This is a genomic window from Hymenobacter sp. UV11, from assembly GCF_004684095.1.
Taxonomy (GTDB): Bacteria; Bacteroidota; Bacteroidia; order Cytophagales; family Hymenobacteraceae; genus Hymenobacter.
Genome location: NZ_SRII01000004.1, coordinates 170,549 through 347,661, shown reverse-complemented (window position 1 = coordinate 347,661; position 177,113 = coordinate 170,549). Strand labels below are relative to the sequence as shown.

The following is a 177,113-nucleotide window of genomic DNA, read 5'->3' as shown; positions in this document are numbered from 1 at the left end:
GCGGGCACGGGCAGCCTGCTGCGCGAGCAGTGGGACAACGTCAGCGGCACGAGCGTGGCCACCATTCCCCTCACCACTACCCCCTCCAGCTCGGCCACCATCGCCCAGTTCGAGGCCTCCACCTCGCCCGCCGTCAACTACGGCGCCCGCCTGCGCGGCTACATCTGCCCCCCCCTCTCCGGCGCCTACTCCTTCTGGGTTAGTGCCGACGACACGGCCGAACTCTGGCTCAGCACCGACGCCGACCCCACCCACAAGGTGCGCCTGGCTACCTGCCAGGGCTGGACCAGCGGGCCCCACGACTTCAGCCGCTTTGCCGCCCAGCAGTCGGCCCCCGTCACGCTCACGGCCGGCCAGAAATACTACGTAGAAGTGCTCCACAAGCAGGGCTGGGGCACCGGCTACGTGGCCGTGGCCTGGCTTCGCCCCGACGGCGTGCGCCAGGAGCCCATCCCCGGCTCCAGCCTCATCCCCTTCGTGAATACTACTGCCGTAACTACCCCTACCACAGTAGTTACCCCCATTACCGTAGTTACTCCCACTACGGCAGCTATTTCCACCAAGGCACGCATCACCGTCACTTTTGGCAATACGCCCAACAATGTGACTTCGCGCATTGCGCCTATGCTGTATAACAAAACCCGGGTGCTGAATTTTGAGGAAGACGACTCTCCCGTTACTGCTTACACTGACTTATTCCCGCTTTTGCAGGGGGGTAGCAAGTCTAGCACCGGGCAGTGGTGCGGTGGCCTGCGCTTCACCGACGGGTGTGGCCACAGCTACCCCTACACGGCTGCCGTCGCTATCAACGGGCACAACCCTTATAACAACTCGGAATGGCTGGCCGAAGGCGCTTCGCATGATGCCAGTAAGCTGACCTGGACCCAGGCGCAGGCTATGCTGAAAGCAAACTGGGACATTGAGAACCACTCGGACTTGCACACTGCCGACAACCCCACGCAGCAGCTCGCTACCCTCGACGCCCTGATTACGACACGCTTGCAGGGCTACAAGCCCTCCATATTCATTGTGCCTACCAACTTTGGCGGGTACTGCACGGCGGCCTTTGCTGCGGGCTACACCGGCGTTTCCAGCGCAAGCCAGAGCGACTACCTGCCCTTCTTCAACCAGTATAACGACGGCCGTGTGCTGGTTAGTAGCCTACCAACCCCTGGCACACAGTTCGTGTATCGGCGCTACCTAGCTGACTTGGATGGTGGTGAGGCCGACTGGTCGCTACTTAATCGCCTCAAAGCGCTCAGCGACAACCTAATGGCGCCGGGCACTACCAGCTCCGACGTGTTTGTGCAACGGGTATTCTCGCACAGCATATCGTTCAACACCTTGTCCAGCTGGCTGACTTACACCCAATCTATTGCGCAAGACCAGCTATGGGTTACTACCCTCCGGGAGTTCAGCGAATACCGCCGGGTGAGCAAAGAGGTAGTTAAAACGGAAACGGTGAGCGGCAAAGTCCTGACCATTGACGTCGATTATGCCAACCTCAGCGCCAATACGCGCTTCCAAAACCTGAGCCTTCTTGTTGATTCGCCCGGTAAAATCCAGAGCATCACCGTATCTGGCGCTGATAGCAGCAGCTACAACATGGAAACCGGCCTAGTCAACATTTTTCGGCACCAAGGTGTTACGGCGACAGCAGCACCCACAACCCTAGCGCCAGTAGTGAGCAGTGGGTGTGCGGGCACGGGCAGCCTGCTGCGCGAGCAGTGGGACAACGTCAGCGGCACGAGCGTGGCCACCATTCCCCTCACCACTACCCCCTCCAGCTCGGCCACCATCGCCCAGTTCGAGGCCTCCACCTCGCCCGCCGTCAACTACGGCGCCCGCCTGCGCGGCTACATCTGCCCCCCCCTCTCCGGCGCCTACTCCTTCTGGGTTAGTGCCGACGACACGGCCGAACTCTGGCTCAGCACCGACGCCGACCCCACCCACAAGGTGCGCCTGGCTACCTGCCAGGGCTGGACCAGCGGGCCCCACGACTTCAGCCGCTTTGCCGCCCAGCAGTCGGCCCCCGTCACGCTCACGGCCGGCCAGAAATACTACGTAGAAGTGCTCCACAAGCAGGGCTGGGGCCCTGGCTACGTGGCCGTGGCCTGGCTCCGCCCCGACGGCGTGCGCCAGGAGCCCATCCCCGGCTCCAGCCTCATCCCCTTCGTGACCGGTAGCGGCAACCTTGTAACGACCATAAGCAATGCCGTAGTGAGCATGCTGCCCACCGCAGCAGAGAGTAGGGCCCTCGGTAGCAGCGACAGCCTAAGCACACGCAATACCTTGGCAGTGTTCCCGAACCCCTTCAGCCAGCAGGCAACCGTGCAGTTTAGCGTAGTAAAAACTGGAATGGTAAACCTGACGCTCCTCAATACTGAGGGCCAACTGGTTGGCAAGCTCTACTCGGGTACCGTTGAAGCGGGCACTACCCAGGCAGCAGTGGTGAAGGCCGATGGCCTGCGCAACGGCCTCTACGTGCTTCGGCTGGTAACTCCTACGGGCGTGCTTTACCAGAAAGTGTCGTGTAGCAGCGAATAACGACTGGCTCACACCAACCGAAAACTGGTTCATGAACGGCTTCATTAGAGTCGTTCGTGGACCAGTTTTCGGTTGGTATACGTCGTATATAAGGAAGCCGCCACGAGGCCAACTAGTGACGAAGAGATAACCGCGATGCCACCATCCAGCAGCTCCGGCTCCGTAGCTACAATCCACTGCGTTGCCAGGGCTATCGTTACGAGTGCCACCAAACTCCAGTAGCGGACCACGGCGCTGGTAGTGGGCACTGCGCGCACTTGGCGCACAGGCATTTGCCACACAGCCCGTATAATAAATGCCCCGCCCAATACGGAGCTAGCTAACCCTACTAAGTAAAAAAAGGGCGTTTGCTCGTCGCCTACCCACACAGGCCTGGCCAATAGCGGGAAAATTTGGTCTATAAAAGGGCTGGGATGCGTGAAGCTATCCCAGAATAAATGCAACGCTGCGCCCACAATGATACTTAAAGTGACGCCTAGGTAGTATTTTCGAAAATAGTCCGTCCAGTCGAAGCTGATAAACTTCCCCAACCGCCGGTAAAGTGCCGGGGGCAGGTGCCTCAGCAGCGGCTTGCGTACTAGCAGGTGAAACGCGAAGGCTAGGACCAGGGCTACTGGGCAGCTGAAGTAAAAAATGCTGTTAAACGTGTGACTATGATTACTAGCCAAGCGAAGCCGCAGAAATTTCTCGCAGTCGGGAGCAATGCTCCCCGTAATCAACCCGGTAGCTGACAACCACGGATATCGCCGCTGAAATCGTAGGAGTGGAATAACCAGTGCAGGATGCGAAAAAGTAAATGGCATAATAAAAAATTCAAAAAGCTGCCGCCGTTGGCTTGGCCAAAAACCTTAAGGCTTAGCCCGCAAGCCACTGATGCGTTCATTTCGTATCTTGCTAAGCGCCCTATACGGTCAGGACGCTGGGTAGGGCTACTCAAAAATGGCCGCCTTTTTGAGTAGTAACATTTTTAACCGGCCAGTTTTATTAATATTATAATAACGAGGATTGCTTTGCTTTTACTGCTATCGAATAACCCGGCAATGTACTTCGCTCCTCCACTTGTTCTATGAGTCTAGAAATACTCTTAACCACCGAGCGCCAGCGGCGAGAGGCTGCTGAGGCGGAAGTGCTGCGCCTACAGGCCCAACTAGCCACGATGAGCAAGGTTGCTAATCAGCCAGACTCGGCCCCTGCCCTACCCCCCCCTGGCCAACAGATGCTGGTTGGGCAGGTTATCGATAATAGTCCAAACCTTATATACGTAGAAGACGAGGCCGGGAATTGTTTACTATCCAACGAGCGCTATCGCCAGCTCAATCAGCAGGTGCCGTATCGGGTCGAGCCCGTAGCTTCTTTCGACGCGCCCGTTTCGTTTGAAGAGTCGTATCAGCTGCCCGATGGCCAAACGGTGTGGTACTATACCACTAAAACACCGCTGCTGCAATCCGATGGCTCCCGCTGCCTGGTCACGTTTGCATCCGAAATTACCGACCTGAAGAGCGCTAACCGTTTGGCAGAAGAGGCAGTGCAAGCCCGGCAGGTTTTCATGGCCAGCATGAGCCATGAATTACGGACGCCGCTACACGGCATTATGGGCCTGGCTGAGCTGCTCCGCAAAAGCCCGTTGTCGGATGAGCAGGCGGATTATGCCGAGATGATTCAGACAAGTACCGAAAACCTGTTGGTGGTTATCAACGACATTCTGGACTTCATTAAACTGCAATCGGGACACATTAGCCTAGAGCACATTCCATTCGACCTGCACAAGACCGTGCGCGATGCCGTGCGTTCTCTTGCCTTCAAGATGGATGAGAAAGGGCTGCTATTGCGCTACGTAGGGTTCGACCACCCCCTGCCCATGGCGCAGGGCGACCCGTATCGCCTGCGCCAGGTGCTGGTAAACCTTCTAAGCAACGCCATCAAGTTTACGCAGCGTGGTACTATTACTATCACCATTGATGCCAGCCAGCAGAATGGCCGCGACCTGCCTGTTACGCTCAGCGTAGCCGATACCGGTATCGGCATCGACGAAGCCTACTTGGGGCAGGTTTTCGAGAGCTTTAAGCAAGCTGATAGCAGTATTCCGCGTTTGTATGGTGGCACCGGGCTGGGCCTCACTATCTGCAAAAACCTCGTTGAGCTGCAGAAGGGCAGCATTGGGGTACGCAGTAGGCTGGGGAGTGGGACTTGCTTCTGTTTTACTATTCCTTATAAGGTAAGCGAAGAGCCGCTACGCCAGGAAGAAATGGTGATACAGCAGCCCGATTTGCTCCAGGGCCTAACCATTTTGCTGGCAGAGGACAATGCTGTCAATCAATTGATTGCTGTGGCAATGCTAGGCCAATGGCAAGCCAAGGTAGACGTAGCTCAGAACGGTGCCGACGCCCTCAACAAGGCTAGCCGGACCAAGTACGACCTGATATTGATGGATGTGCAAATGCCGCAATTCGACGGCTTGGAGGCAACCGCCCGCCTGCGCTCCGAGCCCGGCCTTAACCAGCATACACCCATTGTGGCCCTCACGGCCGATGCAGTGAAAGTAGATGCCGGCTCCTACCAAGCCCTGGGGTTTACTGACTATCTCACAAAGCCTTACAACGAGGCCGCCCTCTACAATATATTGGCTCATGTGAGCAGGCGCGCCCCCCAGCTCGCTATGCAGGAACTGGGTCTGGCTAGCCCGAATTCGGGATTATACTACGACCTGAAGATGTTTGGCCGGCTAGCTGACGACCATGACTTCGTGGGTAAGCTTCTCGAGATATTCGTCAATACGGTGCCTGCTCAGGTGCAAGCGCTGCAAGAAGCTACCGACCACCGCAACTGGTCAGCCATGGTTCGAGAGGCTCACCACCTTAAAACCACTTTTGGGAATTTTAATATTCAGCCGGAAGTAGACCATCTTCGCCTAATAGAGCAGATGGTTGAGAAGCAAGCCTCCCGAAGTGAGTTTCAACCACTTATTAATGCTGTCGCAACTTCAACTGACTTGTTCTGCGATATTTTTCGTCAGCGATTAATGCTCTTACCACAGCCGCAGTAGTACAGACAGCAGTCTAGTAGTCACTATAAATTGCCTGAATTGCAATACTGGTTCGTTTTTTGCCTTGCGCCAAGTCATTCTTTTGCGTTTCTTTATTTTATCTTAGTCGCCAACGGTAATATTATACTTTTGACTGACAGCTAGGAACACGCCAAATTGTAACTTAGAATCTATTGAGTACCCAACGCATAGTTCCACTATTCGCGCGCTTTGTAGTATCTTTAGAACGTATTGGCCTTTTCCCCGTAAGAGGGCCGAACTTTACCGCCTACCCCCCTAGGCTGTAAATTGCACTCTTCTATATCCGCCTTATGAAAAAAATTATTCCTCATGAAAAAGACATTGTTGATTGTAGATGACGAGCCAGCTATTCGCCTCGTACTACAGCACTATTTTGGCCCCGATTTCAACGTTGTGCTGAAATCTAATGGCTTGGAGGCGATGGAGTGGTTGGAGGCTGGCAACAGCCCTGATGCCATAGTGGCCGACTACAACATGCCCTTCATGGATGGGCTAGCCTTTGTGCGGCAAGTTAGAGCCAGTGGCCTGCACCGCGACACCAACCTCATTATGCTGTCGGGCAAAGACAACACAAGCACCAAGATTGAGTGCTTGCGGTCGGGAGCAGATGACTACATAGCCAAGCCCTTCAATCCGGAAGAGCTAAGCTTACGCATTCATAAACTACTAAACCGCATCCGGGTATGGAGCTAGCCACTAGCCGCCTAAAGGTACTGTTTTTAACTACTACCACCCAGGCTGCCAGTGAGTTTCAGCAAATCTACTTGCGTGAGTTGGATTTGCTGGTGGCAACTACCCCAGCCCAAGCCCTGGCCTTGTGCGAACAGCAGCCTAACGCATTCGCCGCTATTCTGAATACTGCTGACCCTGGCTCACCGCTGGGGCTCCGTCTTATGCGCATGCTTCGGCAGGAGTATAAAGTAAAGCAGCCTATTCTGTGGCTAACTCAGGATACTATCGCCCCCGGCCTGAGGTCACTCATGCTTGAGATTGGGGGTAGCGATGTATTTGTGCAGGATACCGGCCACGACTATCTGCTCACGCGCCTCGACTTTCTGGTACGGCCCCGCACGATTCCGGCTACCATCGCAGCCAGTAGAAACGGTTTACAAATGCCGCGCAGCAAACGCTTGATGGACATTGCAGTGGCGGGAGGAGCCCTCGTAGTTTTGTCGCCGCTTTTCTTACTCATCGGTGCGCTCATCAAGCTAGAGTCGAAAGGCCCTATTTTCTACTATTCCTATCGCGTAGGCGCTGGCTACAAGGTATTTAAGTTCTGGAAGCTGCGCTCAATGCGCTCGGATGCCGATAAGCTGCTAGACAAAATGAAAGGCCTGAACCAGTATCAGGCAGGGATGGCTGAGCCCGAGAGCGCATCTGCTACGCAGCAGTTGTGCGCTACGTGCGCCGCCGCTGGCACTCGCTGCTTGCAGCAGCTAATTGATGAGCGCGGCCAGGTTATTTGCGAGGTGCAGCACCGCCGCGTGCAGAAAGCCAGTGAAGCGCCTGCTTTCCTGAAGATTGTGAACGACCCACGGGTTACGCGCATCGGCCGCTTTTTGCGAAATACGAGCATCGATGAGCTACCACAGCTCTATAATGTGCTGCGAGGTGATATGTCGCTGGTCGGAAACCGGCCCCTACCCCTATATGAAGCGGAGAAGCTGCTTACCGATGAGCATTCGCAGCGCTTCATTGCGCCGGCGGGTATTACTGGTCTGTGGCAGGTGAGCAAGCGCGGTAAGGGCGGCGATATGTCAGAGGATGAGCGCAAAGCACTGGACAACGAATACGCTCGCAATTTCTCCTTAAGGAAAGATATCGAAATCATCTTACGCACCATTCCGGCGCTTTTTCAGAAAGAAAACGTATGACCCACAGGCTAATAGGCAGTGTAGTACTGGCCTTGCACGCGTCGATGGCATTGGCGCAGGCTCCAAGCAAGCCGGCCGCCGACTGGCAAACCACCTTTTTCGAGGTACCTGGCGTAACGCTACCCCTCCTGACGACCTCCGCCATTCAGCATTCGGCGGCAATGAAAACATTGGATGTCGAAAAATCCATCAATCAGCAAGACATCAAAATAGTTAAGAAAAACCTTTTGAGTGGCGTAGCCTTGGGGGCTAGCTATACTTATGGTAACCTTGCCAGCGTTGGCTATACGGGCACTTCAACTGGCACCCCCGCGGGGCAGGTAAACGCGCCAAGTGCTAGTAGTCGTTATTACGGAGGACTTAACCTTTCTCTCCCGGTCGACCAGTTGGTGAACCACGGAGCATTGGTGCAGAAGCAGGAATTGAACCTGCAACGGACGCAATCAGTACAAAAAGAGCGGGAAGCAGTGATTCGGGAGCAGGTAATTCAGCTTTACCAGAATGTGCTGCTGGCGCATAAAGTTCTGACGCTTCGGCAAGATTCTTACGTAAATGCTCAGACCAACTCGCGTTTGGCTGAAAAGCAGTTTCGCCAGGGCCAGCTGACGCTGGTTGAGTTTTCGCAGACCTCGGGGCAGTTTACTGATGTGAGCATTGCACAGGAGTCAGCTCGTAATCAATACGATACTTCCTTCATGCTGCTGGAAGAATACGTTGGAGATAAAATAGCTAATTTAATATCCACCCGATGAGCTTTTCTGATGCTTTGCGGCTATTGGCTCGCCACTGGATAGTACTGTTACTGGTACCGTTGGTGCTGGGCGTATCAGCCTATTTTTTCTCCCGGCGCTTGCCGAAAGTGTACAGCTCCGATACGACGATTTATACTGGCATCGCTTCGGGCTACACCTTAGCGGGCAACGCAGAAGCCGACTACAACGCGACGAATAACGCGTTTGATAACCTTATCAACCTACTCACCGCGCGCTCGACCAAAGAGGAGGTAAGTTACCGGCTCTTAGCTAACCACCTTTTTGAGCTCAGCCAGCAGCCAACACTGGGTAATACTCTACCCTACAGCACTCTGCGCGAGTCGCTGCCTGCCGGTGTACGCCAGCAGCTGCTAGGCTCTACCAAGGATATAACGCTGGATAGCGTGCGGCACTATGCCAAGGCCAACACTACCAACCCTATATACCAGCTGCTGAACTCGGCCGACCCAACGTATTCGCTTGCCGCGCTTCAGCACCTGTCGGCAGCGCGCATTGGGCAGAGTGACCTTGTGCGGCTGGAGTATGAAAGCTATAACCCGGAAATCTGCCGCAGTACGTTGGAGCTGGCTACCAGCGTTTTTCTGGACCAGTCGCGTAACCTACGGGAGGGGCAAACTGCTTCGGTAGTACAGTACTACGAGAAAGAGGTAGCACGAGCCAAAGAGCGCGTTTCGAAAGCCGAAAACGCTAATCTAGCCTTTAATCGCGATAACAACATCGTTAATTACGATGTGCAATCGAACAACATTGCAACAACGAAAGAAGCCCTGGCTGGCGAACTGACTCAGGTAAGCCAGCAATATGCGGGAGCTACTGCTATTTTACAGGCTGTGAATCAAAAGCTTGGCAAGAAAGAGTCTTCGTTGCTAAGTAGTCGGCAAGTACTGGAACAGCGTCAAAAGCTCAGTCGCCTTAATTCGGCCATTGCTGATGAACAGCTTTTCAACCAGCAGAAAGAAGGCGGTCCGAGCGCTAAGCTGAAGGAGCTACAGGCGGAAGCTGACCGCACGGCGCAAGCTATTCAGGGCAACGTAGATAGCTACTATGCCCAGAGTAATTCTACGGAAGGCATTCCCAACAAAGAGATGCTGACTGAGTGGGTGCAAGCGATGACGCAGGTTGAGTCTAACCGGGCCAAACTGAGCGTTATGCGCAAGCGCCTGGCAGAGTTCGACCACGAGTACCAGCGCATGGCGCCACTTGGGGCTACACTACAAAGCCTGAAGCGCGAAACTGACCTGGCCGAAAAAGAATACATGGCGGCCCTCACTAGCCTCAATGCCAGCAAAGCCTCTATGCAGAATACGCAGCTGACATCTAAGCTTAAGATAGTAGATGCGCCCAACATGCCTACCAGCCCTAAGAATGGCAAGCTCTTGCCCATTGTGCTGCTGAGCAGCATGGGGGGCTTCGTGTTCGTAGCTGGGCTGGTATTAGGCCTGGGGCTGCTCGATAAATCGCTGAAAACGCCGGCGGCCGCAGCCAGGCAGATAGGCTTGCCGATAGCCGGCGTACTGCTCGACACGCACGCTACCCCCCCCAAATTACTGCAAGCGTCGCAGCAGCGCAGCCTCGACCAGCTGGTGCGGCATATTCTGCTACAGGCCAATACGCCGCCCATTTCATCGCCTTTCGTCGTGGGTGTGCTTAGCGTGCAGCACCAGGAAAGCAAGACCACTCTTTGCCAGGCACTGGCACAGCGCTGCCACCAGATGGGCGTGCAAACCCTGGCGCTTTACCCAGATACCAACGACACCAGCGAAACCCTGGAGTCGCCCTCCCTCTTTTACTCGGCGGAAGTAGCGGCGGCGAGAGGGTGGCTGCTGGATGAGCTGATTCAAAACGCGGTGCCCAAGCACATGGAGGAAGCTAGCTCGCCACAAGTACAAGTGGTGTTGGTAGAATTTCCGGCCCTGCGCGAGTCCATTTTGCCAGTAGGCATTCTGCGGCAGCTGAGTTTCATATTTCTGGCCGTGCCCGCCAACCGCCCCTGGCGGCTTACCGACCACCAAACGGTTGAGCGGCTGCGGGCTGCCACTACTGCCCCGGTTGAAGTCGTGCTTTTTGGCGTAGCCCCACAGCACGACGACGAAGTATAGGCCACGGCGCTATCCTTTGCCTGCAGTGCGCTACCCCCTTCCGTTGCACCTATCCTCCCTTCATGAAAGCTTCGTCCTCTTTTCCCATCGCTGTGCTCAACTCGCGCTGGCTGCCGGCAGCGGCTGTAGCTGGGGCATTGGGGGCAGGGTGGCTGGTGGGCCAGAGTGGATTGACGGCCTCGGCAGCCCTGTTACTTGGGCCGTTGCTGGTAGCCTTCGTGCTTCTCGTATTCTACTACCCGCGTGCTGGCTTTATCTCGTTCATCGTTTACTGCTTTGCGGTGATGGTGATAAACCGGCACATTGATGACGTGCCGTTTGGCTTGGGCATGGAGGCAATACTCCTGCTTACGTGGCTGGCGGTAGCGTTTCACCAATCGAAGGAATACAAGTGGAGCCAATTAAAAAACGACCTCTGCAAGCTCACGCTGGCCTGGTTTATTCTGAACGTACTGGAGCTAGGTAACCCAGCCGGCGCGAGCCCGGTAGGCTGGTTTTACGAGATGCGCGGGTCGGCGCTGTACTGGTTTCTGACTGTACCGCTGGCCTTCCTGCTTTTCAACCGCCGCCGCGACCTCCGCACCTTCCTAATCCTGATTATTGCGCTGTCGGTGCTTGGCACCTTATATGGCATCAAGCAGCACGTGTGGGGAGTAGATGCAATGGAGCAGGCGTGGCTCGACGCGGGAGCCTACCGCACCCACATACTATGGGGGCAGTTGCGCATATTTTCCTTCTATAGCGAAGCGGCGCAGTTTGGAGCATCCCAGGCTCATATTGGCCTTATGTGCTTGATTTTAGCCTTAGGACCTTATGCAACCTGGAAAAGAGTAGCGCTGGCTTGCGCCGCCCTGCTACTCTTGTATGGAATGCTTATCTCTGGTACTCGAGGAGCCTTGTTTGTGGTAGCCGTAGGCGGATTTATCTACCTGATACTGAGCAAGCAGGTCAAAGTCCTGATACTTGGGAGCCTCCTCGCAGTAGCAGCGTTTGGCGTGCTGAAGTACACCTATATCGGCAATGGCAACGCCAATATCGTGCGCCTACGCACCTCACTCGACCCCAATGACCCTTCCCTGCAGGTGCGGGTGAAGAATCAGGCTATTCTTCGGGAGTATTTGGCTAGTCGCCCACTAGGCGGGGGGGTAGGGACTATTGGCATGTGGGGTGTTACCTACAATAAGGGCAGCTTTCTGTCAACCATTGCGCCCGACAGCTACTTCGTAAAAGTGTGGGCAGAGTACGGCATTGTCGGCTTACTGATATGGCTGGGCATCTCACTCTATATCCTAGGCAAGTGTTGTGGCATTGTCTGGAGTATTCGCGACCCCTACCTACGCCAACAGCTACTGGCCCTTACGGCGGGCTACGGCGGCATTTTGGTATGCAGCTACGGTAATGAGATTATGAACCAGATGCCCTCTGCCATGCTCATCTATATTTCCTGGGTATTCGTTTTTCTGGGTCCTCAAATGGACCAGCCTAAGCCAGTTCTTGTTCATCATGCTTAACCCGTTGGTTTCCATAATTTCTATCAATTATAACCAAGCCGCGGTCACGTGTGCTATGCTGGAATCGCTGCGCCACCTCACGTACCCCAACTATGAGGTCATTGTGGTGGACAACGCTTCCCCAACCGAAGACCCAAGCCCCATTGCCGAGCAGTTTCCCGAGGCTCGTCTTATCCGGTCGACCGTGAACTTAGGCTTTGCAGGAGGTAACAACTTGGGTATCAAGGAAGCTAAGGGCGACTACTGCCTTTTCTTAAATAATGATACCGAAGTAGCCCCCAATCTACTTGACAAGTTAGTTGCCGCCTTTGAGCAGAACAAAAAAACTGGTATTGCATCGCCCAAAATCATTTTTCACGGCACCAACCAGCTCATTCAGTATGCTGGTTGTGAAGGAATTAACCCCTGGACCGGGCGCGGAACGGTGGTTGGCTACCTAGAGCCTGATGCGGGCCAGTATGATACCTCGCATACTACTTCGCTTATCCACGGGGCCGCCATGATGGTGCCTACGCACGTTATCAAGCAAGCCGGGCTAATGCCCGAGCTTTATTTCCTGTATTACGAAGAGCTGGACTGGTGCGAAATGATAAAGCGGATGGGCTACCAGAGCTACTACGAGGCCGGGGCCACGGTTTACCACAAGGAGTCAACCTCAGTTGGGCAGGGCTCGGTGATGCGCACCTACTACCTGAACCGCAACCGTTTATTATTCATTCGGCGCAACTCGCGCGGTTGGCATTTTTGGAGCGGTTTCTTGTTTTTCTTGTTTGTGGCCGTTCCTAAGAACAGCGCTATGTATGCCGTTCGCAACCAATGGGCACACCTGCGGGCACTGTGGCGAGGCTTGGGCTGGCACTTGCGGGGCCACAACATCTACCAGAATCATTTCCTACCCCACACTTCCTCCTAAACGCCTTCGCCTTTTGCCCTTTTCAATGACATATCCCCAAGTTTTGTGACATGAGCGTACTCCTGCTGATTTCAGCCCTCCTGCTATATATTCTTGGCGGTTACCTACTGTTCAACGTTGGGTATCTGTTCCTTTTTTCCGTAGCTGGACATTTACGGCCGGCTGCTACCAAGGCTGGTTCTGCCAAATTCGGCACCCCGATGCGCCGCATGTGCGTGCTAATGCCTGCTTACCAAGCCGATGCGGTAATTTGCGAAACCGCGCTAACGGCAGTCCAGCATCGCTACGCCGGCCACGCCGATGTGCATGTTATTGCCGATGGCCTGCAACCTGCTACCGTGCAAGCGCTGCGGCAGCAAGGAGCAGGGGTAGTAGAGGTATCCTTTGTAAAAAGCACCAAAGGCAAAGCGTTGCTTGCCGCCCTCGACTCGCTACCCGCAGAAGCCTATGACGTAGCGGTGATTCTGGATGTAGATAACGTGATGAGCGCCGGGTTTTTAGACCAGGTAAACGGCGAAATGGCCACTGGCAGCCGCGTAGTGCAGGGCCACCGCACAGCCAAAAACCTGGATTCGCCTTTTGCCGTGCTCGACGCCTGCAACGAGGAAATCAACAACCATATTTTCCGGCAGGGCCATGTTAGCCTGGGTATGTCGTCGGCGCTCATTGGCTCGGGTATGGCGTTCGATTATCAGTACCTGCATCAATTGCTACGAGACATCGGGGAAACGCCAGGTGAAGATAAAGAACTGGAATTCAAGATTTTGAAAGACCAGACGAAAATAGCCTATCTTCCCTCGGCGCACGTATACGACGAGAAAATTCCTAATTCCAAAGTGTTCACCGCCCAGCGCACTCGTTGGCTAGCGGCCCAACAGGAGTTTTTGCGCAAGTATTTTCTCGAAGGACTGCGCCAGCTCGGACGAGGTAATACTGACTTCGCAGACAAGGTTTTACAGGTTTTGCTTTTGCCACGTATCCTGCTGCTGGGGCTTTTGGGTGTGTCCTTGGTGCTATCGCTGTGGTGGGCACCGGGGCCGGGACCGGTTTTTTGGCTTGTGCTGCTGGCCAGCACGGTGGCAGCCCTACTCATAGCCCTTCCTAGGCGCTTGTACACTAAGCAGGTAGGCAAATCCTTGTTGTACTTACCCGTAGCTTTGGGCGCAATGATTTTGGCTTTATTGCAGATGCGCAAGGCCAAAACCTCTTTTATGCACACGCCCCACGCAGCTTCGGGCCCATCGTCCTCACTGCTTTAGCCGCTTAGTATATGCCTTGGGAAATCATTGTTTTACCGGCTCTTATCTGTTTATTTCTAGGGGTACGCCAGGGCTTGCGGGCTACCGCCGACCAATAATTTGACGTTTAGCCTCTTGCGGCTTATGAAGCACCAAAATATTATCATGCTGTGCCAGCAGAATTGGGAGTTGGGAATCGAAACCAACGCCCGCAATCTAGCTTACGAGTTGGCCAGGCAAAATAGTGTTTTATACATTAATATGCCGCTAGACTTCAACACCGTATTACAGCGTTACCGCGAACCTGTGATTTGGGAGCGCCTGCGCCAACTATTTACGCAACCCACCCCGAAGCAGGTAGGCAGCAATCTTTGGGTATTCACGCCAAATATTCTGGGACTTTCCATTAATTGGTTGGCTTCCAAGAAATTATTCAAAGTCCTTAACCGCTTCAATAGCCAGCTACTGGCCCGTAGCATCAGCCGGGCGGTGCGGTCGCTGAAGTTCGACTCGTACTATTTATTGCAGGATGGGCTCATTTTTCAGGGGCTAGAGCTGCCGCGGTTATTACAGCCAAAAAAGTCTATCTACTACTTGCGCGACTACATGATTGCGGTGCCGTACTTCCGTCGGCACGGGCCCTGGGCCGAGCAGCAGCTAATGCGACAGGCCGATATAGTAGTAACTAATTCGGCTTACCTCAACGATTATGCCCGCCAGTACACGCCCCGCAGCTATAATATTGGGCAGGGCTGCGTACTCACGCGCTACCAGGCCGACGGCACGTATGCCCTACCCCCCGACCTGGCGGCCGTGCCCCACCCGCGCATCGGCTACACCGGCTACCTCACCAGCCTGCGCCTCGACCTGGACCTGCTCCTGACCCTGGCCCGCCAGCGCCCCCACTGGAGCCTCGTGCTCGTGGGGCCCGAGGACGAGGCCTTCCGCCACAGCCCGCTGCACCAACTCCCTAACGTTTTCTTCCTGGGTAGAAAGAAGCCGGACGAGCTGCCCGCTTACCTGCACTACTTTGATGTATGCATTAACCCGCAGCTTATCAACGACATCACCATCGGCAACTACCCCCTCAAAGTAGACGAATACCTGGCCATGGGGCGGCCCGTGGTGGCCACTCACACGCGGGCCATGGAGATGTTTGCCGACCACGTGTACCTGGCCGCCGATGCCCCCGCCTGGCTCGCCGCCCTCGAACAGGCCCTAGCCGACAACGGCCCCAGCTCAGTAGCCAACCGCGTTGGCTTTGCTAATAGCCATACCTGGGCAGCCAGCACCCAGGCCCTATACGATGCCCTGGCCATTACCAATCCCGCACTGGTTTAGTCCTCCCTGACCTCTACTCTATGACTATGCAAACTACTGACTATCTAGATATTAGCACCAAACCTACCGGCCAACCAGGCGGGGCGCGGCTGCGAATTGGTATCGAGGCCCAGCGGCTCTTTCGCCCGCACAAGCATGGGATGGATATCGTGGCACTAGAGTTAGTCAAGAACCTACAGCAGCTTGACCAGCACAACGAGTATTTCATTTTTGTCAAGCCCGATGAAGACAATACCGTGCTGCAGGAGACGGCCAACTTTCACATTGTAGAGGTTGCGGGTGGCCCCTACCCCCTCTGGGAGCAGGTGCTACTGCCGCGGGCGGCCCGCCGGGCCAAGGTAGACCTGCTCCACTGCACCAGCAACACGGCGCCGCTGAAAGCCGGCGCGCCGCTGGTAATAACCCTGCACGACATCATCTACCTAGAGCCCTTAGACTTACGCCGGGGCAGCTGGTACCAGCGCATTGGTAATCTCTACCGGCGCTGGAATGTACCGAAGGTCGTACCCCAGTCCCGGCGCATACTCACCGTCTCGGCCTTCGAGCAGGCACGCATCGAGCAGCGCCTCCCCGGCTCGCCCCTACAAGTGGTTTACAACGGGGTAGGCGAGCAATTTAGGCCCATTACTGATGGCGCGGCCCTAGCGGCAGCCCAAGCGCAGTATGGTTTGCCCGAGCGCTTCATGTTCTTTCTGGCCAATACGGACCCCAAGAAAAACCTGCGCGGCGTGCTGCAAGCGCTTGCCCAGCTGAAGCAGCAAGGGCAGCTGGCTTGCAAGCTGGTGATGCTCGACTATAAAGAAAGCGCGCTGAGCGCCATCTTACAGGAGCTGAATGCCCCTGAGTTGCGGGCCGATATTTTGTTGTGTGGTTACGTGCCCAACCACCAGCTGCCGCTCATCTATTCGCTGGCGGAGATTTTCCTGTATCCTTCCCTACGTGAGAGCTTTGGCATTCCTATTCTGGAAGCGATGGCCTGCGGCACGCCCGTTATTACTAGCACAACCTCGTCTATGCCCGAAGTAGCGGGCGATGCGGCGCTGCTCATTGACCCTACCAAGCCGGAGGCTATTGCCGCTGCCATTCGGCAGCTGCAAAATAACCCGGCTGAGCGCGCTATGCTAGCGGCCAAAGGGCTGGAGCGCGTCAAGCATTTTTCGTGGCGCGAAACTGCTCACCAAGTGCTTCAGGTATATAAACAGGTAGTGAATAACGAGCGCGTTGCGGCCACACGCACTGCTTGACAAGCGGTTGCACATTTATCAGAATGATTTATCTCACTTTCTAGAACTATTCTTGTATGGCCTTAGTAGACAAAATCAAGAATAGCCCCGGTCTCAAACGGCTTACGCTGCACTTGCTGCTGGTGCCGCGTGAGGCCCGGCCCCGGCGCTGGGTTAGCTGGCTGGTAAACCCTTTTTTGCACCAGCGCGGTCGGCAGTCCCTCATTAGGTGGCGAACCCGGCTTGACGTAGTTCCATTCAACAAATTTTCCCTTGGTTATCAATCAATTATAGAAGATTTTTCCACGATTAACAATGGCATGGGAGCCGTTATAATTGGCGACCGCACGCTGGTTGGCATGAGTAATGTACTTATTGGTCCCCTACGCATTGGCAATGACGTGATTATGGCACAGAACATCGTGTTGTCGGGTCTTAATCACGGCTATCTTGATGTGAAAATTCCCATTCGCGACCAACCCTGCACAACGGCTGAAATTGTGGTGGAGGATGAAGTCTGGATTGGAGCTAACTCCGTTATCACGGCGGGCGTGCGCATTGGGCGGCACGCGGTGGTAGCGGGGGGTAGCGTTGTGACGAAGGATGTGCCACCCTACACCATTGTGGGCGGTAACCCTGCCCGCCCGCTGAAGGCTTACAACCCCGAGACTGGGCAGTGGCTGCGCGTTGCTCCACCCGCAGACTCGTGAGATAAATTATGCACTACTCAACTAGTTACCACTTATTGTCTTACCTCTATTATTTCTGAATTGCTCAGCTAACTTTTATATCTTTCTTGAAGGAACCGCGACTTGTTATCTAAAACAAACTTTCGCCAGATGCTCGCTATATGCACGGCCAGAATATTATCATCATAGCCCAGCAAAACTGGGATACCATCATTGGCACAAATCCTAGGAATATGGCCAAAGAGTTTGCCCGTCACAATCGGGTGCTCTACGTCAATATGCCCCTGGATGTCAATACGGTACTCCGTGGGCACCGGGAGCCTGGCGTACGGAAGCGCCTGCGGGTGCTGCTTGGCCAGGCCGAAGACCTTGCACAAGTAGAGCCCAATGTGTGGGTACTTACTACGAGAGTACTGTTGATGTCGGCCAATTGGCTGAAATCCAGACATTTGTTTTCCCTGGTTAATCAGTTAAATGCCTGGCTATTAGCCAAGAGCATTAGGAAAGCGGCCCGCGCGGCTGGCTTCGACTCGTATTATCTCCTGCAGGATGGGTTGATATATCCGGGCCTGGAATTGAAGCGGCTGCTAAAACCTATTCAATTTATCTACAACATCCGGGACTACGTGATGGGGGTGCCCTATTTTCAGCGGCACGGCCCTTGGCTGGAAGCAGCCATTATCAAGCAGGCTGATTTAGTGGCCGCTAACTCGGCCTACCTGCGCGATTACTCTTTGCAGTATAACGAGCAGAGTTTTGATATCGGCCAGGGATGCGTACTATCCATGTACCAGGCCGACGGCACGTATGCCCTACCCCCTGACCTGGCGGCCGTGCCCCACCCGCGCATCGGCTACACCGGCTACCTCACCAGCCTGCGCCTCGACCTGGACCTACTCCTGACCCTAGCCCGCCAGCGCCCCCACTGGAGCCTCGTGCTCGTGGGGCCCGAGGACGAGGCCTTCCGCCGCAGCCCGCTACACCAGCTTCCCAACGTTTTCTTCTTGGGCACCAAGTCGCCTAATGAGCTGGCGGCCTACCTGCACCACTGCGATGTGTGCATTAACCCGCAGCTTATCAATGACATCACCATCGGCAACTACCCCCTCAAAATAGACGAATACCTGGCCATGGGGCGGCCCGTGGTGGCCACTCACACGCGGGCTATGGAGATGTTTGCCGACCACGTGTATCTGGCCGCCGATGCCCCCGCCTGGCTCGCCGCCCTCGAACAGGCCCTAGCAGACCACAGTCCACAGCGTAGTGCCGCCCAGATTGCTTTTTCAAAAAGCCATACCTGGGAGGCAAGCGTGGGGCTGCTCTACCAGGCCATGACGGAGGTAGCGAAGCACAACACTGCCCCCCAGTTGCATACCGGAGTACCAGCCACGGTGGCTACCAACGCGGCCCATTCTTAGTCTTATTTGCTACACTCCTACTAGCCAATACCTGCGGCAGCTTTTTGCCTACTACTTGGCCTACCATCTTATTCCGTAGTGGCGCACACGCCGCAAGCACCTCTCGCAGTAGCAACGCCCGTTGGTGCTTGCAGCCTCGCTCAGCTTGGGCGGGTAGCAAACCTAGCCCGGTTTTAGCTTGTCGAACTACCTGCTGTGGCGATGTTACCCGGCGGGGGCTCGGTTCACCGGCCCTGTTACCGGCAAGGATGCCCTCGCCTTTATCATACTATTATGCTTGTTTTTCTGTTTTGGCTGGCTCTGGCCATTGTGCTGTACACGTATGCCGGCTATGCGCTGCTCGTGTGGCCGTGGGCACGCTGGGCGCGGCGCAGTGCTCCGGCCACGGTCAGTTCCTTTGAGCCAGAGGTAACCCTGGTAGTGCCTGCTTACAACGAAGCTGATATTCTGGCCGAAAAGGTGCGCAATTGCCTGACTCTGGACTACCCGTCCGAGAAGCTTCACCTACTGTTCATTACCGATGGCTCGACTGATAACTCGGCGGAGGTGCTAGCGGCCTTCCCGCGGGTGCGGCACTTGCACCTAGCGGCGCGCGGGGGTAAGTCAATGGCTGAAAACCGAGCCATTCGCTACGTCACTTCCCCTTACGTCGTCTTTACGGACTGCAACACGACCCTTAACCCGGAGGCCGTACGCAAGCTGGTGTGCCACTACGCCGATGAGCGGGTAGGGGCCGTATCGGGCGAGAAGCGCGTATTGCGCGATGGCAGCACCTCGGGCGCAGGCGAAGGCCTGTACTGGAAGTACGAGTCTTTTCTCAAAAAATGCGACTCTGATATCATCAGCCTAATGGGCGCCGCAGGCGAGCTGGTTTCTTTTCGCACCGCGCTCTTCAAGCCCCTGGAAGCCGACACCATTCTGGATGACTTTGTGCAGTCGATGCGCATTGTAGATAAAGGCTACCGGGTAGTGTACGAGCCGGACGCCTACGCCATGGAGCCGCCCTCTTTTTCGCTGAAGGAGGAGATGAAGCGCAAGGTGCGCATTTGCGCGGGTGGCTGGCAGGCCATGAGCCGGCTACTACCCCTGCTCAATCCTTTCAAGCACCCCACTATCAGCTTTTTATACATTTCGCACCGCGTGCTACGCTGGAGCCTTACGCCGCTGCTGCTGGCCTTATTGCTACCGCTAAACGGCCTGCTGGCCTATGCTTACGGGGGTATCTACTCAATTATCCTTGCCGGGCAGCTCTTGTTTTACGGGGCAGCAGCGGCCGGCTGGTGGCGGGCGGCCCAAGGCAAAGCCACTGGGCCACTAGTGATACCGCTCTTTTTTACGATGATGAACGTGGCCGTATTCCAGGGTGCCAGCCGGTTTTTACGCGATGCCCAGCCTGCTGCCTGGGACAAGGCCCAGCGGGCAACTACCTCCTAACCAGTTGTTGAGCTACTAGTTGCTGGTTAGTAGCCAATGACCTGTAAGGCTAGCAACTACTACTTATTGCCTGATAACTTAGCTACCGGCTACCCCTACCCTGCTTCTATCGCCTCATGAGAAACCGACTGATTACTAAATTATTATCCTATACTGGCAATCCGCAATTCTTATCTCTGGCCGGCAACCTCACGGTATCGGTCATGAGTATTATATCTGTCTCGCTGCTGTTTCGGGTACTGCCCGTGAAGGCGCTGGGCATGTGGGTGTTCTTTAGCTCCACAGTCGGGCTGGCCGATGCATTTCGGTCTGGATTTTTGACCACGGCGCTGGTTCGGGCGTGTTCGGGCGCTACCCCCGCCCGCAAGGCCGAAGTCACGGCTTCAGCTTGGGCTATCGCCTTGGCCGTCACGGGTATTATGGGTGCCATCAACGTGGGCGCGTGGCTGTGGTTTGGCCACTCGGGTAGTGAGGAGCTGGTAGTGGTGCTGCGCTGGTTTGGTATTGTGCTGCTTGTGACGCTGCCCTACTTCATGGCCACCTGCATCTTGCAGGCCGAAATGCGGTTTGACCGCATTCTCTACGTGCGCCTGATGTCGCAGGGCATCTTTGTCTTGGGCGTTGTTGGGCTGCTATTTATGGGCACAGCCAGCCTGCTCTACGTGGTGTACTGCTACGTGCTCTCGTCGTTCATCACGAGTGTGGCTACCCTGGTGTTGGGCTGGTCGCAGCTAGGCAACTGGCCCCACCGCACCAAGGAGTGCATTCTTGAGCTGGCGCACTTCGGGAAATACAGCGTGGGTAGCTACGTGGGTACCAACCTGCTACGCAGTTCCGACACCTTTCTCATCAACTTCATGCTGGGGCCGGCCGCCCTCGCGGTATATAACCTGGCGGGCCGCTTTATTGAGCTGATTGACATTCCGTTACGCAGCTTCATGGCTACCGCGATTCCGGCCTTGTCCGCCGCTTTCAACCAGGACAAGCTGCCGGAGGTGCTGCGCCTGCTCCGCAAAAATGCCGGCATGCTGACCTGGGCTTTCTTACCCATCATCGTGGGCACTATCTTCCTGGCCGACATTCCTATTTACCTGATTGGCGGGGCCAAGTACCAAGGCACTGAGGCAGCCAACCTACTGCGCATCAGCATGGTAATTGCGATATTGTTTCCTATCGACCGGTTTTTGGGGGTGACCCTCGATGTGGTGAACCAGCCGCAGCTAAACCTGTTGAAGGTATTTCTGATGCTGGGCGTCAACGTGGTGGGCGATGTGGTGGCGTTAAAGCTATTCCACAACATCTATGGCGTAGCGCTGGCCAGCTTGCCAACTGCCATTGCCGGCTTCGTTTTTGGCTACCTTCAGCTGAAGCGGTTTCTGCCTATTTCGCTTAAAGACATTATCACTACCGGGTTCTTCGAGTTTAAGATTCTACTCACCAGCCTACTCACCAAGCTGCACAGCCTACGCCCCAGCCACGAGTCCCGATAGATTAACTACCAGCTAGTTAGCGCATGAAAGTTGCTCACCTTATTCTGGCGCACAAAGCACCAACTCAGTTAGAGCGGCTGGTACGGGCCCTCGCCCACCCGCAAGCCGACTGCTTCATTCACCTCGACCGCAAGGCAGATAGCCAGGCCTTTGCCGCGCTGGCTAGCTTGCCCGGCGTGCGCTTCATCAGCCACCGGTTCGATGTGCGCTGGGGTGGCTACAGTCTTACCCAGGCTGCACTGGAAAGCATGCGGGAAATTCTGCAAGCTTCGGCCGACTATGAGGTTATCAACCTAATCAGTGGCGAAGACTACCCTATTAAGCCGCTGGCGGCGATTCACGATTTTTGGGCGCAGCATCCGGGCAACTCTTTTTTAGAATACGAGCCCGCCGGCTCGGCCTGGTGGCAGGCCAATATGCGCCGCGCCACCCAGTACTATCTCACCGAGCTTAGCTTTCCGGGGCAGCATGTCGTTGAGCGGCTGCTCAATCGGCTGCTGCCGCGCCGGCGGCCACCCCTACCCCAGCTGTATGGCGGCAACATGGGCGGCTGGTACACCCTGAGCCGGGCCTGCGCCGAATACGCAATTACCTACCTAGATGCCCACCCGCGCCTGCGCCGGTATGCCCGCTTCACGTGGGGCTCAGACGAGTTTTTGATTCACTCTATTCTGCTGAACTCGCCGCTCGCCGCTACTATCGTCAACAACAACATGCGCTACATCGACTGGTCGGGGGGGGGTAGCAGCCCGCGTGTATTGACCCAGGCCGACCTGCCAGCGCTGCGCGCTTCGCCTCGCCTGTTTGCCCGCAAGTTTGACAGCCAGCGCGATGCCGTCGTGCTCGACGGGCTAGACCAGACCAACCGCTGACTACACGTGCGTGCGCACCACCTTCACTCCTAAGCGATTGTACACCCGCGACATCACGTCGTAGTCTTGCACGCGCTGGCGAAACTTACTCATGCGCTCGCGCATTTTATAGAGGCGAAATACTGCCGGGTTGTGAGTTGGATTCACAAACTCTAGGCGACCGTACTCCACGAAGTTGTTCTTGATAGCATCGTATTTCTGGATGATGGCTTCCCATTCCTCGTAGGGGTCGGCTTTAATCTTCTTGTAAAGCTCGCCGCCGCCCACCGGCCGGGTGTGCTCCATTACTACGGCATCGAACACGCCAAGTTTGTTCTGCGGGTAGCCTAACAGCTTGGGCCACACCGAGTCGAGCCCCCAGGAGGACTTGTTTTCGTTGAAGCTAACCAAGCACTTACGGAGTGCCTCCTGACTGAAAAGCGGCGCCATTACCTCCACCTGCCCCATGTAGCGCAACATGCAGTCTGGCTTATTCTTGAAGATGGGCCAACTGCAGAAAGAGTTGTGCGAGAGCGAAGCTTGCGTTATCGACATATTAAACGTGCGGCTCAGCTCAAACATGCGGTTGATATCGGCCGTGCTCAAGGCAATATCGTCGTCAATAAAGTAGAAATAATCGTACTTATCAAGCAGTTGAGGCGCCACGGTGGTTAGCAGCGCGTGCAGCATCTTGTACTTAAAATCCTTCAGGTGGTAGAAATACTCTACCTGCTGCGGGAGCGAAGCATCGTTAATTTCTGCGTGGTAGAACAGCAGGCAGGTATCAAATTCCTTTGCCGCAGGGTTGTTCAACCAATGGGTAGAGAATAGCGTGGAGGCATTACCACAGGGAGCTACTACCAGATTACGATTAGGCTTCATAGGCTAGATAATGTAGAAAAGCTTGAAACTGACGCAAATATAAACCGCAAGCACTCTTTTTTAGCGGCCACTTCAATTTTTACAAGAAATAGTAGTGCTTTTCTAAGCATTTGTGCCAGCTTGGTTAGCCGGTGTTTGCAGCCACGCACGCTTTGGGGGCGAGCGACGGTATTTACTGGCAAGGCGACCATTTTGTTGGGACAGGGTACTGCTAAGGCCGGGGCTGCTTGGCCAAACGCACCAGCAGCTGCAAGCCGGCGGTGCTGCCCGCGGGCAGCTTCACCACGCGCATGAGCCCATAAATAGGCTTAGGCTTGGAACCTGTATCGGTCCCATCGTACGTGTGAAAGGCATAGACTTGGTCAGCGACCAGCTTATTGAGCAGCGTAACCGAGTTGTTGGCCACGAACTGCTGCCGGATGCTTATACTATCCTTGGCATCGGCAAAAGTGGTGGGGGTGAGCGCAGTGAGCGAGAAGCGCGTGGGGTGAATAGTGGATTTGGACCAGAGCTTGGCGTTGAGGGTAATGCTGGGTTCGTCGGTGGTGGCCAGGCGCGCGGCGTCGAGCAGCAAAACCAAATCGGTTTTCTTTTGCAGCGACGGGCTGGATAAAACTGAGTAGGAAGGATACACGAGGCCCGACTTGAGGTCGATGAAGCGCCGGGCGCCCGAGCCGTAGGTGTTGTTGGAGGACGGCAGGTTCAGGGTATAGTCGTGGTATACAGTGGTAGAATCGGCGCGGCGCACCGCGAGCGTAAAGGAGCGCGCCGAGGTACTGCTATCCGTATCGGTAGCTTTGAAAAGCCACGTTTCGGTGCCCGAGGTGGTGCGCGCGCCGAAGGTAGACGTATACAGAAAGTCGCGGGGCAGCGTAGTGAGCGTCGAATCGAGGTACACTACTTCCTGGCTGGTTGGCAGGCTGGTGTAGCTGAATGTGGCCAGGTTGGTGGGGTAGGCGAAGGGCGCGGTGAGGGGCGAATAGGTGACCGTGACGCGAAAATGGGTGAGCCGGTTGGTACTCGCGGCCTCGGTGCTGGTGGCGGCGTAGAGGCGGGTCGAGAGCGTGTCGCCGGCGCCCACGGTTTTGCTGCCCGACGTGAAGCGGGACGAGCTGATGTAATACAGCTTGAGTGGGCTGTTGCTTTTGGTACAGGCTGCCAGTAGCAGCGACAAAGGCAGAGCAACGAGCAACAGATGGATGAGTGGGCGACGAAACATAGGCAGAAGCAAAGGTCGGCAGGCCGGCGCGGACGGCGCGCCTACTTCTTCCTCTAACGCGCAGCTGCGGCTACTTATTCCGCGCTCTTAGGCGCGCGGGCGTTTTCACTCGTTACGGCTGGCCGCTCCTACCCCTGCGCTACCGACAACCTGCCGGAAATCAAGTTTTCAAAAACCTGATTACTTAGCTTTTATCTATAATATTTTTATTCAGACAGTTCTCATACATGGGCTTTTATCTTTGGTGCGTTATGGCACTGGCATCTTCCCCTACCGTCTTTTTTGAGAATATCGCCGGCCAGGTACTGGTGCAGCCGGCGGGCTACTTATACTCGTGCTGGAGTGCCAACCCGCGCACTTTTGCCGAGACGAAGGCCCTGCTGCTGCACCTAAGCCAGGGCCTGAAGCATTTTGGCTGGAGCCGTGTACTGAGCAATCAGCTCGCTATGCCGCCCTTCTCGGCCGAAGAGCAAGCCTGGATAACCCAGGAGTGGCTGCCGCTTGCCGTGCACGAGGCCGGCTACCGCGCGGGCGCCATCTTGCTGGCTACCAACCTCTACGCGCGCCTGGCCACAGCCTTCGTTACCAATGTGCAGGGCCTACCCATCCGCTACCGCTCGTTCGACAACGAGGCCGAAGCCGAGGCGTGGCTGCTGCTGCAGCAATAAGCCTTCAGGCAAAAGGGAGGGGGTAGGAACCGGCAGCTAGCTACCGGTTCCTACCCCCTCCTTATCAAGCCAATGGGCTAGGTTACTTGGCGGCTACTTCGGCCAGGGCCGGGTAGTCGGTGTAGCCTTTGGAGCCGGGCGTGTAGAAGGTATCCTTATCGCCTTTGGCCAGCGGCTCGTTTTGGGCGAAGCGCTCTACCAAGTCGGGGTTCGAGATGTAGAGCGTGCCGTAGGCCACGAGGTCGGCGTCGCCGTCGGCAATCACTTTATTGCCCTTTTCCTGGTCGAAGCCACCGTTGATGATGAGCGTGCCTTGGTACATAGGGCGATAGTGCTTGGCAATGTGCGGCTCGGCAAACTCGTTCTTACTCACGTCGGTAAACGGCTCCGACAGGTGCAGGTACGCCAGGCCGTAGTCATTGAGGCGCTTCACGATGTAGTCAAACGTGGGGATGGTTTCGGCGTCGAGCGTCATGCCAAACAGGCCGTCGAGCGAGGGGTTGAGGCGGGCGCCCACCTTGCCCAGGTCCACGCCGGCCGCCTTAATGGCGTCCAGCACTTCGAAGAAAAACCGCGCGCGGTTCTCGATAGAGCCGCCGTACTCGTCGGTGCGGTGGTTGCTGGTGCCGTTGAAAAACTGGTGAAACAGGTAGCCGTTCGACGAGTGGATTTCCATGCCGTCGAAGCCGGCTTCGAGCGCATTTTTGGCGCCCTGCGCAAAGTCGGCCACCGTTTGCTTGATTTGGGCCGTCGTCATGGCGGCCGGCGCTACCGTGTCCTTCATGCCAGTGGGCGTGAATACCTGGCTGTGGGGGTTAAGGGCCGAAGCCGACAGCGGCAGGTTGCCGCCCAGCAGGTCGGGGTGCGACATGCGGCCCACATGCCAGATTTGGGCAAAAAACTTTCCGCCTTTGGCGCGCACGGCAGCGGTTACTTTTTTCCAGCCAGCAATCTGCTCGGGCGTGTAAATGCCGGGCACGTTGATGTAGCCCACCGCCTCGGGGCTCACAAACACGCCTTCCGAGATGATAAGGCCCGCCGTGGCGCGCTGCGAGTAGTACTCGACCATGAGGTCGTTGGGCACGTTGCCGGCGTTGTCGGCGCGGCTGCGCGTCATGGGGGCCATCACGACGCGGTTGTTCAGGTTTAGCTTATCGGAGTGAAAAGCAGTCAGGAGCGGTTGCTCAGCCATTGCAAAGAAGGAAAAAGTAAAGACAAGGGCTTCCAATCGGGAAGCTACTACAAAGCCTGTATGTACACGTTTTGTTTACGCTACCGCTTTCTCTTTTCCCCTACCCCCCTCGCTACGAGCGAATTGCCACCACCATGCGGGGCCGGTCAAACATATCGTTCACGCCCCGCACGGCTGCGTAGCCCTGCCCGCGCAGCAGCGCCTGCGTTTCGTCCGAGAGCGCCTCGTTAATCTCCAGATACAGCCCGCCACCGGGCCGCAGCAGCCGCAGCCCCAGCTCGCCCAGCCGCCGGTAGAAGCGCAGCGGGTCGTCGTCGGGCACAAACAAGGCGGTGGCGGGCTCCCAGGCCAGCACGTTTGCGCGCATCACGGCGCGCTCGCTTTCGCGCACGTAGGGCGGGTTGCTCACGAAGATATCGAGGCTGCCGGGGGGTAGGCCGGCCGGCAATTCTTGCAGGATATCAACCTGTTGCAGCTCCACCAAGGGCGCGTAGCGGGCCGCGTTGCGCCCGGCCACGGCCAGCGCCCCAGCCGAAATATCGACGGCCACTACCCGTGCCGGCCGGGGCAGCGCCAGCGCCAGCGCAATGGCCAGGCAGCCGCTTCCGGTGCCCACGTCGAGCAGCCGCAGGCCCGGCTGCCCGGCGTAGGCGCGGGCAATAAGCTGCACCAACTCCTCGGTTTCGGGGCGCGGGATGAGGGTAGCGGGCGTCACTTCCAGCTCGAGGCCGGCAAAGTGGGCGGTGCCCAGCACGTACTGCACCGGCTCGTGGGCCAGCAGGCGGGCCTGCACGGCGGGCAGCTGGGCTTGCACGGCGGCGGGCACGGGCGCGGCGGCCTGCATGCGGCGCTGCAAGGGCGAGAAGCCCAGCAGGTGCTCGGCCACCAGGGCGGCAATAGCTTGGGCTTCGGGCGCGGGGTAGTGGGCTTGCAGGGCAGTAGTAAGGTCGGCAGTAAGCTGCTGGGTAGTCATAGGCCGGCAAAGATGGGGACGCGGGGGGTAGGGAAAATTCAGTTTGGCGAATAGCTTTACGTTCCTAACCAGCCCCGCTACCCCCCATCATGCCTGAGCCCGACGATTCGCTTTTTATGCGCCGCGCCCTCGACCTGGCGGCCCTTGGCCGGGGCCACACACGGCCTAACCCCTTGGTAGGCTGCGTGGTGGTGGGGCCCGAGGGCACTATTATTGGCGAGGGCTACCACCAGCAATACGGCGGCCCCCACGCCGAAGTGAACGCCCTGGCCAGCGTGGCCGACCAGGAACTGCTGCGCCAAAGCCGCGTTTTCGTGACCCTGGAGCCCTGCGCGCACCACGGCAAAACGCCGCCCTGCGCCGACTTGCTCATTGCCAAGGGCGTGCCCAAAGTAATTGTGTGCAACGACGACCCCAACCCGCTGGTGGCCGGCCAGGGCCTGGCCCGCATGCGGGAGGCCGGCATCTGGGTGAGCACCGGCCTGCTCGCCGCCGAGGGCCGCCAACTGAACAAGCGCTTCTTCATGGCTCAGGAAAAAAAGCGGCCCTACCTGGTGCTGAAGTGGGCCGAGTCGGCCGATGGGTTTCTGGCTGGGCCGCACTTTCAGCAGGTGCAGCTGAGCGGGCCACAGGCGCAGCTGCTCACCCACCAGTGGCGCACCGACGAGGCGGCCATCCTGGTGGGCACGCGCACGGCCCTGCACGACAACCCCCGCCTGAACGCCCGCGAGTGGCCCGGCCCCCAGCCCACCCGCCTGGTTATCGACAAAAACCTGGCCCTACCCCCCAGCCACCACGTGCTCGACGGCTCGCAGCCCACCATCATCTACACCCACCGCGCGCGCGCCAGCCAACCCAATCTTACCTACGTCACGCTGCCGTTTGCCCCGCCCGGCGCACCGCCCTCGCCCGACCTGATGCCCGCTATACTGGCCGACTTGCAGGCACGCGGCATCGAGTCGGTGCTGGTGGAGGGCGGCCCCACGGTCCTCACTGCTTTGATTAACAGCAATGTATGGGATGAAATCCGGGTTTTTCGCTGCCCCAAGCGCCTGGAGCGCGGCATCGCTGCCCCGCGTCTGGGCCTGCGCGGCTGGCACAGCCGCGAGAAGGTGGGCCCCGACGACCTGTTCACCTATGTAAATGAGTAAGTGAGTAAATGAATAAGGGGAGTAGGGTCATTCTTTCGATGGAACGCCCCTACTCCCTTTACTCATTTACTCACTCACTCATTTACCGTCCTAGCGTCCGCCAAAGAGGCCGCCGAGCAGGCCGCCCAGGCCGCTGCCCATGAGGCCGCCGCCACCGGCGCTGGCAGGCTGCGAGTTGGGCCGGCCACCCAGGCCGCCCAGTACCGACATTATGGAGCCCAGGCCGCTATTACCCATCGAGCCCTGCTGCGGATATTGGTTGGGGTCGATATTGTTCTGGTTGCCGCCGCCACCGAGCAGGCCGCCTAGCATACCACCGCCCAGCAGGCCCCCGAGCATCCCGCCCAGCGAGCCGCTGCCGCCGAGGTTGCCCATGGCGCCGCTTAGCAGGCCGCCCAGCGAGCCGCTGTGGCTCTGGGGCTGGCCATTGTTGTTGCTACCCCCACCCATTACTTTGGAGATAACCATCGGGGCTACTACGCCCAGCAGGCCGGCCATCAGGGCGCCTTTCGGGATACCCACATTGCTAAGCTTGTCACCAATGCCGCTCAGGAAGCTCTGCTTGCCGGGGTCCTGGGGATCGTGCTGCACGCTGGCAGCCTGGTCCACTACGTTTTCCAGGGTTTGCTTTTGCTCGGGGTTGACGCCCAGGTAGGCGGCCATTTTATCCACCATTTCCTGCTCGCCGGCCGAGTACGTGCCGTCGGCGCGGGCAAAGCTGATGAGGTCCGTTACGAGCGAGTAGCGCAGGTCGCTGCCCTTGAGCTGGTCGAGGCTTTGCTGCACCGTGTGGTTGTCGGCGCTGTCGGCGGCCGTCAGCACCTGGCGGATAGCGTCGTTGGAGAGACCCGCCTGCTGCGCCAGTCGCTGCAGAAACTCGGCTTCGGGGGCCGTGGCTTGGCGGTCGGCCGTGGCCAGGGCAGCAATAGCGCTGAGGTAAGCGGTTTTTTCGGGTTCTGAATAGTTTTGGAGCAATTGGGTTTCCATGAAAGAAGTAGCGTTCGGTGAAAAAAGAAGAAGAAAAGTACCCGGCACCTACCGGCCGGGCTTGCATTTGCTAACGGCAATACCGCTGCCGCGTTGCCCAGCCGGCCTCAGGAACCACATTCGCCCCGATTTTCAAAAATTTTTATGGCTGACTGCTAATTTTTTACCGCTTTTCAACTGTGGCCCTACCCCCTTTTTTTGAGGCCAGGCTTGGCAGTTTAAAAAAGTCCTCCCATCTTTGTACTCCCAAACGGCAACAGCCACTCGGTGAAAAGGGAGATTAGCTCAGCTGGTTCAGAGCATCTGCCTTACAAGCAGAGGGTCACTGGTTCGAACCCAGTATCTCCCACGTTGATAAACAGCCACTTAGTAGCAATACTGAGTGGCTGTTTTGTTTTTGGGTTATGTGCTGGCTTACACAAGTAGCTTTCAGCCTAATAGAAGCCGTAGTTGGGTAGGGCAATAGGTATCTTAACCCCCTACTCGCCCGAACTGAACTAGTTGGAAATCCTGCGGCGCTTCTGCAAGCCCTACCGGCTGCCACCGGCTGCTTATGAATCGCCTTTGCTGCTACTTCTATATATCGCTGACCGCTAGCGCAATGCTGGCTCCCTGGAATAGAATCTCAGGCTAGTTGGTGCGGTGCTGGCCAACGCTATAGAGCGGCTGGAAGGCTTCGGCCCGGCTTATTTCACCGTTGAGGTAGCGTTGTAGGCGCTGCTGGCTGCCGGGCTGCGGCACCTGCCCGCCAAAGGCTTGGCAAAGCAGCGCATTTTCGACCTCGCTCAGGCGGGTAGCATAGGCAAGCTGGTCTTCGGGCGACTGCACCGTTGCGGCCGTAAAGTCGAATTGCAGCCCTGAAGTTAAGTAGGTAAGTGCCATGTTTTCAAAGAGAGAGGTGAGAGGAGAGTAGTGTGCAAAGCTGCTTGCCGGCGGGCAGACAGCAGGGTAATAATGAGGTGGCCCCTGGCTACCGTAACCCGTCATGTGTTCGTGAGTGCGCCGCCGTGGTGCGGGCTTTAGGGTGAATACCCAATATCTTGGCGGGGGTGACATCCCGCGGGGCTAGCCAAGTTTTTCATAGTAGAGAGCAAGTATTTCGGTGGTTTGCACCTGCCTGGCGTAGCGCCAACGGCCACAAACGCAACTACGCTACCCCCATCGCCCAGCCCACCATAGCACGCACGAATGGCTGGCAAAGGGTAAAACTGTTTTGCTGCGTCTTTGCAGGCACTCAGCCAACTATTGACTAGGTACACAGGTCGTTTAGCCACCAAAAATCAGGCGGCTACTGAGCAGCTTATTCCGCAAAAAAGCAGTGAGTAAAACTACTGCTTTAGTTTAGGATGAGCCTTTATCACGGCTGAATTCCGCTTCTGCATAGCTGAAAATCATTTTGTGCTATCTGAATAAGAATTTGCACGTAAGAAATCCAGGTATTACTACCTGTCTTATGAGAGAGCGGGAAATGCTAATAGATTGCGCAGGGTTTGCAGCAGTTCCTCTTGGGGCAATTGCGGCTAGGCGCGCACCGCGCTTGCAGCGAGCTATTGCGAGAACACCGGGTAGGTCAACAGGGCCTCAACTCGTTGAAATTGAGCCTCACAGCCAGCTGCTTGCTTTCACATCCACCTCCTTATCGTCTGCAACTACGCACGTGGGTTGGAGAGAGCCGGTCGTAGAGTAAGTCGTTGACGCTGCTTAAACGCAAGAATTTTCTCACAAAACAGGCGCCTACCCCCTCTTTGCGGCAGCGTGCCGCCTGGCTCATCATTCTTAGCGGGCCGGCACCGCGTGAGTGGGGGCGGCCATCGGGTCGTGGGCCGCCAGATACTGGTGGCGCCATATTACCCAGGCAAGGCCGATGGTAGCGGTTACCCCCAGCAAGATATACACGATACGGTCTTGGCGCGCAATGATGTCGAAGCGTTTCATGGGAGTAGGCGTTGGGGCCGGGTCCTTAACGCGCACCACGCGAGGAGGTTGCGGGACGCTTAGCCGAGGCTGTGCTACAAACACAGCAGCACAGCGTCAATCTGGTCAGCAAAGGCGTTTATCTGGTCGAGGCCAGCGCGGGCCTCCTCAATGTGACCGCGCTGGTAGCGAGTAGTAAGCTCCTGGCCGGTGCGCAGCTGCTGCTGAAGCAGGCGCTCGGCTTCGCGCACCTCGGCCCGGCCGCCGTAGCTGGGCTTGAGCACCGTTTGCAGCCACTGACCCAGGGGGCTATCGGCGGCCGAAAACAGCGCCGCATCGGCTTCGCGCACGCCGTAGAGCACCGACCGCAGCCGGGACTTGAACAGCACCTGCTTGACGCGGGCCTGCTGAAAGTCGAAAGAAGAAAGGGCCATAGATAAGTGAACTAACGAATAGCGTAGAGGCAGCGATATCCGGTAATTAATTCATTCTCAAATTCAGAAAACCACCGGGCAGCTACTGCGCCGAACTGGCCGCCCGGCGCCCGCAGGGCGGCCAGTTCGGCGCGGGCACGGGCCAGGGCCGTCACATCGACGGCCAGCATAAAAATGCCCGCGGACTGGCCCTTCTCCTTGAACTGCTGCAGGGTGACATCAATAATTATCTCTTGCAGCGAGCCGTCGGCCGAGCCGGGTACCTGCACGTGCAGCTCCGGGTCATGAAAATCCTCCCCCGTAGTATAATACGCCATCGAGCACGGCCAGCAGGCCCTGCGCTACTATCTCGGGCAGGGCAGCGGCTACCGTGCGGCCTAGCAGTTCGCGGTGCGGAAGCAGCCGCTGGTAGGCCGGGTTAACAAACTCGTACTGGTGGTCGGGCCCGCGCAGAATGGCAATGAGCGCTGGCACCTCCGCAAACAGTTTTTGATAGGTAATTCGCTGGTTTTCATAATTCTGATAAGTCTGGTAAGCCTGCTCGGCCAGTAATGCCTGCTGCTCGTTGGCTTGCAGCAACTCGGCCACCAATTGCCGCTGGTCGTGGATGTCGCTGGCGCTTCCGACCCACATGGTAATCTGGCCGGCGTCGTCGCGGCACGGCACGGCCTGCATTAGCACCCAGCGGTACAGGCCATCGTGGCGGCGCAGGCGGTATTCGTACTGCATGGCCTGGCCACTGGCCAGGGCCTTACCCCACACATCCAGCAAGCCCGAGAGGTCGTCGGGGTGCGCCTGCTCGGCCCAGTTGCTCACGATTAGTTCCTGCTGGGTTTTGCCCGTGAAGCTCAGCCAGCGCGGGTTGAAGTAGTCGGGTTGGCCGGTGGGCGTATTTGTCCACACCATTACGGGCAGCGACTCCAGGATGAAGCGGCTGCGCTCCTGGCTGTCGGCCAGGGCCTTGGCGGCGGCGGCAACCTGGCGGGTGGCCAGGGGTTGGGCCGTTACATCCTGCGGGCGCTGCAAAATGTATTCGAGCCGACCCTACGCGTCGAAGAGGGGGTAGTGCGTTATCTGCCAGTAGCGCTCCTCGGTGCCGCCGCCCTGCGCGGCGGAGCGCTCCAAGTCGTAGCGCAGCAGGGGCATGGTGTGCGGGGCCAGGTGCTGGCGCACGTACTGGTGCGACTCATTTAGCTCGCGCTGGCTGTCGGGGGCCGAGGGGTAGGCCGCAAAAATATTCTTACCCACCGCCTGCTCGCGCGGCAGCAGCGAGGTCGCCACGTGCGCATCCGAATTATCGACTACCGTCCCATCGGGGTGCAGCAGCAGAAAAGAATCGGGTAGGGCACGGAATAAGCGCTGGTAATCAGCAGACTGACTGGGCTGGGATATAGAAAAAACAAAGAGCTGGCCAAGGCTGCTGCGGGAGCCGGGCGAGTTGGCCTGTTTTTCTTTTTACATACTTCTTAGCGGTGAAATTGGTTGGGGCCCGGCCCGCCGGGCGGCCCGTACCTTTGCCCCATGCCTTTGCTCGAAGTAGTTACCCGCCGCCAGCAGCGGCAGTTTTGCGCCCTACCCCACCGCCTGCACCGCCATGAGCCCGCCTACATTGGCCCGCTCGACAACGAGGTCGATACCGTGTTTGACCCGGCTAAGAACCAGCTGTTTACGGCCGGGGGTGAAGCCCAGCGCTGGCTGCTTACCGATGCGCAGGGGGTAGTAATCGGCCGCATCGCGGCTTTCGTCAACCCGCTCACGGCCACCGCCACCGACCCTACCCTTCCCACCGGCGGCCTGGGCTTTTTTGAGTGTATGAACGACCAGGCGGCGGCCAACGAGCTGTTTGACGTAGCTTGCAACTGGCTGAAAGCCCGCGGCATGCTGGCCGTAGATGGCCCCATCAACTTCGGCGACCGCGACCGGTTCTGGGGCGTGCTGATTGACGGCTTTGAGCGTGAGCCCAACTACGGCATGTTCTGGCACCCAGCCTATTACCAGCAGCTATTTGAGAGCTACGGCTTCCAGCTCTACTTCAAGCAGTACACCTGCTACCGGCCGGTGAATATGCTGCTGCACCCCAGCTTTCATAAAAAGCTGGCCAACTTTTCGGCCGACAGTCACTTCCGCTTTGCCCACGCCCGCAAGGCCGAGCCCGAGAAGATGGCCCGCGATTTTCACCACATTTACAACCTGGCGTGGGGCCGCCACGCGGGCGTGAAGCCCATGACCCTCGACCAGGCCCGAAATCTGGTGAAGGAGATGATGCCGGTGCTCGATGAAGATATCCTGGCCTTCGCCTACCATGACGATGAGCCGGTGGCTTTCTTCCTCAACCTGCCCGAGCTCAACCAGATTTTCAAGCACATCGGCCACCGCCTCAACCTCATCGGCAAGCTGCGCTTTGTGTGGGCTCGCTGGCGCTACATGCGCCGAACCGACAAAAAACTACTGGGCATTATCTACGGCGTGGTGCCCGAGTTTCAGGGTACCGGCGTGGACCTCGCCCTCATCACCTGGACCCAGGACCGGTTTATAAAGGTTGGCTACCAGGATATTGAGATGAACTGGATTGGCGATTTCAACCCCCGCATGCTCGTAACCACGCGCAGCATCGGGGCCAAAATCGTAAAAACCCACGCCACCTACCGCAAGCTGTTTGTGGACCGCCCGTTCGAGCGCTACCCCATTATTCGGTAAATGGGTAAGTGAGTAAATGAGTAAGATTTTGACCAATAGCCATTTACTCACTTACCCATTTACTCTGAAGGCCTTATCCAGCGCCAGCACCTGGGGTAGCACCAGCTGCGAGTCGTCGTTGTACACGACGTGCTCGGCCCGCGCCAGCTTGTCCTCCTCGCTCAGCTGCTTGCCCATGATGGCCTGCACCTCGGCGGCCGAGCGGTGGGCGTCGCGTCGCAGCACCCGCGCCGTGCGCACCGCCGCCGGCGCAAACACCGTGATGATGGCATCAAGCCCCCGGTACGCGCCCGACTCGTAGAGCAGCGCCGCTTCCTTGAGGCTGTAGGGGTAGCCCGCCGCGGCCTGCGCGGTGGCCCAGGCCGCGTAGTCGGCGCCCACGCGCGGGTGCACGAGTGCGTTGAGCCGCGCCAGCTGGGTAGCGTCGTTGAAGGCCACCTGCGCCAGGTAGGGCCGGTTGAGCTGCCCGGCGGCATCGTAGGTTTCGGCTCCGAAGGCGGCTTGCAGCTGCTCGCGCAGCACCAGGTCGTGGGCCATCACCCACTTGGCGCGGCTGTCGGAGTCGTACACCGGCACGCCCAGCGCGGCAAACACCCGCGCCACTACGCTCTTACCCGAGCCAATTCCGCCAGTGATGCCGATGCGAAGCATTTTGTTGGGTTGTGAATTAGGAGTTAGAAGTTAGGAATTAAAAAGCAATAAGTTATTGAAGGCTTTACCACCAACTCATACTTTTTAACTCTTGACTCTCAAAGCGAATCGCCGCCCGGCACCAGGTAGTAGCTGGCCGAGTCAGCGGGCAGGCTCATCAGGCGTACGGTGCCGAGCGCCCGGCGCAGCGGCGGCCGCAGCGGCGAGCGGAAGGGCGGCGTGCCGGGCAGCCGCAGGCGCACCTCGGCGGGCGGCACGTGCATGCCCAGGGCGCGGCTCAGCAGGCGCCAGCCGTTGCCCCCCACTTCCACGGCTACGGTGGGGGGTAGGGCGCGGGCGGGGTGGTAGCGCCGGGCATTGTAATGCCAGCTCACGGGGTAGTTGAGGGGCGCCACGTAGCTTTTGCTGAGCGAGCGCAACATCCACAAGGTGGTAGCTATCAAGAAGCAAACAAAGGCTACGCGGTAGAAATGCGGTTCTTTTTCGGCCAGCGGGCGCAGCAGCCTGCGCAGCACCTGCACCAGCTGGCCGTGGCCGCTGCCGGCCGGGGGCGGCGCAGGGTTCATACTAGGCGCTGGCGGCGGAAATATCGGTAGTGGCAGGGGTAGGCGAGCCGGCAATGCGGGCCACGGCGCTGCGGTCGAAGCGCAGGCGCTGGCCGCGCTCTATCTCGATGAGCACGGTTTCGGGGCCTACTTCCACGAGCAGGCCGTGCATGCCGCCGATGGTCACCACGCGGGTGCCTTTCACCAGCGACTCGCGAAAGGCCTTGGCCTCGGTCGTTTTGCGCTGCTGCGGCCGAATCATAAAGAAATACAGCACCAGGCCAATGGCCACCGGGAAGATGAGCTGCATAATGCCGCTGCTAGATGTGGCTTGCAACAAAAGGGTCAGAAAGGTCATGGATGAAAAATGTGGGAGACGCGCTACTTGCGAGAATTCGGTAAATGTATGGCTTTCAACAGGAAGCAGGAAGCCAGAGGATAGTAAGTCTGGCACTCGGCCCGGTCCCTACCCCCTTATTTCGTCAGCACGTTGCCTTTGATGTATATAGTGGTGATGCTGGGTTGGGTGTTGGCCCGCACGCTCACCTGCTTGCTGATGAGGCCCTGCTTGCCGCGGCTGTCAAATTGCACCTCCATCTCGCCGCTGGCGCCGGGCGCAATGGCGTCCTTGGTCCAGCTGGGGGTAGTGCAGCCGCAGCTGGCCGTGGCATCGGCAATGAGCAGCGGCGACTTGCCCGTGTTGGTAAACTTGAAGGTGTGGCGAACCTTGCTATCGGGCTGAATATCACCAAAATCGAACTGGCTTTCGGCAAAAGTCATGACCGGCGCGTTGGGGTTGGCCGCCTCGGTATCGCTGGCCACGTTGGGGTTGTCGATGGTCGGGTTGGCTTTGGCGTCAGCGGCCGCGTCGTCGGCGGCGGCATTCATGCCCTGGGTGCCGGCGTCGGTGGGCTTGTCGTAGCTACAGCCGCCCAGTAGCAGGGCGGCCACGGCCAAAGAGGAAAGAGTAGAACGCAACATATACGCGGCCCGCACCATGCCCCGAAAGGGTCACCGCGCGGGGTTTGGTTAAAGTCTTTATTTTAGCTTGTCGATAATATGCTGGGCAAACTCGGTAGTCGAGGCCTTGCCGCCCAGGTCGCCGGTGCACTGCTCTTGGTGCAGCAGCGTCGCGTTGAGCGCGGTTTCGATGCGGGTGGCGTAGTCCTTCTCGCCAAGGTGCTCCAGCATCATCAGGGCCGAGCGCAGCAGGGCCGTGGGGTTGGCTTTGCCCTGGCCCGCAATGTCGGGGGCCGAGCCGTGCACAGCCTCAAAAATGGCCATGTCGTCGCCGATGTTGGCGCCGCTCACTACCCCCAGGCCGCCCACCAAGCCGGCGCACAGGTCGGAAAGAATGTCGCCAAACAGGTTGGTCGTTACAATCACGTCGAACTGCTGCGGCTTGACAACCAGCTGCATGCACATGTTGTCGATGATGCGGTCGTCGTAGAATGTGACTTCCGGAAACTCGGCGGCGGCTTCGCGGCAGGCATCAATCATCAGCTTGCCCGCCATCTTCAGGATGTTGCCTTTGTGAGCCAGCGTCACATGCTTGCGCCCGTGCTTGGCGGCGTAGGCAAAGGCCGCGCGGCTGATTTTGCGGCACCCCACCACCGTGTTGCGGCTGATAGAATCGGCAATGCCCAGGCGCTCATCCCACAGCTCCAGGCCCGCGTACAGGCCCTCGGTATTTTCGCGAAACAGCACGAGGTTAATACCTTTGAAGGGGGTAGTAATGCCTTCAGTGGTCTTAACCGGGCGCACGTTCTGGTACAGGTCGTACTTCTGGCGCAGCGTGATGTTCACGCTCCGAAAACCCTTTCCTACCGGCGTCGTCACGGGGCCTTTCAGGCCTACGCGGGTGCGCTCCAGCGAGTCGAACAGCGACTGGGGCAGCAGCTGGCCGCTTTCGGCCAGGGCCGTTTCGCCGGCGTTGTGCGAGTCCCACTGCACGGGCACTTGGGCCGCCGTGAAAATATCGACTACGGCACGGGTGATTTCCGGGCCAATACCGTCGCCGGGAATAAGAGTTACGAGATGCATGCTTGCAGGAGTAAAAAGGGGGTAGGCAGGGTGCCCAATCAAAAATTAATGAGTGAGCAAGCAACTGGCCACTAGCCGTTTACTCGCTCACTCATCGTAGTCAAACGCTTGGCTTATTGGATGGAGCGGCGCGAGTTAATCTGGCTGATGAGTTGGTCAACGTCGCCCAGCAGCTGCTCGGCCTTGCTCTTGGCATCCTGAATCACGCGCTGGCCCTCGCTCTTGGCCGACGACGGGGTGTTGTCGCGGCTCGTGACCAGGCTTTCGGTGAGGTCGGCGAGTACCGAGCGGTACTTCTCCAGCTGGTAGCTGAGCCAGGAGCGGGTTTCGCGGCCGTTTTCGGGGGCGTAGAGCAGGCTGATGGCGGCCCCGGCAAGGGCGCCACCCGTGAAGCACAGCAGGCCGGTGGTGGTTTTGCTAGCCATTCTTTTTAAGGTTAAAGATTAGAGATGAAAGATGAATGGTCCGTGATTAGTGGGCAAATACTACCCACTTATAACGCTGCGCAACCGCAATCCGTGCGCACCGACCATTACTTACTGGTTATCAAGCAGGCCCCGGCCCGACTTGCGGATGTCGCCGCTCGCCGCCAAGTCCTGAGCAAGCTTATCCAGTACCCCGTTTACGAATTGTTTGCTCTTAGGGGTGCTGTATACTTTGCTGATTTCGATGTACTCGTTGATGGTCACCTTCACCGGGATGCCCCGGAAAAGCTGCATCTCGCAGAGCGCCATCTTGAGGATGATTTTATCCAGCAAAGCTACCCGCTCCACGTCCCAGTTGGGCGTCGCGTCGGCAATGAGCTTCTCCGACTTGGCATCGTCGGCCAGGGTCTGCTTGTAGAGCGTTTCGGCAAAGTCGCGGTCGTCCTGCCAGTTGGCGCTCAGGTTCATCAGCTCCTGCTTCTCGTCGGCGGGGTAGGGCAGCATTTTCAGCGTCTTCAGCACCAGGTTACGCACGATGGGGCGGTTTTCCTCCCAGTTCAGGTCGTCGCCCTCCAGGTAGCGGGGTAGCGCTTCGCCCTTGAATACGAAGTCTTTGTAGAGGTGGCGCACCAGCTCCATGTCGGTTTCGTAGTCGGTTTCGACCAAGCCCGTGTTTTTGCCGGCCAGGTAGGCCTGCACGGTTTCGTCGGGCTTCATCTCCTTCTGCCAGGCTTCGCGCAGGGCTTCCAGCTCCTCGGCATCGGTCCATTGCAGCTTGCGCTTGATGGTGGTTTGCAGCAGCTGCTCGTTCTCACGCATTTTCACAAAAGCCGCGTTCTCAAACAGCCGGGCCGTACCCTCGGCCTCGAAGCGCGGGCCGGTAAAGCGCCGGGCCTCGCGCTCATTATCCTCCGTAATGAGCTGAAGCAGGGCCTGCGGCAGGTTTAGCAGGTGCAAATACTGGTCGTGAATGCTCTCGGCGCCGTGCAGCAATTGCCCGCCGTAGAAGGTGCCTTCCTTCTGCACCATTTTCTGGTAGTAGTCTACGGCGCCTTGCACGGCGGCGGCCACTTCCTTGTCGTCGGAGCCCGACTCGGGCATTTCGCCGGTGCGGTGCCACTCGCGCAGCTGCGCCTCGCCTAGCTTGCGCTGGCCTTCGAGCAGGCGGCGGTCGGGGGCCTTATCGGCCGCGAGGTTGGGCTCAAAAGCCGCCGCAATGAGGTCCTGGGCCAGCAGCAAATCGGCGGCTACCGCTTGCTGGTAGGCATAAAGGGCCTGCATGACTTTGATGCGGAGAAGACGGCGGTTTAGCATTTCGTTGATTCGTTGTTTATTGTAGTCTAAAAACGTCTGTCATTGCGAGGAGGAACGACGAAGCAATCCTTCCTTATCGTTGGCTAACGTCTACCAATCGTGAAGGAAAGATTGCTTCGTCGTTCCTCCTCGCAATGACAGACGTTTTAGTAAGTCGATTTTACCCGGCCCACGCGCTCGATGCGCTCCTGGGCCTGGCGAATGGCAGCCGCCTGGGGGTGGCTGTTTTCCTGCTCCGCTTTGTCGAGCACTTGCAGGGTGTAGTCGTAGATTCTTTCGGTTTGGGCCAGCGCGCCCTGGCGGCTGCTACCCCCTATTTCGGCGTACACGTTGATGAGGCCGCCGGCATTGATGAGGAAGTCGGGGGCGTACACGATGCCGCGGCGCACCAGCTCGGGACCGTGCTCATTCTCGTTTTCCAGCTGGTTGTTGGCGCAGCCCGCGATAACGCGGCACTTGAGCCGGCCAATGGTGTCGTCATTAATCGTGGCGCCGAGCGCGCAGGGCGAGTAGATATCCACGTCCTGGTCATAGATTTCGTCGAGGCCCACGGCCCGCGCACCAAAGCGGCTGGCCGCCTCGTAGGCGCGCTCCTCATAGTAGTCGGTGAGTACCAGCTGGGCGCCTTCCTTCTGCAAATACTCCAGCAGGTATGTGCCCACGTGCCCTACCCCCTGCACAGCCACGCGCTTGCCGGCGAGGCTATCCGAGCCGAAGGCTTTTTTGGCAGCGGCCTTCATGCCCATGTAGGTGCCGTAGGCGGTCACCGGCGACGGGTCGCCGCTACCTCCCATGCTTTCGGGCAAGCCGGCTACGTGCTTGGTTTCCATCCGGATGTACTCCATGTCCTTGGTGGTCATGTTCACATCTTCGGCGGTTATATACTTGCCGTTCAGGTTGTTCACGAAGCGGCCAAACTTGCGCAGCAGCGCTTCGTTCTTGAGCTTCTTCACATCGCCGATAATCACGGCCTTGCCGCCGCCCAGGTTCAGGCCCGAGATGGCGGCCTTGTAGGTCATGCCGCGGCTCAGGCGCAGCACATCGTGCAGGGCCTCGGCCTCGTTGGCATAATGCCACATGCGGGTGCCCCCCAATGCCGGCCCGAGGACGGTATTGTGGATGCCGATAATGGCCTTGAGGCCAGTTTCGTGGTCGTGGCAGTACACCACTTGCTCGTGCTGAAATTCGGCTACCTGCTCAAAAATAGAAGCAGGGGCCTGGGTTGGCGCGTCGAGTACCATAGGGTTAAAAAGGAAAATGGGTGGGAATGGGAGGGAAGAGTGGGGTGTAACTTTGTTTAGGTGGCCATAGCCAGTCCAAACGCCGTTGCGGCCACAAAAGTACCCGATTTTTTCCGGTTGCGGCCCGGTTTTCCGGCCCCTACCCCCCTCCTGCCCATGCCAACCCGCGCTCTCGCTGCCGTCAATCCGCATATTTTTCGCTACAAATGGCATTTCCTCGGCGGAGTGCTATTCGTAATTTTAAGCACGCTGCTGACCATTTTTCCGGCGCAGCTGGTGCGCTACTCCTTCGATTTGGTGAATGAGGGCATCGACCTCTACCACCTGTATGCCGGCACGCAGTCGCAGGCGGGGGTGTACCAGCTGTTTGGGCGCAACGTGCTGTTTTATGGGATGGTTATTATCGCGCTGGCCCTACTGCGCGGCATTTTCCTGTTTTTTATGCGCCAGACGCTCATCGTGATGTCGCGGCGCGTCGAAAACGACCAGAAAAACCAGATTTATCAGCACTACCAGTCGCTGCCGCTCAGCTTTTACCGCCGCCACAGCACCGGCGACCTCATGTCGCGCATTTCTGAAGACGTGGGCCGCGTGCGCATGTACCTGGGGCCGGGCATCATGTATTTTCTGCAGCTGGTGCTGCTGTTTGTACTGGTGGTGCCACTCATGCTGCTCGTCAACGTGAAGCTGACGGTGCTCACCCTCCTACCCCTCCCGATTTTGTCGGTCAGCATTTTCTACGTTAATAATCTGATTGAGAAAAAGTCGGATGATATTCAACGGGCGCTGGCGGCCATGACGACCTTCACCCAGGAAGCGTTTTCAGGCATTCGGGTGCTCAAGTCGTTCGTGCGCCAGGAAGATTCGTCCGAGCAGTTCCAGGTTTCGACCAACGAGTATAAGGACAAGTCCTTGAGCCTGAACTTCGTGAATTCGCTATTTTTCCCGCTCATTCTGTTTTTGGTGGGTATCAGCACCATTGTCACGGTTTGGATTGGTGGCCAAGAAGTTATCCGCGGCACCATCACCACGGGCAGCATTGCCGAGTTCATCATTTATGTAAACCTGCTGACCTGGCCGGTTACGGCGCTGGGCTGGACGTCGTCGCTGGTGCAGCGCGCCGAGGCGTCGCAGGCCCGCATCAACGAGTTTCTGGACGAGAAAACCGACATTGTTTCGCGGCACAACGTGGAGCGGGAAATCACCGGCGACATTGTGTTTGACCACGTCACGTTCACCTACCCCGATACTGGCATCACGGCGCTGCGCGACGTAAGCTTCCGCATCCAGAAGGGCCAGACGCTGGCCGTTATCGGCAACACGGGCTCGGGCAAGAGCACCATCGCGGCGCTGCTGTGCCGGCTCTACGACGTAACCGACGGCACCATCCGTGTCGATGGCGTGGACGTGCGCGACTACGCGCTCACCTCGCTGCGCGAGCAAATCGGCTACGTACCGCAGGACGTGTTCCTGTTTTCGGACAGCATTCGCAACAACATCAACTTCGGCCTCGACCAGCCCGACGAGGCGCGCATGAGCCAGGCCGCCCGCGACGCCGACGTATACGACAACATTATCCGCTTCCCCGAGGGCTTCGATACCAAAGTGGGCGAGCGCGGCATCACGCTTTCGGGCGGCCAGAAGCAGCGCGTGAGCATGGCCCGCGCCCTAGTGAAGGAGCCCAAAATCCTGATTCTTGACGACTCCCTCTCGGCCGTTGATACCAAGACCGAAAACGCCATCCTCGACAGCTTGCAGCGGGTGATGAAAAACCGCACCAGCCTCATCATCTCGCACCGCGTAAGCTCCGTGAAGCTAGCCGACGAAATCCTGGTCATCGATGACGGCCAGATTGTGCAGCATGGTCCCCACGCCACCCTCATGGCCGAGGCCGACGGCCTCTACCGCGCCCTCTACGAGCGCCAGCTCCAGACCGAAGCGACGGTGGACTAAGCAGGTTAAAGGCAGTAGCGCGAACTTTCCAGTTCGTGCTACTGCCATTTTAGCACCTCAATTACTCAGCTGCACCAGGCGCATGCCTTTTTTCTCGCCGGCGGTGCAGCGCACCACGTAGGACCCGGCGGGGAGCGACGACACGCTGAGCACGACCGGCGAGGTGCCGACCATTACGTTTTTGGTGAGTACCGGGCGGCCTTCGTTGTCGTTGATTTCGAAGCGGGTAGGGCCAGGTGCGTCGCAGCGCACCGTGAGAGTATGGGCAATAGGATTTTGCTCAGCCTTGATTTTTAAGGCGTTGGGGTCGGGCGCGGGCGTTACCGGGGCCAGGGCAATGGGAGCAGACGATGCCTCGGCCGCGTCGGCCGTGGCGCCGGGGGTAGCAGCCTTGGCAACCATAGCGGCTGGCTTGGCAGCAGGTTTGGCCGCGGCTGGCTTGGCGGCGGCCGGTTTGGGCTTGGCCGCGGGGGCTTTTTGCGCCAGTAGGCCCAGCGGAGCCAGCAGCAGCGCACTGGCGAGTATAACGAGTGGTTTCATAAAGGTTATTGGACTAAAATGGGACACCGACTTAGTTGGGTAAAGATACTGCCGCCGGCAAAATACCCTAACCTATTTTTTTACTGGCTAGGAGTGAAGGGCTTGACTCGCAAATACCCTTTTTTTTGCTTTTAATCCGGAAAAAAGTCGGGGCCGCTTGCGAAAATCCCGGCCCTACCCCTACCTTTGCACCTCCAAATGCCCTCGGGGTGTAGCGTAGCCTGGTATCGCGCCAGCATGGGGTGCTGGAGGTCGTAGGTTCGAATCCTGCCACTCCGACCGAGGAGCAAGTTTGCCCCACGAAAAGGCCCCCGACTTTCGGGTCGGGGGCCTTTTTAGGCAACTTTGCTAAATTTGGATTTTTGCTGCGGAGCCGCCCCATCGGCCCCGCCAGTACTCGGGGTGTAGCGCAGCCCGGTAGCGCGCTGTGTTCGGAACGCAGAGGTCGTAGGTTCGAATCCTGCCACCCCGACTTAAAAAAGCCAACCCTTCTCTTGTGAGAAGGGTTGGCTTTTTTAGTTTATAACCGTGTTTGTTGGAAAGACGCGTTTCTGCGCACTCATTCTTGCGTTCTTGCGGCAAGAGATGAAAAAGAGTGTGCCGCTACCATTTCAACTTTGAGACTGGTTTAATCGCCGCCTATTTCACGCCTACCCGCAGCACATCCACCTCATCCAGCCCAAACTGCTCCAGGTAGAAGGGCTGCCCGGTTAGGTTCAGGTCTTTCATGCCCTGCTGGGCGGCGGCGTAGAGCTTGCCGGGCGCCAGCAAAAAGCTCACGCCTTGCACGCGGGCGGCCACCACGCGCCGGCCGGCCGGCACCACGCGGTAGCGCCAGCCCGTGGGCAGCGCGGCGGCCGTGTCGGGCACCAGCAGGCCCACAAAGGCCCGGATGGAATCGTGCGCCGACTCAGGATTATTGTAGTAGAGGTTGGCCAGCGGCGGGGGGGTAGGGCTGGCATCCTGCCGGACCTTGGCCGCACGAAACAGCTCGCCGAAGCGCGCGTCATCGACCTTACCGTGAAACGGTTGGCCGGCCAGCAGCACGGGGGTAGCAAGGGTTTCGAGGCCCACCGTGGGCGAGCGCAGCCCACCCAGGTAGGCATAGATGCCCAGGCCAATGGCGGTGAAGACGAGAACGAGGGGAAAGAAAAAACGCATAACGTAATGAACAGTGAACAAGAAACAGTTAGCAGCTACTTAGGCTTGTTACTCGGTATCAGTTGTCAAGTGCTCACTGTTCATTGCTAACTGCTCACTGCTAGCATATTGCATACGGTAGAGCTGGGCATAGTAGCCGCCGAGGCGCAGCAGCTCGTCGTGGGTGCCGGTTTCCTTAATTTCGCCGCGGTCGAGCACGATGATGCGGTCGGCTTTCTGGATGGTGCTGAGCCGGTGGGCGATAACCAGCGCCGTGCGGCCTTCCATGAGCTTGTCGATGGCGCCCTGAATCATCTCCTCCGTTTCCGAATCGACGGACGACGTGGCCTCGTCGAGCACAATCACGCGCGGCTCGTACACCAGCGCCCGCACAAAGCTGATGAGCTGGCGCTGGCCCACCGAGAGCGTGGCGCCGCGCTCCATCACCGGGTAGTCGAGGCCGCCGGGCAGGCGCTCTATAAAGCGCTGGGCGCCCACCAGGGCCGCCGCTTCCCAGATTTTGGCATCGCTTATGTCACGGTTACCGAGCGTGATGTTGGCCCGGATGGAACCGGCAAACAGGAACACGTCCTGCAGCACTACCCCTATCTGGCGGCGCAGCTGGCTCAGGTCGTAGTCGCGCAGGTCGTGGCCATCGACCTTGATGTGGCCCTGCTGAATGTCGTAGAAGCGCGAAAGCAGGTTGATAATGCTGGTTTTGCCCGCGCCGGTGGCGCCCACGAAAGCCACCGTCTGGCCCGGCTGCACGTGAAAGCTGATGTCGCGCAGCACCCACTCGGGGTCGTCGGTGGGGCCATCCTGCTGGTTGTAGGCAAACCACACGTGGTCGAATTCCACCTCGCCTTGTAGCTGCGGCACGGTCAGGGTGCCCGAACTGGAAATCAGGTCCTTGCTATCCAATAATTTGAGCAGGCGCTCGGTGCTCACCAAGCCCAGCTGCAGGGTGTTGAAGCGGTCAGCAATCTGGCGAATGGGCCGGAAGAACAGCGCGTTGTACATGATAAAGGCAATCAGCTCACCCTTCGAGATGCTGCCGTTAATCTGGCCCTGCGCGGCGTACCACACCAGCAGCCCTACCCCTATCGCGCCCAGCACCTCGGCCACCGGAAAGTAGATGCTGTAGTAGAGTACCGACTTGATGTTGGCGCGGGTGTGCTCCTCGTTGATGTCCTTGAATTTCTTGTATTCGCGCGTTTCGTTGTTGAAAATCTGCACCACGTTCATGCCCGTCAGGTGCTCCTGCACGAAGGAATTGAGCTTGGCCACCGCGTTGCGCACCTCTTGAAAGCTACCCTTTACCTTCTCCTTGAAGACATAGGTGCTGAAGAGCAGCGGCGGAATAACGGACAGGCTGATGAGGGCCAGCTGCCAGTTGGTCCAGAACATGAAAATCATCAGGAAGACGATTTGCAGCAGGTCGCCGACCATCGCCGCCAGGCCCTCGCTAAACACGTCGGCCAGCGTTTCCACGTCCGAGATGTTGCGCGTCACGAGCACGCCGATGGGCGTACGGTCAAAAAAGCTGAGCTTGAGGCTGAGCAGGTGCCGAAACAGGTCGGTGCGAATGTCGCGCACGATGTATTGGCCCAGCCAGCCGCCGTAGTAGGTCTGCAAGTAGCTCACCAGAGTGTGCACCAGCAGTAGGCCCAGCAGCCACGTGGTTGAGCGGTTGAGGCCCGCCCAATCGTTGTTGGTGATGTCCACGTCCACCATGCGCTGAATGAGCGCCGGGCGCACGGTGCCCAGCACCGCCGTGGCTACGGTGAGCGCAATAAGACCGATAAACGTGGTCCGGTAGGGTGTCACGTAAGTCAGCAGGCGGCGAAGCACCAGCCAGTCGAATACCTGGCCGGTTTTGGTAGCAGAAGTTGGATTCATAAGCAGTGGTCTACTAACAAAGGTCGGCAGGTTTCGTTGCCGCCACTACCGACCCCCTACCCTCTCTGGTAGACTGTTTTGTACTGATAAGTCGGGGGTTCGGAAACTAAACAGGCTTTTTTATGCTGAATACAGCGCCTCAAGCAAGTCGGGTGAATCCGGGATAATTCCGGGCGCGTACTCTACCTTACTTAAATACAGGCCTTTAGCCGGGGCCGCGCCACTGGCCGCCACGCGCTGCTGCCGGTGCAGCACCTGCTGAAACTCCAGCGGCGTGAGCTTGCCACGGCCCACATCGAGCAGCGTACCCACCACCAGCCGCACCATGCCCCGCACAAAGCGGTTGGCCCGAATGCGGAACACCAGCCCGTTGGGCGCCGCGCGCCAGCCCGCTTCGTAGAGGTAGCACACGTAGTGGCTCTCCCCACCCTTCACCTTCGAAAACGCCGTAAAATCGAACTGGCCCACCAGGTAGGCGGCGGCCTCATTCATGGCCGTCACGTCGGGCGCCCGGTCGAGGTACAGCGCCTGGTCGCGCCGAAACGGGTCGGGCCGCAGGCTCACGAAGTACTCGTAGGTGCGTATCTCGGCCGAAAAGCGGGCGTGGTCCTTGTCGCCCACCGGGTGAATGCGCAGCACCTGCACATCGGGGGGTAGGGCCCGGTTGAGGCGGTAGCGGAGCAGGTCGAAGGTCATCTCAGCCGGAAAATCGGCCTCAAAATGCGCCACCTGATGGCTGGCGTGCACGCCCGTATCGGTGCGCCCGCTGCCCAGTGAGTGCACCGGCTGGCGCAATACCTGGGTCAGCGCCTTGTCGAGGGTGGCCTGTACGGTGGGTACACCGGGCTGCACCTGCCAGCCGCAGTAGGCCGTGCCATCGTAGGCAAAATGAATGAAGTAGCGCATGGAAGCGCAAAAATACCACCGCTCCGGCCGGAGCGGCTTCTATAGGCCGCCATCCTATATAAATACAAAAGCACCCTTGCCACGGGGTAGCAAGGGTGCTTTTGTATAGCCAGCGAACTGCCTGGGCCATATCGCTGGTAAGTCTTGGGCTTATTGCAGCCCCTCGTACAGGCTGGCAAAAGCCTGTTCACGACTCAATTCCCCAGCCACGTAGCGCTGTAGTTGCGCGCGCACGGTTAGGTTGGGCGAATGCCCACATAGTCCCTGCACTAGCAAGGCTGTTTCGACTTCACGCTGCCGGGTGGTAAGCGTGGTGTTCGAAATAGCTGGAACAGAGAGATTGGGAAAGGCAGATTTCATAACTCAGAAAAGCAGAAGATTGGGTAAAGACAGAAGATTGGAAAAGACAGAAGATTGAGTAAAAACAACGAGTGGCAGCTGTGAACGGCCAGCTACCAGAACAAGAGCGGGCGTTGCCGCCGGACCATTATTTCGGCCTTGGAATTGACGTGCAGCTTGCGGTACACTTGCCGAATGTGGCTGCGCACAGTGTCGAGACTAACGTGGAGGCGGTCGGCAATCAGCTTGTAGCTCAGGCCGTCTTCAATGCCGCGCACGATATCCTGCTCGCGGGGTGTAAGGCTTTCAGCAGGGGTAGGCGGCAGGGGCCGGAAATACCGGGTAACGTGCCGGGCCACGCTCGGGCTCATGGGCGAGCCCCCGGCTGCTACTTGCAGCAAGTGCTCCTTGAGCAGGGGTAGGGGCGTCGTTTTTTCGAGGTAGCCCACGGCACCTTGGCGCAGGGCCTCAAATACGCGCTCGGCATCGGTATACACGCTGAGCATCAATACCTCAACCATCGGCAAGGCATGCCGCAGTATGGCTAGCCCTTCGATACCCGAGCGCCCGGGCAGGCCAATATCAGACAGCACCAGGGTCGGTGGCTCGGCCAAATCGGGCAGCCGCTCCATAAACTCCTCGTGCGACGCCGTGCTTAGCACACACGTAAACTCAGGCTGCGCAGCAAGATACTCGCTCAGCGCGTCCCGAATTGCCGCCTGGTCTTCGATGATGCCGAGGATAATCACGTGGGCAAAGGTCGGCGGCGCCACCCTTCAGCGCTATAGCATAAAGATGTGAATTTTATGGGAAGCTGCTCGTCGCCTACCCCCCCTACCGCAGCGGCAGCCGCACCAGCAGCGCGGTGCCCGGCCCCGTTGCATCAAATGTGATGGCCCCACCCACCGCCGCCGTGCGCATGCGCATGTTGGGCAGGCCCTGGCCACCGGGCCGGCCGGCGCTGGGTATGCCCCGGCCATCGTCCCGCACTTCCAGCTCTAGCTGGCGGCCCCGCAGCCGCAGGCTTACCCACACTTGCTGGGCCTGCGCGTGCTTCACAATATTGTGCAGCGCTTCTTTGTAGATGTAGTACAAGGCCTGACGCGTAGCCAGCGGTACGGTGGTCGTGGCCAAGGCTGCATCGGCCCGAAAGTCCAATTCCAGGCCCGCGGGGGGTAGCACTTCATGGGCGTGGTCGCGTAGGCGGTCGAGCAGGCTGGCCGCCGAGTCGTAGCGGGCATCAATGCTCCAGACCGCGTCGCTCATCTGGCGGGCGGCCCGGCGGCTGGCCTCCGACATCTGCTCCAGGTATGCCTGCTGCTGCGCGGGGGCGTAATGGCCCTCGCGCAGTAGAGTACTCTGCATGGATATCTGCGTGAGCATGCTGCCTACTTCGTCGTGTAGGTCGGCCGCAATGCGCGTACGCATAGCTTCCTGGCGGCGGCGCTCGCGGTGGCGGTAGCGCCACAACACGCCTCCGCCCAGGGCCAGCAGCAGCGCGGCCGAGCCAGCCAGCGCCAACTGCTGCTGGTGGTAGCGTAGGCGCGTCAGCTCTTGTTGCTGCGTTTGCAAGTAGGTACGCTGCTGCTGCAACTGCACCCGAATTTGCTGGCGCTTTTGGGCTGCTTCTCCTTCCAGGCCCGCTATGCGGCGGCGGGTAGCCTCCCCCGTTAGGGTATCGGCCAGTGCACTGGCTACTAGCTGATAGTGATAAGCCTCAGCCCAGCTTTTAATTTTGGCATTGGCTTGGGCCAGTAGTAAAGCGGCTTGGTGTTCCTCAGGGCGCAGGCCGTTGTGCTGGGTTTTCACGAAGCCCGAAGCCCCGTAAAAACGGGCACTATCCGGATGACCGGTAGCCAGAAGCGTGCGCGCTAGCAATAGCTGCGTCCGAGCTATTTCCCCACTGATATTTAAGGCTGTTGCCCGCCGAAACAGCTTTCTTGCCAGTACCATCGCTGCCTGGTGGTCGCCTTGGCGGTCAATCATCTCCGCAATATTTACTTGATTATCAAGTAGCCCATCGGCTCCGTAAACGTAGCGATAACTGGCAGCGGCTTTGGTGTAGTAGTAGCCAGCCAAGGTCCAGCGGCCTTGCTGGCGGTTGAGGTCGCCAAGGCCGCTGTAGGCTTGCCCCTGACTGACGTAGTCTTTATCACTTTGTGCGAGCGCCAACGCCCGGTCAAAATACTTGCGCGCTTGCTCGTAATTACCTAACTCTTTTTCTATCAAGCCATACTGAATAGTATGCAAGACTTTAAATTTTTCATCCTTTAGTACTCCAGCCAGTTCCAGCCCTTTAGCATTTGCAGCGTAAGCCTTACTATAATCACCCTTATAAATATAAATTCTTACGACATTATACAATATCCTGAGCTCATCCCGCTTATTTTGCAGCTTATCTGCCAGGTCTATTGATTTTTTGGAACAGTAAAGTGCCGAATCATATTGATTCCTACCCCGGTAAGAATAGCTCAAGTTTACGTAGGAGCTAAGCTCGCCTTGTTCGTAATGCAGGTGGTGTGCCAGCCGCAAGGCCTGCAAAGACAGCTGCCATGCTTTGACGGTATTTTCAATGCGCAAAGCGAAAGCCAGCTTATTGAGATGGTTTACCCGTGCCGAGTCTGCCTTGGTATTTGCTGCCAGCAGCTGCTGCATTTCATCCCGGAGTACGGTCAACTCTTTTGACGGAAGTAGCTTCTGGCCGGCGGCTTGCAGGGAGCTTGCTAGCCAGATGAAACCTACTAGCCAAATAATCCGGCGTAATACGACAGCTTTGGCAGCCCCTAAAGGCAAGTATTTCATACCACCGACACGCATAAGTAAAGTGAACCAGAAGAACACTTATTCGCTAGTATATAAGCAAAATCTTACAATAGTAAGGCAAAAAAAGAAGCTCAGCAACTGCTAGTTGCTGAGCTTCTTCAAATTTTGAGCGAGGTTACTTATTACCGACTTGCAGCCAGTGCTTCGGCACCACCCACGATTTCGAGAATCTCCGTCGTGATGGCCGCCTGACGCGTCCGGTTATACGTTAGCTTGAGCGCCTTTAGGAGTTCGCCAGCGTTGTCCGTTGCCTTGTCCATGGCCGTCATGCGGGCGCCATGCTCCGAAGCATTACTTTCCAATACAGCTTTGTAAAGCTGAATTTTCAGGCTTTGCGGAATGAGGGTCTGAATAATCTCCTCTTTGCTGGGCTCGAAAATATAGTCGATGCTGGCGTCCGGAGCAGTAGCGCTGGGCGTGCCGCCCGGCACCTCTGTGGGCACCAGTGGCAGTAGCTGCTCTACCTTAATAATCTGGGTGGCCACGTTCTTGAACTCGTTGTACACCATTACTACCTGGTCGTAGCTGCCTTCTACAAAGCCGCGCATGGCTTCCTCGGCCGCTACGCGCACCGTATCGAACGAGAGCTTTGCGAAGACGTGCGTGTAATCGCCTACCTGCTTGGTGCCGCGCCGGGCGTAGTAGTCGTGCGCCTTTTTGCCAATGGCCAACATCGTAATGTTCTCCTTCGGCAAATTGGCGTAGCGCTCGGCAATGGCAGCATTTACGCCCTTGAACACGTTGGAATTAAATGCCCCCGCCAAGCCGCGGTCTGAGGTAATGGCAATGATGAGCACCCGACGCACATCGCGCACCTGGCCATATTCGCTCACTACCTCATCGGTAGTAGTACGCGTCAGGTTAGCCAAAATGCTGGTTAGTCGCTGGGCATAGGGGCGCATCCGGATAATGTTATCCTGGGCCCGGCGCAGCTTGGCCGCCGCCACCATTTTCATGGCTTTGGTAATCTGCTGCGTACTCGAAACCGATTGGATGCGCGAACGAACTTCTTTGAGAGAGGCCATTGTGATTAATTATGAGTTTTGAATTATGAATTATGAATTACCTACCCTCCTCATTGCGGAGGAAGCCGTTTGCCAATTCACAATTCATAACTCATAATTTATACTTACTTAGCAGCGTAGCCAGCAGCTACATCCTTGGCCGTTTGGCGAATGGCACCCGTCACCGAGTCATCCAGCTTGCCGGCTTTCAGCGCCTGAAGCACCTCAGGGTTGCGGGCGTTCATTACCTGGCGGAACTCCACTTCGAACTCACGCACCCGGTTCACGGGTACGGTGTCGAGCAGGCCGTTGGTAGCCGCGTAGATGATGGCTACCTGGTCCTCCACCTTTACAGGCGAAAACTGGGGCTGCTTCAAAATTTCCAGGTTGCGACGGCCACGCTCGATGGTGAGCTTGGTGGAAGCATCAAGGTCTGAACCGAACTTGGCGAAAGCCTCCAGCTCGCGGAACTGCGCCTGGTCAAGCTTCAGCGTGCCCGACACCTTCTTCATCGACTTAATCTGGGCGTTACCACCCACGCGGCTTACCGAGATACCCACGTTGATAGCGGGGCGCACGCCGGAGTTGAAGAGGTTGGTTTCGAGGAAAATCTGGCCATCCGTAATCGAGATTACGTTGGTCGGGATGTAGGCCGATACGTCACCGGCCTGCGTCTCGATGATGGGGAGGGCAGTGAGCGAACCGCCACCTTTCACCAGCGGCTTCAGGCTTTCGGGCAGGTCGTTCATGTTGCGCGCAATCTCGTCCGAAGCGTTGATTTTAGCGGCGCGCTCCAACAGGCGGCTGTGCAGGTAGAATACGTCGCCGGGGTAGGCTTCGCGTCCGGGAGGACGACGCAACAGCAGCGATACCTCGCGGTAGGCCACGGCCTGCTTCGACAAGTCATCATATACCACCAGCGCCGGGCGACCCGTATCGCGGAAGTACTCGCCGATAGCGGCACCCGTGAAAGGCGCGTAGAACTGCATTGGCGCGGGGTCAGAGGCCGAAGCTGCTACCACCACTGTGTAGTCCATAGCACCACCTTTAGTCAGGGACTGTACTACTTGGGCAACCGTCGAGGCCTTCTGGCCGATGGCTACGTAGATGCAGAATACCGGCTCACCGCGGTCGTAAAACTCGCGCTGGTTCAGGATGGCGTCGAGCGCTACCGTTGATTTGCCAGTCTGGCGGTCGCCAATAATCAGCTCGCGCTGGCCACGGCCAATCGGAATCATGGCGTCGATAGCCTTGATGCCCGTTTGCAGGGGCTCAGTTACCGGCTGGCGGAAAATTACGCCGGGCGCTTTGCGCTCCAAGGGCATCTCGTAGGTCTGGCCCTGGATGGGGCCGTGACCGTCGATGGGCTGGCCCAGCGTATTTACCACGCGGCCTACAATACCCTCGCCCACCTGGATGGCAGCAATCTTATTGGTGCGGCGCACAGTAGCGCCCTCTTTGATATCGCCGTATTCGCCGAGCATAACGGCACCTACGTTGTCCTCTTCCAAGTTCAGCACCAGCGCTTGCAGGCCGTTTTCGAACTCAATCAGCTCGCCCGACTGCACGTGCGACAGACCATAGATGCGGGCCACGCCGTCGCCGACCTGGAGCACCGTGCCGACCTCTTCGAGCTCGGCGGCCGATTTGAAATTGGACAGCTGCTGCCGCAGGATGGCGGATACTTCGTCCGGGCGTACTTCTGCCATGATAAGAATTAATTTAAGCTAGGTTGATAAGTATTGTCGGTCAGGGCCGTACGCAAGCGGCGTAAATTGCCCTTTACCGAATCGTCAATCTGCTGGTCGCCTACGCGTAACACGAAGCCGCCAATCAGCGAGACATCAATTTTCTCGGTGAGCGAAACATCTTTCAGACCCGTTTGCTGCTTCACCATCTTTTCGATTTCGGCGCGAGTAGCCGGGGTGAGGGGAGTAGCCGAAGTTACTTCCGCTACCTGCACGCCCATCAAGGCGTTGTACTGCATCAGAAACTCGTCGCCGATAAACTCCAGCGCATCCTCACGGTTTTTGCTGGTCAGAATCTGAAAAAAGCGCATCAGCATATCCGACACTTTGCCCTGAAAGATGGCTGTCAGGATGTTAAGCTTTTTGTCGTGCTTCACAATCGGGTTGCGCAACAAAAGGCGCAGGTCGCGGCTGCCGGCCATAGTATTGGCCAGCAGGTCCATGTCCTGCTTAATTGTTGGCAAGGTGCCCATTTCCTGTGCCAAGTCCAGCAAGGACTTGGCATAGCGGGCGGCTACTCGTTGGTCGGCCATTTTTTAGTTAGCTGTCAGTTGTTAGTTAGCAGTTGCGAGTTGTCGATTAGGCTGTTTACAAAGCCTGGCAACTAGCCACTGCCAACTGCCAACTAATTAAGTTTTATGTCTTTCAGATACGCATCTACCAGATTTTGCTGGGCGGCGGGCTCAGCCAGCTCGCGGCGTAGCACGCGCTCAGCAATATCCACGCTGAGCTGGGCGGCAGTATTTTTTACCTCGGCCAAAGCCTGGTTTTTTTCCTGCTGAATGGCTTCGCGGGCTTGCTGGGCAATGCGGCTGGCTTCTTCTACGGCGGTAGTTTTGGCCTGCTCGATGAGCCGGTTGGCGATAACCTGGCCTTCCTTCAGCATTTGGTCGCGCTCGTGGCGAGCATCAGCCAACAGCTTCTCGTTGCCAGCCTTGAGGCTCTGCATCTCCAGCTTGGCGTTTTGGGCCATTCTGAGGGCTTCATCGATGCTGTCTTCCCGCTCCTTGAGCGAACCCAAGATAGGCTTCCAGGCAAACTTAGCCAGGAGAAGAAACAGGAGAAGGAAAATAAGGGTCTGCCAGAAAAGCAAACCAAATTCGGGGGTGATAAGCGACATAGTAGCGGCAATTATCGGGGTGATGATGCCACCGTAAAGCGACACCAATAAACATCCGGCAGTGGCAGGTAAGTTGCCAAAGCACTTGGTTTAATTCTACTTATAGAAACCAACCAAAACTTTAGCCGAACGAAAACCCGGCGCGGCTGGCCCCTTCTCGCTAGGTGCGAAGAAAGAGCCAGCCGGCCGGGTTATACCGACACGATTACTTCAAGTTCAGCGCGATGAGTAGGCAGACTACAACTGCGAACAAGGCTGCTCCTTCAATCAGAGCGGCCACGATGAGCATGGCAGTCTGAATTTTGCCCGAAGCTTCCGGCTGACGGCCGATAGCTTCCATGGCACTACCGCCGATGCGGCCAATACCCAGGCCGGCACCTATGATAGCCAGACCAGCACCAATGCCGGCACCCATTACAGCCAGACCAACCGAATTAACAACTTGCAGCAACAACGAAAGAAGCATGGTAAAAAAGAAAATGTGAGTAGGGAAAAATTTGAAGGGAAATACAACTAGGCTACCTTATAAGTAGCTAGCCCAGCTATTATTAATGAGCCGCGATATCGGGCTTGGTAAGGTTGGCGAAATTGGAGCCGCCTTGGCGCTCCTCTGCAAAGCCGTAATCGTCGTGCTCATGGCCGTGGCCATGCTCTTCATCGTGGTGCTCTTCGAGAGCGCCGCCGATATACATGGCGGTCAACAACGTGAAGATGTAAGCCTGCAGGATAGCTACCAGCAACTCCAGCACACTAATGAACAATCCGAATGGGACCGACAAGAAGCCGGTGTAGGCCGAACGGAAAATGAAGATGAGACTGATAAAGCTCAGAATAATAATGTGACCGGCCGTGATGTTGGCGAACAGACGTACAGCCAGCGAAAAAGGCTTCACAATTACTCCAACCAGTTCAACCGGAATCATGATGATTCGCAGGGGTAGGGGCACGCCGGGCGTCCAGAAAATGTGCGTCCAATAGTTTTTGTTGCTGCTAAAAAGCGTCACAATTAACGTCAGCACCGCCAGCATAGCCGTCACCGCAACGTTGCCGGTAAGGTTAGCTGCGCCAGGCGTGAGGCCCAGCAGGTTGTTAAACCAGATGAAGAAAAAGACGGTGAGCAGGTACGGCATGTAGCGTTCGTACTTGGGGCCAATGCTCTTCTTAGCTACTTCGTCGCGGATGAAAATAACGAAAGGCTCCAAAAAGCCTTGCAGGCCGGAAGGGGCCTGACCAGCGCGGCGCTTATACGTCCTGGCGACTGAGATAAATACGATAACCAGCACGAGACTGCTGACGGCTAGGGCAGCGACGTTTTTGGTAATAGAGAAGTCGTAAACCTTGCTACCATCAGTAGTTACCAAGTGTTCTTCCTCGAGCTTAAAATTGCCGTATGTTTCGCCTTCTACTATGTGCTTAGAAGAGAAAACCGATAGACCCTTGCTAGGCTGATAGGCAATGATGGGCAGGTAAGTAATAAAGTTGCCGTTGTCGGTGCTGAACCAGTGCCACTCGTGTGAGTCGGCTACGTGGTGCAAAATAACTTGGCCGGGGTTGAAGGCCTCTTCCTTTTTGCCCGTTTCGGTGGGTTCAGCCGCAAAACCGGCGAACGTGCACAAGCAGAGAAAGAGAGTAAGTAACCGCTTCATTAATATTGAGTAAAATACAAGCTCGAGCATAAATTATTCACTTTCCGAGAGCGGCTTGTCTGAAAACGGGCGCAAGTTACTAAAAATAGCCCAGATTTCAAACCCGGCACACAGAAAATAGGCCAGGAAGAATGCACCGAGGAAGGTGAGTAAGTCGTGATTTCCGGTCAAACCACTCCGAAAAAAATAAAATAACACCATCCCGATACCCACCAATAGCCGCACCCCTACCCCCCCAAAATAGGCCGCCAGGAAGTTGTCGGGTGAGCGCCGGGTATACCATGCCGTGAACCAATAAGCGAGTAGCGTAAGCCCGAGCAGAACGCCTAGTATGGCCGGCGCCAGCGGGTTCACCACAACTCTACCAAAGCCCGCCCGCAGCCCAAACAGCACAGCAAAGCAAGCCAGTGCGAAAGCCAGGAAATGGGTCAAAAAACGATTGTTCATACGCGGAAAATCTCGGGCCGGAAGACAAAGGTCGGCATGAACTGCTGCCCTGCCACGCAAAAGCCCCGCCGGCCTACACCAGCGGGGCTACATGAAGCCGGGCTGAAGAGCTACAAAGCTACAACGAGCGGTACTCGAATCGGACGCGCCCTACCCCGCCGTTGGTACTGGCCTTCAGGGCCAGGATGCGCAACAGCATGACTTCGGTGGTGCCGCGCAGGCGCACGGCGTACACGTCGCCCACGGCAGGCGTGCCCAGGTCGGCGCTGGTCGTATTCTGGTAGAGCAGCGTGCCAATGGCGTTGGCGCTGGCTGTGACGTAGGGGGTAGCGGCCAGCTGGGCAGTGGTGAGCTTGTAGTAGCGAGTGGTATTCGACGTATTGAGCGTGAGCGTGCCGGTGCTAGACAGGCCATTTACCTGCAGGTCTTTGCCCGTTACCGCACTAGCCGCCGGCTCGTTGAGGCCGGTTACCAGGTTGAAGGCCAGTGAATCGGTAGGTAGGCCGCCGCCGAAGCTCACTCGGCCCTGGCGGGTGGTGCGGAGGGGGGTAGGCGCGCCCACCGCCAGCAGGGGGGTAGTGAGCGTGGTAGAAGTGCTTTGGGCGAAGGCCATAAACACGAACGTGGCCCCGCCGCCGGCCGCCGCGCCGGTGGGCACGCGCAGGTCGATAGTGCGCTTATTCTCCACGCCGGCGGTAGGTGTTTTGATAACTCCCTGCCGCAGCAGCGGGCCGGTGGTGCCCACGCGGGCGTAGTACACGAGGCTATCCACGTTCTTGAACAGATTGGGCGCCAGCGCAGTAGAAGTCGAGATACCGCCCGCGTTCAGCGTTACGGCGTAGCCGATGAGGTCGCCCTCACTCTGGGCGGTGGCGCTGAGGCCGTTGCGGTAGGTGGCGGCGGGGCTGCCAAAAGTGAGCGTGGGCGAGTTGGCCACGGTGTAGCTGAAGCGCCGCAGCCGCGTGCCGCCATTGGCAAACGTGAGCGTGACATCTACGCGCACCACCGTGCCAGCGGGGTAGGCGGCGGGCACCACATAAGGCACCGTTTGAGCCGTCGATTGCAGGGGCTGGTTGAAGGTGCCGCCGGCCGGGTAGCTGCCCGCCTGCGACGAGTCCGTTTTGGTAGCCTGGAAAACCGTGATGGTAGTCAGGTTATCGGGCGCGTTGTAGAGGGCCGTTACCGGGATGGTTTCGCCGGGCGCGTACTTGGTGTTGAACACCGTGTTGAGGGTAGTAGCCCCCAGAATACCCAGGTTGAAAAAGCCGGGCGCGGCCACGGGCTGGTAGAAGGTCGGAATATCCTTTTTGCAGCCGGCCAGCAGGGTCAGGCCGGCCAGCAAGGGTAGCAGACTTTTATATAAATACTTCATAAACAAGCATATGCTAGGGGTGAGAACCTACGGCATGTCAAACCACAGGGGCTTGGTCACGTAGTCGTCGTTGGTGGTGGCGCCGGCATCGCTGAAGAGCTTAGCTATAGCGTTGGGGTTGTAGAGCACCTCGGTGGCACCCGGCAGCAGGCGGCGGGGGTAGCGCCGCGTGGGGTCGGTCTGGCCGGCCACCACGGGGTTTACAGTGCGCGTCGGGTACACGAAGTTGACGTAGATGGCGGGGTCAAAATCGAGGCGGCGCAGGTCCGACCAAGAGTCGGGGTTCAGGAACATGGCGATGTACTTCTGTTCCATAATGGGGCGCAGCGTGGTGAGGGCGGCCTCGGTCTGGGCCACGGCGCTGGAGGCGAGGTAGGCGCTAATCTGAGCGGAGGAGATGGCCGGGAAGGTCACGGGCGGCACGGCGTTGCTACCCCCCTGCCCCACCTTGGCCATGTGCGCCCGAATGCCTTCCTTGAGCGAAGCCAGCGCCAGCGTTTTATTGCCGGCCCGGAAGGCGGCTTCGGCCCGAATAAACTGCAGCTCGTGATAGGTAATGGCCTCAAAGTAGCCCAGGTCGCGGGCGTACCAGCTGCCGTAAAAATCGGTGAACGTGGTGCCGGGCGTGACGTTGGTGCCGGCGGCCGTGCCCGCGCCGGGGTCTACGCCCGCGCTGGTGGTGGGCACCAGAATGCCAAAGCGCGGGTCCGTGACGCCCGGAAATGTGGTGCCATTCAGGTACTTCACCACATTACTCGAAAACACGGCGGTGCCGAAATTCGAGCGCGTGGTGCCGAAAATGTTGGTGGTGTTGCTGAGCGGCGCTACGGCCACCTGGAAGTTGATTTGCGCGTCGTCAGCGGTTGAGGTAAAACCCTTGTCGCAGAGCGCCAGCACGGCGGCGGGGCTGTAGCTCTGTTTCTTGGTGAGGTGCTGGGCTTGGCGCGCCTTGAGCGAGTAGGCCAGGCGCACCCACTTGGCGGGGTCGCCCTTATACAGAATGTCGCCGCTCTCGCTGGGCGAGGTGGCGTAGAAGGCGCGGAAATTGGCGCTCGCGGGCTTCGACAATTCTACTACCCCCTCGTCGCAGAGTTGGTTGATGACGGCGTAGATGGACTGCTGCGAGTCGTACTTGGGCGTGTAGTTGGCGCCGCCCTGGTAGGCCTCGGTGTAGGGCACGTCGCCGAGCATATCGGTGACATGGGCCAGGATGAGCGCCTGCATAATCTTGCCCGCGCCCACGTAGTACACCGACCCTTCGGCCTGGGCCACCTGAATCAGCTGCGGAATATTACCGCCTGAGTAGAAGTAGGAGTAATTAAACGTATTGGTGCTCTGCGCGTTGGTGAAGTAGTACTGGTCGTTGCCGCCGCTGTTGGCGGTACGGCTCACCACGTACTGCGTAATGTAGGGCGTGCGCAGGGCCGTGAACATCTGCGTTTGAATGCCATTGGAAATGACGTTGGGCAGCAGGAAATTGGGCGTCGACACGACCGGGTTATTCGGGTTGCTGTTCACGTCAAGAAACTTCTCGCACGAGGATAGCGCCGTGGCCCCGAATAGGCCCAGAAACAGAAGATATTTTTTCATCGGATAGAATACTTTGGGAGGGTAGGGCCGGGCTAGCCTCAAGTTGTCATTGCGAACGAAGCGCGGCAATCACCCCCGAACGATGGACGGACGACTGGCGCGGGTGTCGTTCTGGGGCGATTGCTGCGCTTCGCTCGCAATGACAGGTGGCCGGTTACACCCTGACTTTTATAAGTTAGAAATTGACCCGCAGGCCCATGTCCACGCCGCGAGTGGCGGGGATGTTGCCGTAGTCGATGCCGCCCGAGCCGCCGCCGCGCACGCCCGCACCGGAGCTGGCCGTTTCGGGGTCGGCGCCGCTGTACTTGGTTAGCAGCAGTAGATTGCGACCGGTCACGTTCAGCTCGATGCCTTTGAGGAAGGAGTTGGCGCCGCCGAGCCAGCGCTGGGGTAGCGCGTAGCTCAAGGCCACGTAGCGCAGGCGTACCCACGAGCCATCTTCGATAAAGGCCGTGCCCACGTTGCCCAAAATGTTGGTGTAGTAGGCCTGGTTCAGCTCGGTGGGGCGGGCGTTGGGCACGTAGGTGGTGTTGCCGCTGGCGTCTTTCTGGGCTACTACCCCATCAAAAACCACCGTTTTGTAGCGGTCGAGCGTGCGGGGGGAAGTACCGCCGGCGGTCAGGACGCCGGCAGTTTGCACACCGGCGGTCTGGTACCAGTCGTTGCCGTTCACTACTACGCCCCCTACCCGGAAGTCAAACAGCGATGTCAGCGACAAGCCTTTGTAGGTGAACGTATTGGTGACCTGCGTAGTGAAGCGCGGCGCCCGGTTGCCCGCGTACACGAAGTTGGCGTTTACGGTGGGGTAGCCGGTGGTGGCATTCACGATAACCTGCCCGAAGTAGGGCGAGTTGGGGTCGGTGACGCGGGCAAAATCGGTGGCCGCGATACCCGAGATGGAGTGGCCGGGAAAGGCGCCGCCCTCGTGCACATTGGTCACGAAGGTGTCGGACTGGTACACCACCGTCAGCGGGGAGGGTAGGCTCTCGACGTTGTTGGTGTTGTGGTAGAAATTGGCGCCGATGTCCCAGGTAAAGCCGCCGGGGGTGCGCACGGGCGTGCCGTTGAGGCTGATTTCCTGGCCCTCATTCGTCACTACCCCCCCATTGATATACTGCAGGATGAAGCCCGTGGCCTGGCTCACGCGCGGGGCAATAAGTTGGTCGCGGGTGCGCGAACGGTAGTAGTTGAAGTCGAGGCTAAGGCGGTTTTTGAAGAATTGCAGGTTAATGCCGGCCTCGTAGGTGCGGGTGCGCTCGGGCCGCAGGTTAGGGTTCGAGCCAAAGAAGTCGTTGCGGAATCCACCGCCGATATAGGTGTTGGTGGTGAGCGGCGCGAGCACCCGGTAGGGCCCCGTGTCGCGGCCTACCTCGGCCACCGAGGCGCGGATTTTGCCGTAGTTCAGCACCGGGTTTTGGTCGAGGCCCAGGATTTTGGTGAACTCGTAGCCCGCCGCGGCCGAGCCGTAGAGGAAGCCCTTGCCAAATATCTTGCCCTCGTCGGGGCGGGGTAGGGTCGACGACTGGTCGTAGCGCGCCTGCAATTCCACCACCAACTGGTCGAAAATCGTGGTCGAAAGCCGGGCAAAATTGCCGATGAGGTGGCGCGTCTGGTCGCGCTGCAGCGCATTGCGGTTCACCGTATTGTTGAGGCCGATGAAGTCGGGATTCTGGAAAATCAGGCCGAGGTAGTCCACCGCCTCGTCCTTGTTTTCCTCAATCGTGTTGCCCAGCAGGAAGGAGCCACGCAGCTTTTCGTTGAAAAAGCTGTGGTTGAACGTGGCCAATGTGGTGGCCGTGAGTAGGCGCGCCTGGTCCACGGTTTGGGCCAGGCCGCCAAACTGGTTGCCGACCTGCGAGGTGCCCACCGCCCGCACCGATTGGCTGCGCGTAGTGTACACGTCGGTGCCGATGTTATGGCTCAGCGTCAGCCACTTCACCGGCGAAAACGATACCTGCACGTTGCCCACGAAGCGGTTGGTGCGGTCGCTCTGCGGGTTTTTGTCCACCGTCCAGTATGGGTTGTCGGCATCCGAGTCGGTGCCCGCGCCGAGGGGTAGGAGGCGGCGGCGCGAGCCGTCGGGGTTGAGGTAGTTGCGGGCGTCGTCGTTGCGCGGCCAGTTGAGCAAGCTCAGCAAAAAGCCGCCCGAACTGCCAAACAGGCCCGGCCCTTGCAGCGGCCGCACCGCGCCCGAAGTGAGGTACTGCGCCGAGCCAGTGACGCTGAGCTTGGGCGAAATCTGAGCCGAGCCCGAAAGGCGCACCGTCGTCTTGTCGTACTTGCTGCCGGGCGTCACGCCGGTCTGCTGCAAGTTGGAGGCCGAGGCGAAGAAGCTGGCCTTGTCCGAGCCGCCCGACATGTTCACGAAGTTCTGGTAGGTCTGACCTCTCTGAAAGAAATTGCCCAGGTTATCGTACACCGGCTGGCCGGGTGCCAGGCGCGCGCCAAACGAGGCGCGCGTGCTGGGGTCATACACGCCGCCTGAGCCTTGGCCGTACTGGTCCTGCACCTGGGGTAGGCGGTTGACCTGGTCCACCGAGTACTGCGTGCGGAAGTTGAGCTGGGTGCGGCCGGCCCCGCCTTTTTTGGTGGTAATGACCACCGCACCGTTTGCGGCGCGCAGGCCGTAGAGGGCGGCGGCGGCCGGGCCTTTCAGCACTGTCATCGAGGCAATATCCTCGGGGTTGAGGTCACCGGCGCGGTTGGCGGCGCCCACCGAGCGGCCCAGCAGCCCGTTGAAGGCCGAGCCGCCGCCCGGCGCCGTGCTTTCCTGAAAGGACGAGTTGTCCATTATCATCCCGTCGATGACAAACAGCGGCTGGTTGTCGCCATCGAGCGAGGTGCCGCCCCGAATCACGATGCTGGCACCTTCGCCCGCCCCGCCGCCCGAGGAAGTGATGTTGACGCCCGCCACCTTGCCCTGCAGCGCGTTCACGATGTTGGTCTGGCGGGAGTCGATAATATCCTTGCTACTAACCTCCTGCACCGACGTCACGATATCGCGCCGGTCTTGTTTAATGCCGTAGGCCAGCACTACCACCTCGTCGAGGTCGCGGTTGCTGGCCGTCAGCGTCACGTTAAGCGAGCTGCCGTCGGCGCGGCGCTCCATGGGCTCGTAGCCCACGAAGCTGAACACGAGCGTAGCCCCGGCCGGCACGCCGCTGAGGGTGTACTTGCCATCGGCGTCGGTGGCGGTGCCGTTGCTGGTGCCTTTCACAATCACGTTCACGCCGGGCAGGGCGGTGTTGTCGGCGGCCTGGCGCACTACGCCGCTGATGGTGCCGGTGGCGGCCGCCGTGGCCGGGGCAGTTTGGGCCTGGCCGGGCGGCGCCAGCAGCACGCCGGGCAGCAAAGCGAAGGGCAGAAAGTAGCGTTTCTTCATAGGTAACAGTAAAATGGAAAAGGAAAAAGCAGCCCGAGCGAGCACGCAAACCACCCCTGACTATTCTTTTATTCCGACCCTCATCGGTCGGTCAACCAACAGCTTGCAAGCACTCATCTCACTAACAGCGTCCAGCTTGCAAGCGCCAAAGGTGCAAAAGATTCAGTAAATATTCATTGCACCGCCCTGCTTAATTTTTAGCCCCTCCCTACCCCCCTTCCAGCGGCCAAGCCCACCACGAGGCGCCGCGAAGGGTCGCGCTTACATTCGGTGCCCTACCCCCTCCTTTAAGGCTGGGCGCTCTCGATGGCCAGCTGGAGCAGCGCCGAGCGCACGCCCAGCTCGCCAAGCCGGTTGTTGCGGCGCGTGGGGTTCACGCGGTTGGCAAGCAGAATCACGAATAAATCGAGGTCGGGCTCGACCCAGAAATAGGTACCCGTGAAGCCGGTGTGGCCGTAGCTGCGCGGGCTGGCGCCGCGCGCCGCGTTCAGGGCCGGGTTTTGGGGGTCGGGCTTGTCGAAGCCCAGCGCTCGGCGGTTGTCGGGGCAAAATTGGCAGTGCGTGTACGCGGCCATTGTCTCGGCCTTGATGAGCTGCTGCCCGCCGTAGCGGCCCTGCCACAGGTAGAGCTGCACGAGCTTGGCCAGGTCGTTGGCCGCGCCGAAGAGGCCGGCGTGGCCGCTCACGCCGCCCAGCAGCGCGGCGCCTTCGTCGTGCACGGTGCCGCGCACCAGCTGGTGCCGAAACAGCGAGTCGTACTCGGTGGGCGCGATGCGCGGTGTTGCGAACCGATGTTCGGGGTTGAAGCCCAGCGTAGTAGCGCCCAGCGGCGCATACAGCTGCTGCGTAATAAACTGGTCAAACGGCCTACCCGTCGCTTTTTGCACGTAGTACGGGTAGAGCATAAACGAGAGGTCGGAGTACACGTAGCCGGGCTTGGCATTGAGGGGCGAGGCGGCAATGCCCTGGTAGAGCAGCGCCGGCATGTCGCGCCGCGCCCACAGGCCCGCCGCCACCGGCAGTGGAAACCGGGCCGACGAATCGGGCCGCAAAAACTGCGGGTTGGGGCGGCCGTCGGGGTTCACGTACTGCTGCCAGAAGGGGATGAACGCCCGCAGCCGCGCCTGGTGCGTGAGCACGTCGCGCAGGCGCAGGTCCTGCTTATTGCTGCCTTTTAAGAAATCGAACAGCGCGCCCAGCGTGTAGTCGGGGCCGAACAGGCCGCGGTCTTGCAGCAGCATGAGGGTAGGTAGGGCGGCCGTGACTTTGGTAAGCGAAGCGAAGTCGTAGAGCGTCGTATTGAGCACCGGGGCCGCCGGGTCGGCTGCCTGCAGCACGCCGTAGCTGCGGCGCAACGCCACTACCCCATGTCGCACCACCATCACCTCACCTCCCGGAAAAGCATTACCAGCCAGCGCCTTGCGCATCAGTGAATCGACCAGCGCGGGGAGGGTAGGCCGCAGGCCCGCCGCTACGGGCGTGCCGTAGGCTAGGCGCAGGCCGCCGCGCGTAGGCTGGCCCGCCGCTAAGCCGGCTGGAACTGTCAGCGTTGGGGCCAGTTGCCCGGCAGCCCCTACCCCTCCAAAAACAACCTGAATGGCCTGGCTGCACGCCTGGACCGTGCGCTGCCGAGCCAGCACCACGGCCGTGGACTGGGGCAGCTCAGGCAGCCGGGCTAGCGCCGTGCTATCAAATAAGAGCACCACCAGCTTTTTACCTAGCTTCAGGGCCTGTTGCAGCGCAAGTCGGTCCTGCAGGCCGCCGTCGGGCAGCACGAGTAGCAGCAGGTTGCGGGAGCGCAGTCGGGCGGCAGCCAGCGCGGGCAGCCCGTTAACAAAATCAGCCGCCACGTAATCGGCCACGTCCTGCTGAAGATGCGCGCTGAAATCAATGGCCTCACGGCCCGTAGCGGGCGGCATCTTGATGGTGGCCAGCCGTAGCGTATCGAGCCGGGGCAGGGGTAGCAGCGCGCCTTCGTTGCGCAGCACTACCACGTTGGTCGTGGTGAGGGGGGGTAGGGCAGCGGCTTGCTGCGGCTGGGCCTGGGCGGCCTGCGGGCTCAGCCAGCCCAACGCACACCACCAAACGCACAAAACCACGACGGGCCGAAGGAGCAGATACCGGAGCATAGGCCCGCAAGATATTGCCCTCCAGCTCGTCGTGGAGCATTCGAGGAAAAGCTAGGCCGCCGGGAAGTTGGCCGCCAGCCAAGCTACGGCCCCGTCCAGGTCGGCCTGAATGAGGTTATGGCCAGCGGGCATGTCGCGCCGCGTGAGGACGTAGCCGGCCTGCGTGAGTAAGGCGGCGTAGGCATCGGTAGCGGCGGGGCGCACCGTGGGGTCTTGCAGGCCGGGGGTGAAAAACACCGGAACCGGCCGCGGCGCCACAAAGGCCGGCACCTGCTGCACCAGCGGCTGCATGGGCCGCCACAGCACCGCGCCCGCCAGCAGGCTGGGGTAGAGCATCAGCAAGCTACCCGCGATGTTGGCGCCGTTGGAGTAGCCCACCGCGATAAGCTGCGCCGGGTCAAAACCCTCTTTAACTGCTACTTGGGCCAGAAAATCGGCCAGCTCGTGGGTGCGAAATACCACGTCAGGCTCATCGAACACGCCCATGCCCAGGCGGCGGAAGAAGCGGGGCATGCCACCTTCCTGCACGTTACCGCGCAGGCTCAGCACATTGAGGCCGGGGCCGAAGCGCGGGGCCAGGGAGAGTAGGTCGCGCTCGTCGCCGCCAGTGCCGTGCAGCAGGAGCAGCGTGGCCCGCGCCGGGGTAGGCGCGGGCTGATAGATGTAGGTGAGGGGCTGAAAAGCCGCAGTGTTCGGGCTCATAGCTAAGATAATACGGGCAGGTGAGCTTCGATGGCGGCGCGCTGGCTTTCGTACTGCGCGGGCAGCATGAGGTGGGTGCCCAGCTCGGCTAGCGGCTCATCGACCATAAAGCCGGGGTTGTCGGTGGCTATTTCAAACAGCACCCCGCCCGGCTCGCGGAAGTACATGGCGTGAAAGTAGTTGCGGTCAATCTGGGGCGTCACTTGGAAGCCTTTCTTAAGCAGCAAATCGCGGAAATACATCTGGGTGGCGTCGTCCTTCACCCGGAAGGCGACGTGGTGCACCGAGCCGCCGGCCACGTGGCCGCGCCCCTCGCCGGGAGCCGCTACCAATTCCACGATATTGGCCGTGCCGAGGGCATCGGTGGCGTAGCGGAAGCGATTGACGTGCTGGCCCACCAGCTGGTAGCCAAATACGTCGGTGAGCACGGCGGCAGTAGCCTTCACATCGCTCAGGGTGAGGGTAATATGGTGGAAGCCGCGCGTGGCCACGTCGGCGCCTACCTCGGGGGCAGTCCAGGGCGTGCGGGGGTCGTCGGCCACCTCGGTCAGCTCCAGCTTGAGGCCGTCGGGGTCGAGGAAGGTGAGGTAGCGCTCGCCAAATTTCTCGGCGGGCTTGTTGTAGGTAATGCCTTTGTCCTCAAACCGTTTCATCCAGAAATCGAGGCTGCCGGCGGGCACCGCGTAGCCGATTTCGGTGGCCTGGCCGGGGCCGCGCCGGCCGGGCTGCATTTGCCCCCACGGGAAAAACGTGAGGATGGTGCCCGCCGAGCCGCGCTCGTCGCCAAAGTAGAAGTGGTAGGTGCCGGGGTCGTCAAAATTGACGGTGCGCTTCAGGAAGCGCAGGCCCATGATATTGGTGTAGAAGTTGAAATTACGCTGGGCATCGCCCGCGATGGCCGTGATGTGGTGCAGGCCTAAGATTCTGTTTTCCATGATAGTATAAGTCAACTGGTTAATCAAAAATGAACGTCATGCTGAGCTTGCCGAAGCATCTCGCCTGCAGCACTAACCCAATTGTTAAACGAGGCGAGCGAGATGCTTCGACAAGCTCAGCATGACGTTCTTATAAGAAAAGAGCTTAGTGATTAATCGGCGCTTCGATAAGCAGGAAGCGCGTGTCGGCGGCGCAGGTGAGGCGCACCGAGCCGGTCGTTTCCCAGAGGCCCAGCGCGTCGCGGCGACCTAGCTTTTGGTCTTCTACCTCCACTTCGCCGCTGATGACGAAGACGTAGAGCATTTTGTTAGCCGGGGTAAACTGGTAGTCTACGCCTTGGCTTTCAGTATAGTAGCCAAGCGAGAGCTTGGCATTTTGGTTTATCCAGCAGTGGGCGGTGCCTTCCTCGTTGCTCACGATGGTGGTGAGGCGGTTGGCGCGCTTTTCTTCCGGAAACTGGCGGCGCTGATAGCGCGGCGTCACGTTCTGTAGCTTGGGCTCAATCCAGATTTGCAGGAAATTCACCTCGTCGTCGCCCACGTTGTATTCCTCGTGGCGCAGGCCCGAGCCGGCGCTCATAATCTGCACGCCGCCGGCCGGAATGACTTCCGAGTAGCCCAGCGAATCTTTGTGGTTCATGGTGCCGGCTAGCAGCACCGAGATGATTTCCATGTTGGCGTGGGCGTGCTGGCCAAAGCCCTGGCCGGGCGCCACAAAGTCGTCGTTGAAGACTTTCAGCAGCCCAAAGCCATTGCGCTCGGGGTTGGCGTAGGGCCCGAAGCTGAAGGTAAGGTGGCTTTTGAGCCAACCGATGTCCTTGAGGCCCCGGTCGGTGGCCGGAAAAAAGTGTGTGCGCATGGCAAATCGAGTTGAGGTGGAAACTGCGACGCATCAAAGCTACGATGCAATTAATGTACCTACATCAATTTAGAGAAAAAAGTTTTCTCGCTACTGCTTTTTCCCGGTTTTTACTTGCTAGTAACGCTGCGGATAACTTGATACAACGACCCAAAAATGCCGAATAGCGTGAGGCTAATGGTGTACCAGGGGGTAGTGGTGTGGAAATGGCCATCGAGCCACACGCCGGCCCAGGTACTGAAGCCGATGATGGCAAACATCTGGGCGGCAATGCCGGAATATTTGGCCAACGCCGAGTTGTTGCGGGCTTCGTCGTCGGCTTTGGGGGTGGGCGGGGGGGTAGGCATGGGCGGGCGAAAAAGGGAAGAGCGGTAAAGCTAAACGGCGGATGAAGGTTTCGGGCGGGCGGGGCGTAATTTTACGGATTGCGAGCGCGTTATGCGCGTAGGGTAAGCTTCAGCTTGCCGTTTTTATACTTGTGAGCTACTTACGGTGAGCCAAAGCTCACCTTACTTTCTTTGCTTCCTCCCTTGAAAATCGCTTTTCTCCTGCGTAGCTTCCGGTTTTGGCTGCTGACCTGGCTGGGCCTGAGCATGGCCGCCTGCGCCTCAGACAAGTCGCTGGTGAGCCACGCCCTCAACAACGTGGCGGCCCGCGACAACGGCTTTTTTCTGGCCCGCGAGAAGCTGCGGGCCACCGAGGCTACCCTCTACAAGGGCCGCAACGACGACTACAACCGCGTGCTGCCTCTCTACCCGGTGCTCGATAGCGGCACCGTGCGCGCCACCCGCGCCGACCTCAACGATATTATTAAAAAGGCCTCGCTACCCATTCAGCACCGGGCGGGCTCTGACTGGACCGACGACGCCTACCTGCTGGTAGGCTGGTCGCGGTTCTACAAGATGGAGTTTGACGACGCCATTCTCACGTTTAAGTACGTGAACAGTACCAGCCGCGACCCGTTTGCCAAGCAGGAGTCGCTGATTGGGTTGATGCGTGCTTTCTTGGTAACCAAGCAACTCGACAACGCTAAGGCCGTGTCGGATTTGCTCGACAAGGAAGTGGGCCTGCCTAGGGACGCGCGCGAGCTGTTTCTGGCCCGCACCGACTACTACTTGCAGCTGGAGGAGCCCACGAAGGCCATCGAGCAGCTGGAAAAGGCCGTGCCCCTGACGCCGGTGAAGAATGAGCGTTCGCGCTCGCGCTTTATTCTGGCGCAGTTGTACCAGCAGCAGGGCCAGGACAAGGAGGCTACCGCGCAGCTCAACAATATTCTGAAGCACAACCCGCCCTACGAGCTTGATTTTCAGGCTAAGCTGCTGCTGGGGCAGGTGTCGGACCTTGATAAACAGAGCAAGGAGCGGCTCGATAAATATTTCGCAGCGCTGCTGAAAGACCCGAAGAACAAGGAGTACCGCGACAAAATCTACTACGAGATGGCGCGCCTGGCCTACCGCCAGCAGAAGTACGCCGACGCGCTGGGCCTGCTGCGCACGGCCGCTAAAGTGCCCACCGTCAGCAAGTCGCAGAAGGGCTACACCTACCTGCTGGCCGGCCGCATCTACTACGAAAACCTGCACAAATACCAGTTGGCTGCGGCCTACTACGATAGCACCACGCAGGCCATGCCCAAGGAAAACCCGCTGTATGCGGCCACGATGGAGCGAGCAGGCATCCTCAAGGAATTTGCCAAGCAGTACACCATTATCGAGACGCAGGACAGCCTGCAAACGCTGGCCAAGCTACCCGCCGCTGCGCTCGACCAGCGCCTGAGCACCTACGCCGCCGCCGAGCTGGAAGCCAAGCGCCAGGCCATCGCCAAGGCCGCCGCTACTCAGCGAGCCCTGGCCCAGAAGCAGCAGGCCGATGCCAGCCGCATCTCGTCGACGCCGAGCGCGCTCAGCGGCAGCCAGCGCGATATCAGCAACCCCAACGCGTTTGATGCGACCACGGCGGTGGCCTCGGGCGCGGGCTGGTATTTTGATAATGCAACCACGCTGAGCACGGCGCGGGCCGAGTTTATTCGGACCTGGGGCGACCGCCGACTGCAAGACAACTGGCGCACGACCCTTTCCCCCACCAGCTCACCCAATGCCCCGCAGAATGGCGGCGCGCCAGTGAGCGTGACGGGCAATGACCAAACGCGGGTGAACGGCGGGGCCGCCGGCGCGCAGCCTGGGGCCGCGCCAGCGGCCGCTGACCCACTGGCCGAGCAAAACGCGCTCGCCACTAAGTACCGGCAGGATATTCCGGACACGCCTGCCAAGCTACAAGCCTCTAACCAGCAAGTAGAAGCGGCGATGTACGAACTGGGCGGCATCTACAAGGAAGAACTCAGGGAAAAGCAGCGCGGCTACGAAACCTACGCTGGCGAGGTGGCACGCTACCCTCGCGGCGAGCACGCGCCCGACGCCGACTACCTGCTCTACCTCTACTACAAGGACCTGCCCGACCCGGCCAAGGCCGCGCAGTACGCCGCCGCCTTGCAACGCGAGTTTCCGACCTCAACCTACGCCAAGCTCATTGCCGACCCGCTGTATCGCGAGCATGAGCGGGCGCTGCACAATGCCGTGGCCGCGCGCCTCGACTCGGCTTTTGTGCTCTACAAGGACCAGTATTTCACGAAGGCCAAGTCGGCCGTGGCGCGCATTGAGCGGGCGTATCCGAAGAGTGACCTCACCGACCGGGTGGCGTATTTGAAGCTACTGCTGGCCATTCGGACGCAGCCGCCGGGGGCGGTGCGGACCTCGGTGGCGCAATTTGCCAAAGACTACCCCGATAGCAAGCTGGTGCCGCAGGCCCAGGGCCTGGCCGGCGCGCTGCAAAAGGCCGAAGCCGGCCAGCTGGCCGGAGCCCTGGCCTCGACCGACAAGCCGGTGATTTCGCAGTTCCGGCCGGGTGAAATCGATAACCGGCTGCGTATCATTTACGAGGAGGCTGCACCGCCGGCCCCGGCTACCACGCCGGCCCCCGCCCCTACCCCCCCTCCCGCCGCCCAACCGGTGCCGGCGGCCGCGGCGACTATCAAGGGGGCTACTACGGCGGTGCCCATCAAGAAAAATGCCTTAGCCAAGCCCACTAGCCTGCCAGCGCCAACTACTACGGCACCCACCAATACCGCACCGGGAACTCCCGCCGGGGCCGCGCCAGCGCTGCCTAGCAACTCCCCTACCCCCACCACGCCAGCCGGCGCGCCGGCCACCACTCCTGGGGCACCGGCTGCTACCGCAGGGGTGCCAGCTACGCCGCCAGCTGCCCCGGTGGCCCCGGCCGTGGCCTATGCTACCCAGCTCAGTGCGGCGCACGCCGTGGTGCTGGTGTATCCCAAGGGCACGGCACCCACGGCCGACCTCGCCGCGCAGCTGACTACTTACAATGGCAAGTTTTTTCGGGCTAATAACCTGACCGTGCAGCCGGCCCAGGCGCTAGGCACTGACCAGGAAATAGTAGTGGTGCGGGCGTTGCAAGGCTCGAAAGTGGCCCAGAGCTACGCTACCAAGCTGCGCGGGCCGCAGTCGCCGCTGGCGCGCCTGCGCGGCCAGGGCTACCAGACGCTCATCATCAGCCTGGCCAACCTGGCGCTGCTGCAGGAAACGGGCGGCGACCTGGCCGGCTACCAGCAATTTTACCAGAAGGTTTACCAATAAGGGGTAGGCCGCATTAATGCAGAAGGTTCGCAGAAAGCGTCGCTGCCTTTTGTTACACCGCTTCGTTCCTGCTTCCGCCTGCTCACTCCGTCTTTTCAGCAAATGCCTAAGTCCGCTTCTTCCCAGACCCGCCCTACCCCCCCCGTGCGCCGCGGGCCGCCGCCGGTGCGCCGGGGGCGCTTTCAGGCGTTCACGCGCACCATGTGGGTGCTGTTTGGGGGCGGGCTAGTAGTGGCGCTGCTCTACCTGGGAGCGGTGAGCGTCAATTTTATGAACCTGTTTGGGCGCATGCCCAACCTGCACGCCCTCGAAAACCCCAAGAGTGAGCTGGCTTCCGAAATCTACTCGGCCGATGGCGTGCTACTGGGAAAGTATTTCCGCGAAAACCGGACGCCGGTGGAGTACAAAGACCTGCCGCAGAACGTGATTGATGCGCTCATTGCTACCGAAGACGTGCGCTTTGAGGAGCACTCGGGCATTGATTTTAAGAGCATTATGCGCGTGGTGGGTAGCCTGGGCCACGCGGGCGGCGGCTCCACGCTCACGCAGCAAGTAGCCAAAGTGCTCTTCAAAACCCGCGCCGACGGCCTCAACAACGGCACCCTCAATGGCCCCGGCAAGCTGGGCCTGCTCATCACTAAAACCAAGGAGTGGCTGCTGGCTATCAAGCTGGAGCGCAACTATACTAAGCGCGAAATCCTGCGCATGTACCTCAATACCGTCGATTATGGCTCCAATGCCTTCGGTATCAACACGGCAGCCAAGACGTTTTTCAACAAGCGCCCCAAGCAGCTTACTACTTCCGAGGCGGCGACGCTGGTGGGTATCGTGAACGCGCCCTCGCGCTTTAGCCCGGCCACGCACCCGGCGCGCTCGAAGCGCCGCCGCAACTGGGTGCTGCAGCAGATGGTGCGGGCCAATTACCTGCCCGCCGACGAGATGCGCCGCGACACGGCCAAGGCCATTGTGCTGCACTACAGCGTCGAAAGCTCGATTCAGGGCCTGGCGCCGTACTTCCGCACCGAGGTAGCCAAGTACCTGCAAGCCTGGGCCCGCGAAACCGACCACGACCTGTACGCCGACGGCCTGAAAATCTACACGACTCTCGACTCACGCATGCAGACCTACGCCGAGAAGGCCGTGGCCGAGCACCTGGCCTTGCAGCAAAAGTGGTTTTCGGCCCACTGGAAGGGCCAGCTGCCCTGGCGCGACGAGAACGGCAAGGTCATTCCGGGCTTCCTGGAGGCAGCAATGCGCCGCACGCAGCGCTACAAGTCGCTGGTCGAGCGCTTCGAGGGCAACAAGGATTCGGTGCGCTACTACCTCAACCACAAGTACCCGATGACGGTATTTAGTTGGCAGGGTGAGCAGCAGGTCAACATGTCGCCGATGGACTCGCTGGCCTACTACAAGCGCTACCTGCGGGCCGGCTTTCTAGCCGTGAATCCGCTCAACGGCTACGTAAAAGCCTGGGTAGGTGGCCCCAACTACAAGTTCTTCAAGTTTGACCACGTGCGGCAAGGTAAGCGCCAGCCGGGCTCCACGTTCAAGCCCATCGTGTACACGGCGGCCATCGACCAGGGCTACTCGCCGTGCTTCCCGCGGCCCGACGTGGCCACGACTTTCCCCGGCGTAGCCGGCCGGGCACCCTACACGCCGCACAACTTTGAAGGGTCCTTCTCGGGCCGCACCTTCACGCTGCGGCAGGCGCTGGCGCGCTCTATGAACTCCATCACGGCGTGGCTGGTGTACAAGCTGGGGCCCGAAACGGTGGTGGCCTACGCCAAGCGCCTGGGTATCACGTCGCCCATCGACGCGGTGCCGGCTGTGGGCTTTGGGGCCTCCGATTGCAGCATCTACGAGCTGTGTGGCGCCTACGGCACCTTCGTGAATAAAGGCGTGTGGACCAACCCGATTATGGTGACGCGCATCGAGGACAAGAACGGCAACGAGCTACGCCGCTTCGTGGCCCAAACCAAGGAGGCTCTCAGCGAAGAAACGGCCTACGTAATGACCAACATGCTGCAAGCCAGCACCACTGAGCCGGGCGGCACCAGCACCATCCTGCACACGGGCTTCAAGTTCAACACCACCATTGGGGCCAAAACCGGCACCACCTCCAACTACTCCGACGCCTGGTTTATGGGCATCACGCCCAACCTGGTGTGCGGCATGTGGATTGGCGGCGAGGACCGTAGCATCCACTTCCGCACCGGCGCCTACGGGCAGGGCGCGCGCCTGGCCCTACCCCTCTACGGCATCTTCATGAAGAAAGTGTACGCCGATAAGTCGCTCGACGTGGACACCGGGCCCTTTCCGCTGCCCGCCGCGCCGCTCACCATCGAGCTGGACTGCTCGAAGTACTACGGTGCGGGCCAGCGCGATACCATCCCCTACGAGCAGAAGATGGTGCAGCCCAAGCTCGACGAGCTGGACGACAAAGACATCTAATCGCAGATTTAACGGATTACGCGGATTTCGCAGATGCAGACGACCGCTTGCGGGTCATGCGTAAGAAACGGGTCATCCAATTGACAAAGGGCCGGCTACTTTTGCCGGCCCTTTTGTGTTGCAGCAACGTACCCCATTTATTCCCATACAAGGGCGGACAAGTCGCGGTCGTCTGCATCTGCGAAATCCGCGTAATCCGTTAAATCTGCGATTTATGGCTGCCAGTGCTGTTTTACAAGAACAAATAAACCACCTACCCCACCGCCCCGGCGTGTACAAGTACTATGATGATGAGGGCATCATCTACGTTGGTAAGGCCGTGGACCTGCGCAAGCGGGTGAGCAGCTACTTCACCAAGCAGGACCATAATAAGAAGACGCAGCAGCTGGTCAAGAACATCAAGCGCATCGAGTTCACCATCGTGGATTCGGAATCCGATGCGTTTTTGCTGGAGAATAACCTCATCAAGCAGCACCAGCCCAAGTACAACATCCTGCTTAAGGATGGCAAAACCTATCCTTACCTGCTGCTGACCAAGGAGCGGTTTCCACGCCTCATCCCGACCCGCAACAAGCAGCCCGGCGACGGCCACTACTTTGGTCCCTACGCCAACCAGGGCGGCCTCAACGTGCTGCTGGAGCTGATACGGGCACTGTATCCCCTGCGCACCTGCAACTACAACCTGAGCCCCGAAAACGTGGCCGCCGGCAAGTTTAAGGTGTGCCTCGAATACCACATCGGCAACTGCAAAGGCCCGTGCGTAGGTAACGAGGACGAAGCCGCCTACGGCCAGTACATCCAGCAAATTCGGCAGATTCTCAACGGCGACTTACGCCTACCCAAGCAATATTTCCGGGACAAGATGACGGCCGCCGCCCAGGAGATGCAGTATGAGCTGGCCCACCAGTTCAAGCAAAAGCTGGATAAGCTCGACGACTTCCAAGCCAAGAGCACCATCGTGAGCGCCACGCTCACCAACATTGACGTGTTCAGCATCGCCTCCAATGAGAAAGGCGCCTTCGTCAACTACCTCAAGGTGATGAACGGCAGCATTATTCTGACCCAAAACCTGGAACTCACCAAGAAGCTGGATGAGTCGGATGGTGAGATTTTGGCGCCGCTCATCATGCAGCTGCGCCAGGAATACGAGAGCGAGGCCAAGGAAATCCTCACCAACGTGCCCATCGAGCCCCTACCCCTCCCCGGCGTATCGGTGGCACAGCCCCAGATTGGCGACAAGCGCAAGCTGTTGGAACTGAGCATCAAAAACGTGCTCTACGCTCGCAAGGAGAAGGAGAGCATGAACGAGAAGAGCAAGGATGTGAACGAGGTGCGCATCATGGAGCAAATCAAGAAAGACCTGCGCCTGACCGAACTACCCAAGCACATCGAATGCTTCGACAACTCCAACTTTCAGGGTGACAATCCGGTAGCTGCGATGGTGTGCTTCCGCAATGCCCGCCCCAGCAAGAAAGATTACCGCCATTACCATATTAAAACGGTTATCGGCCCCAACGACTTCGATTCTATGTACGAAGTAGTGTCGCGCCGCTACCGCCGCCTTGTAGATGAAGGCGCCAGCCTACCCCAGCTCGTTATCGTGGACGGTGGCAAAGGCCAGCTCAGCATGGCTGTGAAAGCCATAAAAGACCTAAATCTCTGGGGCCAGATGGCCGTCATCGGCATCGCCAAGCGCCTCGAAGAAATCTACGTCCCCAACGACCCCCTACCCCTCTACATCGACAAGAAGAGCGAAAGCCTGCGCCTCTTCCAGCGCATGCGCGATGAAGTGCACCGCTTCGGCATCACCTTCCACCGCTCGCTTCGCGATGCAGGCACCCTCAAAACCGAGCTAACTGACGTCAAAGGTCTCGGCCCCATCACCGCCGACAAACTCCTGAGCAAGTTTAAATCTGTCAAAAAAATCAGGGAGCTAACCGAAGCTGAGCTAATAACCGAAGTTGGCAAGGCCAAAACCAAAGTCTTGCTCACTTACTTCAACCAGCAAGAAGCCCCTACCCCCCAATAAATTCGCTAAGCCACCAAAAGCCAAAAGGCCCGCGCTAAACAGCGCGGGCCTTTTTCAATCTACTACAAAATCCGTGAAATCAGTCTAAAATCAGCGTAATCCGTGATTTAGAAGGACCACAAGCTGTACTCGTACTCAACCAGGTCAGCGGCTGTCTGTTGAGCAGCCAGCAAGCCTTCGCGCTCGCTTCCATACTGCGTAGCCAAGTCGTCACCTGAAGGGTTGGAAACCTTCGTAATGTACGAGTTGAACAGCCACAATTCGAAAGCGTCAGCCAAGTTTTTATGCTGGGCATCATTCTGGGCATTAAACCAAATAGCTTGCTGCGGATTGTTACGGAACACCTTTACTAAGTCGGAGTACTTAAACGTAGCAATGGTCTTCTCCAAACCGGACGTGTTGCTCTTCAACGTAGAAGGCAGCTTCAGCGACACCGTTTTAATCTGGTGATACATCCGGGAGCGCTTCTTGTCAAATATCATTTCCTCAGTCAACTCCATCTGATATATCTCTTTAGGAAGATATTCAGCCGAAGTAGCAGGTGGCGGGGGTGGCGGAGCAGCAGCCACGGTGCTAACTGTAGTATAGATAGTGCGACCCCGCTTATCCTTCAAGATTTTACCACTCGCATCTTTCTTAGGAACGCGCTTGGTAGCAGCAGGAGCAGCAGCTATCGGTGCACCCCAACCATCATTGGCTGGTGCAGCTTTTTTCGTGCTTTTAGGAGCAGGTGTTCCACCCCAGTCACCACCATCAGCATCAACGCTGATAGGAGCTTCTAAGGCATACGACATATTTGACGCCATTTCTTTGGGCGAAAACGTCGAAGTCAACGAGTCGTTTTTGTAAGCCTGCAACTCGCCGCGCCGTACAGCATCAATAATGACCCGGCTAATTTCGTGACCATCCGAAAACATCGGGCGGTTTTGCTTTTCGCGCAGGTCAATGGCCCGCCAAATGGTTTTGCGGAACATTTGGTCAGAAACCGGAATCTGCCGGATGGCCCCCGTCGTAGCGGTCGAGGTAGCCTGCTCCTGCGCCCGGCCCGACAAGGCAGCCAGCATGGCTACAGCGGTAATAGGCAATGCTTTGAAATAGCGGGTCATAATAGATTTTTAAAGCTAACGAATTACTAATTTACCTTATTGCACCGAAACAGTAAATGTGCGGGTCATGTTCACGTCTTCTACCTTACCCTGGAAGTTTTGACGCTGTACACCTTTTACCTCTACAAACAGGCGGTCGTCGGGGTGGGCAACGCTCACCATGGAGCTGATATCACCCTGCGGGCCGTTAACAGTTTGCGTATTCTGTACCGGCCGTTTGCCACGGGCCAATGTTACCTCAAAGCGTGATACGCGGAAACGGGCATCATCTGGCAAGAAGGTAGCAAACCCTGGGTCTGGAATGGCACGGAGCGTCATAGTGCGCAATTGCCCTACGGAAACGCCTCGCTTATCTTCTGCATCAGTGCTACCTACAAAGCACTTAATAGTCGGTAATGGGATAGGACGCACCTTAAATTCTTGCGAGCCAATGGCATTACCGCTGCTGCTCACATTCAACGTTACTTCGCGAGCGTTAGGCACTATCGTTACCTCGCCCTTTTGGCCAGGAATGAAAGATGCGCCGGAACCACTAAAGCTAGGCTGGTACTGAGCACCAAGGGCTGGTACTTGTACGCTCAACTTGTTACCGCACTGATAATACAAAGCCTGTACCGAAGCCGACTGAATCTGCATTACGGGCTTGGTTATGGTGTAAGGAACCGTTACTCTAAACGTAGTGTCACGGCCAGCTTGGTTGAGACGGACAGTACCCGTCCACGAAGCCTTCGCGTTACCAGCCTGGTCGAAGCTACCGGGACGAGCCGTAAACTCCACTTTACCATGACCGTCGGGGCCCACTGCCAGCGACGAACCGTTGTAAGTCATGCTCGGCTTCAGGTTAGAAGCGCTAGCCGTCAGAAACAGGTCAGCCTTGTATTTGGTACCGGCGGCTACCGTGTTCGATTCAGCCGAGGCGAAAGCGCCCAGCTTATCGAATACGATGGTTTTAGCGCCAACCTTTTCAGCCTGCTTTTGTAAAGCGTCGGCCTGGTACTTCAATACTTCAGTCTCTTTTTGGCTGAGAACAGCCAAAGCAGCGACCACGGGAGTATTTTCAAAGTTCAACTCAGCAAAGCTTTTATGCTTCTGCTCTGAGCTAGGCGCGATACGCGTATCGTCCTTTGCATCGAGGGCCAGCGGCTGAGCATCAGGCACAAACTGCTTGATATACTCCGAATAGTCGTTCAAGCGCTTCTGCATGGGGTAAGCCAAGCCGTTCTGCTTGCCGCCGAGCATGGTGATAGCCACCTTGTCTTCGGCACTCATATTCTTATAGTCGCTACCGCCTTTGGTGTTCTCGGTAGATTTATAAAGGTTATCGCGCACCTCGTTGAGGTAATCAATAACTTTCTTCGTTTCGTCCCGAATTTCCTGGCTTTTCTTGAGTACGGCCACGTCACCAGCCTGATTGCGGTTTTTAGCCACAGCTGCTTCAATGCCTTTTACCGTATTATCGGCCGCCGTTTCGGTTTTGCCATTGACATCCGTTAGGCTATCGTCAATAAACTTGAATTTCAGCAAGATAGCTGAATTAACTTGGAGCGCCAGCAGAGCGGTTAGCACGAGATACATCATGCCAATCATCTTCTGCCGCGGGGTTTCTTTTCCGCCTGCCATCTGCTAGAGATATTGCTAAATTGTGGGTAGAATAAGCGAGAATAAATAAAATAGTCTGCTTAGTATAATTAGCTGGCAGCTCCAGCGCGCATGGCGTTCAGCATATTGCCGTACACCCGGTTGAGCGACGTCAGGTTACCCGTCAAGTCGGCTACCTGAGCCTGCATGCTTTCAGTATCCTTGCCGGCCTGCACCATGTTCTCCATGGCTTTGCCTAGGGTACCATAGAACTGGTTCATCGACTTGAGGTGCGTATTAGCATCCTGCAGCTCCATTTCGTACACTGCGTTCAGTGCGCCCAGGTTTTTGGTCACGTTCTGCACTTGCAAGTGATACTCTTTGGCATCGCCCGTAGCATTCGAAAGCGAGGTGATGGCCTCTACCGTGTTTGAGTAAGCCTTATTGATACCGTCAAGCGACTGGGCGGCCGTGCGCACTTTCTGCGTGTATTCGTCCGTAGCGTTGGTAGCATCACCAAGCTTGCCGAGTTGTGCGGTAGTGGCGCTAAGGCGGGTCAGGCCCTGGCCCAAGTTAGTGAGGGCTTCCGGTGTAACGTTAGCATTTTTCAGCATATCATCCAATTTGCCGGTTAGGCCATTGGGCTGAGGAGCTTTGTCACGAAAGCGATTGTCGTTGGTCGAGGGGTCGTAGCCTTCGCTCAACTCCGGGTATACAAGTGCCCAGTCGTGGTCAGACTGATGAGGCTGGAAAGCACTAAGGAAGAAGATAACAGCCTCCGTTCCGAGACCCACCATTAGCATAATATCAGCACCTTTCCAGTGCAGAATTTTGAATAGAGCACCGATAATAACAACTGCTGCGCCAATGCCATATACTTTCGGCATTACATCGTCGTAGAGGAAGTTTTTCTTGACAGCCATTTTGAATTGAAGCTAATTAGCTCGGTTAAAGTTTAGAAAGAGAAAAAGGATGAATTGGACTATGATTGATTGTTAATTCAGGCGACGGTTAGTGCCCATGCCGATTTGAATCATGGAGCAGCGGAAGCCGATATAAGAGCGGGCCGAATCCTGGTATTCGAAGTTACGCGTTCCCGTTTCCAGGAAGTATTGAATATCTTTCCACGAACCACCACGCACTACTTTGCGGGGCTCGTTGTCATCCGGGTTGGTAGGGTTCAGGTCCCACACTACTGGTACAGAAGCTTCCATGTAGGCATCGTCGCACCACTCGCTCACGTTGCCGGCCATGTCGTATAGGCCGAAGTCATTGGGGAAGTAAGAACCTACTTCGGAAGTGTAGGCGTAGCCATCGGAAGCGTAGTCACCCCGGCCTGGTTTGAAGTTAGCCAACATACAGCCTTTCGTATTGCGAACATAAGGACCGCCCCAGGGGAAAGTAGCGCCCTCACGACCACCACGAGCGGCATATTCCCATTCAGCTTCCGATGGCAGGCGGAAGTTGGGGTAGGGAGCCTCACCGAGCTCTTCGTTGGTGTTGTTCTTGAGCTTGGTGCGCCACGTGCAGAAATAGCGAGCAGCAAACCAATCTACGCCTACTACCGGATAGTCGTCGAAAGCTGGGTGCGAGTAATAGTACTCCAGCAGCGGGTCACCCATGTGGTAGGTGAAGTCGCGCACCCATACCGTAGTATCCGGATAAAGCTCAGTTTTGATATAGTCCTCGCCTAGCGCCTCTACCGAGTCCTGCATAATTGCATTGACGAACTGCCGGTATTCGTTATTAGTAATCTCGGTTTCGTCCATATAGAAGCCGGCAATAGTTACCTGCTTGTTCATGTTCACCATCGAGGCCGCAATGTCCTGGTCGGTTTGGCCCATGTGGAACGTTCCACCGGGGCAGGGCACCATTCCGAAGGGCACTTCCTGGGGGTTAAATATGGGCCGGTCGTCGGTCCCTACTAGGTCGCCTTGGAAGTTTTTAGTAAAACAGCCACCCAGAAGTACCCCCGATAAGGCTAATAGAGGTAATACCAGAAATTTTTTCATAATAGAGAGAAAGAACTAATTTATAATCAGGCAGCGATTGTGGTAAGTTGTGTAAGTATTGGCAAATCTACGTTGCACCAAATGGCTGCGCAACACGCTTCTGACACACATACACGCTTATTCGTTCAACCGAGCAAAAAACCTGCTGGACAACACTAAAAATCCATCCAAAATCCTATTTAACCACAACTTATCGGTGTAATTAATTTTATTGTAACAGTGTACTCTGCTCCAAACCAATTAGAAGCTATAGCGTGGTGTGCGGATAGCTGGGCGGGTAAGTAGCACTGCTTTAGGAAGACGGAGGGAAAAGAGAATTTCGTGAGAGCTGAAAGCACGCGCGGCTTGGTTGAAGGCAATGAAGTCGAAAGCGTAGCCGATGCGGTAGCGATTATCTGCCCCAAAGGCGTAGCCAAGCAAGCCAGATACTGATTCGTCGTAGCGGTAATTGAGGCCAGCCCAAATTTGGTCATTGAAAGTGGCTCGCGCACCGGCTTCGAAAGAATAATTATGCTGGTTGTCGTATTTGCTCTTTGTATCGTAGCGGCCTGGTAATACAGCCTTTACCAATACCATCGGCGTGACCGTAACGCTGGAGGAAGCTTCAATATTGTAGCCCGCTGTCAGGTAGGCGTGGTTTTCGCCCAAGTATTGGCTGGCAATGCCCTGCGTAGAGCCTGCCTTGGGTGCGAACGTGTACTCGGAACGCAACAGATTGTTCAGGCTTAACCCCGCGTAGAACTTAGGCGACTCGTACCAAATGCCCGCCCCCGCATCGAATTTGTGGTCAGAAGAATTGGCTGGAATGCTGATATCGTCGGGGTCGATGGCGCGGTAAGTGCCTTTGCCGATATAGGTGTAGATGCCCTGGATGCCTACACCCAGCTTCCCATTACCCAGCTTGATGTGCTGCGAGTACGAAAGAGCCGCGTTGGTCATTTTTGTTACGCCCGCTTGGTCGTAATAAACTGCGAGCCCTACCCCCCCGCTGAGGGGTAGGATGGGTATCGAAGCCGACACCATTCCTGTGCGAGGCGAACCATTGTCGTCGCCGAGCGAATTACCCAAATTAAGGTATTGATAACGCCCAATGACGTTAACCTCCGTTTGCCCTGTAATCCCCGCGTAAGCCGGGTTGAGGTACATACTATTGAGGCCATAATGCGTGAACTGCGGCTGTTGCTGTGCCAAGGCAGGCACAGCGGCGACTGACAGCAGCAGCGCAACGAGTACTATTCCTTTCATAAGGGCGGCGAAGAAAGGGGGCGAATGAAGTGACGGAAAACGGTAGCTGGTAGTGACAACCTACGTTCAAATGTAACTACTAATTAACCGTCTGAAAGCGCTAGTCGTTCGTTAGAAACGACGGGCACGCCGATTTATTCGCCCAGTACAAACCTGACGTCCATTGTTTACAGCCTGCCTGCTTATGCCAGCCACGCGTTGTCCTTAAGCGGTATGCTGCCGGATATAGGCCTCGATAGCGCCCGTCATGGACGGAGCGTTGGGCATAGGAGCTTCAATATCAAGGATAAGGTTGGCATCACGAACGGCCTTGGCGGTAGTGGGGCCAAAGGCGGCGATACGAGTGCCATCCTGCGCGAAGTCGGGAAAATTAACGAACAGTGAGCTGATGCCGGAAGGGCTGAAAAAAGCCAGGCAATCGTACTTAACCTCCGCCAAATCAGACAAATCGCTGGCTACAGTGCGGTAGATAACAGCCTCCGTAAACTTCAGATTATTTGCCCGCATAAATTCGGGCAGGTCGTCCTTGCGAATGTCGGAGCAGGGGTAGAGAAATTTCTCGCCCTTGTGCTTTTTGATGACATCAAACAGGTCGGTAGCCGTGCGCACGCCTACAAATAGCTTGCGCTTGCGCAGCACGATATATTTCTGGAGATAATTGGCCGTTTGCTCCGAAATGCAGAAATACTTCATTTCGGCAGGCATTTCCAGCTTAGCCTCCTGGCAAATGCGGAAGAAGTGGTCCACAGCATTGCGGCTGGTAAAAATTACCGCCGTATGCTCCAGAATATTTACCTTATCCTTCCGAAACTCCTTGTAAGGAACTCCCTGAACATCGATAAACTCCCGAAAATCTACGCGAATACCGTATTTCTCAGCCAGTGAGAAGTAGGGTGAAACGTCGTTGGTGGGCTGGGGCTGGGTAACCAGGATGCTGCGAATGGGCTGGGCGTGCCGGTCCAGACCCGGCTGTACTGCGCTCTCGGCCATAGAAAAAAGAAAAGGTAATGCTAGAACTATAGAATGCGTGATATGTCTTGTTCTTCCCCTCAGCCGCTACTCAGGTTATCGCTGCTCAGGTAGCATACGTAAACACAATGAGCTTCAATAAAACGGCCAGGGGCAGTACTTCGGTAGCACAAAGGTACGCGAACAAGTGAAGATTAAGCAGCGATGTGCGCTGGTGCAAAGTTCGGGCCACCCGCAACACCGTAGCTGTGAGCAACAACAGTACACATCCATTAGCTAGTTCAACAATGTAGGGCCAGCGAGTATTCAATCCTAGGTATAGTAAGAGTACCAGGGGTAGCAGTAAACCCAGCAGCAGCGTAGTACGCAAAAACTCGCGGTAGTGCACATTGACCAGCGCGCGCAGGTCGAAAATATAGCTGAGCAGCTCTACGAGCAGGTATTTGCTTAGCACGAAGGCCAGGACCAGGCCGGTGTAGAGCGATACGCGGGCGACAATGGCCGATTCGGGTACTTTGAGCACCCGCTGCAACAGGGGCAAGCTACTCAGGTCGGTGTGCAGCGCCGTGAGCAGCAGCGACAACGACAACGAAAAGAGCACTACCAGCCCCAGATTGAGCCAAGTAAAAGCGGGGCGCGTTAAAAAAGCCTGGGGCTCGGTAGAATTACCAAATAGCTCATTCACTTGCAGAATGCGCGCCAGGCCAATGGGGTTGGTTGCCCGCACTACCCCATAGAGCAGCCCCACGAGCAGTAGCAGCAGCAGCAACGCGCTCTCACCCCGCACGGGCGGCACCCGCAGCATAACCAACGCCGGGGTCGCAACTGGGGCGGCTTGGCTAATGGCACGCACAGGGGCCTGCAACTCGGCACTAAAAGAATTGAGCGCCGGGTAGCCTTCGGGCTGCCACACTGCCAGCAGGTGCTGCCGCCCGGCCGCAGCAGCCGGGGTAGTACGCGCGAGGTCTAGCGTATAACGCCCGTTAGCCTTTGCCGTGAATACTAGTTGATTATCCAGAAACAAGCTTAGGCCACGCGCAGCGGCAAACGACAGCCGAAACGGCTGCTGGGGCAGCAGCCGCACCCACTGGTAGTAGGCATGGGCCGGCGCGTGGTAGCCCGGCAAATACAGGATAAGGCGGTTGCCGGCCACATCGTGCAGCAGCCAATTGTCGGGGGCCAGGCCGGGGGTAGCGGCGGGGGGCAAGGGGCGATATTCGGCGGCAATGGCACGGGGCACCAAAGCGCCACTCACCACCCACGCTATGAGTATCAGGCCCAGGCAGCTACGCAGGAAAGACAGACGGCCCGCAGTCATGGTAGCAAAGGCTTTGGTCAGGACGAAGATGCTACTTGCCGCCGGGCGGCCCGGCTTTGGTACACACCCAAAAACACGCTCAACAGCACTGAAAAAACCACCAACACGGCTATCAACACCAGGTTGCCAAGCGAGAAGAAGTTGATAACGAACAGGATGACCACAATATTCAGTAGCCCGAGCAGCAGCACAGTACTGATTTGGGAGAAGCCCATGGCCATAATGCGGTGGTGCACGTGGTTTTTATCGGGAGCGAAGGGTGAGCGGCCGGCCGCCATGCGCAGAATAAACACGCGCAGCGTATCGAACAGCGGCACGAAGAGCACGCCCAGCGTCACGGACGGCGACTCGCTGCCGAAGGGCTGGCCCGTGCGGCTCCCCAGCTCAATAAACTGAATAGCCAGTATCGACACGATAAAGCCGCAGACGAGCGAACCCGTATCACCCATAAAAATACTGGCCTTGTGGAAGTTATAGCGCAAAAAACCCAGCATGCCGCCGATGAGACACACCGATACGAAGGCGTAGTTGCTGAATTCGGGGCCACCGTAGCGGTAGAAATAATAGCCAAAGGTGCCCGCCAAAATGAGCACGATGGTACCAGCCAGACCATCGAGGCCATCAATGAGGTTGATGGCGTTCGTAATTCCCACAATCATCACAAACGTGAAGCCGTAGCTCACGCCCACCGGCAGCGTGTAGATGCCCAGAATGCCTTGGAAGCTGGTTACGCGCACATCGGCCATTATCATCACTACCCCCGTGGCCAGCAGCTGACCCACGAATTTCTTGGCGACCGATATGGTCACCAAATCGTCTTTCAGACCCACGAAAAACAGGATAATGCAGCCGGCCAGCAGCTCCTTCACCCCATTGCCGAGCGGGGCAAAGATGGTGAGCGCCGACATAAAGCCCGCAAAAATCGCTACCCCCCCCAGGCGGGGCGTCAGCGACTGGTGCACCGTGCGGCCGTTGGGGGTATCGAGCAGGTTTTTGAGGTGGGCAATCTGCACGATGGAGGGCACCGCAAACATGGCCACCAATAGTGCCCACAAAGCGGCCAAGCCCAAGTAAATACTAAAGTGATTCATGAAACAAACAGTGCGGCACACGCCACGTAAGATAGCACCAACTCCCTAAAAAGCTAGCTGTGGAGCACGCCCATCCGGCCCGCCAGCAAGTCGAGCCGGCTCAGGTTAGCCACCACGATGGAGTCGGGCACAAAGACAAATTTCTTATCAAAAATCTTACTATCGCGATAGTAGCTCACCCAATACTGGTTGGTGAGGTGAAAAACGGCCGGGTCAATGAGCTCGACCGGGGTAGCCGAGTGCGGCCCTACCTCCGGAAAATGGTAGCGCAGCGTGGTGGTACGCACGGCTTCGCCGGTGGGCTGGGTGCCGTAACCCTCGGAGCTGATGAGGACGGTTTCGAGGCTTAAATCGTTGTGGTTAAGCAGGTATACCGTCCAGGTTGGCACGCCGTCGGTGCCCGGCGCGATGTCCTCGTCGGGCACAATGGCGATGGTTATGCCTTCTACTGAATCAAAGGGAATATCTTGTTTCATAACTAAAAACTATCCGTTAACACCGGTACCCAAGCAGCTATTAGGCCAAGTGCGCATCAAATTGAAGAAGTAAAGCGGCCAGCAGGCGCTCCTGCACCTCCTCGACCGGCACGGAGTGACCCAGCTCGGCGGCCAACGACGTGACGGCCTTATCGGTAATGCCGCAGGGCACGATGTAGCCGAAGTAGCTGAGGTCGGCATTCACGTTGAGGGCTAGGCCGTGCAACGTTACCCAACGGCTGCACCGCACGCCCATGGCGCAGATTTTGCGCGGGTTGGCGGCGCCTTCTTCCCAGCCTAGCCACACGCCGGTGAGGCCCGCAATGCGGCCGGCCCGCAGCCCGTAGGCGGCCAGGGTTTGGATAACGGCCTCCTCCAGCGCCCGCAGGTACCAGTGAATATCGGGCCGAAAGTTTTCGAGGTCGAGCAGGGGGTAGGCTACCAGCTGGCCGGGACCATGAAAGGTGATATCGCCCCCACGGTTGATGAGGTGAAACGTGGCGCCGTGCGCCGCCAGGGCTGCTTCATCGAGCAGCAGGTGCTCGGGCTTGCCGCTTTTGCCCAGCGTGTAGGTGGGCGGGTGCTGGCAAAACAGCAGGTGGTTGGGCGTGGGCTGGGGGAGTAGGCCGGCCGCCTCCGCCTGCCGGTTTTGAGCCTTGATGGCCAGCGTACTGGCCAGTAGCTGCTCTTGCAAATCCCAGGTGGGCACGTAGGGCACGAGGCCCAGGCGCTGCACCGCTATGGCGCGCTGGGCAGTGGCTACTGCCGCCGCGGGCACCGGAGCCGCAGGCACAAGGGGCGCCGCACAAGCCGAGTACAAGTCCATAGGGTGGGGTAGGAAAATGCATGGGCCACCTGATTGGCCAGCTCTACAAAGTTACTTCGCACCGCAGGCTTTAGCTTGCGGGCCGGGTGTGGCGCCCGCCAAAACCGCCGGATTGCCGGAGGCCTTCCCCTTACTCCCTACCCCCCTTATGCCAACCGATGCGCACGCGCTGGGCCGGGCCGGCGAGGCGGCCGCCGCCGAATACTACCAGCGGGCGGGCTACGAAGTGCTGGCCCAAGGCTACCGCCACGGCCGTGCCGAAGTAGACTTGGTGCTGCGCCAGGGCACAGCACTATTGATATTCGTGGAGGTAAAAACCCGCTCGGGCAGCCAGTTTGGCCCACCCGAAACGTTTGTTTCGAACCGCAAGAAAGAGCTATTTCGCCTGGCAGCCACGCACTTGCAGGAAGAGCTGGATTGGCGCGGCGATATTCGCTTCGACATCGTGGCCCTCACGCAGCTACGCGAAGGCTTTCGGGTCGAGGTCTTTGAGGACGCCTTTTGGTAAATGAGTAGATGAGCAAGTGAGTAGCAAATTGGCCCCAGGCTACTCATTTACTCATCTACTCAATTGCTTGGAGGGGTAGGCGACACGGCCGGTGGCGTGGCGGCCGGGGGGTGGTAGCCGGGGCGGCGGTCCTGGGCCTTGCGCACGGGCGGGCGGGGGGTAGGGGCACCGTGGCTGCCGGGGCGGCGGGCGTCTTTAACGGGGGCCGCATCGGGGTCGGCGTCGCCGCGCTTGTCGATGTTCTTCTCTTTGTCGAAAATGACGGAGCCGCCGTGGCTGTACTCCCTAATTAGCTCGGGCTCTTCTACTTCGGGCTCGTAGCCGGTTTCGCCGTACTCAAATACGTAGTGCGGGTACTTCTTGTAGTCGCCGAAGTTGGTCCACTCCCCTACCCGGTGGCCGTTTTCGAAGTGGCCGGTCCAGAGGCGGCGGCCGTCGTTGCGAAACATGGCGTAATCGCCTTCCAGCTTGCCATTTACGTAGGGTACCACTTCCTTAAGCATGGTCTGGCCCGCGTCGTAGTAGCTGATGTTGGCGTCGCGCGGGAAACCCATCTCGTAGTGGGTTTTGGTGAGCAGCACGCCTTTTTTGTCAAATTTCTCCCAGCGCAGGTGGCGAGTACCGTTGGCGAAGTAGCCGGTTTCGAGCACCTGGTTGTTCTGCATCTTCTTGTACGGGCCGTGCAGCACCTTATCGGTACTCGCATCCAGCTCGCCCACAGCCTTATAAATGCTATGCTTCTTGGTACTGAAGTAGAAGACCGCCGGCGCCATTGGATTGGGCTGTTTGAATGTCTTGAGGTAATAAAACACCTCAATAACCTGGTTGCGGCCCTTGGGGCCCGACTTCACGAGGCCCTTCTTGATACGCTCGCCCAAGAAGACGTTTTTCTTGATGCGCTTCTTGCGCTGACCCGCCTTTTCCTGCTCCTTAGCGGCGCGCTCTTCCTCTTTGGTGAGCACTGCCTTGCGGCCCGCAATACTGAGCTTGGGTGCGCCCTTGCGGCCGGTAGTGGTCAGGCTGTCGCCGGGTGCGCCGGAGTTGGTCACGGCCAGGTCGCCGGGCCGCGAGTTGAACGACACCGTTTTGCGGGTGCAGCCCACAGTCAGCAGCGCGAGCCAACCCACCAGCCAAAAACGAGAACGAAGCAGAAACATGAGGTGCGTACAGAGTTTTAGTCGCCAGCCCAACGCGAATTTAAGTGGTTTTGGTGCCCAGAGCTTTGCAATGAACAATGAACAGTGAGCAAATAGTCGTCTGTCATTGCGAGCCTGCGAAGCAATCGCACCAGCACGAAACCCAAACGACTCGTTCTAGTGCGATTGCTTCGCGTTGCTCGCAATGACAAACGACATCTGCTCACTGCTCACTGCAAACGTGTCGCCGGCCACCAGCAGGCTGACCTGGAAGCCCTGGCCGCCCACGGGCTGGCCGGGGGGTAGGCCCTCGTAGTGGCGGGCGCTGAGCTGGCTACCGTCTACGAGCACTACCGTTTCATCACCAAATACTTCGGGCGGGCGGCCGGGCCGAAAGACTAGGCCCGTTTCCTCATTCAGACCCAGGCCCAGCAGGTGGGGGTAGGCCAGCACGGCGTGGAATAGCCGCGGGAAGCGCGCCCGCTCCACAAAGTGCTGGTCGATGAGCAGGCCGGGCAGCAGGTCGAGGCCGGGCAGCACGTCGATGCCGCCGGCCAGCAGGCTGCGCCAGCCCCTACCCCCCACCAGCATCTGGGTGCCGAGGGCGGCCGCGCCGGCGCTGGTGCCAGCCAGCACAAAACCCGCATCGTGCTGGCAGCGCTGGCGCAGCACGTTCAAGAACTCGGTGCCGAGCAGAAAATCGGTGAGGCGCTCCTGGTCGCCGCCGGTTAGCAGCAGCAAGGAGGCGGCGCGCAGCCGGGCCAGCGTGGCGGGGGCGTCGGCGGGGTGGGCCTCGTCAATGAGCAGGTGGTTTACGTGGGAGTAGCCGAGCGTGCTCAGTTCGGCGGCGTAGGCGGCGTGGGTGCGGGCCGGGTCGTGGGCAGTGGCCGTCGTCAGCACTTCGAGCGGCGCGGTGGGGGTAGGCAGCAGGCGGGCCAGCTGCGCTAGCAGCGGGGCATCGTGGCCACCCCCCAGCACCACAATGGTGCCCTGGGGCGTGGCGGGCAAAGGAGCAGCAGGACTCAAAACAACAAACGGGGGCTAATACAGCAGCGAAGTACGCCAAAAATGCCGGCCGGGCAGCCGCGAGGCCAACTATTCGGGCGTAATTTTGCCTCGTCACTACTTATTGCCTAGCGAAACAATCCCTTTTTCAAAGCCCTTCACCCGGTTTTCCCTTCTGCCTATGACCGCGCCCGAAACCTTGGACCAAATTACCACGCTGATTCAGGAGGGCGAGTTTTTTAAGTTGAAAAAGCTGCTGCGCTCATTTCAGGCCAGCGAATTGGTGGAGTTGATTGAGAATGAGGACGAGCGCGAGCAGCTCATCATTTTCCGGCTGCTGCCGCTGGAGCTGGCTACGCAAGTTTTTGAGTACCTCGACCTGGAGGTGCAGCGCCACTTCCTCGAAAACCTGGCCCAGGATAAAGTCACCGACATTCTCAATGAGATGTCGCCCGACGACCGCACGGCCCTGCTCGAGTTCCTACCAGCCAACTTCGTGGCCGAGCTGGTGCAGAACCTCTCCGAGCCCGAGCGCCGCGTGACCCTGCAGCTGCTGGGCTACCCCGAGTATTCGGTGGGCCGCCTCATGACGCCCGACTACATCGCCATTCGCGAAAACTGGAACGTGCAGCAGGTACTCGACTTTGTGCGCCAGCACGGCGGGCAGTCCGAAACCCTGAACATGCTCTACGTGACCGATGCGCGCGGCAAGCTCATCGACGACATTCGCATCCGGGAGTTTCTGCTGGCCGCGCCCACCACGCGCGTTCGCGACATCATGGACCAGCGCTTCGTGTCGCTCACGGCGGGCCAGGACCAGGAGGAGGCCATCGACGTATTCCGGCGCAACGACCGGGTGGCCCTACCCGTGGTGAGCCCCGACCAGGGCATCCTGCTCGGCATCGTGACGTTGGACGACATTCTTAGTATTCGGGAGGAAGAAGACACCGAGGACATCCAGAAGTTTGGCGGCTCCGAAGCCCTCGACGAGCCCTACATGACTACCCCCCTGCTGCGGCTGGTGCAAAAGCGCGCCGGCTGGCTGGTGGTGCTCTTTTTGGGGGAATTGCTGACGGCCTCGGCCATGCAGTTCTTCGAGGGCGAATTGCAGAAAGCCATCGTGCTGGTGCAGTTTATTCCGCTCATTATCAGCTCGGGGGGCAATTCGGGCTCGCAGGCCACCTCGCTCATTATCCGGGCCATGGCGCTGGGCGAGTTTACGCTGGGCGAGTGGTGGCGGGTGTTGCGGCGCGAACTGCTGGGCGGCATTATGCTGGGCCTCATTCTGGGCATTGTCGGCTTTGCGCGCATCGCCATCTGGCAGAGCATCACGCCGATATACGGGCCGCACTGGCTGGCGGTGGCCACCACGGTGGGGGTAGCGCTGGTGGGCATTGTGCTGTGGGGCAGCATTGCGGGCTCGATGCTGCCGCTGATACTGCGGCGGCTGGGCCTCGACCCGGCTACCTCATCGGCGCCCTTCGTGGCTACGCTCGTAGACGTGACGGGGCTGATTATCTACTTCAGCGTGGCCTTGGTGATGCTGCGCGGCACGCTTCTTTAGCGTGCGAAAACCAAGTAGAAATACTCGTTTTGAAAACCCCGTAGTTCTACGCTAGCACTACTGCTCAGCTAGTTGTCTCTTTGTAGTCTTACAATGGCTACAATTTTGGTATGAAGGCCTGTCTGGAAAGCCCCTATGCATCATGCGTAGGGGCTTTTTGGTAAAGTGCCCATCAACCAGCTTATTTAGCGCACTTTACGACTACCTATTCACCCTTTTCTGCTTGCACTATGGCTAACCAAGTACCTTCGCTACCCGGCATTCTTGGCCAGTCGCTGTTTGACCAATACGCCGCCAATTGGCTGGCCATTATTAGCCGACCCGATACGGCGGCGTTGCAGCAGAGCTTTGTAGTGGCCGACGACCAGCCCCTGCTGGCGGGGGTAGGCTTTCCGCTGGAGCGCATTGCCCAGCTGGTTGGCACCGTTGGGGCGGTGAATATCAAGGCCCGATTTGTCATCATGCCGCCCGTAGCGGGCAGCAAGCCGCTGTTCTCGGTAGCCTTGTTTGCCACCGACTCACTCGATGCCCGCCTGTCGTCGTACTACGTGCCCGACCAGTTTTTTACCGACCCGCTGCTGGTAGCGCAGGGCGGCGGCCCCACGGTGGTGCACCGCAACCAGATAGCCAACAGCCTGGGGCAGCGCTGGGCACGCAACTGGCAAGGTATTAAGGACGTGAAACCGGAGTTTTTTGCTAGCCACTACGGCCCGCTGCGCGGCTATACATTTGAGCTGGGCGAATTTATGGCTCCGTTTTTTCGGCTCGATGACCTCGCAGCAGCGTCGCTGCGCCTGTCGTTCGTGCTACACGATTACTACCAGCCTTCGCCAACCGGCGACGATGTACTTACTTACACCTTCGCGCTGGTGCTGCGCCTGGAGCGCGGCGACAAGCTCCTAGACGGCGACGATCCCCTGATGGATACTGCCAAGCCCTGCCCGCCTACCTGCTAGAATTATATAATAATATTAATTTATTTACTAATATTTATTAACCGCACCCCCTGCCCTAACTAGTTGGTAAAAAGCGGATAAATGCATTTTTCGCGAAGGTTCTTTATGCTTGATACAATAGTATTCATTGCCTATATTATCTTAGCCTTATCAGTGTTGGTTGGCAGTTGGCGCTTTCGGCAGCTGCCAACCAACCTGCGCTATTTGGTAGGCTTGGTTGGCTTAGAAGTAATAACAGAAGTAATTACTTATACCCTACACACTTATCACAAGCCTAACTTATTTATAAACCCCCTTTTTATCGCCGGTGAGCTTTGGCTGCTGGCGCTGGTGTACGACAAAACGCTGCACTACCCCGAGTTTTCGCGGGTGCGGCCGTGGCTGGCGGGTGCCTTTGTGGCGTACTGCGCGCTCGATTTTCTGCTTGCACCCGAGGTAGCGCGCTTTAAGCCGGCGCTGCAGCTGATAGAAAGCCTGTTGATACTCGGGCTGGTAGCCCTCTATTTCCGCAAACTGCTGCACGAGCTACGCGTGACGCAGCTTGAGCGAGAACCCATGTTTTGGGTATCAGTAGGCCTGGTTATCAATCACTTGGGCAAGTCTCAAATTTATTTATTCAGCAATTTTCTACTCACGCACTACTCTCACCAGCTGAACTTACACATTTGGGACTTCCACGCGCTGCTTTTAGCTGTGTTGTATAGCTGCTACCTTGTGGCCCTATGGATTCGCCCCCTGAATTAGCGTTTGGCCAGCTGCTGATGGGCGGCATCAGCATCATGCTGCTTGCGGCGGTAGCGCTGGTGCTGTTTATCGTCACGTATCAGAAGCGGCTGCTGCAACAGCAGCTGCGGCTGCGTGCGGCCGAGGCCGAGTACCAGCAGCAGCTGCTGGCAGCCGTTATCGACGCCCAGGAACACGAGCGCGAGCGCATTGGGCGCGACCTGCACGACGGCATCGGCTCGACGCTGGCTACGGCCAAGCTGCTGGCCGGCCGCCTCGGCAGCAGCGGCCCGACCGACGACTCGGCAAACCTGCTCAAGATGATAAAGGACATCTTGGGCAACTCGGTGCAGGATGTGCGCAGCATCTCGCACAGCCTGTACCCGGCCGTGCTCGACCGCTTTGGCCTGGCCGAAGCCTTGCAGCACCTGGCCGATGTGAGCAACGAGGCCGGCACGCTGCCCGTGGAGCTGGCCATCGAGTATCCGCAGCCCCTACCCCTCACCCAGGAGCTAGCGCTCTACCGCATCTGCCAGGAGCTGATTCATAATGCGCAGAAGCATGCCCACGGCGCCACCCAGCTCGACGTGCGCCTGCACCAGGCGGGCCCGCACCTCACCCTGACCGTGGCCGACGACGGCATTGGCTTCGACCCCGAAGCCCTGACGCACCTGCGGCCGGCCTCGGGGGGCGTGGGCCTGCGCGGCATCGAGGTGCGCGTGCGCATGCTGCACGCCCGCTTCAGCCAGCAGTCGGCGCCCGGCCAGGGCACCCGCACGCTTATCGAGCTCGACACGCTGCCCGCTACTACTACTGCTACTACCTAGCCCACCCGCTCTATGTCAACTTCTATCGCCGCCATTCAGATTGCGCTGCTCGACGACCACCAGCTATTCCGCCAGGGAATGCGCTACATTTTGCAGGCGCTGCCCTTTGTGGAGGAAGTGGTAGAAGCCGGCGAGCTAGCCGAGCTTCAGGTGCTGTGCCGCCAGCGCCTACCCGACATTTTGCTGCTCGACCTGCAAATGCCTAACATAGACGGCACCGAGGCCGCGCGCCAGCTCTTGCAGGAGTTTCCCGACCTGCGTATTATCGTGCTCTCTATGTTTTCGGCCGATAAGTACATCACCCAGATGATGAAGCTGGGCGCGCGCAGCTACCTGCCCAAGGATGTGGACCAGGACCAGCTGCGGACCACCATCGAAGAAGTATTGAGCACGGGCTACTACTTCACGCCGCGCATTTCGCGGGCGCTCATCCGGGGCGTGCAGCACCCCGAGCGCACCCCTACCCCCACCCAGCCCGACTTAGTGCAGCTCACCGCCCGCGAGCACGAGGTGCTCAACCTCATTTGCAAGGGCTGCACCGCTTCCGAAATCGCCGAAAAGCTTTTTATCAGCCGCCGCACTGCCGAGGGCCACCGCCAAAAGCTGCTCGAAAAAACCCACGCCCCCAACGCGGCCGGCCTGGTGGTGTACGCCGTGCGGCACGGCCTGCTCGATAACTAGACGGGCCGGGAAAGCACGTAGAAATACCTGTTTTTCAAAAAACAGGTATTTCTACGTTAGCAAAGCTGGAGGCCTAGCAGGTCCTTTGCAGTGGAAAACGAGGGGGAACAAGCCTACGCAAGTAGGGTAGCGGCTTATTCTCACTGAGTTACTTCCTTCAGCCTTTCTAGCTACGAAAACGCACTTATCCGCTTCTACTTGCCAGCTACCAGGCGTTGCCTGCCTACCCTGCGGCTGTGCTACCCCCTCTTTTCCTACCCTGCCGGCCCATGCTACCCCGCGTAGCGTGGGCCGCGTGGCGTAAGGGCTAGTCGGGGCGGCGGCGGTTAGCCTTTTTATCACTCTGGATTTTCTTGCCCTCCAGGCGCTTGCGCACGGCGCCGGCACTGGGGCGCGTGGCGCGGCGCGGCTTGGGGCGGCGCAGGCTTTTGTCGAGCAACTGGTGAAACCGCGTGAGCACAATTTCCTTGTTGCGCAGTTGGCTGCGGTCGTCCTGAGCCACCAGCAGCAACAGGCCCTCGGTGGTGAGCTGCGGGGCCAGCTTTTCGAGGATGAGGGCTTTTTGCGCCTCCGTGAGCACCTGCGAGGCTTGCAGGTGCCAGCGCAGCTCCACGCGGCTTTCCACCTTGTTCACATTCTGCCCGCCCGGCCCGCTAGCCCGGCTGGTCTGAAAGGTGATTTCGGGTAGAAAAGCAACGGCAGGCGGCAGCATAAAGTGTAGGGTAAGCTTTAGCTTGCCGAATGGGGATTAATGCACTATTCTTTAAGAACTTATGGCAAGCTAAAGCTTACCCTACACAGGCTTTTCCAGCAGCATGGCGCCGTAGGAGTAGCCACCGCCGAAAACGGTGATAATAATTTTATCGCCCGCCTTGATTTTAGACCAGATTTCGGCTAGGCCAATGGCGGCCCCCGCGCAACCGGTATTGCCGAGGCGGTCAATGTTGTTGACGGCGCGGGCCGGGTCGAGGCCCAGCTGCTTCACCACGTTGGCCGAGATGCGCAGGTTGGCCTGGTGCGGAATGAGGTAGCTCAGCTCAGCTACCGGCAGCTGGTGCGCATCGAGCAATTGCTGCGTAATGCGCGCCATGTAGGTGCAGGCCTGCTGAAACACGTCGCGGCCGTAGGGCATCACGATGCCTTTGTCAACGGGCTTGAGGGTTACGGCCTCGTCGGCCTTGCCCATGGGGGCGGCGCCGCCCGTGAGCACCTGCACTACATGCAGGTCGCCGGGGGCCAGGGGCTCCTTGGTGAAGAGCAGGGCCGCCGCACCGTCGCCCCAGAGGTGGCCGGCCATGGTATCCTCCTCGTTGTTGTAGGCCGTGTTATGCTCGCTCACCACCACCAGCGCGCGGCTGGCTTTACCAAGGGCAAAGTAGCCCTCCACAATCTCCACGGCATTGAGCAGCGACGAGCAGGCCGACGAGATGCTCACTACCGGTATCTCGTTGATGTTCAGCTCGCGCTGCACGGCGTGGGCGGCCGTGTAGATAGTATCGTGGGGCGTGTAGGTGCCCGCCACGATGAGGTCGATACTAGCAGCGTCGAAAGCTGGTATCTCCGCTAAAAGTGCCCGCGTGGCTGCGATAGCCATCGTATTGGCGTTCTCGTCGCTGGCTGCCTTGCGACGCTCCCGGATGCCGGTTCGCTCAATTATCCAGTCCGACGCCAGGCCGTTGAGCCGGGTAAAATGTTCGTTCGTAACGACGGCCACCGGTAGATAGGCGGCCACGTGGTGCAAGTACACGGAGGGGTAGGGGGTAGGGGGAGATAGAGAAATTACGGGCAAAGTTCCGGCTAACAGACGTTAGCAGCCGAAAAAAGGTCGTAAAAGCCGGAATTTTGCACGCCCTGCGGTTCAGCTTCCCCCACGTACTAGCCGCAGGCCGCCGTGCGTTTATACAGCCCAGTTTGGCCCTTTGGCAGGGTCGTTGCGTTAGAGCCCCGTATGTCAGTTCGTTTCATTATAGCTAATCTGGGTTTAGTGCTAGCCCTGAGCCGGCCCGCCGCCGCGCAGAAATACATCACGGCCGCCGGGGTGCGCTTGGGCGGCGGCAACTACGGCATCACGGTGCAGCAGCTGGTGGCGCCACGCGTCACCATTGAGGGTATTGCGGGGCTGGGCACGCGCGAGTACAGCGGCACGGTGCTGGGCGAGTATCACTTTGGTATTTTAGGGCCGAGCCTCAACTACTACTTCGGCGCGGGTGGGCACCTGGGCCACAACAAGGACTCGGGCGCCTTCAGCGGCCTCGATGGCATTGTGGGCGTTGAGTACAAAGTGGCCTTTCTACCCGTTGCGCTCAGCTTCGATTTCAAGCCCAGCCTGGAGTTTGGCAGCGACGACTACGCCCGCTTTCCCACGGCGTTCTCTATTCGCTACGTGTTCATCAAGCGCAAAATCAGCCTATTCGACCAGATTCGGGGTCGTTAGCCGCGTTGGCCATGGCGGCGGGGGGTAGGGAAAATCTGCCGGGCCGGGCACTTACGTAGCTTTGGACCCAGCTTATTCCTTTTCCCTACCCCTGCGCATGAGTGCTTTTACGCGCGCGTTATTTGCCGAAGTGCTCGGCACGGCCGGCCTCCTACTGTTCGGCACCGGTGCCATTGTCGTAGACGACCTGACGAGTGCCATCGGCCACGGCGGCGTGTCGCTGGCTTTTGGCCTGATAGTATTGATTTTGATTCAGGCTTTCGGGCCCGTGAGCGGCGCCCATCTTAACCCCGCCGTGACGGTGGCTTTTTGGGTGGCGGGCCGGTTTGAGGGCCGCCAGGTGCTGCCCTACGTGGCGGCGCAGGTGCTAGGCGGGCTATTGGGCAGTGCCCTGTTGCTGCCGCTGGCCCCGGCCGGCTCGGCGCTGGGGGCCACGCTGCCCAGCCACGGCGTAGGCGTGGCGCTAGGCGTCGAAATCGGCCTCACCTTCTGGCTGATGCTCGTTGTGTTGCAAGTGGCCTACGGCTCGCACGAGCAGGGCTTGCTGGCGGGCATCACCATCGGGGCCACGGTGGCGCTGGAGGCGCTGGTGGGCGGCCCGCTCTCGGGCGCCTCCATGAACCCTATTCGCTCGCTGGCCCCGGCCCTGGTGAGCGGCCACCTAGCATCAGCCTGGGTCTACGTAGTGGGCCCGGTGGCCGGCGCGCTGCTGGCCGTGGGGGCCGATAAGCTGCTGCGCCCCGCCCCTACCCCCCTTTAGTTAGCTGTTAGCTGTTAGCTGTTAGCTGTTAGCTGTTAGCTGTTAGCTTTCTACTTGACTTATAGGGCTTTGTTTTCAATGTAATGTCCGTTCCTCTAAAAAAAGTGCTTACTGGGCCGAAAACCGGAAGGCGGCTGGCGTCTGCCCCGTCTTGCTTTTGAAAAGCCGCGTGAAGTACTGCGGATACTCGAAGCCCAGCCGGAATGCTGTTTCGTTGATGGTGAGCGACGTGCTGAGCAACAGCTGCTTGGCCCGCTCGATGAGGGCATGGTGGATGTGCTGCTGGGTGCTTTGGCCGGTGAGCGTGCGCAGCATATCGCTGAGGTAGGCCGGCGACACGCTGAGCGCGTCGGCAAAGTGCTGCACGGTGGGCAGGTGGCCCGCATCGGCCGAAAAATAACCAGTGAGCAGCGCCTCGAAGCGGCTCAGCAGGTCGTGCTCGGCCGTGCGGCGGGTCAGAAACTGGCGGTGGTAGAAGCGGTTGGCGTAGCTCAGCAGCAGCTCAAGCTGCGCGATGAGCACGTCCTGGCTAAAGGAGTCGATGGGGCGCTCGCACTCACTTTTGAGGCCCCCAAGCAGGCCGTCGAGCATTGTTTCTTCCTGCGCCGACAAGTGCAGGGCTTCGTGCACATCGTAGGCAAAAAAGCCGTAGCCCGCCATTTTCTGGGCCAGCGGGTAAGTGCGCAGCAAATCGGGATGAAACACTAGCATCCAGCCCGTTACCTGGGAAGCCGCCAAGCGGGCATCGGCCTGAAACACCTGGCCGGGAGCCGAAAAGCCCAGCACGCCCTCCCGAAAATCATACGTCTGGCGCCCGTAATAAAGCGGGCCATCCAGGCCGCGCTTCAGAAAAATAGTGTAGAGCTGCGGCACCACCGGGTCGGTGAGGGGGGGTAGCAACGGGCCGCTCGCCTGCTCGCGGGCGCTCCCCAAATCAATGAGCGTCAGCAGCGGATGCGTCGGCGCGGGCAACCCATAAAACCGGGTGTAGTCCGTGACGGTGGCCAGCGTGCGAAAATCTTTCTTCATGGCTGATTGCTGTGTACTTGTTTGTCCCCAAAGGAGTTGCTCAAGCGAACGTCATTCCGAGCTTGCCGCGGAATGACGTTCGCTTGAGCAACTCTATTCCGAAGAAAAAACTAGCCTTCGGGATAAGCCGCGCCCACGGCACTGCCCACCGGCAGAATAGCATCTAACTCGGCCAGCTCGGTTGAGCTCAGGACAATACCGGCAGCGGTGACATTGGTTTCCAGGTTTTTACGCCGCCGGGTGCCAGGAATGGCAACCACGCCCTGGGCCAGCACCCAGGCCAGGGCCAACTGCGCGGCGGTCATGCCTTTGGTAGCGGCCAGGGCCTGGAGCTTTTCAACCAGCGCCAGGTTTTTATAGAAATTCTCGCCCTGATAGCGCGGGAAAAAGCGGCGAAAATCATCGGACGCGAAGTCATCGGGCGAGGTAATCTCGCCCGATAAAAAGCCCCTGCCCAGCGGCGAGTAGGCCACGAAGCCGATGCCCAGCTCCCGCGTAGTAGCCAGGATATCCTCTTCTTCGGGGCGGCGGTCGAAGAGCGAATACTCAGTTTCGAGGGCCGAAATCGGGTACACGGCGTGCGCCCGGCGGATGATGTCGCCCGGCACTTCGCTCAGGCCCAGGTAGCGCACCTTGCCTTCCTCCACGAGCCGGCTCATGGCCCCTACCGTGTCCTCAATGGGGATAGCCGGGTCGAGGCGGTGCAGGTAGTACAAGTCTACGTAGTCGGTGCCCAGGTTCTGTAGCGACCGCTCAATGGACTTGCGCACGTAGTCGGGCCGGCCGTTCAGGGCATTGGTCATGTGGCCCGCATTGTCCACCTCGAAGCCGAATTTGGTGGCGATGGTATACTGGTCGCGCTTACCGGCCACGGCTTTGGCCACCAGGCGCTCATTTTCGAGTGGGCCGTAGATGTCGGCCGTGTCGAGCATGGTCACACCCAGTTCCAGGGCGCGGTGAATGGTGGCAATGCTCTCGGCTTCGTCGGCGGTGCCGTACACGCTCATGGCACCCGAGGCCATGCCCGTCATGCCCATGCAGCCCAGGCCCTCGACCGATACGCGCAGGCCCTGGGTGCCCAAAGCCACTTGTTTGATAGTGCTCATTTTGTGTGGTTTATAACGGGAATACGTAATCCCTTTTGACCTTACAAAGGTCCGCCACCCGCCCGCGGCCGGGCCTATACAAACCCGCGTTTCTGCTACACAAAACGCCGCCCCCTACCCCCTGCTACCCGGCTCACCCCAGCCCTGCACGGCATTCTTGCCAAACACGGCGCCCTTCATCAGCGTCCACATCCGGTCGTAGAAAGGGTCCTGAATGCTGGCATTGTCGAGCGCGCGCAGCTGCTCGGGGCTGAAGCGCACGTCGAGCGCGGCCAGGTTGTCGTGCAGCTGCGCCACCCGGCTGGCCCCGATGATGGGCGCCGTAACGCCCGGCTGGGCCGCCACCCAGGCCAGGGCCGCCTGCGCCGGCGAGCAGCCCAGCGCGGCTGCCACCGGCCGCAGGGCATCGAGTATGCGCCAGTTATGCTCCGTAAATTTCATGTCGCCAAACGGGTTGGGGCCGCTGAGCCGGCCTTCGCCGCTAGGCTTGCCGCCGCTGGTGGGGCGCTCGTACTTACCGGCCAGGAAGCCGGCCGCCAGCGGGCTCCAGGGCGTGAGGCCCAGGCCCAGGTCGCGGGCGGCGGGCAGGTGCTCGCCCTCAATGCGGCGCGCCACCAGCGAGTATTCCAGCTGCATGGCAATGGGCCCCGGCACGGCGTGGGCGGCGGCCAGCGTGGCCGCCTTAGTGGCAAACCAGGCCGGCATATCGGAAAAGCCGAAATAGCGGATTTTGCCGGCCCGCACGAGGTCGCCCAGCGTTTGCAGCACTTCCTCCACGGGCGTCACCGTGTCCCAGACGTGCAGCCAGTACAAGTCCACGTAGTCGGTTTTGAGGCGACGCAGCGAGCCTTCCAGGGCCTGGTAGATGTGCTTGCGGCCGTTGCCGCTGGCGTGCGGGTTGCCCGCCTGCGCCCCAAAGCCAAACTTCGTGGCCAGCACCAGCTGGTCGCGCAGGCCGCGCTCGGCCACGTACTGGCCCACCATTTCCTCGCTGCGGCCCCCGGCGTACACGTCGGCGGTGTCAATAAAATTGCCGCCGGCCTCTACATAGGCATCAAATACGGCGCGCGAAACATCGTCGGCCGAGCCCCAGCGAGCGGTGCCAAACGTCATGGTGCCCAGCGCAAGCGGGCTGACTACCAGGCCCGAGCGGCCCAGCGTGCGAAAATTAGTAAGGCTCATACCGAAGCGGAGATTGGAGGAACAATGGACGGCTGAAAGTTGAACAGCTTGCCACAGCAAAAGTCCGCCCTCTGCACGTTCCAGCAGTTATACAAACCCGTGCTTCTGCTACACAAAATACTGCAAGCTCCTACCCCCTTCCAGCGGGGCGAACCGCTGCGAACCCCAAAAGCAGGCATAAAAAAAGGCCCCGCTTTCAAAGAGAAAGCAGGGCCTTTTTTCGTGGCAACAGTTGGAATCGAACCAACGACACCAGCATTTTCAGTGCTGTGCTCTACCAACTGAGCTATGTTGCCGAGGTTTTCCCAGGCCCGGTGAGCGGCTTGGGAGCGCAAAGGTACGAAAAACCCGTAATGCTGCAAGAAATTGCGTAAAAAAAATCTATTACCTCCTGCTTTTACTGCAAAGTAGTCGTCATGCCTACTAAATTGCAGCCTCATCCCACCCCGCTGGCTTACCTTTACCCACATGCTGCAACCCATTCTTTTCGCGCTGCTATTGCTGGCAGCCTTCGGCCTGTTTGCCTGGCAGGTCCGAAAAATCCGGGCCAATATCCTCGTCGGGCGCGAGCGCGACATGAGCGGCCACGCCGCCGAGCGCTTCCGCAAAACGCTGCTGGTGGCCTTTGGTCAGCAAAAAATGTTTAAGCGCCTGACGCCCGCTTTTTTGCACCTCATCGTGTACGTGGGCTTTCTGGTTATTAATGTCGAAGTAATTGAGATTGTGGTGGATGGCTTGTTTGGCACGCACCGCTTTTTGGGGCTGCTGGGGCCGCTATACGACGGCCTGGTGGCCGTGAACGAGACGCTGGGCGCGCTGGTAATCATCGCGGTAGCCGCGTTCTGGTGGCGGCGCAACCACCAGCCGCCGGTGCGGCGTTTCACGGGCATCGAGTTGCGCGCCTGGCCCAAGCTCGATGCCAACATCATTCTCTACGTGGAGGTAGTGCTCATGGTGGCGCTGTTTCTGATGAACTCGGCCGACCTTAAGCTCCACCAGCTGGAGGGAAAGTTTTTGCCGGGCGCCTACCCCGTCAGCCACTTCCTCACGGGCCTGCTGCCCACCGACAAAGGCACGCTGCACCTGCTGGAGCGCGTGGGCTGGTGGGCGCACATTACCGGTATCTTGCTGTTTCTTAACTACCTGCCCAGCTCCAAGCATTTCCACATTATTCTGGCGTTTCCGAATGTGTGGTACTCGCGGCTGGTGCCGCAGGGGCAGTTTTCGAACGTGGAAAGCATCACCCACGAGGTGAAGGCCATGATGGACCCGAGCTACGAGGTGCCTACCCCCCCGGTGGGCCCCGATGGCTCGGCGCTGGCTCCTACCCCCTTCGGCGCCAAGGATGTGGAGGATTTGCCCTGGACGGCCATCATGAATGCGTACTCGTGCACCGAGTGCGGGCGCTGCACCTCGGTGTGCCCGGCCAACCTGACGGGCAAGCTGCTTTCGCCGCGCAAAATCATCATGGACACGCGCGACCGGGTGGAGGAAAAGTATAACTCGCCGCTCATCTTTCAGCCCAATATTTACGGCGAAGAGGCTAAACACGAGCCCGTTACGGACCTGATGGCGGCCACGCTGCTGCGCGGCAAAGTGACGCCCGAGGAGCTGTGGGCCTGCACCACCTGCAATGCCTGCGTAGAGAGCTGCCCGGTAAATATCAACCCGCTGGAGAGTATTATCGAGATGCGCCGCTTCCTGGTACTGGAAGAGTCGGCGGCGCCCAACTCGCTGAACGTCATGTTCTCCAATATCGAAAACAACGGCGCGCCGTGGGCTTTCTCGCCCTCCGACCGGCTCAACTGGGCCGACGAGCTGTACGTGGCCGAGAAAGCAACTGTGTAACTATCTGACAACGAATAACAAGCAATAGATTTTATTTAGTATGACGCCTATTATCCCTACCCCCCCGGCCAAGCGCCAACTCACCGTGCCGACTGTGGCCGACCTCGCGGCGCAGGGCAAAGTGCCCGAAATCTTGTTTTGGGTGGGCTGCGCCGGGGCCTTCGACGACCGGTACAAGCGCGTGACGCGCGCCTTTGCCCGCATTCTGGAGCACGTGGGCACCGACTACGCGGTGCTGGGCCTGGAGGAAAGCTGCACCGGCGACCCTGCCAAGCGCGCCGGCAACGAGTTTCTGTTTCAGATGCAGGCCATGCAGAACATCACGGTGATGAACGGCTACGGCATCAAGAAAATCGTGACGGCCTGCCCGCACTGCTTCAACACCATTAAGAACGAGTACCCGGCGCTGGGCGGCGAGTATGAGGTGATTCACCACAGCACGTACCTGCAACAGCTTATTAATGAAGGCAAAGTGGCGGTGAAGGGTGGCGAAAGCTTCCAGGGCCGCCGCATTACGTTTCACGACTCGTGCTACCTGGGCCGCGCCAATAACATCTACGAGGCCCCGCGCGACGTGCTGGCCGCTCTCGACGCCGACCTGGTGGAGATGAAGCGCAGCAAAGCCAACGGCCTGTGCTGCGGCGCGGGCGGCGCCCAAATGTGGAAAGAGCCCGAGCCCGGCAAAAAGGACATCAACATCGAGCGCACCGAGGAGGCCCTGGCCACGCTCAGCGGCCAGGCCGCAGCCCTGGACAACCTGCGGGGGGTAGAAACCGAGCGCGCCGCGCCCGGCGAGCACAGCCTGCAAGGCAGCATCATTGCCGTGAGCTGCCCTTTCTGCATGACCATGATGAGTGATGGCATGAAAAACAAAGAGCAGGAGGCTAACGTCCAGGTATTTGACCTGGCCGAGCTGGTAGCCAGCGCGGAAGGCCTCAACGCCTAAAAATCACGGATTACGCGGATTTTAGCGGATTTCACGGATTTTGTGGGCGACATTAACCGTAAGAAAGGCCCTGGCAGAATAGTAGTTGGCAAAAACTAATAGCCTGCATCTGGCTTAACCTTTGTGTGCCGCGCAGTGGCGGCATCACGTATCAGTAGGCCTGTATTAATCGCCCACAAAATCCGTGAAATCCGCTAAAATCCGCGTAATCCGTGATTTATGAATGTTGCTTTTGATAACTTGCCCGCCCGCGCCCGCGTGTGGGTTTACCAAGCCAGCCGCCCGCTGACGGAGGCCGAGCTAGTAGGTTTGCTGCCGCGCCTGGCCGCGTTTGCCGAGGAGTGGACGAGCCACGGGCAGCAATTGCTAGCGTCGGCGCAGTTTCTGCACCGGCAGTTTTTGGTGATTGGGCTCGATGAGGCGGCGGCCGGTGCCAGCGGCTGCTCCATCGACGCCTCGGTGCGCTTCGTGCGCGAGCTGGAGCAAACGCTAGGGGTAGGGCTGCTCGAAAAATCGCAGATGGCCTTTTTGAACGAAGGCGAGCTGCAAATGCTGACGCGCCGCGAGCTGCGCGCGGCCATCGCCGCTGGGCAGGTAGGCCCCGACACGCTGTACTTCAATAATACGGTGACGACGAAGGGCGAACTGGACGACCATTGGCCGGCGCCGGCCGGTCAAACCTGGCTATCCGGCTATTTTAAGGGTTAGGCTACGGCGGCGGCACTAATGAGCCAGCCCAAACCGTTGTATTATTGCCTACTTAAACCATTGACTTGCTTTTTTCGGCTGCATGGCTCTCCCCATTCGTTACTCGTCCTTCAGAAAATACGTACTTATCGGGGCTGCCGGCCCGGCCGTAGCCCTCAGCGGCTGCGCCTCGTCGGGCAAGCTCAGCAAGGCCGACAAGCGCTTCTTGCGCGGTGAATACGAGGCAGCCATTCCGCTCTACAAGGCCGATGCCACCAAAGGCAAGGGCGCGGCCCTGGCCAATTTTCGACTGGGCGAGTCTTACCGCTTGTCCAACCGCCTCGACCAGGCCGAGCCTTACTACAAGGCCGCCCTCGATGGCAACGCCCGCAACGCTGACTTGGATTACCGCTACGCCGAGGCGCTGCGCGCCGGCGGCAAGTTTGACGAGGCTGCCACACGCTTCACCGCTTACGCCCAAAGCGGCACCAACCGCACCCTGGCCGCCCACGCCGATGCCGAAGCCCGCAGCGCAACTGCCAGCAAGGCCCTGGCCAGCGCCAATGCCAGCTACGACGTAGCCCCGCTCGACGCGGTGAACTCGCCCAACTCTGATTTTTCGGCGGCGCGGATGCCGAATAGCGGCGAATTGGTGTTTGCCTCGGGCCGCGACGGCAAGCCCTACCCCGGCAACGGCGAGCGCTACACGGCGCTCTACGCCCAGAAGTTTGACGACCCGGCGGCCATGACCGGCGGCACCCCGCGCAAGCTGGAAGCGCTGTTTAACAACGATAAAGAGCTACAAGCCAGCGCTACCTACACGGCCGACGGCAAAACGATGGTATTTGCCCGCTCGAACGATGGCTCAAAAAAAGGCTACCGCAGCGTTGACTTGTGGATTTCGTACTATCGCAACGGCGCCTGGGTCGAGCCGGTGCTGGCCAATATCAACGACCGCACGGCCGACGATTTCGCGCCCGTTTTTGCGCCCGATGGCACTACGCTCTACTTTGCCTCGGGGCGCAAGGGCGGGCAGGGCGGCAACGACCTGTTTAAGGCCACGCTGGGGCCGAATGGCCGCTTCTCGCCGGCTGAGAACCTGGGCGAAACCATCAACTCGGTGGGCAACGACAACTTTCCGGGGGTAGCACCCGATGGCTCGCTGTACTTTTCCTCCGATGGCTGGCCGGGCTACGGCAAGCTCGATATTTTTCAGGTGAAAGACGGCAAGCCGGTGAACCTGGGGCCGGGCGTGAATGGCCCGTCCGACGACTTCGCGCCCTTCTTCACGGGACCGGGCACGGGCGTTTTCTCTTCCAACCGCGAGGGCGGCAAGGGCTCGGACGACCTGTACACGTTCAAGAAAAAGAACCGTAAGCTGGTCACGTTCTACGTCGATGGCACAGTGCTAGAACGTGATACGAAGGCCGGCACCAACAAGGTAGTGCCCAACGAAACGGTGACTATCACGAGCGGCAGCGGCCAGAAGCAAGACGTGCTGACCAACGCGGAAGGCAAGTTCTCGACCAAGCTCGACTCGGCCCAGACCTACGCGCTGCTCACCGACCGCCCCGGCGACTTTACGGCCCGCGCCAGCGTGAGCACCGTAGGCCGCTACCCCACCCAGGACCAGCTGCCAGAGCAGCAAAACGACATCCGGCTACCCGTGACCCTAGTGCTCAATAAGATAGTGGTGAACCGGGCCATCGAGGTGAAGGACATTTTCTACGATTACGACAAGTACAACATTCGCCCCGACGCGGCCATCCGCCTCGATACGCTGGTGCAGACCTTGCAGGATAATCCGAAAATCAACATCGAGCTGAGCTCGCACACCGACCAGCGCGGCAAAGACGCTTATAACCTGAAGCTGAGCCAGCAGCGCGCCGAGGCGGCCGTGGCTTACATTGTAAGTAAAGGCATTGATAAGCGCCGCATCACGGCCAAGGGCTACGGCGAAAGCCGCCCCATTGTGAAAGACGCCAAAACGGAGGAAGAGTACCAGCGTAACCGCCGCACCGAGTTTAAGGTGACGCGCATTGACAAGTAGCGCTGCCCTACCCCCTCTGCTAGCTTGAAGAAGGCCTCCCGCATGGGAGGCCTTTTTTATTGGCACGCCTTTGGATTATGGGCTAGGTACGCTGGTAGAATTCCTGGTTGGCGCTTCACTTTCTCATCATGAAAACCTTTCTTGTGGTGGCTGCTTCGACACTGTTGGCCTGGGTGATAGCTGCCCCGGCGGTGGCGGCGCCGCCCGCCAACCTCACCATCACGGCCGAGCAGGGCCAGCCCTTCAGCCTGGTGCTGGATGGGCGGCTGCTAACCAACCCAGTGGCCCGCCAGATTAGGGTGGGGCTGCTGGTGCCCGGCCGGCACTGGGCCGAGATTAGCGTGCCTACCGGGTACGGCCCGCCAATGCGCATCCGCACCAGCATGTGGCTGCAGCCGGGCGTAGAAACGAGCTACGTGTTGTTGCTGAGTCCCTACGGCCCGCAGCTGCGCCAGGTAGCCATAGGGCCCATTGGCCAGCCGGGCTACGGCTACGGTAACCAAGGCGGCTACTACGGGCAGGGCCAAGGTGGCTATTATGGCCAGGGCCAACAAGGTGGCTACTACGGCCAAGGTCAGCCAGGCGGCGGTTACTACGGTCAGAATCAAGCTCCTGCCCAGAGCCAGGGCGGCTATTACGGCCAAGGCCAGGCTCCGGCGCCCGGCCAGGGTGGCTACAACCCGCGCGCCACCTATCCCGGCGGCAATCAACCTAATAGTTACCCGGCACCGGCGCCCAACCAGCAAGGGGGCTACATAGCCCCGGCGCAGCCAGGCGGCTATGACCAGAATAACGGTCAGGGCACTTACAACAACACCCCCGGTACCTACCCCAACGATGGTAGCTACCCGGCGCCAGCTGGCGCCGCCGGCCTACCCCCCCTCGCCCCGGCCGACGTGGCTGAGCTGACTCAGGACTTACGCCAATACACTACCGATGCCGAGCGGCTGCGCGCGGCCACTGATGCGCTCGCCGAAAGCAGCCTGCGCGCCGACGAGCTAGCCGAGCTAGTCAAAACCTTCACCCACGACGAGTCGCGCATTGAGCTGGGCCGCTTTGGCTACACCCACGTCAGCGACCCGCAAAACTTTGAGCGCGTGTACAAGGCGCTGCAATTTCCTTCCAGCGTGCGCACGCTGCGCCAGCTCATTGGCCAGCCCCAGAATTAACCAAACTACCTCTTTCACACCTCATGGAAAACCCCGGCCGCCAGGAGCAGCCGGGGCTTTTTGTTGTAAGCTGTTTTTAGGCAGCAGCAGCTACCGCAGGCGGTCGTAGTTGCGGCGCACAAATTGCTCGTCGCGGCGAATGAAGCGGGTGGCCAGCAGGTTGAGCAACAGGGCCAGGGTAGGCAGGTAGAAGGCGGGCTCAAACTTACCTTCGAGCTTAGGATTGAGGAAGGTTTCGCCCTGGTTAGAGAAGTAAAAAGCCGCCCCAAACGTGGCAATGATGAGCAAAATGTTGGCTGCCCCCAGCTTAAGCTGCTTGAAACGATTAGTAAACTGAAAAATTTCGTAGGCCGCCAGGGCCGCCGAGGCCACGGCCAGCACCGCGATTACCCACACCGCGCCCGCCGAGGCGGGCTTGGCCATGTTGGCGGCGCTGAAGCCAAAGGCGGTGAGGGTGAGCTCCTGATGGGTGAGGCCATCGACTTTGTACCACAGGGGTAGAGCCAGCATACTGAGCATGCACAGCGCCACTAGTAAAAGGAAAACGCTTTGAATTCTTTGTATCATCTTTGCGGTTGTGATAAAGGCCCGCGCCAACGTGCGTAGCCAGGCCAAAATTAGCCCTCAACCGGCGGACTCGCTTCGCCCCAACGATACAGTAGAATGCCCAATGCGTATATCGTGGATGCCGTGCGCACCCCGATTGGAAAATTTGGCGGCGCGCTCAGCAGCGTTCGCCCCGACGACCTGGCCGCGCTCGTGCTCCGCGAGCTGCTGCGCCGCAACCCCAGCCTGGACAAAAACGCGGTCGAAGACGTCATTATGGGCGCCGCCAACCAGAGTGGCGAGGATAACCGCAATGTGGCCCGCATGGCCTCCCTGCTGGCCGGCCTGCCCGTAACGGTACCTGGCAGCACCGTTAACCGGCTGTGCGCCAGTGGCCTGCAAAGTATTATCGACGCGTTTCACGCCATCAAGTGCGGCGAGGGCGATGTGTACCTGGCCGGCGGGGCCGAAAGCATGACCCGTGCGCCCTTCGTGATGGCCAAGTCGTCGACGGCTTTTGCCCGCGACTTTATGGCCCACGACACCACGCTGGGCTGGCGCTTCGTGAACCAGCGCCTGGCCCGCGAGCACTACCCCTATACCATGGGCGACACGGCCGAAAACGTGGCCAAGCAGTACAACATCAGCCGCGAGGACCAGGATTTTTTTGCCTTCGAAAGCCAGCGCAAGTACCACCGCGCCGCCGAAAAAGGCCGCTTTCGCAAGGAGTTGGTGCCGGTGTTCCTACCCCAGCCCAAGGGCGACACGGCCCTATTTGACACCGACGAGCAGCCCCGCGTATCGACTCTCGAAAAGCTAGCGACCCTCAAGCCGGCCTTTCAGCCCGATGGCGGCACCGTGACGGCTGGCAACTCGGCGGGCATCAACGACGGTGCCGCCGCCGCCCTGCTGGTGAGCGACGACGCCCTGGCGCGCTACAACCTCAAGCCCATGGCGCGCATTGTCTCGTCGGCCGTGGCGGGCGTTGACCCCTCCATTATGGGCATGGGCCCGGTGCCGGCCATCCGCAAGGCGCTGGAGCGCGCCAAGCTTACCCTGGACGACATGGACCTGCTCGAAATCAACGAAGCCTTTGCCTCGCAGAGTGTGGCCGTGGTGCGCGAGCTGGGCGTTGACGTAGCCAAGCTAAATGTGAACGGCGGCTCCATTGCGATGGGCCACCCGCTGGGCTCCAGCGGCGCACGCATTGTAGCTACGCTGGTGCACGAGATGCAGCGCCGCGAGGGCGTGCGCTATGGCCTGGTAGCCATGTGCGTAGGCGTGGGCCAGGGCGTAGCCATGATAGTGGAGAAAGTGTAGTTTGGAAACCAGCGCGCACCCTTTAGCTAGCTCAAAAGCTTCTTTGTGGCTGGTTCGCCTGTTGCCCGACCGCTACCGGCGGGCAATTGTAGGGGTGTTTTTCAGCTTGCTGTTGGTTGGCGGGCTTAGCATTGTGCGCGACTATGGGTCGTTTGGCGACGAAGTTGCGTGCCGCGAATCGGGCCAGATTTCGCTGTTTTATCTCTACCAACTGGTGCCGCCCCCGTGGCGGCCGGCACGGTCGGTGGCCTGGCTGGCGGCGTTGCCCCGCAACTCGCAGCTGGCTTACTACCGCGACCGCGACTATGGCGTAGCCTTTGAGTTGCCCATGACCCTCATTGAGAAGGCCAGCGGCTATACGCAGATGCAAGACGTTTTGCGTTTGCGGCATACTTGCGTCTTTCTGGTATGTTTTGCGGGCCTAGTGGCTTTTTACTGGCTGGCTACCCAGCGACTGGGCAGCTGGCGGGCAGGCCTGCTGGGCGCGCTGCTGCTGGTGCTTAGCCCGCGGCAGTTTGCCGATTTTTTTTACAACACCAAGGATGGCGTTTTTTTGGCTTGCTGCCTGGTAGCTATGGCTACGGCGGTTGCACTCGTGCGCCGGCCGCGCGCCAGCGTGGCAGTGGCGCACGCGCTAGCCTGCGCGGTGGCCATTGATGTGCGAGTGGTAGGCGTGGTGCTACCGGCCTGCACCCTGGGACTATTGGCCCTGCGGGCGATGAGCGGCAACTACACCAGGCAGCGCGTGGGCCGGGCGGTAACCCTCTATGCTACCTTACTGGTGCTGGCTACGGTGGCTTTCTGGCCCTACCTATGGGCGGCGCCCTGGGCTCGCTTTACCTGGGTTTTTACCAGCATGAGCCGCTACCACTGGGACTATCCCATTCTGCACCAAGGGCGCATTATTCCCACCGTGCGGCTACTGCCCTGGAGCTACGCGCCGGTTTGGCTGGGCATTACCATTCCGCTGCTGTACTTGGCAGGGCTGCTCCTGAGCCTGGGGCTGCTGGTGCGGCAACTGGTCCGGCGGAGCTGGCACCTGTATGCCGGCGATGGCGAGTGGCAGGACCTGCTATTTTGGGCGCTGGGCCTGGGGCCGCTGCTGGCGGTAATTGTGCTGCATTCGGTGCTGTACGATGGCTGGCGGCAACTGTACTTTGTGTACCCGCCGCTGCTACTGCTGGCCCTGCGTGGGCTAGTAGCGGCGTGGCGCTGGCAGCCGTCCTGGCTGGCGCTTCGGGCCAGTTGGCCGTTGGCAATGGGGGTAGGGATGGCCGTTAACCTGGTAGTTATTGGCCGCGAGATGATTAGCTTACATCCACTCGAATGCTTGTATTTCAATGCCTTTGCTGGCACGCACCCCGAGCTACGCTACGAATATGACTACTGGAATCTTAGCTTTCGAAAAGGACTGGAGTGGATAGTGCAGCACGACGCGCGACCCCATATCCGGGTAACCGGCAACAATGAGTATGCGGCGCTCATGAATTCTTATCTCCTCACGCTCGCCGAGCAGGCTCGCCTGACCATTGTGCTCGATGCGGGCCCGGCAGATTACCTGCTCACTACGTATCGCTTTCACTGGCGGCCCTACCCCTACGGCGCGCCCGTATACGGGCTGCGGGTGGGTAAAGAAGGCCGGCGGGTGTTCGATATTTTCCGCCTACCCCCCCCGCCGGCCGATAGTGTGCGCTAAGCCGGTTATTTCTGCCGATTTTTGCAGAATGCTCCTCCCTACCCCACCCCTTATGGCCTACGATGCCTCGCCCGATTTTGCCACTGCCCAGGATGCGGCCGACCCGCTGAAAGCGTTCCGCCACGAGTTCCACTTTCCGCCGGGGCCCGATGGGCAGCCGGTGGCGTATTTCTGCGGCAACTCGCTGGGGCTGCTGCCCCGCGCCGCCCGCGCCGCCGTGGAGGCCGAGTTTCAGGCCTGGGAAACCAAGGCGGTGGAGGGCCACTTTCACGGCGAGTCGCCCTGGATGTATTACCAGGACAGCCTGGCGGCATCCGCGGCCCGCGTAGTGGGCGCCCAGCCGCTGGAAGTGGTGATAATGAACACGCTAACGGTGAATCTGCACCTGCTGCTTATTTCTTTTTACCAGCCTACCGCCACCCGCTACAAGGTGCTGATGGAAGGCGGCGCCTTCCCCTCCGACCAGTACGCGCTCGAAACCCAGGCCCGCCTGCACGGCCTCGACCCGGCCGAGGCTATTGTGGAGATGCAGCCCCGGCCCGGCGAGCACACCCTGCGCACGGAAGACATTGCCGCCAAAATAGCGGAGCTGGGCGACTCGCTGGCTACAGTTATTTTTGGGGGTATCAATTACTACACGGGGCAGGTGTTTGATATGGCGGCCATCACGCGGGCGGGGCACGCGGTGGGCGCCAAGGTGGGCTTCGACCTGGCCCACGCGGCCGGCAACGTGGTGCTGCACCTGCATGACTGGGACGTGGACTTTGCCTGTTGGTGCACCTACAAGTACCTCAACTCGGGGCCGGGCGGCACGTCGGGCGTATTTATTCACGAGCGCTTTGCGCACCAGCCCGATTTGCTGCGGCTGGCCGGCTGGTGGGGCAACGACCCGGCCGAGCGCTTCCAGATGAAGAAAGGCTTCCGGCCGGCGGCGGGCGCGGCGGGCTGGCAGCTTTCGTGCGGGCAGGTGCTGCCCATGGCCGTGCACCGCGTCAACCTCGACCTCTTCGACCGGGCGGGGGGGGTAGGCGCCCTGCGGGCCAAGAGCGAGAAGCTAACCGGCTACCTCGAATTTCTTATCAATCAACTCGGCTTACCCACCAGCCGGCTCGAAATTATTACCCCCCCCAACCCGGCCGAGCGCGGCTGCCAGCTCTCGCTGCTGGTGCACGACCGCGGGCGTGAGCTGTTCGACTACCTGGCCGCGCGGGGAGTAGTGGCCGACTGGCGCGAGCCGAATGTCATCCGCCTTGCACCCGTACCGCTGTATAATTCGTTTGAAGACGTATACCGGGTGGGCGCGGCGCTTTTACAATTTTACAGTGCGTAGTGAACCCTGAGCAGCTGGCTATCAATTGCTACTTGCTAACTGTTTAGTACTTACTGCCTACTGAGTTTAATTATGGAAGATTACGCGGCCAAGATGGCACTCAAAACTGCTGCTGACCTGCGCGCATACGTGACAGGCTATGTGCAGTACCGCGAAGAGGCCGTGCTGGCCGCGCTGGCCGAATTGCGGCAGCGGGGCCAGCCTGCCCCCGAGGAGGAGGCCCTGCGCCCGCAGCTCGAAGCAATGGTGCAGCAGGCGGCCACGGCGCAGCTCAGCCAGCCTATCCCAGCCGAGGCATCGGCCCTACCCGCCGACGACCAGCCGGTGCTGTACACGCCAGGCGTTATCGTGCTTTTTTCGGTGCTGTTCAACACCATTATTACCGGGGCAGTGCTGCTGGCTATCAACATGCGCCGGCTGAAAAACACGAAGGCTATCTGGATACTGGTGGCGTTTGTGCTGGCCTACCTGATTGGCGAGGCAGTGATAGTCAACCAGTTCATGAAATCGTATACGTTGAGCCCTCTGTTTGTATCGCTGCTCAATCTACCAGCCATTTTGGCGTACATCCTGTGGTTTTGGCCGCGCTACGTGGGCACGCACGCGTTTCAGCCGCGCAGTTGGCTGGTGCCGTTGCTTGTCTGCTTCGTCATTGTGATAGGGCTGGGCTTGTTGCTACCCCACCTGCCCGGCGCGGCGCAATTCATGAAGCAGCAAGGCAAATAGAAAGCCTGAACTAAATGAGAAGAGCCCGGCCGCATATTGCGGCCGGGCTCTTCTCATTTAGTTCAGGTGAGGGGGGTAGGCGCTAGTCTACCAGTTGGCAAAGCACGGTTTCGCCGCCCTTCACTTTCTGGCCCAGCTCTACTTTAATCTGGGCGTTGAGGGGCACGAAAATATCGACCCGCGAGCCGAATTTGATGAAGCCAAACTCTTCGCCCTGGCTTACTTCGTCGCCCTCGTTCACGTACCACACAATGCGGCGGGCCATGGCCCCGGCAATTTGCCGGAAGAGCACCAGCGGGCCGGCATCGCTTTCTACTACTACCGTGGTGCGCTCGTTCTGGGTGCTGCTTTTGGGGTGCCAGGCCACTAAGTACTGGCCGGGGTGGTACTTGAAATACTTGACGATGCCCGACACCGGGTTGCGGGTAATGTGCACGTTGATAGGCGACATAAATACGCTGATTTGCCGGCGGGCATCTTCAAAGTACTCGGGCTCAAATACTTCCTCAATCACGACTACCTTGCCATCGGCCGGGGCCAGCAGCAGGTCTTCGTGCGTAAGCAAGCGGCGGAAGGGCGAGCGAAAAAACTGTAACAGCATCAGAAACGCCACCACTGAGGCACCGGCAAAAATGCGATTAAACACCACGTTGGGCGCATTGTAGCGGTTCAGCAGCAGGTTGAGGGCCAGCAGCACCAGCAGCGTCACGAACAGGATGCGGCGGCCTTCTTTATGTATCTTAATCACGGATTACGCGGATTTTAACGGATTTCACGGATTTTGTGGACGGTCCGCGAATGACTTTTCAACTGACTTTAGTTTTTCACCTAACTAACACGCAAGTTAACGGTAACAGTTGCCACTGACCTCTGCGAAAAATGGACGACTACCAGCCCGCGTCATTAAAACCGACGCGCAGCTAATAATCGTCCACAAAATCCGTGAAATCCGTTAAAATCCGTGTAATCCGTGATTTTAGTAGCCGCCGCGGTATTTATACGTCTGGGCTACTTTGTCGATGGCCACCACGTAGGCGGCAATACGCATCGGGATATTATACTTGAGGCTCACGGCGTACACCTTTTCAAAGGCGTCTGCCATGATGCGGTCGGCGCGGTCGGTCACCATGTCGAGGCTCCACTTGAAGCCCTGCTTGTTCTGCACCCACTCGAAGTAGCTCACCGTCACGCCGCCCGAGTTGGCCAGGATGTCGGGCACTACCAGAATACCTTTCTCATTGATAATCGGGTCGGCCGAGGCCGAAGTAGGGCCGTTGGCGCCTTCCACAATCAGCTTAGCTTGAATGTGCGGAGCGTTGTGCTCCGTAATCACGTCCTCCACGGCGGCGGGCACAATCACGTCTACCGCCGAAATTAGCAGCTTGGTCGGGTCCATGGGTTCCGCCCCTTCAAAGCCTTCCAGGCGGCCACTGTGGGCATTTTTATACGCAATAGCCTCGTCTATATTAATGCCGTTTTCGTTCCAGTAAGCGCCCGAAATATCGGATACACCTTTCACTTTCAATCCTTTATCAAACAACAGCTTGGAAGCCCACGAGCCCACGTTGCCGAAGCCCTGCACGGCCACCGACGTTTCTTCGGGCTTCATGCCGAGCTTGGCCAGCGCGGCCAGGCACGACACCATTACGCCGCGGCCAGTAGCCTCGGTGCGGCCCAGCGAGCCACCCATTACCAGGGGTTTACCAGTTACCACGGCCGAAGCTGTCTGGCCCACGGCCTTTGAGAATTCGTCCATAATCCAGGCCATTTCGCGGGGGCCGGTGCCCATGTCGGGAGCCGGAATGTCGCGGTCGGGGCCAAATACGTCCTTCATGCTCACGGTGTAGGCGCGGGTGAGGCGCTCCAGCTCGCCCACGCTCATGGTGGTAGGCTCGCAAATAATGCCGCCCTTGGCACCGCCGTAGGGGATATCTACCACGGCGCACTTCCAGGTCATCCAGGCGGCTAGGGCTTTCACTTCGTCGAGGTTCACGTTCTTATCGTAGCGAATGCCGCCTTTGCTGGGGCCCAGAATGGTGTTGTGTACCACGCGGTAGCCCTCAAAAACGTGGACTTTCCCATCGTCCATCATCACTGGCAGGTGCACGATAACTTGCTTGTCGGGTGCCTTCAATACCTCATAAGAGGTATCATCGAGGCCCAGAATTTCGGCCGCGATATTGAAGCGCGACATCATAGATTCCAGGGGATTCTCGGTATTGCCTACCTGCGGGGCGGGCTCTTTATACACAGTGGTGGCTGCCATGTGAAGGGGGAAATGGTGGAGGGTGGGTGGGATTGGGAAGATGCGTGTGCTTACGAAAAAGCCCCACAAAGGTAGGCTTACGGCGAATGACTAATGCCGAGTGCCGAATGACTGATGTCGTTCTGTTGGGTTGAACGGCATTCGTCACTCGGCACTCGGCATTAGCTAAACAGCACTTGCAGCAGCGCCAGCACCGGCAGCACCAGCAAAAAGGCGTCGAAGCGGTCGAGCAGGCCACCGTGGCCGGGCAGGAAGGTACCCGAGTCTTTCACGCCCGCGCTGCGCTTGAGCATCGACTCGGCCAGGTCGCCGAGGGGGCCAAATACGGCCACTACCCCCGCCGCCACCAGCCGGTGGCCCAGCGGGATATCGGGCAGAAAATAGCCGGCTGCCCAGCCCACCAGCAACGTGAGCGCCGCCCCGCCGGCCCAGCCTTCCCAGGTTTTGCCAGGCGAAATGCTGGGCGCCAGCTTGTGCTTGCCAAAGTTTTTGCCGGCGAAGTAGGCCCCCGTGTCGGCCGCCCAAATAAAGAGGATGAGGCAGAAAACGCGGCCGGGCTCGTAGCCATGCGGGCCATGCGCTATCACCGTCAGCAACGCCATCGGAATGCTAATATAAAAAATCCCGCCCAGCGCTACCCCAATGTTAGCAAACGGCGGCGACGACTTAGGCCAAGCAAATAGCTCATACAAGAGCGATACGAAGCTCAGGGCCATCGCCGCAAGTAGCACGCGCAAGGTGATAAATTCCCAACCACCTATAGTATTAGCGTAGCCTGTTTTTGCGGCAATAGCAAGCGGGGCATTGGCTAGAATACCAGCCGAAGCATGTTTTTCAAAAGAAAAACCTACCCAAAAGGATTCGTACCAGAAAATAGCGAATATGATTACGCCCCCCACAATTCCCAGCAACGCCAATGGCTTATATCCGGCGGCCCGCATTATCCGGTAAAACTCCTTGAGCATCACGGCCTGCACGGCGGCGAAAAATAACCCGAACGAGATGGGCCCACCGAAGGTGCAAGCGATAAGCAGCGCCGCCGCGAGCGCCCCCCAAATGGCGCGCAGGCGCAGGTTGCTGGGGCCTTTTTTAGGCTGCGTATCGTCGGGGGGGGTAGGGGTAGCGTCGGGGTTCAAATCGGGCAGTGGCTGGGGCGCGGGCGCCCAGGGTGGAAAAGCTTAGGAAAGGCGCCGCTCGCTGGGCGGCGCGGCGTCGAAGGCGGGCGAGGGGGTAGGGCGGCCGGCCGCCCAGCGCTGGTGCAGCCAGTAGAGCAACCCCGCCGTGAGCACGGCCGACAGCAAGATGGGCGGCCAAGGCAAAGGCTGCGTCGAGTCGGGGTCAAAAGCACTGGGCAGCTGCTTGCCCTGCGCCAGGTAGAGCAGGATGAGCTGAAAGGCATTCTGGGTGAAGTGCGCGGCCATCGACACTAGAATATTGCCGCTCCACTCGTACAAATACCCCAGCACCAGCCCCAACACGAAGCGCGGCACAAACCCAAAAAACTGCACGTGAATGGCCGAAAAAATGGCCGCCGCCAGCCACACGCCCACGTGCCTTGAGTTGAACCACACCACCAGGTTGCGCTGCACGCCACCCCGAAACACCAGCTCCTCGGCCATAGCCGGCACAATGGCAATAACGATGAGGCCCACCAGCAGCCGGCCCGGCGAGTTAAAATCGGTCAGAAACTTGGTGAGGCCGGCGGCCTGGTCTTCCTTGTCGCGGGCCCACAGCTCGAAGTCGTGCAGGGGGGTAGGAAAGTGCACGCCGGCGTTCCAACTCACCAGCGCCGACAGAAACGGCACCGAGCAGATAATTACCAGCCCGGCCGCCGCCGGCCACCACGCTGCCCCCAGCCGGCGCGGCGCAAAGTAGCTGGCCACCGACTGCCCCAGTACCCGCGGCAGCAGCGCCACGCCCGCGCCCGCGCCCGCCAGCGACAGTCCCTGGTACAGCATCAGCACGTCCCAGCCGTGCGGAAACTTCTCGGGCGCCGTGGCCAGCAGGCCAAATTGCTCCATCGACAGGCCGTATAATACATTGGCCAGCACCAGGGCCAGCAGGCTAGCCAGGCACAGCCCCACCACGGCCAGGCCCAGCAGCATTAGGAGCTGCACGGCGGGGTGCACGGGGCGGGGCAGCAAACCTTTCATAGAGGGGGTAGTGTTCAAGGGGGTGTAAATTTGCGCAATAAATTCTCGGTGGCGGGCAACGGGATAAATGTTGTTCCAGCCGAGAACGTCATGTTTATCTGGCGTCCGCTTGTCGAAGCATCTCGTTCGAATCGTTGCGTTAGTAAATTCAACGATTCAAGCGAGATGCTTCGACAAGCGGACGCCAGATAAACATGACGTTCTTTTCTTGCTTTCTAGCTCTAAATATCCCATATTCCTGTGGTCAATATTCGTAATATCCAGCTCCCCGACTTCCCGCTGCTCCTCGCCCCGATGGAGGACGTGAGCGACCCGCCCTTCCGGGCCGTGTGCAAGGCCAACGGCGCCGACCTGATGTACACCGAGTTCATTTCGAGCGAGGGCCTGATACGGGCGGCAGCCAAGAGCCGGCAGAAGCTCGATGTGTTTGATTACGAGCGGCCTATCGGTATTCAATTGTTCGGCTCCGATGTGGACACGATGGGCGAGTGCGCAGCCATCAGCACCGAAGCCGGGCCCGACCTCATCGACATCAACTACGGCTGCCCGGTGAAGCAGGTGGCCATGCGCGGCGCGGGCGCGGCCCTGCTGCGCGACATCCCCAAGATGGTAGCCATGACCGCCGCCGTGGTCAAGAACACCCACCTGCCCGTAACCGTGAAAACCCGCCTCGGCTGGGACCTCGACACCCTGAACGTGGAGGAAGTAGCCGAGCGCCTGCAAGATGTCGGCATTGAGGCGCTTACGGTGCACGGCCGCACCCGCGTGCAACTCTACAAGGGCGAAGCCGACTGGCGCCTCATCGCCAAAATCAAGGAAAACCCGCGCATCAAAATCCCCATTTTTGGCAACGGCGACATCGACTCGCCCGAAAAAGCGCTGGCCTACAAAACACGCTACGGCGTGGACGGCGTCATGATTGGGCGCGCCGCCATCGGCTACCCCTGGATTTTTCGGGAAGTAAAGCACTTCGTGGCCACCGGCCAGAAGCTGGCCCCGCCCACCCTTGAAGAGCGCATCGCCATGTGCCGGATGCACTTCGACAAAAGCCTGGAGTGGAAGGGTCCCAAGGCGGGCATCTTCGAAATGCGCCGCCACTACGCCCACTATTTCCGCGGCCTGGAGGGTGCCAAGCAGTGGCGCACCCGCCTGGTCGATGCCGAAAATGGCGCCGACGTGTACGCTATACTAGAAGAAATCGCGGCCAGCGAGGCTGTGCTGGTGGGGTAGGGAGTGGGTACGCATGAACGTATAGTAAAAGAACGTCATGCAGACCGAAGGGAAGCATCTCGCTCGCGCCGTTGAGGCTAGTAACCCGACGACGCGAGCGAGATGCTTCCTTTCGGTCTGCATGACGTTCTTTTTTTACCGCTTTCCACCGCGCATCTCCTGCCGGCGCATGGGCATTTTATCCACCGTGCCGAAGAGGTCGGCGGGGGGTAGGGGCCGGGTGCTCACCCGCTTCACGCCGCCGTCTTTGCCGATGAGCACCACCCGAAAGCCCGTTAGCGGCTGGCCCAGCTGCTGCGTCCAGCACTGGCGGTCGGCGGGCGTGAGCTGGTCATAAGGCACTTCCAGCACCTGGAAGTCGCGCTCGGCCAGGCCCGCGGTGGTGGCGGCCAGCAGTTTTTTTTGCGTTTGAAAATCGGCCTGCGCGGCCGTGGGCGCACCGATGAGCAGCAGCCGGTGCTGCCAGCGGCTGGCCCGCAGCGTGGCGGCCAGGCCGGGGGGTAGGGCGGCCTGCGCGGCCAGCAGCGGCACTAGCAGGGCGGCCAGCCCGCGCAAAAGTTGGGAGGTACGCATCATTTTCAAAACCAATTGCGGAGTGGATTCTTAAAGAATACGCAGACGCGGCAGCTTGGTAGAAGTTGTTTCACCGCTTTTTCAGGGGCAGCCTGCCGCGCTTTTTCGCGTATACCCTTCCTTTGCGCATTCACCCCTACCCCCTCGCACGATGAGCGACACCCCCACGGACTACGCATTCGGCATGATTGGCCTCGGCACGATGGGCCGCAACCTGCTGCTGAACATGGCAGACCACGGCTTCGCAGTAGCCGGCTACGATAAAAACCAGAAGCAGGTGGACCTGCTCGGCCAGGAAGGCCAGGGCAAGCCCGTGAAGGGCTTCACCGACCCCAAGGCTTTTGTCCAAAGCATTAAAACGCCGCGCGCCATTATGATGCTGGTGCCCGCTGGCGCCATCGTGGACAGCGTAATTGCCGACATGCTGCCGCTGCTTGCCCCCGGTGATATTCTCATCGACGGAGGCAACTCACACTTTACCGATACCGAGCGCCGGGCCAAAGACCTGTCCGACAAAGGCTTTCATTTCTTCGGCATGGGCGTGAGCGGTGGCGAGGAAGGCGCCCGCTTCGGACCCAGCATGATGCCGGGCGGCGACGCCGAGGCGTATAAAACCATGCAACCGGTGTTTGAGGCCATTGCGGCCCACGTGGATGGCGCGCCCTGCGTGGCCTACATGGGCCCCGGCGCGGCCGGCCACTTCGTGAAAATGGTGCACAACGGCATCGAATACGGCCTGATGGAGCTGCTGGCCGAAACCTACGGCCTGATGAAAAACGGCCTGGGTATGGACAACGCGGCCATTGGCCAGGTATTCGCGCAGTGGAACGAGGGCCGCTTGCAGTCCTTTCTGGTCGATATTACCAAGGATATTTTTGCCTTCAACGCGCCCGATACCGACCACCTGCTGCTCGACGACATCAAGGACGAGGCCCGCGCCAAGGGCACCGGCAAGTGGACTTCGCAGGCGGCGATGGACTTGCAGGCCCCCCTCCCGACCGTAGACGCGGCCGTGTCGATGCGCGACCTCTCCAAATACAAGGACTTGCGCGTACAGCTTGCTAAGCAGTACGGCCCCGCGGCCGGACACCTAGCCGGCGATAAAGAAGAGCTGCTCAAGCAGTTGGAGCAGGCCTTCTATTTCAGCATGATAATGAGCTATGCCCAGGGCATGCACATGCTGGCCAAGGCGTCGGAGGAGTTTAAGTACGACCTGAAGCTGGCGACTATCGCCAAAATCTGGCGCGGCGGCTGCATTATCCGTTCCACGTTCCTCAACGACATCTACAACGCGTTTGAGAAAGACAACAAATTGGCGCACTTGCTCTTAGACAGCAAGGTGCAGGAGTTGGTGCAGGGCAGCGCCGGGGGCGCGCGCAGCATTATCGCGGCGGCCGTGCTGGCCGGCCAGGCCCTGCCGGCCTACACGGCTTCGCTGGGCTACTTCGACGCCTTCCGCACGGCGCGCCTACCCTCCAATCTCATTCAAGCGCAGCGCGACTACTTCGGCGCGCACACCTACGAGCTGATTGGCAAGGAAGGCGTATTTCATACCCAGTGGACGGGCCTGCGCGCCAAGCCCGAGGCGGGCGCGGGCCAGGAGGCCAACCAGCAGCCCACTACCCCCCCCGTGGCCGGCACCAAGCAGTCGAACGAGGAGCCCACTAACAAGCAGCTATAAATGAACGCGCTCTTAAAAACACAGCCGACCGTCTTCGTCATTTTCGGCGGCACCGGCGATTTGAACGCCCGCAAGCTGGCGCCAGCGCTCTACAACCTGTACCTCGAAGGCTGGCTGCCCCAGCAGTTTGCCTTCATTGGCTCGGGCCGCACCAAGCTCACCGACGACGAGTTTCGGGGCCGGATGCTGAACGATATCAACGAGTTTTCGCGTAGCGGCAAAGTAACCGACGAGCAGTGGCAGGGCTTCGTGCCCAACGTTTACTACCAGGCGGCCGACGTGCAGGACGCCAAAACTTACAAGGACTTCGGCAAAAAAATCAAGTCGTTGGAGGGTGACTGGAAAGCGCCCGCCAACGTGATTTACTACTTGGCGGTGGCGCCCAATTTCTTCCCCATCATTGCCGAAAACCTGGCCAAGGCCGGGCTGACGGAGGATACCGAGCGCACGCGCATCGTGATTGAAAAGCCTTTCGGCCACGACCTGGAATCGGCCAAAGAGCTGAATGCACTGCTATCACGCATTTTTCGAGAGAAGCAGATTTACCGCATCGACCACTACCTGGGCAAGGAAACGGTGCAGAATATCATGGCTTTCCGGTTTGCGAACTCCATTATGGAGCCGCTTTGGAACCGCAACAGCATCGAGCACGTGCAAATATCGGTGACCGAAAGCCTGGGGGTAGGCGAGCGCACGGGCTACTACGACGGCTCGGGCGCGCTGCGCGACATGATTCAGAACCACCTTTTGCAGCTGCTCTGCATTGTGGCCATGGAGCCGCCGGTGAGCTTTTCGGCCGAGGAAGTGCGCGACCGCAAGGTGGACGTGCTGCGCGCCATGCGCCGCTTCACGCCCGAAACCGTGCGCGAGCAAGCCGTGCGCGGCCAATACGGCCCCGGCTGGCTGGAGGGCTGCAAGGTGCCCGGCTACCGCGAGGAGCCGGGGGCCAACCCGCAGTCGAACACCGAAACCTTCGCAGCCGTGAAGTTTTTTGTGGACAATTGGCGCTGGCAGGGGGTGCCTTTTTACCTGCGCACCGGCAAGCGGCTGCACCGCTCGGCGTCGGTCATCACCATCCAGTTTAAGGATGTGCCGCACTTCATCTTTTCGCCCGAAACGGCCGAGACGATGCGCCAGAACCGCCTCATTATCAGCATTCAGCCCGAGATGAGCATTCGCCTGCAAGTGCAGGCCAAGCGCCCCGGCGTCGATATGATGCTGAACACCGTGGACATGGTGTTCGACTACAAAGGCACGTACGTGAGCGAGGCCCCTGAAGCCTACGAAACGCTGCTGCTGGATGTGATGCTCGGCGACCAGACGCTCTTTATGCGCGGCGACCAGGTGGAGGAAGCCTGGGATTTGGTGATGCCCATCCTCACTTCGTGGCAAAACCGCATCAGCCAGAATTTCCCCAACTACTCAGCCGATTCCTGGGGCCCCGAAGATGCCGAGGCCCTCGTAGCCAAAGACGGCTACCACTGGTTTACCTTTCCCCTCAATGGCAAAAAATAATCCGTCCCTGCACGTTTTCGCTACCCCCGACGAGGTACTACGCGCCCTGGCCGAGTATTTCGTGGCCGCCGCCGGGCGGGCCGTGGCCGCCCGCGGGCACTTTGTGGTGGCGCTGTCGGGCGGCAGCTCGCCCAAGAAGCTTTATGAGCTGCTGGCCTCGCCGGCCTACCACGAGCAGGTGGCCTGGGAGCAGGTGTATTTCTTCTTCGGCGATGAGCGCAACGTGCCCCAAACCTCGCCCGACAGCAACTACCTGATGGCCAAAACCACGCTGCTCGACCCGCTGGGCATTCGGCCGGCGCAGGTTTTTGCCGTCGATACGCGCCTACCCCCCGCCGAGGCGGCGGCGCAGTATGGGGTGGCCGTGGAGGAATTTTTTGAGGAAGAAAAGGCCGAGTTTGACCTCGTGCTGCTGGGCCTGGGCGACAACGCCCATACGGCCTCGCTCTTTCCCCATACGCCCGTGCTGCACGATAAAGCGGTGGGCGTGAAGGAAGTATGGCTGCCCGTAGAGCAGGTATTCCGCATTACGTTCACGGCCCCGCTCATCAACCAGGCGCGCGCCGTGGCCTTCCTGGTCTACGGCGCGGGCAAAGCCGAAGCCGTGCACCAGATACTGGAGCTGCCGCGCGACGTGGAGCAGTACCCCGCCCAGCTCATCGAGCCCACCAGCGGCCCCGCCGACTGGTTTCTGGACGAGGCCGCGGCCAAGGAGCTGCAGAAGCGGTAGGCTGATTCTGAAAACAGAACGTCATGCTGAGCTTGTCGAAGCATCTCGCTCGCGCCGTTAGGATTAGCACTCTAATGGCGCAAGCGAGATGCTTCGACAAGCTCAGCATGACGTTCTGTTTTGCTTATCTCCTACCCCCCTATTGCAGCTTAGCCAGCCAGAGCGAGGCGTTCATATGCAGCGGGGCGTGGCTGGCGATTTCGGTCCAGCCGGGGTACACGGTGTTGCCGGGGCTGCCGGTGCCATCGTCGGCCGGCGATGAGTCGGTGATGCAGAAGACGCGGCCGGTGCCGAAGGTGCTCGTCACGCACATGATGTTGCTGAGGCCCTGCGTTGAGCTACCCTGCCAAATGAGTGGCGTGGCCGCCGAGCCGCTGGTTTTGGTGATGGTGGCGCCGTTCGAGAATTTGAGCTGCGTCACGTTGCCCTGCGAGCCGTGCAAAATCACGTTGGTGCTGCTGGCCAGCACGTTGCTGCTGGTTTCGGAGATATTGGTGAGGGCGATGCTGTAGCCAAAGGGGTTGGCCTGCATCGAGTTGTTGCTCATCAGGTCGTTCCAGATGGCCGGCGAGTCCTTGCCGTCGTTGTTGCGGTCCGATACGTCGTGGTCAGAAATCATGAACAGGCCGCCGCCGTTCTTCACGAACGTGAGGATGGCCGTTTTCTCAGCCGCCGTGAACAGCGTGTTCGGCTCATCCACTATAAACACGCTGTAGTTGCTCAGGTCCTGCGGGTTAGCGCTATTGCCGTAGGTGATAGCCGTGCCCGTGGGCAGGTTCTCGACCGAGTTGCCGAGCTTCACCAGGGCCACGCCCCACGACGAGAGCGCGGCCGTCCAGTAGGTTTCCGAAGTGCTGGCCGTGATGCCTGAGGCCGCCGGGGTGGGGTAGCGCGATACTGCGCCGCCGTCCACGTCGAGCACCCAGTCGGCGTTGCCGGCCGTTTCGGCGTGGCTGGCATCAAACAGGAATTTTTTGCCGCCGGCCGTGGTGCCCCCGCCGCCCGTGCTGGTGCCGCCGTAGCTCTCCACGGTGATGTTGTCGAAGTTGAGGCGGTTGGTGCTGCCGTCCGTTTTGCGCAGTTGCAGGCGCACTGTGCCGGCCATGTTCACCGTGAAGCTGGCCGTGCTGAGCGTGGTTGTGCTGCTGGTGACGGTGCTGCCCACCTTGGCATACGAGGAGCCGCCGTTGGCAGAAGCCCACAACTCCCAGGTGCTGCTGGCGTCGGTGCCGTAGCGGGCGTGGCCCACGGTTACTACCCCCGCCCCGCCGCTCAGGTCGAAGTTCATGCTGAGGCTGCCGCTGTTGCGCACGCGGGCCGACTGGCTGCCCGTTTTGGCGTCGGCCGTGGTATTGCCGAGCAGCGCGTCGTTGAGCGTCCAGGCACCCGAGCCAAGCGTGACGGTGCCCGTAGTGTAGGCCGTTTTGGTGCCAGTTTCGAAGCCCTCGGGAAAGCCGGGCGCCGAGGCATCCTGGCTGATAGAGGTAGCCGGCGCTACAGAGGGGGTAGGCTCCTGCCGGGCACAGGCGAATAATAGTACCGCACCCAGTAGCGGCGCAGTTACATACCGAAGTAAATGCTTCATGGAAAAGGATTAAGAAATGAAAAAGAGTAGCTTATGCGGCGGCAAAGCTAGGTTTTTTCACTCCACAATCACATGAATAGTACATGAGTAACGCAAGGATATTACAGCTACAAAAAAATACCCTTGCTTTCTGTCGAGAGCAAGGGTATTTATAAAATTATATATGTAGCCACGAGCAGATTCGAACTGCTATCAAGCGTTTAGGAAACGCCTATTCTATCCCTTGAACTACGCAGCCAAGCCCCAAAGTTACGCCCGCGAGCGGTGCTACATCTTATACGCGAGTACGATGCCGAATGAGAGGGCCGTGAGAATGAGCCCCACCATAAAAATGGAATAGCTCACGCGCAGCAGCTTGTACTTGCGGTCGAGCACCTCGCCGAGGTAGTACACATCGGTCACCATGTTGGTGTAGAGGGTGTCTTTCTGGCGCATCAGCTCGCGCATTCCCTCCTGAAAGTGCTGGAGGCTGAGCTTGGTGAACTGCCCGAAAAACAAGAGGTTAACGCGCCGATTGGTAGCGATGGCGGGATTTTTTTTTAGCCACTTGAAGCTCGTGACGTCGGGCTGCGCCGAGAGGATAGCCGACGTTACCGAGCCCAGCGCCGTGATGAGCAGCACGCCCATCGGCACGGCCAGAATGGGGTTGCGGGTGAAGCTGGCATTGCCGGTAGGCGCCAGTATCGACGACTTGGCCCCCAGATAAGTAATTATTACCGAAAGGATTACCGCATTGAGCTGAATCATCATGCCCGCTTTCTTGTCGGCCATGTCCGAGAGCTTCATGTGGTTGGAATACATGGTGCGGAACATGGTTTCGATGCCCCGCTTGGGCTCGGCATAGGTTTCCGTGGCTTTCTTTTCTTTCTTCTTGGCTTTTTTCTGCGCCTTTTTGAGAATGTCGCGCTGCTCTTCGGTATTTTTTTTAAAATCCTTCTTAAAGCGCTCTTTGCCGGCGGCCGAGTGGTACTTGTGGCTCGTCATGAAGGCCAGCTGCAGCTCAGCCCATTCCGTGTTGGAGTATGACTTATCGAGCCGCAGCTCCCACTCGGTGCGGATAAGCTCGGCGCGGGCCCGGAAGTCGTCGGCCGCCAGGTTGCTCATATCGGCATCAACGAGCATCTTTTCCAGCTCCGTATCGGCCGGCTCGTCGCGGTGCGTGGCTCGGATAAGACTCTTTATCAGCTCAATGCGGGCAGGGGCTACCCCCTGCTCGCGCAGCCACGCCTCGGCGCGGGCCATGCTCTGGTACTCGTGGCCGTCGTAGGTATCGAGGTAGCCGGTATCGTGAAACCAGGCGGCCACCAGCAGCTCCTCGGCCTGGGCGGGGGGTAGGGCGGCGGCATCGGCCAGGGCGTGCGCCTGCTTCACCACGTAAGCCGTGTGGGCCAGCGTGTGGTAGGTGAGGCGCGGGTCGAGGTCCGCCGCGAGCAGCGGCTCGACGTGGGCCTGGGCCTGCTGCACCAGCGCCGACACCTCCGATTTGGGCGGCTTGGCGGGCTTGGCAGCCGCGGCTTCGGCCGGCGCTTCCACGGCGGCAGGGAGGGTAGTAGTAGCCATAATCAACGCAAGAAACAACAGCCGGGCGGCGTTGGGTTCGGCCCGGCCGTGGGCTTTCAACGCGAAGCCCCCGGCACGGGTTGAGAAATAAGCTCAACCGCACAATTGGACTTTACGTAGCAGCTTTCGCGCCAAACATCGGGTACGCTTCTTGCACCTTTTGGTGGCGTAGGCGCGCCGGCAGGTGTAGTGGTACTTATCTGATATGGGGTGGTGCCTTACCCATACGCTGGCAACCGGAAAAGAGCTTAGCTGCCTCGGCACCGGTGGCGCCTGCCTACTATTCGTAATTTTGTTTTTATGACGCTATTTTTTCGCCTTATCTGCTTCCTGGGTTTACTAGCTACGCTACCGCTCACCGCTGCCGCTCAGCTGGAGGAGCTGGGCGAGGCCGGCGAGTCGGATTTCAACCCGATTAACCCCAAGCCGAACTACCGGCGCTCGGCCGTGGGCTGGGAAAAATCCCTACCCCCCGATTCGAGCCGCATCCGCTACTCGGTGTTTCTGATTGGCGACGTGGGTAACCCCATCTTGCCCGAGAAAGGCGGCGAGCCATCGCTCAACTTTATGCGCCAGCAGATGCTGCAGGCCGGCAGCAAAAGCGCGGTGGTATACCTGGGCGACAATATCTACAACCAGGGCATGCCGCCCGAGGGCAAGTACGACCGCAAAACCGCTGAGGCCCGCCTCAACGCCCAGCTCGATGTGCTGAAGGGCTACAAGGGCGAGAAATACATGGTGCCCGGCAACCACGACTGGATTCAGGGCTACAAGGGCGGGCTGGCGCAGGTGATTCGGGAGCAAACCTACGCCGAGCATTACCTGGCCCAGGACTCGGCCAACTTTGCCTATACCGGCGACTTTCTGGTGCCGCGCGACGGCTGCCCCGGCCCCTACGAAATTCGGCTGCGCGACGACCTTGTGATGATTGCCATCAACTCGCAGTGGTTTATCACGGACCAGGCCAACCGGCCGTTTGGCTCGGCCTGCGGCGCGGATAACGAGGCCGAGGTGTATGAGCAGCTCGACGAGGTGCTGAAGCGCAACCAGGACAAGCACATTCTGATTGTGACGCACCACCCGCTGTTTTCGGATGGCATTCACGGCGGCTACTTCACCTTCGCCGACCACCTGTTTCCGCTCAGCATCGTGGCCAAGTATGCGTTTTTGCCGCTGCCCATTATCGGCTCTATCTATCCGCTAGCCCGCGAGTATGGCGGCATTTCGCAGGATATTTCCTACCCCGCCTACCAAGACTATAAGAAGAACCTGCTGGCGCTGTTTGCGAAGTACCCAAACATTATTTACGCCAACGGCCACGAGCACAACTTGCAGTACTACGACGAAGTAAACACCAAGTCGCATTTCATCACCAGCGGCTCGGGCTGCAAAACCCAGCACGTGAAGCCTGGCAAGGGCGGCGACGCGCTGTTTTCGGACAAGGAAAAAGGCCTGGCCCGGCTCAATTACTACGACGATGGCCAGGTGTGGGTCGAGTACCTCATTCCGAGCGACGCCAACAAGGGCCAGACCGCCCGGCGCGTGTTCCGCAAGCAGGTGTATGCCGAGCTGGGCCGGGGCAAAGCCAGCGCCAGCACCAACGGCCCTGGCGGCACCGTGGACCAGGTGAAGCCCGATGCCGGCCCCGTGCAGGGCACCCGCGCCCCGGCCAATACCGCCCAAACCCGCAAGGGCAACCAGAGCAAAGACGACCTCGAAACGGCCGCCGCCAGGGCTGCTACCCCCCCCGTGGGCGCGCCCGTGGTGCCACCCGGCCTGCGGCGCCCCCACTACCAGGACAGCACCGTGACCGTGGCCGTGAACCCGAGCTACAACCAGCACGGCAAGTTTCACAACTGGCTGCTGGGCGCGCACTACCGCCAGGAGTGGGCTACCCCCGTCAAGTTTCCGGTACTCGATATTAAGACGGCCGAGGGCGGCCTCATTCCCTATAAAACGGGCGGCGGCAAGCAAACTGCCTCGCTGAAAGTACGCAACGAGGAGGGCTATTACTATACAGTACGCGGCATCGACAAGGACCCCGCCGCCGTGCTGCCCGAGCAGCTGCGCACCGGCCTGGCCAAGGCCGTGCTGCAAGACCAGATTTCGTCCCAGCACCCGTATGCGTCGTTCGTGCTACCCCCGCTGGCCACGGCAGCCGGCATTTTGCACACCAACCCGCGCTACGTGTACGTCCCCAACGACCCGGCGCTGGGCCAGTACCAGCAGAAATTTGCCAACACGCCCGCCGCGCTGGAAGAAGACGCCAAGGGCAGCCAGGACCAGGACGCGAGCCTGGACTACGCCAAAAAGCTGGTGAGTACCGACAAGATGCTCGAAAACCTGCTCGAAGACAACGACAACCAGGTGGACCAGCCGGCCTTTGCCCGCTCGCGCCTGTTTGATATGTGGATTGGCGACTGGGACCGCCACGAGGACCAGTGGCGCTGGGCGCAGCGCAAAACCAAGGACGGTGACAAGATTTATACGGCCGTGCCGGAAGACCGCGACATCGCCTTTTTTAAGGGCGATGGGGTCCTACCCTGGCTGATTTCGCGCAAGTTCGCGGTGCGCAACTTCCAGAACTTTGGCTACGACTACGGCGACTATAAGGGCCTGAACCAGACCGGCCTGAGCAACGACCGGCTGTTTTTGAGTGATGTGAGCCGCGAAGAATGGGTGAAGCAGGCCAACATCATGAAGACTCAGCTCACGGATGAGGTAATTGAGAAAGCTTTCCGTGATAAGTGGCCGGCCCAGATTTATGCCGAGCACGGCGCCGAAATCGTGGCCAAGCTCAAGAGCCGCCGCGACCTGCTGCCCGACGTGGCCACCAAGTACTCCAACCTGATGTCGGACATCGTGGAGGTGCGCGGCTCGCAGAAGCGCGAGAAATTCACCGTGACGCGCCTACCCGACCACCAGACGCGCGTGGTGATGCAGAAAATCAGCAAGAAGGGCCAGCTGACCAAGGTGCTCTACGACCGCACGTTTGACCGCGTGACCGACGAAATTCGCCTCTACGGCATCAGCGGCCAGGACGTGTACGACCTGCGCGGCAACGAGCGCCAGGGCCACAAAATCCGCGTTATTGCCGGCACCGGCCGCGACAGCATCGTGGACAACTCGCGGGTGGCGGGCGTGCGGCACCGCACCCAGATTTACGACGCCGATACCGGTAACGTGATTATCAACCGCCTGGGCGAAGCCCGCCTGCGCCTGGAGCCGGGCGCCGACGTGAGCCGCTACGACCACCCCAAGCGCTTCGACCTCAAAGACTACCGACTCAACTACACCGGCCCGGCTCTGTTTTTTGGGTATAATATCGACGATGGCTTCCTCATCGGGGGCGGCGTCACGCACCGGCGCTACGCGTTCCGGCGCGAGCCATTCGGCTCGGAGCAGACCCTGACGGCCAACTTTGCCCCTACCCGCCAAGCGTATAACCTGCGCTATACGGGGCAGTTCACGAGCGTATTTGGGGGTAAGACCGACCTGCACGTAGCCGCGCAATACTACGGCCCGCAGCTGCTCTACAACTTCTTTGGCATCGGCAACAACACCCAGAATATCGCGGTTGGCTCCGAAAATGCCAGCGTGAGCGCCATCAACGACCTGTACCGGGTGCGCTTCAGCCGCCTCTACGTGGCCCCCACGCTGGAGCGCAACCTGTTTGGCTTCGGCAAAGTCGGCTTTGGCCCGCAGTACGAGCGGTTTCAGGTCGAAACCGGCCCCATCGGCAGCGAGATTCGGAAAGCCATCGGGCCGGGTCTGGAAAACCGCTCGTTTGGCATCCGCGCCACCGACTTTCAGGCTAATCAATACCTGGGAGCGCTATTCTACGCCAACATCGACGCGCTTTCTTCACCCAAGGACCCGCGCATCGGCATCCGCTGGCACAACGAGGCGCAGTACAACTGGCAGCTCAACGGCGAGCAGCTGCGCTACGGCCGCCTCTCGTCGGAAATAAGCGCCTACCTCACGCCTAATTTCCCGTTCCGCCTCACCTACGCCGGCCGCCTCGGGGTAGCGCACAACATTGGCGACTACCGCTTTTACCAAGCCAACACGCTGGGCGGCACCACCAACCTGCGCGGCTACCGCCGCACGCGCTTCGCGGGCCGCAGCAGCCTCTACGGCAACTTTGAGGCCCGCCTGCACCTGTTCAAGTTCAACGCCTACCTCTTCCCCGGCGAGTTTGGCGTGCTGGGCCTGGCCGACGCCGGCCGCGTGTACTCCGACAACGACACCCGCACCGGCCTTGATGCCTTGCACGCCGGCTTCGGCGGCGGCGCTTTCGTCAGCATTCTCAAGCAAGCCATCATCAACGTCACCTACACTGTAGGCGAGGAAAAGCTGGTGTTTCTGGGATTTGACTTCCTGTTCTAGGGTAATACGAGACTTTTGAAGTTCCACTCGCTCCGGCAACTGAAGTATCCGGTCTGCTTGCATCGGGCTAAGCCCTATGCCAAGGCCCTACGTGGCCGCCCCAGCCACCGAGACGCTTCACCCTGTTCGCACCAGTAAAGGTTGCCTGAGCGCCCACCCGGTGGCGGCGTAGTACTACTGCGTCCAGCCCAAATCACGGCTCCCGGCGCCAGCAGCTACCAAGGGGGGTAGGGCGATGGGATTGACTACGGCCCAGCGGCATGGCGACCAGCCTGTGCTTACTGGCTACTACCCCCCGAAACGCGCCCCCAACACACCTGCTTGCCCCTGGGCCAGCGGCAAGCAAGTGCCCCACCACGCGGCAGCCTTGCTAGTGAAATGCTGCGCGTAGCCGACGTTCGGCCATTGCCAAGCCGCAGTAGCCGAAACTGAGGGTAGCCGCACCAACGGAGCGCCATGCGTAGCCGACGGATGCCCGTGCGCTTAGAGCCTATCCGGATAGGGGTTTAGTAAGTGGCCGCCGTTGGGCGGGCTGCTGGCTATCCGCTCGCTGTTGGAACGAGGGGCACGAACAAAGAGCAGACAGCCGCCGAAAAACCGGCAGCCCGCCCGGCCCCTATTCAGATATCATCTTAGGGCAGCTACTTGGCAAGGGCATTCAGTACGCTTACGCCTCCCGCCGAGATGCGGGGGTTTCATCGCTGTACCGGCGGGGGGGGGTAGCTGGCTGGCATGGCTAGTAGTTGGTAGCGGGCCGGGCCCGCCTGCCGAGGCGAAGCTTTCTGCCCCGTAGGCTGCCCGCACCCCCCTCGCAGGTGGCAGCGCCAAGAGGCAGCCAGGGGGTAGGCAGCCCCAAAAAGGCCCTTTTTTCTCGCTGCATTCTTGAAATTATGCAGTGGAAATTCAGCAGCGCAGGGATGGAACAATAGCAAAAAAGCGGATTGATTAACAGCTTTTTACGAGCACTTTTATTGGTATTGTATAATTACGTGAAAAATTCATGTTGCAACAGTATTTAACCGATTAGTACTACTATTAAAATTGTTTTAAAATTTATTTGTATTATGCTAATATCATATAAATTTCTTGAAATCAAATAGTTAACGCAAATAAAAGCCAAGTTTATTCTTTAAATAATATAATTTATTACAATTGTACAATTATTACCAATAATGCAATTAGTACTTGTCCATGTTTTTTATAAAAAATCAGTATAAATACGGATAATTTATATAAAAAAAATCCTCGTACATTTGCGGCCCCTTCAGACAGCTTCTTTTATAAATCTAATCCTACTCTTTAAAAGTACAATTTCTCTCATGAAACACCGCTACTCTTCCCTGCTTCTCACCCTCACCTGCCTGCTTGGGCTAGCCAATACCCCGGCGCTTGGGCAGGTTTCGCTCACTTCTTTCGGGACTTACTCCCAAAATTTTGACACGCTTCCGGTTTCGACAGCCCCTAACAGCTTTCGCGACAACAACACCCTACCTGGCATCTATGCTCAGGCCGTGCTCACGGGCTATGGCTACTTTCCGGGCCTGGGCAGTGCGCTGCCCATCTCGGGCAATGATGGGGGCGTGAACACCACCGCCAACTACTACAGCTTTGGCCTGCCGGGCAGCAGCGACCGCGCCTTGGGCGGCATCGCCACTACCTTCTACACCAACTCGAACACGCCGCTCACCGGCACGGGCTACGTGGCCATCCGCTTCGTCAACAACACCAACGCCCCGATTGCCAACCTGGAGGTGAGCTACGCCATGGAGCAGTGGTATAACTCGGGCAAGAAGGACAACGCCCAGGTGGGCTTTGACTACCAGCTGCCTACCAGCGCCTTCACCGGGGCCATGGAAAGCGGCACCTGGACCAGCGTGGCCGACCTGGGGGTAGCGGCTCCCTCTACCGCTACCCTGGTAGCCAGCAAAAACGGCAACGCCCCAAGCAACCGCCGCGTGCTGGCGGCCACGCTCTTCGGCCTCAACCTGGCCGTGGGCAAGGAAGTGGTGCTGCGCTGGAAGTATGTGCTCAACAAAGACACCAATGGCAATGGCCTGGCCATCGACGACGTGACGGTAACGCCCGAAGCCGGCACCCTGACCAGCAACAAAAACGACAGCCCGGGCGTGTTCAACTACAGCTCCGGCCCCGTGAATCAACTCAGCAGCTGGAACTCGGTAGTGACCACACCCGGCATCGCCGCGGGCAAGGTCATTAATCCGACCTCCTTCACGCTCGACAACCAGATTTTCTATATCACGACTCCCGGTAGCTATAGCTTCAGCCAGAACCAGATTCTGGGCACCAACTCCAAGCTCGTTGTGGGCGATGGCAGCGTGAGCAAGGTGGTGAGCGTGAAGCTGCAGGGCAGCAAGTCGGAAGTGCTTCCCCGCGATGCCAAGGGCCAGCCCCTACCCATGCTCGTGGATGTAGCCAGCAACGGGTCGGTAGAGTTTAATGGCCACGACGGCACGCTGCCGGCCCTGGGCAAGCTCAGCCCCAGCAGCACGGTCTTCTTTAATACGGACCGGCCCAGCGTGACGATTACCTGCCCCACTTTTGGCAACCTGCGGCTGGCCAACAATGATGCGGCGCTCGTTACTAACGTGACGGTTAGCGGCACGCTGAACCTCTCCAACAAGTGCTTACTACAGCTCAGCATCTATGACCTGACCATCCTGAAGGGCGGCCAGGTGGTGACCGACAACGAGCAGTCTTACGTGCAGACGACCGCCGGCGGGGCCCTGCGCCAGACGGTTGCCGTTAATGCCAGCACCCCAACCTTCTTCCCCGTGGGCCAGGCTAGCTACAACCCCGCTTATTTGTCGCAGCTCACCGGCGGCGTTGAGGATGTGTTTGGCGTTAGCGTCAGCGACAGCGTATTTGCCAGCTACTCTCCCATTGCTACCCTGCCTGCGGGCTCGAAGGCCGGCGAAGGCCACGACAAGAAAGGCGACGGCAAGCCCCTGGTAAACGCCGGTTTCATTGGCCACACCTGGTTTATATCGGAGCAGGACCTGGGCCACTCGAATGTTACGATGACGCTACAGGGCGCCCTACCCCCCACTATCGCCGCCAGCTCGGCCAGCATTGGCCACTACCACAACAACGCCTGGGACATGGATAAGGCTCCCAAAGGCGGCAAATCGGTAGACCCGCTCAGCAACAGCTTCCAGGTGACGCGCGCCGGCATCACTGACTTCTCACCCTTCTCCCTGAACGGGGTTGCCCCGCTGCCGGTAGAGCTGGTAGCCTTCGGTGCCCAGCGCACGGGCAGCAGCGTAGTCTGCAACTGGGCTACGGCCACGGAAAACGACAATAATCACTTCAGCGTGGAGCGCAGCCTCGACGGGCAAACCTTCCGGGCCCTGGGCTCGGTGGCCGGCGCGGGCACCAGCTCGCTGCAGCATAGCTACCGCTTCGTCGATGCCCAGCCCGTGAGCACCCTGGCGTACTACCGTTTGCACCAGGTAGATAACAGCGGTCACGATTCGTACTCGCCCGTCATTTCCGTGGCCGGCCTGACGGCCAGCGTGGAGCTGACCGCCGCCCCCAACCCTACCGACGGCCAGCTGAACGTAACGCTCAGCATCCCGGAGGCTACGACCATCCGCGGCACGCTCAGCACGGTACTGGGCAGCAGCGTATTGAGCTTCGAGCAGACCATCGGCGCCGGCCTGCAGGTGCTGCCCCTGGACTTGCGCACGCTGCCCGCCGGGGTGTACCTGCTGCGCGTAGAAACGCCCCAGGGCCGCCAGACGCTGCGCGTGAGCAAGTACTAAGCGCACGCCTCAACCCACCTAGAAAAAGGCGCCCCCACCGGGGGCGCCTTTTTGCGTGCAACAGGGTAGCGCTGCTGCCGCGGTTTCACCCCGCGTTGCACTTTCTCGCTTAAAGCTAGCGCGCGGCTTTGGGCCGGGGCTTGCGGTGCCGCGCCAGCTTTTGCAGGTACTGGCGTTGGGCTTCCTGGGTGCGCACCACGGGTTCGCCCTCTGTAGGGGGGGTAGGGAGCTGGTTGTTGAAGTCGCGGGCTTTCACGTTGTCCTGGCGCTCCAGGTCGAGCAGGTAGCGGATTTCGGCGCGCAGGCCATCATCGAGGATGGGAAAGGCGACTTCGACGCGGCGGTCGAGGTTGCGGCCCATCCAGTCGGCTGACGAAACGTACACCTTTTCCTCGCCCCCGTTGCCAAATACGTAGATGCGGGCGTGCTCCAGGTAGCGGTCGAGCAGGCCGCGCTGGCTGATTGTGTCGCTCAGGCCCGCCTCGCCGGGCACCAGGCAGCCAATGCCCCGAATGAGCAGCTCGATGCGCACCCCCGCCTGGCTGGCGGCGTAGAGCGCGGCAATCATGCCGGGGTTTTCCAAGGAGTTTACTTTCAGGATGATGTACGCTTCCTCGCCTTTTTTGGCGCGGGCGGCCTCGGCGGCAATGAGCTTGAGCAGCTGCTTGCGCAGGCCGAAAGGGGCCACCAACAGGTGGCGCAGGTGGCTGGGCTCCTCCCCCGTGATGAAGTAGCGAAACACCTGGTCTACCTCGGCCGCAATGTCGGGGTTGGCCGTGAACAGCGCGTGGTCGGCGTAGAGGTGCGCGGTGGCCTCGTTAAAATTGCCCGAGCTGAGGTAGGCGTAGCGCCGGGGCTGGTCGTCGGCCTCGGCGCGGCGCGTAATGAGCAGCAGCTTGGCGTGGCACTTGAGCTCGGGCGGCGTGAGGATGACGTGCGCGCCGGCGCGCCGCAGCTTCTCGGCCCAGTGGATGTTGCTTTCCTCATCGAAGCGGGCTTTCAGCTCCACCACGGCCGTCACCTGCTTGCCGTTCTTCACGGCTTTAAGCAGCGCTTTGGCCACCGCGCTCTTGGGCGCTACGCGGTAGAGCGTGATGCTGATGGCGCTCACCTGCGGGTCGTTGGCCGCTTCGCGCAGCAGGCGCGGCACCACGTCGAAACTCTGGTAGGGGGGGTGCAGCAGGTGGTCGCGCTGGGCCAGGGTAGGGAGCAGCGAGCCAGTGCGCAGCAGCGTGGGGTGCGCTACTTCGCGCCAAACGGGGTTCAGCAGGTCGCGGCGCCCGAAGTCAGGAAAGCCAAAAAAGTCGCGAAAATTGTGGTAGCGGCTGCCTTCCACCAGCTCCTCGTCCTCGATGCCGGTTTTTTGCTTGATGGCCCGCAGCACTTCTTTAGGCGTAGCGGGGTCGTAGAGCAGGCGGGCGGGGTAGCCAGTGGCGCGCTTGGCCAGGCTACTCTTGATTTTGGCCATCAGGTCGCCCGATACTTCCTCGGCAATATCCAGCTCGGCATCGCGGCTGAGCTTCACGGAGTTGACCTGCACCTGGGCGTAGGCCGGAAACAGGTCGTTGGCCCCGGCACGCACCACATCATCCAGAAACAGCACCGGGTGCGGGTCGGCCTCGGTGCCCGCGCCGCCGGGCAGCGCCACGAAGCGGCCGCCGTGGCGCTTGGTAGGCAGCTCCATCACGACCACGCGCTCGGTATCGGCCTTCTTTTTTTTACCCTCCACGCTGTGCGGCTGGCTCAGGAAAAACGTGAGGTAGGTGGCCTGGTCCTTCAGGAAAAGCTGGTGCAGGGTATCGTCCAGCACCACGGGCGAGAGCAAGTCGCGCACCTTGTCCTGAAAGTAGGTTTTGACCCACTCGCACTGCGCATCGGTCAGTTCCTCCGAGGTCAGCAGCCGAATGCCGGCCGCGCGCAGCTCGGGTTGCAGCATGTCGCGGAAGGTGCGGCCAAACTCCTCCTGCTGGCGGTGCACTTCGGCCAGCACCTCGGCCAGCAGGCGCTTGGGGCGGTCCTGGGGCAGTTGAGCGCGGGTCTTCTTTTTGAGCTTGACCAGCCGCCGCAGGGTAGCGACGCGCACCTTAAAAAACTCGTCCAGATTGGCCGAGAAGATGGCCAGGAACTTGAGGCGCTCGAGTAGCGGCACCGTGGCGCACTGCGCCTCTTGCAGCACGCGGGCATTGAAGCGCAGCCAGCTCAGGTCGCGGGGTAGGGTTTTCAAAGGGCTTCGGTAGAGTAAAAAAAGACGTGACAACGACCCGCCCGGCGGGGGTAGGGCGTTGTACGCAATTCCGGGGCCGGGCTACTACCTCCTACCCCGCTACCTCCTTTCCAAGCAGCAGCTTGAAAGCAAATCAATTAACCTTTTTGGCTTGTCAATCAATCTCTTACACTGCGACTACTAGTTAACAACTACCGCCTGACAACTTAACGGTAATTTTACACACCGCAGCGGCCGGCTAGCAGTTTTTGGGGCAGTCGTAGAAGTAAAACTCGGCATTTTGGGGCATGATGTCGGCCCATTTCTCCGTCTGAAAGTGCAGGCACATAACAGCGGCCGTGGGCATTTCGCCGCTCAGGGGCGAGGGCGAAAGGTGGTTGGCCACGTCGGTAATGGTGGGGTTGTGGCCGGTCAGCAGCACGGCCGGGGCGTCGTCGGGCAGGCCCCGGATAACGGCCAGCAAGGCATCAACGTCGGCCTGGTAAATCTCCGGCTCCACCACAATATTGGCCGACGGATACTTCAGCTCGCGGGCCACCAGCACGGCGGTGCTCATGGCTCGCACGGCCGGTGAGCTCACAATAAGGTCGGGCACGATGCGGCGCTCGGCCAGGGCCTGCCCCATGCGCGGGGCATCGTCGCGGCCCCGGTCGTTGAGCGGGCGCTCCTGGTCGCTGAGCTCATCGAAGCTCCAGCTCGACTTGGCGTGGCGCATTAAATACAAGGTTCTCATGGCACGAAGCTAGGTAAATGCAAACAAAAAAAGGCTTACCGCAAACGGCAAGCCTTTTTTTGAGACGCGGCGCTGGTTAACGTAAATTCGGGGCTAGTGCACGCCGTGTGGCACGGGCAGGGGTAGGCCTTACCCCTAGTAGCCGGCTTGAAAGTGCGGAAAGCGCTTGGCAGCCAGCTCGCCCACGCGGCGGCCCAGCAGCTCGCGCAGCGCCTCAATGTTCTCCTTGTTTTGGGCCGAGATGAATACCACCGGGTCGTGCAGGCGGGCCATGTAGGTTTCCTGGAGCTGCTCCAGCGGCGGGCGCGGCGCGGGCTCCGTCTGGTCGGTGGGCCACTCCTGGTCGGCGGCATCGTCCGTATCGAAGACCAGAACGGGGTTTTCCTCCGGCTTATACTGGTCTATCTTGTTGAATACCAACAGCGCCGGCTTGTCGGCGGCGCCGATTTCACGCAGCGTCTCGTTCACCACCTCCATGTGCTCCTCAAAGGCCGGGTGCGAGATATCCACGACGTGAATGAGCAAATCGGCTTCGCGAATCTCGTCGAGCGTGCTCTTGAAGCTCTCGATGAGCTTGGTGGGCAGCTTGCGGATAAACCCCACGGTATCGGAGAGCAAAAACGGCACGTGGTTGTCGAGCACCACCTTGCGGGTAGTAGCATCGACGGTGGCAAAAAGCTTGTTTTCGGCGAAGACTTCGGCCTTGCCCAGCAGGTTCATGATGGTGCTTTTGCCCACGTTGGTGTAGCCCACCAGCGCCACCCGAATGGTGTTGGTGCGCGTCTTGCGCTGAGTATGCGCCTGCTTGTCAAGGTCTTCGAGCTTCTCCTTGAGAAACGCGATGCGGTCGCGCACAATGCGTCGGTCGGTCTCGATTTCGGTTTCGCCGGGGCCTTTCATGCCCACGCCGCCGCGCTGCTTGTCCAGGTGGGTCCAGAGGCCGGTGAGGCGGGGTAGGAGATATTGGTACTGCGCCAGCTCGACCTGCGTGCGTGAGGTGGCCGACTTGGCCCGCAGCGCGAAGATGTCGAGAATGAGCAGCGAGCGGTCCACAATTTTGACTTTCAGCTCGGCCTCCAGGTTGCGGAGCTGCGAGGGCGAGAGGTCATCGTCAAACACGACCATGCTCGACTTCTCGTGCGTCACCCAGGCTTTTATTTCGGCCAGCTTGCCCTCGCCCACGTAGCTGCGGATGTCGGGCTTGTCGAGCTTCTGCACGAAGCGCTTGGTGGCCGCGGCGCCGGCCGTTTCGATGAGGAAGGCCAGCTCGTCGAGGTACTCGGTGGTTTGCGCATCGGTTTGGCGGCGCGGGGGCACGCTCACGAGCACGGCGGTTTCGATTTCCTTGGCCGTTTCGTAGGTTTTGGTTTTAAGCAGGCGGTCGAGCTTGGTATCGCGGCGGGCGGGCGTGTGGTCGGTGGCGCCCACGTGCCGGGTACTACCCTGGCCATTATTGTCTTTGGATTTGGACATAGAAAAGAGGCGCGGGGAAGCCGCACCGAATAAGAACGCCAAGTACGGGCGAATCGTTGAGAAATAGCTAACCCAACTCCTGCCGCCGGCCAATTGGCTCGGGCGGCCGGCCCCGCTGCCCAGGGTAAGAACTGCCCGCAGCCTCACTAACCCGGAAAAACAGCGATTGGACAGCCCCCAAAAAACCAGCTGGCCGGCAACCGCTAAATTTGCTTAATCTGAACTGAGTTCAGTAGCAACTATGCAGCAGCAACGCACGTGGGCGAAGAATGGGGGCGCCGAGGCCAAGCGCTGGCTACGGCTGGCCGGCGCGCTGGCCAGCCTGCTGCTACCCGCCACCGCGCACGCGCAGGGGCCGCCCCTACCCCTGGCCCGCCTGGCGGTGGTGCGCGACAGCCTCGGCCGGCTGCTGGCCGCCGACCCACGGCCCGATACGCTACGGGTGGTACGCCTCAATACGCTGGCCTTTGCCCTGCGCACCAACGAGGCCCCGCAGGCGCAGCGCCTGGCTCGGCAGGCTCTGGCGCTGGCTCAGCGGCTGGGCTTTGCGCGCGGGCTGGTGGAAGCGCATTTCAACCTGGGCTATGGCTACCGGGTGCGCAACCAGTACGACTCGGCCATCTACCACAGCCAGCAGGCGCTGGCCTGGGCTACCCGCACCGGCAACCGCTACACCCAAACGCGGGCTTACTACAACCTGGCCCGCATCTATACCGAGCAGGGCAACTATGCCGCCGCCCTCGGCCCCAGCCTCGATGGGTTAACCCTGGCCCACGCCATCGCCAACCCCCGGGCCGAGCTGATACAGCTGGTGCAGGCGGGGCGCATCGAGCTGGCCCTGGACGAGGTGGCCGCAGCCCGTACTTACATAGAGCAGGCCCGCCGCTTGGTGCCGGCCGCGCACGACCCGCTGGGCACTGGCTTCGTTTATTATGGCCTCGGCGACATCAGCCGCCGGCAGGGGCAGTGGGCGGCGGCCCGCCGCTACTACATTCAAGCCCGCGCTATGTATGGGCAGGTGTATAATGAGCGCGGCCTGCTGCCCGTTGAAATAGCTATTGCCGAAATGACGGACCGCCTGGGCGAGCACGCGGCCGCCCAGCGCACCACGGCCGGCCTGCTGCGCCGCGCCCGCGCCACCGGCACGCCCGAGCAGGTAGCCCAGGCCGCGCTGCTGCTGGCCCGCACCTGGCTGCCCGCCCGGCCCGACAGCGCCCGCCGCTACGCCAGCCTAAGCCTGGCCGCCGCCCGCCCCCACCACCTGCGCCTGGAGGCCCACGACGCGGCCCAGGTGCTGGCCCAGGCCAGCGACCAGCTGGGGCAGGGCCACGCCGCCTACCAGTACCAGTTGCTGGCCAGCGACTACGCCGACAGCCTGAGCAGCGCCGACACCCGCCGCCGCCTGGCCGCCATACAAACCCGCGCCCTGCGCTCGCGCACCCATATTCAGCTCGACCTGCTGCAGCAGCAGCAGGCGGTAGAGCGCCTGCGCCACCGCCTGCAGGTAGCGGGCCTCGGGGGCCTGGTGCTGCTGGCGCTGGCGCTGGCCGGCGGGCTGCGCCTGTACTACCGCCGCCGCCAAGCCGCCCGCGAGGCGGCCCTGCGCCAGCGCCTGGCCGCCGACCTGCACGACGATGTGGGCAACCTGCTTACCCAGGTGAGCCTGCAGGCCGACCTACTGCGCGAAGCCCCCGCCACCTCACCCGAGCAGGCCGAGGACCGCTTGCAGCGCCTGAGCGCCACCAGCCGCCGGGCCACCCGCCAGATGGCCGACGTGGTGTGGGGCCTGCATACCAGCACCCTCACCCTGCCCGAGCTGCTGACCCACATGCGCGACCACGCCTACGAGGTGCTACCCCCCGCCGGCCTGGCCATCGACTTTGCCGTGGCCCCCGAGGCCGGCGCCCGGCACCCTTCGCCCCTCACCTGCCAGTATTTTTACCTCATCTATAAGGAAGCGCTGCACAATGCCGTGAAGCACGCCCGCCAGGCCACGCAGGTTACGGTGCGTGTTTTTGCCGACGGCCCCCGCCTGGGTCTGCGCGTGCAAGACGACGGGCATCCCCCCGCCGCGCCCGCGCCCGGCCGTGCCGAAGGCCACGGCCTGCGCAACATGCGCCAGCGGGCCGAGGCGCTGGGCGGCACGCTCACCCTGGCATCGGGGCCCGAAGGCTTCACGTTAGTAGCTTGGCTACCAATAGTCTAACAGGTTAGCAAGCACTAGCTAAGGGGCTTCCTGAAAACAACATCTTCATGTCATGTCGCCGCATAAGAGCGGCCGTTACTTTTGCTCTGTGCCCGCTGCTCCCTACCCCCTCGCCCTCATCGAAGACCAGGCTCCCATTCGGGAAACCCTGCACGAGTACCTGCGCGCCCAGCCCGAATTTCAGTGCGAGGTGGTGGCCGGGTCGATAGAAGAGTTTCTGGCGGCGCTGCCCGGCGCGACGGTGCCGCCGCAGCTCATTCTCTCCGATATCGGCCTGCCTGGCTGCTCGGGCATTGAGGGGCTGCCGCTCATCCTGGCGCGGCTGCCCGAAGCCCAGGTGCTGATGCTGAGCGTGTACGCCGATGCCGAGCGTGTGTACCAGGCCCTGTGTGCCGGGGCCGTGGGCTACCTGGTAAAGGACACGCCGCTGGCCCAGCTCAAGGAACACCTGCTGCAAGTGGCGGCCGGCGGCTCGCCCATGAGCCCAGGGGTGGCGCGCCACGTGGTGCGGGCTTTTCAGCGCCTCACGCAGCGGTCTGCCCCGGCCGCCAGCGAGCCCCTTACCCCCCGCGAGCTGGAGATAGTGCGCGGCATCGAGGACGGCCTCAGCTACAAGCTCATCGCCGAGCGTCTGCACATCAGCCTCGATACGGTGCGCAACCACATCCGCAGCGTGTACCGCAAGCTCCAGGTAAACTCCAAGGGCGAGCTGCTGGCCCAGGCAATGCGCCGGCGGGGGTAAGGCCCGCCCCTCGCGTCAGGCCCAGGTCGGCAGCACTACTACTTCAGCGTCAGCGAATAGGCTACTACCTCGTCAATTTGGGCGGCGGTGAGCTTTTTGGCAAAGGGGGGCATCTTACCCATGCCATTGGTAACCAAGTAGGTGCGCCCGAAGGCATTGAGGTTGCTCTTGGTCAGGTCGTGGGCGCCGTTGAGGCCGCGGCGGCCGTCCTGGCCGTGGCAGCGCACGCAGTTTTTTTGAAAAAGGAGCTGGCCGGGCGCGGGCGGCGCGGCTTGCGCTACTGGCCCTACCCCCAGCAAAACCAGCCACAGGCCGGCGGTCTTTACACGAATCATCACGGGTGCATAACACGAAAACTGCGCCGAAAGTAACGGCCACCGGCCCCGGCCTACCGGCCGCGCCGGTTTCTGCCCGACCTTTACGCTGTTTTCCTATTGTTAAAGTTGTTTTTCTTTCTTGTGCGGGTTGCTATCGTTATTAATACGTCCTGGAACATCTGGAATTTTCGGCGCGGGCTGGTGAAAGCGCTGCAAGGCGCGGGCCACGAGGTACTGGCTATTGCGCCGCCCGACGACTACTCGGCGCGCCTCGAAAGTGAGCTGGGCTGCCGCTACGTGCCCATCCGGATGGAAAACAAGGGCACCAACCCCGTGAAGGACGCGCAGCTAACGCGCCGGTTCCTGGGCATTTACAAGCGCGAGCGGCCCGATGTGGTGCTGCACTTCACCATCAAGCCCAACATCTACGGCACGCTGGCGGCGCGGCTGGCGGGCGTGCCCAGCATCAACAACGTGAGCGGGCTCGGCACGGTGTTTATCGTCGAAAACCTGGTGAGCAAGGTGGCGCGCGGGCTCTACCGGCTGGCGTTTCAGTTTCCGCACAAGGTTTTTTTTCAGAATAATGACGACCGCGAATTATTTATCCGCTACGGGCTCATCAAGCCGGCGCGCACGGGCCTGGTGCCCGGCTCGGGCGTCGATTTGGCGCGTTTCCGGCCGCAGGAGGGGGTAGGGCCGGTGCCGGGCGCGCCGTTTACGTTCCTCATGGTGGCGCGCGTGCTGTATGAGAAAGGCATTGTGGAATATTTTGAGGCGGCGCGGCAGGTGCGGGCGGCGCTGGGCGCCGGCCAGGTGCGCCTGCAGCTACTGGGCGGCCTCGACGAAGCGGGGGGGGTAGGCGTGGCCCGCACCACCTTTGAGCAGTGGCTGCAGGAGGGAAATGTGGAGTACCTGGGCACCTCCGACAACGTGGCCGAGCACCTGCACCACGCCCATTGCGTGGTGCTGCCCAGCTACCGCGAGGGCACGCCCAAAACCCTGCTCGAAGCCGCCGCCTGCGGCAAACCCCTGGTAACCACCGACGTGCCCGGCTGCCGCGAAACCGTGCAAAACGGCCGCAACGGCTACCTCTGCGAAGTGCGCTCGGCCCCCGACCTGGCCGATAAATTGCTAGCCGTGGCCCAGCTGCCCGCCGCCCGCCTCGCCGTGATGGGCCAGGCCAGCCGCCAGCTGGCCGAGGAAAAATTTGACGAGCAGCTCGTGCTGCGGCAGTACCTGGCCGCCGTGGCCGAGGCGGCACGTACTACAAGTTCCTAGTTTCTGGCTCATGGTCCAAAGCGTTTGTCATTGCGAGCTTGCGAAGCAATCGCACCTGAACGAAATCGTTCGGGCATCGTTCAGGTGCGATTGCTTCGCAGGCTCGCAATGACAAACGCTTTGGACTATAAAACCATAAATTAAAATTCAAGAAAATATGGAAGTAATTACCCATCCCCTACCCGGCCTGCTGGAGTTCCGGCCCCGCATTTTTGGTGACCCGCGCGGCGCGTTTTTCGAGTCGTTCAGCGCCCGCACCATGGAAAACCTGGGCTTACCCCGCCACCATTGGGTGCAGGACAACCAGAGCAGCTCGAAGGCCGGCACGCTGCGCGGGCTGCACTTTCAGCGCCCGCCGCACGCCCAGGCCAAGCTGGTGCGCGTGGCCCAGGGCCGCGCCCTCGACGTGGTGGTGGACCTGCGCCACCGCTCGCCCACCTTCGGCCAGCACGCCAAAGTGGAGCTGTCGGCCACGCTGGGCAACGTGTTCTACGTGCCCGAGGGCTTTGCCCACGGCTTCGTGGCGCTCGAAGACGACACGCTGTTTCTCTACAAGTGCTCGGACTACTACGCCCCGCCCGCCGAAGGCGGCCTGCTCTGGAACGACCCCGCGCTGGGCATCGACTGGGGCTTCGAAGGCGAGACTCTGGTGTCGCCCAAAGACGCGATTCTGCCCACGCTGGCCGAGCTGGAAAATCCGTTTTAGTCAATTATCAGTCATCAATTATCAGTTATCAATCGTTCAACCAGCGCTTTAATAAGCAAAGGCTGAACGATTGATAACTGATAATTGATGACTGATAATTGTCAAATGACATCTACCAGCGTTTCGAGGCCCATGCCGCGGCTGCCTTTGAGCAGCACGAGCTGACTGGCGAGCGGGTGCCGGGCCAGCCACTCGGCGGCGGCGGCTTTGGTGAGCACGTGCGCGGCGTGGGGGTAGGCGGCGGCGGCGGCCTGCATGAGCGGGCCCACCAGCAGCACCTGCGTTAGCTTGAGCGTGGCCAACAGCTCGCCCAGGGCCCAGTGCTCGGCGGTGGCGCTGTTGCCCAGTTCCAGCATATCGCCCAGGATGGCCACCCTACCCTGCCCGGTGGCCACGGGCCGCTGCGCGAAGCTGCGCAGGGCGGCGGCCATGCTGCTGGGGTTGGCATTGTAGGCATCGAGGATGAGGTCGTTGCCGCGGGCCGTACGCACGAGCTGCGAGCGGTTGTTTTGTGGGTTGTAGGCGGCCAGGGCGGCGGCAATGCGCTCGGCTGGCACCCGAAAAAATGACCCTACGGCGGCGGCGGCGGCCATATTCGGAAAATTGTAGCTGCCCGTGAGCTGGGCCGCTACCTCGGGGCCGGTGCCCAGGCGCAGGTGCAGCGCCGGCGCGGCCCCCAGCAGCGTGGCGGGGTAGGTGTCGGTGAGGCCGGGGTAGGTGGCGCGCTGCGGCACGGCGGCGGCCAGGCCGGGCAGCTTGGCGTCGAGGGTGTTTACGAAGGCTACCCCCCCGTGCTGGGCCAGGTAGTCGAACAGCTCGCCCTTGCCCTGGGCAATGCCGGCCTCGCTGCCGAAGCCTTCGAGGTGAGCCTTGCCGATGTTGGTGATGAGGCCGTGGGTGGGGGCGGCCCACTCGCAGTAGCTCGCGATTTCGCCCCGGTGGTTGGCCCCCATCTCAATCACGGCAAAGTTGTGCTCGGCCAGGCGCAGGCGCAGCAGCGTGAGCGGCACGCCAATGTGGTTGTTTAAATTACCACTGGTAGCCAGCACGTTATACTTCTGGCTTAGCACCACCGTCAGCAGCTCCTTGGTGGTGGTTTTACCGTTGGAGCCGGTCACGGCCAGCACGGGGCCCACAAAGCGGCGGCGGTGCTCCCGGGCCAGGGCTTGCAGGGCGGCCAGCGGGTCGGGGGCGTAGGTGTAGTGGGCGGGGTCGCAGGTGGCCATCACCTCATCATCGACCACGGCGTGGCGGGCACCTTTTTCAAGGGCGAGGGCGGCAAAGTCGGCGCCGCGAAAGGTGGGGCCGTTGAGGGCGAAAAACAGGGTGCCCGGCTGGGGCTGGCGCGAGTCGGTACTAACCTGGCCTTTGGCGGCGCGGTAGTGGTCGTAGAGGGTCATGGCGGAGGGCCGAGGGGGTAGGCCGGCGATGGCGCCGGGCCGGCAGTCGATTGGGGGCCGGCAACTGCAAAGTAACGGGCAATTTTTACGCCACGCCGCAAACTATGGGCGCGGGTTGCGCTGTTAGTACATCTCCTACCGCCCGTCTTTTATGCTGAACCTTTTCTCGCGCGGCGCCCTGCTGCTGGCGCTGTTAGCCGGGCTGCTGCCCGGCCGGGCCTTGGCCCAAACGCCGGGCGCGCAGTTTGGCTTTGCCTTTGGGAGCGTGGCCAGCATCGTGCAGGGCACCGACACGCTGCGCCAGGCCTGGGCGGGTGGGCTCAACACGCCGCAGTTCAGTAGCATCGACCTCAACGGCGACGGCCAGCTTGACCTCTACGCCTTCGACCGCCAGACTTCGCGCAGCTACACCTTCCTGAGCGTGGCGGGGGTAGGCGGCCGCCGCTGGCAGTACGCGCCCGACTACGAGTGGGCGTTTCCGACCGACCTCAGCGGCTGGGCGCTGCTGCGCGACTACGACTGCGACGGCCGGCCCGACTTGTTCACCTTCGCCAGCGGCGGCGACATCCGGGTGTTTCGCAACGTGGCCGACGCCCAAGGGCACGTCAGCTTTGTGCTGGCTAACAACCAGTTGAGATTCCCGATTGGCAACGGCTACATCAGCAACCTCAACATTGGCTCGTACAACCTGCCCTGTATTCAGGACGTGAACGGCGACGGGCGGCTCGATATTCTGACCTACGACTTCGTGGCCTCCACCGTGCTGGAGCTGTACCTGAACACCAGCACCGAGGCCTGCGGCGGCATCAGCTCCTTCACCCAAAGCAGCAACTACTGGGGCCAGCTCAAAGCCTGCGTGGACTGCGCCAGCTACCAGCTGCAGGGCGCGCCGGACTGCGCCCCCTTCCGCACGCTGCACAGCACCGGCCACAACGTGCTGCTGCTCGACCTCAACGGCGATGGCAAGCTCGACCTGCTCGACGGCCGCGACAACTGCCCGCTGCTCACGCGGCTGCTCAACTCGGGCACTTCGACTATCGATGCGCTGCTGGCCCCGGCGGGCGTGAGCAGCGCATTTCCGTCGGCCGCCGCGGCGGTGAATCTGCCGGTTTTTCCGGCGCCGTATTCCTTCGATGCCAACTTCGACGGCGTGCCCGACCTGGTGGTGGCGCCCGACATGACCGACAACTCGCTCGACCGGGTGAGCATGCGCCACAGCATCCGGCAGTACCAGAACGGCGCGGCCAGCGCCACGGCCGTGCCCAGCTTCAGCCTGGTGAATGATGGTTTTTTGCAAAATGACATGCTCGACGCCAGCGAGGGCGCGGTGCCGGCCTTCGGCGACATCGACGGCGACGGCCTCACCGACATGCTGGTGGGCAACCAGGCCGACCTAGTAGGCGGCTACTACCGCGCCAGTATCTACTACTACCGCAACGTGGGCACGGCGCGCCGCCCGGTGTTCCGGCTCGTGACGGAGGACTACCTGGGCCTAGCCGCCCAAGCGGCCCTTACCCCCGCCGTGGGCTTCGAGTCGCTGCGCCTGGCGCTGGCCGACCTCAACCGCGACGGCGCCCTCGACCTGGTGTATTCGGTGTATAACGGCAGCACCAACCACATCAATTATATCGTGAACACCGCCGCGGCCGGCCGGGCCGTGAGCTTCGATATTAGCAAGGCCAGCTACTTCAAGCCGCAGGGCGCGGCGGGCACCGGCGTGCTACCCGCCCGGCAGGGCGACACGCCATGCTTTTTTGATGTAGATGACGATGGCTACGTGGATATGCTACTGGGCACCAACGACCTGCCCGAGGGCGGCGGCAGCCTGCGCTACTTCCGCAACCAGGGCGCGGCGGCCGGCGGCAACCTCGACAACCTGTTTGTGCTGGCCAATAATGACTACGGCAAGCTGCTGGATGGGGGTAGCCGCCCACCCTACCTAAGCCCCGCCGTGGCCGACTTCGACGGCGACGGCACGCCCGACCTGCTGACGCTGGACGGCATTGGCACGGTGAGCTTATACAGCAATTTTCGGAGCCAGGGCAGCAATTTCATCGGCCGCACCGAGCTGTTTTACAATACGTTTAGCGGGCAGTACGAGCCGGCGCGGCTGGGCCACGGCTACGTGCTGCGCTTTGCCGCCGCCGCCGCCGACCTCAACCACGATGGCAGCCCCGAGCTCTACATCGGCACCGAAACCGGCGGCATCGTGAGCTTCGTGGGCCGCAACCCCACCGTGCTGGCCACCCGCGCCGAGGCCGCCGCCACGCTGGCCCTCAGCCTCTACCCCAACCCCGCCAGCCCGGCTGCCACCGCCACCACCGCCCAGCCTACCCGCCTGGTCCTTTTCGACCTGGCCGGCCGCCAAGTGCGCGCCGACGCCACCCTCACCCGCACCCACACCCTCGACCTTCGCGGCCTGGCTTCCGGCCTCTACGTGGTGCGCGCCACCGCCGCCGATGGCACCGCCACCAGCCAGCGCCTGGCCGTGAGCCAGTAAGCAGGGGGTAGGGCGTTGCTCAATCAGGCCAAAGGCCAGGGCAGTAACTTGTTTTTGAAGTCGCTGCTAGCCGGTTATGGTTCGGCAGCTTAACTTCCGGCTTCCAACCCGCTTCCCTGCTTTTAGGGCGTTGTATCTGCTACGAATGCGCATTGATTTTTACCGTAGTTGGCTGCTGATTTTCAGCTTGCTAATCAGTGCAGGGCCGGCCGCCGGCCAAACGCCGCCGCCGGCCGCCGCGGTCCCTACCCCCTCCCACGACTCGGCCCGCGCCGAAAGCCTGACTACCGACACGCGCTACCTGCGCCAGCTCGACTCGCTGCGCCTGCGCAACACCGACCGCCTGGCCCAGCTGCAACAAGAGCTGCTAACCCTGCGCGACCGGGACCAGGACAAGGACCACCCCCGCCGCCGCCAGCTGGAGCAGGAGCTGGCCGCCCTGCGCGCCACCGACTCGCTACGCCTGGCCCGCGCCCGCCACCACATCGACTCGCTCAAGGTGCACGCTCGCGGCTACCCGGTGAGCCCCCACGGCGACACGCTCTTCTACGTCTACACCAAGCTGGGGCCGTTTTTGCCCCGCGAGCGCGCCAACCTCATCGCCGACAAGGTGAAGCGCTTGGAAGACGATGTACTGTACGCCGCCGACTCGCTGCGCGTGTACCCCTCGGAGCAAACCGTGGATATCATGTACGGCGCCACGGTGCTCCAGAGCATTTCGGACAACGACGCGCTGTGGATGAACGTGACCCGCGACTCGCTGGCCCACCAGTACCGGCGGCGCATTGTGGCGGCCGTGGCCCAGTACAAGCAGGCCCACAGCCTCTACAATATTCTCAAGGAGGCCGGGCTGGTGCTGCTGGTGCTGGTGGCGTTTTACTTTGTGGTGCGCTTTGTCAATCAGCTATTTGGCTGGCTGAGGCGGCGGCTCACCGATAAGGAGCAGACTTGGTTTCGGGGTGTGCAGCTGGGTACGTATGAGCTGCTGACGCCCCGCCGCGGCCTCGAAGCGGCCCTGCTGCTGCTGAACGTGCTGCGCTGGGTCACCATCTTTCTCATCATCTCGCTGGTGCTGCCGCTGCTGTTCAGCATCTTCCCCGGCACCCAGGGCATGGCCGATACGCTGCTCGGCTATGTCATCACGCCACTGCGCAAGATGCTGCTGGCCCTCTGGCACTACCTGCCCGACCTCATTACTATCGTGGTCATTGTCACGGTATTCCGCTACCTGCTGCGGGGCGTGTATTTTTTGAAGGAGGAAATCCGGCAGGGCCGCCTCACCATCGACGGCTTCTACCCCGATTGGGCCAACCCCACCTACCAGATAGTGCGGGTGATGGTGTTCGCGTTTCTGCTGGTGGTCATTTTTCCGTATTTGCCGGGCTCCGACTCGCCCATTTTCAAGGGCGTGTCGGTGTTTCTGGGCTTTCTGTTCACGTTTGGGTCGGCGGGCTCTTTGTCGAATATCGTGGCCGGCTTAGTGCTCACCTACATGCGCTCGTATAAGCTGGGTGACCGCGTAAAAATCGGTGACGTGACGGGCGACATCATCGAAAAAAACCTGCTCGTGACCCGCATCCGCACCATCAAAAACGAGGAAATCACGATTCCGAATTCCTCGATAATGAGCAGCTATACTACCAATTTCAGCAACGCCGCCCCTACCCTGGGGCTGGTGCTGCACACCACCGTTACCATTGGCTACGACGTGCCCTGGCCGCAGGTGCACCAACTGCTGCTGGCCGCCGCCGCCCAGGCCGAGGGCGTGCTGCCCGAGCCCAAGCCCTTCGTGCTGCAAACCAGCCTCGACGACTTCTACGTCTCCTACCAGCTCAATGCCTACACCCGCGAGGCCAGCCGGCAGGCCGGCATCTACTCGCGCATTCACCAGCTCATTCAGGACCAGTTCAACGCGGCGGGCGTAGAGATACTATCGCCGCACTACCGCGCCGCCCGCGACGGCAACCAGACCACTATTCCGGCCCAGTACCTACCCCCCGACTACGTGGCGCCCCGCTTTGGGGTCGATAGCCGGGGGTAGGCGGGGCAAGCTAGCTAGCAGCCCGAAAGCGCGAATTCGTCGGCGTCGAGCAGGAAGGGCATCCGCTCGCGCAGCTGGCGCAGCGGCGCGGCGCGCAGCGTGTGCGTGAGTACCGTTTGCAGGTTGCCAGCCTGCGCCACGTAGTCGCCCTGCATATCGAGCAGCGCCGATTGCCCCTCGTAATCGTGGCCCAGGCCGTCGGTGCCCAAGCGGTTCACGCCGACCGTATACGCCTGGTTTTCAATAGCGCGCGCGCGCAGCAGGGCCTTCCAGATTTCGGTGCGGGGCTGGGGCCAGTTGGCCACGTACAGCAGCAGGTCGTAGGGCGCAGCGCGGGTATTGCGGCTCCACACCGGAAAGCGCAAATCGTAGCAGATGAGCGGCCGGATGCGCCAGCCGCGCCACTCTTCCAGCAGCAGGCAGTTGCCGGGCTTGTACACTTCGTGCTCGCCGGCCATCCGAAACAGGTGGCGCTTGTCGTAGCAGCTGTGCGTGCCGTCGGGCCGCACCCACAGCAGGCGGTTGAAGTAGCTGTCACCATCCTGGGTGAGCACGCTGCCCATTATCACGGCGTCGTAGTAGGCAGCCTGCGAGCACATCCAATCGAGGGTAGGGCCGGGGTAGGGCTCGGACTGCGCCTGGGCTTCCATGCTGAAGCCGGTCGTAAACATCTCGGGCAGCACAATCAAATCAGTCAGGCCAGGGCCATTCAGGGCCGAAGCTAGCAGGTCGGTGAGCAGGTCGCGGTTACCAACCGGGTTGTGCCACTGAATGGAGGTTTGGACTAAGGACACCGTTAAATCATTCATCACAAGCTTTCTAAAGGGGAAACGGATTGAAGAGGGAAAATAAAGGGACTATAGATAAGTGCTACTGGTTAGTTAGTGATTTTTAATCTATTACCTAAGCTGGCGCCGTGGGCGGCTGCGCCAGCCGCCCGGCCGCCGCCCGCAGGGTAGCCGACTCTTTGGCGAAGCAAAACCGCACCAGCCCCGGGTCGTAGCCATCGTGGTAAAACGCCGACACCGGCACCACCGCTACCCCCCACTTGCGGGCCAGCTCCTCGGCAAACGCCAGGTCGCCCTGCTGCGAAAATGCCGCGTTGCCCGCCAGCTGAAAGTAGCCGCCCGGCACAGGCAGCAGTTCCCAGCCCGTGCCCGCTAGCAGCCCCGCAAACTCGTCGCGCTTGGCCTGGTAAAACGCGGCCAGGCCGCGGGCGTGGGCGTCGGTATGGTCGGCTTCGAGCACGTCGGCCAGCGCGTGCTGGGTAGGCGTGCTCACCGCAAAGGTCACGAACTGGTGCACCCGGCGCAACTCGGCGCTGAGGGCCGCCGGAGCCAGGCAGTAGCCCACCTTCCAACCCGTGGCGTGGTAGGTTTTGCCAAACGAGGAGAGCACGAAGCTGCGCGCCCATAGCGCCGGATGCTGGCGCGCACTGAGCGGCGGCACGCCGTCAAACACCAGGTGCTCATATACTTCATCGGATAAAACCAGGATATCGGTGCCCTCCGTGAGGTCGGCCAGCGCCTGCCAGTCGGCCGCACTGAACACGGCCCCGCTGGGGTTGTGCGGCGAGTTGACGAGGATGAGCCGGGTGCGCGGGCTCACGGCCGCCCGCACCGCGTCCCAGTCGGGCCGGAAGTGAGGGGTAGGGAGGCGCACGTAGCGCGGCACGCCGCCTTGCAGCCGCACGGCCGGCCCATACAGGTCGTAGGCTGGCTCCAGAATAATAACCTCATCGCCGGGCCGCACCACGGCCGCCAGCACGCCATACAGCGCCTCAGTGGCCCCGGCCGTGATAGTCACTTCCAGGTCCGCATTGGGGCGCGGCGCGTCGGGCTGCAAGCGGGCCACCTGCGCCGCAATGGCCTGGCGCAGGCGCGGCAGGCCGGGCATGGGCGCGTACTGGTGGCTGCCGGGCGCCAGCGCGTGCCGGGCCAGCGCCTCGCGCAGGGCCAGCGGCGGGTCGTAGTCCGGAAAGCCCTGGGCCAGGTTGAGGGCATTCGTTTGCTGGGCCAGCAGCGTCATTTGGCTAAAAATACTCACGCCCACATCGGGCAGCTTGGAAGAAAGCATAACGCGGGCGAACGGCGGCAAATCGGGGCCGAAAGTACGGGCGGGGCCACATCAAAAAGCCCCGCTGACCTACGCCAACGGGGCTTTCTACCAAAAAAGTACAGCGCGGCAATTTACATAGCCGGCAGATTGGCCTTCAAATCTTGCGGAAACAGCTTGCGCACGTGGGCCACCTTGTGCTCCGACACGTTGATAATGTACGGGTTATCGGGGTTGAGGCGGTAGTAGCCCTGGTGGTAGCCCTCGGCGGGCCAAAACTCCTTGAGCGGCGCCACCTGGGTCACAATTTTGCCATCGTACTGCTTCGATGCGTTGACTTTGGCAATAGTTTCGTCCAGCACTTTCTTTTCCTCCGGCGTGCGGTAGAAGGCGGCCGAGCGGTACTCGGGGCCGCTGTCGGGTCCCTGGCGGTTGAGCTGCGTGGGGTCGTGGCTGGCGGTAAAGAAGATGTCGGCCAGCGTTTTATAGCTCACCACTTTGGGGTCGTAGTAGATGTTCACCGTTTCGGTATGGCCGGTTTGTTGGCCGCATACCTGCTCGTAGCTGGGGTGGGGCACGGTGCCGCCGGCGTAGCCGCTCACCACCTGCTTCACGCCCTTTATCTGCTCAAACGCCTCCTCCTGCGCCCAGAAGCAGCCGCCCGCGAAGGTAGCCTGAGCCAGACCCGTGAGGTCTTTGGGCGCGAAGCCGGCCGTGGAAGGAGGCGTGCTGCCCCCGCCAGCAGCTTGCGCTTGCGCAGGTTGCTGCGAGCCGCAGGCCGCGAGGGCCAGCAGGCCAAGGCCAGAAACGGCCGACAAAATCTTAGTCATGAGTTGCAAGAGAATAGGGTCTGATGGGTTTTATACGCTAGACGTACCGCCACCGGATTCCTTACAAACACCAACGGCCGGCGGGTGGTTCGCCAATCCCCTACCCCCCCGCCAGCCCTTTAAGCTCCTGCAGTTTGAGCAGCGCCTCGATGGGCGTCAGGGTATTGATATCCAACCCGGCCAGCAGCTCGCGCAGGCGCTCTAGGGCCGGGTCGCTGGGCTCAAACATGCTGAGCTGAATCTTGGGCGCAGTGGCCACGGCGGTGGTGGCGCGGGGCCGCGGCTGGGCAGCTTTAGCCAGTTCCCTACCCCCCTCAGTCCCATCGAGGCCAGCCAGCACGTCGTCAAACTCAGTGGGGGTAGTGGGGTCCACGGCGTCGGAGAGGCCGGCGCTGGCGCGCTCCTGCTCCAGGTGGTGCATGATTTCGTTGGCCCGCAGCACCACGGCGGGCGGCATGCCGGCCATGCGCGCCACGTGGATGCCGAACGAATGCTCGGAGCCGCCCGGCCGCAGCTTGCGCAGGAACAGCACGCGGCCGTCGGCCTCCTGCACGGCCACGTGGTAGTTACGTACGCGGGGGCAGTCGTCGGCTAGCTGGTTCAGCTCGTGGTAGTGGGTGGCAAACAGCGTTTTAGCCCGCGCCTTGGGGTTGTTGTGCAGGTGCTCCACAATGGCCCAGGCAATGCTGATGCCGTCGTAGGTGCTGGTGCCGCGCCCGATTTCATCCATCAGCACCAGGCTGCGCTCCGAGAGATTGTTCAAGATGGAGGCCGTTTCGGTCATCTCTACCATGAAGGTGCTTTCGCCCTTACTCAGGTTGTCGGAGGCGCCCACGCGAGTAAAAATCTTGTCGATAATGCCGATGGTGGCCGCCTCGGCCGGCACGAACGAGCCAATCTGGGCCAGCAAAACTATCAGCGCGGTCTGGCGCAGCAGAGCCGACTTGCCGGCCATGTTAGGCCCCGTTATCACTACGATTTGCTGGTCGTCCTGGCTCAGACACAGGTCGTTGGGGATGTAGCTTTCGCCGGGCGGCAGCTGGCGCTCAATCACCGGGTGGCGTCCGCCCTTGATATCGAGGGTAGGGCCGTCGTTCACCACGGGCCGGGCGTAGCGGTACTGCCGCGCCGTGGCCGCAAACGAGCCCAGGCAATCGAGCACGCCGATGGCGCGGGCATTCTGCTGCACCTGGCTCACAAAGTCGAGCGCCGCCAGCATCACCTCCTGGTAAATGCGGCTCTCGATGACAAATAATTGCTCCTCGGCATTGAGAATCTTCTCCTCGTAGGTCTTCAATTCCTCGGTCACGTAGCGCTCGGCATTCACCAGCGTTTGCTTGCGAATCCAGGCGGCGGGCACCTTGTTTTTGTGGGCGTTGCTGACTTCGAGGTAGTAGCCAAACACCTTGTTATAAGCTATTTTCAGCGATGAAATGCCGGTAGTAGCCTGCTCGCGCTGCTGCATCTTGAGCAGGAAATCCTTACCCGAAAACGCCAGGGCGCGCAGCTCGTCCAACTCGGCGTCGATGCCATCCATGATGACGTGGCCCTGGTTGGTGAGCAGCGGCGCATCGGGTCGGATTTTGGACTGAATCTCGGTGCGCAGCGTGGTGCAGGGGTTGAGCTGGTCGGCCAGCTTTTCGAGGGCGCGCACGCCCGAGCCGGCCAGCTTCTCGCGCAGCGGCGCGATGCTTTCCAGCGCCCGCGCCAGCTGCAGCAACTCGCGTGGATTCACGCGGCGCACCGCCACTTTGGAGATAAGGCGCTCCAGGTCATTGATGGCGCGCAGGTGGCTCTGCACTTCCTCTAGTAGCTCGGGGTCGGCCACGAGGGCCGCCACGGTGTCGAGGCGGCGCTGAATCTGGCTGACTTCCTTGAGTGGCAGCACCACCCACTTGCGCAGCAGGCGGGCGCCCATCGGCGTCAGAGTCTGGTCCAGGATGTCAATCAGCGGCACGCCGCCGGGGTGCTGGGCCTGCACCAGCTCCAGGTTGCGCACCGTGAAGCGGTCGAGCCACACGTATTTGTCTTCTTCGAGCCGGCCCAGACTGGCAACGTGCTGAATATCCGAGTGTTTGGTTTCGGCCAGGTAGTGCAGGATGCAGCCGGCCGCAATCACGCCTTCCTTCAAATTATCGACCCCGAAGCCCTTGAGTGAGGTGGTGCGGAAATGCCGCGTGAGCGTGTCGTGAGCATAATCGGCCCCGAAAACCCACTCATCGAGCGCATAGGTGCAGAAATCGGGGCCAAACTCGCCCTCAAACTCGGCCCGGTTGCGCTTGCAGAATAGCACCTCGGCGGGCCGGAAGTTTTGCAGCAGCTTGCCCAGGTAGTCGAGGGTGCCCTGCGCGGCCAGAAACTCGCCGGTGCTGATGTCCAGAAACGAGATGCCGGCCTCCGTTTTGCCGAAGTGCACGGCAGCGAGGTAGTTGTTCTGGCGGCGCTCCAGGGTGTTGTCGTGCATGCTCACGCCGGGCGTCACGAGCTCCGTTATCCCTCTCTTCACCAGGCCTTTAGCCTGCTTGGGGTCTTCGAGCTGGTCGCAGATGGCCACCCGCTGGCCGGCACGCACCAGCTTGGGCAAATACGTGTCGAGGGCGTGGTGCGGAAAGCCGGCCAGCGCCACCTCGCTCACGGTGCCCGCCCCGCGCTTGGTGAGCGTGATGTCGAGAATGCGCGCCGCCGTCACGGCGTCTTCGCCGAAGGTCTCGTAAAAATCGCCCACCCGAAACAGCAGCACCGCGCCGGGATGCTGCTGCTTGAGCTGGTAGTACTGCTTCATCAAGGGCGTGTCGTAGGCCGGGACGGGCGCAATGTGGTCGGGCCCCAGCTGCTTGATGGCGAACTTGGGCTTGGCGGCGGGGGTAGGGGCGGTGGACAAGGCAGGAGCGCGAACTTTGGGGCTCGCAGTAATAATCAGTTAACTAAAATAGAACCGTCTGTCATTGCGAGCCTGCGAAGCAATCGCACCCGCACGACTTGTTCTGGTGCGATTGCTTCGCAGGCTCGCAATGACAGACGATTATTGGCTTTTTCAAAAATTCAAAACCTCTTTGGCGAGCTGCAAAGTTCGCCCGCCCTACCCCATGCGCAAACTCACGATGACGGAGCTAAACCGCTTGCCGGTGGCCGATTTCAAAGCTACCCCCAAAAGCCCGGTGGTGCTGGTGCTCGACAACGTGCGCAGCCTGCACAACGTGGGCGCCGTGTTTCGGACGGCCGATGCCTTTGCGCTCGAAAAGATTTACCTCTGCGGCGTGACGGGCCAGCCGCCGCACCGCGAAATCACCAAAACGGCCCTGGGCAGCACCGAATCGGTGGCTTGGGCGCACGTAGCCACCACCTTAGCCGCGGCTACCGAACTAAAAGCTGCGGGCTACCAGTTGGTGGCCGTAGAGCAAACCACGGGCTCGATACCGCTGCCGCAGTTTCGGCCGGTACTGGGCCGGCCACTCGCCTTGGTGCTTGGCAATGAGGTATTTGGCGTAGACGACGACGTGCTGGCGCTGTGCGAGGCGGCCGTCGAGATTCCGCAGCTTGGCACCAAGCACTCGCTCAATGTGAGCGTAGCGGCGGGGGTAGTGCTGTGGGATGTGCTCAGCAAACTCGCTGTTTTCGGGGCTTAGAGCAGTTTCGAGGTCACTGCGTAGGCCGGGCAGTAGCGCAAACTTTGTAGTTCGCGCTACTATTCACTGACCCTGAAACCGCTTTAGCACTCACTCAATCAATCAGTTTCGGCAACGATGAAGACTTTTGTGCTGCTTCATTTGGTGCTTTGCCGCATGTGATTATCTTTGAAGCAACGCTACTTTTTATTGATTTTTTTCTATTTTTAGTTGCTTATGAAGTCGCATTTTACGCTTGCGGGATGCCATGCATTGGCCCTGGCCGCAGCCCTGGCACTTCCGGGCCTGGCCATGGCGCAGACGCCCCCGGCCAAGGCACTGGCTGCCTTCGCTACCACGGCCAGAACTCAAGGGCTAAATCCTGCTGATGCAGCAGCTCCATTCGTTACCAGCTCCTATCTCGACGCCAGCACGGGCCTCACCCACACGTACTTGCAGCAGCAGGTGAATGGCCTGGCCGTGTTCAACGCCACCGGCGCCGTGCACACCGATGCCGCGGGCAAAGTGGTATTCGCTACCCAGGACTTTGTGGCCAATGCCACCGCTAAGGCCGGCAGCCCTACCCCCACCCTCACGCCCGAGCAGGCCGTGACGGCCGCCGCCGTGAGCCTGGGCCTGCCGCGCCCCGTGGCCCTGCGCACCGTGGTCGAAGCCCGGGTGGCCGACGGCGTACTATTCAACAACGGCGGCATCTCGCAGGAGAATATTCCGGTGCGGCTGCTCTACACGCGCCAGGGTGACAAGCTGGTGCTGGTGTGGAATGTGACCATCGCGCAGCTTGACCAGCAGCATGTGTGGCTGGCTCAGGTAGATGCCCAAACTGGCCGCCTTGCAGGAAAAACTGACCAAGTAGTGCATGAGCTGACCTCCTTTAGCGAGCTGGCGCAACGCCAGCAGCAGCGGGCCATTACTAAAGCGGCGGCTACGCTGGCGGCCCCCGCCGCCGTGCGCAATATACTGAGCCCCAACGCGGCGGGCAGCCTCACGGTGTTTCCGGTGCCGCTGGAGTCGCCCGACTCGGGGCCCCGGCAGGTGGTGCCGCTGGCGAGCGCCAACCCCACGTATTCGCCCTACGGCTGGCAGGTGAGCCTGGCGCCGAGCGGCACGTTTCCCAACTCGTATTCCCTGGCATCGAGCGGCAAGTTTTTGACCCGCGGCAACAACGTGGCCGCTTACGATGACAATAGCAACACCGTAAGCGGCGGGGGCAATGCCAACTACGCTTCGCCTACCAGCTCGCCCGATGGTGGCTCGACGTTGAATTTCGACTTTCCCTTTGTGCAAGCCAATGGGGCGCGGGCCAATCTAAATGCCGCCGTTACCAACCTGTTCTATTGGAACAACATCAACCACGACGTGATGATGGCGCATGGCTTTGATGAGGTATCGGGCAATTTTCAGTACAAGAACGCCACCGGTACGGGGGCGGGTGTCGACCCCGTGCGGGCCGAAGCGCAAGATGGCAGTGGCCGCGACAATGCCAATTTCTACCCCCCTGCCGATGGCCAGAGTGGCGTGATGCAAATGTATTTGTTTGACAACACGCTGAGCAACAACCTTGTCATTACGGGGCCGGCCACCGTAGCCGGAGGCTACAGGTTTGCGTCGGTGAGCTTTGGGCCCAGCATTGCCAAAAAGCCCCTGGCGGGCAAACTGGTGCTGGTCAACGATGGCGTATCAGCCGATGGGGGCGACCACGGGTGCGCTTCCCCGTACCTGAATGCGGCCACGGTGGCCGGCAATATTGCTTTTATTCAGCGCGGGGGCTGCCAGCAGCTCACCAGTCTCAACCCACGCGCCAACAATCAGTTTGCGCCCAAAGTGAAGCGCGCCCAGGCCAACGGCGCTACGGCCGTTATTGTATTTGACTCGCTGGCTACCACTAATTTAGTTAGCTTTGGGGGCACCGACACGGTGGGCATCCGGATTCCGGCCATCTTCATCAGCGGCGCCGATGGCTTTAAGCTCCGAGCCGCTTTGTTGGCGGGGGGTAACCTGACCGCGTCGGCAGTGCTCGGGGCCGACTACGATGGCTCGTTCGACAATACGACGGTATCGCACGAATACGGCCACGGCGTAAGCACGCGCCTCACCGGCGGCCCGGCCAACTCTAACTGCCTGAACAGCAGCATGGGCTCGCAGTCGATGGGTGAAGGGTGGAGCGACTTCTTTGCCCTCTGGATAACGACCCGCGCGGGGGATGTAGGGAGTACACCTCGCTACAACGGCAGCTACCTGGCCAACGCTTCCTATGGTTCGGCGGGTTATCTGGGGGTACCGGGCTTTCGCCGCAAAGCCTACTCTACCGATTTTGCCATCAATTCTTATACTTATGCCCAGCTTGGCACTGGTACGGGCCAGTATAGCGAAACCCACGATGTGGGAGAAGTGTGGACCACCGTGCTCTGGGACTTGAACTGGCAGTTCATTTACCGGTACGGCTTCAATGCTGATTTCCAGACTCCTACTACCGGTGGCAACAACAAGATGCTGAAGCTGGTGCTCGACGGCTGCAAGCTGCAAGTGTGCAACCCCGGCTTCCTGGATGGCCGCGATGCGCTGCTGCGGGCCGATACGCTCACCAATCGCGCCGCCAACGCCGACATTATCTGGAACGCGTTTGCCCGCCGCGGCATGGGCTACAGCGCCGTGCAGGGCGACCGCGCGAACGGCATTCAGCAGGTAACGGGCATCAAAGAAGCATTTGACCTGCCGCCCAACGTGCAGGTAGTGGCCCTGGCCACCCAAAGCGGCGCTACCATGAGCAACGCCCTCGAAGCCTTCCCCAACCCGGCCCAGGGCCTGCTCACCGTGCGCACCCAGCTCAGCAGCGCCGCCCCCATGCAGGTAGCCGTGCTCGACCTGCTGGGCAAGATGGTGCTGCAAGCCACCGCACCCGCCGCCCAAATGCAGCAAGCCGGCATTGAGCTGAACACCAGCCGCCTGGCCACCGGCCTCTACATCGTGCGCGTGACCACCACGGCCGGCACCTACACCACCAAGGTCACCATTCAGCGCTAAGCCCGCTGGCGGCCTTTTCACCAAAAAAGCCCGGCTTCGGCCGGGCTTTTTTTAAGTGCGTACTACGCAGGACTATGACTACCCCTACCCCCCTACTCCGGCCCGATGCGGCCCTGCTGGCGCTGCGCCCCGCCATTGCCGGCCAGCCCGCCGCCATCCCTACCCCCACCACGGTGGCCGACTTCCAGCACCAGGTATTGCGCCCGGTCCTCAAGCTGCAACACGACGTGTTGCGGGCCACGGTAGCCGACTTTGCGGCCGACTACCGCCTGCCGCTGGCCGGCGCCGCCCCCACCGAGCAGCAGCGCCTGCTGGGCGAGCTACTGGCCCGCAATGCCCGCCTGCGCGCCACCATCACGGGCCTGGTGGTAGGCCTGTTCACCACCGAAGAGCTGGCTTTCTACCGCGAAAATCGCGCGGAGCTAAACCGCCGCCTGCTCGACCTGGCCGAGCAGCGGGTAGTAGGCTAATCAAACGGTGAGTCGCGCAGGTGCACGGGCGCTTTGGCTTTGCGGCGCAGGCGCATGTTGAGCACCTCCACTGCCAGCGAGAAGGCCATAGCGAAGTAGAGGTAGCCTTTTTCGACCTCCTTGTGGGTGGCTTCCATCACCAGCATGAAGCCAATCATGATGAGAAACGACAGCGCCAGCATCTTGATGGTGGGGTTGCGGTTTACGAAGTCGGCCACGGCGCCGCTGAAAGCCAGCATGATGCCCATGGCGCAGATAACGGCCGCAATCATCACCAGCACGTTGTCGACGAGGCCCACCGCCGTCAGGATGGAGTCGAAGCTGAACACAATATCAATCACGATAATCTGCATGATGATGGCCGGCAGCTTAGCGTGCGTTTTGTCAATCGTTTCGTCTTCTTCCTCGCCTTGCAGCTTGGTATGAATCTCGGTAGTGCTCTTGTAAATCAGGAATAAGCCACCGGCCAGCAAAATCAGGTCGCGCCCGCTCACGCCAAAGTTTTCGACCAGCGGCGGCACGTTGAGCGTGAACAGCGCCGCGCGCAGGCTCACAATCCAGGAAATGCTCAGCAGCAACCCAATGCGGAACAGCAGCGCCAGCAGCAGGCCAATAGTGCGGCCACGGGCCTGCTCGCTGGGCGCCAGCCGGTTGACGATGATAGAGATGAAGATGATGTTATCAATCCCCAGCACGATTTCCATTACCGTGAGGGTGAGCAAGCTAACCCAGGTCTGAACCTGCGAGAAGGCGGCGAAGTGCTCGGCAGAAAAAGCGGCAAAAGGTGACAAATGAAACGAGTTATGAGTTGAAAATTATGAGTTATGAGTTGAAAAGGAGCATGAGCAAGCCGAGCCGAGCCGACTCATAATTCATAACTTTTAACTCACAATTGGCGCAGCCTTAGCTTTTCATGTTCACAAACTGGAGCGGCTGGCCATTGTCGGTGTGGCGCAGCAGCGAGATAACGGCCTGCAGGTCATCGATTTTTTTGGCCGTCACCCGAATCTGGTCGTCCTGCATCTGGGCTTCAACTTTTATCTTGCTATCCTTGATGGCTTTGATGATTTTGCGGCCCGCGTCCTTGTCCACGCCGGCGCGCACCTTCACGGTTTTTTTCACGAGTGCGCCGCTGGCCTGCTCCTCGGCCGTGAAGTCGAGGGCCGTGCCGTCGATGCCCTGCTTCACGATGCGCGTGAGCAGAATATCTTCCAGGGCCTTGATGCGCATGGAGTTTTCGGAGCTGAGCAGCACCGTATTACCCTTCTTATCCAGCTCGATACCGCCCTTGGTATCGCGCAGGTCGTAGCGGGTAGCCAGGTCTTTTTTGGCGGTATTGATGGCGTTTTCCAGCGTTTGGGGGTCCACTTTGCTGACGATATCGAAGGAGGGCATGGAATAAAGCAGGGAAAGAGTGAAGCCGCTGCCGCAGGCCCCAGGGCAGTTGGCGGCAGCTGATAGGTTGATGTGGACAAAGGTAGGGGCTAGGCTCTGGCAGCTTTGCGTTGCATCTTCGCCGGCGCGCCCACGCTTCCGCCTGGGCCTTCGTGGCTTGCCCTACCCCCCTTATGTCTTCCCCTCCCACCGATTGGCCCGCCCTGGTAGCGCGCTACAACCAAATCAACCTGTATGGCCAGGCCAATGGCATGGTGCTGACCGTGCCTGCCCCCGGCCAGGCCGAGTACCGCATGGCCATCGGGGAGGCGCACTTGTCGTCGCCGGGCACGGCGCACGGCGGGGTGCTGGCCGGCCTGCTCGACGCCGCGCTGGGCGCGGCGGCCCTCACTCAGGCCTTCACGGAGGGCGACCTGGTATCAACTATCGAATTCAAAATCAACTACCTGCGTTCCGTGCTGCTGGGCGATGAGCTACGGGCCGTGGCCCAGGTCGAGCACGTTGGCAAATCCATCGTCGTCGTGAGTGGCACTATTTACCGGGCCAGCGCCGACGGCACCGAGCAGGCGGTGGCGCAAGGCCTCGGCACCTTCAACCGCTACCCGGCCTCGAAGCGCCAGCTGTGAAAAAAGGAGGGGTAGGGAGGCCACGCTACTACCCAATAGCGTGGCCTCCCTACCCCTTCTCTTTTACGTAAACTTGGCTAACTACAGTACGGCACCAACGGACTGCGCCGCCGCGGTGCTGGGCTCATAGTCACCATCTTCGTCGCCGTTCAGGTTGGGCGCGGCTACTTTGCGCACGTTGCGGGCACAGTCTTCGTCGCGGTGGTTGCGGCCCACCGTGAACTCCACCCAATCGCCCTCACGTAGGTCGTTGAAGTCACCTTCCGACAAGTCGGCATAGCTGAAAAACAAGTTGTTAGGCGGCATCACCACGAAGCCGAAGCCGTTCTTCAGGTTCTTGATGGTGCTGATGCCTACGGTGCCGACCGGACCGGCGGCGGTGGGGCCAGTGGGCCGCGCGGCGGCGGCCGCTCTGGCAGCGTTGGCCGCCAGGGCCGCCGGCGAGGCCGTGGGGTAGGTCTGCGTAGTGCTGTGGCCGTTGGTGGCCGCAGGGGCGGGCATCGTGGCAAAAGCCGCGGGCTCGCTCTGGGTCACGAACATATTCTCCACTACTTCGTCCTGCTCCTGCAAGCCGCGGTCGATAACGGCGTGCATGGCAACGGGGTAGGTAGCCTGCTCCAGCAGGTGCTGCGAAGCGCGGGTTACACGGGTCTCGCCCTTGAAATCTTCATATTTGAAGTCCCAGTTGAGGAGCATCACGCGGGTGCCCACCGTGTTGAGCTTGCGGATGAGCGGCACGTAGTCCGAATCACCCGCGATGAGCACCACCACGTCGAGGGTTTTGTGCAGCGCCATTTCCAGCGCTTCGAGGCTGAGCCACACGTCGATACCTTTCTCCTGCAGGCGGCCGTCGCGGGTTTTCAAGGGCATGTAGTGCGTGCACACGCCCAGGTTCATCAGGATATCGTCAAGCAGGCGGTCGTGAAAGAGCCGGTCCTTGTCACGGGCTTCGGTAGCCGATAGCCGGCCCCGGAAAAAATGAGAGGTAGTAATCTGGGCTAGGCGAACATCGACATCTTCCTCCTCAGCTACTTGATGCCGAATAAACTCGTGCAAGCCTTCGAGGCTGATACGGGCTTTGCGCTCATGCTGGAAATAGTAATAATCACTAATTTTAAGGAAATAATTGCCGTCGTAAAACACGCCGACCCGGATGAGCGGACTATTCATCTGGTTCATAATAAATCTGGAACGTTGGTGGGGGTAAAAATTTAAGAATTGGGTAGCAGTTGAAATAGCGCCCGCTAGCGAATAGTTTAGCGAGCTAACACATTAAAAATCAGCGAAAGGCACGGCGCACGGTAGCAAACCGGAGTTAATACTATAATTCACGTTAGGATACATTACCGCCGCTCCGCCACTCGCTCCGATGCGAAGCTAAGAAAGGACCGCGGCATCCACAACTAATTCCTGCTAAAACCCTATCTTACCGATTACCAAGCCCAGTACCAGGAGGCCATAGCCCAAGCAAATGGTTGCCTCCAGCACGTTGCCCGCCTTAGAGCCCGTGCTGAGCAGCGGAATCTTGAAGCTGAAGTCGGTGAGGGGTAGCAGCCAGCGCACGCCCGACTTGGTGAGCGTGTCGGCCAGCAGGTGCGAGGCGTAGCCGGCCCCCGCGTAGTGCGCAATGCCGCGCCAGCCCAGGCTGTGGTTGGCCAGGTAGCCGATGTAGGTCCAGAGCGCGGTGGCCCAGATAGTGTGCGTCCAGGAGCGGTGCGCCGTGAAGGGCGCCAGCGCGATAAACGTGCCCAGCAGGCTTAGCCACAAAAACTGGCTATAGAGGCCCGCCAGCACCGTGCCCAGCCCCGTAAACAGCAGCGCCAGCCGGCGCGCCGAGCCGCCCTGCAAGGCCACGCCCAGCAGCCCAAATGCCAGGGCGGCCGTGTAGCTCAGGCGCTGGTCGGCCCCCGGCTTCAATTGAAAATAGGCGTAGGCCGCCAGGCCCAGCGCCGCCGCCCCAAAGGCCCAGCGCACGTAGCCGTGCGTGAAGCCCAGCCGATGGCTGAGCTTGCTTTCGGGGTGGTCGAGGTCGGGGGCGAGGGCCGAAAAGCCGGCCAAAGCAATGCCGGCCAGTGAAAACGGAATACCGGGCACGAGGCCGGCCACCGCCACGCCCGTGATGAGGCCGATGGCCAGGTGAGCAGAACCGCGCAAGTAACTTAGGCCGTGGGGTTTTCGAGGTTGTTCAGGCGGCCTTGGTGGCTACGGAGCTGGTCGTCGTGCTCCAGCAAGCGGTTGAGAAACGGGTCTAGCATCCGCTGGATGCCGACAAGGAGTCGGTCGGTATTCTCACGATTCTCTTCGCGGGTAAGCCGCATCTCTGTCTCCAGATTCTCCACTCGACGGTCGAGACGGTCAATTCGGCCATTTAAGGCACTCAGCTCGGCGCGCACTTCGTGCATCTCAATAATCAACTCTGATACTACTTCGGGCAGGTCACGCGGATTCATAAAATAAACTACTAAAATTCTTGGCCCAAGTTACGGAGGAAACTTTCGGAGCTTTGTAGTGGTATTGACTGAGCGCCTAGCCCGACCGGAATTATCCCCGGCCGGGCTGGCCGTTTTTTAGCTGACCGATAAAAATATCCTGTGCAAGTAGCTGATTTTCTTCGTCTTTATCGCCTCGACGCCGAACTGCAAACCCTGAGCGCCCGCCTGCTGGCCGCGGCCCAGCCCGCCCACGCCGGGCAATCGGCCGACGAGGCGGCGCACGGCGGCGAGCTGCGCGTGCAGCTGCGCGGCCTGGTGGGCTCGCAAGATGCCGTGGTGGTGGCGGCCAGTGCCCACCACGCGCATCCCAACGTGTTCATTTTGCACGATAAGGATGAGGCGACGCTCTTTATGGCCGACCTGCGCCACCTGCTGCCCGACGGGCCGGAGGCGCTGCTCTTCCCCTCTTCCTACAAGCGGCCCTACGAGTTTGACGAGACGGAAAACGCCAACGTGCTCATGCGCGCTGAAGTACTCAACCAGCTGAATGCCAGCCGGGCACCGAGCGCGGCGGCATTGGACCGGGCGCCGCTCATCGTCACCTACCCCGAGGCGCTGAGCGAGAAGGTTATCAACCGCCAGAGCTTGGTGCAGAACACGTTTTCGGCCAAAGTGGGCGATAAGCTGGATGTAAGTTTTCTGGGTGAGCTGCTGGCGCAATACGACTTTGAGAAGTCGGATTTTGTGTACGAGGCGGGGCAGTACGCGGTGCGCGGCGGCATCGTGGATGTGTTCAGCTACGCCAATGAGCTGCCTTATCGCCTGGAGCTGTTTGGCGATGAGATTGAGAGCATCCGCACGTTCAACCCGGAGACGCAGCTTTCGGTGGAAACGCGCACGTCGGTGAGCATTATCCCCAATGTGCAGACCAAGCTGCTGCAGGAGCGCCGCGAGTCGTTTTTGGAGTTCCTGCCCCGCACCAGCTGCCTGTGGGTGAAGGACATGCGCCAAACGCTGGACGTGGTGACGGAGTTGTTTGACAAAGCCGAAAGCAACTTCAAGCGCCTGCTGGAAGAGGCCGGCGGCATGCAGATTGTGTCGAAGCCGGCTGACCTGTTTGAGGGGGGTAGGAGCCTGAAAAAGTGCCTCGATGAGTTTGCCATCGTGGAGTTTGGCAAGCGGTTTTACTTCAAAAACACGCAGGATTTTCAGTTTGCGGCCAAGCCGCAGCCGAGCTTCAACAAGGATTTTGACCGGCTGATGAAGAACATCCGGGAGAACAAAGTCCGGGATTTTACCACCATCATCGCGGCCGACTCGGTGCGGCAGGCCGACCGGCTGCGCACGATTTTCGACGAGCTGGACCCGAATGTGCAGTTTCAGCACCTGCTCATTGCCCTGCGCGAAGGCTACGTGGATGAGCGGCTGGGCCTGGCCGTGTACACGGACCACCAGCTATTTGAGCGCTACTACCGGGCGCAGGAAATCCGCAAGTTTTCCAAGAAAAAGGCCCTGACGCTGCGCGAGCTAAAGACCTTGCAGCCCGGCGACTACGTGACGCACCAGGACTACGGCATCGCGCGCTTCGCGGGCCTCACGCAGGTGGAGATGAACGGCCACGTGCAGGAAGCTATCCGGCTGGTTTACAGAGACGATGACGTGCTGACGGTGAGTATTCACTCGCTGCACAAGATTGCCAAATACAGCGGCGCGGAGGGCTCGCCGCCCACCATGAGCAAGCTGGGCTCGCCGGAGTGGGAGAACAAGAAAAAGTCGGTCAAGAAGAAGGTCAAAGACATTGCGGCCGACCTTATCCGGCTGTATGCCAAGCGTAAAACGGCGCCAGGCTTCGCTTTTTCGAAGGATGGCTTTATGCAGGCCGAGCTGGAATCAAGCTTCATTTGGGAAGACACGCCCGACCAGGCCAAGGCCACGGAGGACGTGAAAAACGACATGCAGCAGCCCCACCCCATGGACCGGCTCGTGTGCGGCGACGTGGGCTTTGGCAAGACGGAAGTGGCCATTCGGGCGGCCTTCAAGGCGGCGGCCGATGGCAAGCAGGTGGCGGTGCTGGTGCCTACTACCATCCTGGCGATGCAACACTACAAGACGTTTCGGGACCGGCTGGCCAACCTGCCGGTGACGGTGGAGTACATCAACCGCTTCAAAACGGCCAAGCAGATAAAGGAGACGATGGAGCGCGTGGCGGCGGGTAGGACCGATATTCTCATCGGCACGCACGCGCTTACCAATAAGAAGCTGCAATTCAAAGATTTAGGCCTACTGATTATTGACGAAGAGCAGAAATTTGGCGTCAAGACCAAGGACAAGCTCAAGGAAATAAAGGTGAACGTGGATACGCTCACGCTCTCGGCCACGCCGATACCGCGCACACTGCACTTTTCGCTGATGGGCGCCCGCGACCTGAGCGTGATTGCTACCCCCCCACCCAACCGCCAACCCGTGACGACGGAGCTGCAGGTGTTCGACGAAGTCATTATCCGCGACGCGATTGCGCGGGAATTGAAGCGCGGCGGCCAGGCCTTTTTCGTGCACAACCGGGTGAGTGACATTGAGGAGATGGCGGCCATGATACTGCGCCTCGTGCCTAACGCTCGCGTGACCTTTGCTCATGGCCAGATGGACGGCGACTCATTGGAAAAGCGCATGATGAAGTTCGTGGAAGGCGAGTACGACGTGCTGGTTTCGACCAACATTATTGAGAGCGGGTTGGATATTCCGAATGCTAATACCATCATTATCAACCGGGCGCACCTTACTGGCCTGAGCGACCTGCACCAGATGCGGGGCCGCGTGGGCCGCTCGAACCGCAAGGCGTACTGCTACCTGCTGACGCCGCCAGTGGCCAACCTGCCCTCGGATGCCCGCAAGCGCCTGCACACGCTGGAGGAGTTTTCGGACCTGGGGGCGGGCTTCAACGTGGCCATGCGCGACCTCGACATTCGGGGCGCGGGCAACCTGCTGGGCGGCGAGCAGTCGGGCTTTATCAACGACCTAGGCTATGAGGCTTACCACCAGGTGCTGGACGAGGCCGTACAGGAGCTAAAGGAAACCGAGTTCCGGGACTTGTTCCTGGGTGAAGGCACGGGCGGTACCAGCCAACAGCGCCTGCAAATGGCCGCCGGTGCGCTCAGTAACGGGCCCAAGGAAACGCAGATCGAAACTGACCTGCCGGTGCTCATCCCCGACACCTACGTCAACAACGTATCGGAGCGCTTGCAGCTCTACGCCAAGCTCGACCGCGCCCAGAAGCCCGAGGAGCTGGCCAAGTTGGTAGCCAGCATGACTGACCGCTTCGGGCCGCTGCCCGAGCAGGTGCAGCAGCTCGTGGACATCGTGAAGCTGCGCTGGCAGGCCGCCAAGCTTGGCCTGGAAAAGTTGACGCTGAAGCGCGAGACACTGCGCGCCTACCTGCCCGCCGGGCCGGGGCACGAGGCGTATTTCCAGGGCGAGCAGTTCGGGTTGATTCTCAATTTTGTGCAGACTCACCCGCGCACCGCCCGCATGAAAGACCAGAAGGACAAGCTGCAAGTGACGTTCGACGGCATCAGGGGGGTAGGGATGGCCCAGCAGCTGCTGGTGAAGCTGGGCGCCGCCGAAATGGTGCTGGCCTAGCCCCTTATCTTAGCCCATAAAAAGCACCGCACCGATGGACGTCAATCAGCGCTTCGACCAACTAGAGAGCCTGTTAGTGGACTTGGCCCGCAAGCAGGACCAGCAAGCCGAGCAGATAAAGCAGCTCATCACGGCCGTTACCCGGCAGGAAAAACGCCTAGACAGCATTGACCAGCGCCTTGAACGTATTGACCAGCGCCTTGACGGAATTGGCGAGCAGATTGGCGATATTATCAACATTTTTAAGCTATCGGAGGCGCGGCACACGCAGACTGAGCAGCGCCTTGATAAGCTAGCGGTTGAGATAAAGGAACAAGGCCGCCGGACCGACGAAACGATTCAGGTGCAAATGCAAATGCTGCAGCTCATGCGCGCCGGCAATGAGAAATCGGACGACCTGGTTCGCCGCCTCGCACCTCTCGAAGACCAGGAGCCGCGCCTCAAGCGCTTGGAAGACGAAGTTTTTCGGGCGGCCAGCTAGGCGCCCTACCCCCTGCAAAAAGCCCGGCGTGTCGCAGTGCGACACGCCGGGCTTTTTGTTGTGGCACAGTAGCTTACCGCGACTTGGGCGCCACGTAGATGGTGCTGCTGCCGCGGCTGGGCTGGCCGTTTAGGGTAATGCCCTCGGTGGCAATCTGGAAGTTGCCGCTGCCATCGGCGGTGTAGAAGAGGAACTCCGTCTGGCCGCTGGGACCGGTAGTCAGCTGCGGGTCCCAGAAGAGGGTGAGGCGGCGCGGGTCCATGGTGGGCGCGTTCATTACCGGGGCACCATAGCGGGGCTGGTAAAACTCCTGGGCGGCGTAGTAGCCCGGCACCTTCACAGTGAGAATGCCGGGGCTGGGCGCCAGTTGGTCGTTGCCCTTGTAGTTTTTATCGCCGCGCTTGGTATAGATGGCAATAACGCCACCATTGGCCCCGCTGCCGAAAATGGCCGCCTCGGGCCCTTTGAATACCTCCACGGCCTCCACTTGATTAGCCTGAATGCTGCTGACGAAGTCAATATCAATTCGTTGGCCATCAAGAATAAACAAGGGCGTGCCGCTCCCCCGTATCTGCACGCTCATATTGGGCGGGCTCCCCGACACAGTGAGGCCCGCTACCCGGCCTTGCAGCACCTGGAAGATATTCAGCCCCGACTGCGCCGACAGGTCATTGGCAAAGTCCACTACCGTATTGGCCACCACGCCGGGGTAGAGGCGGCGAGTATCATCGGGCGCTATCAACACCTTTTTGCCGGTTACGGCCACGTTGCCGAGTTGCACATTGCGCAGGGCCTCGCCGTCGGGGTTGTTCTGGCGCTCCTGCACCTGCTGCTGGCGGCTGCGACGCAGATAGTCGGCCACGGCGGGCGGGGCGGCGTTCAGGGCTGGCAGGGGGGGTAGGGGCGCGCCAAAGGTGGGCGGCCCCAGGTCGGGCCGAATAATGACGTTGCTGCCGCCCGATGTGCGCCGGGCCTGCAAGGTCACCACGGCCGTATCCTTGCCCGGAAAGCCGGTGAAGCGGAAGAGCCCCTGGGCATCGGTGCTGGCTGTGAGCACGCTGCGGTTGGGCTTGCTCTGGATGAAGGTGAGCTGGCTATTGGCAATGCCCGTCTGGCCCATGCCGGTTACCTGCCCGCTCAGCGTCACGCCCTGCTCGGCGCCGTACACCAGCAAGGGGGGGGTAGGGGCCAGCACCTCTTTCCACACGTAGCGGCGCCAACCCTGGGTAAGCAACAGATTATCAAGCGCCTGCGCCGTTTCAGGCGTAGAAGTCTGGAAATAATAGCCGGGGCTTTCCACGTAGCCCGCCAGGTCGGAAGTCAGCAGCAGGCTGGTGGCCACGTTGCCGCCGTCGGCGTCGAGGCTGGCGGCGCCGGCCTCGGCTACCGTTACCGAGAGGTGGGCGGCGGCGGGCTGGCCAGCGGCATCGGTCACCTGCACCTTCACGTGCACGGGGTCGTGGGGGGCGTAGGCGGCCTTATCGGGCGTGAGGGTCACGCGCAGGGCGGGCGGGCCGTTCAACACGAAAGCCAGGCGCTCGGCCTGCGGCACGCTTTGGGCATCAAACAAGGTAATGTGCAGAATACCATTGGGGTAGCGCGCCTTGCTCAGCTTCCAAGTTACGGGCGCGCCGTTGTCGGTGAGGGGCCGGGGTATCAGGCCCACGATGTAGCCGCGCACTTCGCTCAGCAGCATGGCCGGGCCGGGCACCGGGGCGCCGGGCGCGCCTTTGTAGCGCACTTCTACATTGTAGCTATCGCCGGCGTCGAGCACGCGCAGGGCGTAGCCGGTGGCCTGCACGGCGGGAAGGGGGTAGTCGGCGCTGCCGCCGTCGGGCAGCTTCACGCGGGCGTGGTAGCGCTGGCCGGCGGCGGGCGTAAAGCTCAGCCGCCCCATGCCCGCGTGCGTCGCGCCGAAGGCCGTCCCCACGGGCTTGTTCTGCTCATCAAGCACCTGCCCACTGATGCTGGCCCCGTGCCCGTTGGCCGCCACCGCCTTAAAGCCCACCGTGGCCGGCAAGCCCGCCACGAGGTTACCGCCTTCGGGAAAAAACTGCACATCGACCTTGCCCGCCACCACGGCTGCCTTGGTAGTGGCTTTGGCCGACGGGCGGGGGGTAGCGCCCCCAAAATCGTCGGGCTGGTTGGGGGCGGCGGGCCACACCTGCAGCTGCCGCTGAAAAACGTAGGCCGGGTTCACGTTGCGCATCCAAGTGGTGAAGGCGCGCAGCAGGTAAGTACCCGATTTGAGCGTATCGCTCAGCTCAATATCGCCGTAGGTGCGGCCGCCCGACAGGCGCAGGGTGCGGCGGGCCACCACCTGGCGCTGGGGCGAGAGTAGCTCTACGTGCAGCACCTTGCTCAGCGTATCGGGCTGGTGGCGCAGGGCATCGATTAGGTAGGCGCTGAACCAGATGGTTTCGCCGGTGCCGTAGGCCGGGCGGTCGAGGTGCAGGTAGGCCTTCTCGGGGCGCACCGTGGTGTAGTAGGCGCTCAGCTTTTCGGCAATGGCCTGGATGGGGTTGCCCTCGGTGGGGTAGCGAAACGCCAGCAGCCCCAGCAGGCCCGTCGCCGCCACTCCAAACGCCGCGATTTTTGGACGCATCCCTTTCAAATTACCTTTCATAGAAAAACCGTGTAACGCTCGCCTGCCTGCAAGCCTACGCCGGGCAGGGTGGCGAAAGTATGAACAGGAAAGAGAGCAACGGATAATCGTCTGTCATTGCGAGCCTGCGAAGCAATCGCACCAGAACGGTGGGCGAACGGCTCGTTCAGACTTCGTTCGGGTGCGATTGCTTCGCAAGCTCGCAATGACAGACGATTATCCGTTGCTTTTACGCGCTAGTCGCAGCCGTCGGGGCCGCACGCGGGGCCGTTGGCCAGCATAACGGGCTGGTTTTTAGGATGGCCTTCTTCCCACACCTTGCCCAGCACCTCGGCAAACACCTCGCTGGGCTGCGCGCCCGACACAGCGTACTTGTCTTCAAACACGAAGAAGGGCACGCCCTGCACCCCAATTTGCTGGGCCTCGTACTCGTCGCGGCGCACCTCGTTGGCATAGGTGCCGGCCTCCAGCGCCTGGCGGGCGGCCTCCGCATCGAGGCCGATTTCGGCGGCCAGGTTGATGAGTGTGTCCAGTTGGTTCAGGTCGCGGCCTTCGAGGTAGTAGGCGGCCATGAGGCGCTCCTTGGTGGCATCCTGCTTGCCCTGGTGGGCCCCGAAGTGGATGAGCTGGTGGGCCAGAAAGGTATTGGCCGGAATGGCTATATCAAATTGGTAATCAAGACCCACGGCCTTGGCGGCGTCGGTCATGTAGTCGTTCATGCGGCGGCCTTCGGCCTCGGGCACGCCTTTCTTTTTGGCCAGCGAGGCGTGGATGCTTTCGCCGGGGGTAGGCACAAAATTGGGCGTGAGCTGGAAGCTCTTCCACTCTACCTGCACGTCGTCGCGGTGGGCAAATTCGCCCAGCGCCTTTTCAAACTTACGCTTGCCGATGTAGCAGAACGGGCAAACTACATCGGACCAGATTTCAACTTTCATAAGACAAAAAAGCTAGTGAATACCAGAACAGCACGAAGCCACAAACGCGGTGAATTGTTTGCGGTTCGGGCATTCGGTAACACCCGGCCGGCCGTGGGCGTTCAGGGCCGCAATGGGGGGTAGGGCGTAACCTTCGGCCGGGCGGGCGGGTTAAAAGAGGACGTATTTTTTGCCAGCATTTACTTTAACTCATGGAATATCAGAAATTAGGCTCGTCCGACGTCAGCGTTTCGCGCATCACCTTTGGCAGCTGGGCGGCCGGCGGCTGGATGTGGGGCGGCACCGAGCAGAACGACGCCGTGGGCGCCATTCATGCTGCCTACGACCTCGGGGTGACCAGCATCGACACGGCGCCGGTGTATGGCATGGGCCTGAGCGAGCAGATTGTGGGCGAGGCCATCAAGAGCCTACCGCGCGACAAGGTGCAGATTTTGACCAAGTTTGGCATGCGCTGGGACCAGCCCAGGGGCGACTTCGCCATGAAAACCAAGGACAACCAGGGCCACGACCTCGACGTGTATAAGTACGCCAGCCGCGACAGCATCATCAAGGAATGCGAGGAAAGCCTGCAACGCCTGGGCACCGACTACATCGACCTCTACCAGCAGCACTGGCCCGACGTGACTACGCCCATCAGCGAAACGATGGAGGCCGTGCAGCGCCTCATGGAGCAGGGCAAGGTGCGCGCCGTTGGCGTCAGCAACTACTCGGTGGCCCAACTGGAGGAGGCCGAAAAGACACTGAAGCTGGCTTCCAACCAAATGCCGTTCAGCATGTTGCGCCGCGACATTGAAAAGGACGTGGTGCCGTACACGCAGCAGCACAACCTGGGCATTCTGGTCTACAGCCCCTTGCAGCTGGGCCTGCTGACCGGCAAAATCAAGCCCGGCCAGCACTTCGACGCGAGTGATTTGCGCAGCACCAACCGCCTGTTCAAGCCCGAGGCGGTGACCAAAGTCAACGACTTCCTGAACAAAATCCGGCCCCTGGCCGAAACCAAAAACGCCAGCCTCGGCCAGCTCGTGCTGGCCTGGACGCTGGCGCAGCCCGGCATCACGGTGGCGCTGGTGGGCGCTCGCAACCCCGAGCAAGCCACCCAAAACGCCAAGGCGATGGACGTGAAGTTGAGCTTCGAAGAGGTTGATTTTATCAACAAGCAACTGGCACAGGTGCAGGTGGGGTAAGGCAGCAAAGGCAAAAAAGAACGTCATGCTGAGCTTGTCGAAGCATCTCTACCGTTTCGTTGGGTTACTAACCCCAGCGGCGTGATAGAGATGCTTCGGTAAGCTCAGCATGACGTTCTTTTTTAATCGCTTTGCTACCCCCCTACTTTTGCGCTATGCCCCTACCCTACCGCCGCCTCGTCGTCAAAATCGGCTCCAACGTGCTCACCCAGGCCAACGGCCTGCCCGATGAGGACCGCATGGCCCAGCTGGTGAGCCAGATAGTGGGCCTCAAAAGCCAGGGCTGCGAGATTATCCTGGTGTCGTCGGGGGCGGTGGCGGCGGGGCGCAGCCTCATCATCCTACCCCCCAAGGCTGACGCGGTGCGCAGCCGCCAGCTGCTGGCCGCCGTGGGCCAGGTGAAGCTCCTGAGCCTGTACGCCGCGCTGCTGGCCCCGCACGGCCTGCTGGGCGCGCAGGTGCTGGTGACCAAGGAAGACTTTCGCGACCGCCAGCACTACCTGAACATGCGCAATTGCTTCCAGGAATTGCTCCAGCAAAACGTCATTCCCATTGTGAATGAGAACGATGTGATTTCGGTCACGGAACTCATGTTTACGGATAACGACGAGTTGGCGGGCCTGGTGGCCAGCATGCTCGATGCCGACGCCCTGCTGATACTCAGCAACGTAGACGGCATTTTCGACAGCGACCCCAGCCGGCCCAGCGCGCAAGTTATCCGGCACATTGCGCCGCACGACACCGGCTTTGCCGAGTTTATCACGGCCACGCGCTCGCAGTTTGGACGCGGTGGCATGCTCACGAAATGCTCCATCGCGCACAAAGTGGCCAGCCTGGGCATCAGCGTGCACATCGCCAATGGCAAAACGCCCAATATCCTGCCTAACATCTTGAATGATACGGCCATCAGCACCTGGTTTCAGCCCAGCAAGCGGGCCTCGCGCACCAAAAAATGGCTGGCCCATGCCCAAACCGCCCAGGCCACGGTGCACGTGAATGCCGGCGCCCGCACCGCGCTGCTGGCGGCCGGCCAAGCCACCAGCCTGCTGCCGGTGGGGGTAGTAAAAATTGAGGGCGAGTTTCAAAAGGGCGACCTCGTGCGCCTCGTGGATGAGGCCGGTCATGCTATCGGCCTGGGCCTGGCCGAGTACGGCGCCGACAAGGCCCGCGAGCGCCTGGGCCAGCACGGCCAGCGCCCACTGGTGCACTACGACTACCTATTCCTGACGACGGAGAATTAAGAAGCAAGCGCTTTAAGGAAATTTCTGAATGCTTCGGCTGACCTTTTTGCAGCTTGGGTAATATCTTATCTTTCAAGGCACTTCGTTTGGGCTAAGTTTGATGGGAAAGCTTATTCCTGCTATTTAGCCCCCGCTCATGCCCACCGCCAGCCGCCCGCTGCTCGTCAATGCCATCTGCCTTTATGTGGCGGCATTCCTGGCTACCATTATTACCCACGAAGTGGCCCACGCCGTAGTATCGGCCGGCCTGGGGGGTAGGCCGATTTTGTATAACACCTACGTTACGAATACCAACAAAAACCTCTCTGGGCTGGCGCAAGGCCTGGTGGCGGCGGCCGGGCCGCTCTGGAGCCTGGTGCAAGGCATGGGGCTACTGGGTTGGGCGCGGCGCAGCCAGGCACGCGGCCTCGGGGGCCTGCTAGGGCTGTTTGCGAGCGTGTTCGGAATAATCAATTTCTTTGGCTACCTGATGATTGCACCCTTGGTACCCGGTGGCGATACGGGCCAGCTGGTGGCTCTGCTGCACGTACCCGCCTGGGGGCAGTGGGCCGGGGCGGTGGCCGCCGCGCTGGTGCTGCTGTGGGTAATTGCGGGCACTGGTCCGCTGTTTCGGCGCTTGGTGCCGGCCGAGGCGCTGCCCGCGCTGGCTGCCATGCGGAGCCTGCTGCTCTGGCCCTGGCTGGTAGGCTCGGCGGTGCTGGTGGCGCTGGTGCTGCCCGTGCCCTACCCCTCCATTGTGGCCAACCTGGTGATGAGCCCCATGGTGCTGGGCCGGGCATTCCGCACTGGCATGCAGGCGGCAGCGGGCCCGGCCGGCGACTCCGGGCTGCTGCATTGGCAGTGGTGGCCGGTGCTGGCGGCGCTGTTCGGAGCCGTCGGGTTCTGGCTGCTGGGGCAGGGAGTGGCGCTGTAAATAACCGATGTTACGCAGTGGCTGTCCCTGGTGAGAGTCTAACGCAGCGTAACTCGCGCCAGGGGCCGCTAGAGCGTGGTGATGAAGATAAGTGGCCATAGCCAGCCGGTTACCAGTGAGCAACCCGTTCTTTGCAGCCAGGCCACCTGCTCACACCCAACGCTCATGTCCGTCTACTCTGCCTATTTTGTGGCGGCCCAGCGCGCCAGTCGGGCCCTGGCCACGGTACCCGCCACTACTACCGATGCCCTACTGCGCGACCTGGCCGACGCCCTGGTGGCCCGCACCGACGTGGTGCTGGCCGCCAATGCTCAGGACCTGGCCCGGATGCCCGCCACCGACCCGCGCCACGACCGCCTGCGCCTCACCCCCGAGCGCCTGGCCGCCATGGCTCAGGACCTGCGCAGCGTGGCCGCCCTCCCCTCCCCGCTAGGCGCGAAGCTGAGCGAGAAGACGTTGTCCAACGGCTTGCAGCTGAGTAAGGTGCGTGTGCCGCTGGGCGTGGTGGGCATCATTTACGAGGCGCGGCCCAATGTGACCATCGACAGCCTAGCGCTATGCCTGAAAACCGGCAACGCCTGCCTGCTCAAGGGCGGCTCCGACGCGGCGGCTTCTAATACGGCGCTTATCGAGGTAGCTGGGCCGGTGCTACTGCGCCACGGCCTGCCGCTGGCCGCCGCCACCCTCCTACCCCCCGAGCGCGCCGCCACCGAAGCCATGCTGCTGGCCGTGGGCCTGGTCGATGTGGTCATTCCGCGCGGCAGCCAGGGGCTAATAAACTACGTGCGGGAGAACGCCCGCGTGCCCGTTATCGAAACTGGGGCCGGCGTGGTGCACACCTACTTCGACGCGACCGGCGACCTGATCACCGGCGCGGCCATCGTGGCCAATGCCAAAACGCGCCGCGTGAGCGTCTGCAACTCCCTGGACTGCTTGCTGCTGCACGAAAGCCGGCTGGCCGACCTGCCCGCGCTGGTGGCCCCGCTGGCCGCCGCGCAGGTGCAGCTTTTCGCCGATGCGCCGGCCCTAGCGGCGCTGGCCGGCGCCTACCCCCCCGAATTGCTGGCAGCGGCCACGGAGGCGCATTTTGGCACCGAGTTTCTGGATTACAAACTGGCCATCAAGACCGTGCCCGACCTCGACGCGGCCCTCGACCACATTGCCCGCCACGGCTCGCGCCACAGCGAGGCTATTATCTCGGAAAACCAGGCGCATCTCGACACTTTTTTGCAGGTCGTGGATGCGGCGGCCGTGTACGCCAATGCCTCCACGGCTTTTACCGACGGCGGGCAGTTTGGGCTGGGCGCCGAAATCGGTATCAGCACTCAAAAGCTGCACGCCCGCGGGCCGATGGGCCTGGAAGAGCTGACCAGCTACAAGTGGCTAGTGCGCGGCACCGGGCAGGTGCGCACCTGATTATTAGGCTATAATCTTTAAAAAGAAAGTCATTCCGAGCTTGCCGAAGAGTCCCGCCCGCGTCGTGGCACCATATCCGAACGGCCCGCGCGAGATTCCTCGGCAAGCTCGGAATGACTTTCTTTTGGGAAGTTTTTTCTATAGAGAATATTGCAACCCAGTTATGTCCACCGTACCACCTACCCCCTCCTTTCGCGCCGTGCTCGAAGCCGGCGGCCCCAGCTTCATGCCCACCCAGCTAGTGGTGGTGCCTGAGGCGGCGTGGCAGGCGGTGGGCGGCCGGGCCACCAAGCGCGTCATTGCCACCCTCAACGGCCACGCCGAGCGCCTGGGGCTACTGCCACTGGAGGGCGGCGGGCGCTACCTGATGCTGCGCAAAACGCTGTGCCAGCAGCTCGGGCTGGCAATCGGCCAGGAAGTGGCCGTAACGCTGGCGCCCGACCCCAACCCCGACCACGTGGACCTACCCGATGAGCTGGCTGAAGCCCTCGCCGCTTGGCCCGAGGCCGAAACCGCCTTTCTGGCCCAAACTGGCGCTATGCGCCGAGCTATGGCCCGCAAGGTGGCCGACGCCAAGCGCCCCGAAACCCGCGCCCGCTACGCCGTGGAGTTGGCCGAGCGGCTGGCGCGAGGCGCGCATCCGTTTCGGGCCTAAAAGTCGTTCCAGGAGGTAATAGTCACTACCTGGCCGGGGCCATCGACCGTGAACTTGCACTGCTGAAAGCTGGGAGCCGCGAGGCGGGGCTTCACGTTGTTGGAAAACGCAAACGGCTCGGTCGGGATACCCAGGAAGTTCTTGTCGAGCTTGTTGTTATTGTTAAGGTCCTGGGTCAGAGCCACGGCCCACTCGC

General features: G+C 60.1%; 147 protein-coding genes and 5 tRNA genes (1 of these 152 cut by a window edge). 66 read left to right on the top strand and 86 right to left on the bottom strand.

Features of this window, described 5'->3' with window-relative positions; all coding sequences use genetic code 11:
- Positions 1–2,547, top strand: a 2,547-nt coding sequence (locus E4631_RS08945; protein WP_135318599.1) for a PA14 domain-containing protein, incomplete at its 5' end; no start/stop codon positions are given.
- A gap of 44 nt (positions 2,548–2,591) precedes the next feature.
- Here the strand turns inward: E4631_RS08945 and E4631_RS27035 are convergent.
- The gene (locus tag E4631_RS27035; protein WP_133659748.1) at positions 2,592–3,350 is read right to left on the bottom strand and encodes a DUF4184 family protein; all 759 of its coding nucleotides are present in this window, start codon (positions 3,348–3,350) and stop codon (positions 2,592–2,594) included.
- 263 nt (positions 3,351–3,613) lie between these two features.
- On the opposite strand from E4631_RS27035, the gene E4631_RS08935 reads away from it, so the two are divergent.
- The 15 genes from E4631_RS08935 to E4631_RS08865 all read left to right on the top strand — a co-directional run bounded on the left by E4631_RS08935 (position 3,614) and on the right by E4631_RS08865 (position 22,486).
- A complete protein-coding gene (locus tag E4631_RS08935; protein ID WP_133659747.1) occupies positions 3,614–5,590 on the top strand; it encodes an ATP-binding protein in 1,977 nt (658 codons plus the stop codon).
- A gap of 330 nt (positions 5,591–5,920) precedes the next feature.
- Positions 5,921–6,304 carry a response regulator transcription factor gene (locus E4631_RS08930; RefSeq protein ID WP_133659746.1) on the top strand — a complete coding sequence of 128 codons (384 nt, stop codon included), beginning with the start codon at positions 5,921–5,923 and terminating at the stop codon, positions 6,302–6,304.
- Positions 6,295–7,485 carry a sugar transferase gene (locus tag E4631_RS26930; protein WP_174805476.1) on the top strand — a complete coding sequence of 397 codons (1,191 nt, stop codon included), beginning with the start codon at positions 6,295–6,297 and terminating at the stop codon, positions 7,483–7,485. The genes E4631_RS08930 and E4631_RS26930 overlap by 10 nt, the downstream gene beginning before the upstream one ends.
- Positions 7,482–8,237, top strand: a complete 756-nt coding sequence (locus E4631_RS08920; protein ID WP_133659745.1) for a TolC family protein — start codon at positions 7,482–7,484, stop codon at positions 8,235–8,237. The genes E4631_RS26930 and E4631_RS08920 overlap by 4 nt, the downstream gene beginning before the upstream one ends.
- Positions 8,234–10,357 (top strand): hypothetical protein, encoded by a 2,124-nt coding sequence (locus tag E4631_RS08915; RefSeq protein WP_133659744.1) that lies wholly within the window; start codon positions 8,234–8,236, stop codon positions 10,355–10,357. The genes E4631_RS08920 and E4631_RS08915 overlap by 4 nt, the downstream gene beginning before the upstream one ends.
- A gap of 62 nt (positions 10,358–10,419) precedes the next feature.
- On the top strand, positions 10,420–11,868 hold the full coding sequence (locus E4631_RS08910) for an O-antigen ligase (RefSeq protein ID WP_133659743.1): 1,449 nt from the start codon (positions 10,420–10,422) through the stop codon (positions 11,866–11,868).
- On the top strand, positions 11,861–12,781 hold the full coding sequence (locus E4631_RS08905; RefSeq protein WP_133659742.1) for a glycosyltransferase family 2 protein: 921 nt from the start codon (positions 11,861–11,863) through the stop codon (positions 12,779–12,781). Before E4631_RS08910 ends, E4631_RS08905 begins: the two co-directional genes overlap by 8 nt.
- A gap of 50 nt (positions 12,782–12,831) precedes the next feature.
- Positions 12,832–14,040 carry a glycosyltransferase family 2 protein gene (locus E4631_RS08900; protein ID WP_133659741.1) on the top strand — a complete coding sequence of 403 codons (1,209 nt, stop codon included), beginning with the start codon at positions 12,832–12,834 and terminating at the stop codon, positions 14,038–14,040.
- A gap of 123 nt (positions 14,041–14,163) precedes the next feature.
- Complete coding sequence (locus E4631_RS08895; protein ID WP_133659740.1) at positions 14,164–15,360, top strand: glycosyltransferase; 1,197 nt, start codon at positions 14,164–14,166, stop codon at positions 15,358–15,360.
- A 20-nt stretch (positions 15,361–15,380) separates the two neighbouring features.
- The gene (locus tag E4631_RS08890; protein ID WP_317129127.1) at positions 15,381–16,604 is read left to right on the top strand and encodes a glycosyltransferase family 1 protein; all 1,224 of its coding nucleotides are present in this window, start codon (positions 15,381–15,383) and stop codon (positions 16,602–16,604) included.
- Between the two features lie 299 nt (positions 16,605–16,903).
- Positions 16,904–17,293, top strand: a complete 390-nt coding sequence (locus tag E4631_RS26925; RefSeq protein ID WP_302476333.1) for an acyltransferase — start codon at positions 16,904–16,906, stop codon at positions 17,291–17,293.
- A 140-nt stretch (positions 17,294–17,433) separates the two neighbouring features.
- Complete coding sequence (locus tag E4631_RS08880) at positions 17,434–18,690, top strand: glycosyltransferase (protein WP_133659738.1); 1,257 nt, start codon at positions 17,434–17,436, stop codon at positions 18,688–18,690.
- A 273-nt stretch (positions 18,691–18,963) separates the two neighbouring features.
- Complete coding sequence (locus tag E4631_RS08875; protein ID WP_133659737.1) at positions 18,964–20,124, top strand: glycosyltransferase family 2 protein; 1,161 nt, start codon at positions 18,964–18,966, stop codon at positions 20,122–20,124.
- A 116-nt stretch (positions 20,125–20,240) separates the two neighbouring features.
- Entirely contained in the window at positions 20,241–21,614 is a 1,374-nt protein-coding gene (locus E4631_RS08870; RefSeq protein ID WP_133659736.1) for an oligosaccharide flippase family protein, read from the top strand.
- Positions 21,615–21,637: 23 nt separating this feature from the next.
- On the top strand, positions 21,638–22,486 hold the full coding sequence (locus tag E4631_RS08865; protein WP_133659735.1) for a beta-1,6-N-acetylglucosaminyltransferase: 849 nt from the start codon (positions 21,638–21,640) through the stop codon (positions 22,484–22,486).
- Here the strand turns inward: E4631_RS08865 and E4631_RS08860 are convergent, their stop codons facing one another.
- Both E4631_RS08860 and E4631_RS08855 read right to left on the bottom strand, forming a co-directional pair.
- Complete coding sequence (locus E4631_RS08860) at positions 22,487–23,347, bottom strand: DUF707 domain-containing protein (protein WP_133659734.1); 861 nt, start codon at positions 23,345–23,347, stop codon at positions 22,487–22,489.
- A gap of 211 nt (positions 23,348–23,558) precedes the next feature.
- The gene (locus E4631_RS08855) at positions 23,559–24,566 is read right to left on the bottom strand and encodes a hypothetical protein (RefSeq protein WP_133659733.1); all 1,008 of its coding nucleotides are present in this window, start codon (positions 24,564–24,566) and stop codon (positions 23,559–23,561) included.
- Between the two features lie 251 nt (positions 24,567–24,817).
- Between E4631_RS08855 and E4631_RS08850 the strand changes: the two genes are divergently transcribed.
- Positions 24,818–25,234, top strand: coding sequence for a hypothetical protein (locus E4631_RS08850; protein ID WP_133659732.1), 417 nt, complete (start codon positions 24,818–24,820; stop codon positions 25,232–25,234).
- 82 nt (positions 25,235–25,316) lie between these two features.
- Here the strand turns inward: E4631_RS08850 and E4631_RS08845 are convergent, their stop codons facing one another.
- Together E4631_RS08845 and prmC are read right to left on the bottom strand one after the other, a co-directional pair.
- Positions 25,317–26,426, bottom strand: a complete 1,110-nt coding sequence (locus E4631_RS08845) for an alkene reductase (RefSeq protein WP_133659731.1) — start codon at positions 26,424–26,426, stop codon at positions 25,317–25,319.
- A 112-nt stretch (positions 26,427–26,538) separates the two neighbouring features.
- Entirely contained in the window at positions 26,539–27,399 is an 861-nt protein-coding gene (prmC, locus tag E4631_RS08840) for a peptide chain release factor N(5)-glutamine methyltransferase (RefSeq protein ID WP_133659730.1), read from the bottom strand.
- An 89-nt stretch (positions 27,400–27,488) separates the two neighbouring features.
- On the opposite strand from prmC, the gene ribD reads away from it, so the two are divergent.
- Complete coding sequence (ribD, locus tag E4631_RS08835) at positions 27,489–28,550, top strand: bifunctional diaminohydroxyphosphoribosylaminopyrimidine deaminase/5-amino-6-(5-phosphoribosylamino)uracil reductase RibD (RefSeq protein WP_133659729.1); 1,062 nt, start codon at positions 27,489–27,491, stop codon at positions 28,548–28,550.
- A 90-nt stretch (positions 28,551–28,640) separates the two neighbouring features.
- Here the strand turns inward: ribD and E4631_RS08830 are convergent, their stop codons facing one another.
- Complete coding sequence (locus E4631_RS08830; protein WP_133659728.1) at positions 28,641–29,537, bottom strand: TerB family tellurite resistance protein; 897 nt, start codon at positions 29,535–29,537, stop codon at positions 28,641–28,643.
- A 274-nt stretch (positions 29,538–29,811) separates the two neighbouring features.
- Here E4631_RS08830 and E4631_RS08825 point away from each other — a divergent pair.
- Positions 29,812–29,886: transfer RNA gene (locus tag E4631_RS08825), tRNA-Val, on the top strand.
- Between the two features lie 281 nt (positions 29,887–30,167).
- Here E4631_RS08825 and E4631_RS08820 read toward each other — a convergent pair.
- The 6 genes from E4631_RS08820 to E4631_RS08800 all read right to left on the bottom strand — a co-directional run bounded on the left by E4631_RS08820 (position 30,168) and on the right by E4631_RS08800 (position 33,166).
- Positions 30,168–30,419 carry a hypothetical protein gene (locus E4631_RS08820; protein ID WP_133659727.1) on the bottom strand — a complete coding sequence of 84 codons (252 nt, stop codon included), beginning with the start codon at positions 30,417–30,419 and terminating at the stop codon, positions 30,168–30,170.
- An 894-nt stretch (positions 30,420–31,313) separates the two neighbouring features.
- Positions 31,314–31,472 (bottom strand): hypothetical protein, encoded by a 159-nt coding sequence (locus tag E4631_RS25885; RefSeq protein WP_166648250.1) that lies wholly within the window; start codon positions 31,470–31,472, stop codon positions 31,314–31,316.
- A 74-nt stretch (positions 31,473–31,546) separates the two neighbouring features.
- Positions 31,547–31,885, bottom strand: coding sequence for a hypothetical protein (locus tag E4631_RS08815; protein ID WP_133659726.1), 339 nt, complete (start codon positions 31,883–31,885; stop codon positions 31,547–31,549).
- An 11-nt stretch (positions 31,886–31,896) separates the two neighbouring features.
- Complete coding sequence (locus E4631_RS08810) at positions 31,897–32,202, bottom strand: hypothetical protein (protein ID WP_133659725.1); 306 nt, start codon at positions 32,200–32,202, stop codon at positions 31,897–31,899.
- On the bottom strand, positions 32,168–32,911 hold the full coding sequence (locus E4631_RS08805) for a PAS domain S-box protein (RefSeq protein ID WP_133659724.1): 744 nt from the start codon (positions 32,909–32,911) through the stop codon (positions 32,168–32,170). Before E4631_RS08805 ends, E4631_RS08810 begins: the two co-directional genes overlap by 35 nt.
- An 18-nt stretch (positions 32,912–32,929) precedes the next feature.
- The gene (locus tag E4631_RS08800; RefSeq protein ID WP_133659723.1) at positions 32,930–33,166 is read right to left on the bottom strand and encodes a hypothetical protein; all 237 of its coding nucleotides are present in this window, start codon (positions 33,164–33,166) and stop codon (positions 32,930–32,932) included.
- A 240-nt stretch (positions 33,167–33,406) separates the two neighbouring features.
- Here E4631_RS08800 and E4631_RS08795 point away from each other — a divergent pair, with 240 nt between their 5' ends.
- The gene (locus E4631_RS08795) at positions 33,407–34,582 is read left to right on the top strand and encodes a hypothetical protein (protein WP_133659722.1); all 1,176 of its coding nucleotides are present in this window, start codon (positions 33,407–33,409) and stop codon (positions 34,580–34,582) included.
- A gap of 51 nt (positions 34,583–34,633) precedes the next feature.
- Here the strand turns inward: E4631_RS08795 and coaE are convergent, their stop codons facing one another.
- The 8 genes from coaE to E4631_RS08755 all read right to left on the bottom strand — a co-directional run bounded on the left by coaE (position 34,634) and on the right by E4631_RS08755 (position 40,801).
- On the bottom strand, positions 34,634–35,233 hold the full coding sequence (gene coaE / locus E4631_RS08790; protein ID WP_133659721.1) for a dephospho-CoA kinase: 600 nt from the start codon (positions 35,231–35,233) through the stop codon (positions 34,634–34,636).
- A gap of 98 nt (positions 35,234–35,331) precedes the next feature.
- The gene (locus E4631_RS08785) at positions 35,332–35,799 is read right to left on the bottom strand and encodes a hypothetical protein (RefSeq protein ID WP_133659720.1); all 468 of its coding nucleotides are present in this window, start codon (positions 35,797–35,799) and stop codon (positions 35,332–35,334) included.
- 1 nt (position 35,800) lies between these two features.
- The gene (gene yajC / locus E4631_RS08780) at positions 35,801–36,136 is read right to left on the bottom strand and encodes a preprotein translocase subunit YajC (protein ID WP_133659719.1); all 336 of its coding nucleotides are present in this window, start codon (positions 36,134–36,136) and stop codon (positions 35,801–35,803) included.
- 116 nt (positions 36,137–36,252) lie between these two features.
- On the bottom strand, positions 36,253–36,729 hold the full coding sequence (locus tag E4631_RS08775; protein ID WP_133659718.1) for a DUF1573 domain-containing protein: 477 nt from the start codon (positions 36,727–36,729) through the stop codon (positions 36,253–36,255).
- Positions 36,730–36,816: 87 nt separating this feature from the next.
- On the bottom strand, positions 36,817–37,821 hold the full coding sequence (locus E4631_RS08770) for an isocitrate/isopropylmalate dehydrogenase family protein (RefSeq protein ID WP_133659717.1): 1,005 nt from the start codon (positions 37,819–37,821) through the stop codon (positions 36,817–36,819).
- A 113-nt stretch (positions 37,822–37,934) separates the two neighbouring features.
- On the bottom strand, positions 37,935–38,246 hold the full coding sequence (locus E4631_RS08765) for a YtxH domain-containing protein (RefSeq protein WP_133659716.1): 312 nt from the start codon (positions 38,244–38,246) through the stop codon (positions 37,935–37,937).
- Positions 38,247–38,357: 111 nt separating this feature from the next.
- On the bottom strand, positions 38,358–39,527 hold the full coding sequence (nusB, locus tag E4631_RS08760; protein WP_240734779.1) for a transcription antitermination factor NusB: 1,170 nt from the start codon (positions 39,525–39,527) through the stop codon (positions 38,358–38,360).
- Between the two features lie 179 nt (positions 39,528–39,706).
- Positions 39,707–40,801 carry a Glu/Leu/Phe/Val dehydrogenase dimerization domain-containing protein gene (locus E4631_RS08755; RefSeq protein WP_133659714.1) on the bottom strand — a complete coding sequence of 365 codons (1,095 nt, stop codon included), beginning with the start codon at positions 40,799–40,801 and terminating at the stop codon, positions 39,707–39,709.
- 156 nt (positions 40,802–40,957) lie between these two features.
- Between E4631_RS08755 and E4631_RS08750 the strand changes: the two genes are divergently transcribed.
- Positions 40,958–42,754, top strand: coding sequence for an ABC transporter ATP-binding protein (locus E4631_RS08750; RefSeq protein ID WP_133659713.1), 1,797 nt, complete (start codon positions 40,958–40,960; stop codon positions 42,752–42,754).
- A 57-nt stretch (positions 42,755–42,811) separates the two neighbouring features.
- Here E4631_RS08750 and E4631_RS26240 read toward each other — a convergent pair whose 3' ends face one another.
- Positions 42,812–43,294, bottom strand: coding sequence for a T9SS type A sorting domain-containing protein (locus E4631_RS26240; RefSeq protein WP_133659712.1), 483 nt, complete (start codon positions 43,292–43,294; stop codon positions 42,812–42,814).
- A 205-nt stretch (positions 43,295–43,499) separates the two neighbouring features.
- Between E4631_RS26240 and E4631_RS08740 the strand changes: the two genes are divergently transcribed.
- Together E4631_RS08740 and E4631_RS08735 are read left to right on the top strand one after the other, a co-directional pair.
- Positions 43,500–43,573: transfer RNA gene (locus E4631_RS08740), tRNA-Pro, on the top strand.
- 119 nt (positions 43,574–43,692) lie between these two features.
- Positions 43,693–43,766: transfer RNA gene (locus tag E4631_RS08735), tRNA-Pro, on the top strand.
- 167 nt (positions 43,767–43,933) lie between these two features.
- On the opposite strand, the gene E4631_RS08730 is transcribed toward E4631_RS08735, so the two are convergent.
- The 21 genes from E4631_RS08730 to E4631_RS08630 all read right to left on the bottom strand — a co-directional run bounded on the left by E4631_RS08730 (position 43,934) and on the right by E4631_RS08630 (position 67,682).
- On the bottom strand, positions 43,934–44,455 hold the full coding sequence (locus E4631_RS08730; protein ID WP_133659711.1) for a hypothetical protein: 522 nt from the start codon (positions 44,453–44,455) through the stop codon (positions 43,934–43,936).
- 48 nt (positions 44,456–44,503) lie between these two features.
- Entirely contained in the window at positions 44,504–46,333 is a 1,830-nt protein-coding gene (locus tag E4631_RS08725) for an ABC transporter ATP-binding protein (protein WP_133659710.1), read from the bottom strand.
- A gap of 120 nt (positions 46,334–46,453) precedes the next feature.
- Complete coding sequence (gene truA, locus E4631_RS08720) at positions 46,454–47,239, bottom strand: tRNA pseudouridine(38-40) synthase TruA (protein ID WP_133659709.1); 786 nt, start codon at positions 47,237–47,239, stop codon at positions 46,454–46,456.
- Positions 47,240–47,389: 150 nt separating this feature from the next.
- Complete coding sequence (locus E4631_RS08715) at positions 47,390–47,599, bottom strand: antitoxin VbhA family protein (RefSeq protein WP_133659708.1); 210 nt, start codon at positions 47,597–47,599, stop codon at positions 47,390–47,392.
- A 92-nt stretch (positions 47,600–47,691) separates the two neighbouring features.
- Complete coding sequence (locus E4631_RS08710; protein WP_133659707.1) at positions 47,692–48,351, bottom strand: response regulator transcription factor; 660 nt, start codon at positions 48,349–48,351, stop codon at positions 47,692–47,694.
- Between the two features lie 61 nt (positions 48,352–48,412).
- Positions 48,413–49,828, bottom strand: a complete 1,416-nt coding sequence (locus tag E4631_RS08705; protein ID WP_166648248.1) for a tetratricopeptide repeat-containing sensor histidine kinase — start codon at positions 49,826–49,828, stop codon at positions 48,413–48,415.
- A 695-nt stretch (positions 49,829–50,523) separates the two neighbouring features.
- Positions 50,524–51,426 (bottom strand): ATP synthase F1 subunit gamma, encoded by a 903-nt coding sequence (gene atpG / locus E4631_RS08700; RefSeq protein ID WP_133659705.1) that lies wholly within the window; start codon positions 51,424–51,426, stop codon positions 50,524–50,526.
- Positions 51,427–51,530: 104 nt separating this feature from the next.
- A complete protein-coding gene (gene atpA, locus E4631_RS08695) occupies positions 51,531–53,114 on the bottom strand; it encodes a F0F1 ATP synthase subunit alpha (RefSeq protein WP_133659704.1) in 1,584 nt (527 codons plus the stop codon).
- Between the two features lie 8 nt (positions 53,115–53,122).
- Positions 53,123–53,686, bottom strand: a complete 564-nt coding sequence (gene atpH / locus E4631_RS08690; RefSeq protein WP_133659703.1) for an ATP synthase F1 subunit delta — start codon at positions 53,684–53,686, stop codon at positions 53,123–53,125.
- Positions 53,687–53,778: 92 nt separating this feature from the next.
- Positions 53,779–54,273, bottom strand: coding sequence for a F0F1 ATP synthase subunit B (locus tag E4631_RS08685; RefSeq protein WP_133659702.1), 495 nt, complete (start codon positions 54,271–54,273; stop codon positions 53,779–53,781).
- Between the two features lie 205 nt (positions 54,274–54,478).
- Complete coding sequence (gene atpE / locus E4631_RS08680; RefSeq protein ID WP_068338359.1) at positions 54,479–54,739, bottom strand: ATP synthase F0 subunit C; 261 nt, start codon at positions 54,737–54,739, stop codon at positions 54,479–54,481.
- Positions 54,740–54,821: 82 nt separating this feature from the next.
- Complete coding sequence (gene atpB, locus E4631_RS08675; protein ID WP_240734777.1) at positions 54,822–55,889, bottom strand: F0F1 ATP synthase subunit A; 1,068 nt, start codon at positions 55,887–55,889, stop codon at positions 54,822–54,824.
- A 63-nt stretch (positions 55,890–55,952) separates the two neighbouring features.
- Positions 55,953–56,366, bottom strand: coding sequence for a hypothetical protein (locus tag E4631_RS08670; protein WP_133659700.1), 414 nt, complete (start codon positions 56,364–56,366; stop codon positions 55,953–55,955).
- A 118-nt stretch (positions 56,367–56,484) separates the two neighbouring features.
- Positions 56,485–57,738, bottom strand: coding sequence for a hypothetical protein (locus E4631_RS08665; protein WP_133659699.1), 1,254 nt, complete (start codon positions 57,736–57,738; stop codon positions 56,485–56,487).
- A gap of 27 nt (positions 57,739–57,765) precedes the next feature.
- A complete protein-coding gene (locus tag E4631_RS08660; RefSeq protein ID WP_133659698.1) occupies positions 57,766–59,328 on the bottom strand; it encodes a SusD/RagB family nutrient-binding outer membrane lipoprotein in 1,563 nt (520 codons plus the stop codon).
- 175 nt (positions 59,329–59,503) lie between these two features.
- A complete protein-coding gene (locus E4631_RS08655) occupies positions 59,504–62,710 on the bottom strand; it encodes a SusC/RagA family TonB-linked outer membrane protein (protein ID WP_133659697.1) in 3,207 nt (1,068 codons plus the stop codon).
- 287 nt (positions 62,711–62,997) lie between these two features.
- A complete protein-coding gene (locus tag E4631_RS08650) occupies positions 62,998–64,839 on the bottom strand; it encodes a serine hydrolase (RefSeq protein WP_133659696.1) in 1,842 nt (613 codons plus the stop codon).
- Positions 64,840–64,890: 51 nt separating this feature from the next.
- A complete protein-coding gene (locus E4631_RS08645) occupies positions 64,891–65,541 on the bottom strand; it encodes an alpha/beta hydrolase (RefSeq protein ID WP_133659695.1) in 651 nt (216 codons plus the stop codon).
- A gap of 2 nt (positions 65,542–65,543) precedes the next feature.
- On the bottom strand, positions 65,544–66,476 hold the full coding sequence (locus E4631_RS08640; RefSeq protein ID WP_133659694.1) for a ring-cleaving dioxygenase: 933 nt from the start codon (positions 66,474–66,476) through the stop codon (positions 65,544–65,546).
- A gap of 145 nt (positions 66,477–66,621) precedes the next feature.
- Positions 66,622–67,335: a pirin family protein gene (locus E4631_RS08635; RefSeq protein WP_133659693.1), complete on the bottom strand. Its 714-nt coding sequence runs from the start codon at positions 67,333–67,335 to the stop codon at positions 66,622–66,624.
- 110 nt (positions 67,336–67,445) lie between these two features.
- Positions 67,446–67,682, bottom strand: a complete 237-nt coding sequence (locus tag E4631_RS08630; RefSeq protein ID WP_133659692.1) for an AtpZ/AtpI family protein — start codon at positions 67,680–67,682, stop codon at positions 67,446–67,448.
- Positions 67,683–67,865: 183 nt separating this feature from the next.
- Between E4631_RS08630 and E4631_RS08625 the strand changes: the two genes are divergently transcribed.
- The 3 genes from E4631_RS08625 (at position 67,866) to uvrC (ending at position 75,462) form a co-directional block, all read left to right on the top strand.
- On the top strand, positions 67,866–70,982 hold the full coding sequence (locus tag E4631_RS08625) for a hypothetical protein (protein ID WP_133659691.1): 3,117 nt from the start codon (positions 67,866–67,868) through the stop codon (positions 70,980–70,982).
- A 102-nt stretch (positions 70,983–71,084) separates the two neighbouring features.
- The gene (locus E4631_RS08620; RefSeq protein WP_317129126.1) at positions 71,085–73,433 is read left to right on the top strand and encodes a transglycosylase domain-containing protein; all 2,349 of its coding nucleotides are present in this window, start codon (positions 71,085–71,087) and stop codon (positions 73,431–73,433) included.
- 214 nt (positions 73,434–73,647) lie between these two features.
- The gene (gene uvrC / locus E4631_RS08615; protein ID WP_133659690.1) at positions 73,648–75,462 is read left to right on the top strand and encodes an excinuclease ABC subunit UvrC; all 1,815 of its coding nucleotides are present in this window, start codon (positions 73,648–73,650) and stop codon (positions 75,460–75,462) included.
- Positions 75,463–75,569: 107 nt separating this feature from the next.
- Here the strand turns inward: uvrC and gldN are convergent, their stop codons facing one another.
- From gldN to lipB, 10 genes are all read right to left on the bottom strand, one after another.
- Positions 75,570–76,568, bottom strand: a complete 999-nt coding sequence (gene gldN, locus E4631_RS08610) for a gliding motility protein GldN (RefSeq protein ID WP_133659689.1) — start codon at positions 76,566–76,568, stop codon at positions 75,570–75,572.
- Positions 76,569–76,604: 36 nt separating this feature from the next.
- Positions 76,605–78,188 carry a gliding motility protein GldM gene (gldM, locus tag E4631_RS08605; protein WP_133659688.1) on the bottom strand — a complete coding sequence of 528 codons (1,584 nt, stop codon included), beginning with the start codon at positions 78,186–78,188 and terminating at the stop codon, positions 76,605–76,607.
- Between the two features lie 68 nt (positions 78,189–78,256).
- On the bottom strand, positions 78,257–79,069 hold the full coding sequence (gldL, locus tag E4631_RS08600; protein ID WP_133659687.1) for a gliding motility protein GldL: 813 nt from the start codon (positions 79,067–79,069) through the stop codon (positions 78,257–78,259).
- A gap of 72 nt (positions 79,070–79,141) precedes the next feature.
- Positions 79,142–80,158, bottom strand: coding sequence for an SUMF1/EgtB/PvdO family nonheme iron enzyme (locus E4631_RS08595; protein WP_133659686.1), 1,017 nt, complete (start codon positions 80,156–80,158; stop codon positions 79,142–79,144).
- A gap of 240 nt (positions 80,159–80,398) precedes the next feature.
- Complete coding sequence (locus tag E4631_RS08590; protein ID WP_133659685.1) at positions 80,399–81,403, bottom strand: PorP/SprF family type IX secretion system membrane protein; 1,005 nt, start codon at positions 81,401–81,403, stop codon at positions 80,399–80,401.
- Positions 81,404–81,607: 204 nt separating this feature from the next.
- Complete coding sequence (locus E4631_RS08585; RefSeq protein WP_133659684.1) at positions 81,608–82,393, bottom strand: uroporphyrinogen-III synthase; 786 nt, start codon at positions 82,391–82,393, stop codon at positions 81,608–81,610.
- 85 nt (positions 82,394–82,478) lie between these two features.
- A complete protein-coding gene (locus E4631_RS08580; protein ID WP_133659683.1) occupies positions 82,479–83,690 on the bottom strand; it encodes a DUF4271 domain-containing protein in 1,212 nt (403 codons plus the stop codon).
- Between the two features lie 17 nt (positions 83,691–83,707).
- On the bottom strand, positions 83,708–84,781 hold the full coding sequence (locus E4631_RS08575) for an undecaprenyl/decaprenyl-phosphate alpha-N-acetylglucosaminyl 1-phosphate transferase (protein WP_240734775.1): 1,074 nt from the start codon (positions 84,779–84,781) through the stop codon (positions 83,708–83,710).
- 53 nt (positions 84,782–84,834) lie between these two features.
- Positions 84,835–85,257 carry a hypothetical protein gene (locus E4631_RS08570; RefSeq protein ID WP_133659682.1) on the bottom strand — a complete coding sequence of 141 codons (423 nt, stop codon included), beginning with the start codon at positions 85,255–85,257 and terminating at the stop codon, positions 84,835–84,837.
- A gap of 40 nt (positions 85,258–85,297) precedes the next feature.
- On the bottom strand, positions 85,298–86,083 hold the full coding sequence (gene lipB / locus E4631_RS08565; protein ID WP_133659681.1) for a lipoyl(octanoyl) transferase LipB: 786 nt from the start codon (positions 86,081–86,083) through the stop codon (positions 85,298–85,300).
- Between the two features lie 148 nt (positions 86,084–86,231).
- On the opposite strand from lipB, the gene E4631_RS08560 reads away from it, so the two are divergent.
- Positions 86,232–86,591 carry a YraN family protein gene (locus tag E4631_RS08560; RefSeq protein ID WP_133659767.1) on the top strand — a complete coding sequence of 120 codons (360 nt, stop codon included), beginning with the start codon at positions 86,232–86,234 and terminating at the stop codon, positions 86,589–86,591.
- Between the two features lie 59 nt (positions 86,592–86,650).
- Here E4631_RS08560 and E4631_RS08555 read toward each other — a convergent pair whose 3' ends face one another.
- Both E4631_RS08555 and E4631_RS08550 read right to left on the bottom strand, forming a co-directional pair.
- Positions 86,651–87,748, bottom strand: a complete 1,098-nt coding sequence (locus E4631_RS08555) for a toxin-antitoxin system YwqK family antitoxin (protein ID WP_133659680.1) — start codon at positions 87,746–87,748, stop codon at positions 86,651–86,653.
- 156 nt (positions 87,749–87,904) lie between these two features.
- Positions 87,905–88,753, bottom strand: a complete 849-nt coding sequence (locus E4631_RS08550; RefSeq protein WP_133659679.1) for a cyanophycinase — start codon at positions 88,751–88,753, stop codon at positions 87,905–87,907.
- A 160-nt stretch (positions 88,754–88,913) separates the two neighbouring features.
- Here E4631_RS08550 and mgtE point away from each other — a divergent pair, with 160 nt between their 5' ends.
- The 5 genes from mgtE (at position 88,914) to E4631_RS08525 (ending at position 93,483) form a co-directional block, all read left to right on the top strand.
- Positions 88,914–90,296, top strand: coding sequence for a magnesium transporter (mgtE, locus tag E4631_RS08545; RefSeq protein ID WP_133659678.1), 1,383 nt, complete (start codon positions 88,914–88,916; stop codon positions 90,294–90,296).
- A 230-nt stretch (positions 90,297–90,526) separates the two neighbouring features.
- Positions 90,527–91,252 (top strand): hypothetical protein, encoded by a 726-nt coding sequence (locus E4631_RS08540; RefSeq protein WP_133659677.1) that lies wholly within the window; start codon positions 90,527–90,529, stop codon positions 91,250–91,252.
- 105 nt (positions 91,253–91,357) lie between these two features.
- Positions 91,358–91,996 carry a hypothetical protein gene (locus E4631_RS08535; RefSeq protein WP_133659676.1) on the top strand — a complete coding sequence of 213 codons (639 nt, stop codon included), beginning with the start codon at positions 91,358–91,360 and terminating at the stop codon, positions 91,994–91,996.
- Positions 91,975–92,802, top strand: coding sequence for a sensor histidine kinase (locus tag E4631_RS08530; protein WP_133659675.1), 828 nt, complete (start codon positions 91,975–91,977; stop codon positions 92,800–92,802). Before E4631_RS08535 ends, E4631_RS08530 begins: the two co-directional genes overlap by 22 nt.
- A 12-nt stretch (positions 92,803–92,814) precedes the next feature.
- On the top strand, positions 92,815–93,483 hold the full coding sequence (locus E4631_RS08525) for a response regulator transcription factor (RefSeq protein WP_133659674.1): 669 nt from the start codon (positions 92,815–92,817) through the stop codon (positions 93,481–93,483).
- A gap of 307 nt (positions 93,484–93,790) precedes the next feature.
- Here the strand turns inward: E4631_RS08525 and arfB are convergent, their stop codons facing one another.
- Positions 93,791–94,195 carry an alternative ribosome rescue aminoacyl-tRNA hydrolase ArfB gene (gene arfB / locus E4631_RS08520; RefSeq protein ID WP_133659673.1) on the bottom strand — a complete coding sequence of 135 codons (405 nt, stop codon included), beginning with the start codon at positions 94,193–94,195 and terminating at the stop codon, positions 93,791–93,793.
- 81 nt (positions 94,196–94,276) lie between these two features.
- The gene (locus tag E4631_RS08515) at positions 94,277–95,230 is read right to left on the bottom strand and encodes a 3-oxoacyl-ACP synthase III family protein (RefSeq protein ID WP_133659766.1); all 954 of its coding nucleotides are present in this window, start codon (positions 95,228–95,230) and stop codon (positions 94,277–94,279) included.
- A gap of 201 nt (positions 95,231–95,431) precedes the next feature.
- Between E4631_RS08515 and E4631_RS08510 the strand changes: the two genes are divergently transcribed.
- The gene (locus E4631_RS08510) at positions 95,432–95,917 is read left to right on the top strand and encodes a hypothetical protein (RefSeq protein WP_133659672.1); all 486 of its coding nucleotides are present in this window, start codon (positions 95,432–95,434) and stop codon (positions 95,915–95,917) included.
- 97 nt (positions 95,918–96,014) lie between these two features.
- Complete coding sequence (locus tag E4631_RS08505; protein ID WP_133659671.1) at positions 96,015–96,677, top strand: MIP/aquaporin family protein; 663 nt, start codon at positions 96,015–96,017, stop codon at positions 96,675–96,677.
- Between the two features lie 108 nt (positions 96,678–96,785).
- Here the strand turns inward: E4631_RS08505 and E4631_RS08500 are convergent, their stop codons facing one another.
- The 4 genes from E4631_RS08500 to E4631_RS08485 all read right to left on the bottom strand — a co-directional run bounded on the left by E4631_RS08500 (position 96,786) and on the right by E4631_RS08485 (position 100,290).
- Complete coding sequence (locus tag E4631_RS08500; protein WP_133659670.1) at positions 96,786–97,706, bottom strand: AraC family transcriptional regulator; 921 nt, start codon at positions 97,704–97,706, stop codon at positions 96,786–96,788.
- A 110-nt stretch (positions 97,707–97,816) separates the two neighbouring features.
- Positions 97,817–98,812: an aldo/keto reductase gene (locus tag E4631_RS08495; RefSeq protein ID WP_133659669.1), complete on the bottom strand. Its 996-nt coding sequence runs from the start codon at positions 98,810–98,812 to the stop codon at positions 97,817–97,819.
- A gap of 114 nt (positions 98,813–98,926) precedes the next feature.
- Positions 98,927–99,994, bottom strand: coding sequence for an aldo/keto reductase (locus E4631_RS08490; protein ID WP_133659668.1), 1,068 nt, complete (start codon positions 99,992–99,994; stop codon positions 98,927–98,929).
- Positions 99,995–100,217: 223 nt separating this feature from the next.
- A tRNA-Phe gene (locus tag E4631_RS08485) sits at positions 100,218–100,290 on the bottom strand.
- Positions 100,291–100,462: 172 nt separating this feature from the next.
- Between E4631_RS08485 and E4631_RS08480 the strand changes: the two genes are divergently transcribed.
- The 5 genes from E4631_RS08480 to E4631_RS08460 all read left to right on the top strand — a co-directional run bounded on the left by E4631_RS08480 (position 100,463) and on the right by E4631_RS08460 (position 106,694).
- On the top strand, positions 100,463–101,842 hold the full coding sequence (locus E4631_RS08480) for a (Fe-S)-binding protein (RefSeq protein WP_133659667.1): 1,380 nt from the start codon (positions 100,463–100,465) through the stop codon (positions 101,840–101,842).
- A 40-nt stretch (positions 101,843–101,882) separates the two neighbouring features.
- Positions 101,883–102,788: a (Fe-S)-binding protein gene (locus tag E4631_RS08475; protein ID WP_133659666.1), complete on the top strand. Its 906-nt coding sequence runs from the start codon at positions 101,883–101,885 to the stop codon at positions 102,786–102,788.
- A 219-nt stretch (positions 102,789–103,007) separates the two neighbouring features.
- Complete coding sequence (locus E4631_RS08470; RefSeq protein WP_133659665.1) at positions 103,008–103,496, top strand: hypothetical protein; 489 nt, start codon at positions 103,008–103,010, stop codon at positions 103,494–103,496.
- Positions 103,497–103,578: 82 nt separating this feature from the next.
- Positions 103,579–105,525, top strand: coding sequence for an OmpA family protein (locus E4631_RS08465; RefSeq protein ID WP_133659664.1), 1,947 nt, complete (start codon positions 103,579–103,581; stop codon positions 105,523–105,525).
- Between the two features lie 128 nt (positions 105,526–105,653).
- A complete protein-coding gene (locus E4631_RS08460) occupies positions 105,654–106,694 on the top strand; it encodes a DUF4476 domain-containing protein (protein WP_133659663.1) in 1,041 nt (346 codons plus the stop codon).
- 90 nt (positions 106,695–106,784) lie between these two features.
- Here the strand turns inward: E4631_RS08460 and E4631_RS08455 are convergent, their stop codons facing one another.
- Positions 106,785–107,261: a DUF4293 domain-containing protein gene (locus E4631_RS08455; RefSeq protein WP_133659662.1), complete on the bottom strand. Its 477-nt coding sequence runs from the start codon at positions 107,259–107,261 to the stop codon at positions 106,785–106,787.
- Between the two features lie 96 nt (positions 107,262–107,357).
- Between E4631_RS08455 and E4631_RS08450 the strand changes: the two genes are divergently transcribed.
- The 4 genes from E4631_RS08450 (at position 107,358) to E4631_RS08435 (ending at position 112,312) form a co-directional block, all read left to right on the top strand.
- Positions 107,358–108,560, top strand: a complete 1,203-nt coding sequence (locus E4631_RS08450) for an acetyl-CoA C-acyltransferase (RefSeq protein ID WP_133659661.1) — start codon at positions 107,358–107,360, stop codon at positions 108,558–108,560.
- A 43-nt stretch (positions 108,561–108,603) separates the two neighbouring features.
- Complete coding sequence (locus tag E4631_RS08445; RefSeq protein ID WP_133659660.1) at positions 108,604–110,256, top strand: hypothetical protein; 1,653 nt, start codon at positions 108,604–108,606, stop codon at positions 110,254–110,256.
- 28 nt (positions 110,257–110,284) lie between these two features.
- The gene (gene kynU / locus E4631_RS08440) at positions 110,285–111,586 is read left to right on the top strand and encodes a kynureninase (RefSeq protein WP_240734771.1); all 1,302 of its coding nucleotides are present in this window, start codon (positions 110,285–110,287) and stop codon (positions 111,584–111,586) included.
- 72 nt (positions 111,587–111,658) lie between these two features.
- The gene (locus tag E4631_RS08435) at positions 111,659–112,312 is read left to right on the top strand and encodes a hypothetical protein (RefSeq protein ID WP_133659659.1); all 654 of its coding nucleotides are present in this window, start codon (positions 111,659–111,661) and stop codon (positions 112,310–112,312) included.
- Positions 112,313–112,394: 82 nt separating this feature from the next.
- Here E4631_RS08435 and E4631_RS08430 read toward each other — a convergent pair whose 3' ends face one another.
- The 4 genes from E4631_RS08430 to E4631_RS08415 form a co-directional block, all read right to left on the bottom strand.
- The gene (locus E4631_RS08430) at positions 112,395–113,057 is read right to left on the bottom strand and encodes a phosphatidylserine decarboxylase family protein (RefSeq protein WP_133659764.1); all 663 of its coding nucleotides are present in this window, start codon (positions 113,055–113,057) and stop codon (positions 112,395–112,397) included.
- A gap of 231 nt (positions 113,058–113,288) precedes the next feature.
- The gene (locus E4631_RS08425; RefSeq protein ID WP_133659658.1) at positions 113,289–114,578 is read right to left on the bottom strand and encodes a Glu/Leu/Phe/Val dehydrogenase; all 1,290 of its coding nucleotides are present in this window, start codon (positions 114,576–114,578) and stop codon (positions 113,289–113,291) included.
- Positions 114,579–114,739: 161 nt separating this feature from the next.
- The gene (locus E4631_RS08420; RefSeq protein WP_166648247.1) at positions 114,740–115,714 is read right to left on the bottom strand and encodes a phosphatidate cytidylyltransferase; all 975 of its coding nucleotides are present in this window, start codon (positions 115,712–115,714) and stop codon (positions 114,740–114,742) included.
- Between the two features lie 42 nt (positions 115,715–115,756).
- Positions 115,757–116,731 carry a CPBP family intramembrane glutamic endopeptidase gene (locus E4631_RS08415; RefSeq protein WP_133659656.1) on the bottom strand — a complete coding sequence of 325 codons (975 nt, stop codon included), beginning with the start codon at positions 116,729–116,731 and terminating at the stop codon, positions 115,757–115,759.
- Between the two features lie 240 nt (positions 116,732–116,971).
- Between E4631_RS08415 and dusB the strand changes: the two genes are divergently transcribed.
- The gene (dusB, locus tag E4631_RS08410) at positions 116,972–117,961 is read left to right on the top strand and encodes a tRNA dihydrouridine synthase DusB (RefSeq protein ID WP_133659655.1); all 990 of its coding nucleotides are present in this window, start codon (positions 116,972–116,974) and stop codon (positions 117,959–117,961) included.
- A 135-nt stretch (positions 117,962–118,096) separates the two neighbouring features.
- On the opposite strand, the gene E4631_RS08405 is transcribed toward dusB, so the two are convergent.
- Positions 118,097–118,537, bottom strand: a complete 441-nt coding sequence (locus E4631_RS08405) for a DUF4174 domain-containing protein (RefSeq protein ID WP_133659654.1) — start codon at positions 118,535–118,537, stop codon at positions 118,097–118,099.
- 148 nt (positions 118,538–118,685) lie between these two features.
- Between E4631_RS08405 and gndA the strand changes: the two genes are divergently transcribed.
- The 3 genes from gndA to pgl are packed head-to-tail and all read left to right on the top strand — an operon-like array spanning position 118,686 to position 122,460.
- Positions 118,686–120,215, top strand: coding sequence for an NADP-dependent phosphogluconate dehydrogenase (gene gndA, locus E4631_RS08400; protein WP_133659653.1), 1,530 nt, complete (start codon positions 118,686–118,688; stop codon positions 120,213–120,215).
- Positions 120,216–121,730, top strand: coding sequence for a glucose-6-phosphate dehydrogenase (gene zwf / locus E4631_RS08395; RefSeq protein WP_133659652.1), 1,515 nt, complete (start codon positions 120,216–120,218; stop codon positions 121,728–121,730).
- The gene (gene pgl / locus E4631_RS08390) at positions 121,717–122,460 is read left to right on the top strand and encodes a 6-phosphogluconolactonase (RefSeq protein WP_133659651.1); all 744 of its coding nucleotides are present in this window, start codon (positions 121,717–121,719) and stop codon (positions 122,458–122,460) included. The genes zwf and pgl overlap by 14 nt, the downstream gene beginning before the upstream one ends.
- Before the next feature lie 139 nt (positions 122,461–122,599).
- Here pgl and E4631_RS08385 read toward each other — a convergent pair whose 3' ends face one another.
- From E4631_RS08385 to E4631_RS08375, 3 genes are all read right to left on the bottom strand, one after another.
- Positions 122,600–124,045 carry a hydrolase gene (locus E4631_RS08385; RefSeq protein WP_133659650.1) on the bottom strand — a complete coding sequence of 482 codons (1,446 nt, stop codon included), beginning with the start codon at positions 124,043–124,045 and terminating at the stop codon, positions 122,600–122,602.
- 166 nt (positions 124,046–124,211) lie between these two features.
- Positions 124,212–124,283, bottom strand: a tRNA-Arg gene (locus E4631_RS08380).
- 29 nt (positions 124,284–124,312) lie between these two features.
- Positions 124,313–125,605, bottom strand: coding sequence for a Pycsar system effector family protein (locus E4631_RS08375; RefSeq protein ID WP_133659649.1), 1,293 nt, complete (start codon positions 125,603–125,605; stop codon positions 124,313–124,315).
- 300 nt (positions 125,606–125,905) lie between these two features.
- Here E4631_RS08375 and E4631_RS26475 point away from each other — a divergent pair, with 300 nt between their 5' ends.
- Together E4631_RS26475 and E4631_RS08365 are read left to right on the top strand one after the other, a co-directional pair.
- A complete protein-coding gene (locus E4631_RS26475) occupies positions 125,906–129,994 on the top strand; it encodes a metallophosphoesterase (RefSeq protein WP_240734769.1) in 4,089 nt (1,362 codons plus the stop codon).
- A gap of 1,319 nt (positions 129,995–131,313) precedes the next feature.
- Positions 131,314–133,776: a T9SS type A sorting domain-containing protein gene (locus E4631_RS08365; RefSeq protein ID WP_133659648.1), complete on the top strand. Its 2,463-nt coding sequence runs from the start codon at positions 131,314–131,316 to the stop codon at positions 133,774–133,776.
- Between the two features lie 115 nt (positions 133,777–133,891).
- Here E4631_RS08365 and ppk1 read toward each other — a convergent pair whose 3' ends face one another.
- The 3 genes from ppk1 to hflX all read right to left on the bottom strand — a co-directional run bounded on the left by ppk1 (position 133,892) and on the right by hflX (position 138,206).
- Positions 133,892–136,000 carry a polyphosphate kinase 1 gene (gene ppk1 / locus E4631_RS08360; RefSeq protein ID WP_133659647.1) on the bottom strand — a complete coding sequence of 703 codons (2,109 nt, stop codon included), beginning with the start codon at positions 135,998–136,000 and terminating at the stop codon, positions 133,892–133,894.
- A 238-nt stretch (positions 136,001–136,238) separates the two neighbouring features.
- Positions 136,239–136,733 carry a histidine phosphatase family protein gene (locus E4631_RS08355; RefSeq protein ID WP_133659646.1) on the bottom strand — a complete coding sequence of 165 codons (495 nt, stop codon included), beginning with the start codon at positions 136,731–136,733 and terminating at the stop codon, positions 136,239–136,241.
- 135 nt (positions 136,734–136,868) lie between these two features.
- Positions 136,869–138,206 (bottom strand): GTPase HflX, encoded by a 1,338-nt coding sequence (gene hflX / locus E4631_RS08350; RefSeq protein ID WP_133659645.1) that lies wholly within the window; start codon positions 138,204–138,206, stop codon positions 136,869–136,871.
- Positions 138,207–138,447: 241 nt separating this feature from the next.
- Here hflX and E4631_RS08345 point away from each other — a divergent pair, with 241 nt between their 5' ends.
- Both E4631_RS08345 and E4631_RS08340 read left to right on the top strand, forming a co-directional pair.
- The gene (locus E4631_RS08345; protein ID WP_133659644.1) at positions 138,448–140,412 is read left to right on the top strand and encodes a tetratricopeptide repeat protein; all 1,965 of its coding nucleotides are present in this window, start codon (positions 138,448–138,450) and stop codon (positions 140,410–140,412) included.
- Between the two features lie 88 nt (positions 140,413–140,500).
- Positions 140,501–141,154: a response regulator transcription factor gene (locus tag E4631_RS08340; protein WP_166648246.1), complete on the top strand. Its 654-nt coding sequence runs from the start codon at positions 140,501–140,503 to the stop codon at positions 141,152–141,154.
- Between the two features lie 38 nt (positions 141,155–141,192).
- On the opposite strand, the gene E4631_RS08335 is transcribed toward E4631_RS08340, so the two are convergent.
- Positions 141,193–141,489: a cytochrome c gene (locus E4631_RS08335; RefSeq protein WP_240734799.1), complete on the bottom strand. Its 297-nt coding sequence runs from the start codon at positions 141,487–141,489 to the stop codon at positions 141,193–141,195.
- Between the two features lie 108 nt (positions 141,490–141,597).
- On the opposite strand from E4631_RS08335, the gene E4631_RS08330 reads away from it, so the two are divergent.
- Entirely contained in the window at positions 141,598–142,749 is a 1,152-nt protein-coding gene (locus tag E4631_RS08330) for a glycosyltransferase family 4 protein (RefSeq protein WP_240734767.1), read from the top strand.
- Positions 142,750–142,906: 157 nt separating this feature from the next.
- Positions 142,907–143,455: a dTDP-4-dehydrorhamnose 3,5-epimerase gene (gene rfbC, locus E4631_RS08325; RefSeq protein ID WP_133659641.1), complete on the top strand. Its 549-nt coding sequence runs from the start codon at positions 142,907–142,909 to the stop codon at positions 143,453–143,455.
- Between the two features lie 101 nt (positions 143,456–143,556).
- Here rfbC and murF read toward each other — a convergent pair whose 3' ends face one another.
- The gene (gene murF / locus E4631_RS08320; protein ID WP_133659640.1) at positions 143,557–144,855 is read right to left on the bottom strand and encodes a UDP-N-acetylmuramoyl-tripeptide--D-alanyl-D-alanine ligase; all 1,299 of its coding nucleotides are present in this window, start codon (positions 144,853–144,855) and stop codon (positions 143,557–143,559) included.
- 151 nt (positions 144,856–145,006) lie between these two features.
- Between murF and E4631_RS08315 the strand changes: the two genes are divergently transcribed.
- Both E4631_RS08315 and E4631_RS08310 read left to right on the top strand, forming a co-directional pair.
- Entirely contained in the window at positions 145,007–147,355 is a 2,349-nt protein-coding gene (locus E4631_RS08315) for a T9SS type A sorting domain-containing protein (protein WP_133659639.1), read from the top strand.
- Positions 147,356–147,500: 145 nt separating this feature from the next.
- Complete coding sequence (locus E4631_RS08310) at positions 147,501–149,396, top strand: mechanosensitive ion channel family protein (RefSeq protein ID WP_133659638.1); 1,896 nt, start codon at positions 147,501–147,503, stop codon at positions 149,394–149,396.
- Between the two features lie 14 nt (positions 149,397–149,410).
- On the opposite strand, the gene E4631_RS08305 is transcribed toward E4631_RS08310, so the two are convergent.
- From E4631_RS08305 to mutS, 4 genes are all read right to left on the bottom strand, one after another.
- Positions 149,411–150,205: an amidohydrolase gene (locus E4631_RS08305; protein WP_133659762.1), complete on the bottom strand. Its 795-nt coding sequence runs from the start codon at positions 150,203–150,205 to the stop codon at positions 149,411–149,413.
- A gap of 94 nt (positions 150,206–150,299) precedes the next feature.
- Positions 150,300–151,472: a methionine aminotransferase gene (locus E4631_RS08300; RefSeq protein ID WP_133659637.1), complete on the bottom strand. Its 1,173-nt coding sequence runs from the start codon at positions 151,470–151,472 to the stop codon at positions 150,300–150,302.
- A gap of 113 nt (positions 151,473–151,585) precedes the next feature.
- Complete coding sequence (msrA, locus tag E4631_RS08295; RefSeq protein WP_133659636.1) at positions 151,586–152,281, bottom strand: peptide-methionine (S)-S-oxide reductase MsrA; 696 nt, start codon at positions 152,279–152,281, stop codon at positions 151,586–151,588.
- 100 nt (positions 152,282–152,381) lie between these two features.
- Positions 152,382–155,063 (bottom strand): DNA mismatch repair protein MutS, encoded by a 2,682-nt coding sequence (gene mutS, locus E4631_RS08290; RefSeq protein WP_133659761.1) that lies wholly within the window; start codon positions 155,061–155,063, stop codon positions 152,382–152,384.
- A gap of 304 nt (positions 155,064–155,367) precedes the next feature.
- On the opposite strand from mutS, the gene E4631_RS08285 reads away from it, so the two are divergent.
- The 3 genes from E4631_RS08285 (at position 155,368) to E4631_RS08275 (ending at position 159,398) form a co-directional block, all read left to right on the top strand.
- Positions 155,368–155,907, top strand: coding sequence for an RNA methyltransferase (locus tag E4631_RS08285; RefSeq protein ID WP_133659635.1), 540 nt, complete (start codon positions 155,368–155,370; stop codon positions 155,905–155,907).
- Positions 155,908–156,198: 291 nt separating this feature from the next.
- Positions 156,199–158,928: a M36 family metallopeptidase gene (locus E4631_RS08280; protein ID WP_166648245.1), complete on the top strand. Its 2,730-nt coding sequence runs from the start codon at positions 156,199–156,201 to the stop codon at positions 158,926–158,928.
- A 74-nt stretch (positions 158,929–159,002) separates the two neighbouring features.
- Complete coding sequence (locus E4631_RS08275) at positions 159,003–159,398, top strand: hypothetical protein (RefSeq protein ID WP_133659633.1); 396 nt, start codon at positions 159,003–159,005, stop codon at positions 159,396–159,398.
- Here the strand turns inward: E4631_RS08275 and E4631_RS08270 are convergent.
- Positions 159,395–160,189: a TerC family protein gene (locus tag E4631_RS08270; RefSeq protein WP_262709787.1), complete on the bottom strand. Its 795-nt coding sequence runs from the start codon at positions 160,187–160,189 to the stop codon at positions 159,395–159,397. The genes E4631_RS08275 and E4631_RS08270 overlap by 4 nt on opposite strands.
- A gap of 112 nt (positions 160,190–160,301) precedes the next feature.
- A complete protein-coding gene (locus E4631_RS08265; RefSeq protein WP_133659632.1) occupies positions 160,302–160,793 on the bottom strand; it encodes a YajQ family cyclic di-GMP-binding protein in 492 nt (163 codons plus the stop codon).
- Between the two features lie 173 nt (positions 160,794–160,966).
- Here E4631_RS08265 and E4631_RS08260 point away from each other — a divergent pair, with 173 nt between their 5' ends.
- Positions 160,967–161,419 (top strand): PaaI family thioesterase, encoded by a 453-nt coding sequence (locus E4631_RS08260; RefSeq protein WP_133659631.1) that lies wholly within the window; start codon positions 160,967–160,969, stop codon positions 161,417–161,419.
- An 81-nt stretch (positions 161,420–161,500) separates the two neighbouring features.
- Here the strand turns inward: E4631_RS08260 and E4631_RS08255 are convergent, their stop codons facing one another.
- The 3 genes from E4631_RS08255 to E4631_RS08245 form a co-directional block, all read right to left on the bottom strand.
- On the bottom strand, positions 161,501–162,589 hold the full coding sequence (locus E4631_RS08255) for an NYN domain-containing protein (protein WP_317129125.1): 1,089 nt from the start codon (positions 162,587–162,589) through the stop codon (positions 161,501–161,503).
- Positions 162,590–162,832: 243 nt separating this feature from the next.
- Entirely contained in the window at positions 162,833–163,573 is a 741-nt protein-coding gene (locus tag E4631_RS08250) for a metal-dependent hydrolase (protein WP_133659629.1), read from the bottom strand.
- A gap of 5 nt (positions 163,574–163,578) precedes the next feature.
- Complete coding sequence (locus E4631_RS08245; protein ID WP_133659628.1) at positions 163,579–163,869, bottom strand: hypothetical protein; 291 nt, start codon at positions 163,867–163,869, stop codon at positions 163,579–163,581.
- Positions 163,870–164,010: 141 nt separating this feature from the next.
- Between E4631_RS08245 and mfd the strand changes: the two genes are divergently transcribed.
- Positions 164,011–167,487: a transcription-repair coupling factor gene (gene mfd / locus E4631_RS08240; protein WP_133659627.1), complete on the top strand. Its 3,477-nt coding sequence runs from the start codon at positions 164,011–164,013 to the stop codon at positions 167,485–167,487.
- Positions 167,488–167,521: 34 nt separating this feature from the next.
- Entirely contained in the window at positions 167,522–167,968 is a 447-nt protein-coding gene (locus E4631_RS08235) for a hypothetical protein (protein ID WP_133659626.1), read from the top strand.
- Positions 167,969–168,041: 73 nt separating this feature from the next.
- Here the strand turns inward: E4631_RS08235 and E4631_RS26920 are convergent, their stop codons facing one another.
- Together E4631_RS26920 and E4631_RS08225 are read right to left on the bottom strand one after the other, a co-directional pair.
- The gene (locus tag E4631_RS26920; protein ID WP_133659625.1) at positions 168,042–170,594 is read right to left on the bottom strand and encodes a TonB-dependent receptor plug domain-containing protein; all 2,553 of its coding nucleotides are present in this window, start codon (positions 170,592–170,594) and stop codon (positions 168,042–168,044) included.
- A gap of 215 nt (positions 170,595–170,809) precedes the next feature.
- Positions 170,810–171,508, bottom strand: a complete 699-nt coding sequence (locus E4631_RS08225; RefSeq protein WP_133659624.1) for a DsbA family oxidoreductase — start codon at positions 171,506–171,508, stop codon at positions 170,810–170,812.
- A 191-nt stretch (positions 171,509–171,699) separates the two neighbouring features.
- Between E4631_RS08225 and E4631_RS08220 the strand changes: the two genes are divergently transcribed.
- The 5 genes from E4631_RS08220 to E4631_RS08200 all read left to right on the top strand — a co-directional run bounded on the left by E4631_RS08220 (position 171,700) and on the right by E4631_RS08200 (position 176,917).
- Positions 171,700–172,692 (top strand): aldo/keto reductase, encoded by a 993-nt coding sequence (locus tag E4631_RS08220; RefSeq protein WP_133659623.1) that lies wholly within the window; start codon positions 171,700–171,702, stop codon positions 172,690–172,692.
- Positions 172,693–172,847: 155 nt separating this feature from the next.
- The gene (gene proB, locus E4631_RS08215; RefSeq protein ID WP_133659622.1) at positions 172,848–173,933 is read left to right on the top strand and encodes a glutamate 5-kinase; all 1,086 of its coding nucleotides are present in this window, start codon (positions 172,848–172,850) and stop codon (positions 173,931–173,933) included.
- A gap of 136 nt (positions 173,934–174,069) precedes the next feature.
- A complete protein-coding gene (locus E4631_RS08210; RefSeq protein WP_133659621.1) occupies positions 174,070–174,846 on the top strand; it encodes a hypothetical protein in 777 nt (258 codons plus the stop codon).
- Between the two features lie 165 nt (positions 174,847–175,011).
- The gene (locus E4631_RS08205) at positions 175,012–176,262 is read left to right on the top strand and encodes a glutamate-5-semialdehyde dehydrogenase (protein ID WP_133659620.1); all 1,251 of its coding nucleotides are present in this window, start codon (positions 175,012–175,014) and stop codon (positions 176,260–176,262) included.
- 163 nt (positions 176,263–176,425) lie between these two features.
- Complete coding sequence (locus E4631_RS08200; protein WP_133659619.1) at positions 176,426–176,917, top strand: YdeI/OmpD-associated family protein; 492 nt, start codon at positions 176,426–176,428, stop codon at positions 176,915–176,917.
- On the opposite strand, the gene E4631_RS08195 is transcribed toward E4631_RS08200, so the two are convergent.
- A protein-coding gene (locus E4631_RS08195; RefSeq protein WP_133659618.1) for a DUF2141 domain-containing protein crosses the window boundary here: on the bottom strand, positions 176,914–177,113 show its 3' portion. The gene runs 253 nt beyond the window's last position; the window shows 200 of its 453 coding nt (coding positions 254–453); its start codon lies beyond the right edge, outside the window; its stop codon occupies positions 176,914–176,916. The genes E4631_RS08200 and E4631_RS08195 overlap by 4 nt on opposite strands.

Coding starts and splice junctions, on each gene's coding strand:
- E4631_RS27035 (WP_133659748.1), bottom strand. CDS start 3,350: ATGCCATTTACTTTTTCGCATCCTGCACTGGTTATTCCACTCCTACGA.
- E4631_RS08935 (WP_133659747.1), top strand. CDS start 3,614: ATGAGTCTAGAAATACTCTTAACCACCGAGCGCCAGCGGCGAGAGGCT.
- E4631_RS08930 (WP_133659746.1), top strand. CDS start 5,921: ATGAAAAAGACATTGTTGATTGTAGATGACGAGCCAGCTATTCGCCTC.
- E4631_RS26930 (WP_174805476.1), top strand. CDS start 6,295: ATGGAGCTAGCCACTAGCCGCCTAAAGGTACTGTTTTTAACTACTACC.
- E4631_RS08920 (WP_133659745.1), top strand. CDS start 7,482: ATGACCCACAGGCTAATAGGCAGTGTAGTACTGGCCTTGCACGCGTCG.
- E4631_RS08915 (WP_133659744.1), top strand. CDS start 8,234: ATGAGCTTTTCTGATGCTTTGCGGCTATTGGCTCGCCACTGGATAGTA.
- E4631_RS08910 (WP_133659743.1), top strand. CDS start 10,420: ATGAAAGCTTCGTCCTCTTTTCCCATCGCTGTGCTCAACTCGCGCTGG.
- E4631_RS08905 (WP_133659742.1), top strand. CDS start 11,861: ATGCTTAACCCGTTGGTTTCCATAATTTCTATCAATTATAACCAAGCC.
- E4631_RS08900 (WP_133659741.1), top strand. CDS start 12,832: ATGAGCGTACTCCTGCTGATTTCAGCCCTCCTGCTATATATTCTTGGC.
- E4631_RS08895 (WP_133659740.1), top strand. CDS start 14,164: ATGAAGCACCAAAATATTATCATGCTGTGCCAGCAGAATTGGGAGTTG.
- E4631_RS08890 (WP_317129127.1), top strand. CDS start 15,381: ATGACTATGCAAACTACTGACTATCTAGATATTAGCACCAAACCTACC.
- E4631_RS26925 (WP_302476333.1), top strand. CDS start 16,904: ATGGGAGCCGTTATAATTGGCGACCGCACGCTGGTTGGCATGAGTAAT.
- E4631_RS08880 (WP_133659738.1), top strand. CDS start 17,434: ATGCACGGCCAGAATATTATCATCATAGCCCAGCAAAACTGGGATACC.
- E4631_RS08875 (WP_133659737.1), top strand. CDS start 18,964: ATGCTTGTTTTTCTGTTTTGGCTGGCTCTGGCCATTGTGCTGTACACG.
- E4631_RS08870 (WP_133659736.1), top strand. CDS start 20,241: ATGAGAAACCGACTGATTACTAAATTATTATCCTATACTGGCAATCCG.
- E4631_RS08865 (WP_133659735.1), top strand. CDS start 21,638: ATGAAAGTTGCTCACCTTATTCTGGCGCACAAAGCACCAACTCAGTTA.
- E4631_RS08860 (WP_133659734.1), bottom strand. CDS start 23,347: ATGAAGCCTAATCGTAATCTGGTAGTAGCTCCCTGTGGTAATGCCTCC.
- E4631_RS08855 (WP_133659733.1), bottom strand. CDS start 24,566: ATGTTTCGTCGCCCACTCATCCATCTGTTGCTCGTTGCTCTGCCTTTG.
- E4631_RS08850 (WP_133659732.1), top strand. CDS start 24,818: ATGGCACTGGCATCTTCCCCTACCGTCTTTTTTGAGAATATCGCCGGC.
- E4631_RS08845 (WP_133659731.1), bottom strand. CDS start 26,426: ATGGCTGAGCAACCGCTCCTGACTGCTTTTCACTCCGATAAGCTAAAC.
- prmC (WP_133659730.1), bottom strand. CDS start 27,399: ATGACTACCCAGCAGCTTACTGCCGACCTTACTACTGCCCTGCAAGCC.
- ribD (WP_133659729.1), top strand. CDS start 27,489: ATGCCTGAGCCCGACGATTCGCTTTTTATGCGCCGCGCCCTCGACCTG.
- E4631_RS08830 (WP_133659728.1), bottom strand. CDS start 29,537: ATGGAAACCCAATTGCTCCAAAACTATTCAGAACCCGAAAAAACCGCT.
- E4631_RS08820 (WP_133659727.1), bottom strand. CDS start 30,419: ATGGCACTTACCTACTTAACTTCAGGGCTGCAATTCGACTTTACGGCC.
- E4631_RS25885 (WP_166648250.1), bottom strand. CDS start 31,472: ATGAAACGCTTCGACATCATTGCGCGCCAAGACCGTATCGTGTATATC.
- E4631_RS08815 (WP_133659726.1), bottom strand. CDS start 31,885: ATGGCCCTTTCTTCTTTCGACTTTCAGCAGGCCCGCGTCAAGCAGGTG.
- E4631_RS08810 (WP_133659725.1), bottom strand. CDS start 32,202: ATGGCGTATTATACTACGGGGGAGGATTTTCATGACCCGGAGCTGCAC.
- E4631_RS08795 (WP_133659722.1), top strand. CDS start 33,407: ATGCCTTTGCTCGAAGTAGTTACCCGCCGCCAGCAGCGGCAGTTTTGC.
- coaE (WP_133659721.1), bottom strand. CDS start 35,233: ATGCTTCGCATCGGCATCACTGGCGGAATTGGCTCGGGTAAGAGCGTA.
- E4631_RS08785 (WP_133659720.1), bottom strand. CDS start 35,799: ATGAACCCTGCGCCGCCCCCGGCCGGCAGCGGCCACGGCCAGCTGGTG.
- yajC (WP_133659719.1), bottom strand. CDS start 36,136: ATGACCTTTCTGACCCTTTTGTTGCAAGCCACATCTAGCAGCGGCATT.
- E4631_RS08770 (WP_133659717.1), bottom strand. CDS start 37,821: ATGCATCTCGTAACTCTTATTCCCGGCGACGGTATTGGCCCGGAAATC.
- E4631_RS08765 (WP_133659716.1), bottom strand. CDS start 38,246: ATGGCTAGCAAAACCACCACCGGCCTGCTGTGCTTCACGGGTGGCGCC.
- nusB (WP_240734779.1), bottom strand. CDS start 39,527: ATGCAGGCCCTTTATGCCTACCAGCAAGCGGTAGCCGCCGATTTGCTG.
- E4631_RS08755 (WP_133659714.1), bottom strand. CDS start 40,801: ATGGTACTCGACGCGCCAACCCAGGCCCCTGCTTCTATTTTTGAGCAG.
- E4631_RS08750 (WP_133659713.1), top strand. CDS start 40,958: ATGCCAACCCGCGCTCTCGCTGCCGTCAATCCGCATATTTTTCGCTAC.
- E4631_RS26240 (WP_133659712.1), bottom strand. CDS start 43,294: ATGAAACCACTCGTTATACTCGCCAGTGCGCTGCTGCTGGCTCCGCTG.
- E4631_RS08730 (WP_133659711.1), bottom strand. CDS start 44,455: ATGCGTTTTTTCTTTCCCCTCGTTCTCGTCTTCACCGCCATTGGCCTG.
- E4631_RS08725 (WP_133659710.1), bottom strand. CDS start 46,333: ATGAATCCAACTTCTGCTACCAAAACCGGCCAGGTATTCGACTGGCTG.
- truA (WP_133659709.1), bottom strand. CDS start 47,239: ATGCGCTACTTCATTCATTTTGCCTACGATGGCACGGCCTACTGCGGC.
- E4631_RS08715 (WP_133659708.1), bottom strand. CDS start 47,599: ATGAAATCTGCCTTTCCCAATCTCTCTGTTCCAGCTATTTCGAACACC.
- atpG (WP_133659705.1), bottom strand. CDS start 51,426: ATGGCCTCTCTCAAAGAAGTTCGTTCGCGCATCCAATCGGTTTCGAGT.
- atpA (WP_133659704.1), bottom strand. CDS start 53,114: ATGGCAGAAGTACGCCCGGACGAAGTATCCGCCATCCTGCGGCAGCAG.
- atpH (WP_133659703.1), bottom strand. CDS start 53,686: ATGGCCGACCAACGAGTAGCCGCCCGCTATGCCAAGTCCTTGCTGGAC.
- E4631_RS08685 (WP_133659702.1), bottom strand. CDS start 54,273: ATGTCGCTTATCACCCCCGAATTTGGTTTGCTTTTCTGGCAGACCCTT.
- atpE (WP_068338359.1), bottom strand. CDS start 54,739: ATGCTTCTTTCGTTGTTGCTGCAAGTTGTTAATTCGGTTGGTCTGGCT.
- E4631_RS08670 (WP_133659700.1), bottom strand. CDS start 56,366: ATGAACAATCGTTTTTTGACCCATTTCCTGGCTTTCGCACTGGCTTGC.
- E4631_RS08665 (WP_133659699.1), bottom strand. CDS start 57,738: ATGAAGTATTTATATAAAAGTCTGCTACCCTTGCTGGCCGGCCTGACC.
- E4631_RS08660 (WP_133659698.1), bottom strand. CDS start 59,328: ATGAAAAAATATCTTCTGTTTCTGGGCCTATTCGGGGCCACGGCGCTA.
- E4631_RS08655 (WP_133659697.1), bottom strand. CDS start 62,710: ATGAAGAAACGCTACTTTCTGCCCTTCGCTTTGCTGCCCGGCGTGCTG.
- E4631_RS08650 (WP_133659696.1), bottom strand. CDS start 64,839: ATGCTCCGGTATCTGCTCCTTCGGCCCGTCGTGGTTTTGTGCGTTTGG.
- E4631_RS08645 (WP_133659695.1), bottom strand. CDS start 65,541: ATGAGCCCGAACACTGCGGCTTTTCAGCCCCTCACCTACATCTATCAG.
- E4631_RS08640 (WP_133659694.1), bottom strand. CDS start 66,476: ATGGAAAACAGAATCTTAGGCCTGCACCACATCACGGCCATCGCGGGC.
- E4631_RS08635 (WP_133659693.1), bottom strand. CDS start 67,335: ATGCGCACACACTTTTTTCCGGCCACCGACCGGGGCCTCAAGGACATC.
- E4631_RS08630 (WP_133659692.1), bottom strand. CDS start 67,682: ATGCCTACCCCCCCGCCCACCCCCAAAGCCGACGACGAAGCCCGCAAC.
- E4631_RS08620 (WP_317129126.1), top strand. CDS start 71,085: ATGCCTAAGTCCGCTTCTTCCCAGACCCGCCCTACCCCCCCCGTGCGC.
- uvrC (WP_133659690.1), top strand. CDS start 73,648: ATGGCTGCCAGTGCTGTTTTACAAGAACAAATAAACCACCTACCCCAC.
- gldN (WP_133659689.1), bottom strand. CDS start 76,568: ATGACCCGCTATTTCAAAGCATTGCCTATTACCGCTGTAGCCATGCTG.
- gldM (WP_133659688.1), bottom strand. CDS start 78,188: ATGGCAGGCGGAAAAGAAACCCCGCGGCAGAAGATGATTGGCATGATG.
- gldL (WP_133659687.1), bottom strand. CDS start 79,069: ATGGCTGTCAAGAAAAACTTCCTCTACGACGATGTAATGCCGAAAGTA.
- E4631_RS08595 (WP_133659686.1), bottom strand. CDS start 80,158: ATGAAAAAATTTCTGGTATTACCTCTATTAGCCTTATCGGGGGTACTT.
- E4631_RS08590 (WP_133659685.1), bottom strand. CDS start 81,403: ATGAAAGGAATAGTACTCGTTGCGCTGCTGCTGTCAGTCGCCGCTGTG.
- E4631_RS08585 (WP_133659684.1), bottom strand. CDS start 82,393: ATGGCCGAGAGCGCAGTACAGCCGGGTCTGGACCGGCACGCCCAGCCC.
- E4631_RS08580 (WP_133659683.1), bottom strand. CDS start 83,690: ATGACTGCGGGCCGTCTGTCTTTCCTGCGTAGCTGCCTGGGCCTGATA.
- E4631_RS08575 (WP_240734775.1), bottom strand. CDS start 84,781: ATGAATCACTTTAGTATTTACTTGGGCTTGGCCGCTTTGTGGGCACTA.
- E4631_RS08570 (WP_133659682.1), bottom strand. CDS start 85,257: ATGAAACAAGATATTCCCTTTGATTCAGTAGAAGGCATAACCATCGCC.
- lipB (WP_133659681.1), bottom strand. CDS start 86,083: ATGGACTTGTACTCGGCTTGTGCGGCGCCCCTTGTGCCTGCGGCTCCG.
- E4631_RS08560 (WP_133659767.1), top strand. CDS start 86,232: ATGCCAACCGATGCGCACGCGCTGGGCCGGGCCGGCGAGGCGGCCGCC.
- E4631_RS08555 (WP_133659680.1), bottom strand. CDS start 87,748: ATGTTTCTGCTTCGTTCTCGTTTTTGGCTGGTGGGTTGGCTCGCGCTG.
- mgtE (WP_133659678.1), top strand. CDS start 88,914: ATGACCGCGCCCGAAACCTTGGACCAAATTACCACGCTGATTCAGGAG.
- E4631_RS08540 (WP_133659677.1), top strand. CDS start 90,527: ATGGCTAACCAAGTACCTTCGCTACCCGGCATTCTTGGCCAGTCGCTG.
- E4631_RS08535 (WP_133659676.1), top strand. CDS start 91,358: ATGCTTGATACAATAGTATTCATTGCCTATATTATCTTAGCCTTATCA.
- E4631_RS08530 (WP_133659675.1), top strand. CDS start 91,975: ATGGATTCGCCCCCTGAATTAGCGTTTGGCCAGCTGCTGATGGGCGGC.
- E4631_RS08525 (WP_133659674.1), top strand. CDS start 92,815: ATGTCAACTTCTATCGCCGCCATTCAGATTGCGCTGCTCGACGACCAC.
- arfB (WP_133659673.1), bottom strand. CDS start 94,195: ATGCTGCCGCCTGCCGTTGCTTTTCTACCCGAAATCACCTTTCAGACC.
- E4631_RS08510 (WP_133659672.1), top strand. CDS start 95,432: ATGTCAGTTCGTTTCATTATAGCTAATCTGGGTTTAGTGCTAGCCCTG.
- E4631_RS08505 (WP_133659671.1), top strand. CDS start 96,015: ATGAGTGCTTTTACGCGCGCGTTATTTGCCGAAGTGCTCGGCACGGCC.
- E4631_RS08500 (WP_133659670.1), bottom strand. CDS start 97,706: ATGAAGAAAGATTTTCGCACGCTGGCCACCGTCACGGACTACACCCGG.
- E4631_RS08495 (WP_133659669.1), bottom strand. CDS start 98,812: ATGAGCACTATCAAACAAGTGGCTTTGGGCACCCAGGGCCTGCGCGTA.
- E4631_RS08490 (WP_133659668.1), bottom strand. CDS start 99,994: ATGAGCCTTACTAATTTTCGCACGCTGGGCCGCTCGGGCCTGGTAGTC.
- E4631_RS08480 (WP_133659667.1), top strand. CDS start 100,463: ATGCTGCAACCCATTCTTTTCGCGCTGCTATTGCTGGCAGCCTTCGGC.
- E4631_RS08475 (WP_133659666.1), top strand. CDS start 101,883: ATGACGCCTATTATCCCTACCCCCCCGGCCAAGCGCCAACTCACCGTG.
- E4631_RS08470 (WP_133659665.1), top strand. CDS start 103,008: ATGAATGTTGCTTTTGATAACTTGCCCGCCCGCGCCCGCGTGTGGGTT.
- E4631_RS08465 (WP_133659664.1), top strand. CDS start 103,579: ATGGCTCTCCCCATTCGTTACTCGTCCTTCAGAAAATACGTACTTATC.
- E4631_RS08460 (WP_133659663.1), top strand. CDS start 105,654: ATGAAAACCTTTCTTGTGGTGGCTGCTTCGACACTGTTGGCCTGGGTG.
- E4631_RS08455 (WP_133659662.1), bottom strand. CDS start 107,261: ATGATACAAAGAATTCAAAGCGTTTTCCTTTTACTAGTGGCGCTGTGC.
- E4631_RS08450 (WP_133659661.1), top strand. CDS start 107,358: ATGCCCAATGCGTATATCGTGGATGCCGTGCGCACCCCGATTGGAAAA.
- kynU (WP_240734771.1), top strand. CDS start 110,285: ATGCTCCTCCCTACCCCACCCCTTATGGCCTACGATGCCTCGCCCGAT.
- E4631_RS08435 (WP_133659659.1), top strand. CDS start 111,659: ATGGAAGATTACGCGGCCAAGATGGCACTCAAAACTGCTGCTGACCTG.
- E4631_RS08425 (WP_133659658.1), bottom strand. CDS start 114,578: ATGGCAGCCACCACTGTGTATAAAGAGCCCGCCCCGCAGGTAGGCAAT.
- E4631_RS08415 (WP_133659656.1), bottom strand. CDS start 116,731: ATGAAAGGTTTGCTGCCCCGCCCCGTGCACCCCGCCGTGCAGCTCCTA.
- E4631_RS08405 (WP_133659654.1), bottom strand. CDS start 118,537: ATGATGCGTACCTCCCAACTTTTGCGCGGGCTGGCCGCCCTGCTAGTG.
- gndA (WP_133659653.1), top strand. CDS start 118,686: ATGAGCGACACCCCCACGGACTACGCATTCGGCATGATTGGCCTCGGC.
- zwf (WP_133659652.1), top strand. CDS start 120,216: ATGAACGCGCTCTTAAAAACACAGCCGACCGTCTTCGTCATTTTCGGC.
- pgl (WP_133659651.1), top strand. CDS start 121,717: ATGGCAAAAAATAATCCGTCCCTGCACGTTTTCGCTACCCCCGACGAG.
- E4631_RS08385 (WP_133659650.1), bottom strand. CDS start 124,045: ATGAAGCATTTACTTCGGTATGTAACTGCGCCGCTACTGGGTGCGGTA.
- E4631_RS08375 (WP_133659649.1), bottom strand. CDS start 125,605: ATGGCTACTACTACCCTCCCTGCCGCCGTGGAAGCGCCGGCCGAAGCC.
- E4631_RS26475 (WP_240734769.1), top strand. CDS start 125,906: ATGACGCTATTTTTTCGCCTTATCTGCTTCCTGGGTTTACTAGCTACG.
- E4631_RS08365 (WP_133659648.1), top strand. CDS start 131,314: ATGAAACACCGCTACTCTTCCCTGCTTCTCACCCTCACCTGCCTGCTT.
- E4631_RS08355 (WP_133659646.1), bottom strand. CDS start 136,733: ATGAGAACCTTGTATTTAATGCGCCACGCCAAGTCGAGCTGGAGCTTC.
- hflX (WP_133659645.1), bottom strand. CDS start 138,206: ATGTCCAAATCCAAAGACAATAATGGCCAGGGTAGTACCCGGCACGTG.
- E4631_RS08345 (WP_133659644.1), top strand. CDS start 138,448: ATGCAGCAGCAACGCACGTGGGCGAAGAATGGGGGCGCCGAGGCCAAG.
- E4631_RS08335 (WP_240734799.1), bottom strand. CDS start 141,489: ATGATTCGTGTAAAGACCGCCGGCCTGTGGCTGGTTTTGCTGGGGGTA.
- rfbC (WP_133659641.1), top strand. CDS start 142,907: ATGGAAGTAATTACCCATCCCCTACCCGGCCTGCTGGAGTTCCGGCCC.
- murF (WP_133659640.1), bottom strand. CDS start 144,855: ATGACCCTCTACGACCACTACCGCGCCGCCAAAGGCCAGGTTAGTACC.
- E4631_RS08315 (WP_133659639.1), top strand. CDS start 145,007: ATGCTGAACCTTTTCTCGCGCGGCGCCCTGCTGCTGGCGCTGTTAGCC.
- E4631_RS08310 (WP_133659638.1), top strand. CDS start 147,501: ATGCGCATTGATTTTTACCGTAGTTGGCTGCTGATTTTCAGCTTGCTA.
- E4631_RS08305 (WP_133659762.1), bottom strand. CDS start 150,205: ATGAATGATTTAACGGTGTCCTTAGTCCAAACCTCCATTCAGTGGCAC.
- E4631_RS08300 (WP_133659637.1), bottom strand. CDS start 151,472: ATGCTTTCTTCCAAGCTGCCCGATGTGGGCGTGAGTATTTTTAGCCAA.
- msrA (WP_133659636.1), bottom strand. CDS start 152,281: ATGACTAAGATTTTGTCGGCCGTTTCTGGCCTTGGCCTGCTGGCCCTC.
- mutS (WP_133659761.1), bottom strand. CDS start 155,063: ATGAAGCAGTACTACCAGCTCAAGCAGCAGCATCCCGGCGCGGTGCTG.
- E4631_RS08285 (WP_133659635.1), top strand. CDS start 155,368: ATGCGCAAACTCACGATGACGGAGCTAAACCGCTTGCCGGTGGCCGAT.
- E4631_RS08280 (WP_166648245.1), top strand. CDS start 156,199: ATGGCGCAGACGCCCCCGGCCAAGGCACTGGCTGCCTTCGCTACCACG.
- E4631_RS08275 (WP_133659633.1), top strand. CDS start 159,003: ATGACTACCCCTACCCCCCTACTCCGGCCCGATGCGGCCCTGCTGGCG.
- E4631_RS08265 (WP_133659632.1), bottom strand. CDS start 160,793: ATGCCCTCCTTCGATATCGTCAGCAAAGTGGACCCCCAAACGCTGGAA.
- E4631_RS08260 (WP_133659631.1), top strand. CDS start 160,967: ATGTCTTCCCCTCCCACCGATTGGCCCGCCCTGGTAGCGCGCTACAAC.
- E4631_RS08255 (WP_317129125.1), bottom strand. CDS start 162,589: ATGAATAGTCCGCTCATCCGGGTCGGCGTGTTTTACGACGGCAATTAT.
- E4631_RS08245 (WP_133659628.1), bottom strand. CDS start 163,869: ATGAATCCGCGTGACCTGCCCGAAGTAGTATCAGAGTTGATTATTGAG.
- E4631_RS08235 (WP_133659626.1), top strand. CDS start 167,522: ATGGACGTCAATCAGCGCTTCGACCAACTAGAGAGCCTGTTAGTGGAC.
- E4631_RS26920 (WP_133659625.1), bottom strand. CDS start 170,594: ATGAAAGGTAATTTGAAAGGGATGCGTCCAAAAATCGCGGCGTTTGGA.
- E4631_RS08225 (WP_133659624.1), bottom strand. CDS start 171,508: ATGAAAGTTGAAATCTGGTCCGATGTAGTTTGCCCGTTCTGCTACATC.
- E4631_RS08220 (WP_133659623.1), top strand. CDS start 171,700: ATGGAATATCAGAAATTAGGCTCGTCCGACGTCAGCGTTTCGCGCATC.
- proB (WP_133659622.1), top strand. CDS start 172,848: ATGCCCCTACCCTACCGCCGCCTCGTCGTCAAAATCGGCTCCAACGTG.
- E4631_RS08210 (WP_133659621.1), top strand. CDS start 174,070: ATGCCCACCGCCAGCCGCCCGCTGCTCGTCAATGCCATCTGCCTTTAT.
- E4631_RS08205 (WP_133659620.1), top strand. CDS start 175,012: ATGTCCGTCTACTCTGCCTATTTTGTGGCGGCCCAGCGCGCCAGTCGG.
- E4631_RS08200 (WP_133659619.1), top strand. CDS start 176,426: ATGTCCACCGTACCACCTACCCCCTCCTTTCGCGCCGTGCTCGAAGCC.